Below are 230,686 nucleotides of genomic sequence, written 5' to 3'. Positions count from 1 at the left end.
TGGCCGAGGTGGTCGCCTGTTGGTCGCCGACCTGTAGGCGGTGGTAGCCGGCGATTTGCGTTTGCTTGAGGAAGCTGTCTAGGAGCTTGCGGTTTTGGTGATAGTGGGCTTCGCTTAAGACGTCGAGCAGTTTGTTGGCCCAGTAAGGGTTCTTTTGGGTGTAGTCTTGGTTATCGGCACTGTAAGCGGCGCCAACCTGGTCGCCTTGCGCGTAGAAAGGCAAATACGGGCTAAACGCGGGATTGCCCAGGCATTGCCAAATGACACCGGCGAGGACCGGCTGGACGTTGCGGCGAATTTGCAAGACGTGAGAGTTTTGCGTTCGCGACAGGCCGACCGCTCTGAATTGGTGTTTTTCCGTTGCTGTCCCGCTGCCGAGTGGGTCGTAGGGTGTTTCTTGATAGTGGGAGCCTAAGAATTCCTGAACGGCTGCCACGCTGATTTTTTGTTCGGCGTGCCGGATGAAGGGGAGGTCCTGGCTGGTCGGGTTCTCAAAGGCACTGGGCGTAAACAACTTGTGGCCGTACCACACGCGTGGCGTATTGTAGTGGGCGTCGTCACTGGTCTGAGTCCCAAAGATATGGCGAGAGTTGAACCGATTGCCGTCCGGGTTCAAGCGGTTGACCTGGACGAAGTGACGGATACCTTGTGAGGACATGAAGTTGTGCGGGTCGTCGAAATCAATGTCTTCGATGGCCAATTGGTTGGCGACTACGGCGTAAGCATCGTCCGGGATGCGTTGGGCGACCCAGTGATGACCACTCACGATTTCCATGTACCAAACCTCTTCGCTGTCACTGAACAGCACCCCGTTGGTTTCGGCCGCGCCGTTGGTCGTGACCAGTTTGCCGAGGCGTTGAACGCCGGCCTGAGCGGAGTCCACGTAGGGCAAGACCACGGTCACCATGGCGTCTTCGGCAATGCCGTCTGCGACTAAGGGGTCCACACCCAGCACTCGAGAATTGGTATAGGCACTTTCGGTAGCACTCATTGCCACGTTTTTCTCATTGATACCGCTCTCCTCGTAGAAACCTTCACTAGGATCGGTATCGGGCATTGCCGTGTAATGGTAGGCTTTTTTGGGAAGTGTCGTGGTAAAATGGTTGCCCTTGGAAATAAAATTGAGGTCCCGCGGTTCGTTAGCTGCGTGAATCTGCGCGCGTTTGGGCCAAATCGCCACAAAATTATCTTCGTTGCGGGCAATCAGCGTGCTGCCATCGATGGTGGCCAGTTTGCCGGCCAAAAATGACGTGCACGCCGCATGAGTTTGACGGGTCATGAAAAATTCCTCCTTAACGTTAGGTTGAAACTAGTTGTCATTACTATAGCACAATTGCGACACTAACCCATGATATGTATGAAGGTTTGCGGGCATGAGGCATTCGCCACCGCTAAATCAGCAAAGTTTGCTAGAATAGGGGTGAGTCTCATGGTTAAGTGGCAACGCGTATTTTTGTTGGGGGTGCGCCTACTTTGGCGAACGCTTCCAGCCGGTGGGGCAGCCTACCGCCGACCCCAATGGCCCTATTCCTGGTCATCGCTGGCAAGTTAATGCCTGCTTTAGATCAATTATTACTGGCTGAAAGTTGAAAATGAAATTAACTTGCAGATTGCTGTAGTGATGGTGTTCTGACACCTAAAATTGGTGAAACCGGGCATCTGCGTCAGCCAAGGTAAGGTTGACGTCTATCAGCAACGTTGCGTTAATGAGAGACTAGTCGTCAATTCAGCTGCTATCTGGGGTTAAGACGACTGTTACTGGCACGCACCATCGTAGCCGAGAGTTCGCCAAATATGGGTTCAGCCGTGGGAGTTGCCTTAGCGGCACGGTTCATGCCGCTTAGGCAACTGGCGTCTTTGAGACGTGTTTTTCGGCTCAAAGCGAGGCGTCGAGACCGCCTTTTGGCTCGACCCGTCCGCCCCAGCGTTCCAACCCATATTTGGCGAACGGTAGGCGGCCAGCACACACTAGCGTTGCCCAGGCGATTAGAGTGATTAAAAAAATCAAAAAGGAGATGCCGGTATGGCACATGCACATCAGCATGAATCAATCGAACAGGAACTAGAATGCGTTTCGCAAGTCCCAATCTTTCAGCGCCTGGCCGCCGATCAGTTGACGTCGGTCGCTCAGGTGACCCGGCCCGTGGTGGCCAAGAAGGGGGGCACCGTCTTCAGTACCGGTGAGGTCTCCCAGACGCTGTACATCGTCAACGTCGGCCAGGTGCGGCTCTATCACTTGGCCGAAGACGGCCGTGAACAGGTCTTGCGGGTTCTGAATCCGGGCGACTTCATTGGGGAGATTGCCCTGTTTACGGATGAAATTCATTCATCTTATGCGGAAGCTACTAAGGATAGTGAATTGTGTACGATCTCGCGGGCCTCGCTAACGGCTCTGATCAAGGACATGCCGCAGCTATCAATGGCCTTGTTAGGGGCACTGGCAGATCGCTTGAAGACGGCGGAACGGCAGGCCACCTTACTTGCCATTCCGGATGCCTTGCCGCGGTTAGCCGGCTATTTGCAAGAGATCAGTGGCCATCAGGCCGGGACCATCGACTTACCGATGAGTAAGCAAGACCTGGCCGCTTATTTGGGAATGACGCCAGAATCCTTGAGCCGTAAGCTACGCCAGCTGGTCAAGGACGGCGTGATCGAAACGATTGGTCGCCGACAAGTGAAGGTTTTGGATAGCTCGGCGTTGGCCGCGGTGGCCCCTGAATAGGTAACGGGTTAGCTATCCCTTAAGAATCCTTAATATTATGGTATTCACCAAACAAATTTGCTAAAATAATGGGTGTTGTGTTTCATTTATCTTAATGAACGACTAAAATTAGACTTTAAATGACTTAGAAAAAAGGGGATACGCACATGTGTGGATTCGTTGGCTACGTGAATCAAAAAGATGTTCCGACTAACACCATCAATAGTATGGCAGATCGGATTAAGCACCGGGGGCCGGATGACGAGGCCTACTTCCACGACGAACAAGCCGTGATGGGTTTCCGCCGGCTGTCAATCATTGACTTGGCTCACGGAAAGCAACCAATGTACAACCGGGATCAAACCAAGGTTTTGACCTTTAACGGTGAAATTTATAACTATCAAGAAATTCGGGCTGACTTACAAAAGTTAGGCTACGAATTTCAAACGGACGTGGACTCAGAAGTCTTAATCCACGGTTACGATGCTTGGGGTCCTAAGCTGTTGGACCGGCTGCGGGGGATGTACGCCTTTGTCATTTATGACAAGACGACTAACGAAGTCTTTGGTGCCCGGGATCACTTTGGCATCAAACCGCTTTACTACTATGATGACGGCGACACGTTCTTGTGGGCGTCTGAAATCAAGGCGTTCTTGGAACATCCTAATTTCAAGAAGGAATTCAACGAAGCGCTCTTGCCAATCCATTTGAGCTTTGAGTTCATTCCTTCACGTGACACCATGTTCAAGAACGTCTACAAGGTCTTGCCTGGCCAATACTTCATTCACCACGCCAATGGGGAAACGGAAACGCACCGTTACTTCAAGTTCAACTACGATCACATCGACAACACCCAAACGGTTGAAGCAGATGCCAAGAAGATTCGCGGCATTGTGGACGAATCCGTTAAGGCGCACATGATCGCCGACGTGGAAGTGGGGAGCTTCTTATCCAGTGGGATCGATTCTTCCTACGTCTTGAACGAAGCGTCCAAGTTAAAGCCAATTCAATCCTTCTCCTTAGGGTTCAAGAATTCCAAGTACAGTGAATTGAGCTGGTCCACGGAATTTGCCAAGGAAATCAAACAAAAGAACACACCACTGTACATGACCGGGGATGACTATTTTGACATCTTACCAACCATCATGTACTACATGGACGAACCGCTGTCGAACCCATCGGCTATGCAGCTGTACTACCTGTCCAAAGGGACGCGGAAATCCGTCAAGGTGGCGCTGTCTGGTGAAGGGGCCGACGAATTCTTCGGGGGCTACAACACTTACCTGGAAGCCATTCCGTTCGAACGCTACCAAAAGTGGGTTCCTAAGGGTATTCGTAAGATGCTGGGTGGCATCGCCGAAAAGCTGCCACGGTTCCACGGCCGGCGGTTCTTAGTTCGTGGGGCGCAACCGCTGAGCGAACGTTACTACCGGGTCAACTACGTCTTTGACTACCATGACCGCAACAAGATCTTGAAGAACCCTAGTCTGAACCAAGACGCTGGGGCTTACACTAAGCATCTATTCGACGACGTCAAGGGCTTAGACGAAATGACGCAAATGCAATACTTCGATATCAACACCTGGTTACCTTACGACATCTTGCACAAGGCCGACCGGATGAGCATGGCCAACTCCCTAGAAGTTCGGACGCCATTAGTGGATAAAGAAGTGGCCAAATTTGCGGCAACCATGCCCGTCAAGACGCGGATTCACGCCGATGAGACTAAGGTATCCTTGCGAACGGCCGCTGAAGCCGAATTGCCAGAACGTGTGGCCAAGAAGGAAAAGATGGGCTTCCCATCTCCAATCGCCACTTGGATCAAGACGGAGCCTTACAAGTCGCGGATCATCGAGGCCTTCAACTCTGACGTGGCCCACAAGTTCTTTAATACCGATGCGTTGATGGAAATTTTGCACGAACATATCAATGGCAAATCCAGCATGCAAAAGATCTTTACCATTTACACGTTTATTCTGTGGTACGAAGTTTACTTCCCAGAAGACACGACGGCCAAGACGGTCGATTTAGTTCACCGCACGCAAGTTTAATTTAACCGGACCGCCGTTTGGCAGGACCGACCCTGATCAAGGTTGCTATTGGACTCGTCCGTTAACAACCTTGATTGTGTTTACTTAGCAAAATTTATTTTTAGAAATCCAGTACGTTGTGAAGGGACTTTAATTCGTTATGGAAACCAATGGAGTAAAATTCACGCCCGTTTTATTGGGGAGTGACTTTAACGTTTACGGGATGGCGCGGTCATTTTATGAACTGTACCACCAACCCGTTCAGGCCTTTGCCAGCATTCAGCTCGCACCGACCCGCTACACGAAAGTTGTCAACTTGGAATTGATTCCGGGATTCGATGAGGACCCCGTGTGGATCGAAACCATGCGCAAGTTGAAGGAACGCTACGCTAATCATCCGGAACCCGTGATTCTGATCGGGTGTGGAGATGGCTATGCCGAGTTGATCAGTAAGCACAAGGCGGAATTGGAAGACGTGTTCATTTGCCCGTACATTGATTACGATCAGTTGTGCCACTTGAACAATAAGGAAAACTTCTACAAGGTCTGTGATCAATACGGCTTGCCATATCCGGCAACGCGCATCATCACCAAGGCTGAAGCCACGGCCGGCGACGTGGAACAGCCCTTTGACTATCCGGTGGCCCTGAAGCCCGCCAACAGTGTGGAGTGGTTGGATGTCCACTTTGAGGGCCGCAAGAAGGCCTTCCGGATTCAAAGTGAAGCCGAATTCAAGGATATCGTGGGGAAGATCTACGCCAACGGCTACACGTCTGACCTGATCTTACAGGATTTCGTCCCCGGCGATGACAGCAACATGCGGGTGCTAAACGCCTACGTGGACCGCAACCATCACGTGAAGATGATGTGTCTGGGTCACCCGCTGTTAGAAGATCCCGCACCATCGGCTATCGGCAATTACGTGGCCATTATTCCCGAATACAACGAGACCATTTACCACAACATTCAAAAGTTCTTGGAAGCCATCAAGTTCACCGGCTACGCCAACTTCGATATGAAATACGACGTGCGTGACCAGTCGTTCAAGCTGTTTGAAATCAACTTGCGCCAAGGCCGCAGCAGTTTCTTCGTGACGCTCAACGGCTACAACCTGGCCGATTGGGTCGTCAAGGACTACGTGAAGGATAGTCTCAAGGACGCGCCCACCGTTTACGGCAACCAAGATGAAAGCCAGCACGCCTTGTGGCTCGGAGTACCGGTCAAGGTCTTCAAGCGCTACACTCGCGAAAATGCCGACAAGGAACGCGCCTTAAAGCTGATTGCGGCGGGTAAGTACGGCACGACCTACCGTTACGATCAAGACATGAACCTGAAGCGTTGGGCCCTGATCCAATGGATGCAGCACAACTACACGGTTAACTTTAAGAAGTATTTCGCAGAAAATAAGGGGTAACTACCATGAAAAAATTCTTTACGATCATTGGTGGCATGGGCACCATGGCGACCGAAAGCTATATTCACTTGCTGAATAAGCGAACGCCAGCCCACGCCGATCAGGAGTATTTGAATTATATTTTGGTCAACCACGCGACGGTGCCGGACCGGACGGCTTACATTTTAGATCACAGCCAACCGAGCCCGTTGCCAAGTCTGCTCGAGGATATTCGCCAGCAGAATCAACTGGGCCCAGCCTTTTTCACCTTGCCATGCAACACGGCACATTACTTTTATGATGACCTGCAAGCGGCGGCCGACGTGCCGTTGCTGCACATGCCGCGCGAAACGGTCAAGGAAATCATCCGCAAGTTCCCCAATGCCAAGCGCATCGGTATCACCGGGACGCAGGGGACCATCACGGACAAGGTCTATGAACATGAGGTCTTGGCGGCGGGGTTGACGCCCGTGTTGCCGACCGATGAGATCGAAGCGGAGACCATGGCCTTGATCTACGACAACATCAAGGAAAAAGACCACGTGGATCCTGTGCTCTACCACCGCATCTTGCGGCAAATGATCGACGAACAGGGGGCCGACATCGTCATCCTCGGCTGCACCGAGTTGTCACTGGCCCAAGAACGCGAACCCGAAACACAGATTCCTTTAGTGGACGGCCAATCCGTATTGGTTGACCGGACCTTGGAACTGGCTTTAAAGATGCGTGAAGCCTAAAAAAATCGCACCAACCTGACTTCCCTAAGATGGGAGGTGGGTTGGCGCGGTTTTTTTAGATTTAAATTAGTGAAAGGCCAAGGTCAGACCCAGCCCCACCGTCAGTAGCGCCACCAGTCCCAAAATCCAGTAGACCAGGTGCGGCGTGTCGCGTTCCATTTTACGACCGAAGCTGATTTCAATCAGGGCAATGGTGCCGATACCCAAAATGAATTTCAGGCTGATCAACACGGGAGCGTGGCCAAAGGTGCGAATGCTTAAGACCACGCCGCTGATAATCATGACCAGGTAGGCCAGCCGGGCGAGGATTAGGAACTGGGTGGCCCGCTTTTCCGAATGTCGCGTGAGACCACCGATGACGAGTAACGTTAAAATAATCCAGGTCCAAAAATGTAGGGCTAACCACATACCAACCGCTCCTTCGCGTACGAATATAGGTTAAGCGTACCATATTCACCTGATAAAGGGGTACTAATTTCTCCGCTGATAGACCAGTTCGGCTAGGGGGCCTAACTGGTGGGCCTGAATCAGGTCAAAGTGTTGCGGCTGAGTCAAGTCGCCAAAGAGGCGTTTACCTTGGCCCAAGAGAATCGGGGCCAGTTGCAGAAACAGCGTGTCGACCATTTCCGCCGCTAAAAGGGGTGTGAGAATCGTTTGACCACCGACAATCCAGGTATCGCCTGGTTGGGTGCGTAGGTCGCGTGCCAAAGTGACCACGTCTTCATCGGTAAAGGTCGTCAGCGGCAAATTTGGCCGATTCTGGTGCGTTAAGACGTAATTGTGCATCTGCGGGTTGGCCGGGTTAAACGGCGCGTCAGGGGCCTGCTGGGCGACATAATCGTAGGTCACTCGCCCCATGATGGCGGCGGTCATGCTCGCCAAAGTGGCGGTCCCAGCATCGGCGGGGATGCCGGTCAACTGGGTGAGCCAGTCCAGATTGTCGTCGCTAGTGGCCAGGTAGCCGTCGAGTGAGGTGGCGCCGTAAAAAATCAATTTTCCCATGACTGAGGTCCTCCTTAAGTAGACGAAAGGCCCGCAGCCAATCATCTGCGAGCCTTTCAATTTGTTAGGCGTTACCGTTCAAGCCAGCAGCTTGGATCCAGTAAGGCTTGTCGTTTAAAATGATGCGATACCAGTTCGAGCCGTCGCTGGCCTTGTAGCCGGCCTTGTTGACGGTGACCTTCGTGCCGGCTGGGAAGTCGGTCGTGTGGCCAGTGGTCTTGGACAGGTAATTGGAATTTAAGACGTGGTTGTACAGCGTGTAGTTGGTGGCCGTGTTCAACGTGTAATTGCCACTCGCGTCACTGTAGGTGACCTTCGGGAACTTCAACACCTTGCTGTAGACCCAGTACTTGGCCGTGGAATTCTTGCCGAAACGAATCCGGTACCAGGTACCACTCCAGCCGCCTTTTTTTACACCGCGCGAATCAACGTAGACCTTAGCGCCACGGTGGTCCGCACTTAGACGGCCCCAACCGATCTTGTAAGCGCCGCTGGTTCCCTTAACGTGATTGTAGACGGTCCACTTGGTGTAGTTGTTCGCCAATTTTGCCGTCTCATTGTTACCACCGTGGTTGTATTTAACCGTCTTCTTCGGCGTCGCGGGCGTGTGGTCCGTCGATGCATCAGTATCGGTATCGGTGTCCGTCGTCGTGCCCCCTAGGTCGGCGTATTGCGTCTTGACCAGGTTGACGAAGTCGGTCATGGTGTACGTGGTCCCAAAGTAGGCGCTGGCGTTAGACTTCCAGTAGCCGTCCGGATCGGTATGGTTGGTGCCGCCCAGATTCAGCGATACATCATGGTGAGACAGGATGGTCGAATTGCGCTTAGGCGTCAACCCGTATTGTTTCAAAATGTAAGCCGTGTAGTAGGCGGCATTGTTCAATTCAGAGGCAAAGGCCGCTTTGCTGTGGACTTCGACCTGTTCAAATTGAACGTAGCGCGCGTTGGCGATTGGACCGGCTCCCCAGCACAAGTACTTGGTGTTGGCGATGTTAATGATGTGGTTGGCATCCACGAAGGTGTGCACGAACGCATTCCCATAATGATTTTTCATATAGGTGATTTCGTTATAGATCGTAGAATTCGGGTTGGCCGTTTCGTGAACGACGACCCCTTCTGGCTTCCCGTTGCGGTAACTATTCTTGGGAAAACCAGACCAAATATTCTTCGTAATTGTTGGCGTGGCGTAATGCTGATTGGCAATATAATTATTGATTGCATTGGCGCTAGCCGTCACCGCGTTGCTGCCCCAAAAGAGACCCACGCATCCCGCGGTCAGAGCGATTCCCCGAACCGCCCAACGTTGCCATTTTTTCATAATGTCTGCTCCTCCTATAGAAATTAATTATGAACTAAACAGAACTGAATCAACGACTCGATTATAACTTATTTTCCGCAGAAATGCGTACGCGTGTTCTACTTGGCGAAATGTGGGGTCGTTCGGAAATTCATAGAAAAATCACATTTTAGTCGTTGAAAAGATGCTAATGGTCGTATTGTGTCGTAATTGTTGGCGAATAAACCGGGAAAGTTCGGTTCTACCATTTTGTTTCAATCATCTTACAATTCGATTGCAAAGTCGCCGAAAACTTTTCCGCCAGCGCGTGGGGGACTTTACTTGCGTCGACTAGGAAACTTGACTATAATGATATTTTGCATACGAAAGGAGCGACGAACAATGGCTGAGACTAAAGAGATTAAGATTGGCGATTACGTTGCGGCGAAGAAATTTGGTCCCCTGGAACACGATTTCACTGGGGAAGTCACCAAAGTGTATGATAATTCAGTTTTAGTAGAGATTCGGGACTACGATCCTGCCGACAAAACGGCCGTGGGCGACATGAATAACCGTGCCGTTGTGCGGAAGTCAGCTGCTAAGATTACCGGGAACAGTGCGGATAAAAACTAGTTTTTTCAAACTTTTTTGAATTTATTTGCAAAAAATGATGACAACTCACAAATGGTATGCTATACTCATTTGTGTTGTGCGGGTGTAGTTTAGTGGTAAAATTCAAGCTTCCCAAGCTTGCGTCGCGGGTCCGATTCCCGTCACCCGCTTTCGAATGGGGCGGCCTTCAGGGTCGTCTTTCTTATTATTCGAAAGTTTTAACCGTCAATGCAATAGTACGTCAATCAAGTCTTGTCAGCGAGTCCGGGTGGCTGTGAGCCGGATCAAGAATATTGGCAGAACGGGGCATTAGCGACATTTAAATGAACTTTTAAAGTGGACTAATAAGTCAATCAGAGTGGTACCGCGGGTAATCTCGTCTCTTACAAGTAATTTTGTAAGGGGCGTTTTTTTATTCCGTGAACCAAATTGGTGTAAACTAGGCTTATCAACGTCAGTCAAGAAATAGGAGGAATACAGGATGGATTACAAACAAACGGTGACCACGGCGTTAGCGACGGCCTTAGACGGCCAACTGACGGCAGATGAGATTGCAGCCAAGCTCGAACGGCCCAAGACGTCAGACAAAGGGGACATGGCCTTTCCAACGTTCACGTTAGCCAAGGTCCTGCACCGCGCGCCGCAACAAATTGCGCAAGATCTGGCCGACAAGCTGGATACGACCGGCTTTGAAAAGGTGGAAGTCGTGGGTCCTTACCTGAACTTCTTCTTTGACAAGGGCGCTTATAGTGAGGCAACGTTGAACACGGTGTTGACAGCGGGGGCCGATTATGGGACCAACGCCGACGGTAACGGCGGCAACGTGCCTATCGACATGTCCTCACCAAACATTGCCAAGCCAATGTCCATGGGCCACTTGCGTTCGACGGTCATTGGAAACTCCATTGCCGAGATTTTGACTAAGAACGGCTACCACCCCATCAAGGACAATCATTTGGGTGACTGGGGGACCCAATTTGGGAAGTTGATCACGGCCTACAAGCTGTGGGGAAACGAAGAAGACGTCAAGAAAGACCCCATCAACAAGCTGGTCGAATACTACGTACGTTTCCATAAAGAAGACGTAGACAAGCCGGAACTCGACGACATTGCGCGGGAATGGTTCAAGAAGCTTGAAGACGGCGACCCAGAAGCCCACCACCTGTGGGAATGGTTCCGTAAGGCGTCCTTGCAAGAATTCAATGACGTTTACGATGAATTAGGCGTGAAATTTGATACCTACAATGGGGAAGCCTTCTACAACGATAAGCTGGCCGAAGTCGTTCAGATTTTGAAGGACAAGCATTTGCTGGTGGAATCACAAGGCGCCCAAGTGGTCGATTTGAGCAAATATGACTTGAACCCAGCCCTGATTTTGAAGAGTGACGGGGCTTCGCTGTACATTACCAGAGATATTGCGACGGCCTTGTACCGTGACCGGACCTACCACCCAGCCCAAAACCTGTACGTGGTTGGTTCCGAACAGACGTATTACTTCAAGCAATTGAAGGCCGTTTTAAAGGAAATGGGTGTGCCATCTGCGGATGACTTACACCACGTGCCGTTTGGTCTGATCACCGTCGACGGCAAGAAGCTGTCCACGCGTTCTGGCCGGATCATCTTGTTAGCCAAGGTGCTGGAGGAATCCATCAAGTTGGCGGGCGAAGAAATCAACGAAAAGAACCCTGATCTGGCAAACAAGGAAGAAGTTGCCAAACAAGTTGGGGTGGGCGCCATCGTCTTTGGCGACCTCAAGAACGAACGGACCAACAACATCGACTTCGTCTTGGCTGATCAGCTGAAGTTCGAAGGCGAAACGGGTCCTTACGTGCAATACTCCCATGCCCGGGCCGAAAGCATCTTGCGTAAGGCTGGTAACGTTGACGTGCAAGCTGCCGGTAACCAAGTGGCTGATCCGGAAGCCTGGGATACCATCAAGGCCTTGGCTGACTTCCCAGCCATCGTTAAAATGGCCTGTGCCGAATTGGAACCATCCGTGGTTGCCAAGTACGCGATTCGCTTAGCCAAGACCTTCAACAAGTACTATGCGCACTCCAAGATTTTAACGGAAGACGCTGAGTTGCCAGCACGGTTGGCACTGGTCAAGGCGGTTTCGACGGTCTTGAAGGAAAGTCTGCGGTTGTTGGGCGTCCAAGCACCAGACGAAATGTAAAACTTAAGATTTCACTACGAGGACTCGCCATTTGGGCGGGTCTTTTTTAATGTTCGGATATTCGTTGATTTTGGGTATTTTGTCGTGACGAACATAAAAACAATTATATTTGCTGGAAGACACCGTTTTCAGTAGTGACAGTGAGGGCAGTTCGCTAGATAGACCGTAAATAGATTCGCCATAAACCGTATATTAATATATTTATATCAAATAAAGTTCTCGTTTTGATTGACACAAACTGCAATTATTGCTAAAATTGGCCTAAAATATGGGAAGAGGGATGGCGATGACGAAGATTGCGGTAGTCATGGGATCAATTTCGGACTGGCCGGTCATGCAGCTGGCAGTCCAGCAATTAGCTGATTTAGGGGCGGACTGTGAACGGCGGATTATTTCTGCCCACCGGATGCCGGCGACGCTGCAAAGTTACGGGGAACAGGCGCAGGCTCGCGGCATCCAGGTCATCATCGCGGGTGCCGGTGGGGCAGCCCATTTACCGGGGATGTTAGCGGCTAATACCGTGGTGCCGGTCATTGGAGTCCCGATGCAATCCCGGGCCTTAAACGGGATGGATTCGCTGCTATCCATCGTGCAGATGCCGGCCGGCGTACCGGTGGCCACGATGGCAATCGGACAGTCAGGGGCTAAAAATGCGGCGTTACTGGCTGCCCAGATCGTGGGATTACAAGATAGCAAGCTACAACAAGCGTTACAGGATTTCCGACTGGCACAGCGACGGGAGGCCCAACGTAGTGAACAAGAACTCTGAAAATGTGATTTTACCCCCAGCCACCATCGGTATCGTGGGTGGCGGTCAATTGGGCCGGATGTTGGCGCTCAGTGCTAAGCAGATGGGGTATCGTGTGGGTATTTTAGACCCGACCCCCGATGCCCCAGCCGGTCAGGTGGCTGATTTTCAGGTCATCGCTGACTACCAAGATCAGGCGGCCCTGCAAGCCCTGGCCCGGGAAAGCGACGTCTTGACGTACGAGTTTGAAAATGTTGATGTGCAGGCATTGGCGGCGGTCCAGTCCCAGACCAGTTTACCTCAGGGCGTCCAGTTGTTAGAGATCACCGGCAATCGCTTGCGTGAAAAACGCTTTTTGGCCGAGCTAGGAATCGCGGTGACACCGTTTGCGGCGGTGCCCAACCAGGCGGCCTTACCCGCGGCTTTGGCCCAGGTGGGCACACCGGCGATCTTAAAAACGGTGGCTGGTGGGTACGATGGTCACGGTCAATTGGATTTGGATGGTACTATCTGGCCGTTGGAGACACCCACGTTGACAGCGCGGTCCTGTATCCTTGAGGCGCGCCAAGATTTTACCTGTGAGGTGGCGATGATGGTCGCCAGAAGCGCTGCCGGGGACGTGGTGACCTTTCCGTTGGTGGAAAATCAACACCGCCACCACATTTTACACACGACGTTGGCCCCGGCGCGGGTACCGGCAACCGTGCACGCCCAGGCGCAACGGATTGCCAAGAAGATTGCGACGGCACTGACCTTGCGCGGGGTGTTGGGGATTGAATTTTTCGTTCTCCCAGATGGCCAATTGGTGGTCAATGAACTGGCACCGCGACCGCATAATTCGGGCCATTACAGCATTGAGGCCTGCAATATTTCTCAGTTTGAGGCGCACATTCGCAGCATTTGTGGCCTGCCGTTGCCCGAGATCCACCAGACCCGTCCAGCGGTCATGCGTAATCTGCTGGGGACGGACCTGACGCTGGCCCGGCACGCCCTGATGACGCATCCCAATTGGCATTTCCACGATTACGGCAAGGCGGAGATCTTGCCCCAACGGAAAATGGGGCACGTGACCTGTCTGACCGATGATTTTTCCGCAACGCTACTTGAATTGACGAACTTGAAAGGGGACCACTGAACGTGATCGAAAAAGGCGAGTTATGTTACACCGGCAAGGCTAAGGCTATGTATGCGACCAACGACCCCGATGTGTTGTGGGTCGAATACTTGGATCAAGCAACGGCATTAAACGGTAAACGCAAGGTGGCCATTGCCCAAAAAGGGCTGTTGAACAATCGCATCTCCAGCTTGTTGTTTCAGGACCTGGCCGCACATGGCATCCCCAACCACTTTATTTCCCAGACCAGCGATTACGTCCAATTGGTCCGGCGCGTGACCATGTTGCCCTTGGAGGTCGTGGTGCGCAATGCCGCCTCGGGGAGTTTTGAACGTAAATTTGGGGTTGCGCATTTGACTCGCTTAACCCCACCCGTTTTGGAATTTTTCTACAAGAGTGACCAGTTGGACGACCCGGCTATCAATGATTCCCAGATTCATGCGCTCAAATTGGCTAGCCCAGCCACGTTAGCTGAGGTGCGACGACAGGCCCTGCAGGTCAACCACCGGTTAAGTGAGATCTTTGCGGCCATGGGAATTCAGCTGGTTGATTTTAAAGTGGAGTTTGGCTTAACGGCGACGGGCACGGTCTTGTTGGCCGATGAAATCTCACCGGATAGCTGCCGGCTGGTCGATCAAGCGACACATCGCTCATTAGACAAGGACGTTTTTCGCCAGGATCTCGGGGAATTGACCCCGGTCTACCAAGAAGTGTTGACGCGTCTGGCAACCGTTGAAGGGAGTTCCACACATGTATCTGGTTAAGGTCACCGTTACTTATAAAGAATCCATCTTAGACCCCAAGGGCGAGGCCATCAACGATGCCTTGCAACGCCTGGGCTACCGTGACGTGCAATCCGTTGAACTGGGGAAGTATTTCGAATTACGAATCGCCAAGAGTGACCGTCCCGTAGCAGAACAGGTCGCCGAAATGTGTGACCGGCTATTGGCCAACGTCAATATGGAAACGTACGACTACGAAATCACGGAAATGGAGGCTCAATCATGAAATTTGCCGTGATCGTCTTTCCGGGGTCCAACTGCGATCATGACATGGCCAACGCCCTGCGTGATGTGTGCCACTGTACGGTTGACCTGGTCCCCGCCACGGCAACGACCTTGGCGGGTTACGATGCGGTCGTGTTGCCGGGTGGCTTTTCTTACGGGGACTACCTGCGTAGTGGCGCAATCGCTCGCTTGGCGCCGGTGATGACGGCCGTGAAAGCCCTGGGGGCTGCGGGGAAACCGGTCTTGGGAGTCTGCAATGGCTTTCAAATTTTAACGGAGGCAGGTTTGCTGCCTGGGGCCTTACGTGCCAACCGGTCTTCGCAGTTCATCTGTCAGGCCAGTACCCTGCGCATCAGCAATCCGCATACGCGCTTCACCACGGCTTACGCGGGACAAGCAACTATTCAATTGCCCATCGCGCACGGTGAGGGCAACTATTACTGCGATGAGGCCACCTTGGCCGAGTTACGGCAACACCACCAAATCGTTTTTGAATACGTCGATAATCCCAATGGTAGTGTGGCCAACATTGCGGGGATCATGAACCGCCAAGGCAACGTGTTAGGGATGATGCCCCATCCGGAACGGGCGGTGGAAGCCTTACTAGGCTCTATCGACGGTCTAGGCGTGTTTGCATCACTGATTGCCCACGAGGAGGAGAGCCATGCTTAAGACCAGAACGTTAACACCAGAAGAAGTCCAAGCCACCCGGATTTATCGGGAGTGGGGGCTGACCGATGCCGAATACCGGCGACTGTGCGATCAGGTGCTCAAACGCTTACCTACGCACACTGAAGCAGGGTTATTTTCCGGAATGTGGAGTGAACATTGTTCCTATAAGAACTCGAAGCCCGTTTTAAAGAAGTTTTGGACGCAAGGCGATCAGGTCATTGCGGGGCCTGGCGAAGGCGCGGGCATCATTGATATCGGGGATGGCCAGGCCGTGGTCTTCAAGGCGGAAAGCCACAATCATCCGTCGGCCATTGAGCCTTATGAAGGTGCGGCGACCGGAGTGGGGGGCATTATCCGCGACATTTTTTCCATGGGGGCCCAGCCAATCGCCATTTTAGATAGTTTGCGTTTTGGTGAATTGACTGATCCGCACACGAAGTACTTGGTCTCACAGGTGGTGGCCGGTATCGGTGGCTATGGCAACTGCATTGGGATTCCCACGGTCGGTGGCGACACGGGCTTTGATGCCTGTTACCAGCACAATCCCTTGGTCAACGCGATGTGTGTCGGCATCTTGGATCAAGCCGACATGCAAAAGGGGCAGGCAACGGGGGTCGGCAACCGGATTATTTACGTGGGCGCCAAGACGGGACGGGACGGTATCAGTGGCGCATCCTTTGCGTCGGCCGAGTTCAACGATGCCCGTGAGAGCCAACGTTCGGCGGTGCAGGTGGGCGATCCGTTTATGGAAAAATTACTAATGGACGCTTGCTTGGAGGTCATTCACCAGCACCGTGACGTTCTAGTGGGGATTCAAGACATGGGGGCCGCCGGACTGGTGTCTGCTTCGGCCGAAATGGCCTCTAAGGCGGGCAGTGGGTTGGAGCTGAACTTAGACTTGGTCCCCCAACGCGAGATCGGGATGTCGGCCTTTGAATTGATGTTGTCGGAATCTCAAGAACGCATGTTACTGTGTGTGAAGGCGGGCGCGGAAGATGAGATCACCGCAGTCTTTGCCCGTTACGGCTTGGATGCGGTGGCCATTGGGACCGTCACGACCGGTCATCAATACCGGTTATGGCATCATCACGAACTGGTCGCCGATGTTCCCGTGGACGCTTTGGCAAGTTACGCGCCGGTCTATCAGCGAACTGGCCGGCAACCAGAGCGGCTCGCCCAGCAAGCCGGGGAGCAATTCCGCCCGATGGTGAGCGATGCCGCGGCGACACTGAAACGTTTGTTGCAACAGCCGACGATTGCGTCTAAACGGTCGCTTTATCGCACCTATGATTCGCAAGTACAGACCAATACGGTCGTGCAGCCGGGCTCGGATGCCGCCGTGGTTCGTATTCGCCACACGGACAAGGCCTTGGCGCTGACCACGGATGTGAATGGCCGTTACCTGTACCTGAATCCACGGATAGGTGGTGAAATGGCAGTGGCCGAAGCGGCACGGAACATTGTGGCGTCGGGGGCCCAACCCCTGGGCATTACCGATTGCTTGAACTTCGGTAATCCGGAAAAACCAGAGCAATTTTACGAACTGGATGAGGCAGCGCAGGGCATCAGTCGGGCTTGTCGCAAATTAAATACGCCGGTGGTGTCCGGTAATGTCTCCTTAAACAATGAATCAAATGGCCAGGCGATTTATCCCACCCCGATGATTGGGATGGTTGGTCTGATTCGTCACCACGCTGACATCACCACGCAGGACTTTAAACGGGCCGGTGATTTGGTCTACGTATTAGGCGCCACACAAGGTGATTTCAATGGTAGCGAGTTACAAAAGCTTTTGACGGGCGAAATTAGTGGCACACTTTTCGACTTTTCGTTGACAATTGAAAAGCAACACCAAGACCTGCTGTTAGCGGCCATTCAGGCAGGCCTCGTGGCCAGTGCCCATGACGTTTCCGAAGGGGGGCTCCTGACGGCCATCGCCGAATCATGCTTTGGTCGTGGTCTCGGCGTGGACCTGACGACGGACCTGAGTGCGGTCACCTTATTTGCGGAGAGTCAGTCACGTTTCGTCATTTCTGTGTCGCCGACCAAGCAAGTGGCCTTTGAAGCGCTGATGGGGACCGCCGTGACGTATTGGGGCCAGGTGACGGCCACCGATGACTTGCGGGTGCAAGCGACCGATCAACTGGTACAAGTCAGTGTGCGTGAAGCTAAACAGTTATGGGAGGAGGCGATTCCGTGCCTACTGAAGTCAAAGGATTAAATGAAGAGTGTGGTGTCTTTGGCATCTGGGGAGCGGCCAATGCGGCGACGTTAACGTATTTTGGCCTGCACGCCCTGCAGCACCGGGGGCAAGAAGGCGCGGGGATTACGGCAAACGATGCCGGTAATCTCCAGTCTGAACGCGGGTTGGGCTTGCTGGCTGACGTCTTCCGTGACCCACGGCGATTGGCACGCTTGACTGGAACGGCGGCGGTCGGACACGTGCGTTACGCGACGGCCGGCAACCACGGCTTGGAGAATATTCAGCCACTGGCGTTTAACTTCAGTGATGCGCAATTTGCCCTTGCACACAACGGCAATCTGACCAACGCTCGGACCTTGCGTCGTGACTTGGAGGCCGCCGGGGCCATCTTTCACGCCAGTTCAGATAGCGAGATCTTGATGCATTTGATTCGTCGAAGCGCGGCCGCCACCTTGACCGAGCAGGTGCAGGAGGCCTTGCGGCAGGTCCACGGGGGTTTTGCGTATCTTTTGTTGACCAATGATCGTCTGTACGCAGCATTGGATCCCAATGGGTTACGCCCCCTGGTGATTGGCCAGTTACCAACGGGCGGGTACGTTGTTTGTAGTGAGACCTGCGCGTTAGATGCTGTGGGGGCCGAGTTCTTACGTGATGTGCAACCCGGTGAACTAGTGATGATCAATGATCAAGGGCTGCACATCAGTCGCTACACCACACACACGCAACTTGCCATCTGTGCCATGGAATTTATCTATTTTGCCCGGCCGGATTCCAATATCTACGGCGTTAACATTCATTCGGCGAGAAAGCAAATGGGCCGGCGATTAGCGGAAGAACAACCGGTGGCTGCTGATATTGTGGTCGGAGTTCCCAATTCGTCGCTGTCGGCGGCTTCAGGTTACGCGGAAGCTAGCGGGTTACCGTACGAAATGGGCTTGATCAAGAATCAGTATTCTGCGCGGACGTTTATTCAACCGACCCAGGCCTTGCGTGAGCAGGGGGTGCGCATGAAGCTATCGGCGGTCAAGGGGGTCGTTGCGGGCAAACGCGTGGTGCTGATCGATGATTCCATCGTGCGCGGAACCACGAGCCGGCGCATCGTGAAGCTCCTTAAGGATGCGGGGGCTGCGGCGGTGCATCTGCGGATCGCTTCGCCGCCGTTACGGTATCCGTGTTTCTACGGGATCGATATTCAATCGACTAAGGAGCTGATTGCGGCGCAACAAACGGTCGCCGAAATGCGGCAAACTTTAGGTGCCGATTCGCTAGCCTTCTTGAGTGAACGCGGCGTGATCGATGCCGTGGGCCTACAGACGACGGCACCGTATGGTGGTTTATGCATGGCGTACTTTAATGGCGACTATCCAACGCCGTTATATGATTATCAAGCGGAATATGACGCTGAGGTGCAAGTTCACACACAAAAATGAAAGGGGTGGGGTAATGAGTGACGCGTACAAGAAAGCAGGCGTGGATCTAACCGCCGGCTATGCGGCCTTAAAGACGGTAAAGCAACTCAGCGGCAATGACCAATTAGGCGCCTTTGGCGGTGTATTTCCCTTGGCTGGCCAAGATTTGACGGATCCTGTTTTGGTGGCCGGTAGCGACGGGGTGGGAACGAAATTGTTGGTGGCCATTGCGGCGCACCAACACACGACGATTGGCATCGATCTCGTGGCAATGTGTGTCAACGATGTCTTGGCCCAAGGGGCACGGCCGCTATTCTTTCTGGATTATCTTGGCCTGGGTAAAACGGAATCCGCACGGGTCCAAGCCATTTTGACTGGCGTCGTTGCCGGCTGTCGTCAGGCGGGGACGCAACTGATTGGGGGCGAGACTGCCGAAATGCCGGATATGTATACCCAAGATCACTATGACCTGGCTGGCTTTGCGGTGGGCATCGTTTCTCGACAAGACCTCTTGGACCCAGACAATGTGCGGGCCGGTGATGTTTTGATCGGCTTGCCATCGAATGGCCTGCACGCCAACGGCTTTAGTTTAGTCCGCGATATTCTGTTTAAACAACATGACTTGCCCCTGGAAACGGTGCTGCCCGAACTGGGCCACAGTTTACAAGAGGAACTGCTCCGACCAACGCAAATTTACGTCGAGAGTGTCTGGCCGTTGTTAGCACAGCACCGCATTGCCAGCATGGCCCACATCACTGGTGGTGGCCTGATTGAAAACGTGGCCCGGGCCCTACCGAGCGGCTTGAGTGCCGAATTAGCGCTGGGCAGTTGGCCCGTCCCAGCCATTATGACCGTGTTGAGTCGATTGGGACAGTTAACACCGCAGGACTTACGGGAAACCTTTAACCTAGGACTGGGGATGTTGCTAGTGGTCCATCCCGAACAGGTGGCGGCCACCTTGGCTCAATTGGCGGCGGTCAATCAGCCGGCTTATCGCGTCGGTCGAGTGGGCGTTGGTGAGACGCCCGTCGTCTTTAAGGAGGCGACCCATGGTTAAGCGCTTGGCGGTCTTTGCCTCAGGAAATGGCACGAACTTTACGGCGTTGTGGCAAGCGATTCAAGACCGCCAGTTGCCCGCCACGATTGCGCTGCTGGTCTGTGATCATGCCGACGCGCCGGTGATTCAGCGCGCCCAAGCGGCTCGGGTGCCAGTATTTTGTCTTGATTTCAAGGCGTACGCCACCAAAGCCGAGGCCGAAACTGTCATTTTGGCCCAGCTACGGGCCGCTCAGGTGACGGCCATCTTACTGGCGGGGTACATGCGCTTGATTGGCCCGACGTTGTTAGCCGCCTATCCTCAGCGCATCATTAATCTACACCCCGCATTGTTGCCACATTTTCCGGGCAGGCATAGCATTGAAGATGCCTTGGCGGCGAAGGTAACGACCACCGGGGTGACGATTCATTTTGTAGACGCCGGCATCGATACGGGGCAGATCATTGGCCAGCGGGCGGTGCCAATCCTCCCCACAGACACGTATGCCACACTAGCGCCCCGCATTCACGCGGTGGAGCATCAATTCTATCCGGACACATTACAACAACTCTTAGCACAACAGCGAATTTAACCCGCACGATGGTTGCGAGAAAGGTGGTAGACAATGGCAAAAGTCTTGATAGTTGGCGGTGGTGGTCGAGAACACGCCATTGGTCGGGCAATGTTGGCCAGCCCCCAAGTGACGGCGGTATATTGCGCACCCGGTAATCCCGGTATGACGTTGACCGGAATCCAATGTGTGGCGATTGCCGAAATGGATTTCGTCGGTCTGGGCGATTTTGTACGTCAAGCAGGGATCGATTTAACGTTTGTGGGGCCAGAAGCCCCCTTAGCGGCAGGAATCGTTGATTATTTTGAGGCCGAGGGGTTGCCCATCTTTGGGGCCAATCAGGCGGTGGCCCGGTTGGAGAGTTCCAAAGTCTTTGCTAAGGATTTCATGCGTCGTCACCAGATCCCCACGGCAGACTTTACCGTTTTTCATGATACCGCGGCGGCATTGGCCTATAGTCAGCAGGCCCCTTTGCCGCAGGTGATCAAGGTCGACGGCTTGGCGGCAGGTAAGGGGGTCACCGTGGCTAAGACCCATGCGGCAGCCGAACACGCCATTACCACGGCCTTGGCCGTCACGCAGACGATTCTGATTGAGGCCTTTATGGCCGGTTTCGAGTTTTCCCAAATGGTACTGGTCGGAGGTGATCGGTTTTGCCTGTTGCCCACGGCCCAAGATCATAAGCGGTTGTTAGATGGCGACCACGGGCCTAATACCGGGGGGATGGGCGCCTATTCGCCCGTGCCGCAGATCACGCCAGCCATTCGCCAACAGACGATTGAGCAGATCATTAAACCGACGATTGCAGGCATCAAGGCGGATGGTGCCACGTTCAACGGGGTTCTCTACGTGGGTGGTATCTTGACGGCAACCGGTGTTCAGGTCATCGAATATAATCTGCGCTTGGGTGATCCGGAGACGCAGATCTTGTTGCCGCAGTTGCGCGGGGACTTTTACCAAGTCATCGTCGACCTGTGTCATCACCGCCAACCGACGCTGACCTGGCAAACGGCCGCCACGTATTTAGGCGTGGTCTTGGCAACGCCGGGCTATCCCGACCACCCGCAGACTGGTGGTGCGGTGCCGACCCTGCCCACGGCCGATTATGCCGGGGTCAGTGGCACGCCGCAGCACTTGGTTAGCGCCGGGGGCCGGGTGATGATGGTCCTGGCGCAGGGAGCCGACCTGGCCATGGCGCAACGGCAGGCCTACGCCCAGTTGGCTCAGCTAGATACGGGACAGCTTCAGTTTCGTCATGATATCGGGTGGCAGGGGTTAACGACAACCGCTTTTGAGCAGTAGTGAAGCCCTGGTAACGTCATACGTGGCCGATTGCCTCCCCAGGTTCGGTGACTTACCTGATTACCTGAAATTTAGGCGGGGTCCTTTGCGTTCAAAACGAATATTTGGTACACTTGCTTTATAAATATGCAGAGGCATGTGGCTTCATTCCGAATCCTTTGCTATACTTAATGCAATTTTATGCGGGAGGGCCGTCGCCATGAAAAAAAGTATTCGCCAAGCGCGCATTGAGCAACTCATTAATCAGTACCCGATTGGGACTCAAGAAGAATTGATGGAACATTTGGAAGAAGTGGGTATTCAAGCGACTCAGGCCACCATCTCCCGGGATATTCGTGAAATGCAGATCGTTAAGGCCCAAGATGGCCACGGCCATTTGCGCTACACCATCTTTAAGGCGGGAAATCGCAGTGAAGAAGAGCACCTACGTGAGACCATCAACGAAGTCGTGACGGGCTTAACGCGGGTAGAATTTGTGAACATTTTGAAAACGCTGCCGAGTAACGGTAACCTGTTGGCCGCCATCTTTGACGATTTGAACTTGCCAGAGATTGCCGGGACGTTGGCGGGACATGATACGATCTTCATCATTAGTCCTAGCGCCGAGGTGGCCGAGAAGCTGCATGATGAAATCGCAGAGGAAATGAATCCGGAAATCGTACACTAATTTAGTCAAGTAAATGAGGCGGACCTGGTCGGAAATCAGCGACTTGGTCCGCTTCTTGCGGTTAAGGGTTATTAAAGATTCACGGGAATTGTGGTGTGTGCGCTGGACTATGCTAAAATAGGTCTAATACAATTGAGATAAGAAGAGGCTATTTCTATGAATAACCAAGAACCTAATCAGAATTTTTGGTCAGGCTTCAAAGCCCACTTCAAACGCTTCTGGCGGCGGTACCAACTGACGCGTTGGCTAATTGTGGTCGTCTTGACCATGATCTTAGTGGTGAGTGGTTACCTGACGTTTATGGCGAAGACCGCCAACGTTGGTAATTTGAAGGCCGCGCTGGAAAACCCAACGCAGATCTATGACCGTAAGAACCAAAAAGCGGGAACCCTGTATTCACAAAAAGGGACTTACGTGGCGTTACGCAAGATTTCACCGAACGTGCAAAACGCCGTGATTTCCACTGAAGACCGTAATTTTTATCATGAATACGGCTTTTCCGTCAAGGGATTTGCCCGGGCATTTTTCCTGTACGCGAAGAATAAGTTGTTACGGCAGAACTACATCAGTGGTGGGGGGAGTACGTTGACCCAGCAATTGGTGAAGAATGCGTATTTGACACAAGAGCAAACGTTCACCCGAAAATTCAAAGAGTTGTTTTTATCAATTGAGGTCGAAAATGTCTACAGCAAGAAGGATATCTTGTCCATGTACCTGAACAACGCCTACTTCGGCAACGGGGTCTGGGGCGTTCAGGATGCGGCCGAACGTTACTTTGGCAAGACGGCGGCGAATTTGACGGTGCCGGAAGCGGCGACTCTGGCGGGGATGTTGACCTCACCGAGCGCCTACAATCCGGTGGATCATCCCCAAGCATCACGGACGCGGCGAAACGTGGTATTGGGCTTGATGGCGGAGACCGGCGCGATTTCCAGTGCTCAGGCCAAACAGTATCAAGCCACGGCCCAGACCACCAATGATACCTATAATTACAAGAACACGTATAAATACCCATACTTCTTTGATGCCGTCATCAATGAGGCCGTCAGCAAGTATGGCTTGACCGAGTCGGAGATCATGAACAAGGGTTACAAGATCTACACGACCTTAGACCAGGCCAATCAGACACAGATGCAGACGCTGTTTAAGAACCCGAGTTACTTCCCGGCCAACGCTGCCGATGGGACCAAGGTTCAGGCCGCGTCGATCGCCATTGATCCGAATACCGGGGGCGTCGAAGCCGTGGTCGGTGGCCGCGGCAAGCACGTGTTCCGGGGCTACAACCGGGCCACACAGATGCAACGGCAACCCGGTTCGACCATTAAGCCACTCGCGGTCTACACACCAGCGCTGGAAAATGGCTATTACTATGATTCGGAATTGACGGATAAAAAGAAGTCTTACGGGACCAACCACTATTCGCCAAGCAACTATGGTAACCAGTACAGTGGCAAGGTGCCGATGTACCAGGCGTTAGCGCAGAGTAAAAATGCACCGGCCGTGTGGTTGTTAAACAAGATTGGCGTCGACAAGGGTTATGATTCCGTGAAGAAGTTCGGGTTACCCGTGACCAAGTCGGATAAGAACCTGGCGTTAGCGCTGGGGGGCTTGAAGACCGGGGTTTCGCCGCAACAGTTGGCCCAGGCCTACACGGCGTTTGCCAACAACGGGACCATGTCGTCGGCCCATTACATTCGCAAGATCGTGGATGCTTCGGGCAACGTGGTCGTCGATACAACCGACAGTAAGGCTAAGACGACCAAGGTCATGTCCAGCAAGACGGCCAAGCAGATGACCAGCATGATGATGGGTGTCTTCAACTACGGAACCGGGGTCAGCGCCAAGCCGTATGGCTATACGATTGCCGGCAAGACCGGGAGTACCGAGGCCGACGGGGATACCGACGCGACGCGGGATAAATGGATCGTTGGCTACACGCCGGACGTGGTGGTGGCGACCTGGGAAGGCTTTGACAATACCAGCGCCAAGCACCATTTGGAAAACGTCAGCGGCACCGGTGAAGGTCCATTGTATCAGGCCGAAATGCAGAGCATCCTCCCCAACACCAAGGGGACCGCGTTTAACACCAAGGATGCCTCGACAATCGCCAAGGCGGCCAACAACAATAGTGGTACCGACGCTACCGACATTTGGGATTCCGTACAAAAGGGTATCGACAATGCTGGCAAGTCGTTTAACAACGCGGCCAATACCGTCAAGTCCTGGTGGAATTCCATTATGAATTAGCCAAATGTGGGTGGGATGAAAGCGCCTAACATGGTACAATAGAATTTGTATTGTAAATGGGCCGCGAGCCCACTGAGGAGGAAATGGACATGGCCGACAAAATGGCAGAGTTGGGCGAACAAGTGACCCAAGCACTCAAAGATTCAGAACAATTCCAAGCATTGCAAGCAGCATTCAACGCAATGAAGGCAGACACCGACACCTACAAGTTGTTTAAGGAATTCCAAAAGATTCAATTGGACTTACAACAAAAGCAGATGTCTGGTCAACAATTAACGGACGACGAAATGAAGCACGCCCGTGAAGTGGCCGACCAAGTCGGTAAGATCGACTCCATCAAGAACCTGATGGAAGCAGAACGTGGGGTCAACTCCATGTTAAACCAATTAAACAAAACGATTACGCAACCCATTCAAGATATTTACGCGGGTTAAGGATTTGTTGATCGTCGGCGCAACCACTCATTTTGGTGAGGTCGGTGCGCCGACGATTTTTTTATAAAAATTTGAGGGGGATTATCATGAAATTTATTCACGCGGCCGACTTGCATTTAGATAGTCCTTTTCTGGGCTTGACTGGTCTGCCCAGCAGCTTGTTGGCCACTGTGCGCCAATCCACGTTTACGGCGGCGACCAAGGTCTTTGACCAGGCGTTGGCGCAACAAGTGGATTTTGTCCTGTTGGCCGGGGACTTGTTCGACCGGGCCGAGCAGAGCGTGGCGGCGCAGGCCTACTTGTTTCAGCAATTCGACCGACTTGATCAGGCGCAGATTCCGGTGATCGTCAGCTTCGGCAATCACGATTATTTGGCCGATCAGCACCAAACGGTCGCCTACCCTAAAAACGTGACGATCTTAGGCAGTCAGGTGACCACCAAGACACTCACGCTGGCTGACGGTGAGACCGTCGCCATCAGCGGCTTTAGCTATCCACAACGGTGGGTGGCTAGTGACCCCTTGCCAGACTTTCCGGTCCACGCGGCGACGGACTGGCACATCGGGATGCTGCACGGGGCGGTGGCCACGGGAAGTGATGACCACTACGCGCCGTTTACCGTGGATGAGCTTTTGAGCAAGCGCTACGATTACTGGGCGTTGGGGCATATCCACCATCGCCAAACGCTCAATCAACAGCCGCCCATTCTGTACGCGGGCAACACGCAGGGGCGTGCTATCAACGAGACCGGTGCCAAGGGGGCCTATCTGGTCACCAGCGACCACGGCCACTTACAACCGCAGTTCTTTTCAACGGCGGCGATTGAATGGGCAACGGCGACACTGGATGCGTCCAATCTGACCACGCTGACGGCACTAGGCACGCGCCTGACGGACTGGCTAGCGAGCCAACCGGCCGACCAGCCGACACTGACGGCGTTGACGGTGACACATTTACAACTCGACGCGACCGACCTGACCAGCTTACGGCAGGGCGAGTGGCTGAACCTATACTTACGGACCCATGCGCGGCAATTGAAGGCTGCCCACCGTTATCTGGTGAGCGTCACGCCCCAAGTTCAGCCACAAGCGCTCACGGCCCCACAACTCGACCAGCAGTACTGGGACCAGGGAGCGGCCACGGTCTTCACGCCGGCCAACTTACAGGCAACCTTTGGCAAATTGGCGCAGGAACCGGCACTGGCTGACTGGTTCACGCAGGCGACGCAGGATGCGACATTCCGGTCTCAGGCGGAACAAGTCCTGGCAGAGTTAATGGGGAAGGAGGACCCTGATGTATCTTAATCGCTTGACGATTTATGGCTTCGGTCATTTCCACGACCGGACCTTCGACCTGACACCCGGCCTCAATTACCTATTGGGCGCCAACGAGGCGGGCAAATCGACTCTGAACCAATTTATTACGGCCATCTTCTTTGGTTTTCCGACCAAGAAGCATCCGGCTTTGCGCTATGAACCGCTTGATGGCAGTCGCCTGGGCGGGGAGATTGCCTTTACCCAAGGTGACGTGGCCTATGTGGTCAGTCGCGTTGCGGGGCCACACGGCGGCAAGGTTACGCTGCGCGACGTGACCCATGACCTGGCGTTGCCGGCCGCTACGCTCGCGCGGCTGTTAGCACCGGTCGATGCGCAGCTGTTTACCAGCGTCTATGTCATGAACGAGCCCCGGCTGGGGACCGTTTTTTCCTCGTCTAAACAGGAATTGATCGATCGCTTGCTTCACGTGGGGGCGGTGGGCAGTGACTTTTGGCTCCAGCAGGCCCATCAACTCGACCAGCAAGCCGAGGCGCAATATAAGCCACAGGGGCGCAATCCGCAATTGAATCAACAATTACGCGAACACCGCGAGCTCACGGCGAAGTTGGCCAAGGCCGACGCGGCTTATGACACCTATTGGCAATTACTGCAGGATCAGCAAACACTCCGGCAAACGCAACAGGCCATCCAGCAGACGTTGGCCCAACAGCGAGCTGTCACGGCACAATTGACGCAGCAAGCCGCACTGTGGGCCACTTACACGGAGTGGCAGCGCTTGGGTGCGGCTGATCAGGCCCCGGTGAGCGGATTTGCGCCCGAAGATGCCACCCAGTTGGAACAATTACGCAGCCACCTGACCGCCAGCACCCAGACGCTGGCCCAGGATCAGCAGCAGTTAAAACAGCTTCAGCAAGCTGCCCAGTTACCACCGCTGTTTCAGGCGTACTTACCGGTGGCCGGGCAGGTCGACCCGTTGTTGGCGCAACTGCCCGCCATCGAACAAGCGGCGCAAGACCAACAACGTTTAGTGGCTAGCCAACGGGACCTGGAGGCACGAGCAACTGCCTTGGAGCAACAATACGCCATCGACGGCCAGATGCCGCGGCCATTTTCCTTGGTCACCACGCAACAGGTCGCAGCGCTCCAGGACCGGTTAACGGCGGCCAGTCAAAAGCGCCGGCGCCTCCAACAAGAATTGAACCAACTCAATGAGCAATTTCAACGCCAACAACCGAACCGTCGCCAACAGCGCAATCCCTTGGCCGACAAGCAGATCGTCTGGTTGGCGATTGGCCTGGTCGTTCTGGTCGGGTCGCTGTTGTTGCCCGGGACCTTGTTTAAATTGGTCGGCGCGCTATTGGGCGTGGCCATTGGCTATTACGGGGTATTTCTGGTCGACAGCAGTACACCCGCTAGCCGCGAATTGGAAACGTTGACGGCCGATATCCGTGACAGCCAGGCGCAATTGCGTGAGGGCGGTCAGTTGGTCGATGACCTGAATAACCAGCTGGATGCCATCGCGTCTGCCCACGGCTTGGGTGATCTGCCCGTGGCCCAGTGGTCGGCGGCACAGGGGGCCATCGGTGAATGGGAGCACCTGACCCGGCAGCTGGAGACCACGGGTACCCAGGTTGCCAAGGCCCAACAGACCGTGACGACCTATCTGGCCCAGCTCACGCAGGCCTTGCCCACGTTGGCTGGGGCCGATTGGGCAACCGTTTCACCGCAGTTGACACAACTACAGACGCTCAAGCAATCACTGGCCACGCAAGCCGGTGACCTGGCCACGACCACCGACCGGCTCAAGTCGGCCCAAGCAGCGGTCGATGCTGCCCAACAGGCGCTGACGACCTTTTTGAGTACCCGTAATCTCCGCAGCGTCGAGGCCTTTTACCAGCGTTATCAAGCCCAACGTGAGCGGACCAATCGCCAGCAACAGCGTGCGGCTCTGGCCGAACAATTGGGCGACAACTTGGCGGCGCTACAACAGTTTAGCGACCATACCGCCTTGACCGACCAACTGGCGCAGGCCCAGGCCCAACAGGCGGCGACACAACAACAGCTAGACCAGACGACAACGCGTTTGGCGACGCTAGCGGGGCAGTTGGCTCATTTGACGGCTAGCGGCACGCAGGCGACGTTGCGGCAAAAGCTGGCGAACTTGGAGACCCAGATGCGAGCCACGACTCAGGATTGGTTGGTCAAACGCCTGACCAGTCAGTGGATCGCGGCGACCCTGGCCGCGGCCTCGGGCGATCGGTTGCCGCAAATTGTGGCGCAGGCCAGCAATTATTATGGCAAATTGACGGAAAACCGGTATACTGAAATTGAACTGACAGCGACGACGTTACGGGTCCGCCGACACGATGGCGAGTGGCGCGAGGTCAACCAACTATCGCGGGGTACCGCAGAGCAGCTGGATTTGGCAGTCAAATTGGCCTTTGCCGTGGTCATGAACCAGCAGGTCGCCATGCCACTGGTGATCGACGATGGCTTCGTCAATTTCGATGCCCACAGACGCCAGGCGGCTTACGCGTTGTTAGCGGAAATTAGTCACACGTTACAAGTCATTTTCTTAACGGCAGATACCACTGTTGAACAGTTAACGGCGGGTAAGGTGCTTCGGCTTAGTGAATAGGAGGGCTAATATGGCGGCAACAAAACAATTGTTAGATTATAATGTCGATGAGGCGGTCGACCTCTTCGTCTTGTTGAAATCAGCGGATGTCCGCACGGCTAAAAACGGCAAGCAATACATTGCGCTGGTCTTCGAGGATCAATCGGGGGAGATCTCGGGTAAATACTGGGATGCTTCACCGGACGACATTGAAAACTACGTGGCGGGACGCGTCGTTCACCTGCAGGGAAAGCGGGAGAATTACCAAACGCATCCCCAGATCAAAATTTTCCATCTGCGTTTGACCCATCCTGGCGAGCCCAATGACCCCAACAGCTTCATCGAGCAGGCGCCGATGTCGCGCGCGGCGATGGAAGAATACATCACCCAGACGGTCTTTGAGATCACGCAACCGACCTGGAACCGCTTGGTCCGCAAGCTCTTGCAGGAATACGCGGATAAGTTCTACACCTATCCCGCGGCCAAAAGCAATCACCACGCCTTTCAGGGGGGACTGGCCTACCACACGATTTCGATTTTGAAATTGGCCCATTCGGTGGTCAAACAGTATCCAGACCTGAACGCGCCGTTGCTGTTTGCGGGCGCCATCTTGCACGACCTGGGCAAGACGATTGAACTGTCGGGCCCCAAGTCCACGGTCTACACGTTGGCCGGCAACTTGATTGGCCACATCGTGTTGATCGATGGCGAGCTGGTCCGGGCCTGTGACGCATTGAAATTAGATCCGCAAGCCGAAGACGTCTTATTGTTGCGGCACATGATCCTCAGCCATCACGGCCTGTTGGAATACGGGTCACCGGTGCGGCCAGCCTTGCGTGAGGCGGACGTCTTACATCAACTGGACGAACTGGACGCCTCCATCATGATGCTGGATACGGTCGTGGAACACACGGCACCGGGTGAATTTTCCGAGCGCGTCTTTGCCATGGACGGGCGACGGTTCTACCGGCCAACCACGACCACGCCCCAGCCACCGACGACGGATTAACCCAGAATAGGGAACTTAAAAAAGCCTGCTGACGATTGACGTTGGCAGGCTTTTTATCTGCATTTCTGAAGGTTGCACCTAAAATTAACGCGCTGATTGCTGTAACGACGGTGTTCCGACACCTAAAATTGGTGAAACTAGGCGGCCAGCTAGCGGTAGGTACGAAAAAAGCACCGACCCAAACGGCCGGTGCTTTCACGCAAAACTGCGTTGATTACTTGGATGAAGATGAGCTCTTAGAACTTGAGCTGGTGGACAGGTAGTCGGAAAGGATGTTCTTCAAGTCGTTATCCTTGATAGAAACGTTACCCTTCTTCAAGACCTTGGCAACCACATTGTGCAGAACGGTGCTATCGTTCATGTCGTTGTCGATGATTTGCTTCTTAAGTTCAGCCTTGTGTTCCTTGATCGTGCCCTTACCAGGGTTCTTCAACATCAAGATGACGTGGTAACCGTATTGCGTCTTAACAGGCGTTGCGGTGTATTCGTCAGTTGACAACTTGAAGGCTGCCTTCTTGAAGGTTGAGTCCAGGGAAGTGTCGGTGCTATCAAAGGCACTCAACTTACCACCCTTGTTCTTGGTAGCCGTATCAGTGGAGTACTTCTTAGCTAACTTCGTAAATTCGCTAGTCAAATCGCTCTTCTTGGTCCCCTTGAGGTCCTTGATGATCGTTTGGGCAGTGGACTTCTTAGAAACTAAGATGTGGGCCACAGTGACCTTAGGTTCGTAGCTCTTGAATTGCTTCTTGAGTTGCGCGTCGGTAACCGTGACGTTGTCCTTAACGGCTTCCTTCAAGAGTAAGTTGGAACGGATTTCAGTCTTTAAGCTGGATTCCGTCATCCCACTTTGGGAAAGAACGCTCTTGAATGATGAACCGTATTGTGATTTGTAGGTATTGAATTGCTTGTTAACAGCGGACTTGCTGACCTTGCTGCCGTATTGCTTTTCCAAAACCTTGTTCAAAATCATTTGTTGCAAGACTTGCTTACCAGAAGAAGTACCCTTTAAACTGCTGTAGTACGCACTTTCGGTAATCTTACCACCATTAGTAGTGGCAACGGTTTGGCTGCCACAACCGGCAAGTGTTACGGTCAGTAACAAGCCAGCGAAGGCGATAAACCATTTCTTCATATTCCTCAACACATCCATTCATCAAAATTGGTGCAAGCACCATACTTGCCTATCATAACATAAATAGTGGCAAACCCAAAAAGGTCAGCAAAGCTTTACAAAAAGTTCAAAATTAATCGGCATTTTGTCGGTCGAGAACTTCTTGAATGGCTGACAAACGGGGAGCCGCTTTGAACGCAAATTTATCGACCTCCGTTTGAATGTCGTCCAACACGGGTTGGGCGGCAGTGACGGCAGCGGACAGTTTGGCGGCGTTTTGCGTCAGGTTGTCCTTGGCATCTTGCACGTCTTTGAGTTGCTGGGCGGTGTGGGTGAGCTGTTGCTTAACGTGGGTGCCCCAGGTGATAGGATCTTGGTTGGTCAGTGTTAGGTAAGCCACCAAACCAACGCCCACCCCCAGAGTGGTGCCCGCGAGAAAACGACCAAGTCCCATAATTATGCCTCCAATTGTGCCTTGATTTTGGCTTGAATTGCTGAGTAGGCTTCTGGCGTGTAGTTGCCGGAATTGTCCTTGAAGAGCATCTTAAAGTCATCGTGGTCTGTGTAGCGGGGAACCAGATGGATGTGGGAGTGGAAAACGGATTGATAGGCCACTTGCCCATTGTTGTTTAAGATGTTCATGCCCTTGATAGCGGGGTCAGAATCCTTCACGGCCCGGGCAATCTTGGGAATCCGTGAAAAGACCGCGGCGGCCAAATCAGCGTCATAAGCAAAGATGTCCTTGACGTGGGTCTTCGGAATCACCAACGTGTGGCCAGGTGTCCCTTGCGAGATATCTAAAAAGGCCTTGACGATGTTGTCTTCGTAAACCGTGTAGCTGGGAATTTCGCCAGTCAAAATTTTGCAGAAAACACAATCGTCAGCGTAATGTGGTTCGAGGGTCATTTGATCCATGAAAACTCCTTCTTTCGGTTCAATTTCATTCATTATACACCACCACGGCGGCCAGTTCATCCGTCACTGTGAATTGGTGATGAGCATTGACTGTTAGCGTGTGGGAATCAGGACCTATATCAACGAGAGACCCGACGATACTAAGGCGGTCGCATGATTTTAGCATTGACGTTAAGCATACTAATGCGTACGTGGTTGTTGAGAAATAAGTGTGGGAGCGAGTTACTAGCGACGAGTGGCAGGCATGGATACGGCAATATGAGTTAGGATGGCTAATATTCGTGAAAGGAATGGGGATACAATGCTGGCAGAGAATCGCCATCGTAGCCGAGAGTTCGTCAAATTTGGGTTCAGCCGGGAGACCGGGTCTCAGGCTCGCGGCGGTTCCTTCCCCAGCGTTCCAGCCTAGACTTTCGCGCAACGGCAAGGCGGCCAGCCCGAGCAATTTCAACCAGGTAAAGGCACCGCCTGAACCAGCAACCACAAGATAACAGCGAACCCACCGTCACCTATGGTATAATGGAGCGGTTAATTTAAAGGAAATGAAGGGATGTTTAATGGCTTTAGAAGTCAGCCATGTAGTGGGTGGTTACTCACAAATTCCCGTCTTAAAAGATATTAGTTTTGATGTAAAAGACGGCGAATTAGTCGGTCTGATCGGGTTGAACGGGGCCGGGAAGTCCACGACCATCAACCACGTGATTGGATTACTCACACCACATAAAGGTAAAATCAGTATCAACGGGATTACGATCGACCAGGACAGTCAGGCCTACAAGCAACAGATTGCCTACATTCCAGAAACCCCGGTACTTTACCAGGAGTTAACGCTGCGCGAACACTTGGAAATGACCATGATGGCCTATGATCTGGATCAAAAGGTCGCTTGGGACAAGGCCCACGATCTGCTAAAGACGTTCCGCTTAGCCAACAAATTGGATTGGTTCCCCGCCAACTTCTCCAAGGGGATGAAGCAAAAGGTTATGATCGTCTGTGCCTTTTTGACCAACGCCAAGCTGTTTATCATTGACGAACCGTTCTTGGGATTGGACCCACTGGCCGTCAATGACCTGTTGAACCTGATCGAACAACGGAAAAAGACGGGGGCTAGCATTTTAATGTCGACCCACGTCTTGGATACGGCCCAACGGTACTGTGATCGGTTCGTACTCTTGCATGACGGTCAAGTCAAGACCGAAGGGACCCTCAGCGAGTTGCAAGCCGCTCTTCCGGAAGCGGGGGAATCGTTGAACGATATCTACCTATCAATGACGAAGGTCGACCGCGCATGACGGGGCTATTTAAAACCCGACTGCAACGCCATCTCCGGGAAATGGCCAAGTATTTGCGGTTGGTCTTCAATGACTTTTTCGTCTTTGCCTTACTGTTCTTCTTGGGGGGTCTGGGTTGGGGCTACTCCAATGTCTTGAAAACGTTGAAAGCCGGCCTCTGGTGGGCACCGTTAGTGGTGTTATTGGTGCTGGTCATCGTCGCGCAGATTGGCCGATTTGCCACGTTGATCGAAGATGCCGACCGGGTCTTCTTGTTGCCACGGGAACGGGCGATGCACGCCTATCTAGTGGCGGCGCGGCGTTACAGCCAATTCTTGGCGCAGTGTACGCAACTGATTGCGTTGTTCATCTTGGCACCGTTTTTAAGTGTCGCTTTGGGCTGGACGTTGCCACAGGTGTTAGTCTTAGCGCTCGCGCAGGTCGTCTTAAAGGACAGTCTGTTGCGCCTCGATTTGGCCAGTGTCTATCAGGTCACCGGCCAACGGCGGATGAACCAATGGCCGTTCAAATGGCTGTTGGCCATCGTCGTGGTCGCCAGTGGCGTGTGGCTGAGTCCATACGTGGGGCTGCTCCTAGCGCTGGTTGCTGATGGCGCCGTGGCCGTTTGGGAACGGCAACACTGGCAGAGCCAACAGATTCGCTGGCGAGAACAGATCAAGATCGAGGATAACCGGATGCTGGGCATCTATCGCTTCTTTAACATGTTTACGGAAGTGCCGATGGTGTCTGGAACCATCAAACGCCGGCGGTATCTAGATTGGCTGTTCAAGGGCATCAAGCCTACCCACAGTCAAACCTACTTGTACCTGTTCAGTCGCGGCATGGTGCGGGGGAGCGACTTCAGTGGGTTGGTGGTCCGCTTGACGGTGATTGGCATGTTGCTCCTGTACTTTGTGCGGGGTGAGTGGCTGCCAGTCATCCTCGCGGCTCTGTTCATCTACCTGATTGGTTTTCAGCTCCTGCCGTTCTTCCAGCAATACGATGACGTGGTCTTCACGCACGTCTATCCCGTCTTGCCAGCGCTGCGACTCAAGAACTTCGTCAAGCTGGTCACGCTGATCTTAAGCACCACGGCGCTACTCCTGTGGGTGGTCGTGGTGATCGCCAATCCGCACCTGATGACGGCGGGGATCACGCTTGCAGTCGAGGTCGTTGAAGTTTGGTACTTGGCGCGAATCTATACGCCGCACCGGTTAGCACGCGCGGACCAAAAATAAGGCTTGACGTGGCCGCCATTTCCCCATAGAATTAATAATAGCTGACAAATCGAGGAGGGGTGGCACGCATGGCACTAGATCTTAGTGACGGTTGGAGCTTGTATCCGCTGGGCGGTAATACCGGCACGGCCTATATGGGCACCAAGGCGTCACAAAAAGTGTTCTTAAAACAAAACGCGTCACCGTTTCTAGCAGCGCTCTCGATGGAGGGCATCACGCCGCGGCTGGTCTGGACCAAGCGCTTGGCGACTGGCGACGTGATGACGGCGCAGGAATGGTTGAACGGCCGCACGCTTCAGCGCAGTGAAATGCGCGAACAGCGGGTCGCCCGGCTAATCCACCGGGTCCATCATTCCCACTTGCTGCATGATATGTTATTAAAAGTCGGCGGACGATTTACCACGCCCGCCCAGTTGTTGACTCGCTTACAGCCAGCCTTAGCCGCTGACTTGCGACAACATCCGCTGATTCAATCGGCGTTTGCGACGCTGCAAAGTGAGCAACCACAACTGCCCAAGACGCACTATGAAGTTTGTCATGGTGATTTAAACCATAAGAATTGGTTGTTGTCCGACCGCCAACGGCTGTACCTAGTCGATTGGGATGCCGCGACCTTTGCGGATCCCGCCTTTGACCTCGGTGCTTTACTCTGTGAGTACGTGCCGTTAGAGGAATGGCAACGTTGGCTACAGGATTATGGTGAAACGACGACGGCCGATTTGACCGCTCGGGTGAACTGGTATGCCCGCGTCCACTGTCTGAGTGTGATTGCGGAGAGTTTTCACCAACAACGCTTCCAAATTATGAATCAACACTTAATTTTACTAGAAAAACTGACACGTGAGTCAGTCACTGATTAGAACAACGTCGGCGGGAGCGGGGGTGAACCTTGCGCCCGCCGTTGTGATTATAGGAGGAATCTTACCATGCGTGTGCGTAATAAACCGTGGGCCAAGGACTATGTGGCCGAACATCCCGATAAACTGGTGGAACAACCCGAACCCTTGAAGGGCAACTGGCAAAGCCGCTTTTCGAAAGAGCAACCCCTGTTTGTCGAAATCGGTACCGGGAAGGGCCAATTCATCGTGGAGATGGCCCGGCAACATCCCGACCGCAACTTTATCGGCATTGAGATCCAATTTTCCGTGATTGCGGCCGCCTTGAAGAAGGTCGTGGCCAGTGAGTTGACCAATATTCAGTTGGTTCACACCGATGGCGAGGCCGTTAACACGTTCTTTGCTCCAGGCGAAGTTGCCGGCCTGTACCTGAACTTTTCTGATCCGTGGCCCAAGAAGCGTCATACCAAACGCCGCTTGACCTCACCCGTGTTCTTGGCCCACTACGCCGACGTCTTACAGCCGGCCGGGTCGCTGCAGTTCAAGACCGATAACCGTGGTTTGTTCGAATACTCTTTAGGCAGTCTGAATAACTTCGGCATGGTCTTTGACGGCGTCTGGTTGGACCTGCACGCCGCAACTGATGGGGTAGAGGACATCCAGACGGAATACGAGCAAAAGTTCTCCGCTAAGGGCCCCATTTACCAGGTCATCGCCCATTTTCCGACGGAGAAGTAAAGGTTGAATCTAAAATTAACGTGTTGATTGCCGTAACAGCGGTGTTCTGACACCTAAAATTAGTGAAACCAGGCACCTGCGTCAGGCTAGGGTGGTCCCGTTCTGGGGAACACCCCCTGGTCTACGAAGATTAAGTGAACCTGTTTTTAGAGCTTGAGTGAAAATCTCAGGCTCTATTTTTTTCGAGAGCGGAACCGGCTGTCTTCTGGCGCACGTTTCAGCTAGGTAAAAGTGACGCGAACCAGCCTGGGAGGCTTTCCCAGGCTCATTTTTTTCACCAATTTAAAATAATCCGGCCCGCTTTACGGAGTTGATCTGTAAAGGGGGACTGACGATGTTGATTGCTAAGCTTGATGCGGCACTAGTGGATGCCAAGAATGCCCAACGGGGTGGGAGTTACGTGTGCCCGGCCTGTGGGCAGCGCGTGGTGTTACATAAGGGAACACGGGTCCAGCCGTACTTTGCCCACCGCCCCGCGGCACCCTGTACGTTTCCGGGCGAAGGAGAGACGGCCCAACACGTGCAGGGGAAACGCCAGTTGGCCGCGTTTTTTGCGGACTGGGGGACCGTGACGTTGGAGCGGATCTTGCCGACGATTCAGCAACGCGCCGACTGCTGGATCGCCCATCAGCCACAGGCCATTGCGTTGGAGTTTCAATGCAGCCCCATTAGTCGCGATGACGTGGCTCAACGGACGCAGGGTTACCGTGAGGTGGGGGCGTATCCGTTTTGGCTTTTGGGCAAACGCTATGCCCAACAACAATTGGGCTGGGGCTTGATCGATCGCTTTGCCGGCTGGTTGAAGGGGTGGGGCTTGTGTCTGCTCTTCTGGGACGTTGACCGCCAACGGTTGCGCGTCGACCACCACATTTGCCAGGCGGTGACCGGCGACTATCAGTGCCAACAGACCTGGGTCACGTCGCTAGCGATGTTGGTGCGCGGACCGCAACGGCGACAATGGTGGCCGGACCCCAACCTGGCGCGTTTTCGTTGGGAACTAGACCGGGACCTGCGCCGCTCGTCGACCGTATTGCAGCCCCTGCAAACGGCGGTGTATTTGACGGGACACCATCTGGCTGGGTTTCCCGAGAGCCTGGTGACGACCCAAGTGACGCCACCACTGTTTGGTCGGGGCGTCCTGTTGTGGCGGATCGTGGTGGCCGCCTGGCTCTTTGAACACGTTCGCTTTTCACTGGCTACGGCCCGGCGACTGGGGGAGGAGGCCTTTCGATTGGTCGGCGGAACGACCACGGCCATACGGTTTCAGGGGCCCCAGTTGGTGGACCGTGCCTTGGCCGACTTGCTGGCTGATCTGGTTGCCGGCCACTTTCTTCAGCGGATTCCCAACGGCTGGCGGGTGCTCGCCCAACCGCAATGGGCCGCGGATTACACTGCATGGTTAGAAAATGATGAGAAAAAGCTGGGCTGATGGTCCAACAGTCAGGGGAAAAGTGGTAAAATGTTGCTATGCAATGTTAAAGGAGGATGAGAAATTTGAAACAAATTCCAAAACGTGCGGCGGTACCGACGGCTTTGACCTGGGACCTCACCACGATCTACCCTGACGACGCGGCCTTTCAAACGGCGCTGACGACCGTGAAGACGCAAGCCGACCAGGTGGCCCAATTGAAAGGTCATCTGGCCAAGAATGGTGCGGACCTGTACCAGGTCACCACGGCTTATTTGGACTTGAACCGGCAGCTGGAACGGCTGTACGTGTACGCCTCCCTGAAAAACGATCAGGATACCGGTAACGCGGACGCCCAGGCCTTGATGGGTCAAGCCGAAAGCCTGGTGGCGACGGTCAGTGCGGCGGTCTCTTGGTTTGAACCCGAGGTCTTGGCATTGGACGCCGACGCCTTACAACAACTGATTGACGCCGAACCTAAACTCGCGGCCTATCAACATCTCTTTGATGTCTTGGGTAAGCGCCGGGCCCACACCTTATCGGCGACAGAAGAAAAGCTGTTAGCTGGCGCCAGTGACATTTTTGCGGCGTCTTCTAAGACCTACAGCGTGTTGAGTGATGCCGATTTGAAGTTCCCGGTCGTCCAAGACGAGCAGGGCAATGACGTTCGGTTGTCGGAAGGTCTCTATGGCGTCTTGCTGGAGTCGACCACCCCAGCCGTCCGTGAACAGGCCTTTAAGGCCCTCTACAGCGTTTATCAGCAGTTCCGGCATACCTTTGCCTCAACGCTGGCTAGTGAGGTCAAAACGCACAATTTCAACGCCCAGATTCGTCATTATGACAGCGCCCGGGATGCGGCCATGAGTGCTAACAACGTGCCGGCGGTGGTGTATGATACATTGGTCCGGACCGTCAATGACCATTTGGACTCGCTGCACCAATACGTCAACCTGCGTAAGGAAATCCTCGGTCTGCCCGAATTGCACATGTACGACCTGTACACGCCGATCACCGGGGAACCGAGCCTGCGCTACACCTATGAAGACGCGCAACAAGAGGCACTCAAGGCCTTAAACGTCTTGGGCCCCGATTACGTGGCCAACGTCCAGAAGATGTTTGATGGCCGCGCCATTGACGTGGTCGAAAATCAGGGCAAGCGGACCGGCGCCTATTCTGGCGGGATGTATGACACCAAGCCGTACATCTTACTCAACTGGCAAGATAGTCTGGAAAGCCTGTTCACGCTGGTTCACGAAATGGGCCACAGCATGCACAGTCACTACACCCGGACCAACCAACCGTACCAGTACGGCGATTACTCGATCTTCGTGGCGGAAATTGCCTCGACGACCAACGAAAACTTACTGACGGACTACCTGTTGAAGACGCAAACCGATCCTAAGGTACGCGCCTATGTCTTGAACCATTATTTGGATGGCTTTAAGGGCACGGTCTACCGGCAAACGCAATTCGCTGAGTTCGAAGATTACATTCATCAACAAGCCGCCGGTGGGCAAACGTTGACCGCGGACTTCATGAGCAAGTTCTACGGCGACTTGAACCACCGCTACTACGGCGACGGGGTTATCTCGGATCCGCAGATTGCGGATGAATGGACCCGGATTCCGCATTTCTATTACAACTACTACGTCTATCAATACGCCACGGGCTTTGCGGCGGCCACCACGTTGTCACAACGCATCTTGAGTGGCGATCCGGCCAAGCGCGATGCTTACCTGACTTACCTGAAGTCCGGCAGCTCGGCCTTGCCACTGGACGTCATGAAACGTGCCGGGGTCGACATGACCCAACCGGATTACCTCCAAACGGCCTTTAAGACGTTTGACGACCGGTTAGCCGAATTCAGCCAGTTGGCGCGTGACTTGAAAAAGTAGCCGTCACCCTTACTAACGAACTGACTGGTGGATTGGTGACCGGCTGAGTCCTGAATTTAAAAAATTTTTACGAAAAAAAGATTGGTCACCGATGTTTACCATTGGTGATCAATCTTTTTGCTTGTTGTCGGTTTCGTAAGGAGTGAAGATAGTGTTGCTGCAAAAGCGGTGTTCTGACACCTAAAATTGGTGACCTGCGTCAGTCAAGGGTGAGGCCTGATCTGGGGAACGACTCCAGTCTGAGGGCGTTTTTCCACCTCGCTGGGGTCATCCCCGACTGAACTCGACAAGGTGACAGTTATCAGTAACATTGTGTTGGTCGGCGACCAGTTCCCGTTATGATGCGGTCAACGACTAATCCTAACGTCGTGAGTTTCTTTGTTTTCAACCTTCAGTCAGGTTAGTAAGACTGCCAGTCACGTTGCCACAGTAGGCCCATGGTCTTTTCGCCGGTATGGACACTGATGGCGGGGCCGAGTTGACTTTGAACCACGCGGACTTCGGGGAATTGTTCTGTCAAAGCCGCCGTCCAGTCATCGGCCAGTTCAGCGTTGTTGGCGTTGATGACCGTGACCAGCAGGGGATAGTCTACCTTCGCCAACGTGGCTTGTAACTTGGTCGTCATGTAGTGGAAGGCCTTCTTCATGGTCCGTTCCTTACCGATGGCGATAATCTTGCCTTCGTCATTGAAGGTCAGCAGTGGCTTGATGTTCAGTAGGCTGCCAATGATGGCCGAACGGTTGCTCAAACGGCCGGTCCGCGCCAGATGACTGAGGTTGTCCACGGCAAAGTAGACTTCCATGGTATCACGCAGGTCCTCCAGTTGGGGGACGATGTCGGCTGCCGAATTGCCATTGGCCACGAGTTGGCCGGCTAACAGGCACAGGTTGGCTTCACCGGCACTGGCGACCAAAGAGTCGACCGGGTAGATCTTGGCCTTGGTGTAGGTGCGACAAAACATCTTGAGGTTGCTCATGAACGAGGTGATACCACTGGAGAGATGAATCGAAATGATTTCGTCGTAGCCTTCACTGGCCAGGCGGTCGTAGGCTTCTTCGACTTGGCCCAGTGAGACTTGGGCGGTCGTCGGTAATTCCTGGTCGGTCTTTAGGTAATCGTAAAATGTTTTGAGGCTTAACTTAGACTCAGCATACTGCTGGTCGCCCAGAATCACGGTGATGGGCAGAACCACGATGTGAAATTGCTTGATCTGTTCAGGGCTGAGATATGAGGCGGTGTCCGTAACAATAGCTGTTCGCATAAATTTTCCCTTCAGTCAACAAAAATAGTTGGGTTCATCATACCATATCGTTGTAAATTCTGGTAGTGAAAACCTTGACGTTTCAGGGGATGGTGGCCAAAAACTTTGGGGGACCAAAAGGTAGTCAATAAAAAAGCGTTGTAAAATCGCTGGGATTTTACAACGCAGGACGTCATGGGTCATGAGGTGACTGAATTAACGTAAAACGATTCATCAGGGCTTATAATACGTGAAGATTAGACTGATTGTTTGCCAACATTAATGAAGTCGCCTGTTCATTAGTTTGATAATTAGGTTCAGCCATTAACATTTCTTTCGTGGCAACGCCTTGACTCTCGCAGACGTCACACAGGGATTCATAGGTCACATCGTTTAAGAGGAGACCGCAGTCGGAAACGTCGCAGTTGAAGATGACGGCCGATGAGGATTGTTCGATCTTCATCTCGGCAGCCAATTTCTGGTCCGTTTGAAAGGCTTGTTTCGCCAAATCGGATTGGCAGTCTTCCGTGAACATGTCGAGGTCTAACTGGCACTTCTTGGCCATTTCTAACGTGAGTTGCTCTGAAAAAGTCTGGTGTTGACTGACAACGGCGTCCTGCATGTTGAGCAAGAACTTCCGGCCCTTCCGTTTACCCTGGAACAAAGCGGCCTTGTACGCCAAGATGGCCTGGTAGGTCACGTTGAAGCGGGCGTTGCGCTCCGCCAGCGTCGGGTGGGGCGCCAGTGACTGGGCCACCGTTTGCTGGTTCAACAGCGGAACAAATTGAAATGACACCTTGCTATTCAGATGATCGGCCAACCGGATGATGTTGCGCTCAGAACGCATACAGCGCGCTCCCAGCGGGTTGACGAACAAATAGACTTCTAACACATTGCTTCCTCCTATATCTGTCTTAGTTGGCAATCAGCAAGGGTCGCCGAACAAAAAGTAACAATACCACTACATTACCAAATTTTCAAAAAATAGCAATTGGAACGTTTGTTTGAGGTGAAGACCGTTCATTTAAAACGCAACCCTATCATGCAACATTTTTCGACTGAGGTAAAGCTAAACGCCTCGTCAAAGTTCATTGGCGGCAGAATACCGCTTATAGTGAAGAAATTAACAATCAGCTGAGGTAATTACTCTCAGTTCGCTCAGAAATATGGTAAAATCGAAAGATGAGCACTGTAATCAAGGTTGGGGGATAGTCATTATGGTAACGAACTGGGATCAATTTTTATTGCCCTATCAACAGGCCGTTAGCGAGCTCAAGGTGAAGCTCCGCGGCATCAGAAAGCAATTTGAAAATCAAAATGAACGTCCACCCATTGAATTCGTCACGGGGCGGGTCAAGCCGGTGCCAAGCATCAAGGAAAAGATGACGCGGCGCCACGTTGCTGAGAACCGCCTGGAACAAGACATGCAAGACATTGCGGGTCTGCGGATCATGTGTCAGTTTGTCGAGGACATTTATCAAGTCGTGGACCTGCTGCGGCAGCGGACCGACCTGACGATTCTGGAAGAACGCGATTACATTCACAACGAGAAGCCGAGTGGTTATCGGTCCTACCACATTGTGATCGAGTATCCGGTTCAGCTGGTTTCCGGCGAAAAGAAAATTTTGGCGGAGATTCAGGTACGGACCCTGGCCATGAATTTCTGGGCCACGATTGAGCATTCATTAAATTACAAATATCAAGGCGCCTTTCCCGAAGCCCTGAGTGATCGACTGCAACGGGCTGCGGAGGCGGCTTTTAAACTGGACACGGAAATGTCCGAGATTCGCGAAGAAATTCAAGAGGCCCAGCAGTATTCACCGAAAAGCGATGGTGATGCGCACGCGACACCTCATCAAAATAAGGAAGAATAACATGAAGGTTGCCATTTTTAGTAATAACGGGCCGGCGTCGCAAAAGGTGGCGACGGCGCTACATCAAGGCTTGCTGGCTGCCGGCGTGGTGCTGGACAGTTTGAACCCAGACGTGGTCGTGACGGTGGGCGGCGACGGGACACTGCTCTCGGCGTTCCATCACTATAATGACCGGCTCGACAAGGTGCGCTTCGTCGGGATACACACAGGCCACCTGGGCTTTTACACCGATTGGCGGGACTTTGAGGTCGCAGAATTGGTCGCCAGTCTGGCCCAAGACAACGGTCAAAGCGTTAGCTACCCGTTGTTGTCGATTCAGGTCGACTATGCTGACGGGACCCATCCAGATCAGGCGTTAGCGCTGAATGAATCGACGATCAAGAAGGTTTCCGGGACTATGGTGGCTGACGTTTACATCAAGGGCGAACTCTTCGAAAGCTTTCGGGGGGATGGCTTGTGCATCTCGACGCCGACCGGTTCCACGGCTTACAACAAGTCCGTGGGCGGGGCCGTCTTGAACCCACGTTTTAATGCCATTCAAATGGCTGAGATCGCGTCGATCAACAATCTGGTCTTCCGGACGTTGGGGTCGCCGCTGATTATCCCGGCTGACGAATGGATTCGTATTGAACCCACTGATCCCACGGATAACGTCTTGATGTGTGATCAGTTGGGCATCGAGGGTCGGCCCATCAAGGCCATCACGTATCGGATTGCTCGGCAGCGCATCGCGTTTGCGGAATATCGCCACACCCATTTCTGGCAGCGCGTGGAGGCGTCCTTCATTGGCCGCGACCAGTCATGATCCAGTTTGAGTGGCGCGTGACGGGGACCAGTCCGGTACACGTCCGGACCGTGTTGATGGCCCATGGCGTGACCCGCACGTTTTTAAAACAAGTCAAGTTTCACGGCGGCGTCATCACGCTGGATGGCCAAGAGGTGCGGGTGATTGCGATGGCCCAACCGGGGCAAACGGTGGGGCTCCAGTTGCCACCAGAGCCGGCCAACCCCCACGTGGCGACGTCGTTTAAGCCATTAGAGATTTTGTATGAGGACCCGCATTTCCTAGTCGTCAATAAGCCGGCGGAGATGGCCAGTGTGCCGTCCCACCTGTATCCAGATGACACGTTGGCCAACCGGGTCAAAGGTCATCTGACGAAGATTCAAGCGGCCAGCACGGTGACGCACATCGTGACGCGCCTGGACCGTGAGACCAGTGGGGCCGTACTGTTTGCCAAACATCACTTTGCCCATTCGGTACTGGATAAGCAGTTGAAAGACGGTGTGTTGGACAAGCGCTACATCGCGGTGGCCACCGGCCGGGTGCCGGTCGATCATCAACTGATCGATGCGCCGATCGGCCGGGCGCCGGATTCGTTTATCAAGCGGATGGTCAGACCGGATGGCCGTGCCGCGCAGACTGAGTTTTGGGTCCGCGGTCGGTCAAATTCAGCAACGTTGCTGGCGGTTAAGCTCCATACCGGACGGACCCACCAGATTCGGGTGCACTGCCAGTCCATCGACCATCCCTTGGTCGGCGATTGGTTGTACGGCCAACAAACGAACCCGTGGATTCACCGCCAGGCGTTGCACTGCGCGCGGTTGCGGTTCTACCAGCCATTTAGCGGCCAGTGGATTACCTGCTACGCACCATTGCCAGCCGACATGGCTCGGGTCATCACCCAGGAGATAATTAACTAAATAATCGTATTTGGCGTCTGACTAACTGACAGGTTGGTTGGGCGCTTTTTTTGATGGGCTGATAGCCGCCTAGCCGGTTTATACAAGACGTGAAGGTGGGGATGGGCGAGTTTCAAGGATAAGAGGATTTATGAAAACGGTTGATACCGGGCCTGGAGGCCGCTAGCAAGGTACTGCGAATAATCAACATCTAATTGTAAAAGTGGTTTTAAAACCAAACTAACCGACTGTTACACATTGTAAGTTATGTGAGTAAACAAGAAGGGTAAAACGAAAAACTAGAAAAAACGCGGTTAAAATTCTTGCGTTTTAGGTAAAAAAATGGCCAAGTGTGTGACTCACGGAAGTTCCGATGTGGACAACTTTTCTAATCGAAAATTAATTTTATCGACTAACCCAGGAAATTGTGAAACGCAGCTATCGTTAATGGTATTGCCCCAACAATAATCGCGTGATAATTAATTAAAATCCAGTGCATTGCTCAAAAATGCTGATTTTACAGTATTTCTATACTGATGTAGTCAGTTAATATACTTCCGTTAACGCTCACAAGTGACTAATCAGTAGGCTAAAGGTGAGATGAAAATGAAATGTGATTTCCTTAACATTAGAATGCGGTAATTAAGATTTTTGTATATACCACCGATAAATTTATCTTTAAAACAGTACGCAGCGTAAATTTGTGTTAAAATAACGATTGTTAAGATATTGGTTTATAGGGGATACTCTTTATTGGGGTAATGTGTATAGACCAAATCCAAGACATTTAGCAATTTTTTTAATAGCCAATTAATGGGAGTAGTGATTGTCACTCAACTATCACATGTTTAACTTAAGGAGGACGTTTAAAGTGAAATTCATGCGGAATAAAGCTTTTAACGGCGACCCTAAATTACGGTACAAGATGTACAAGGTAGGGAAGACCTGGGTTTTCGCTGCGTTGGCGTCATTCTCTCTGCTGGGGGCAGGGACGTTGTCTGCCAGTGCAGATACCACCAGTCAAGCAGATAGTACCAGTAGTACCAAGGTCGCTTCATCGGCCGCTAGCACCTCGAGTGCCAGTGCGGATCAACCAGAATCAAGTCAATCAACGGCTTCGAGCGCTAGTAGCTCAGCCACCAGTGCAGCCAGCACCAGTACCACCAGCACGGCGAGCTCAGCAGTTGTAGAAAGTCAAACAGTTTCTACTACTAGCAGTTCAGCAAACTCATCTTCAAGTACTTCAAATAATACGCAAACCAGCGCCACTTCAACCAGCGCCGTAGCGACTAGTGCGGCCACGGCCACCAGTAGCGCAACGAGTTCAGCCACCAAGGCGAGCGCTGACAGTATCGCGGCTAGTACCGCTGCCAGCGTTTCCACCGATGTGACGTTGAACACCAATGTGACTAAGACAGTCGCCAAGGTTGCCACGACCAAGAAGAGCGTGGTGACGCCGGTTGCGGAGAGCGTGACGACGGTCACTGCGGCTGCCAGTTCCAGTGCCACCAGTGGGGCGGATAGTGCGGCTGCTAGCAGTGCCAGTAGTGCGGCCGCTGCGGCTCAAGCCAACGCCGAAGCTGCCAGCAGCTACGCGGCATTAGTGCCAACCACGGACACCAAGAACGCCTACAACGCGACTAGTAGCTATGCGGCCAAGACGGCCACCGCTGCCGATATCACACAGTATTACAACAGTCTGGCTTCGGCTTATAAGCAGGCAGTTGCGGACGACATGGGCGATTCCGACACCATGATCGACCGCTACACGACCGCATTATCTTCCGCTAGTTCTGCGGCTAATGAAGCCGTTTCTTATGCTGATTTGGCCTCTAGTACTGCGGCAATGGCGAAATCAGCCGCTGCGGCTGGTCTCAAGGATTTGGTCAGCAGCGCCAATACGCCGACGTTCTCGGCTGCCGCTGCCGCTAGTTCCGCCGCTGTCGCCGCCGCTGCGGCTGCCAGCAGTGCCTATAACGCGACGCAATACGATACCAGTAATGCCGCCGCGGTTGAAGCCTACGCTACGGCTAACAGTGCTGCTTCGGCCGCGGCCGCGGCTTCATCATTGGCGACGTCCTTAGCCAGTGACGCCCAAGCGCAATATATTCTGGCCTCTAGCGCCGCAATCAGCGGTGACTACGAAGCTGGCAGTGAAGCACTGGTGGCCGCCAACAGTTTGGCCGAACAAGGATTAGCGGCCTTCAATACGGCTAGTGAAGCCAATGACACGGCGCAATCGGCCGCCAATACCGCAACGTCCTTAGCCGTTGGGGATTCGGCAACCAAAGCGTCTTCCAGTGCCGTTTTAGCGGCTGGCTATGCGAGTTCCGCGAATTCTCTGGCCGAAGAAGCTGGAAAATACGCCGGGAACCAATCCGATGACTACGCTAGCAGCGCGGCCTCTTACGCCACGTTGGCAACCTCTTCGGCAAGCTTAGCTAGCTCGGCCGCTTCACAGGCAGCTGCCGCAACGAGTGCAGCCGACGCGGCTTCCTTAGCGCGGGTCGCTAGTTCAGCAGCCTCCGAAGCCGCCATTTCATTGGCTGGGGCCTCCAGCGCCGCTTCCTTAGCCGCCGCGTATGACACGGATACCAGCAACACGCAGACCACGACGGACAGTGACGAAGAGGCTGCGGGAGCAACGACCAACACCATCACGTCGACTAGTACGGCCGTGACGGTGGGCGAAAGCGTTTCCCTCAGCAATACGATGGAACTGGGCAGCTACTACAACGGGCTGCTTGGTGGCGGGAGCCGAGACTACAATCTCAAGGGGTCGGCTACCTTCACTTGGTACGTGTCCACGGACGGCACAAACTGGGAAGTGGCCTCGACCAGCACCGAAAAAGGGACGACGGGGACCTATACGCCGACCTACACGGCAGCCGGAACTTACTACTACCAGTTAGTGGTTAGTGGAACCAAGACGGCCACGTATCTGTTAGGAACGGTTTCGACCGCGACTTTCTCGGCCGCGTCTAATGTCTTGACCATCGTGGTCTCGGATGTCAACGGCAATTACACGGATCAGGCGTCCAGTGCGGCAACCGCGGCTGAAACCGCTGCCTCACTGGCCAATGCCATGGCTTCGGCGGCTAGCTCGTCTTACCAACAATTGACGACGACCACGGAAATTGGGGCCAGCGTGACGATTCAATCCTACGCCTCGAGTGCCGCGGCCCACACGGCTAACACGGCTTCCTACGCAGCCTTGGCTTCTAGTGCTGCGACAGCTGCCAGTCAGGCTAGCAGTTTAGCTGCAAGTTACGAAACGGGCCGGGATTACTCCAGCGCTTCTAGTGCGGCTCAGGCGGCCATCGCCGCGCAAAGCGAAGCCGCCGAATACGGTGAGAAGACCTCTTCCGCCGCTAGCATGGCCGCTTCCTACGTGGCCTTGACTTACAACGCCGCGCAAACGCAATCTTCAGCTGCCGCCTACTTGGCCTCAAGTTACGCGGCCGCTGCGTCAACGGCTGCGAGTCAAGCCATGGATCAGGCACAAATCGCCAACTCCAACGCTGCCGATGCCGCCAACGCTTTTGCCTCGGCGCCACTGTATCAATCGGCGGCCAACGCGGCCAATAACGCGGCCATCACGGCCAATTCCAATGCCTCTTCCAACGCCAGTCAGGCCGCGGTCAGTTCACAACTTGCCGCTTCCTACGCGGCTGCAGGGGACTTGAATTCGGCCTCCAACGCCGCGGCGGATGCCGGTACGTATTTACAATGGGCCAAAGAAGCCGCTAGTTCGGCTGCCAGCTCTGCTAGTCAAGCGACGAAGATCATCATTGATGGGCAATCATCAGCCGCCAGTGAAGCCGCTGCCGCCACAGCGGCCATTGACTCCGCTGCTAATTTAGTGGCGCAAAGTGCCGGTTCGACGGCCGCTTCCTTAGCCGCCGCTATGACACAAAATACCAGCATGGGGGCCTCCTACACGGCCGCTGCTGCGCAATACGCGCAAGACGCCCAATACGCGGCTGCCACGGCGGATGCCGCTACCAGTGACGCTAACAGCTACATGGCGCTGGCTTCCTCGGCCGTTGCTGCCGGGAGCTTCGCCATGGCCAGTGAATACTCGACAGCTGCGGATGCAGAGCTGTCGACCGCCGCAGAGTTAGCCTCCACAGCCACGGTTACGGCCGCCGCTGCCAGTGAGGCTGCGAGCTACGCGGTCATGTATTCCAATAACTTGGGTAAGCCTAACGGTAAGCCAACCGGTGACGCCCTGATTGTTTTAGGGATGGTCATCTCAGGTGGGTTCACACAACAACCAACCGCTTTGACCTCGACCACTTCTGGACAAACGTTCACGTTGACCTCGACTGCTAAGACGGGGCTGGGAGCACTTAACATTTCTCACTCGACGACCTGGTACGTTCAGATCAATGGCAATTGGTCCAAACTGAAGGATGGTGTCATTACGGATGCCAACGGTGCTTCGATTGGGACGTATACCACGGAAGACATCACGCCATGGTACTCCACGTTGTCCACGGCTTCGAATAGGTTGACCGTAACGTTAGATGAAGATTATACCGGAACACTTCTATTCCAAGCAGATGCCAGCTTCCTGGGAACCAATTCCATTACGGGGAACTTCCACAGTAACGTCGCGCAGGTCGATGTTTATGACAGTGAAATTCCGGCCACGGCAATCACGATTGATGGGGATGATTACATCCTCAACGGGTCGACTCAAACTGAAGGGGTCTTCACGGCAACCACGAACCCTGGAAACGCGACTGGCACGATTGTGTGGACCAGTAGTGATGAATCGATTGCGACTGTCAGTTCAGACGGAACCGTGACGCCAGCCACGAAGACGTCCGCTGGGAAGGTCACGATTACCGCCACAATTACCAATACGGACGGGACCAGCTATTCAGCTAGCAAAGAAGTCACGGTCGGTAATGGTTTATCGGATCAAACGGCCAACACTGGTGACACACTGACTTGGACGCCAGAAATGGACACGTCAGATTCTGATAGTAGCGTCACTTATCAATGGTATTACTCAGCAACGGCCGGCAGTACCGGGCAGGCGATTGCGGGGCAAACCGGCGAGACATTGAATATTGATGGCATTACGACTAGCAACCAAGGATACTACACGTTGGTTGTGACAAGTGGGAAGACCACCATGTCCTTGGGTCAAGCCTACTTGACGGTCAATGCGACCTCCACTGAAGGGGCATCATCGTCAGCTAGCATGGCTGCCGACGCTGCCAATGAAGCGGCAAACTACGCTAGCGTTGCCAATTCCTATGGGGATGTTGCTTCACAATATGCCGTTAAGGGATCGACCGCAAGTTCACACGCGGCCAATGCCGCAACTGCTGCATCGACAGCAACTTCAGCAGCTTCGGCCGCACAATCAGCCGCTGCTGCCGCGTCCTCTGCTTACTCGGCCGCATCTTCTGCGGAAGCCGCCGCTGATAATTCAGCCGCCCAATCCTACGCGAAGGAAGCTGAGTCAGCAGCCTCCGCGGCCAAGGAATCGAAAGATCACGCTTCCAGCGCCGCAGCTGATGCGCAATCATATGCTAACTTAGCAATTGCAGCTGGTGTAGACGATTCCGATAGCGATTCCGATTCAGAAAGTGATTCTGACGCGGATAGTGATTCAGATTCAGACAGTGATTCAGATACAGATAGCGATTCTGATAGTGATACTGATTCCGATAGTGACTCTGACAGTGATTCCGACAGCGACTCCGATACTGATTCCGATTCAGATGCGGATAGTGACTCAGACACGGATTCAGATAGTGATTCTGACACTGACAGTGACTCCGATTCTGATTCGGACAGTGATGCCGATTCTGATACGGATAGCGACAGTGATTCCGACACCGATTCAGATACAGATAGTGATACGGATTCTGATTCTGACTCTGACGCCGATTCCGACAGTGATACGGATTCAGATTCAGACAGTGACACCGATTCTGACAGCGATGCCGATAGCGACACGGATTCTGATTCCGACACCGATTCAGATACAGATAGTGATACGGATTCTGATTCGGACTCTGATGCCGATTCCGACTCAGACAGTGACTCGGACAGCGACTCCGATTCCGATAGTGATACGGATTCAGATACCGATTCTGACTCAGATACCGATTCTGACTCAGATAGTGATTCCGATTCTGACGCTGACGCCGACTCAGACAGTGACGCCGACTCAGACAGTGATTCAGATTCTGATACAGATAGCGACTCCGACTCCGACAGCGACACGGATTCAGATTCAGATAGCGATAGCGACTCTGACACAGATTCCGACGCAGACAGTGACTCAGACAGCGATACCGATTCGGATTCCGATACTGACAGTGATACGGACTCCGACACAGACACCGACAGTGATTCCGATTCGGATAGTGACTCAGACGCTGACAGTGATTCCGATTCTGATTCGGACACGGACTCCGATGCCGACAGTGATTCAGACAGTGACTCGGATTCCGATTCCGATAGTGATTCGGATACAGACTCTGATGCGGATAGCGATACAGACAGTGATTCAGATTCAGATGCGGATAGCGACGCCGACTCAGACACTGATAGCGATTCAGATTCGGACACGGACTCCGACTCCGACAGTGACTCTGACACGGACTCTGATTCTGACACTGACTCGGACAGTGACTCTGATACCGACAGTGATTCGGATACAGATAGTGATTCAGACTCGGATAGCGACTCCGATTCTGACGCTGACTCCGACACAGATAGTGACACGGACTCCGACAGTGATACAGATGCCGATTCTGATTCGGACAGTGACACGGACTCTGACTCAGACGGTGATTCCGACAGCGATACTGATTCGGATAGCGACAGTGATTCTGATTCCGACACGGACTCCGACAGCGACACGGATACTGACTCCGATTCCGACAGTGATTCTGATACCGATTCGGACTCAGACGCCGATTCTGATAGCGACACAGATTCAGATTCGGATGCCGACACAGATTCCGATACGGATAGTGACTCAGACACTGATACTGATTCTGACAGTGACTCCGACAGTGACTCCGATTCAGACAGCGATACGGACTCAGACGCTGACAGTGATTCAGATAGCGATAGCGACTCTGACACAGATTCCGACTCAGACAGTGACTCCGACGCAGATAGCGATACTGACTCAGACAGTGATTCAGATGCTGATACGGATAGCGACTCAGACTCCGACACAGACTCTGACAGCGACTCCGACACAGATAGTGACTCTGATTCGGACTCGGATTCAGATAGCGACTCTGATTCTGACACGGACTCCGACTCTGACTCCGACTCCGATAGTGATTCAGATACCGATTCGGACTCTGACGCGGATTCCGATAGTGATGCGGATTCAGATTCAGACAGTGACACCGATTCTGACAGCGATGCCGATAGCGACACGGATTCTGATTCTGACAGCGATTCTGATACGGACAGTGATTCAGATTCAGATGCGGATAGCGACGCCGACTCAGACACTGATAGCGATTCCGACACGGACTCAGACTCCGACAGCGACACTGATAGTGATACAGACTCGGATAGTGACTCAGACAGCGATTCGGACACAGACAGTGATACGGATTCCGATAGTGATTCTGATTCCGACACTGACTCAGATGCAGACGCCGATTCTGATACAGATTCGGACTCCGACAGTGATTCTGATACCGATTCGGACAGTGATTCTGATACCGATTCGGACAGCGATGCCGATTCAGATACTGACGGTGACTCCGATTCAGATGCGGATAGTGACTCCGATTCTGATACGGATAGTGATTCTGATTCAGATGCGGATAGCGATTCAGATTCCGACACGGACTCAGACTCCGACAGTGATACCGATTCGGATAGTGACGCAGACACTGACAGTGACTCCGACACAGATAGTGATACAGACTCGGATAGCGACTCAGACTCAGACAGTGACTCTGACACAGACTCCGATTCCGACAGCGACACAGATTCAGATAGTGATTCTGACGCTGACAGTGATACGGATTCAGATACTGACAGTGACTCCGACACAGATAGTGATACTGACTCAGACTCCGATTCAGACTCAGACTCAGACAGTGACTCTGATGCCGACAGTGATTCTGACGCTGACAGTGATGCGGATGCCGATTCTGATACGGACGGTGACTCAGACTCCGACAGCGACACGGACTCCGACAGTGATACAGATGCCGATTCTGATTCTGACAGTGACACGGATTCAGATAGCGACTCTGATTCTGACAGTGACTCCGATTCGGACTCAGACGCCGATTCTGATAGCGACACGGACTCAGACGCGGATTCCGACACAGATTCCGATACGGATAGTGACTCAGACACTGACAGTGACACTGATTCTGACAGTGACTCTGACAGCGATGCCGATTCTGACACGGATTCTGATTCCGACACTGACTCAGATGCAGACTCCGATTCTGATACAGATTCGGACTCCGACAGTGATACTGATTCAGACACAGACAGCGACTCCGATTCCGATACTGACAGTGACTCTGATGCCGACTCAGATAGTGATTCAGATGCTGATACGGATAGCGATTCAGACTCCGACAGTGACACGGATTCAGATAGCGATAGCGACTCTGACACAGATTCCGACGCAGACAGTGACTCAGACACTGACAGTGATTCAGACAGTGACTCTGATAGCGATTCTGATTCAGATGCAGACTCCGATTCAGATTCCGATTCAGATTCCGATTCAGATTCCGATTCAGATTCCGATACTGACTCAGATGCGGATAGCGACTCAGACAGCGATACGGACTCAGACACTGACAGTGATTCCGACACAGATAGTGACTCTGATGCCGATTCCGATAGTGATACAGACTCGGATAGTGACTCCGATTCCGACAGTGACACGGACTCCGACTCAGATTCGGACTCCGACGCTGACTCTGATACCGATTCGGATAGTGACTCTGACACTGACAGCGATTCCGACACGGACAGCGACTCGGATTCGGACTCAGATTCAGACTCCGATACGGATGGCGATTCCGACAGTGACTCTGATACTGATTCGGATAGTGATACCGATTCTGACGCTGATTCCGACAGCGATTCTGATTCGGACTCTGACGGTGATGCGGATTCTGATAGCGATTCCGACACAGATACTGATTCCGATTCGGATAGCGACTCAGACTCCGACACGGACTCTGACAGCGACTCGGATTCCGACAGCGACACAGATTCAGATAGTGATTCTGACGCGGACAGTGATACGGATTCCGATACTGACAGTGACTCCGACACAGATAGTGATACTGACTCAGACTCCGATTCAGACTCTGACAGCGACACGGACTCCGACAGTGATACAGATGCCGATTCTGATTCGGACAGTGACACGGACTCAGACGCGGATTCCGATACGGATAGTGACTCAGACACTGATACGGATTCTGACAGCGACGCTGACTCTGATACCGACAGTGATTCGGACTCAGACAGCGACACAGATTCCGATTCCGATACAGACAGTGACTCCGATTCGGATAGCGACACGGATACCGACTCAGATTCAGACAGTGACACCGATTCTGACAGCGATAGTGATTCCGACACGGATTCTGATTCTGACAGCGATTCCGATAGTGATACGGACTCAGACTCCGACAGTGACACCGATTCCGACAGCGATTCGGACACAGACAGTGATACGGATTCAGACAGTGATTCTGATTCCGACACTGACTCAGATGCAGACTCCGATTCTGATACAGATTCGGACTCCGACAGTGATACCGATTCAGACACAGACAGCGACTCCGATTCCGATACTGACTCAGATGCGGATAGCGACTCAGACAGCGATACGGACTCAGACGCTGACAGTGATTCCGATTCCGACGCTGACTCTGATACCGACAGTGATTCTGATTCAGATAGCGATTCAGACAGTGATTCGGATTCAGACACAGACTCTGATGCCGACTCTGATACTGATTCGGATAGTGATACCGATTCTGACGCTGATTCCGACAGCGATTCTGATTCGGACTCTGACGGTGATGCGGATTCTGATTCAGATGGTGACACAGACTCCGACACAGACAGTGACTCGGACTCAGACAGTGATTCAGATTCCGACACAGACAGTGACACCGATTCTGATAGCGATAGCGATTCCGACACAGATAGTGATACTGACTCAGACTCCGATTCAGACTCTGACAGCGACACGGACTCCGACAGTGATACAGATGCCGATTCTGATTCGGACAGTGACACGGACTCAGACGCGGATTCCGACGCAGATTCCGATACGGATAGTGACTCAGACACTGATACGGATTCTGACAGTGACTCAGATACCGACTCAGATACCGACTCCGATTCCGACAGTGATTCTGACAGCGATGCTGACTCTGATACCGACAGTGATTCGGACTCAGACAGCGACACAGATTCAGATTCCGATACCGACAGTGACTCCGATTCGGATAGCGACACGGATAGCGACTCAGATTCAGACAGTGACACCGATTCTGACAGCGATAGCGATTCCGACACTGACAGTGATTCTGATACGGACTCGGATTCGGACTCTGATACTGATTCTGACAGCGATAGTGATTCCGACACGGATTCTGATTCTGACAGCGATTCCGATAGTGATACGGACTCAGATTCCGACAGCGATACGGATTCAGACAGTGATTCTGATTCCGACACTGACTCAGATGCAGACTCCGATTCTGATACCGATTCGGACAGCGATGCCGATTCGGACAGCGATGCCGATTCAGATACTGACAGTGACTCCGATTCAGATGCGGATAGTGACTCGGATTCGGATTCAGATACCGACAGTGATACGGACTCCGACACTGACAGCGACTCAGACACCGACAGTGATTCCGATTCAGATACTGACAGTGATACAGATAGTGACTCCGATACTGACTCTGATTCTGACTCTGATTCTGATTCGGACTCTGACGGTGATGCGGATTCCGATAGCGACTCTGACACAGATTCCGACGCAGATACTGACTCAGACAGTGATTCAGATGCTGATACGGATAGCGACTCAGACTCCGACACGGACTCAGACAGCGACACAGATTCCGATTCCGATACGGACAGTGACTCTGATACCGACAGTGATTCTGATTCAGATGCGGATAGCGACGCCGACTCAGACAGTGATGCCGATTCCGATAGTGATACGGATTCAGATGCCGATTCCGACACCGACAGTGATAGTGATACCGATTCAGATAGCGACAGCGATTCTGATTCAGACACAGATTCTGACGCTGATTCGGATAGTGATTCTGATTCGGATTCTGACAGTGATGCTGATTCGGACGGTGACTCCGACTCTGATACTGACAGTGACACCGATTCAGATAGCGATTCAGATTCCGACACCGACAGCGACACGGACTCTGACAGCGACTCCGATAGTGATTCGGATACAGATAGTGACTCGGACTCTGATGCGGACAGCGATACAGATTCTGATACTGACAGTGACTCTGATACCGATTCTGGTTCAGAAGGTGATGGTAACTCGGATGGCGACAGTGACACTAACGCAGGCGGCGGCTCCGGTTCTGGTTCCGGATCAGGCAATGGCAGCGGAAATGGTTCAGGGAGTGGCTCGGCTGGTTCTGGAACAGGAACGACCGGCGATTCCGGATCCAATGCTGGCACGACGACTGGAAATGGCGCATCAGCCGCGGGTACAAATGTGGCGACTGGGTCTGCGGCAGCAACCGCAACACCATTGACCAACACCACGCGGTCAGCGGCAACGACGCCAGTAGTTGATTTGACTGCGAGTGCACCGGCGACGATTAGCGATGCGGCAGACACTGCGGCAACTGATCAGCCGGCTGATGACAAGTCAGCTAATGATCACGCAACTAAGGACAAGGCGAAGGCCGATACAACGACGAGCGGCGCTGCGGATACCGCCAGTGATGGTGATTCAGCAACGGCGACGGATAAGGCACAAGCTGATAATCACGCAACACTTTGGGGAACGATCCTGGCAGCCCTGGCGGCTGTAGGTGGCGGCTCCTGGTGGTTCTTCGATAGTAAACGGCGGAAGAACGACGGTGATTAATACCTGGCAGTAACCAGTAAGTGAAAAAGCACGTTGGCAGAAATGTTGACGTGCTTTTTTACTGCCAAAAATAAACCACACATATTCGCAAAAATGGATAGTTAAGGCTAGTTTAAGCTTCAATTAAGCCAATGTGGTATGATGAAACGGTTAACCCGGTTTGTTTGTAAATCAAGCATTCAAATCGCTAAAAATCACTTAGTAGTTTCACTAAACAAACCCTATGATGACGGGACATCATGGCTGAGGTGGTCGCCTAATTATGTTATGGGAATATCGTTATCAAATTATTATCAAAATCAAATGAAAAAATTAGTACGTATGGTAAAATTGTGTTAACATAAACTTATGTAAAGAATAAACCAATTGAGACGATGATAACGTGATTATCACGAAAATAGACTAACTTTGGAGGTTCCTGCCGATGAAAAGAACGATCATTAAAAAATTCAAGGAAGCGGTCATTGACTTGGGGGATCTTACCGATCGATCAACAGGGGAGAGCACGCTGGCCGTTTCCGTGTCGAATCGTAAGAAACGCGCAGCCGTTCATTTCTATCGCGGCGACAGTTTCAATCAGGCTTGGCAACAGGTTAGTGAGACATTGGCCACAGCACCCCAAGATGCTTGGGTTCGCATTGAGATTGTCCAAGCCATCCAGCGGCGATCGGCAGCTGCGGTCAAGAAATCCTTGGCAGCGATGACGCGAATGAACTACTGGCGCGATGGGGTGAGCTTTGATCAAGACTTTAAGACGGCGCTATTGGAAATGGAAATTAATGGTCACGCTTTCTTCAAGCCAGGCAAGGATCACCGGATTGGAAAAAATCCGTCAGCCTCGTGGATTGACTACTCACAGATTACCAAGTACTTGACGCGACGCAACGGCGAACAACCGGATGATTTGACAGCTGCCCAGAATATTTGGACATTTACGACTGCTGGTATTTTCTCCAATGGGACCCAAATCTGGCCGCTGGATGAATCAGCCGCTGGTGAGCGTGGTACACGGCGATTAGTTGCGCCTCGACAAGAGTTACGGGACTATTTGTCGCTGGGTGAAGCCTTTTTAGCCCGGCAAATTAAGGAGACGGGACAGTTCGTCTATGGTTATTATCCGGCGGAACAGCGGGTGTTGAGTAGTTACAACAGTGTGCGGCATTTCTCGTCGATTTACGCCTTGTTGGAAGCGATTGCGTATACGGACAATTGGGATGATCTGCCACGTGCCAAGCAGGCGTTGACCTGGGGGCTGGAACACCTGACGATTCACGTCAATGACGCCTTGTTTGTGATTGAGCGGCCAAAGAATAAGGATCCAGAAGTCAAATTGGGGGCCCAGGCCATGCTGATCTTAGCGTTGTGCAAGTACCAAGAAGTCAGCAAGGATGAGGCCTTCATGGACCAGGCGCAGCAGGCGTTCAACGGCATCATTGCCTTTCGTCAACCTTCTGGGCGTTTCAACCACGTCTTGAATCCCGATTTGACGGTCAAGGATGCTTTCCGGATCATTTATTACGAAGGGGAAATCACCTTTGCGATGGCGCGGCTGTACGAGTTGATCCACGACGACCGCGTCTTGGACATGATGCAACAGTCGCTAGACTTCATGGTGGCGCACGATTATGGCCGCTACCACGACCACTGGATCGCCTATGCAGTCAATGAGGCCATGTTGATTTTCACCGACAATCGCGACTACATGCGTCTGGGGTTAAAGAACGTGTTCAACCATCTGGACTTCATTGAAAAGCGTGACACGGCGTACCCGACACTACTGGAATTGCTCGATGCGGCGGTCAAGATGACGGATATGATCAAACGCACCGGTAACGACGACCTGCTTGAGCAATATGACGTGCAGCGGTTACGCCGTGCCTGGCATTATCGTGCCTTACACGAGTTGGCAACGGGGGCGTTTCAACCGGAACTGGCGATGTACTTCTATGCCCCCAGCAAGTTTGTCGGTGGTTTCTTCGCCCGGCACGACCACTTCCGGACCCGGATCGATGACTGTGAACACTTCTTATCCGGGCTCATCAACTATTACAACTACGTCTACTGAGAGGAGGCCGCCATGGCAGTTTTAACAACCGTACTGGCATACAAGAAGATTCAATTTGCCATTCGCATGCTGATCTATGTGGTGGTCGGCGTGCTGGTCTTGGTCGTGCGGTGGCGTAATAAGGAAAAGACCCGCAAGCGCATGGACGAACGGACCAAGAAAATGATGCGCGAGACCAAGAAGGACAAGAATGGCAAATACCCGTGGGAACAGTAATCACGAAGAGATTGGAGTGTCACGATGTTCTATTTTATTAATGAATATATCCTACAAAAAAATTCGAGCGTGGAGCACACCGCAATGAACCGCGTGAAGTTGTTCAATCACTACAAGCAACCGGCCAAGATTGTGACCAAGACCTATGACCGTTTGCTCCACCAAACAATTGGTACCTTTGGACTGACCGACAATGAAATCGTTAACATGTTTGATTTCTTCCAGGAGGCCACGGCACCCATGCCAATCAAAGTCATGCATACCGACGACCTCAAGTTGCCACTAGCTTCGGAAGTCACCGTTGGCGCGAACTTCAGTCAAGTCGCCGAGGGGGACCGGTCGACCAGCAATGTCGGTTTTATTCCCGGCACCGTGGGGCGCGTCTTCTACCAGGAATTTTTCGACGGCTTGGGCAACGTGATTGAGACCAATCTGTGGGACTGGCGGGGCTTCAAGTCCGCCACCCAGTATTTCGGTCAAAATGGTAAATTGATTCTCGAACGCTACTACACGCCAAGCGGGAAGATTGCCATGGAACAGTATTTTGTCCCGGACACCAATGGGCAGCCGCTCGCCTCCCGGATTATTGTGAAAGATTATCACGGCCGCGGCGATCTATTCTTCCAAAATACCGACGACCTCTTCACCTTCTTCTTAGGCGAACTCAGCAATCAAGACGATACGACCACGACCTTTATCAGCGACCGACCGGGGACTGGCGTCAAGCCACTGTTGGCCTTGAATGATCATTCTCGGAAATACGTCTACCTGCCGATCAACCACGCCGTTGACCCCAACGACCCGGTCCACGGCACGCTGGATGGCTTCTTGGCGCCGGCCTTTGAACATTTCAACCATTTCGATGGCTTCATCACGGCCACCGAACAACAAGCGGACCACTTGCGGCAACGGTACCCGCAAGCCAAGATCGCGGCGATTCCAGCCGTGACGCTGTTGCCAGCCACTAAGACGACGCTGGTGACGCCCGAGCAACGCCGGGCTCACAGTCTCTTGTACGTGGGCCGAATCGCGGCCGACAAGCAGATCGAGCAGCTCTTGCGGATGTTTGCACTGGTCAAGTACCAAGTCCCCGACGCGACGTTTGACCTGTTTGGTTACGGTAGTGCGGACTACCTGACGCAGATGACGGACCTGGTCAAGGAACTCCGATTGACGACCAGCGTGACCTTTAAAGACTACGACGCCCAGCTAGCCGACCGGTATGATCACTACCAGGTGCTGGTCAATATGGCCACAGCCGACGGGGCGCCACTGGCCATGCCAGAAGCCATGGGTCACGGCATTCCAGTGGTCAGCTACCCGTTCAACTACGGGCCGCAAGCCTTCATCAAGGACGGTCAGACTGGTTACGTGATCGACCGCGGCAACGCCTTGGCCATGGCCGACAAGGTCCGAACGCTCTTTACGGATGATGCCCAGTTGACCGAGATGAGTCAGGCCGCCTACGATGTCGCTCACCAGAACTGGACGCGACGCAAAGTTTGGAACCGCTGGCAACGGTTCGTACAGGCCTAGGAGGGAGCAGTGCTATGTATTACTTTTTAAATGACAATTTACAATATTCCAAGTCCGGCATCGAGCATGCGGAAATCAACCGGCTGCACCTCTTCAATCAAAACGGTGTGCCGGCTAAAATCGTGACGCGCATCTTTTCCATGGAGTTGTCTGCGATTGTGCAACAGGCGGGCATCCCGACCACGGGGTTCGTGAATCTCTTTCAATTCTTCTGTGGCAGTGGGGACGTGCCTACGCGCCGGTTTGCGTTAAATGACCTGTCCTTGCCCAGTGACACCACGCAATCGCGCAAGGATGATCAGGTTCAGGTCTTTGCCCAGGGGAAAATGCAGCTGATCATTTACCTGCGGCCCGGGACCGATGAGATCAGCAATATCCAGTACTTTGACGTGACCGGACGGACGCTCAAGATGGCCTGGTGGGATGTGCGTGGGTTTAAATGCCTCGAGCAGCTCTTTGACTGGGACGGCAAAATCGTTCAAGAACAATATTTTGGCCCCGACGGCCTGGTCCATTTGGAAAAATGTCACTTGCTGGACCGTGCGGGTAAGGAGCACGTCAGCTGGCGGGTCCTGAACTATCGTGGCCGGGATTGGGTCTTTACCGGGATGAACGCCTTGACGCGGTTCTTCTATGATGAGCTCAACGATAACGGCGAGCACAACGTCTTCATTTGTGACCGGACGGTGGAATGTGATTGGGCGCTCTTTCACATGCACACACCGGCCTTCAAGGTCTTACACCTGCACAACGACCACGTGGCCGATCCCAGCGATATGATTCATTCACCGCTCAACAACAATTATCAAAATGCCTTGACCAACTGGCATGAGTGGGATGCCGTGATTTCGTCCACACCAGAGCAGTCCCAAGACATTGAGGATCGCTTCGGTAAGGACATCCCGGCCTTCACGATTCCGGTGGGCTACGTCACGGACGCGCAGATTGCGGCCCCACATCAAGCCTTCAGCCACCGGCAAAAGGACCTGATCGTCCACGTGGCACGGCTGGCACCAGAAAAGCAGCAGAACCATTCCATCGAAGCCTTCGCGCAGGTGCACCAACAGTTTCCGGATGCGCGGCTGGAATTCTGGGGGTATGCCAACGGAGATATCGGAAAGAAGTTTAAGCAAGAGGCCGCAGACCTGGGTCTAAGCGACGTGATCAGCTTCAAGGGCTACACCCACGACATCGGCGCCGTGTATGATCGGGCGCAACTGGGCCTGTTGCCGAGTCGTGCGGAAGGCTTCTCCTTAATGCTGCTAGAGGCGCAGTCGCACGGGTTGCCAATGGTGGCCAATGACGTGAAATATGGGCCGAGCGACATCATTGACGACGGCGTGAGTGGCCGGCTGACCATGGACGGGGATGTCCAGGGCTTGGCCGACACGATGATTCAGATGCTGCAGGATCAAAAGCGATTGGCTGCATATAGCGACGCCGCCTATGAGAATGCCAAGCGTTATTCTGAACAGGCAGTCTTTGAACAGTGGCGGGTGCTCCTGGACTATTTCCAAAACCTCAGCCAGCCTCAGGTTGAAGTGTGATTCGGTAAATTGGCGGTGGCTAGCCGCTTTACCGTTCGCTAGAGATGAGTGGGAACGCTGAGGGCTACGTTAGGCAAACCAGTTGCCTGCGGCTGCCAGGGGTTCCGCCTGCTATGGGGGACATCTCCAGCCTGAGAAGCGGGCTTCCGATTCGCTTTGAAGCCTGGTAAATCCCACCAGTCTCCAAAGTCGCCCCACGCTGTAGGCCGAGACAAAACCTCGGCCAACACCGTCGACACAGCTGGCTACACCCCTGGCCTCCTCCGGCATAGACGGCGAGGTCAGGATACCTTAGCGTTAAACCGTGATCGGTAACGTTGGTGGCTGTCGCGAACAACTGGCATGCCAACAGTTCTTGGCGACCGCTATGGTAGCTGAGGGTCTGCTAGAGATGAGTTCAACTGTTAGCGGCACGGGTAGGGTCACAGCACTCAGGAAACTGACGTCTTTGAGACAGGGTTCTCGGCTCAAAACGGGTGTTGAGATTGCAACATGGCTTGGCCCGTCCGCCCGCAGCATTTCAACGCATCTCTAGTGACCCGTGGGCGGTCAAGGTAGGTTGTTCAGATCAGCCAATTGGAAGGTTTAGACAGGTTTCGACAAAGTGAATTGGGGGGGATGACCATGGACCAGACGACGAGTCTTGTGGTGGATATTGATGGCACGCTGTGTGACTTGAAGACGGCGGAGCAGACCTACTTGGACGTGGCGCCCAAGGCTAGTGTGATTGCCCGATTGCGGGAGTATCAGGCGGCAGGCTACCACATTATCTTGTTTACCTCGCGGCAGATGCGGACGTACACGGGGAATTTGGGCAAGATCAACAAGTTTACGGCACCCATCACGGCTGAGTGGTTGGCCAAGTATCAGGTGCCCTACGATGAAATTATTTTTGGCAAGCCGTGGGCCGGTCGGGGTGGGTATTACGTCGATGACCGCGCGATTCGGCCGAGTGAGTTCTTGGCTCACAGCGAAGCGGAAATCGCCGAACTGGTCGCAAAGGAGCGTGACGTGCATTGACGAAGACTGTGTTATTACTGTCTGCCGCGGAAATTGCGGACGACATGCAAACGACCTTTGGGACGATTTATCCGGCGATGATCCCGGTCCAAGACGGCCAGCGGATTATTGATCGGGTGGTCCAGCAGTACCAACCGTTAGACTATCAATTGTTCGTGGCGGTCAGCGCCGGCGACGATTCGGTCGTCAGCTATGTGACCCAAAAGCACTTGCCGGTGACACCACTCAAGGTTGCTAGCGGATTAACGCTCAGCGAGGCGGTCGCCCAGTCCTTGGCCCAACTCCAAGAACAAACGGCGGTGGCCGAGCTGACCATCGTCTTTGGCGACACCCTGATTGAAGCGGAAAATCTCACGCAAGGCGACACCATTTTTACGCATCAGGTTACGGATGCCGGGCGGTGGACCACCGTGACGGTTGATGCGACACACCGGGTGACCTTCACGGATAAGGTGGCGACGGCCGACCAAGCGGCCTTTACCGCGGCCGTGGGGGTGTTTAACTTCAGTGCTGGCGCAGACCTAGCGCGCTTGTGGCAGGGAGCTAAGTCATTTTACGAGAATTTGAAAGTCTACGATGCCCACCATCCGCTGAAACTGGCGGACACGACGCAGTGGCTGGACTTTGGCCACAGTGACAAGTACGTGGAGGCCAAGCAGGTGGAGGCGCGCTTCTTTAACCAGACGAAGATCGATTTCAAGCGGGGCATCATTCGCAAGGAAAGCACGGACGTGGACAAATTTTTGGGTGAGGTCCAGTGGTATTTGAAGCTGCCCAAGCGACTGGCCTACATTGCACCGCGCATCTTTGATTACTCACTCAACTACAACGCACCGTTTGTGGAAATGGAATATTTCTCCTATGAAAGCCTGCACAACCTATTTTTATACGGTAACTTCGAGTTGGGCTTCTGGCGAGAAATCATTGACGAACTGGTCTTCTTACGCAGTGAAATGGCTCAGTACCAGGTCCGCGTCACGCCGGAAACGTATCGGCAGACCGTGCGCGCCATGTACCTGGATAAGACCGTCGACCGGCTGCATCGGCTGATCGATGAGGACGACTTTTACGCGGCCATTGCGGATCAGCCACTGGTGATCAACGGTACCACGTATCCCAGCATCAACGCCATTATCGCTGCCTTGCCAACGGTGTTGGACCGCAGCGGCGTGTTAGTAGGGGAGACGTTGACCGTGATCCACGGGGACTTTTGCATGACCAACATTTTGTACGACCATACCAAGCACGTCATGCGGCTGATCGATCCGCGCGGTAAATTTGGTAAATTCGACATCTACGGCGATGCCAAGTACGACTATGCCAAGCTGATGCACAGCTTTGTCGGCAAATACGACTGTATCATCGCCGACATGTTTACCGTCGATGCGGACACCACGGGGCGGTTGGACTACGCCTTGACGGTGACCGGTAACGAGGCTGCCATTGGTGACCTGTTTGCCCAACAACTGCAAATGCAACTGGGGCCGACCGTTTATCGGCAGATTCAATTGATCGAATCATTGTTGTTCCTCAGCATGATTCCGCTACACAAAGATAAACCAGAACGACAAAAAGCCATGTTGGCGGTGGGGGTCACCACCTTTGCCCCGTTCATGGCCAGCGTTACGGAGGGATGAGCGTGCAAATTGTGATTACGATGGCTGGCCAGGGGTCGCGCTTCAAGCAAGTCGGGGTCACGGTCCCCAAACACGAGATCGTCGTGCGGGGCAAGACCCTCTTTGAGTGGGCGATGCGCTCCTTGACGGCATTTACGACTGAAAAATTCATCTTTGTGGTGCGCCAAGGTCAGTATCAACGCGCCAATTTAAACCGGTTGATTGCGCAGACCGGCATTCGTGATTACCAGCTGGTAGAAGTCGATCAGCTCACGGCCGGCCAGGGCTCCACGGTAATGGCGGCGCAAGCGGTCTTGGACCCGACGGATAGCCTGGCGATTTATAACATTGACACCTACGTGGAACCGGGGCAGATCTTGCCGAGTGACTTTGCACAGGCCGACGGACACCTGACGACCTTTACGGCACCGGGAGATCATTGGTCCTTCGCGCAGGTCGATGATCAGGGACGCGTCGTGGATGTCGTGGAAAAGCGGCGGGTCTCCGACCATGCGTCCGTGGGCTTCTATTACTTCAAGCGGGCCCAAGACTTCCTGCAGTTGTACCACGACTTCGCGCCGGCGGTGATTGCCGAGTACGGCGAGACTTACGTGGCCCCGTTTTATCACTACTTTTTACAAAATCACGCGCACGTGACCATCAAGGATATTCCGGTGGCGACGGTCCACGTGTTGGGGACACCGGCGGAATTGCAGGTGTTCAAGGAGGCTGAGCCATCATGAAGACACCGGTATGGGCGGCCGTTTGTGGCGCGATTCGCGACGAGTTGGACGTGCGACTGATCGTGGATTTGCTGCTCCAGGCGCGAGCGGCGGGTCAGTTGCAGGGCGTCGTCTTGTCGACTTGGCAGGGCGAATTTGCGTCGGATTCGCCGTTGAAAGCCCAGCTGCAGGCCAACGGGGTGGTCATCATTGAGACGCCGCCCATCGACGAGATGGTGGGCAACATCCAGACCAACGCCGTCAATTACTGGCGGCAGGCCACCCAATTGCAACGGGCACTGGCCGTGATTCCGGCCGACGCTATCGTGCTCAAGACGCGCACGGACCGGGCCTTGCCGGCAACCCGTCGATTGCTGGCCTTGTTGGCTACGCCCACCCCGTTACCGACCGTGGCCCAGGCCAAACGCCAGCACCGCCTCGCACATTTCCCGGCCGTTTTGGGTCATCAAATTGCGGCGTTTCACCCCCGCACCAACCGGGTCTTTCAGTTTGCGGACTTTGCGTTCATGGGCTACAGCGCGGATCTGCGGAAATTGCTGAGCTTTGCGGTACCGGAAATGACCTTCAACCGGTATCTCAACGCCAACATGCTCTTCTTTATCAACGCCTTTGTCCGGGACTATCCCATCGTGACGGACTACGAGCGGCGCATCCGGTTTGAAAAATTGATTCCCGAGTTGGACCGGTACACGCGCGGCGGGGGAACGGCCTTTCCGGAATTTCTGCAGCGCTTCTACGCGGTTTACCTGGGGATCTTGGCGACACATTTTCGGATTGTGCCGGGCCAGCCGGAACGTTTGGGTGCCGTGATGACGCCCATTAACTTAGCGGATTTCTTTCACGAAAGTCACCAGCACCACCTGGCCGGCCATCGTTTGGGCACGATGATCAACAGCAGTGAGGTGGTCGCGGCCTTCGTGGATCAGCCAACTTGGCAGGTCGACGAGTCGACGCGGCGGGTCTTACGGTTGCTACGGTCAGTGGATCCGCAGCTATTTGAGCGGGCCACGCCCAGTGAAGTAGCGGACCTGCAACAATTTGCCCAGCGGCAGGATTTTTCAACCGTTCCTTGGGTGCAAGCGCAGCCAGCCGTGCTCACGACGCAACCGCCGACTTACGACCAGTCATTGGCCTACCCGTTTCCCGGCTTAATGGCTGCGGAACAGGCCGAGTTGTGGCAAACGTGTACGACGACGGCCAATCTTGACCAGGCACTGTTACGATTTGTCGTGACGCACGCGGTGGCGCCGAGCCATGCGGCCGCCTTTTTAGCCAGCGGTGCCAAGAACGGCCAGGCCCGCAGCATCCTGATGATGTCGCGACTCCTGCGGCGGGGGTATTTAAATGCACACGAGACTGCCGAGTTATTACGCGTCGCCAACACCCAGGCCAAATTGGTCCGGCAACACGGTGGCGGCAACGTGCACGTCGCGGGTTACGTCTTGAATCGGGTGATGTACCTCCACCAGCAGGGTCTGGCGCTGCCAGCAGAATTAATGCAACAGGTCGACTATTGCCTGCGGCGGTACCTCACGCCGACCAAAAGTGAGGCACTCAAACGGGCGTTGACCCAGCCAATCGACCAGTTGACAACGGTTCTGGACCAGGATATCCAGCAGGCTACGGCCGACCACCAATCAGTCGTACGCCGCCGGTTGATCGAGCTAGCCCTAGAACTCACGGGCCAACGCCGCTATTGGCAACAGCTCCAACCCTTGTTCACCGCCGACGAACCACTGAATCGGCAGGCTTACGATTACGCCGTTGAACAGGGGCTGCTGGTTCAAGATTGATAAGGAAGACCATTGCCTGCGATGGTAGCAGGCTACCTGATGCGTTGACTGGCTATAGGCGCTAGTTTGTCAATCCCGCGGTAGGCGGGCAGTAACAAGTTATCTGAAGGTTGAAAGTGAAATTAACACGCTGATTGCCGTAACAGCGGTGTTTTGACACCTACAATTGGTGAGACCGGGCGCCTGCGTCAGCCAGGGTTCCGCCTGCTCTGGGGAACGGCTCCAGCCTGAGGGGCGGTCTTCCGCCTCGCTTGAAAGCCTGGCAAAGACCACCAGTCTCTCAAGTCGTCCCGCGCTGTAGGCTGAGAAAGGACCTCAGCCAACACCGCCGACACAGCTGGCTCCACCCTGGCTGCCTCCGGCAAGTTGACGTCTATTAGCAACACTGTGTTTAATTAAAGACTAGTCGTCAATGTAGCTACCACCTGGGGCTAAGGCAACTGTTATTAACACGCACTACCGTAGCCGAGAGTTCGCCAAATATGGGTTCAGCCGTGGGAGTTGTCTTAGCGGCGCGGTTCATGCCGCTTAGACAACTGGCGTCTTTGAGACGCGACTTTCGGCTCAAAGCGAGGCGTCGAGACCGTCCTTTGGCTCGGCCCGTCCGCCCCAGCGTTCCAACCCATATTTGGCGAACGGTAGGCGACCAGTTCAAATTATGTGGCTGAAAACGACAATTTTTGACGCTATGAGTCGCATGCTAACACTAGTTCCAGCTGATTTTTGTTTTTCAACCTTCAGAAGTTATTTAAAGAGAATGGGAGGCGGTTGTATGCGTACGGTTTGGGCGATGGTGTGTGGCACCATCCGCGACCAAGTGGATTTTAGTCTGATCATGGATTACCTCTTGCGTTGCCGGGAAAAAGGCATCATTCAGGGCATCGTGGTCAGCACGTGGGTCCATGAATTTGACGGGCTAGGGGATTTACAAATGCACCTGGCCCTAAACAACGTGGACGTCATCCAGTCGCCAACCAATGAGGGGCTGGTGGGCAATATGCAAGCCAACTCCGTGAATTATTGGCGTCAGGCCAAGCAGATGCAAGCGGCGTTGGACCGGATCCCGCCGGAGGCCATCGTCTTGAAGACGCGCACGGACCGGGCATTGCCGGCGACCAAAAAACTGATCGCCATGCTGGCTGAGCCGGACCCGTTGCCGTTGGTGAGCGACCGAGCTCAAGCCACGGGGATAACTCAATTGCCGCGGGTGTTCGACCATCAAATCGCCATCTTCAAGGCACGGACGGGACGCATCCTACAATTCACGGATTTCGCATTCATGGGGTACAGCCGTGACGTCCGCAAGCTGGTGAACTTTGACATTTCTGATTTCACCTTCACGCGCGGGCTGGTCGCCAACATTCAATTTTTCATTTACCCGTTCATCCGGGACTATCCGGTCATCCGCGACTATTACCGGGTCATTGACTTCTACCCGTTGCTGGCGGATCTGAAGACCTATACCACGAACGGTGGCACGGCGTTTCCGAAATTTTTCGAGCGCGTCTACGCGGCCTACTTCGGCTTGTTGGCCCTACATTTTCGCATCGGCAGCTTGCCGGATCCGACGAAATTAGGACCGGTGACGTTGCCCATCGAATTTGCCGACCTTTTTCACTCTGGGCAAGGCAAGCACCTGGTGCACGATGCCTTGGGCGTGACCTTGAACTCCCAAGAGATTCTAACGGCCTTCATGTCCCAGACGGTGGCGCCAACACCGGTTAATCGGCATTGGTGGCAACGCAAATCGGCTCAGCCAACCCCGCAGCCGGCGGTACAAGACGCGGCGACCAAGCATGTGTTGGCGGCCATGGCGGCGCTATCACCGGCAACTTTGGACCGGATCACGGACGCGGAGTTGGCGGAACTAAAGACGTTTGCGGCCAATCGAAAATTTTCGTCCCATGCCTGGTTGCGCATCCAGCAAGGGGACCTGCAGCCGCAGTCGCCGACCTATACCCAGTCGTTGCGCTACCAGTTGCCTGGCATCAGCGCGGCGGACCAAGACGCGCTGTGGCAACAGCTAGCCGAAAGCACCAGTGCCAATCGCGTGCTCTACCGCTACTGGCGTGACCACAACATCGCTCCGGAAAACGCCGCGGCTTACCTGATGAGCAGCGCGCGAACGGATAACCGCTTCAGCATTCTGACCGTGACACGCCTGTTGCGGCAGGGCTTCTTGGATGGGCCGACGACGGCCGAAGTGTTACGCATCAACGATTTCTTTGCCAGCTTTCACGTCCGCCACGGCCGCATGAATGCGGAGATTGCGGCCTATTGCCTGGCCCGTTATCTGTACTTGGTCGAACATCACCAGCAGATTCCAGCGACGGCGACCGCGCAAGTGAAATTTGTGTTTAAACGATTTTTACCTGGTAAGTTCACTGAATTTCAAGCAATCGTCACCGATTCTGCGGCGCTGATCGAATTCTTTGATCAGGCCATTGCCGAGCGGCAGGGTACCAAGCAAACGTCAGCCCGGCAGCGCGTCATCGAAATGGCCCTGGAGGTCACCCACGACGCGAAGTACTGGTTGCAACTGGAACCGCTATTTAACGGGCGTTACCGGAATTACGAGTACGCCTATCGCTATGGGATTTCTTGGCAGTTGATCTAGTGTTGGCTGAGGTTTTTTCTCAACCTACAGCGCAGGACGACTTGAGAGACTGGCGGGCTTTGCCAGGCTTTCAAGCGAGCCGGAAGACCGCTCCTCAGGCTGGAGGCGCTTCCCCATAGCAGGTGGAACCCTGGCTGACTCAGGCGTCTGGTTTCATCAATATTATTTTTAAGAAAAGATTTGATTTGGAGGGATTCACGTGGCACAGCTGACGATGCAACAGATACAAGAGATTGTAGGTGGCAAATGGGTCGTTGCCCCGCAAGATGAAACGGCGACCATCCAGCATTACGGGCTCTACGGCGGGGAGATTCGCCGCGACATTGGCGCCAATAACCTATTGTTCGCGATGTCGCTAGAGCACTGGCAACACGGGTCGGGCAACTCGGGCGTGTATTTGCACACATTTAAGGACAATCACGACCGAGTGGCGGCCTTGCAAGACTACCTCAAGATGGCCATCGTCGAGCGGCCCGTGCCCACGAGTTCGGTCCCACAGCTGCAGGTACCCGACGCCTATCAGGCGATGGAAAAATTGGTGCGCGTGATCCAACCGGCTTATCAAGGCAAGAACATTGGCGTGACCGGATCGGTGGGCAAGAGCACGACCAAGACTTTGATCGCCTATCTCCTCCAACACCTGGGGCCGACCGTGAGTTCCGTGGGCAATCACAATTCGCGGACCAGCGGAAAGATTCAGGCGCTCAACGTTGAGCAGAGTCAATACAACGTCTTGGAGCTGGCCGCCATGGCCCTTAACTACCAAGAACCTGGTCAGGATCGGATCGGCATTGCCGCGCTGATTGCTTTTGACCTGGCCGTCTTGACCCAGGTCGATGCTGGGCAAAAAGGATGGGACGCTCGCTTGACGGCGGACGTCAAGACCCGGATGGGCGCCAGTTTAAAGCCGGGGGCGCCATTTTTGGTCAACTCGGCCATTCACAATCTGGATGAGGTCACTGATTTTGTGCATCGTTACACGCAAAACTTGGTCACGTACGGGCTGACACCAGACAGCGACTACGCTGGCCAACTCGATGCCCATGGCCAATTAACGCTGGTCCACCGCGGCATTCGGCTGGGTCAGCTTGACGCCACGGGGCTGGATGAGGGCATGGTCAGCGACATGGTGGGGGCCTTAGCCGCCTACCACCTGTTGGGTGGGCAACTGACGCCCGCCATCTTGCTGGACTTTAGTGAAAAATGTGCGCAGACCAGCACCCGCAAGGTCCACCACTTTGTCGCTAATGGTCATCAGATCACCATCGTGGACGATACCCACAACGCGGAACTGTTGTCGATCAAGAACTTTATTCACTATGCCCAGCACTACCAGGTGACGCCCCACACCAAGAAGCTCTTTATCGAGGGCCGGGTGATCAACCTGCGCAAGATTTCGGTCAAGACCCACACGGAAGTGACTCAACTCCTGAATCAGGCCAACTTCGATCAGTTTTACACCTATGGGCCCGAGATGGACTGGGTCATTCCGGCTGCTGATTTTGCCAGCTATGGCGGCTACTTTACCACGCCCCGGGCGGTGACCCGAGCGATTGCTCAGACGGCGGACCAGGACCTAGTCATCTTCATCAAGGGAGATAGTCGTAACAGCTCCATCGACCGCATCGCCGATAACCTGATGGCCAATCTGGACTATGAGGCCACGCCGGCCAGCGCCTTTGCCATGAGCATTGGTGAGCCCCAACCGCAAGCCTACAGTCGCAACGGGGTCGGTCGGCTCCTGATCATTTTAAAAGTTATGGAGGAACTGGCGGCCGGCAAGCTGCAGTTGACGGATGCACTGACCATCACCAACCCGATGCCCAAAGACCACAGTCGCCACAAGGTGGGCCTGGCCAAGGGGGCCGCGTACACGGTGTTTGATCTACTGACGATCGCCATTGTCGCCTCGGCACCAGACGTCATCACCAACCTGGCTGAGCATCTGTACGGCCGGCACGGCCGGCAAATTGTGCAGGCGCTCCAGCGTCACGCTGCCCAGCTAGGCTTGTCGGATCAAACCGTGGCCAACGTCACGGGCCGGCCGACCAAGCGACCCCAACGCACCTACTTGGCGGACCTGGAAAAAATTGGCGAAGCCTTTACCCGCTTGCCCAATGGTGTTTTCAGCCTGTTGAGTGCACAACAGATCATGGTGAACGGGCATTTTTATCACAAACGCTCACAGCTATTTAAGACCGGCAAGATCGCCGGTTCGCTGTTCAACGACTGGCAGGAACAGTCTGGGTTGTTCTTCACCCAAGACCAGCAGGGCAAACACGCGGTGGCCTTCATCAACAGTCCGCACCTCAGCACTACGGACGCGTTGATGGCCGATTGGGTCGATGCCCAGGCGGATAGTGCTCAGTTGATCCCGGCCAACACCACGGTAGCCCTGCAAACGCCCGTGATCAATCTGCTGGCCGATACCTATTTTGGCGAGGATTATACCCGTCGGCGGGAGCACCGCGGCCAGCCGGATGCGCTACAGAAATACGGTTACGGGCATTCGTTTGAAAAGATTGGCAAGTTCTTCAGTCCCACCGCGTACAATTTATTTAATTTCGAGGCGGTCTTTGCGCAGGGGGCCAGTCCGTTGGATGCGGTGAAACCCTTTGTACTGGACGCCCGGGCGCAGCCGACGCTAGCGGAACTCCAGCGGCACCACTTTGACCTGGCCATGCTGGGGAACAATCATGCCAACGACTACGGTCCAGCGGCGTTGACGGACACCTTGGCGGCCTTCCACGATGCTGGTATCGCGACCGTGGGGGGCGGGGTGGACCGCACCGATGCGCGCCGCGTGGTCACGTTGGACTACGACGGCCAGCAGGTGGCGTTGTTCAACGGCTACTGGTACCGCAATCCAGCGGAGAACCTCTTTGACTTTTACGCACGAGCCAATCGGGCGGGGGTGGCCTGTTTGGACACACTGATGGCACAAGACATTCGCCGCTACAAGCAGGCCCATCCCAGTGCGCTGGTCTTAGTGAGCGCCCATTGGGGGACGGATTACGGCGACGTCAAGCCCGCCCAGCGCGAAACGGCGCACCGGTTGGTTCAGGCGGGGGCCGACATCATCATCGGCCACGGCCCGCACCGGCTGCAGCCCATCACCTACATCGGCGCGGCGCCCGTGCTCTACAGCATTGGCAACGGCGTTTTCAACAACAACGGTGAATTCAAGAAGCGTGATGTGCCGCCATACGCCGCCATTGTCCGGTTGAACCTAGCTGAGCGGCGGCTGTACTGGTGTCCCATCTATGCGGATAACCGCCAGACCTTCTGGCAACCGGACTTCGTGTCGGCCGACGATTTTGCGCAAATCGTAGCGACCGATGGCCCGAAATTTGCGACGACCCAGCTCGAGGATGGCATCTCTGCCGTGGTCATCCCGTTTTAGCGGTCAAGGGGGGAACGCGTCATGAAAAAAGTGAAGTGGCTCGGCGTCTGGTTGGGGCTGGCCCTCCTGATTGGCGGTGCCATGTGGGGGATGAGTCGGATGTACCGCGGGATGTTTGGCAATAACCATTACTACCAGCGGTCGCGGGCCTACACCACCCAAGACGGCCTGTTGAATCAGAAAATGCGTTCGGCGCGGCAGATGCGGCAACTGACCGCACTGACACATGGCACACGCTACACCGGTAACTGGAGCCTCGACCAGGCCGCGACGACCTACCACTACCGGGTGGGTCAGGACAATATCAGTAATTTTATGGGAGCGGACGCGACCTTACAGCTGTACACGACCTCTAAGCTGATGACGCCGGCCAAGGTTCGCGCGGCAGCGACCTTCTGGAATCGGCTGGCCGGCCAACGCATCGTCCAGGTGGTCGATACGGCGAAACGCAGCGACGAGGTGATCCACGATGCCCAACCGGCTAAGAAGGACACGTCGCTGGGCGGCCAGACCTATGATCGCCAGGGGATGGTTTTCTACCCGCAAAACTGGCGCTCGTCGGGCCTATCAGCGACAGAAAAGGCCGATTGGCAACAGGCCGTTTTGATTAGAGAGATTGGCCATGCCCTGGGCATTCCCAGTTTGGCGGGCGGTTCGCGAGGGACCAACGCCTTTGATCACGGCAAAATCGGTGCGGAGGTCATGGGCTACTGGTCCGTGGGCGCCGCGGCCCCGAAAGCCAACCGTCACGGCATCACCAGCACGAAAATGGACGGTGCGGCCCTGGCCTTAGCCGCACTGAGCTGGAAACGCCCGCAACGATTGGCGGATTGGGTCTTCACACAACACCCGGTCGTCGTTCACGTGCACGCGGGTCAGGTGTCAACGAAATAGCGCATTTATTTGGGCATGCGAACATCGGGATGCATCAACGATAACTCCTCGGGAAATGCGGTTCCTTGAGCGGTTAACAACCACACGGCAACTCATCGTTGAAGGGCGTTCGCGCAAAAAAGGACCTGACTGGTCAACTTCAATCCACCAGTCAGGTCCTTTTGGGTGCTGCATATTTATTTGGGTTAGGCAATTGGCGTCTTTGAGACGAGTTCTGCGGTTCAAAGCGAGGCGTCGAGACCGTTCTTTGGCGCGACCCGTCCGCCCTCAGCGTGCCAACTCATCGCTAGCGAACGGTCAGGCGGCCAGTTCCACTAGTCCAGAGTTAAAACCGCCGGGCCATAGACCAGGTTGACGCCGAGCTTATCGGCGACGTCACTGGCGTCTGCGGCGGTGACGTTAGCGGGGATCAACGTCAGCCCGTCGGCATCGGCCAGGCGCTTGCTGGCGGTCCAGTCGGCGATGCGGTCGTCACTGGCCGAACCGGTGCTTAGCACGTGATCCACGCCTTGACTGGCGAGCCAGTCCATGGCCGTGCCGCGGTCTTGGGGCCGAATGTGGTCAAAGGCCGTGCCAAAGGTCAAGGTCATGCCGCCAGCCGCCGCAATCAAGGTGCTGAGGACTTCAACGTCGAGTTGGTGTTGCGCGGTCAGTCCGCTGAGAATGGCACCGTCGACACCGAGTTGTTGGGCTTCCAGCAGGTCGGCTTCCATCATCTTGATTTCGACGCCGTTGTAAGGCGCTATGCCGCCCCGTGGGGCAATGACCAGCTCGAGGGTGACTTGGTGTTCGTGAGCGTAACGCACGGCCTCAGCCATGACCCCCTTACTGACGGTGGTACCCCCAACGGCCAGGTTATCCGCCAAAGCCACGCGTTTAGCCCCGGCCCGAATGGCTGCGGGGAGGTCTGTATAATTTTCTAATAACGGTTCAACTAATAGCAAAATCGTCGTCCTTTCTCCGCTTGCTTAACGCAAAGCGGCTAACAGTATGGTACAATATATCCACTCAATTCAATGCTGATGGGTTGGCAGATGCCACCCCAAAACTTTTAGGAGGGACGCCCGTGAAATCGGAATCCAAGCAACATCGTTCGTGGTTTTGGAACTGGGTCGTGAACAATCGGTTAGTTTCTATCCTAACGATCACGCTTCTTATTTTACTCATTTTGTTGGTCCTAAGTAAAGTCCCGTGGCTCGCCACGCCATTTGTGCTGGTCGGTCAGATCTTGGGGTTACCCGTGATCTTGGCCGGCATCGGCTACTACCTGATGAATCCGGTGGTCGATCGCTTGGAGCGCCGGGGGGTGCGCCGCAGTTGGACCATCATTGGCTTGTTTATCATCGTGGCGCTACTCATCGCCTGGGGCGTGCTTAGCGTGATCCCCATGGTGCAAAAGCAAACGACTATGCTGCTGGCGGAGTGGCCCCATTACTGGCATCAGATGACTCAGACCAGCCTGCAGTGGCTCAAGGATGACCGCTTAGACGGGATTCGGGACCAACTCGACCAGTTCAACCAACAGCTGTCGGCCAGCTCGTCTTCGGCCATCTCCGGCTTGGCTAAAACGACCGTCAGCTCGGTTGGTGGTATCGTCAGTCGGGTCGTGTCCATTGTGGTGGCGGTCGTGACGGCGCCGTTCATTTTATTCTACCTCTTGCGCGACGGTCATCAGTTACCCGATTATCTGGCCCGTTTGCTGCCGGTTCGGCGGCGGGCGTCGGTAGTGACGCTCTTGCGGGAAATGAACCGGCAAGTCAGCAACTACGTCCGCGGTCAATTGGTGGTCGCCTTTATTGTGGCAGTGCTGTTTTACGTCGGGTTCCTGATCGTTGGGTTGAAATTTGCGTTGCTGCTGGGTATTGTCGCCGGGGTGCTAAATTTGGTGCCGTATTTGGGGTCCTTTTTAGCCATGATCCCGGCGGTCGTGGTGGCGGCCATTATCTCCCCGTGGATGCTGGTGAAGGTGCTGATTGTCTTCATCGTGGAGCAGACGTTGGAAGGCCGCATCATTTCGCCACTGGTCTTGGGCAGTTCGCTCAAGATTCACCCGTTGACGATTATTTTTATTTTACTGATTGCCGGCAAGGCGTTTGGCGTCTTAGGCGTGGTCCTGGGAATTCCCGGGTACGCCGTGATCCGCGTCGTTGCCACCGAAATATTCCATTGGTACCAACAATTTGCTGGCGGTTACGAAGACGTCCAGCCAGTCAAGACAGAAACAGGAGAAGACATGCATGAAGAAGATTGATCAAGCCGCGCAGTTTTTGGCGGCACACACCCAGCTCTTTCGCTGCCCGGTGTGCTTAACCCCGTATGCCAGCGTGGACGGCCACAGTTTGGTTTGTCCCAACGGCCATAACGTCGACCTATCCAAGAAGGGGACGCTGTACTTTATGCAGCGCGCCGTGGCCAGTGAATATGACAACGCCATGTTAGCTGCGCGACGACGGATGCTACAGGCCGGGTTGTTTGCCGGCATCACGGCAGCCTTTGCGGCAAAATTACCCGCAAGTCCGCAAACGATTCTCGATGTCGGCTGTGGGGAGGGGACGCCACTAGATGACGTGCTCCATCGCCGGGCGGGACACCACGACGTTGCGGTGGGCTTTGACTTGTCCAAACCGGGCATCAACCTGGCGACGCAACTGGCGAATGACGCCTTTTTCTGCGTTGCCGACCTGGCGCAAATGCCGTTTGCGGACCACCAGTTTACGGCGATTCTCGACTTATTTTCTCCGTCAGCCTACCAGGAGTTCAACCGCGTGCTGGCGCCGGGTGGCCAGTTATTAAAGGTGATTCCCAATCCGGACTACCTGATCGAACTGCGCCACGCCATTTTCCCGGCGGACAGTGCCCACGCGAGCTACGACAACAGCAACGTTTTGGACCTGTTCCGGCAACACTACCCAACGGCCACGGCCGAGCGGATTCGCTACCAAGTCCCGGTCCCCGCCGAATTGTTTGCTGACCTAATGTTGATGACGCCCATGCACTGGGGTGCTGACGAAGCGCGTTTGGCCGCCGTCAAGGCCAATCCGTTCCCAGAAATCACGGTAGACGTGACGCTGTTAACCGCTGAGGGCGTGAAGTAAAACGTTTAATTTTTTGATAAAAAATGCTTGTGAACCTCACAGGACAGTGTTATATTAATCGATGAGAAATCGTTTGGCGGTCGACATCAGCGAATAACTGTTGGTGGCTGACAAGTAGCACTTCACTAAAGTAGCCCCTCGCCGTGCCCACACCGAGGAGCTGCTTTTTTGTACCGTTTTTTCTAAAGTTGAAAAGCGGTGGACAGACAGCCGAAAATGACCCGTTTCAGTCGCTGACGATTGGTTTATTATTTAAATAAATAAACGAATAAGAGGCTGATGGCAGTGAAATGGGTGCGGCTAATAGGACTTGCACTAATCGGGGTATGTGTTGGATGGGGCTGGCAAAGTGTGGCGCCAAGACCGGTGTTGGCGGATTCGAGTTACAGCCTGTCACTGAAGATGGTCAATGAAGACGCCAATAACCAATCGGCGTTTACCATCGTTTCGCCACTGACGGGCAAGCAGACATCTGTCCTCGACAAGACCATCACGGTGAACCAGCTACCGGACAGTGCGACCACGTATCAGGATGTCTTCGACGAATACGCTAAGGAAAATCCAACTGACACGGGTAATGGTACCCTCCAAGAAGACATTCCGACACATTTGGTAGCGTTCTCTAATTATTTGAATGGCATTTGGAATACGAATGACATCTTTGATATGGCCTATATCAAGGGTGTTTCCCAACAGCCATTGGCAGATGGTGCCGCCAATTTTACGTCGGCTTGGACGGACGCCAGTGGGGTGGCATCATATACGGGCCCGGCCAAATTCACGCTTGACCAAGCCGGGTTTAAGCAGCTATTGGCCCAAAAGATTGCGCGCACGACGACTAGCCAGACCCTGGAGATTCCGTTTAAGGCGACGACAACGGCGATGCAGGTGCATTTCCAGACGTCAGATGGGGCGGCGTTACCGTCATTTGCCGACAGTCCGCTTCAGGCACCGATGACTGATAAGACGATTACGGGGTACGTTGGGCAAACGGTCGATGATGAGATGTTTATTCCCAAACTTACCGGATACACGGCCGATAAAACCAGTGTGACCTTCACTGGGACGACGGATCAACGGGCGACCGTCACGTACATTGCCGATGCAGATCTGATGACCACCACGATTCATTATCAATACGCCGATGGCACCACGGCGGCTGCTGATAAGGTGATCTACGGGTACCATACGGCGCAGGGGCAGGAGCCAAGTTCCACCGTGACTTCACCGACGATTACGGGGTATACCGCTTCGCAAACCAGTGTCCCCGTGGCCTTTGATGGCACGGCCAAGCGTCAGGAGATCACCGTGACCTACACGAAGACGGCTGAGAATAGCGCGCCGACCGGTTCAGCCACCAGTTCAACAACGACTGGCTCGTCGGTCAGCGGGGATGCAGCGGCCAGTTCCGGCAGTGCAGCCAAGGTCAGTTCGCCAGTGTCGGTGACCAGAAAAGTCATCCTGGCACGGCGCCAAATTGCCCGTTACCGAACGCCGACCTTCTCGCGAGCGACGCGGCAAGTCGTTTACGAAAAGCAGCCCCGAGCACAACGTCCAGAATTCCTGGTTCTAGGGTATGCGCGATCGAAGCAAGGGCGGTTGCGTTATCACGTGCGCGACATCACCCCTCATAGCCGCACCAAGGGGCAGACGGGGTATGTGACGACTAAAGCCGCCTACGTGACGGCGGCCTATTATCAAACCCAACCGCGACGGATCAAGGTCTTGGCTCGAGGCCTCAACGGCTATCGGACCCGTGCGTTGACTCACCGACGCCACCATTATCGGGCCGGCCAGATTCTGCGCGTGAAAAAACTGGTCCACGACCATCTGACCACGCGCTTATTGTTGACGAACGGCGATTACGTTTCGGCCAACAAGCGCTTGATTATTCAGGTGACTGAGGGTTGAAAAAAGAGTGGGCCAACAGGCGCAACCAGTTGCCTGTTGGCGCACGTTTCGACCGTGAGGCCACTTTGAGACGCGGCTTTCGGCTCAAAGCTAGGTGTCAGAACACTACTGTTACAACAACTAGCGCGTTAATTTCACTTGCAACCTTCAGTAGGTGAAATAATTGCTGACAAATTGGTTCAGGTTTTCCAATAACGGGGAACCTGAACCTTTTCGTCTTTGCGCCCAAAAGCCCCGGTAGATTTGCCGGTGCCCCTTGTCAAAGCAACCCCGCAATGGCTATAATAATGAGACAGAACGAATGTTTGACAACAGAACGGAGAAGAGAATTTATGAGCAATCACATTGTGTTATTTGAACCGCTGTTTCCGGCCAACACCGGTAACATTGCCCGGACTTGTGCTGGTACCGACACTATTTTGGACCTGATCAAGCCCCTCGGCTTTTCTGTCGACGACGCCCACTTAAAACGGGCCGGTCTGGACTACTGGGACAAGGTGGATGTCCGTTACCACGACAATTTGCCCGCCTTTTTGGAGACGGTGAGTGATCCCACGCAACTGTACTTAGTGTCTAAGTTTGCCGACCAGGACTACACGGAACCGGATTACCAAGTCAATGACCACGACCATTACTTCTTATTTGGTAAGGAAACCACGGGCTTGCCGGAACCCTTCATGCGCAAGCACGCGGAAAAATGCATCCGCATCCCGCAAGACGACACCCACATTCGGGCGCTCAACCTGTCCAACAGCGCGGCCATCGTCATCTACGAAGTCCTGCGGCAACAACAATTTCCGAAATTGGAACGGGTCCACAAGTACCCGCACGATAAATTAAAGTAAGCGAAAGGAGGCCATCGGTTGGCTACCAAACGAAAAACAACGCGTCGGCGTCCAACCAAGCGCAAGACGACCCGCCGCAAGACCAAGTCGCAACCGTTTCCGTATACGGCCAACGTGGTCGGGCTGGTGCTGATCGCGCTGGCGGGGCTGGGACTCTTTAACCTGGGCTTGCTAGGCACCTTAGCCGCGAACCTGGTGCGCCTCGTGGTGGGAGACACCTACCAATTTGGCCTCATTTTAGTGGCTGCGGTGGGGGTCGCTTTGACCGTGACCGGCACCGTGCCGCAGATTGCGCGCCATTACCTGGTAGGGAGTGGCCTGATCTACGGTGGCTGGTTGTTATGGATGAGTGCCAGTCAGTTTTTAGCCGTCGACCAACACAGTCAGTTTCTGTCGACCGTTTGGCACAACGGCCTGGCCGATCTGACCAGTGCCGGGTTGACCTCACAGCTGGGTGGGGGCGTGATCGGTGCGCTCTTACTCAGTGTGATTGCCTGGTTGATTGCCCTGATTGGGGCGCAAATTGCGGCCTGGCTGATCATGCTGAGTGGGGTCATGGTGTTCTTCCAGATTCCGTTAGCCAGTGTGGAACAGTGGGGCCAGCGTATCTGGGAAACGTTGCGTTCCGGGCTGACCGCCAGTGGGACCGCGTTGAAACGGGGCGGCGAATTGGCCAAGGAACGGCAAGCCAAACGCGCTGCCAAAATGCCGAAGCCGGCCACTAAGCCAGCACCGGAGACGCCGACGGATCCGGATGCCAAGGACTTGCCGGAACCGCACGATAAGCAGGCACCAGCCAAGGCGGAACCCAGCTACCACATCACGGTGGCGGCGGACGCCAAGCCCAAGCAACCCGCTCCGCCGACTGACGACAGTACAGAAGACAGTGCCGTGGCGGATGCGCTGGCCAGCAGCACGCCGGTCGACCCCAACTATCAGTTGCCGACCGCCGACCTATTGAAACAGGTTCCACCGACCGACCAGACGGAAGAGGTCAACGCCATTGACGCCAATACCAAGATCTTGAAGCAAACGCTCGACAGCTTTGGCGTGGATGCCGAGGTGAAAAACGTGAGCCTGGGACCCTCCGTGACGGAATACGAGCTGCATCCCGCCATCGGGGTCAAGGTCTCGCGGATCGTGAACCTGGCCGATGATTTGGCGTTGGCACTGGCGGCCAAGGGGATTCGGATTCAAGCGCCAATTCCCGGTAAGTCGTTGATTGGGATCGAGGTCCCGAACAAGGAGGTCTCGACCGTGGCGTTTCGTGACGTGGTCGAAGCTCAGCCGCCGCATCCCAACAAGCCACTCGAGGTACCGTTGGGTCGTAATGTCACCGGTGAGGTCGTTAGCATGGATCTCACTAAGATGCCGCATTTACTGATTGCCGGGGCGACCGGGAGTGGGAAGTCCGTGGCCATCAACGGCATTATTACCAGCATGTTGATGAACGCCCGGCCAGATCAGTTGAAATTAATGCTGATCGACCCCAAGAAAGTGGAACTGAGCGTGTACAACGGGATTCCGCATTTACTGACGCCAGTGGTTTCGGAACCTAAGAAGGCGGCGCGGGCCTTACACAAGGTCGTAGCCGAAATGGAACGCCGCTACGAGCTCTTTTCACAGTTTGGCCAGCGGAAGATTTCCGGATACAATGCCTTCGTACAAAAGGCCAACGCCGAAGACGACCAGGCGCGGCCCATGTTGCCGTACATCGTGGTCGTCGTCGATGAATTGGCGGACTTGATGATGACGGTCTCTAGCGAAGTGGAAGATGCCATCATCCGCTTAGCCCAAATGGGACGGGCCGCCGGGGTCCACATGATTCTGGCCACCCAACGGCCATCCGTAGACGTCATTACCGGGCTGATCAAGGCCAACGTGCCATCGCGGATTGCCTTTGCCGTGTCCAGTGGGATCGATTCACGGACCATTTTGGATACCAACGGGGCCGAAAAGCTGTTGGGTCGCGGGGACATGTTGTATCAACCCGTCGACGCCAACTCGCCGGTGCGGGTCCAGGGGGCCTTCATCCCGGACGAAGACGTGGCCAACGTGGTCGACTTCATCAAGCAACAGCAATCGGCTGATTACGATGAAGACATGATGGTCAGTGACGAAGAGATCCAACAAGAAGAGGCAAGCGACAGTGACGACGAGCTCTTTGATGATGCCTTGGCCTTCGTGGTCGACCAGCAAAAAGCCAGCACATCGCTACTGCAACGCCGCTTCCGGATTGGTTACAATCGTGCCGCCCGCATCATGGACGACCTGGAACAGCGCGGCTACATCGGCCCCCAAGAGGGCAGCAAGCCACGCCAAGTTTACAAGCAACCAGATAACAATGATCAATCAGATGAGTCGTAAATGAAAAAGGGTGTTTCTCCTGAACCGTGAGGGCGGTCGGGGAAACACCTTTTTGTGTGTTTGACTGAAAGTTGAAAGTAAAATTAACGCGCTGATTGCCGTAACAGCGGTGTTCTGACAACTAAATCTAGTGAAACCAGACGCCTGCGTCAGCCAAGGTTCCGCCTGCTCTGGAGAACGTTACCGGCCTGAGAACTGGCTTGACGGCAGGCGACCAGCACAATCATGGTCGCCGAAGAGCACCAGGCACCAGCAAGGAACTAGTGAATAAGTTAGCTAACTGTGCAAACGTTCCGGAGCCAGGCAGGCGATGCAAGGATTTGGCTCAATATGCGGCTGATTAATTAATATGCGTTTTAAAAGGGCTTTCATTGACAAGCGTCGCGCAGAAAAAAAGCCGCCACCATTCTCAAGAGAACGGGACGACGAGATCTGATTAGCCCATTAAGCCGAGTGAGGAAATGGCACCAAAGACCAGTGATCCAATGGTTGCGATAATCATGATCCAGACGAAAACGTTGGTAATTTTTTGAAAAGTCGATTTTTTCTTTTTTTCCATGCGGGTTTAGCCACCTCTTTAAGTCCAATTTACTCAATTAGTTTACCGTGGACGCTAGAGAATTGCAACCGCCAGGCGGAAAGTAATGCCTGATAATTCGGAAAATGACATACCGTAGCGGGAATGAAATGCAAAATTAATAGCAGGTGAAACGAGTAAAATTAGCATCTACCACAAGGATTAACGGGTACTAGTGGCGTAGAAATCACGTGCTCCCACAGAAGGTGTCTAAGGAAAACACATGAGAAATTGCTAGTGGGTCGGGGGCGCTCAACAGCGGCGACGCCACTAACGAACTAAATGGTTGAAGCTGGCCACACGCTACTGTAGCCGAGAGTCGCGCCCAATATGAGCTCAGCCGTGGGAGTTCCCTTAGCACCACGGGACACGGTGCTTAGGGGACTGGCGTCTTTGAGACGTGACTCTCGGCTCAAAGCGAGGCGTCGAGACCGTCCTTTGGCTCGGCCCGTCCGCCCACCGCGTACCAGCTCATATTGGGCGCGACGGTAAGGCGGCCAGTCAGAACAAACGTCGTCAGTTCACCAAAAACCTTAAGTTCCGTTAGTGGTTCGCGGCGGTGATTGCAACGGGTGGGAGAAATCCTTATAATTAAGCGGTGGCACAGAACTTAGCAAGTGGAAGTAGGGGGAAACAACATGGCGTTTTGGGTATCACCGGCGGGCACCTTGGCCATTCTAGCAATTGGCTGGGTAGTGATTCGCGGGATCAAATGGCTGTTCAGGCGGCATTGGCCGGCACAAATCAATACGTGGGACGTGATGGCACCGCTCTTTTTGATTGCCGCCATGATCCTGATTCCCGCGGGCGCTGGCCAAATTTTCCCGTGGCTAGTGATCGGGTGGATGTTGATCGGTATCGGGGTGACACTTCTTCAGGCCATTCACAACAAAGAGTTGCTTTACACCACTTTTTTTCGGACTTTTTGGCGGCTGACTGACCTGTATTGGGTTGCCGGATTCGCGGTCTGCTTTTTATTAGTTATTAGTTAAATTAATGCATAAATATTAATATTTTTGAGTAACAACTCATTTTTAGTAAGCGTTATAAAGGCTGTTAAGCCACGGTGAACACTTGTTCGCCGTGGCTTTTTTGGCATTTGTGGGGAAATTTATAAAAATTCGGAAACGTTGTGGTAGAAAGTGGGGGGGTGTGGTAAACTTGGTGATAGTTACAAATGGGAGTGATTGGCTATGTTTATGGGCGAGTTTGAACATGCGATTGACACCAAAGGCCGGCTGATCATTCCCGCCAAATTTCGTGAGCAATTAGGGGAACAATTTGTCGTGACGCGCGGCATGGATGGGTGTTTATTCGGTTACCCCATGACAGAGTGGGAAGCGCTGCAAGAAAAGCTGAAAGCCTTGCCAGTCAACCGAAAAGATGCCCGGGCCTTCGTCCGCTTTTTCTACTCCGCGGCAACCGAATGTGTGCTCGATAAGCAGGGCCGCATCAATTTACCCAAGTCATTGCGAGACCACGCAGCGTTAACTAAGCAATGCGTGATCGTCGGGGTGGCCAATCGCTTTGAAATTTGGAGTGCCGATCGGTGGAACGATTTCTCCACCAAGGCCGAAGAAGATTTCGACGATATTGCTGAGAATCTCATTGATTTTGGCATGTAGCGCTAAGAAAGGAGAGTGTTTATGGAAGACTTTCATCACGTAACGGTATTACTCAAAGAAGCGGTGGCGGGATTAGCCATTCAGCCAACTGGCACCTATGTTGACTGCACTCTCGGTGGCGGCGGTCATAGCCAGCGCATTCTCGAGCAATTAACGACCGGTCATCTGTATGCCTTTGATCAAGATCAAACGGCCATTACTTATAATCAAGAACATTTAAAAAAATACATCGACGAAGGTAAATTAACCTTTATCAAGAGCAATTTTAGAGACATTCGCGAGCAACTTAATCAGCGTGGGGTGACCGCCGTGGACGGCATCTTGTATGATTTGGGCGTATCCTCCCCGCAATTCGACGAGGCGAATCGAGGCTTTAGTTACCAACACGACGCACCGTTGGATATGCGGATGGATCAAAGTCAAAAGCTCACGGCCTGGATCGTGGTCAATGAATGGGAATTTAACGATTTAATGCGGATCTTCCACCGTTATGGTGAAGAGAAGTTCGCCAAACCCATCGCCCGGGCCATCGAACGTCACCGAGCCGTGGCGCCAATCGATACGACGGGTCAACTGGTCGAGATCATCAAGGAAGGTATCCCGGCGGCCGCGCGTCGGCATGGGGGCCATCCGGCCAAGAAGGTCTTTCAGGCCATCCGCATCGCCGTCAACGACGAACTGGGCGCCTTGGAAGATTCCCTGGAACAAGCCGTTTCTTTACTTGATTTACACGGTCGGATCAGCGTCATTACTTTTCAATCCTTAGAGGACCGCTTGGTCAAGACCATGTTTCGCGAACAATCATCACTGCCGGAATTACCTCAGGGCTTACCCGTGATTCCAGACAACTTGCAACCTGATTTTCAGCTAGTCAATCGCAAGCCGATTTCGCCATCCGAAGCAGAACTTGCGGTGAACCACCGCGCGCACAGCGCAAAATTACGAATTTTAGAGAAAATTAAATAAATCAAATATCGACATAGGAAGATGATTATTTATGGCGCAGAATAATTTAGCTGAAGCGGTTCCCCTAACCCAGGAACCCCAACAACGCCCAAACATAGAACAGCCGCAACGTCAGGCGCAGCCACGGGTCAGCCCCCAACGGCACCCGAGCAGCCACAAGTTGCCGGTTTCTAAATTCGAAAAGTGTCTCTTAACCGCGTGCGGCTTGGTCTTAGCCGTCATGATGGTGTGTGTCGTGTCGTCCAAAATCGCGTTAACCAACGCGCAGCACAACTTGCAGAGCATCAACAATCAAATCACGACGGTGCAAAATCACAACACCAATACGCAGCAACAGATTAATGAGTTGCAGAGTCGCAGCCGACTTGATAAAATTGCTAAAAAGCAAGGCTTGAGTTTAGAAAATGCCAGAATAAGGAATGTAAACAAATAATGAAAGATTCCCACGAGCGTCAAACGATGAATAAGCAACCGAACAGAAACCGCAAGAGTCTTGGCCGGTTTCTGTTTTACGCTATCTGTGTGTTGTTTATTTTCATCGTTTGCCGCTTTTCGTATATCGCCATTGGTAAGAACGTGCAAAACGTCAATCTGAGCTCCCAGGCGCAAAAATTATATACGGCCAATGAAACGCTGAAGGCCAAGCGGGGTACCATTTACGATGCCAACGGTCAGGCGATTGCCGAGGATACCAGTGTGTACTCGTTGTACGTGGTGCTGGACAAGCGTCAAGTCGGCATCAACGGGCAAAAACTGTACGCGACGAACAAGCCTAAGATTGCGCGAGTGCTGGCCAAATACCTGCCGATTACCCGCAAACAGGCGCTCAAGATCCTGAATCCCAGCAAGAAGAACACCTTCCAGGTGGAATTTGGAGCGGCTGGGCAAAACATTTCGCTGACCACCAAGCAAAAGATTCAAAAGGCTCATTTAAGTGGGGTCAATTTTATTCAACAAGAAGCGCGGCTCTATCCCAACGGGGTCTTTGCCTCGCATCTGATTGGTCTAGCGGAATCCAAGACCAATAAGGCCGGCGAAACGACGCTGACTGGGACCATGGGGCTGGAACAGGCCTTTAATAAGCAGCTGACTGGAACCAATGGCTCACAGAAGATCAAAAAAGACATGTACGGCTATCAACTGCCCGGGACCAAGCAAAAGTACAAGAAAGCCCAAAACGGCGACAACGTCTACACCACGTTGGACACGCGCTTGCAGACCTTATTGGAAACGGAAATGAGCAGCGTCCAAAACCAGGTCAAGGCCAACTCGATGAATGCCGTCTTGATGAACGCCAAGACTGGTGCCATCCTGGCCGCCACCCAACGACCGACGTTTAACGCTTCGACCAAGGAAGGACTCAGCCAGATTTGGCGGAACACCTTGGTCCAAGACGCGTATGAACCGGGGTCGACCATGAAGATCTTCACGTTGGCTTCGTCAATCGATAGTGGCAATTACAACGGTAACGCCACGTATCAATCCGGACGCTACACGATTGGGACCCAGACCGTGCCCGACTGGAACACGTCCGGGTGGGGAACCATCACCTATAACAAGGGATTTGCCCTCTCCAGTAACGTGGCCATGGCCCACTTGGAACAACAGATGGGCGCCAAGACCTGGAAGAAATACATCAATCGCTTCCATTTCTTGAAGAGTACCCATTCGGGCTTACCGGGCGAATTGACCGGAAGCATTGCCTTCAAGCGGCCCATCGAACAGGCCGACACCTCCTTTGGTCAAGGGATTCAGGTCACGTTCTTCCAGATGCTGCAGGCATTGACCGCCGTCAGCAACAATGGGAAAATGATGAAGCCTTACGTGATTAGTAAGGTCGTTAACCCCAACACCAACAAGACCGTCGCCAAGTACGATCCCAAGACCGTCGGCAACCCCATTTCGGCCAAAACGGCTAAGGCGGTTCGCAAACACATGGAAGATGTCGTCTATAAGAGTTATGGTATTGGGGGCGACTATAAAATGAGTGGCGAGCGGGTGGCCGTCAAGACCGGGACCGCGCAAGTCAGCAATGGGAGCGGCTACCTCTCTGGTGACGACAGTTATCTGTACTCCGTTGCCGCCATGGTGCCCGCTAGCAACCCCAAGTACGTCATGTATATCACTATGAAGCAACCCCATCTGGGCAGCAAGACCGCCACGCAACTGCTGGCGTCGATCATGAAACCGGTGATGGCCCGGGCCTTGCAAGAGGATGCGGAGACCAAGAGCACTACGAACACCAAGATGCCCGCGGTGACTGGCAAATCCGTGTCGAGCGCGACCAGTGCACTGACCAAGGCGGGCGCCACTGTGACCACCTTGGGGTCCGGCAGTAAGGTCTTGAGTCAGTCCGTGAAGACGGGCACGACCTTATACAAGGGCCAACGCGTTTTCTTAAAGACCGGTGGTGTCGTGGCTTTGCCAAGTTTAACCGGCTGGTCTAAGGGTGATGTGGTAAAATTAGCACAGTTAGAAGGTTTGAAACTGACGGTCACTGGTGACGGGTACGTTACCAAGCAAAGCGTCAAGGCGGGCACCACTGTCGGCTCGGGCGCTGGATTGACCGTGACTTTGAAACAAAATAAATGAGAATGAGGATTGAGAGAGACAATGATGAATGTACTGTTGCCACTGTTGGGTGGATTTATAATTACGGCGGCGTTTATGCCGTCACTGATCCGGTATTTCCGGGCACGGCACGAAGGGCAAATGATTCGTGAAGAAGGGCCCACGTGGCACGAAAAGAAGTCGGGAACGCCAACCATGGGGGGCCTGTTATTCATCGTCGCCATCGTGGTCATGACGCTGCTCACCAGTTGGGCAGTGGCGCCTCATCGGGTATTATCGACCACGTGGATCTTGCTCTTTATCCTGGTCCTCTACGGTGGCCTGGGGATGTGGGACGACAGCATCAAGCTGTTCCACCGGCAAAATGAAGGGCTGAAGGCTTGGCAAAAGTTGCTGGGCCAAATCGTGGGGGCGTTGATCTTATTTTGGGTCTACACCCACGAACAGCTGCCCATGGAATTACACGTTCCGGGGCTCGGTAACTGGCACATGAGTGGCTGGTATGCCGTCTTCGTGATTATTTGGTTAGTTGGGTTCAGTAATGCCGTTAACCTCTCCGATGGCTTAGATGGCCTGGTAAGTGGGTTAGCCAGCATCTCATTTTTGGCATACGGCGTCGTGGCCTGGCAACAACACCAAATGAATATTGCTTTATTCTGTTTTGCCGTAGTCGGCAGTCTTCTCGGGTTTCTCATTTTTAATCACAAACCAGCTAAAATCTTCATGGGTGACACCGGCTCGTTGGCCTTAGGTGGTGCTCTAGCCGCGGTCTCGATTCTGTTGCATCACGAATTGTCGCTGTTGTGGATTGGCTTGGTCTTTGTGATTGAGACGGCGAGTGTTATTTTGCAAGTTGCCTCATTCAAGCTAACTGGAAAGCGCATCTTCTTGATGAGTCCTATTCACCACCACTTCGAAATGAAGGGCTGGAGCGAATGGAAGATCGACTTCACTTTCTGGGGCGTTGGCTTGGTTACCGCGTTGACCGGTGTGTGGGCCATCTTGGCAAAATAGCTTCTGACGACTAATGGGCTAACTGGCTCATTAGCGCTGGTTAGCCCATTTTTTGTCTTAGGGTTGGCTAAACCAGCCGCCTACCGTTCGCCAAATATGGGTTGGAACGCTGGGGCGGACGGGCCGAGCCAAAAGGCGGTCTCGACGCCTCGCTTTGAGCCGAAGTTCACGTCTCAAAGACGCCAGTTCCCTAAGCGGCATGAACCGCGCCGCTAAGGGAACTCCCACGGCTGAACCCATATTTGGCGAACTCTCGGCTACAAAGATGCTTGTCAACAACAAATGGGTTGGATGGCGACTTTTATCATGGCACGGTCTCGGGCCCACAGCTGGACGCATTTCTAGTGAGTTTTTGGCCGATAGTTGTGCGGTATCCACAGCAGTTAGTGACAACACAATCTAGGCCAGTCAATCGCTGCCTGCCAGTTGTTGGCAAACTAAGCGTAACCTTGCGTCATTTTTAGACCAGGTTTCGGCAGATAATTGGGTTTTGTCTAGTTGCTGCGTAACTGGTTTCAGTTATGCTGAACGTAGTGGCGACATCCAATTGCTTGACTGTTGCTAATGGGGGCTATCGGCGCCCAGCTGAACGCTTAGCCGCAGTAAAATGGCTGAATGTCAAAAAACTAAAAAATGATTAATCAAAGAGAATGGAGAGCGAGCGGTTATTATGAAACAAATCACGACGTATCAAGACAAAAAAGTGCTGGTCTTGGGATTGGCGAAAAGTGGGGTCAATGCAGCGCATTTATTGAAGCGTTTGGGGGCACAGGTTACCGTCAGTGATGTCAAACCGTTGGCTGAAAATCCTGATGCCCAAGCCTTGAAAGCGGCCGGCTTTACCGTGATTACGGGGGAACAAACGGCTGATCTGTTGGATCCCGGGTACGATTACATTGTGAAGAATCCCGGCATTTTCTACGACGTACCGGTCGTTAAGCGGGCCTTGGCCGAAAAGATTCCGGTGATTGGGGAAATGGAACTGGTCGGCGAAGTGGCTGACGCAGAACTCATTGCCGTGACTGGGAGCAACGGGAAGACTACGACGACCACGATGATCCAAAAGATGGTCGCGCATGACCGGCAAGCAGGCAAGGCCGTTTACGCCGGTAACATTGGGATTCCTGCCAGCAAGGTGGTCCAAGAGGTCACGCCAGATGACACCTTGGTGCTGGAAGTATCCAGCTTCATGTTGGCGGAAACCACTGAATTTCATCCCCACATCGCCGTGTTGACCAACATTTTCTCGAACCATTTGGACTACCACAAGACGCGGGCCAACTATGTGGCGGCTAAGATGAAGATCACCGCCAACCAAACGGCCGACGACTACTTCGTGGTGAACTTTGACAACCAAGAATGGCGCGATCTGAGTCAAAATACCAAGGCGCAAGTGGTCCCATTCTCACGTCAAGACCAATCCGAAGACGGCGCCTACGAAAAGGATGGCATCCTGTACTTTAAGCAAGAAACCATTATGCCCGCCAGCGACATCAAGGTGCCCGGCGATCATAACGTGGAAAATGCGCTGGCCGCCATCGCCGTTGCCAAGATCAAGGGTGTCAGCACGGCTGCCATCGTGGCGGTCTTAAAGAGCTTCGGCGGGGTCCGGCACCGGACACAATTCGTCCTCGAAGCCGAGGGACGGCAATACTACAACGATTCCAAGGCGACCGACATGGAAGCTACGGAAATGGCGTTGAAGGGCTTCAAGGCGCCCGTCGTTTTGTTGGCCGGGGGATTGGACCGGGGCTACACCTTTGAAAAGATGATCCCGTCCTTTAAGGCCCACGTGAAGGCTATCATTTTGTTCGGCCAGACCGCGAAGTTACTGGAAGACACCGCCAAGCAAGCCGGTATCCAGACCATCAAGTTGACCGACAATGTGGAAACGGCGGTCCCATTGGCTTATCAACTGAGTGACCCGGGCGACATCGTGCTCTTGTCACCCGCGAATGCCAGCTGGGATCAATACCCGAACTTTGAAGTCAGAGGCGACCGGTTCATCAAGGCCGTTGAACAACTGACCGGGAAACAGGAGGAAAAATAATGCGATTAATGGTATCGGGCGGCGGTACCGGGGGCCACATCTACCCGGCGCTGGCACTCATCAAGGCGTTAAAGAAGCGGGAGCCGGATTCCGCCGTCATGTACGTCGGTTCCGAACGCGGGCTGGAAAGTAGCATCGTGCCGGCCAAGGGAATTCCCTTTCAGGCGACCCGGATCCAAGGCTTCAAGCGTTCCTTATCACTCGAAAACTTTAAAACAATCTATCTCTTCTTAAAGAGCGTGCACGCGGCCAAGAAAATGATTCGGCAGTTCAAGCCGGACGTGGTCGTGGGGACCGGGGGCTACGTGTCCGGAGCCGTGGTCTACGCCGCCGCGCGGTTGCACGTGCCCACTTTGATTCACGAACAAAACAGTGTGGTCGGTATCACCAACCGGTTTTTGAGCCGTTACGTGGACCGCATCGCCTACGTTTTTGACGCGGCGCTGGATCAGTTACCGGCGACAAAGATGGTCAAGACGGGGAATCCCCGGGCCCAAGAAGCCGCGGAGATCGTCAGCCATTTTAGCTGGCACGAATACGGACTCAAAGATGACGTGCCGACGTTACTGATCTTCGGGGGCTCACAGGGGGCCTTGAAGATCAACGCTGCCACGGTGGCCGCGATTCCCGAATTTAACCAACGGCAATACCAAGTGGTCTTTGTGACCGGGCAAAAGCGCTATGATGGCGTCATGGCCGAGCTCAAGGACGTTCAGGTGGCCGATAACGTGGTGATCAAGCCCTACATCAGCAACATGCCGGAGGTCTTGCCCAAGGTCGCAGCCATCGTTGGCCGGGCCGGGGCGACGAGCTTGGCGGAAATCACGGCCGATGGCATTCCGTCGATCCTGATTCCCAGCCCGTACGTGACCGCCAATCACCAGATGAAAAACGCGCAGTCGCTGGCCACGGTCGGTGCCGCGGAAATTATCACCGAGGAGAACCTGAGTGGTACCACGCTGCTAAGCAAGGCTGACCAGTTGATGAAAGACGACGCTTTGCGACAAGACATGGCGGCGGCTTCCAAGCAATTGGGGGTTCCCGACGCCGCGGACCGCGTCTTAGACGTCGTTGAATCACTCAAGCAAAACTAGCCAGCCGTTCGTGGCTGCACAAAACCAGTGGATGGGAGGTGGCGCCTGTGAAGTTTCGCTTGAACCGCAATGAATCAAAACAACCGCAACATCCCTTGACCCCTTGGGAAGCCTACCAAAAACAGGCCGAGGAGAAGCGCAAGCAGGCTAAGACGCCGAAATGGATCCATCAGGCTCAGCGAATCGGCGACAAGCTACCGCGGTTGAAACACCAACGGAACCGCAAGCTGATTCGCCGGTTGACCATCCTGCTGACAAGCTTTACCGTCGTGATCTTGGCGATGGTCTACCTGGTGTCACCGCTGAGTCACTTTCCCGCGGTCAAGGTCACGGGCACGTCGGCGTTGTCGGCCAAGCAGGTCCAACGAGCGGCCCACATCCACGCGGGCGATTCCGTATTCAAGGTGCTGGGCCACGAGCAACACCTGGCCCAGCAGGCCCGCAAGCGCAATACGCGGCTCAAGACCGTTACTATCAGCCTGCGGCGGCCCAATCACGTGACGATTCACGTCAAGGAATTTGCGACGGCGGGTTACGTGATGAAACAAAACCGCTACTACGAGGTGTTGGAAAATGGGGTCGTGAGTCAGCAGTCCGTGACCCAACCCAAGAGTGGCACCCCGGTCTATGGTCATTTCAAACAGGCCAAGACCCTGCACCGTATGATTTTGCAGTATGCCCAGTTAAATGGCGACATCAAGCGCAGCATCAGTGAAATTCAGGACGCCCCGACCAAGGATAATCCGGAACGGGTGCACCTATTCATGAACGATGGCAACGAAGTCTACGCCAGCATTTCGAGTTTTGCCAAAAAAATGGCTTATTACCCGGGAATTGCGGCCAAGATGAAGCAAAAGGGTGTCGTTAATTTGGAAGTCGGCGCTTACTCGTATGCCTTTAAGAAATAATTTCATTTTGATTGCAGCGAAGAAAAGCGCCATAAAGGCTTTTTTAACCCCTATCAAATGTGGTAAACTGTAAAATAATTAGGGAAAAAGCGAATTCATGCAGTGTTATTAGATTGATTAACTTAGGAGGTTCCTTTTTCTATGGATAATTCAGGGATGTACGTTGGTCTCGATATAGGAACCACCTCAATAAAAGTCATTGTTGCTGAGAATGTTAAAGGGCAGATGAACGTTATTGGCGTGGGAAACGAACGTTCGAACGGTGTCAGCCGCGGGGTAATCGTGGATATTGACAAAGCCGCTGAAGCAATTCAACGGGCCGTCCGGCAAGCCGAAGAGAAGGCCAGCATTGAAATTCACGATGTGATTGTGGGAATTCCCGCAAATATGTTAAAAATTGAACCTTGCAGTGGCATGATCGCCATTGATGACCAGTCCCGCGAAATCACTGGCCGCGATGTCCGGAATGTGGCAACAGCAGCGTTGATTCAAAGCCTGCCACCGGAACGTGAGGTCGTCGATATTCTGTCCGATGAATTTGTTGTGGACGGCTTTGATGGCATCAAGGACCCCCGCGGCATGGTCGGCGTGCGTTTGGAATTACACGGGACGCTGTTTACCGGGCCCAAGACGATCATGCACAACACCCGCAAAGCCGTGGAACAAGCCGGCTTGAAGTTACGCGGCACGGTCATCAACCCGATGGCCCAAGGCATGATGGTGATGAATGATGGCGAACAAGACTTCGGGACGATTTTGATCGACCTGGGGGGTGGCCAATCCACCGCCGCCGTCATTCACGACCACCAGTTGAAATACATTGACGTTGACCAAGAGGGCGGTCAGTTTATTACCAAGGATATTTCCGTGGTCCTAAACACCTCGCTGGACAGTGCGGAGAAGTTAAAGCGCGACTACGGTTACGCCGATTCGACGCAGGCCAGTGATGAAGACGAGTTTCCCGTGGACGTGGTGGGTCAAAGCCAACCAACGCCCGTTTCAGAAAAATACTTAGCGGAGATCATTGAGGCCCGTTTGGACCAGATCTTCAAACACCTGCGGGGCAACCTGGATAAGGTGCAAGCCTTAGACCTCCCCGGGGGCATCGTCTTGACCGGTGGGGTGGCGGCCCTGCCAGGCATCACCGATCTGGCAACCGACGAATTTAACACTAATGTTCGGGTTTATGTGCCTGATCAAATGGGGTTACGCCATCCGTCCTTTACATTGGCGTTGGCCCTAGTGAAATACTTTGGGGGGCTGAGTGAGATTGACCTGCTCATCAAGAGTGCCTTGACGGGCTCCACCCAACTAGCCGATGAAACCGATGAGATTCGCCAACGGGAACAAGCAGCAGAAACGCAGCAAGCTGCCCCGGCGCAATCAAATCAGGGTAAGCAACCGAAACCAAAAAAGAAGAAAAATCGGACTGAAGGTATCAAGAAGTTCTTCAGCGACTTCTTCGACTAACGCGAGATGGAGGAATACACAAATGGAATACTCACTAGATTCTGCTCAAAATAACGGCGCGATCATTAAGGTGATCGGCGTCGGCGGCGGGGGTAACAACGCCGTTAACCGGATGATTGCTGAAGACGTCAAGGGTGTCGAATTTATCGTGGCCAACACGGATGTGCAAGCCCTCGAAGCCTCGAAAGCCGAAACCAAGATTCAACTTGGACCGAAACTGACCAAGGGACTCGGCGCTGGTGCCAACCCCGAAGTGGGGGCCAAGGCCGCTGAAGAAAGCGAAGAACAGATCACGGAAGCCTTACAAGGCGCTGACATGGTCTTTGTCACTGCCGGTATGGGCGGTGGTACCGGGAACGGGGCTGCCCCAATCGTTGCCAAGATTGCCAAAGAAGGCGGCGCATTGACGGTGGGAGTTGTCACCCGACCATTTAGTTTTGAAGGCCCACGGCGGGGTCGTTTCGCCGCTGAAGGGGTCGCGGCCATGAAGGAAAATGTCGATACGTTGATCGTCATTGCCAACAACCGCTTGTTAGAAATTGTCGACAAGAAGACGCCGATGATGGAAGCCTTCCAGGAAGCCGACAACGTGTTACGTCAAGGGGTCCAAGGGATTTCTGATTTGATCACGAGTCCTGGTTACGTCAACTTGGACTTTGCCGACGTGAAGACGGTCATGAAGGACCAAGGAGCGGCCTTAATGGGAATCGGTTCTGCCAACGGCGAAAACCGAACGGAAGACGCGACCAAAAAGGCTATCTCGTCACCACTGCTGGAAGTTTCTATCGATGGCGCCGAACAAGTGCTGTTGAACATTACCGGAGGTCCCGACCTGTCCTTGTTTGAAGCCCAAGCCGCTTCACAGATTGTCTCCGATGCCGCTACCAGCGATGTCAACATCATCTTCGGGACGTCCATCGACGAAGACTTAGGTGATGAAGTACGGGTCACAGTGATTGCCACTGGGATCGATAAGAAGAAGGAAGAACGGGAAGCAGCCCAACACAGTCGCGTTGCCCGTCGTGCCGAAAGCCAACAAAACCGGACGACCGACAGCCGTAACGACCAACCGACCCAAGAAAATGACAAGGATCCGTTTGGCAACTGGGATATTCGCGAACCCGCTCACCGGCCAGAACCGAAGAGCACCAACAATGCCAGCAATGAATTTGCCGGCGTTGACAAGCCTGATTTCAATATCTTCAACCCGAGTGAACACGACACCTCTAACGGGGACGATAACCAGGGTGAAGATACGCCACCATTTTTCAAACGGCGGCGCAAGTAAGAGCAGTTCAGATAGAATTCGTGTTGAGAGGAGTGGCGCACCATGGCGGAGAAGTTTAGTCTAAGCAAATTTTTCGGAATGAACGACGAGTATGACGAAGACTACGAGGAAGACAGTTCATCGACCCCCACAGCTAAGTCACAGCCAACGCCAACTACCCCGAATCGGCCAGTTGATAGTCGAAAGGTGGTTGCCATGCGATCTGCAAAGCCAAGTACCAGTCATATCGCGATCTGCGAACCGCGAATCTATTCGGATGCCAAGTCGATTGCAAAACAAATTACGGGCGGGGATGCCGTCATCGTTAATTTCGCCCGGGTAGATGAAGCCCAGGCCCAACGCATCGTGGATTTCTTAAACGGGACCGCGTTTGCCGTGGGGGGCGAAATCAAACGCATCGGTGAGCAGATTTTTCTCTGCACGCCCCACAACTTTGAGGTCAGTGGCGACGTTGCCGCTAATCTCGGGACTCAAGTCACACAATAAAGGAGCATCACAGTGATACAATTCATACTTTTGCTATTTAAAGTCCTGAACTGGGCCGTGAGTGCTTACATCCTGTTAATTGTGGTGTATGCCTTGCTCAGTTGGCTCCCTGGTGGCTATCAGTCTAAATTTGGTCAAATCATCGGCCGGTTGGTCGAGCCGTTTCTCCGGTACTTTGAATTCGTGTCGGTGGGACCGCTAGGCTTTGGGCCGGTGGTGGCCATTATCGTGTTGACGCTGGTCCAATACGGACTATCGGCGTTAGAGCAAATGATTTTTGGATTAATTCTTTAATTTAACCAAGAGGAGGGGAAGGAATTGGATGAGAATGTCTTACAGCATTTTCGACCGGACGAAGCGCCCCTGATCGACGCTATCGGCGGTTGGATCCAACAAGTTCAAGACGAATATCGTCCCGTTCTCACGCATTTCTTGAACCCCCGGCAAGTGTACATTGCGACAACGCTGGCGCGGCGAGCTGATCAGCACGTGCGCTTCAGTGGTGGTCACGAGCACGCGGAAATGCAGCGGGCGCTCTTTTATCCGGATTACTATGAACCGACCGCCAAAGACTTTGAATTAACGGTCTTGAAGGTTGATTATCCGGTAAAGTTTGCCACGTTGCATCACAGTCAGATTCTGGGAACCTTGCTGGGTTCGGGGATCGAGCGCGAGATCTTGGGCGACATCCTTACTGACGGCCTGAATTGGCAGGTCATCACGGAAACCAGTATGGCCGATTACTTAGTGGGACAAGTGGACCACATCGGCCGGGTCAAGGCACGCTTGCAGCCCGACACGTGGGATGATTTACTCGTGCCGATGAATGAGTGGGAGACTGAAGGGGCGACCTTGTCGTCACTGCGGTTGGACAACATCGTTGGGACCGGGTTTCATTTGTCCCGGCATCGTGCCAAGGAACTGATCGAAGGCGGCAAGGTTCGCCTGAACTGGGCGGAAACCCTGAAACCAGATTTTGAATTAGACGTCGCGGACATCGTTTCGGTCCGTGGCTTCGGTCGGATTCGGCTGGATGAAGTGGGCGGCCGCACCAAAAAAGAAAAAATTCGGGTCACCCTAGCGGTACTGCAGAAATAGATGTGGAGGGAACAGTGTAATGGTTTTAAGTCCATTAGATATTCACAATAAAGAGTTCGGCACCAAGATGCGCGGTTACAACGTTGACGAGGTCAATGATTTCTTGGATCAAGTCATCAAAGATTACCAAATCACGTTGAACCACAACAAAGAATTAGAGGAACAACTGGATGCGGCCAACGAAAAGCTCAAGTACTTCAACGACTTGAAGGATTCCTTGAACCAATCCATCTTAGTTGCGCAAGAGGCCGCCGATAAGGTCAAGGCCAACTCCCAAAAGGAATCGGAAATTATCATTCGCGAAGCCCAGAAGCAAAGTTCTGACATCGTTTCTGAAGCCACGAACAAGGGTAACCAGATCATGAATGAGGCATCCAAGCGTGCCAAGAAATTGGCCGTGGAGACCGACGATTTGAAGAAGAGCACGCGGGTCTTCCGCCAGCGCTTACAAGTCATGTTGGAAAGCCAATTGGAAGTGGTCAAGTCCAACGATTGGGACAGCTTGCTGAAGGAAGGCTCCATGTCCAGCTACGAAGAAATCAAGAAGGTCGTCGGCGACCGGCTTGACAACGAAGGGGCACAGGGCGTAAACTCAGAAGCATCCCAACCGGCGCAGGATCAAGCACCGGTCGCGGAAGCCCCCGTTACCGATAGTGGGGATGACAATGGGGAAACCGTTGTGATTTTCCCGGACAATGATCAACCACAATTTGATAAAGACAAACAATAGGCACTGAAAAAGGCGTCTCCTGAAAAGCAGGTACTAGCGAGTTAGCGACGGTGGAAGGCTAACACCCACGCTTTTTGGGAAGGTATCACTTTTGCAAGCCCTGCGGCTGAACCAACAGTAAGCCCCAGCGTGAACGGCACGTTACGTCGTTTGAGGGTGAGTCCCGGACACTTCCGGGGCGCACTAAATTTGGGTGGTACCACGAAAACGACTTCGTCCCTTGCGACGAGGCCGTTTTTTCTTTTGGCATCAGAAGTTGCCGCACGCTTTTCGGTGGCTGAACCCGGATTTGACGCCGCCCTCAGTTGTAACCAATAACGGGGCGCCTGGGGCGTTGTCGTGTCTGTTGTCGCTAGCGTCGAGCCGCCTGAATCCACTAGTGTGCCGGAGGCGGCCAGGGGTGGAGCCAGCTGTGTCGACGGTGTTGGCTGAGGTTTTGTCTCAGCCTACAGCGTGGGACGACTTGGGAGACTGGCGATTCGTGCCAGGCTTGCAAGCGAGCCGGAAGACCGTCCCTCAGGCTGGAGGCGTTCCCCAGAGCAGGCGGAACCCCTGGCAGCCGCAGGCAATGGTTTGGCCAATGGTGCCAGGCGGCAGACAGCACCACGAACAAAGACGGTCGGTTGACCGGTGAGCTGAGGCCGGATGGCTTGAGCTCACCGGTTCACCAACCGAGGAACAAAAATTTAAGGAGGAAACACGGTATGCGAGTGAAAGACACGCTTAACCTGGGTAAGACCAAGTTTAAAATGCGCGGAAATTTACCTGTCAAAGAAGTTGACCGGCAAAAGATCTGGGCTGAAAACAAGATCTACGAAGCCCGGCAAAAATTAAATGAAGGGAAACCGACCTTTATTCTGCACGATGGGCCGCCATACGCCAACGGTCCAATCCACATGGGCCACGCGATGAACAAGATCTCAAAGGATATCATCGTGCGTTTCAAATCCATGAGCGGCTACCGGGCACCTTACGTTCCTGGTTGGGATACCCACGGGTTGCCAATCGAACAACAATTGACTAAGGCCGGCTACGACCGCAAGAAGATGTCTACGGCCGAATTCCGTGACCTGTGCCGTGACTACGCGTTGAAGCAAGTAAACTTACAGCGTGACGGGTTCAAACGCTTGGGCGTTGCTGCCGACTGGAATCGACCTTACTTGACCCTGAAGCCAGAATTTGAAGCCGCTGAAGTGCGGGTCTTTGGTGAATTTGCCAAGCGTGGGCTGATCTACAAGGGCAAGCGGCCCGTTTACTGGTCATGGTCTTCCGAATCCGCCATGGCGGAAGCCGAAGTGGAATACCACGATGTGACTTCACCATCCGCGTTTTACGGGGAAAAGGTCATTGATGGCAAGGGCGTCTTGGATGACGAGACGTACCTGGTCGTCTGGACCACGACGCCTTGGACGATTCCAGGGTCTGAAGGGATCACCATCGACGCCGGGATCGAATACGCCGTCGTCCAACCCGCTGGCGAAGACCGGAAATTCGTCTTGGCCAGTGACCTGGTTGCCGAAAATGCCGAACGCTTTGGCTGGCAAGACGTGAAGGTCTTGAAGACCGTGATGGGCCAAGAGATGGAAAACATCATTGCCCAACACCCATTCATCGCCGACCGTAAGTTGGTCGTCATGTTAGGTGATTTCGTGACCACCGATTCCGGGACCGGGCTGGTGCACACCGCCCCAGGCTTAGGGGAAGATGACTTCAACGTCGGTAAGCTCTACAACCTGCCCGTCTTAGTCCCCGTTAACGATCAAGGGTACATGACCGCCGAAGCCGGCGAAGATTTTGATGGTGTGTTCTACGAAGATGCCAACCAAATTGCTTTGGACAAGTTAAAGGCCGCTAACGCCTTACTGAAGTACATGCCATACGAGCACAGTTACCCATTCGACTGGCGGACCAAGAAGCCGGTTATTTTCCGGGCAACGCCACAGTGGTTCGCATCCGTCGACAAGATTCGTGATGAGATCTTGGCCAGCTTAAAAGACGTGAAGTTCCAACCAGATTGGGGCAAACGGCGGTTGGCCAACATGATCAAGGACCGGGGCGACTGGGTCATTTCCCGGCAACGGGTCTGGGGTGTGCCGCTCCCAATCTTCTACGGTGAAGACGGCGAGGCCATTATCACGCCAGAAACGGTCAACCACGTGGCTGACTTGTTTGGCAAGTACGGGTCCAACATTTGGTTCAAACGTGACGCCAAGGACCTCTTACCAGAAGGCTTTACCAGCGAACACTCACCAAATGGCGAATTCACCAAGGAAACTGATATCATGGATGTTTGGTTTGACTCCGGTTCGTCTCACCAGGGTGTCCTGGCCGAACGCGACTACCTAGATTTCCCGGCTGACCTTTACCTGGAAGGTTCCGACCAATACCGGGGCTGGTTCAACTCGAGTCTGATCACGAGTGTGGCCGCGACCGGCAAGGCGCCTTACAAGCAGGTCGTTTCGCAAGGGTTTACGTTGGACAAGGACGGTCACAAGATGTCCAAGTCTATCGGAAACACGATTGCGCCGGATGACATCATCAAGAAGATGGGGGCCGACATCGTGCGCCTCTGGGTCACTTCCGTGGATACTTCCGCCGATGTGCGGGTCTCAACGGAATCCTTCGTGAAGATCTCCGACAGCTACAAGAAGTTGCGGAACACGATGCGTTACCTGTTGGCCAACACCAGCGACTTTGATCCGGAAAAAGACGCAGTGGCCTTTGACCAATTGGCAGCAGTGGACCGCCACATGCTGTACAAGTTGAACGCCTTTACCAAGAGCGTGGAAGACCACTACAATAACTTTGACTTTCTGAACATCTACAAGGAATTGATCAATTTTGTCGTCAGCGACTTGTCTGCCTTTTACCTGGACTTTGCCAAGGATGTCTTGTACATCGAGGCCGAGAACAGTCCAGCCCGGCGCTCAATGCAAACGGTCTTCTACCAAATTGCGGTTAGCTTAACCAAGCTGATCACGCCAATCCTGCCGCATACGGCCGAAGAAATCTGGGGCTTCTTGAAAGAACCCGAAGACTTCGTCCAATTGGCTGAAATGCCAGCCGTACTGGACATGGATGACGCTAATGAAATCGAAGATGACGAACACAAGTCTGCCTGGGATCATTTCATGAACCTGCGGAGCCACGTCTTGAAGGCGTTGGAAGAAGCTCGGGATGCGAAATTGATTGGGAAGGCCGCCGAAGCCCATCTTGATCTGTACGTCGATGATGAGACCCAAGCCTTGTTGGACAAGTTAGACATCAACGTCCAACAAATTCTCCTGGTTTCTGGCTTAGACATCGCCAAGTTGGCGGATGCCCCAGCCGACGCGTTGACTTTCGACCACGTGGCTGTGAAGGTAACGCCAGCGGCTGGTGAGGTCTGCGAACGCTGCCGGTTGGTCAAGGAAGACGTTGGTAGTGATTCGGACTACCCACACTTCTGTGCCCGCTGCGCCGCTATCGTTCGGGCCAACTACCCAGAAACGGCAACTGAAGGTTTCGAAGAAAAATAAGCACTAGCGAAATGCCGACTACCAGTCCTTGGTGGCCGGCATTTTTGTTGGCACCATTGCGGGGTCTGTCCGCCTTGCCAATGGTGTAAACCCGTTGCCTGCGGCTGCCAGGGGTTCTGCCTGCTATGGGGGACGCCTCCAGCCTGAGAGGCGGTCTTCCGGCTCGCTTGCAAGCCTCGCCAAAACCGCGAGTCTTTCAAGTCGCCCCACGGTGTAGGCTGAGAAAAAACCTCAGCCAACACCGTCGACACAGCTGGCGCCACCCCTGGCGACCTCCGGCATGGTTGTGCGTTGCTCAATTGACACGGTTGCGGATTTGTCTGCGGTGTCAGTGTTGTTGACCACCACTACAGTAGCCGATAGTTCGCTAGAGATGAGTTCAGCTGTGGGAGTGCCCTTAGCGGCGCGGGTTTCGGCGCTTAGGGAACTGGCGTCTTTGAGACGGGCTTTTCGGCTCAAAGCGAGGTGGCGAGACCGTCCTTTGGCTCGCCCCGTCCGCCCTCAGCGTTCCAACTCATCTCTAGCGAACGGCAAGGCGGCCAGCTAAACTAGTGTGGCAACCGTAGGCGTCTAGCGAGATGAGTGCAGCATTTTCGCGCAACGTCAGGCAGGATGAGGATAACTATTTTAAAAGGAAATGCGAAGTGGAGGACCATTGTTTGCGGTCGACTGGTCAAGCGAGTATAATTTGGACTATGTATGGGAGGAATCAAGCATGTTAACCGGAAAAGTAAAGAGTTACAGTGAACAACGCGGTTTTGGGTTCATCACCACGCCCGCAGACGGCGACGTGTTCGTGTACTACACGGCCATTGTCGGTGAAGGGTTCAAGAAGCTTGAAGCGGGCCAAACCGTGCAATTTGTGATTGTTCAAGGCATGCGTGGTCTCCAAGCGGCAAAAGTTACCCCCGTAGTGACGGGAAGTAGCGAGGAGGCGGAATGATGGATTTGGAAGAACACGTTGAATCAACGGAAGAATTGTATGATGGTGTCATCGTAAAGCTGGAACGCCAACAGGTGCGGCTGCCCAACGGTGACACCGCGACGCGAGAAATCGTGCGGCATGCCGGGGCCGTGGGCATTTTAGCCCTGACCGCTGACAATAAAATGATTTTGGAACGGCAATGGCGGGCGCCTATCGCGGCCACCACGCTGGAGATTCCCGCTGGTAAATTGGACAGTCGGGATGCGGACAACGTGGAACACGCCGTGATGCGTGAGCTCAACGAAGAGATTCGGTATCAACCGGGCAATTTAAAACGAATTACCGGTTTTTATTCCAGCGTTGGGTTTTCTGATGAATACATGACGCTCTTTTTGGCAACCGATTTAAAGCCGGTCACGACGGAATTACCGCGTGACCAAGGTGAAAACCTGGAGCTTTTAACGGTCACCAAAGACCAGGCCAAGGCTATGATCGACAGCGGCGAAATCAACGACGCCAAGACGATTACGGCCATCTATTACTGGCTATTACAGAAGTAGGTGACAGCAATGCGTCCAGATGACGAGCAAGACAGTCAACAACCCAAGACCCGCGCGGATTACCGCCGGGAACAGGAACGCGCCGAAAGGGAGTTCCAAGAACGCGACCGCAAGCGGGTCCAGGTCGAAAAGGAATACGCCCGCAACCACGGTGGGGACCAACCAGACGAAGAGGACAACGGCAGCGAACAGCGCATCAGTCCGGCCGACAGTAAACAAAATCGGCTCAAGCGGCGCCTCAACTGGGCCATCTTCTGGTTGGTTCTCCTGATCGTGGCTGTGTATTTGATCCTGTTCTTTTTAGACTAAAGATTAGGATGATATTAGCGATATTAGCTGCCGCCTACCGTTGCGCGAAAATGGGCTGGAACGCGGGGTCGAGCCAAAGAGCGGTCTCGCCCTCGCTTTGAGCCGGGAACCACGTCTCAAAGACGCCAGTTTGCTAAGCGGCATGAATCGTGCCACTAAGAAACTCCCACGGCTGAGCCCATTTTCGCTCCACTCTCGGCTACAGTAGTACTCACCGATAATGTTAGACCAACAATCGGTGAGCCACGCCGGCAGCCATGACTGTCCCGATTTGACTGTCAGCATCCCATCGTGCCGGCGGAGGTCAGGGGTGGAGCCAGCTGTGTCGACGGTGTTAGCTGGCGTCTTTTGCCGGCTTACAGCGTGGGACGACTTTGGAGACTGGCGGGTTTTGCCAGCCTTCAAAGCGAGCCGGAAGACCGCCCCCTCAGGCTGGAGGCGTTCCCCATAGCAGGTGGAACCCCTGGTAGCCGCAGGCAATTGGCGAGGCCTGCGCTATCGGTTCGCGTAACGGCAGGCGGAATACTAGAACAGTATAAAAAATGAAAAGACAAAACGAATAGGAGTGGACACAAGACATGACATTTGGCATTCTCTGCGCCATGGAAGAAGAAATCAAGGAACTGCACGAAGCACTCGATAACGCCCAAACGACCAGCATTCACGGGTTGGAATTTTATCAAGGGACCATTCACAATCAAAACGTGGTCTTAGTCCGGTCCGGTATTGGTAAAGTCGAAGCCGGTTTGACCACGGCCTTACTGATTACCCAATTTGACGTGGACCTCGTCATCAACTCCGGTTCCGCTGGGGCCTTGGCACCAGACTTGAACATTGGCGACGTGGTGGTTTCCACCGAAACGGCCTACCATGATGCCGATGCGCGGGCCTTTGGCTATGAATACGGCCAATTGCCGCAACAACCGGCGCGGTTTGAAGCGTCCAAAGAATGGGGCGAAAAGATCGTGGCGGCTGCGGCCAACACGGGCTTGAAGACCAAGTTGGGCCTGATCGTGTCTGGGGACCAATTCTTAAACAGTTCCGAGACCATCAAGGACATCATGGGGCATTTCCCAGATGCCTTGTCCGGTGAAATGGAAGGGGCCGCCGTGGGTCAAGTAGCACACCAATTTGACGTGCCGTACGTTGTGGTCCGGGCCATGTCCGATAACGCCGACAACGATTCCGGCGTAAACTTTGATGATTTTATTATTGACGCGGGGCACCGCTCTGCACAAATGTTACTGGCCTTGCTAGCAGCACAGAACTAGCACAGGTCCATTCAGGAGGTTTTTAGGGTGCAAGAGATTCACATTGATAACAGTAATGCCGTCCGGGAAATCTACCTGGACAACGCGGCCACCACACCGATGGCCCCGGAGGTTTTAAATGAGATGGTCGATAAGATGGCCAACGTCTACGGTAACGCCTCAACGCTGTACGGCTTAGGTCGTCAGGCGCACACGGTCATGGAAAACAGCCGCCAGGTGATTGCTAAGAGCATCAACGCGGCGCACGATGAGGAGATCATCTTCACCAGTGGTGGGAGCGAAAGTGACAATACGGCGATCACCCAAACGGCGATGGCTCGCCAAAATTTGGGCAAGCATATCATCACCACGGCCATCGAGCATGAGGCGGTCTTGCGGCCACTCCATGCCTTAGAGGAACAAGGCTTTGACGTGACCTACCTGCCCGTTGACGAGCACGGGCGCATCAGCCTGGATGATTTCAAGGCCGCCTTGCGTGACGACACGATTCTCGTGACCATCATGATGGGCAACAACGAGGTCGGCAGTCGGATGCCGATCCATGAAATTGGTGAGATTTTAAAGGACCACCAGGCTTGGTTCCACACCGATGCCGTGCAGGCCTACGGGTCCTTGGACATCGACGTGCAACGCGACCACATCGACATGTTGTCGACGTCCGCACACAAGATCAACGGTCCCAAGATGATCGGCTTTTTGTACAAGCGCGAAGGGGTCAACTTCCCTAGCTTGATCAAGGGGGGCGACCAAGAAGAAAAGCGGCGGGCCGGGACTGAAAACGTACCAGCCATTGCCGGTATGGCGGTCGCCGCTAAGCTGTTGACACCGGAAGTCAAGGCCGAAAAACGAGCGCGCTTCCACGGCTTTAAGGAACAAGTCGTTCAAGGCCTCAAGGATAACGGCGTTGATTTTGAAATCAATGGCTCATTGACCGGTGACAACTTGGAACACGTCTTGAACATTTGGATCAAGGGCATTTCAACCTATGTGATGCAAACGAACCTGGATCTGGCGGGCATTGCCGTGTCCGGCGGGTCGGCCTGCACGGCGGGCTCCATCGAACCGTCACACGTGTTGACCGCCATGTTTGGCGAAGACAGTCCCCGGATTGCCGAGTCGATTCGGTTATCCTTTGGGAGCCAAACGACTAGCGCTGACATCGACGCTTTCGTGAAGAACGTGAGTGCCATCGTTCAGCGACTTTCAAAGACAGAGGTGAAGTAACATGTTGTTTGAAAAAGAAATGAAGGTTACGGGGGATACGGATACCTACGTGTTACACCCCAACATCAAGCCGTACGCGTTGAAGGATGTCGGTTTTCAAGTCTCAAACGCCGGCAACTACACGCTGGAACGCTCGGTCGACCCGACGTCACCGTACAACAAGAACCAAATGCTCAAGGTGGTCGTGGCCAAAGACCTCAGCGGCTTCAAGATGTCTACCACTAACGCCTCAGGCAACGCCCGCGTCAACATCTTCAAGGGTTCTCATGCCGAGGGTAACGTGGAACAATACCACTTTATCTTACAAAACTTGATTGACCGCGAAATTTTAAAGAAAAAAGATTAGCGCCAACTAAAAAATTGCTTGTCAGGGATTAACCGCTGACAGGCAATTTTTTGCTTTCTGATAATATGGGCTGATGACAACTTCCCCCGGCTTGAAGATTGTAGAGACCAGTGCTGACTGATGCCAGGCATTCCACAAATCGGGCTGCCTGCTCAGATACGTCGTCGCCATTCTTCGTCTGTAAGAGTGGCCGATGATTAGATTTGGGCAAGCATGGCGACGGCTGCCAACCAGTAACAACTGATCCGGCTAATAGCTGTCGGCGTTGGTGAGATGCGCTCACTTAGCCGAGAGTGGAGCGAAAATGGGCTCAGCCGTGGGAGTTCCCTTAGCGGCGGGTTGTGCCACTTAGGGAACTGGCGTCTTTGAGACGTGGTTTCCGGCTCAAAGCGAGGGCGAGACCGTTCTTTGGCTCGACCGGTCCGCCCACCGTGTTCCAGCCCATTTTCGCGCAACGGTAGGCGGCCATATAGCCCCGGGTATCGCCAGAAGGCTCAGTTAGCGGAGACGTAGCGCAGTAGGCCCCGGCGCCATTCCCAATAGGAAAAAACCAGTAGGACACCGGTCACCAGCGCCGACCATGCGAGTAGCCAGCTCGGCCGGTTGTGGCCGAACTGTGCCGGCACGTTGGTGATGGCCAGTGAGGGGATGACCCACAAGAAGAATTGTTGTAACAGCCGCGGGTAGATTTTCGCTGGTCGGGCCGACGCGGACATGAGGTATTCGGGCAACCCGTCTAGCGCCGTCATGCCGTCGATCCAAAAGGCGGCGGTCACGACGATTTGATTGAGGGCAAAGACGAAGGCCACGCCCACGATGACGGCTGCCAGATACCCCAGCAGGTTCAGTGGGGTCGGCTGGAGTTTCAGGAGAATTCCCACTTCAATGACCGCCGTCAGGACCAGGGTCACCAGCGAGGGGAAGTCAACCCGGTAGCTGGCGTGGAACCAATAGGCATTTACGGGCCGCAATAGCGAATAGTCCAGGTTGCCATCTAGGATTTGGTCGACCAGGTCTTCGTGCCCGGCGACGAAGAGAAATTGGTACAGGTAGCTGATCAGGTTGGCGGTCGTAATCAGATTCAGGTAATCCAGAAAATTCCAGCCGTAAATGGTGGGGGTAAACGAGAAGTACACGCCCCCGGTGACGAGTTCGATGACGTAAAATAAGATACCAAAGATGGCAGTCAACACGGCCGTGAACCGATAGGACAGGGTTTCCGCCAGGCTTTGGCTGACTAGGATACGATAGATTTTAACCATTAACTGCCGACCCCCTCATAGGTACGAATGCCGTGACGCCACAACACTTTAATGACGACTACCGCCAGGACTAACCACCCCGCGGCCATCGCCAAATCGATGGATAGCTGGTGAACCGAAAGCTTGCCCAGCAAGAGTAAGGTCAGCTGGTTACCCGCTAAGGCAAAGGGGTTGAGCGCCACCCACCGCCAAGCGCTCGGCAAGATTTGTAGCGGAAAGGCTTGGCCGCCGAGCAGTAAGAACAGGGCGTTGAGGACCGGTCGCAAAGGCCAGACCTGGACCAGCCAGAAGCTGATCAGACTGACGCCAGAGATCAAAGAAAAAAACATGACGTAGGTGAGGATGATCAGGCCCAGACTGGCAAGTCCGTAGCCCCAGCTGCGGTGAAAGACGGGACTAATGAAAGCGATGGCCAGGCCGTAGATGATTAGGTACGGAGTGGCCTGGCCGACGTAGGTCCAGAAGCTTTGCCGAAAGTAGTTGATTGGCCGCAGTAACATGACGGACAAGTTGCCATTACGAATCAAGGCGCTCAGGGTGAAAATGGGACTAGCCGAGAAGATCAGGGCCAAGACGTTGACCACCGCCAGGTAGACGACCATTTGGGAGGACCCGATGCCGGCGACGTTGTCCTGGCCACTGAAGCGGTAGACGGCCAACCACATGAAGCTGGCCACGGCGATTTCCACGCCCACGGTGAGCAGCCGTAACACCAGGTTGCCGCGGTAGGTTAACGTGGTGGTCAAGGCATTTTGAAACGTTTGCCAATAACTCATGGCGCCACCTCCTGGGAAAAGAGTTGGGTCAAAATGTCGTCCAGGTTACCGTTACGCCGGTGGACGCTGAGGATGTGCTGCGGGTCGATGGGTAGCGTCGTCAGGGCAGCTGCATCGACCAGGTAATGACTGTCAGCCACTTGCGTCACGTGCGCGGGGAGCGTGGTCAGCGGTACGTCGGTCACGACTTCCAAGGTGGCGGCCGATGCGTATTGAGCAATCAACCCATTGGGCGTGCCCTCGAAGATCTTGCGGCCGTGGTTGATGACGGCGACCCGTTGTGCCAGCGCCTCAATGTCCTTGGTATTGTGGCTGGTCAAGATGATGGTCATCTGGGTGTCTCGGTTGAGCTGTTGCAAGAAGCGGTAGATGTTGGCTTGGCTACTGACGTCGATGCCAATGGTCGGCTCGTCGAGAAATAAGATCTCGGGGGTGTGGATCAGCGCACAGATCAGTTCAAATTTGATGCGCTGCCCCAAGGACAACTTGCGCACGGGGACCTTCAGCTGAGCGGTCACGGCCAGTTGGTCGGTGAGAAAAGCCAGCCAGTCGGTGAACCGGTCATGGGGTACCTGGTAGATCTCACGCAAGAGCACCAGTGTGTCCAACGGCGGCAGGTCCCACGCCAGCTGACTCTTTTGGCTGAGCATCACGCCGATGCGGCGCAAAAAGGCCGGGCGTTTTTGAAAGGGGTGCTGGTCGTCTAACAACTGTAGCGACCCGGCACGGACGGGCAAGATGCCGGTCATCAATTTGATCAGCGTCGTCTTACCCGCTCCGTTGGCGCCCAGGAGGCCGAGAATTTCGCCCGGCGCTACCTGTAAGGATACGTTTTGAACGGCGGGCACGCGCTGTTTTTGCCGGTGAAATAAATCGTGCCAGCTGCCACTAAGGCCGCTTTGTTTGGTATAGGTCACGTAATCAAAACTGACGTGATCGATGGTAATGATGGGTTCTGTCACGGGAATCGCCTCTAATTAATTACTAATTGAATTTTAATATATTTTTAACTATACACCTTTGTCCTGGGGGTGGTCAATTTGCCCTGGAAAATGTCGCGCTAAGGGACCAATTGGTGATAAGAAACGCCAGGCTTGCAAAAGCAGGGCAAAATGGGTAAACTAGGCCATACTGGATTTATGCGACCTTCAAATCGTAGATTCTCCAGAATCTGAGAGAAATGATGGTGATATCATGCAGGACAACAGCCAAACACGGGTTGTCGTTGGTATGAGTGGCGGGGTCGATTCCTCCGTTGTCGCTTTGCGCTTGAAGCAGCAGGGCTACGACGTGATCGGCGTCTTCATGAAGAATTGGGACGATACGGACGAGAATGGTGTTTGTACCGCCACGGAAGACTACAAGGACGTAGCCAAGGTTGCCTCACAAATCGGCATTCCTTACTACTCCGTCAACTTTGAAAAGGAGTACTGGGACCGTGTGTTCACGTACTTCTTGGATGAGTACAAAAAGGGTCGGACGCCGAACCCAGACGTTATCTGCAACAAGGAGATCAAGTTCAAGGCCTTCTTGGACTACGCCTTGGAGTTGGGGGCCGACTACATCGCAACGGGGCACTACGCTCAGTTGACGCGTGATGAGAACGGGGATGCGCACTTGATGCGCGCCGTTGACCAGAATAAGGATCAGACTTACTTCTTGAGCCAGCTCTCCACGGAGCAGTTGGATCGGGTCATGTTCCCAATCGGTGACTTGGTCAAGCCCCAGGTCCGTGAGATTGCTAAGGAAGCCGGTTTGGCCACCGCTGATAAGAAGGATTCCATGGGAATCTGCTTTATCGGTGAAAAGGGTCACTTCAAGGACTTCTTGAACACCTACTTGCCAGCCAAGCCCGGCAAGATGATGACCGTCGACGGTGAGGTCAAGGGTGACCACGCCGGATTGATGTACTACACGATCGGTCAGCGTCGCGGCTTAGGTATTGGTGGCGACGGCGAAGATAACGAGCCTTGGTTCGTGATTGGGAAAGACTTGACCAAGAACATTTTGTACGTGGGCAAGGGTTACCACAATCCGCATCTGTACGCGACGCATCTGTCGGCCTCAGACATTCACTGGGTCAACACGATCGACCGCGGCAGTGACTTCCACTGCACGGCCAAGTTCCGTTACCGGCAAAAGGATACCGGCGTGACCGTTCACCTGAGCGAGGACGGCCAGCAGGTCACCGTTAAATTCGACGATCCCGCCCGGGCCATCACGCCTGGTCAGGCCGTTGTCTTCTACAATGGCGACGAGTGCTTGGGGAGCGCCATCATTGACGCTGCTTACAACAAGGACCGTGAGTTACAGTTAATCTAAATCGTTAAAATGAGAGCCTGATCAGCTGGCAGTGTGCCGGTTGGTCAGGCTCTTTTGGCGTGGACCACGATATGCGCCGTATTGGCCGCCTTACCGTTACGTGAAACTCCAGGCTGGAACGCTGGGAGACGCCCCGAGCCAAAGTGCGGTCTCGGCGCTTGCTTTGAGCCAGAAGTTCACTGTCTCAAAGTCACCAATTTATCAGCAAAGCCCACTGACAAATTCCCCGGCTGAGCCTGGATTTCACTTCACTCACGGCTAGATGGAAGACGCACCGCGATAATTGGCTTAACCCGCCATTTTAGACGATGTTAGCGCCGTTACTAGTGGCAGTCACAAACTGTGGTGACAATGGTTTCTAAAAGAATGGTTAAGAACTAGACGATGGGGGTTACCAAAGGCCGTTTGATTTCGTTAGTAAACGTGTGGGCACAAACTGGACGGTGACCAGAATCTCCTGGCGCAATACCGCTAACAGTGTGACGTTAGGTGGATTGTTGCCGTTAACCACTACCGTAGCCGAGAGCCTGCTGGATATGAGTTCAGCTGTGGGAGTTCCCTTAGCGGCGTGGTCCATGGCGCTTAGGGAACTGGCAAGTTGGAGACGTGCTCTATCGGCTCCAACTTGAGGGCCAAGACCGCACTTTGGCTTGGGCCGGCGCCCTCAGCGTTCCAACTCATATCCAGCAGGCGGTAGGCGGCCCGTATCCGCCGTGTGACCATTACCAACGCCATGTCGTAGCCAAGGGCAAAATTTTTCGCCGAAATTTGCCGTTTTCCGGCCAGTTCCTTTGAAAACCCAGCGAAAACTGGCATAATATAGACTATGTGACTTCACGGAAAGGACGGCAACAATTTTGAAACTATACTTTATTCGTCATGGCAAGACGCAGTGGAATCTGGAAGGCCGCTTTCAGGGCGCCGGCGGGGATTCGCCGCTGTTGCCGGAAAGCTACCAGCAGATGGTGCAAGTCGGCCAGTTCTTAAAGGACACGCCATTCACGCACGCCTACGCTAGTCCCATCAAGCGCGCGCGGGTCACGGCCCAACACGTCATCAAGGAGCTGGGCCAACAGGTGCCGTTAACGCTGGTTAGCCGCCTGGAAGAGTTCCACCTAGGACAGATGGAGGGGATGGCCTTTGACGACGTCAGCAAGCAATTTCCGGCCGAATTAGACGCCTTTCGCAACCATCCGGACCAATACGACGCTGCTAAGATTGGTGGCGAAACGTTTACCCAGGTCATTGACCGCATGACGCCCGCCATCCAAAAGATTGTGGCCGCCAACGCCGCCCCGCAAGATAACGTCTTGATTTTTAGCCACGGGGCCGCCCTCAACGCCGAGATCAATGGCTTATTGGGCACGCCACTGGCTGATTTGCGGAAACGCGGTGGTCTGCGCAATACCAGCGTGACCATTTTAGAGACGCAAGACGGGCAGCATTACGATTTGGTCGACTGGAACGACACCAGCTTTTTGACGGCGAAACCCACGGCAACGGATGCGATTTAGGTGATAAAATGACAGAGAAGAAAATTGACCGCCAAGCAGAAAAGGCAAAATCAGAACAGTTGGTCCACCAATTGGTTCAGCGCATTGACACCCATCCTGGCGATGCGGACGCTTATTACGAACTGGCAACGGTGTTGGTGGACTTGAAGTCCTACGCCCAAGCCGAGGAACTCTTAATGAAGGCGCTGGGCCTGTTCGACGCCCAACCCGCCACGGTAGCGAAGTTGCGCTACGGCCTGGGTAACGTGTACTACGCTGCGCAGGACTATCCCAAGGCCATTCAACAGTTTGACCAGTTGGACGACCAGTGGAAGGGCGCCGGTTACTTGATGCTGGCCCAAAGTTACATGGCTAACGGTGACCACAAGCGGGCGCTGGCCTTTGCGTTGACCGCATTGGGAAGCCAGCCCAAAGACGAGGCGACCCTTCAGGTTATGGCCGAAAACCTGTTGGCCCTGGGCAACATGGCCCAAGCCGCACAATATTACGACCAAGTCTTGGCCTTAGACCCGCAGAACGGCCACGCGCAATTTGACCGCGGGCTGGTCGCCATGGTCCAGGGGGAAGCCTACCAGGACTACTTCGCACGCGCCAAGCAATTGGATCCCACTTATTTTGAAAAAGGCCAAAAGCGCTTGGCCGACATCGAACGCTTCGTGCAAGCACAGCGGCAACCTAAAGACCCGTCGTAAAGGAGAGACTAGCAGATGGCAACCGAATCACTCAATTTATTTGCGGATGAGACGAAGCAGGCCGATTACGTGGTCGGCACCGTCAGTGCGGTCTTTTTTGCCAGCAACGACAGCTTTTACAAGGTGATGCTGGTCAAGGTGTCCGAGACCAGCTTAGACTGGCACGAAGACGAAATCGTGGTGACCGGGAACTTCGCCGACATCAAGGACGACGTGACGTACCGGTTCACCGGCAAACGCGTGGAGCACCCCAAGTACGGTGTGCAATTTCAGGCGGATAATTACCAAAACGAGACGCCAACTACCCGTAGCGGCGTTGTGGCCTACCTCAGTGGCGAAGACTTTCCTGGCTTGGGCAAGAAGACGGCCGAAAAGATCGTGGACGCTTTAGGGACCAACGCGATTGAAAAAATCTTGAACGATTCGGCCGTGCTCCAACCGCTGGGCTTGTCGGCCAAGGTCTCCGCCACGCTGGTCAGTCAGCTTCAGACCAACAACGGCATGGAGCAGATCATCATCGGCCTTAACGGTTACGGCTTCGGCAGTACTCTGGCGGCGGCCATTTACAACCGGTATCAGGAAAAGACGCTCGACGTCATTCACGAAAATCCCTACCAATTGGCCGAGGACATCAACGGGGTCAGCTTTCGGCGGGCCGACCAGATTGCCACGCAACTGGGGTATGCGGCTGATAAGCCGGAACGCTTGCAGGCGGGGCTGTTACAAACGCTCAACGACCTGTCGGTGGCCAATGGGGACACCTATACCACGGCCAAACCGTTGCTGGCCAACGCCTTGAGCCTGTTGGAAAATGCCCGCAACGTGCGGCTCGACCCCAGCAAGTTGGCCGACCAACTGCTCGAATTAGCCAAGCAACAAAAAGTGGTCGGCGATGACCAGCGCATTTATTTGAAATCCCTCTATGACGCGGAATGGCAGGTCGCCGAACACCTCCAACGGCTCTTGAAGGGCGATGACACGCCGGCTGAGTTTACTGAAGACGCGATTCATAAGCAATTACGCATTGTCGAAAAACAAAACGACATCGTGTACGACGAGTCGCAAACCGCCGCGCTGACCGCCGCCATCCAGGCTAAGGTCATGTTACTGACGGGGGGTCCCGGGACCGGGAAGACCACCATCATTCGCGGCCTGGTCAACCTGTACGCACGATTGCACGAGGTCTCGTTAGACATCAACGAATACAAGGACAAACCATTCCCGATTCTGTTAGCAGCGCCGACGGGTCGGGCCGCCAAGCGCATGAGTGAGTCGACCGGCTTACCGGCCAGCACGATTCACCGGCTCTTGGGGTTGACGGGACGCGAGGCCGAACCCGATGAGGCGGCAACCAACGACTTAGAGGGTGGCCTGTTGATCATCGACGAGGTCTCCATGGTCGACGTGTATCTGATGAAGACGCTGTTGAAGGCCGTGCCGATTGGTATGCAGGTCATTTTAGTGGGCGATAAAGATCAGCTGCCTTCCGTGGGGCCGGGCCAGGTCTTTCACGACCTGTTGGCCAGCGACCAACTGCAGAAGATTCAGCTGGATACGATCTACCGGCAGGGGGATGGCTCGTCCATCATCCCACTGGCCCACGCCATCAAGGCGGGCCGGCTACCGGCGGACTTCACGCAAAACCAAAAGGACCGCTCGTTCATTGCCTGTCACGCCAATCAGGTGGAAAATGTCATCGACCAAATCGTGGGCAAGGCTCACGCCAAGGGCTTCAGCGCCAGTGATATTCAGGTGCTGGCGCCCATGTATCGCGGCTCGGCCGGCATTGACCGGTTGAACGTGGTGCTCCAAGACATTTTGAATCCGAAAAAATCCGAACGCCAAAAGGAAGTTATCTTCCGTAATCAAAAATTCCGCATTGGCGACAAGGTCTTGCACCTGGTCAACAGTCCGGAAAATAACGTGTTTAACGGCGATATCGGCGTCATCACCGGGATCGATTTGGCCAACGACAAGCACAGTAAGGCCAAGAGTGACCAATTGACGATTGCCTTTGAACAGACCGAGGTCACCTACGCCAAGAACGACTGGAACCGGCTGACGCTGGCCTACTGCATGTCGATCCACAAATCGCAGGGGTCCGAGTTCAAGATGGTCATCCTGCCGATGGTCGGTCAATACAACCGCATGCTCCAGCGAAACCTGCTGTACACGGCGGTGACCCGGGCGGCCGACATGTTGATTCTGATCGGTGAACCGCAAGCCTTTGAGGCCTGTGTCACCAATCTGTCCGTCAACCGGCACACCACGCTGACGACGCGCATCCAAACGGTCCTGGACCCGGATGGCGCGGCTGCGGCCCCCAAAAAGGCGAAGGCAACGCCAGAGGCTGATGATGGCGTAGCAACTGACGCATCGCCTGATGCAGCAGCGGCGACGACCCCCACGGCTACCGAAACACCAGCATCGAACACGCCTAAGGATTACCGCTTGACGCCAGAACTGGTGTTGAGCCGCCAAATCGACCCCATGATCGGCATGCAAGGCGTGTCGCCGCAACAGTTTATGCCAACGGCGTCGCAAGGTTAGTGTTGGTTGCCGTAACGATGGGATGCCAATACCTAAAATTGGTGAAACTAGGCGTCTGCGTCAGCCAGCGTGTCAACCCATATTTGGCGAACGGTAGGCGACCAGGTCGTGTTGTGAGGCTGTAGACGACTATTTTTGATACCGTGAGTTGCATGATCACAATAGTTCCAGCTGATTTTCGTCTTTCCACTTTCAACTTTTAGCGCTTAATCTAAAGACAATCAGAAAATCGCGGTGCCAACCGTTGCGTTTCCAAGAAAAGATTGCGATAATAAGAACAGAAAATAGATGAATTTTGTGGTGATCCCACAGGGAGGCTGTTATGGCAGAACACGTCGAAGCTGGTAGAATGAAAGTCTTTGCGTTGAATTCCAACCGTCCACTCGCAGAAAAGATTGCGAAGGCGGCCGGGGTGGAACTGGGCAAGGCGACAATCAAGCATTTTAGTGACGGTGAGATTCAGATCAGTATTGACGAAAGTATCCGGGGGGATGAATTGTTCCTGATTCAATCCGTTTCCGATCCCGTGAACACGAACCTGATGGAACTGTTGATCATGGTGGATGCCGCACGGCGGGCAAGCGCAGAAAAAATCAACGTGGTCGTCCCGTACTACGGTTACTCACGGGCCGACCGCAAAGCGCGGTCCCGCGAACCCATCACGGCCAAGTTGATTGCGTCGTTGATGCAAATGGACGGTGTCAACCGGGTCATTGCGTTGGACCTGCACGCGGCTCAGCTGCAAGGCTTCTTCGATATTCCGGTTGACCACCTGCAAAGTGACCGGTTATTGACCAGCTACTTTGAAGAAAACACCGGTCTGGCGGACGAAGACATCGTCGTGGTGGCACCTGATCATGCCGGTGTGAGTCGGGCCCGGCGGCTGGCTGAATTGTTGGGCGCACCGATTGCGATTATCGACAACCGTTCCGATACGGAAAATGCCGCTCATCCAGAAGCGGTGATTGGGGATGTGCAGGGCAAACACGCCATTTTGGTCGATGACATCATTGACACGGCCATCCGGATCACGGTGTCTGCCGATGCCTTGAAGAAGGCTGGTGCCGCCGACGTTTACGCGGCCGCCACACACGCCGTCTTGTCCGGTGACGCGACCCAACGCATCAACGAATCCGTGTTGAAGAAGGTCGTCATTACCGACTCGATTCAATTACCAGAGGACAAACAAAGCGATAAATTTGCCATCATGTCTGTCGGTGAGATGTTCGGTAAGGCCATCGATCTGATTTACCATGAAGAACCCGTCGACTCTTTGTTTACCAAGGTGCCCGGTCGGCAAAAGCAATAAATTAAAGTGATAGCGGCATCAGCGCCTCCCAAGGGATAGCGTTGATGCCGTTATTTTTGTGGGCTCAGATTGTGGCGGGTGCCAAAGAAATGGGCACCACGGGGCGTTGTTTCGCAAACTTATCAAACCGCGGGGGGAGCTGCGTTTCCGTGAAGAAAGGACTAGGATGTGGATACAAAATGTCGTCAGTCAACCAGTGGTCTTGGGTGAGGAGTCGGTAGGCTAGACGGCATCATGCGTTGGTTAAGCAAAAGAAGGTGATCGTCGTGTTGCATCAAAGTGATTTTAGAAACATCTTCATCGGGCGTTCTATCAGTAATGCTGGGGACAGCGTCTACGGAATTGCCTTGGGCTGGTACTTCATCCAGTTTAAAGCGGGGACGATTCTATTAGGCATCTTGGAGTTCGTGGTCTTACTGCCCAGTTTGTTTTCGGGCGGTACATTGATCGATACGCCAAAAAGACGATTTTAATCGTGTGTGAAATTGGTCAGGCACTGTGCGTTAGTGGTGTCGCCGTAGCCATGGTCATCTTTCGCCAAAATCCGGGGGTCATCCTCGGACTCTCGTTTCTGTCGGCGATGTTTGGGGTCAATTCTTACCCGACGCAAGATGCTCTCTTACCCCAAATTATTAGCCAAAAAGAATTGCCCCAAGCCGCGTCATACATGGCGTTTGCTTACAATGGGGTGAGTTATTTCTTTAACGCCCTGACCGGATTCATTCTGCACGTCTTTTCAGTCCTGTCGTTGGTCGTGACAGACGTTTTGACGTTCTTAGTGAGTGCCTGTTTCTTTGGCAGATTGAAACACAACCAGGCGGATACGACCACGGCTAAAACGGAAGTGAAGGCGGGCCGTACTGACTGGAGCACCGGTTTCAAAGTGATTCTGCGGCGACCATCCTTAGTAATTCTTACGGTTTTTACGGTCATCATGAACTTTCTCTTTGGCGGCCTCGATGTGTATCAGGTCCTCTTAGCGAAACGAATGGGTAGCCCCCAATATTTAGGCTTACTGGAGTCCTTTAGTGCGATTGGCATCTTGGTGGGGTCGACGGTCTTGGCGAACTGGTTAAGTCGCAAATTTGCGCTGGGCACTTTACTGGTCGCCAGTTCGATTGGGTTTGCCCTCCTCATGGCGCCCATTGTGCTGATTGCCAATCATTACATTTTCGTTGCTTACTATGGATTAGTGTTCGTTGCCTTAGGGGTGGAACAAACCGCCCAGGCACCAATCATGCAATCGATGCTGTCCAAGGATTTGTTGGGGAGAGTCATGGGCGCCTACTACACGTTCACGCTGTTTGCGATGGGACTAGGGGGCTTGTTGTTTGGCTTGATCGGCGGTAGCCTGTCGCCAAAAATCTTTCTCCTAATTTTCAGTGGCGCGATGTTGGTGACGGGGCTAGCGTTCGCGGCTAATTCAGAGTTGCGCAAGTATGCCATTCGTGAGGAGTAGGACCGCTTTGAGCGTCGGTTAACCAGTAACTGAAGGTTGAAAGACGGCAATCAGTTGGAACTACTGTGATCATGTGCCTCGTGACGTTCAAATTAGTCGTTTATAGTCTCACAATGCAACCTGGCCGCCTACCGTTCGCCAAATATGGGTTGGAACGCTGGGGCGGCCGAGCCAAAGGGCGGTCTCGACGCCTCGCTTTGAGCCGAGAAATACGTCGAAGTGGCCTCATAGTCGAAACGTGCGCCAACAGGCAACTGGTTCTGCTTAACACTGCTAGGCAAATAATCCAGGACCGGGATTATCCGCCTAGCACCGTTAATGCTTGCCAGTTAACCGCCTGTCGTCACACTCTTTTCAGCGGCTGAACCCATATTTGGCGAACTCTCGACTACGGTAGTGCAGGTTAATAACAGTCGTTTTAACCCCATGTGGTAGCTACATTGACGACTAGTCTTTCAATTAACACAGTGTTACTGATAGCCTCTACATTGCCGGAGGCAGCCAGGGTGGAGCCAGCTGTGTTGGCGGTGTAGGCTGAGGTTCTTTCTCAGCCTACAGCGCGGGACGACTTGAGAGACTGGCTGTTTTTGCCAGGCTTTCAAGCGAGCCGGAAGACCGTTCCTCAGGCTGGAGGCGTTCCCCAGAGCAGGCGGAACCCTGGCTGACGTAGACGTCTGGTTTTACCAATCTTAGGTGTCGAAACACCGTCGTTACAGCAATCAGCGTGTTAAATTTAGGTTCAACCTTCAGCAGTTCACCCAAAAAAGACGCGTCCGCCCAGCAGAATTACTGCCAAGTAGACGCGTCTTTAAACGTTAAATCATTTTCATGTGAATGGATTTCCGGTCGTAGTCTAAGTACCGTTCCAGCTGGTTTTGTCCCGCCGTTAGGACCACGCAGCACAGCCAATACAGAATGGCAATCGTGATGTAGATGGTCATGTAGTCCTGGTTGGCGCCGGCAACGATCTTGGCGTCCATGAACATTTCGGTCACCGTGATCATAGCGGCTAGCGACGTGCCCTTGAACATGTCGAGCAAGATGTTGCCTAGCGCCGGAATGCTGATGCGGAAGGCTTGCGGAATGATGATGAGCCGCATGACCTTGCGATAGGGCAGGCCAATCGAGTAGGCCGCTTCGTATTGCCCGTGGTCGATCCCTAAAAATGAGGACCGGAAGACCTCGGACACAAAGGCCGCTGCCCCGATGGTAAACGAGATGATGGCCGCCGGAATCGCCGTGAGGCCAAAGCCAAAGTAGACGATGAACAAGACGACCAGCATCGGCACGCCCCGCATGAAGGAGATGTAGGCCCGCGCCAGCCAGTGGAGCACCCGAATGTGGCTGAGTTGCGCCAGCGTGAGAAACATCCCCAAGATGGTCGCCAGGATAAAGGCCATGACGGTCAGGTAGATGGTCATCGGCAGGCCCGCTAAAATCTGGGGAATAGACGACCACGCCAGTTTGGCATTAAAGAAGCCCGGAATCGAGAAATACTTGAGCACAGTGGCGCCACCTGACTTTCTATTGGCCCGTGTACTTGGACTTGATCGTAAAGTTCTTGGCAATCTTGACGTTTGGCTTCTTCGTCACGTCAGCGCCGTAGTACTTTTCGGACAATTTCTTGATGGTGCCGTCCTTCAATAACTTCTTGATTTCCTTGTTGATCTCGGCCTTGAGCTTGGTGTTGCTCTTCTTCATCAGGATGCCGACACCTTGGCCGTCATCGCTGGTGGTGAAGTACATGTTCTTGACCAGATGTAAGCCGTTGTTTGGGATGGCCTTCAGTGCCAATTTTTGCAGGTAGTAGTCGTTCATGATGAAATCGGTCTTACCATTTTTAACATCCTTGAGGTAAACATCGTTGGAGACGTTATCGTAGTTGACCAATTTAGCCCCTAATTGTTGGGCGAGCCGTTGATAACCGGTCCCGGCTTCCCCAGCGGACTTCTTGCCCTCGATGTCGGCCCAGTTGTGGATACCGGAATCGTCGCTGTTGCGGACCATGATACTGTTAAATGAGTGTTTGTAGACCGTGGATAACGCGTACTTATCCTTGCGAGCCGGGGACAGCCCAAAGTCATTGGCCGCCATGTCAGCCTTACCGGAGTTGACCGCGGTCAATTGGCCGTCGACACTGAGTTCCTTGAATTCGACCTTCTTGTGTAAGCCCTTAGCGACCGCGCGGACGACTTCCACGTCAAACCCGGTCAGCTTACTGTTCTTGGAAGCGTGAAACGACGTGGGATACAGCGTCCCGGACGTCGCCACGATCAAGGTCTTCTTGTTTGCGACCTTGGTATTCGTTGACTCTGATGAGGACTTCCCGCAACCAACGAGACCGACGCCCATCACTAAGCTTAACCCTAAACCTAAAACCAACCATTTTTTCGTCTTATTCATCAATTTTCATTCCTTTCGATTTGTGACCTAAGACTTTTTAAGTATAACTATTTGGAAACGCTTTTACAACCAGTACGTGGTAGAATGAAAGTATTAACTTACCAATAATTAGTGGTTTACCGGTCACGGTCGACCGTGAAAATTTTTCAACAACTTGGTGAGTGAAGGAAAAGGTTGGCTGCGGCGTGGTGGTCGTGGCTAGGTGATAGAATTATAGGAGGCGGTTGTATTGGCAATTACGGATTGGATTGGGACCCCGGCATTGACCTGGGCGAAGCGCGTGCGGTCAGGCGAAGTCACCAGCCAAGAATTGGTTGAACGGGCCCTGGCGGAAATCGACCGGCAAAACCCGGCATTAAACGCGGTCATCACCACGCGGCGCGAAAAGGCGCTAAAAGAAGCGGCGGCACTCGAGGATCACGGGCAGCCATTTTTGGGCGTGCCCTTACTCCTGAAAGGCTTGGGTCAACAGCTCAAGGGAGAGTCGAGCACCAGCGGGTCGCGGTTACTCAAGGCCAACGTGGCTACGCAGACCAGTTTCTTCGTGGAAGCCCTGCAACGAGCGGGGTTCATTGTGATCGGGCAGACCAACTTTCCGGAATTTGGGTTCAAAAATATCACGGACGCCCAAATCTACGGCGACGCGCACAACCCGTGGAACACCGACTATCAACCCGGGGGGTCCTCCGGTGGGGCCGGCGCGGCCGTGGCTGCCGGGATGGTGCCACTAGCGGCCGGCAGTGACGGGGGCGGTTCGATTCGGATCCCGTCATCGTGGTCGGGGACCATTGGCTTGAAGCCGACCCGGGGCCGGGTTCCCGTGGGCCCTGGCGATTGGCGGTCCTGGGAAGGGGCGGCCATCGACTTTGGGCTGACCCGTTCCATGGCCGACACGGCGGCCTTATTGGATAGCTTACAAACGATCCAACCCGCCGCGGTCTTCCAGCAATCTTTAGAGCGGCCCGGCTTCTTGGCGCAACTCGACCAGCCGGTCCAACCCGGGGTCATTGGCTACACCACCGAGTCCCCGGTGGGCACGCCGGTCAGTCCGGACGCCGTGCAAGCGGTCGAAGCGGCAGTGACCTTCTTGAGCGACCAGGGCTTTGACGTGGAAGAGGTTAAGAACCCCATTGACGGTGTGGCCTTAATGGAAAGTTACTACACCATGAATGCTGGGGAGACGGCCGCCTTCATGGGCCAAATGCAAGCTGGGATCGGCCGATCACTGACTGCCGACGACATGGAACTGTTGACCTGGGCGTTGTACCAAACGGGACTGAACACGACGGCCGCGGAATACAGTTTGGCATTGGGGCAATGGGACCAAGCCGCTTGGCAAATGGCACAATTGCACGCCAAGTATCCGGTCATTTTGACGCCCACGACGGCCTGGGCCGCCCCGAAAGTCGGTGACACGCTGGTCTCTGCGGACAACGCCGCCAAGATGGCCGACATCACCAGCTTGAAACCCGCCGCGCAAAAACAGTTGATCTATGACCAATGGCTGCCGGCTTTGACCCGGTCGCCGTTTACCCAACAGGCCAACTTGACCGGGGAACCGGCACTGAGCTTGCCAACGGCGGTGACGACGGATGGATTGCCATTGGGGATCCAGTTTAATGCCGGTAAGGGACAAGAGGCGGTCCTCTTGAAGCTTGGGGCTTTATTTGAACGCGCAGGTAAGTTAAAATTGTTACATCAGACTATTTTAGATGAATGAGGAGCGAACGTTTTGAAGGGAAAACAGATTGGATTATTACTAGGGGCAGCGTTACTGGTTGCTGGGGGCTTGGCCGCTTGCGGAAAGTCGTCGTCCAGGACGTCTAAGTCGGGGCTGGCGGCCGATCAGTCGGTCAAGCTCGCGGCGAAGGCGGAGGTCACCACGCTGGATGTCTCGAAGGCATCGGATTCCAGCAGCCTGACCATGCTGTACCACACGCAAGAAGGGTTGTATCGGCTGGGTAAGAATGAAAAGCTGATCAACGCCTTGGCAACCAAGACCACGGTGTCCAAGGATGGGAAGCAGTACACCTTTAAACTGCGGTCCGACAACCATTGGAACGACGGCAAGCCGGTGACGGCGCAGGACTTCGTTTACTCCTGGCAACGGACGGTCAATCCCAAGACGGCTTCTGAGTACGCCTACCTGATGGCCGGCATCAAGAATTACAACGCCGTGCAAAATGGCAAGGTGGCTCCGAGTCAACTGGGGGTCAAGGCCGTGAACAAGCACACGCTACAGGTCACGTTGAGCAAGCCAGTCGCTTACTTTAAGCTACTGCTGGCCTTCCCGACCTTCTTCCCGCAGGAACAAAAGGTGGTTGAAAAGTACGGCAGTGACTACGGCCACTCGAGTCAACAGACCGCTTACGATGGGCCATTTACCATGACCAAGTGGCAAGGGACCAGTCAAAGCTGGACATTGAAGAAGAACACCAAGTTCTGGGACAAGAAGGGCATCACTTTAAAGCAGATGCATTTCCAAGTGGTCGCCGATCCATCGACGGGCTTGAGCCTCTTCCAGAAGAAGGAATTGGACGCCACGACGTTAGACGGTACGCAGGTTGCCAACCTGAAGAACAATAAGGAAATGAAGACCTTCGTGGGTGGGAGCACCTACTACATGCAGATGAACCAAAAGAAGGTCAAGGCACTGCGGAACTTGAAGGTCCGGCAAGCCTTGTCCATGGCCATCGACAAGCAACAGTTGGCCAAGAGCGTCCTGCGCGATGGTTCCAAGGCACCGCTGGGCTTCGTGTCCCAAAACCTGTCACGTAATCCCAAGACAAACGCCGACTTTGCCAAGGACGCCTACGTCAAGTCCGGGGTCACCTATGATCTGAAGCAGGCCAAGTCCTTGATGAAGGCCGGCCTCAAGGCCACGGGGACCAAGTCGTTGAACCTGACGCTGATGGCCGATGATACCAGCGTGACCAAGACCGTGGCCCAGTACATTCAAGCCGAATTACAGAAGCTGCCGAATGTGAAGGTTTCCATCAACACGTTGCCTTACAAGACGCGGTTGAGTCGGTCCAACACCGGGAACTTCGAGCTGGTCTTGACCAACTGGGGGGCGGACTTCGCGGATCCGATCAACTTCTTGTCCTTGATGAGCACCGGCAACACCAATAACAACGGTGACTTCTCGGATGCCAAGTACGACAGCTACGTAAAGGCGTCTGAAAATCAAGATGCCAACAACCCTACGGCGCGCTACCAAGACCTGGTCAATGCTGAAAAGCGCTTGATGTCGCAACAAGGCGTCATCCCACTGTACCAACCAGCCACGGTGGAAATGTGGAACGACAAGGTGTCGGGCTACGTTTGGAACCCAGCGGGGATGAGTCGCGGGTATCAATGGATGAAGGTCGAAAAGTAAAGTTTTCAGTTAAATTTACGCAAAGTCGTTGTCACAGCGACGACTTTTCTATGAAAGTAGTTGGCGATTGCCAGCTGCTTTTTTATTTTTCCGAAAAAGCTGGGAAACGGACGCGGAAAACGAAATCGTAATTGAAATTAATTATGAAACATGTTATACCTAGATTAGGCGTTATGAAAGCGAATACATAACCGTGAGAATTAATCGGAGTTGGAGGCTGACACTATGCAATTTGATGAATTACTGACAGAACAACGTAACCACCGGTCCACGCACATCGACCGGGAATCGACCTTGGAAATGGTGGCGACGATCAACCGGGAAGATCACCGGGTGGCGCGCGCTGTCCAGAAGCAATTACCCCAGATTGCCGCGGCAATCGATGCGGCTTATCCGCTGTTTGATCAAGGCGGGCGGCTGATCTATGTTGGCGCCGGGACGTCTGGTCGTTTGGGCGTCATTGATGCCACGGAACTTCAGCCGACCTATGGGCTGAGTGGCGAGCAAACCTTTGGCCTGATTGCCGGGGGCGAGGCCGCCTTGACCCACACGGTGAAGGCTGCCGAAGACTCCGTCGAAATGGCCCAGGCCGACATGGCGGGCGTCGAGTTGACGGACAAGGATATCGTCATCGCCAGTGCGGCGTCGGGCCAGACCGCCTACACGCTGGCCGCGCTCCGCTTTGCGCAGGACCACGGCGCCGTGGGCATCGGTTTTTCGTGTATCGAGAGCAGTCCCTTGGCCGAACTAGCGGACTATCCGATCACGCCGGTCGTGGGGCCCGAGATCATTACCGGGGCCACGCTGTTGAAGGCGGGGACCGCCGAGAAGATGGTCTTGAATATGTTGTCGACCGGCATCATGATCAAGACGGGGAAGGTCTATCAAAACCTGATGATCAACGTGGTCCCGACCAACGACAAGACGTTCGAACGGGCCAAGAAGATCATCGCCGAAGCCACCCAAACGTCCACGCTGGCCGCAGAACGGGCACTGGAACGTTCCGACAACAACGTGCCATTAGCCATCGTGTTGATTGAGACCAAGGGCACGATTGCGGAGGCCAAGTCCCTGCTGGCCGCCACCAACGGCCACGTCTCACAAGCCGTTAAGTTGAGCGATACTAAGGTGAAGTAGGCTAAAAACGAGGTTGCCCTTGCTGGTCAAAATTGGCGTTCCCGGGAGCCTGCGTCAGCCAGGGTTCCGCCTGCTCTGGGGAACGCCTCCAGCCTGAGAAGCGGTCTTCCGGCTCGCTTGAAAGCCTGGCAAAACCGGCCAGTCTCTCAAGTCGTCCCACGCTGTAGGCTGAGACACAACCTCAGCCAACACCGTCGACACAGCTGGCTCCACCCTGGCTGCCTCCGGCAAGTTAGTGTTTATCAGCCACACTATATTAATTAAAGTCTAGTTGTCACTGTAGCTACAATCTGGGGTTAAGGTAACTGTTAAGCAAAACCAGTTGCCTGTTGGGGCACGTTTCGGCCACGAGGCCACTTTGAGACGTGGTCTGCGGCTCAAAGCGAAGTGTCAAGGCGTCCTTTGGCTCGCCCCGGCCGCAGTGTGCCAACCCATATTTGGCGAACGGTAGGCGGCCAAGTCATATGATGACGCTGTAAACGACTGCTTTTGACGCTATGAGTCGCATGCTAACGATAGTTCCAGCTGATTTCTGTCGTTCAAACTTCAGATTTTAAATAACGAGTGCCATTAACATTGCTGTGACGGTGTTGATGGCATTTTTGGTATGGTCAATAGTTATTGGCCGGCGCAAAACGGCCGGGAACCCATGTCTGCTTTAGCACATTTGGTTAGACAAATCCCGAACGATTCTGGCGAAATCTACACAAGAAACTTGACTGGTCCACACCAATTCTCTATACTTTAATTTAGGTATAAGTGGAAAGGAATGTGGCAGAATGTATCTTGCAGATGAACACCGTTACGAAAAAATGCCCATCAGACGGGCGGGAAACACGGGTTTCCAACTGCCCGCTATCTCTTTTGGGATGTGGCATAGCTTTGGGGAAAACGCCAATTACGGCGATACCCGTGACATTATCCTGAAGGCGTTTGACGCTGGTATTTTTAGTTTTGACTTGGCGGCGAACTACGGCCCTGGGTCATATGCGGCCGAGAGTCTCTTTGGTGAGGTGTTTAAGCGCGAACTGAAGCCTTACCGCGACGAATTGGTCATCAGCAGTAAAGCCGGGTTCCACATGTGGCCAGGACCTTACGGACAAATGAGCTCCCGCAAGGCGCTGACTGCTTCACTGGACCGCTCTTTGCAAGCCTTAGGACTGGACTACGTGGACATTTACTACAGCCACCGGTTCGACCCAGAAACGTCTCCTGAAGAAACGGCCGTGGCCTTAAACGACCTGGTCCGGGCCGGGAAGACGTTGTACGTTGGGATTTCCAACTACACCAAGCCACAAGCAGAAGCCATGATCAAGATCTTTAAGGAACTGCACACGCCGTTTGTGGTTGACCAAGTGTCTTACAACATGTTGAACCAGACCGCCAATGACGATGGGTTATTTGACATGCTGGCGCAAAATAACGCCGGGGCGATTGCTTACGGGCCGCTGTCTGAAGGTTTATTAACGGATAAATACTTAGACGGGATTCCCGCCGACGTGGACATCCACTGGTCCAACGAGTTTATCTTGGACGATGGTCGAGACAAGATGACCAAGAAGTTGCAAGCCCTGAACAAGATTGCCCAAAGTCGGGGGCAGAAGTTGTCTCACATGGCCTTGGCTTGGCTCTTGCACAACCCGGTCATTACCAGTGTCATCACCGGTGCGTCCAAGGCCAGCCACTTGGCAGAAAATGTCAAAGCCGTGCAAAACCTGGAATTTGATCCAGAAGAATTGGCCGCAATTGATAAGATTTTAAAGGCTTAATTGGCCCAAAAATGAGAGGTACCAGGCGTTCGTTGCGAATGTCTGATGCCTCTTTTGTCGCTTAGAAACGCGAGATTGCTAGCGGGAGGTTGGTCACTAATGGTGGTCGGCAACTCATCCTGACGCTACCGAATGGCGAGGATTCTGGCAGTTGCCCCCGAGTCGCCAAGCCGTTCGCTCGTGAAAATGACTGGGGTGTCAATTTTCATAAAAATTGTCGCAAAAAACCTGGAGCCATGGGGTATAATAAGACTTAGGTTACGCTATGTGCGTTTGGCTCGGGCAAGTGGCGAGCGGGCGTTTCAGAAACTGCAGTTCAATCTAGACGGTGGGGGTTACTATGACACGGAAAGTAACGATTCGAGACCTGGCCGAGGCGGCGGGTGTTTCAGTCACGACGGTTTCGCAAATTTTAAATGGCAAGGGTGAACGCTTCAGTCTGGATACGCGGCGGCGCGTGCACCAGTTGCAAGAAGAGATGGGCTACGTTCCCGATTTCAATGCCCGCAACCTGATCATGAAATCGGCGCAAACCATTGGGGTCCTGGTCCCGAACCTGGGTAATCCCTTTTTCAGCATGTTTATTCGCGGCGTCCAAGAGACCAGTCGTGAACAGCATTTTATCCCGTTGATCTTTGGTGCCAACCACGATGAGAAGCTCGAAAGCTACTACGTTGAGGAGCTGATCAAACGGGCGGTAGACGGGTTGATCATTGCCAGTGCCTCCATTACGGGGGAAGCCATTGATAATATTTTAAAGAAAAACGGCATTCCCTACCTGTTGATCGATCAAAACGGGGGACCGAGCCTGGACCGCGTGCAGATCAACGATACCCAAGGGGGCGAGTTGGCGGCGGATCATCTTTTGTCGTTAGGGCACGAACGGATTGTCGTCTTAATGCCAGAAAAGCCGACGCAAAACCTGCGCATCCGGGTGGCCGGGTTCAAACGGCGCTTGGCCGAACACCACATCGACCTGCCCGAGACGGCCACGATTCACTCGCCGATGACCAAGCTGGGGGGCTATCAGGCCACAGCCGCCGTCATGGCGCAACACCCCACGGCCGTCTTTGCCATCAACGACGAAACGGCCCTGGGCTTGATGCGCGGCCTGCACGAACAGGGCGTTCGGGTCCCCGCAGATATTTCGGTGCTGGGTTACGATGACATCGACCTGGATGAATACGTGGTGCCCAAGTTGACCACCATCCATCAACCGGTCGTGACCATGGGTCAACAGGCCACGGCCTTATTGATCAACCGGATCAAGGACCAACGTCAGGCCGCCCAACTGGTCGATCTACCGGTCAACTTGCAGGAGCGTGAGAGTACGGCGCCATTGAAATAAATTTTAAATAGTTCTTGTAAGCCTTTTCGAAACATGATACGCTAGGAGTAATCTAAACGTTTACCCCCGGCGTGTCAGCATGGAGTAAAACGTTTTACAAATCGGACACTGTTTAAGGAGTGAAGGTTAATTATGTCAAACAAAGTTACAGTTCTGGGAAGCCTGAACGTTGATACGACGCTGCGCGTGGCGCGGATGCCTCAGCCAGGGGAAACGTTGTCAACTGAAAACAAGAGTAGCGCCGCTGGTGGGAAGGGTGCTAACCAAGCCGTTGCCGCTGCTCGGGCCGGTGCCGAAACCAGCTTCATCGGTAAGGTCGGCAACGACGATGCGGGCCGGTTCATGGTCGAATCCTTGAACAACGATGGTATCGATACCAGTGCCATCATTACGGACAAGACGGTTGGGACCGGATCTGCCTTTATCCTTTTGGACGAGGCGGGTCAGAACAGTATCCTGGTTTACGGGGGGTCCAACCAACAGATCAAGGCCGCTGAAGTCGAAGCGCGCGAAGCCGAAATCGCCAAGGCTGACTTCTTAGTGACCCAATTTGAAACGCCCCAAGCGGCCACACTGGCAGCTTTCAAGATTGCCAAGCAACATGGTGTGACGACGATTCTGAACCCCGCGCCGGCTGCGACCATCGATCCCGAGATCTTAAAGGTCACGGATCTCGTGGTGCCGAACGAAACGGAAAGTGCCGAATTAACCGGCATCGAAGTCACGGACGAAGCCTCCATGGATGCCAATGCCAAGAAATTCCGCGAAATGGGCGTGAAGAACCTGATCATCACCGTCGGCAGTAAGGGTGCTTACTACGCGACCGAACAGGCCTCTGGCTTTGTGCCAGCCTTCAAGGTCAAGGCCGTGGATACGACGGCGGCCGGGGACACCTTCATTGGCGCCCTCAGTTCGCAATTGAAGCCCGACCTCAGCAACGTGGCCACCGCGCTGGTCTTTGCCCAACGTGCTAGTTCCTTAACAGTCCAAGGTTTAGGGGCTATGCCTTCGATTCCAACCGTTGCGCAGATCGAAGCCGCTAGCCAAAAATAAGTTTACAGAAAACAATTGGTAAAATCGCCAACTTAACCGAAATTTTCGGAAAAGTTGGCGATTTTTTTTGCGTTTTGGGACAACCGGTTGCAACATAGCTGAATCGGTCTATTTGGTATATTCGATTTTATTCAAAGACAATCCCCGGTACAATAACTTTTGTGAGAGGGGTTGCATAAATTAATTTAAATTGGTATAGTGATGAAAGTCGATGAACGAAATCGATTTTTACCGGTAAAATCAATGGATTTGTGCCATCAACCAAAAACTAGGCTGTGATTGGTCCGGCCGATTTAAGTGAGGTTATTTAAAAATGTTGAATGAAGAAGTCGTTACTAACCAAGTGAATTTTGACGAAACGGACACCCAAGCGGTCACGGCCGTGCGGATGCTCAGCATGGACATGATTTCGCGGGCCCACTCTGGTCACCCCGGGTTGCCGCTGGGGGCAGCGCCCATGGCGTACGTACTGTTCTCACGGCATTTGCGGGTCGACCCGTCCTTCCCGCAATGGTTCAATCGGGATCGCTTCGTATTGTCCGCGGGCCACGGCTCGGCCATGCTCTACAGCCTGTTGCACCTGAGTGGTTTTGCGTTGGACCGCGATGACCTGATGAATTTCCGCCAATTGGGTAGCAAGACGCCGGGCCATCCGGAAGTTGGGGTGACGCCGGGGGTCGATGCCACGACCGGTCCACTGGGCCAAGGCATTGGCATGGCCGTTGGGATGGCGATGGCCGAAAGTCATTTGCGGGCCGAATACAACCAGCCGGACCTAAACGTGGTCGATCACTACACCTATGCGTTGTGTGGGGACGGGGACCTGATGGAAGGGGTCGCTGCCGAAGCTGCCAGTTTGGCCGGTCAATTACAATTGCACAAACTGATCGTCTTGTATGACTCCAACGATATTTCCCTAGACGGCCCGCTCAGCAACGCCTGCCGTGATGATGTGGCGGCGCGGTTTGAAAGCTACGGCTGGAACTACCTGCGTGTGGATGACGGTGAGGACCTTGCCGCCATCGACCGGGCCATTCGCCTGGCGAAGAATGCCCAAAGCGGGCCAACGTTGATCGAAGTTAAGACGCAGATCGGGGCCGGGAGCCCCAACGCCGGCACGAACAAGGTGCACGGTGCTCCGCTCAGTGAAGCGGATCTGGCAACGACGCGGGCCAACTACAACTGGCACTGTGATCCGTTCACGGTCCCAGCAACGGTCCACGAACGCTTCATGACCACCATCAAGGCACGTGGTTGGGCCAGTCATCAGGAATGGTCGAACTTGGTGGCCCGCTACTCCGACGTCCAACCGGAATTGGCTGCGCGCTTTGCCCAAGGCGTCAGCAAGACCGTTCCCGACGATTTGGCCGACCAGCTGCCGACCTATTACAAGAAGGATAAATTGGCGTCGCGGGCCAGCGGTAGCGAGGTCTTACAGAAGTTGAGCGCCGCCTTGCCTAATCTCTGGGGAGGTTCCGCGGACCTGTTTAGCTCGAATAAAACGGCAGTGGCCGATAGCGACCGGTTCAGCGCAACCAATCCGCAAGGCAAGAACTTATGGTTTGGCGTTCGGGAATTCGCGGAAGCCGCGGCCATGAACGGCATCGCCTTGCATGGCGGTACTCAAGTCTACGGGTCGACCTTCTTCGTCTTCTCGGACTACATGAAGCCCGCCATTCGCTTGGCCGCACTGCAACATTTACCTGTGACCTACGTCTTCACCCATGATTCCCTAGCCGTAGGGGAAGATGGGCCGACACACGAACCGGTGGAACAATTAGCCGCTTTGCGGGCGATCCCCGGGTTAACGGTCTACCGGCCAGCCGATGGCAATGAGACCGCGGCCGCTTGGCTAGCCGCAGTGCAGGCGACGGACCATCCAACGGCCATCGTCTTGTCCCGGCAAGGTTTGGCAACACTGCCTAAGCCCGCTGCAGTCAAGGCTGGGGTCAAGCGGGGCGGTTACGTGGTCGCCGATGCCCACGACCAAGCCGAAGGTATTTTGATGGCCTCCGGGTCTGAAGTGAATCTGGCGTTAGCAGCCCAGGAAAAATTAAGCGAATTGGGTCACGACGTGCGGGTCGTGTCCATTCCAAGCTTTGAACGCTTCAACGCCCAATCGGCGGATTACCGTGAACGAATCTTACCGTCACACTTACGCCGTCGGGTTGCCGTCGAAATGGCTAGTGGCTTGGGCTGGTGCCAATACACCGGCCTAGACGGCACCATGTTGACCCAAGAACAATTCGGTGCCAGTGGCCCAGGCGAGGCCGTCACAGCTATGGCCGGCTTCACGCCAGAACGCGTGGTAGAAGCCTACCTGGCACTTTAAGCAAGCGTTCGGGGAATGAACGTTATCGGAAAATAGGGTGTTCGCCAAACGAGAGTGAGCTAAAAGGTGATTAGCCGGTGAGCATTAAGGCTGCTAGCCGAATAATCCTGGATTGTTTGGTGAACAGATTTAAGCGGAACCGGCTGCCTTTAAGCGCACGTTTCGGCTACGTAAAGGTGACGCGAACGGGCCTGGGAGGTTTTGTCCCAGGCCCGTTTTGGCTTTGGGGGTAAATGGGGGCCTTCCCCCCGCAGCCTAGTATTTGCGCAACGGGTGGCGACGATGTGGTCAACTTTCAGCAGTAACCCCAAATCCCGAAAACCGGCAAAAAAATCTCGAAAGGTGGCGGGATAATCTAGTAAGTTGGTTGAATTATTGGTATATTGGGGGTAAAGATACTGGAGGCGGTTTTTAATGGAAATTCGACGGATCAAGGTACCGACGGCGCTTGTCTGGTCAGCACCAACGGCCGTAACAAAAACAGATCGACCTTACTTGAAGAATGGGGACCTGACGGCGTGGTTAGCTAGCCTGAAGCCCGCAGAAAAGGAACAGCTGGCCGACCGTAATCGAACGGTGACCGAGGCGTTATTCAACGACCGAGTCATTTTAGACCGAATCGAGGGTGAATGGGCCCACGTCTTTGTTACGCGGCAGACGGGGCGTCAGGAACGGCGCGGCTATCCGGGCTGGCTGCCATTGACACAACTGACCGCCAGTGATGAGGAACTCGAATACCCAACGACGACGGTGCGGCTGGTCCACCCGGTCACGGCGTTGTTGGATGCTGACCGCAAGCCGTTGCTGGACTTGCCGCTGGGCACCATTTTAACCACGACGGGTCAGGATGCCGACTGGATTCAAGTCGTGACGCCACTGGGCCAAGGCTGGATTGCGGCCGATGCAGCTAAATTGGGCGTCAATGGCGCAGATGATGGTCGCCGCCTCTTGATGTTAGGCCAACAGTTCATCGATACGCCTTATCTGTGGGGGGGCATCACGCCTCAGGGCTTTGACTGTTCCGGGCTGATCTATGCGCTACACCGGGCCTTGGGCTACACGATTCCCCGGGATACCCAGGACCAATTCGCCAACGGCTATCCCGTCGCCCCAGAGGAACTGGTGGCTGGTGACCTGGTCTTCTTCGCCCATGATCACGGCACGGGCCAAGCCCATCACGTCGGCATGTACGCCGGTAATGGCCACATGTTGCACGCACCGAAGCCGGGCAAGACCGTTGAAATTGCGCCCCTCACCACCAGCGAATTAGCGCCCGAATATGCCGGGGCTCGGCGTTTCTGGCAATAAACCGAAATTGAAGAATTTTCTAAGTTCATGGCAGGAACTCACGCAATTGGTGGGGACCTGCTATACTTGTTTCAAGGGGAAGTGACTCCCGAAATGAAAAGAGAGGGATTACTCATGAAGATAAAACGCGTTATTTTAAGTCTCGCCATTGCGGCCTTAGCCGTGGGCATTGGTGGGCAAACGTTCACGGTTCATGCCGATACCACGGATGCCACGACTGATACCAGTAGTACCAGCAGTTCCGCCACCAGCGGCAGTACGGTGCAGACCAAGGCGCTGTCCAAGGCCTACGTGGTCTACGGCGCTGGATTGGCCAGCGAGGACAAAGACGCCGTGGCGACGGCCTTGGGTGTTAAATCCAACTACACGGCCTTAACGGCAACGGGTAGTGACTACGCGCAGTATTTAAATTCAGCCGGGACCACTGATGCCAGCATGATCAGTTCCGTGGCGTTGGCCCCAGCTGATCCAGGGACCGGGGTCAAGGTCAACATTGCCAAATACAATGGCAGTAATAACATTACCGAAGTGACCTCCCAGCAGTACGCCATGGTGGCCACGATGGCCGGGGTCAAGGACGTGATCATCACGGTGACGGCCGACAAGTCCGTTTCCGGTGAATCAGCTTTGACCGGGGTCTACAAGGCTTTGGCGTCGGATGGGTTAACGTTGAACTCAGAAAACACGCAGGCGGCCAACGGTGTCTTGGATGCCACCCAGCCGGCGATTGACTCGAACAGCAGCAATAAGAAGTATCCTGGGAAGTTGATGTCAGCTGTCGGTTCTGTTTCCTCAGACCTGGCCAAGCAACGGCAAAACGGCGATGACTTGGCCACCAAGGCAGACATTGAAGAGATGCTGCAAAAGGCCTTGGCCAAGCAGGGAATCGACGGGCAAACCAGCTCCACGCAGATTACCAATATCGCGATTGCCCTGAGCAAGGTGCAACAAGCGCCGGTCTCCACCAGCAAGAATTACATCTCCAACGTCACCAATGTGGCCAATAACCTCGCCAATAGTATCGGTGATAAAATGGCTGGCGTGAAGGACTTCGCCAACAGCGCCGATGCCCAAAAAGCCGAGAACTTCATTGTGCAAATTTGGCAAAAGATCGTCAATTGGTTCAAGGGATTACTCGGTTAGAGGCAGTAAGAATAGTGACTTAACGAATAAACGGGCAGGTTTTGCCCGTTTTTTTGCGGCCAATTTTAAATTTCACAAGCTCGGCGGCTAGCGGAACAGTTGTAGGATACAGAAAGCGATAGCAATATTAACTTGTATTCTGCAAGTGGCAGTGAAATATCACAAATTTGGAAATCCGTGGCACGGACACGTAATCGGTTGATGAATGAAAAAGAACAAATGTTTTGATAGCGATGACCGCTAATTACTGATTTTAAGCGATTTCAGCGGGACGAATCCTTTCAGAAAGGGTGAATGGGAACGTCAGTTTATCGGCGAAAATCCGTTAATAATTCCTTAATATTTCACAATGAACTGGGAAAACGTGTGGTACTATTAGTTTGTGATTCGTATTGACTATGAACGACTGGGGCACGAACCCAATTTTGGGTTCAGCGACCCATGTTCAAATTTGTTCGAAAATCTAAAGTCATAAAAGGACGTGTTGGTGAAGATGAGTACAGGACAACGAAAAACAAAAGCAGTTGTTGGCGTCGTCGGTGCCATTGGGGCATTCGCGGCGGGGGCCACGATTACCGCAAATGCGGACAGCATCCAGGTAAAGCAAGGGGATACCGTGTGGGATCTTTCACAAAAACTCGGTGTTTCCGTTCAGGACTTAGAACAACAGAATTCAATCGATGCCAAGACCGATCTGATCTTCGTGGGGCAACGCCTGCAGGTGAAGTCGGCGAAGGCTACGCACAAGAGTTACACGGTTAAATCAGGCGATACGCTGTGGGATCTCGCCCAGACGTATCACGTGTCTGTTGCCCAATTACAAAAGGCGAATCACTTAACGGGCGACATGTTAAGTGTCGGTCAGAAGTTGACGATTCCACAAACTTCAGCAACCAAGACCGCCACGACTAGCACCACGCCTAAGACCAGTGCGACGCGGCAAACCACGCAGAAGGCTAACGCGGTGCAAGCCCAGATTGTGGCTGCCCAACAAGCCGCTGCTAGCAAGCAAAAGCAACAGGCCGCAACCAGCAGTCGGACCGTAACGTCACAATCGACCACTAGTCAAGCCGCTTCTTCGTCAACGCCGACAACGAGTCAGTCACAAACGGCGACGACCAAGGCCCAAAAGACGGCGGCCACGTCATCTAGCGCAACCAGTCAGTCAACGACCAAGTCCATGAAACACGCCAAGGTCGCACAAGCCGTTCAGCAGCCGTCTGCGGCCAAGGTCACGTCATCGACATCTGCCAGCAGTGAACCGGCACAAACGTCGTCAGCAACGTCACAAGCGGCTTCTACGACGACTTCCTCGACTAGTTCGACGGCTACCAGCCAAAGCCAGGCCACGACTAGCAGCGTGACGCCTACTCGACGGAGTCGCATGGCCGCGCCGAAGACGGTAACGAGCCAGAGTCAAACAAGCGGTCAGTCCAGTCAAAGCCAGACTAGCCAAAGCCAACCAGCTACCAGTCAATCAACGACGTCGGTAGCCGCGAAGACGACCACGCAAACGGGCAGTCAAAACGCCACGGCCACCACGACCACCAAGAAGACCAAGCGTCTGAAGACGACCACGCGTTCGGCCGTCGCTCGGCAGGCGCCAACGGCTTCCAGTGCGCAAGGTACCACGACTTCCAGCAGTAGTGCGGCGGCTAGTGCTAGTTCAGTCGCTACCAGTACCAGCACCAAGAAGACGACCAGCAAGGCGGGGTTAACGTCGGGGTCAGTCACCGGATTAGCACTGAAATTGGCCTCGGCCAACATCCCTTACGTTTGGGGTGGCTCCTCATTGAGTGGGATGGACTGCTCCGGGTTGGTTGCGTATGTTTACCAACACGCCTTGGGCGTCAGCTTGCCCCACAACACGGTTTCTCAAGAAGCTTACGTGTCCACGCATTCCGTGGGTTCTGCCAAGCCAGGCGACATTTTGTTCTGGGGATCGAAGGGCGCAACCTACCACGACGCGATTTACTTAGGGAATAACCAATTCGTAGCGGCTCCAGAACCTGGACAAAACGTCAAGGTGCAGTCGATCAGCAAGTACTTCATGCCTTCCTTCGCCGGAACGTTGAAGTAGAGCGCTTTCAGGCCGACCGCCTGTTTTAGCCACTTTTAAAAAATCGCTGAAAAAAGTTTAGATTTTCGTTAACAAATCCGCGCCTAAGTGTTATGATTCTTTTTGTCATTTAGAGACATGAGCTAATCATAAATAAAACTAGGTTAAGGACGTGAGAAAGATGAGTAATCGAATTGAAATTCTGGAGGAATATCGTCGCGCTAATTCCCAATTAGCCACGTTAAAACGTCAGGAGTCAGAAAATGTTCATTCAAGTTCGGAAACGGTGCGAATTGAACCGCGGTACGGCGATGAGATGAACGACTTGACCAATAAGTGCGCTCAGCTGGACATGATCTTGGAAGCCATGGCGGCCTCCGAGGATTAATCTAAACCAAACTAAAAAAGAGGCTTCAACCAGTTTGTCGGTTGAAGCCTCTTTTGTTAGCGCCTGGCTTAAATTGTTAAATCGAACCAGAACGGGTATTGGGTGACACCCACGTAGACGTCAAAGAAGCGCCCACCCATTTCTTCGCCGTCGAGTTGCCCATATTCAATGGCCGGGACGGTGAGGTGGACTTTATCTGTCTGATAGTAGTGCACGGCTTTAGACGTTAAGTGCTTTTTAAAGACCAGCCGTAGCGCTAACCAGAGTAACTTGAAAAAGTTGGGCTTTTCAATCACCACGAGATGCAACTGGTGATCGGTGATCGTGGCGCCCGGAGCGATACCGACCCCGCCACCGAAGTAGGGATGGTTAGTTGTAGTTACCAAGAAGGCGTGCGGATAGATATCCCGTCGATTGCCAACGTGGACCGTGAGGGTGAATCCCGTTTGGTTGTAATATACATCTAACGCTGAGGCCAGGTAAGAAAGTGACCCCAAGTGGTGCTTGTTGAGCCAAACCTTCGCCTTCGACTGATTGGCTTGCGCAATGATGGCGGCGTCAAAGCCAATCCCCAAATTGTTGGTGAAGACGCCGCGCTCCTGCTTGATGGTTTCATTATAGGTGCCCACGTCATAAGTCGTGGCGTGGGTGCAGTGAATGATTTGGTCAAAGGCGTCTTCCCATTTCAAAGACAGGCCGGCGCCGCGAGCAAAGTCATTGCCGGAACCGATCGGGAGGTAGCTGACGGGAATCGGATAATCCCGATGGTGTTTCGTTAAACCGTTGATGGCCTCATGGAGAGTCCCATCACCACCGATGGCCAAAACGACCCAATCTTGGTGGGGTTCATCAGGGAGCTGTTTCGCGAATTGCTCGCTTAGAAGAACTGTGTGGTGGGGGTAGGCCGAGATTGCTAATTGGTAGGAGACCTGAGTCGCATCTAAGCGTTCTTTGATCTGAGGCCAAAGCGTACCGGCGTGACCGCTTCCCGCATGTTCATTTAGGATGATATAGAACTGGACACTCACCGTACTGCTCCTCTCAATTTTTAGTCCATTTCATTATAAACGAAAACGTCCGGGGTGCCTAGTGATTATCGCAGTCTTTCCATAGTTGTAACAAATTGGCCGGTCAACGGCTTCATCCGGAAACTTTGTGGGTGGGTAGAAATCAGCTGTTTATGGCTGACGAGGGTTCTACCGGTCCTGGGGAATGGTTCCAACCAAAGGACGCGCTTCGCGGCCAGGCGTCATTATCATTTACCAGCCCGCGGACTGTCATCTGGCACCATGATACAACGCCACGCCCAGGATGTTGCTAGCCAGGGCGTGGTCACGACTATACGGGCCGAAGCCCAAGGGCGGTCTCGACACCTCGCTTTGAGCCGAGGAGCACGTCTACGGTGTGCTTGTCGGTAACAGTCGTCTTACCCCCAGGTAGTAGCTCATTAATGACTAGTCTTTGACTAACACAGTGTTACTGATAATCGCTACCTTGCCGGAGGCAGCTAGGGATGGCCCCATCTGGGTCGGCGCTGTAGGCTGAGGTTTTGTCTCAGCCTACAGCGCGGGACGACTTGAGAGACTGGCGGACTTTGCCAGGCTCTCAAGCGAACCGGAAGACCGTCCCTCAGGCTGGAGGTGTTCCCCAGAGCAGGTGGAACCCTGGCTGACGCAGGCGCCTGGTTTCACCAATTTTAGGTGTCGGAACACCGTCGTTACGGCAATCAACGCGTTAATTTTAGGCTCAACTTTCAGTTAATGCCTCAAAAAAAGGCCCGAGACAGTTGTCTCAGACCTTTAAGCGATTACTTTGTCATGATGAACATTGGCAGGATCATTGGGTGACGCTCGGTCTTCTCGAATAAGAAGTTTTGCAAGTCATCAATGACTGCATTGCGAATCGAAGCCTCAGTGGCCTTAGGATTGCGCATTGCCCGGCGAATCGTTTGGAAGACGCGCCGACGGCCTTCATTGAGCAGCTCACCGGATTCGCGCATGTAGACGAATCCACGGGAGAGCAGGTCAGGACCAGCCTTGATTTCTTGGTTCTTCAGATCGATGGTGGCCACCACGACCACTAGGCCTTCTTCAGAAAGTAACTGACGGTCGCGTAACACGACGTTGCCAATATCACCGATACCAGAGCCGTCGATGTAGACGTCACCGGCAGTGAAGTGGCCCGCGACCCGCGCTGAATCCTGAGTCAACGCTAACACGTCACCATTTTGCAGGATAAAGCTGTGGTCGAGTGGGACCCCACATTGTTCCGCCAACTCGGTGTGGATCTTTAACATCCGGTACTCCCCGTGAATCGGCATGAAGAACTTGGGCTTCATCAGCCGGAGCATCAGCTTCTGTTCTTCTTGGCCACCGTGACCGGAAGTGTGAATGTTATTGACCTTACCGTGAATGACGTTAGCGCCGGCTTCTTCCAGTTCGTTAATGACCCGGTTCACGGAAATTGTATTCCCAGGAATTGGGTTACTGGAGAAGACCACGGTGTCGCCAGGTTGAATTGCAATCTGGCGGTGGGTCCCATTGGCGATCCGGGAAAGGGCCGCCATGGGTTCGCCTTGTGAGCCGGTACAGAGGATCATGACCTTGTTGGCCGGCATGGAGCGAATGGTGTTGGCGTCTACGAGCGCGTCGTCAGGGATGTTTAAGTACCCGAGTTCACGACCGTTGACGATTGCGGCTTCCATCGACCGGCCAAAGACGGCGATCTTCCGGCCATGAGCCAATGCCGTTTCGCAGGCAGTCTCAATCCGGGAAATGTTGGAAGCAAAGGTCGCAAAGATGACCCGGCCCTCGACTTGGTCAAAAATCTTGCGGATGGATTTACCCACCCATTTTTCTGACTTCGTCCAGATGGGGCGTTCGGCGTTCGTACTATCGGACATCAAGCACAAAACGCCTTCTTCGCCCAGCTTGGCCATCTTTTGCAGATCAGGCGGCTGGTTGGTGACGGGTGTTAAGTCGAACTTATAGTCACCCGTTTCCACAATGGTGCCGACTGGTGTGTGAACGGCGATTCCCAACGTGTCAGGAATGGAGTGGGTCGTCCGGAAGAAAGAGACGCTCATCTTCCGAAATTTGAGCACAGTGTCATCGTCAATTGTGTGTAGTTCAGTCGATTTAAGTAATCCGTGTTCTTCAAGCTTGTTTTTGATCAATGCTAAGGCTAACGGTCCCGCGTAAACGGGGACGTTGAGCGCTTTGAGTAAATAAGGAATCCCGCCAATATGGTCTTCGTGGCCGTGGGTGATCACTAGCGCCTTGATTTTGGCTTGGTTTTCAACGAGGTACTGGTAGTCGGGGATGACATAGTCAATTCCTAACAGTTCGTCCTCTGGAAATTTAATCCCGGCATCAATTAAGATGATTTCATCTTGAAATTGGATTCCGTAGGTGTTTTTCCCGATTTCACCAAGTCCACCCACGCCAAAGATAGCGGTCTCGTTATTTTTGACGTTTAACTTGTTCATTCAGTGAACTCCGTTAATTTGTAATTCGGATTCTGTTGTTCGTAAGCTAAGGTGTTGCCTTCAATAGCTTCGATGAATTCGATATTGTGGTCCGTGTGGGCTTCCACTTGTGCCCGGGCTTCAACCTCGGTTGGGGCCTCCAGGTACAGAGAGTGCGTATCCTCGCGCTTAGGATTCCGCTTCTTATCTTCTTGGTAATATACTTTGTAAATCACAGACAAAACTCCTTCAATTTAAACGATTTAATTTACCGATTCGTGAGCGAACGATAGATTATTTATGTCCTGCCGAACTGCGGGTTGCTTACACAACAATTAGCACAATTTTAGCATAGTTTCAGCCGATTGTATAGAATTACCACTGGACGGGAAAACATGCTATGATTAAGCTAACGTGAAGTGAACGGAGGAGACGCCATGGCACTAATAGTAGAAATCGTGATTGGTATCATCATTGCCTTGGTTATTTATGTCATGATTCACCGCATGATCGTCCAACGAGCGACGCGGATGGTCCGGCGAAATGCCCAAGATGAAACGGATGTCGCGGTCAAGGCGGCCTTGCAACGGCTGGTCAATGATGACGTGTTGACGGAAGAAGAATGTCACATTACGTCGGCCGTCACGGTGGCGGACGTCTGGGGGCGCGGCGTCATGGCCTTTGAGTACGCGATGCCGATTGGCATGGACGCAAAACGGCGGTTGCCGCAATTAGAAGCGGCCTTTAATGAAGCTTTGGCCAGCTTTAGTGCTGACCACGACATCAAGGCAGTCGTCGCCGGGCCGGCCTTTGTGGTCAGTGATATTTGGCTGTACGAGGGCCAACTCCACGTCGATGTGGCGTATCTGATGAACGAGTCGACCGTCGAATACTTGAAAGATTTAAAGAAATTAAACGATCCGGCCGTCCGTGACCTCTAAAGATTGTTAAAATAATCACAATATAATGGAAGAAACGCGTTTATTGGGAGAGCCTGAATCGTCGATAAACGCGGTAGTAAGGCGCTTTTGACCCGTATCAGTGGGGTGAAAGCGCCTTTTTAGTAACGGTCAGTTAGTGAGCGAAGACGAGATGGCCTGAATCATGCGCTGTGTCAGCGGGGGATGGTAGTCCTGGTAGCGGCAACTTGACGGACCCAATGCAGCGACAGAAATTACTTGGGATTAGGCAAGGGTGACAGCACAAGGGGAGACACAACCATCGTTTTTTCTAAAGAAAGGATTAAGAAGCGTCAGGTGGGGGTCACAAAATACCCAATTATTTCGTTAGTAGTAAGTGTCAGCAACTAGAATCTAGGACGAAATTGGGTTATGGAAATGGAGAGATTTGGCATAATAGACTGAACCAGGCGCTGCTGGTATTGACTATAGTGGCCGTGAGTTCACTAGAGATGAGTTCAGCTGTGGAAGTTCCCTTAGTGCCACGGGCCACGGCGCATAGGGAACTGGCGTCTTTGAGACGGGTTCTTCGGCTCGACCCGTCTGCCCTCAGCGTTCCAACTCATCTCTAGCGAACGGTAAGGCGGCCAGCAACCACTATGCTGAATTTAGTGGCCAAAGAAAAAGAGCCTGGACAAATTGTCCAGGCTCACAAAGCCAATGTTAATAACGACTGCTGAAACGGGTACTACTCAATCATGACCATGTCATCGTCGCGGGCGAACGGTTCGTCCTTGTTGATGTGGTCGTAGAACAGCGTCCGGTGCATGTGATCGATTTCGTGTTGGCAGACGATAGCGGGGTAATTCTTCAGGCGAACCTGATGCTTTTCTCCATTAACGTCGTAGTAACGCAGGGTGATGCGGTCGTGACGGGGCACGAAGCCGGGGACGTCGCGATCAACGGACAAGCAACCTTCACCCTCGGTCAAAGCGCCCATTTGGACGGATTCGGAAACGATGACCGGATTGATGATGACATCGGTGAAGGGGGACTTGCCGCCTTCTTCTGGGGCTGGGACCAAAACGGACGCCATCTTCTTGGAAACACCTACTTGAGGGGCAGCCAAACCGACACCGGCACGCAAACCATATTTCTTACATTGTTCTGGATCTTGCGAAACCACTAAATATTCCATTAAGTCCTTGGCGAGTTGTTGATCCTCCGCTGAGAGGGGGAACGTGACGTCCGCGGCCTCTTGGCGTAAGACGGGGTCACCGTCACGGACAATATCTTTCATGAGAAACACGAGCAATTACCTCCGCTTAAATTTAAATCTAGTTATTTTCCATTGTAACATACCCCCGAAAAGAAATGAAATGAAAAGAAAACGGTTTCTATTTTCAAAAAAAACCGAAAACAGATAATCACAACTGCGAGTAGGGATTTGGCCGGATCCCTTTATTTGTCACAATGAAAGGGCTTGCATGACTTCTGAAAAAATGGTACATTTTAAACGTAGTCAGGAAACGCAACGTTAACTCACTTTTAGTTAACAATTTCATATCAAGTGAAAGGAAAGTGTTACTTATGGCTAATGGAAGCAAACAGATTGTAGACTTTGCCAAAATCAAAGCTACGATGGCTGATCCGTATAAGCACCCGGTTCAAGTCATCAATGGAGATGGCAAGGTTGTTGATCCAGACACGTTGGCAAAATATTCAGATGACCAACTTGTTGACTTCATGAAGAAAATGGTTTGGGAGCGTACCTTACACGAACAAACAATGAACTTCTCCCGTCAGGGTCGCCTCGGTTTCTATGCTCCAACTGCCGGTGAGGAAGCCAGTGAAATGGGAAGTGTTACCGCATTTAAGGAACAAGACTTCCTGTTACCTGCATACCGTGATTTACCACAAATGATTCAACACGGTACTACCGTTGCAAAAGGTTTCTTATGGTCCAAGGGTCATGTTCAGGGTAACCAATACGAAAACCCTAACATGTTATTCCCACAAATTATCATTGGTGCCCAATACGCCGAAACTGCTGGTGTTGCTTTGGGTATCAAGAAGAACGGCGACAAAGACCGCGTAGCCTTTGTTTACACCGGTGATGGTGGTACTTCACAAGGTGACTGGTACGAAGGAATCAACTTCACCAGTGCTTACCAAGCACCTGCCGTATTCTTCGTTCAAAACAACGGTTGGGCTATTTCCGTTCCACGGAAGAAGCAAACCGGTGCCGAAACGTTAGCACAAAAGGCCGTTGCCATGGGTGTTCCTTCCGTCCAAGTTGATGGGATGGATATCGTGGCCGTTCACGAAGTTGCTAAGGCAGCCCGTGACTTTGCCGTTGCTGGTAATGGTCCAGTTGTTATTGAAACGTTAACTTACCGTTATGGTGCTCACTCCTCTGCTGGTGATGATCCTTCTCGTTACCGGACTAAGGAAGAAGAAAAGCCTTGGTTCGATGCAGATCCATTGATTCGTATGCGGAAGGTCTTAACTGACAAGGGCGTTTGGTCACAAGATCAAGAAGACAAGTTAGTTGAACAATACAAAGACGAATTCAAGGATGCTATGAAGGAAGCTGAAGCAGCACCTGCACAAAAGGTTTCTGACTTCTTGAAGTGGACTTACAATGTTCCTACTCCAGCCGTTAAGAAACAAATTGCAGAATTCGAAGCAAAGGAGTCGAAGTAATCATGGCTAAAATGACTTATATCAAAGCGATCACTTCTGGTCTGGATCAAGTCTTAGCGGATGATCCTAAGACATTGATCTTCGGTGAAGATGTTGGTAAAAACGGTGGTGTGTTCCGGACTACTGTTGACTTACAAGACAAGTACGGCGAAGACCGGGTCTTCGATACCCCACTTGCTGAATCCGGTATCTTAGGTTTAGCTATTGGTTTATCCTTAACTGGCTGGCGGCCAATTCCTGAAATTCAATTCATGGGCTTCACGTTCGAAGCAATGGATGGGATTGTTGGCCAATTGGCTCGTGACCACTACCGGTTTGGTGGCCAAAAGAACTTCCCTGTTACCATCCGTACGCCATTTGGTGGTGGGACTCACACCGCTGAAATGCACGCCGATAACTTGGAAAACTACTTTGTTAGCACCCCAGGTCTGCGGGTTGTTACCGCATCAAACCCATACGATGCTAAGGGCTTAGTCATCTCCGCTATCGAAAGCGACGATCCAGTTCTGTTCATGGAAAACTTGAAACTTTACCGTTCAATGAAGGATGAAGTTCCAGATGACAAGTACACTGTTCCGTTGGACTCTGCTAAGGTTGTTCGCGAAGGTACTGATATTACCCTTGTGGCCTACAGTGCTGAAGTCAACGAAGCCTTGACCGCTGCCGATGCTTTAGCTAAGGACAACATCTCTGCTGAAGTTATTGACCTGCGTTCCTTGTCACCAATTGACACTGATACGATCTACGCTTCCATTGACAAGACCCACAAGGTTGTTGTCATTCAAGAAGCACAACGGATGGCCGGTGTCGGCGCCGTGGTTGCATCAGACATTGCTGAAGACAAGATCATGTCATTGGATGCCCCAATTGGCCGGGTAGCTGCGCCAGATAGCGTTTACCCATTTGCCCAAGCTGAAAATGACTGGATCCCTAACTCCGATGATATCGAAGCTAAGGCTCGCGAAATCTTCAACTACTAAAATTAACATCTAAACATTAAACGATAAAATTAACGATGTGGGAGACATCCTGCATTAGATGAAAGAAAGGAAGTTTTCCCATGGCTTATACGTTCAAACTCCCAGAGCTTGGTGAAGGAATGGCCGAAGGCGAAATTTCTTCATGGCTTGTTAAAGAAGGAGACGCAGTTAAGGAAGACGACACGTTAGTCGAAATCCAAAACGATAAGTCTGTTTCGGAATTACCATCACCCGTTGCTGGTACTGTATCACAAATTGTTGCACAAGAAGGGGACACTGTTGAAATTGGCGATCCACTGATCGTTATTGACGATGGTTCAGATACCCCTGCTGACTTGAGCAAAGCTAGCGACTCTGCAGACGACGCTCCAGCTGAAGAAGCTGCGCCAGAACCAGAAGCTGCCCCAGCTCCAGCAGCACCTGCTGCTCCAGCTGCCGCTCCTACCGGTGTGCCTGCTGCTTCAGATCCAAACAAGTTAGTTATGGCAATGCCATCTGTTCGTCAATACGCACGTGACAAGGGCGTTGACATTACCCAGGTTGCCCCAACCGGGAACCACGGACAAGTGTTGAAGGCTGACATCGACAACTTCAATGGCGCCGCTGCACCTGCAGCCGCTGCTGCTCCAGCTGCCGAAGCCGGTGGCAAGGCCGTTGCTGGTCAAGCTATCAAGCCTTGGAACGCTGACAACCCAGATCTGGAAACTCGTGAACCAATGTCACCAATGCGGAAGATCATTGCCAAGAGCATGCGGACTTCCAAGGACATTGCGCCTCACGTAACGTCATTTGACGAAGTTGAAGTATCTGCTTTGATGGCTAACCGCAAGAAGTACAAGCAAGCCGCTGCTGACAGAGACATTCACTTGACCTTCTTACCTTACATTGTTAAGGCCTTGGTTGCCGTTATGAAGAAGTACCCTGAATTGAATGCATCAATCGATGACACGACTCAGGAAATCGTCTACAAGCACTACTACAACATTGGTATCGCTACCAACACTGATGATGGTCTTTACGTACCAAACATCAAGGCTGCCGATTCCAAGGGTATGTTCGAAATTGCCAAGGAAATCACTGAAAACACGCAAGCTGCTTACGACAACAAGTTAAGCCCAGCTTCCATGGCCGGTGGTTCCATCACGATTTCTAACGTCGGCTCAATCGGTGGTGGCTGGTTCACGCCGGTTATCAACCAACCTGAAGTTGCGATTTTAGGTGTTGGCCGGATTGAAAAGGCCCCTGTAGTTAACGAAGATGGCGACATCGTTGTTGGCCGCATGTTGAAGCTTTCTCTGAGTTACGATCACCGTCTGATTGATGGTGCCTTAGCTCAAAATATTTTGAACGACATGAAGGCATTGTTACATGATCCTGCAATGTTGTTAATGGAAGGGTAGGAATAATATGGCAGATGTTGAAAAAAAGGACACCGTCATCATTGGTGCCGGACCCGGCGGTTATGTTGCCGCTATTCGGGCTTCTGAATTAGGCCAAAAGGTCACTTTAGTTGAAAAGTCCGATACCCTTGGTGGTGTCTGCTTAAACGTTGGTTGTGTACCTTCTAAGGCCTTGATTCAAGCGGGTCACCGTTTGGAACAAGCTAAAGACGGTTCCACCTACGGGATTTCTACGGAATCAGCTAAGATTGATTTCGCTAAGACTCAGGACTGGAAGCAAAAGAAGGTCGTTGATCGGATGACCAGCGGCGTTAAGATGCTGATGAAGAAGCACCACGTTGACGTTGTTAACGGGGAAGCTGTCTTCCTGAGTGACACCCAATTACGGGTAATGCCTACGGGCGAAAAGCAATTCATGTCCACTGATACGGGTCAGACCTTCGAATTCAATAACATTATTATTGCATCCGGTTCTCACCCAATCGAAATCCCTGGCTTCAAGTTTGAAGGTCGGGTCGTCGATTCTACTGGTGGCTTGAACTTGCCTGAAATCCCTAAGGAATTCGTTGTTATCGGTGGTGGGTACGTTGGTACCGAATTGGCTGGTGCTTACGCTAGCTTAGGTGCTCACGTAACGATCCTCGAAGGCACGAACTCAATTCTGCCTAACTTCACTAAGGACATGGTTTCCGTTGTGCTTAAGAAGTTGAAGAAGAAGGGCGTTGACGTCATCACCAACGCGATGGCTAAGAGTTCCAAGCAAGACGACAACAGTGTCAGTGTGACCTACGCTGTCGACGGCAAGGAATCTACGATCAAGGCTGACTACTGCATGGTCACCGTTGGTCGTAAGCCAAACACCGATGACTTAGGCTTGGAATACACCAAGGTTAAGTTGAACGACCATGGTCAAATCGAAGTCGATAACCAAGGCCGGACTGCCTCAGAACACATCTGGGCTGTCGGTGACGCTGTTCCTGGTGCTGCATTGGCTCACAAGGCCTTTGCTGAAGCCAAGACTGCTGCTGGTGCCATCTCCGGTAAGAAGACGGCTAACGACTGGCTCAGTGTGCCTGCTGTCTGCTTCTCCGATCCTGAAATTGCAACTGTTGGTTACAACGAAGCTGCAGCTAAGGACAAGGGGATCAAGGTCAAGACCGCGAAGTTCCCATTTGCTGGGAATGCTCGGGCCGTTTCATTGGACGCTCCTGATGGCTTTGTTCGGTTCATCTACACGGATGACGACAACAAGAACATCGTGGGTGCCGAAGCGGTTGGCCCTGAAGCCAGCACCATGGCTGGTGAATTATCAATCATCGTTAACGACGGCTTGAACGTTGAAGACGTTGCGTTGACCATTCACCCACACCCAACATTGAACGAACCAATCCAAGAAACTGCCGATATCGCGCTGGGCTTCCCAACTCATATCTAAAGTCACTTGTGATTGTGAAAAACAAAAAGGACTGCCAGCGATGGCGGCCCTTTTTGTTTTGCCCATAAGCGCAAGCGGTTGCCAATGGGGCGGTTCGTAAAAAATCGGGGCTGCAACTTGCTATCCCGTGACGTTCACTTATAATGGAATTATGACTGACGAGACAAAGAGTCAAATCACTGTTCGTGAAGGAGGCGGTCACGCGTGAAACCGATGTTGATCGTGCAGGGAAACTTTGACCAGGCCAGCCGGCTGATTCGTCAGCTGTTGGTGGCGGATTTGCCACTGGACTGTGTCGTGATGCCCAATGTCACTGATGATACGCCGCGCTACCAGGCGTTGGTGGTTGCTAGCGCCTTGTGCCCGCAATTGACCTTGCGGGTGGGGACGGCCGCTGATTATGGCCAGGCAGATTGGCTGGTTATTTTAGACCGAGCCACCGCGACGACAGCGCCAGCCATGGAAGTCGCTGAGCTGCGGTTATTTATCAAGCGCATCGTGGAAAATGGGTTCAAGGGCCAGTTGGTCTTTGCCGGTGACCACGATGAATTGTTGACCTATTTTGCCTGGAAATTCTCGGGTTTCAACCAGAGTCAAATCTGGGGACTGGGGACCTTTCCGTTGACACGCCTATTGACGTACCGGCTTGCGGAACGCTTGGGCGTGGGGGCAGCGGCGGTTCAGGCGGCCGTGGTTGGGACAGCCGCTGATCCTATCGTTGCGTGGAGTCGGACCTACGTGGGCCCGGCACCGATTTTGATGTATTTGGCCAATGAAGATGCTCAGTTCAGCGCGGATGATTTGGGCAAGATGGGCAGCTGGCTGCAACGGGAGGCCCAAGAAGACCAACGCATGTTGCGCTCAATGGCGTTGATTCAGCTGCTGCGGGCAGTGTTGGCTGAACAACCCTTGATTGCGCCGGTGACCAATTTACAGGCGGAGCCGCCCGTATTTGCCGCTGCATCACCCGTGCTGGTGAATGCCAGTGGGGTCAAGCACCTGACGAATTTGGTGTTATCCGAAGATGAACAGCAGGCGTACACCGCCACCGTGAAGACTTTACGAGAACAGATTGCGGCCATTGAAGGCCAGCAAACGGAAGGACGTGCCTAATGCAACCGAAGAATTATGCTTACCCCTTACAACCGGACTGGTCAACGGCCGATATTGTCGCCGTGACCACGCTTTATCAGCGGGTGGAAGATGCGTATGAATTGCCCCAAGGTGTGGCCAGCACGGCGTTGATTGCGGCCTACCGGGATTTTCAAGCGGTCGTGCCCCAGAAGTTTGAAGAAAAGCAACTGGATAAGGAATTTGAAGCAGCGGCGGGTTACAGTATTTACCGGACAATGAAACGTGCTCGCAGTGAAAGCGGGCAAATCAAGATGAAAGGACAGGCAAAGTCATGAGTCAAGACTGGCAGCAACTAAACACGGACGTCATTGCGTTACTCAAGGAGGCCCGGCAGAATGTTTTGCAAAAAATGCGCAATCCATTGACGGTCGCTGAAAAGACGAATCGCAAGGATTTAGTCACCAACGTGGATAAAGCCAATGAACAATTTTTGATCGCGGGGATTCGCCGACTAGACCCGACAGCGCAAGTTTTAGGTGAGGAAGGGTTTGGCGATCACCTGACCAGCTTGCAGGGTCGGGTGTGGATCGTGGACCCGATTGATGGTACCATGAACTTTGTGAAACAACAGGACAACTTTGCCATCATGATTGGCATTTACCAAGACGGCGTGGGGCAGTTGGGCTACATCTTTGATGTCATGAACAACGTCCTCTATCACGGGGGGCCGCAGCTGGGCGGCGTCTGGGCCAATGAGCGCCCGGTCAGTGCACCGGCCGACATTGCCTTGGCCGATGGCTTGATTGGCGCCAGTGGGCCGCTGGTTATTCACGATGTCGCGCACATGCAAAAGATTGTGCATGATAGTGCAGGTATGCGGATTTCCGGCAGTGCCGGCATTGAAATGATCAATATTATGAAGGGCGAGACGCTCGGTTACATTTCTCATCTGAAGCCTTGGGATATTGCGGCTGGTCAAGTCTTGATGAATACGCTCGGGGTTCAAGTCTCAACTATTGACGGCCAACCACTCGATATGTTATCATCTAACCTTGTACTAGTAGCGACGAAAAAAGCGCAACGTGATATTCTCCAAATCGAAGAAGATGACGTCTCACTGTGACCCTGTCACAGTTTTTTTATGCGGCTGGCCGATACGGATGGACTTTACCAGCTATTGACGCTACAATAAGCGTACTTACAGACGTAAGCATGCCGTGATCCATCTAATTCACCAAGCACGAAAGGAAGAAATACACTTGAAAATCAGAGATGATATCCGCAACATTGCCATCATTGCCCACGTTGACCACGGGAAGACGACCCTGGTTAATGAAATGATGAAACAATCCGACACGTTAGACGCACACACTTCTATTGAAGACCGTGCCATGGATACTAACGCTATCGAAAAGGAACGGGGCATTACGATCCTGTCCAAGAACACTGCCGTTCGTTACGGCGACAAGCAAATCAACATCTTGGATACCCCAGGACACGCCGACTTTGGTGGTGAAGTGGAACGGATCATGCGCATGGTTGACGGCGTTTTGCTGGTTGTCGATGCCTACGAAGGTACGATGCCACAAACCCGTTTCGTTTTGAAGAAGGCCCTCGATCAACACTTGACGCCCATCGTGGTCATCAACAAGGTTGACCGTGAAGGCGCCCGTCCTTCCGAAGTCGTTGATGAAGTCTTAGACCTCTTCATCGAATTAGGTGCCGACGAAGACCAATTGGACTTCCCAGTGGTTTACGCCTCAGCAATGAACGGGACTTCTAGCTACGAGCCAGAAATCTCCTCTCAAGAACACACCATGAAGCCAGTGTTTGATACGATCATCAAGCACATCCCAGCCCCAATTGACAACAGTGACGAACCCTTACAGTTCCAAGTTGCCATGCTCGATTACAACGATTTCGTTGGTCGGATTGGGATTGGCCGGATTTTCCGGGGTAAGATCAAGGTCGGCGACAGCGTTACGGTTATGAAGCTTGACGGTTCCAAGCAAAACTTCCGGGTAACCAAGTTATTTGGGTACTTCGGGTTGAAGCGGTTGGAAATCAACGAAGCTAAGGCCGGTGACTTGATTGCCGTTTCCGGGATGGATGAAATCAACGTTGGGGAAACTGTTGTGGCCCCTGACACGTTGGAACCACTTCCCGTCTTACGGATCGACGAACCAACGCTGCAAATGACTTTCCGGACCAACGACTCACCATTTGCTGGTCGCGAAGGGAAGTTTGTGACGTCTCGTCAAATCGAAGAACGCTTGAAGCGTGAATTGCACACCGACGTTTCCTTACGGGTTGACGACACCGATAACCCGGGTGCTTGGATTGTTTCCGGTCGTGGTGAACTGCACTTGTCCATCCTGATTGAAACGATGCGTCGTGAAGGCTACGAACTGCAAGCTTCTCGTCCAGAAGTTATTTACAGAACAATTGATAACCAACGTTGCGAACCATTTGAATCCGTTCAAATCGATACGCCAGACGAATACACTGGTTCAATCATTGACACGCTTTCTCAACGGAAGGGTGAAATGAAGAACATGGAAGCCGTTGGTAACGGCCAAACGCGTCTGACTTTCTTGGCCCCATCTCGTGGGTTGATCGGTTACTCGACTGAATTCTTGTCCTTGACTCGTGGGTACGGGATCATGAACCACACGTTCTCCAAGTACCTGCCAGTTATCAAGAACTGGAACCCAGGTCGTCACAACGGGACTTTGGTTTCCATCAACTCTGGTAAGGTTACGACTTATGCCATCATGGCCATTCAAGACCGGGGTACGATCTTTACCGAAGCCGGGACTGAAGTTTACGAAGGGATGATCGTTGGCCAAAACAGCCGTGACAACGACATCTCCGTCAACATCACCCGTGGTCGGAACCAAACCAACGTCCGGGCCGCCGGTTCAGAAGATATTGCCAAGGTTAAGACGCCATTGAAGATGTCTCTGGAAGAATCACTGGAATTCATCAATGATGATGAATACTGTGAAATCACCCCAGAACACGTGCGTCTGCGGAAGCAAATCCTGAACACCAGCGAACGGGAAAAGGCTGCCAAGAAGCGGAAGACCGCTGCACGGAAGTAATTAAATTTAATCAAAACTTTAACGGTAAGACCAGTGGGGAAACTCATGGGCCTTACCGTTTTTTTTTGCGTGGTGGCGCAGGGTGGTGGGTTAAGATTCCGTTAATAACGGCACAGGTGGATTAACGGTTCCCAATGGAATCCCTGGTGTAGTATAATAAGACCATTCGATTACCGTTAATTGACGGTAGGCTTGGAGCGATTTCATCGTATGCGAAAGTTAAAATATTTAGATTATTGGTTACTGGTCCCGTATCTCATCTTGAGCGTCTTCGGTATCGTCATGGTCTATTCGGCCAGTGCGGATATCGGCTCACAAAATGGCGGGAGTCCGGGTAGCTATTTACTCAAACAGACCGTTTATGTCATCATGGGGCTGGTGATTTTGACCTTCATGGTGGCCATGAATATTAATAAGCTGCGCAACCGCAATTTGCTGCGGTTGGCCGGGTACGTGGCCTATGGCGCGTTGGCGTTTTTGCTGGTGATTGGGCAAACCGTTAACGGGGCCGCTGGGTGGATTCATCTGGGGCCAATCAACATTCAGCCGGCCGAATTTGTGAAATTTTACATCATTATCTGGCTGGCCAATGCGATTGCTCAGCGACAAGATGATCTGCAGACCTACACCTGGTGGTCGACCATGCGGCAGCCGTTGCTGGTTTGCCTGTTGATTTTGGGGTTGATTTTTGCGCAACCCGATTTAGGTGGGATGGCCATCAACGCCGCCATCATGTTCGTGCTGTTTCTGAGCAGTGGGTTCAGTTCGCGGCTGGCGAAGGTGATTTTTACAGGGGCCGTCGTTGGCGGCTTCGGTGTGGTGATTCCACTTTTGGCTTGGGTATCCGGGCTGTCGGTGGGACAGCACTCCTATCAGTTACAACGAATCGTGGCTTTCTTGAATCCCTTTAAGCACGCGCAGGGCGTTGGCCAACAATTGGTCAATTCTTATTATGCCATCAGTAACGGTGGCCTGTTCGGCGTCGGCTGGGGTAACAGTATCCAAAAGACCGGGTATTTGCCAGAACCCAACACCGACTTTATCATGGCCATTTTGACCGAGGAGTTGGGGCTCATCACGGCTCTAGGCGTCATTGCCCTGTTATTCTTGATCATTTTGCGGACCGTGCTGGTGGGCGTGCGGACCAACTCGACCTACCAGTCGTTGGTCTGCTACGGGGCGGCGACCTATTTGGCCGTGCAGACGGCGTTTAACCTGGGTGGGGTACTGGGCTTTCTTCCCATCACCGGGGTCACCTTTCCCTTCATCAGTTACGGGGGGTCCAGTACCTGGACGTTAGCGTTAGTCCTCGGTGTGGTGATGAATATCAGTGCCCGGCAGAAACGCTACCGGATGACACATTAATTAGAGGAGGTTAGACCATGGCATTTGAAATGCAAGCACGTCAGAGCCTGATCGTGTACACGTACAGTCTGAAACAAACGCGTCAGCTCAAGCGCTACGGCACCGTGATGTACGTGTCCAAGAAGATGCGCTACGTGGTGTTGTACGTCAATCAAGCAGACGTGGCCAGTTTGGCCGAACAATTGGGCAAGCTACGGTTCGTGAAACGCGTGGTGGCCTCAAAACGACCAGAGATCAGTGAAACATTTAACGGCGTGGCCGAAGAAATGGCCGCAGATAAGCAATCAGAGACAGAGGATGATGATGAATGAGAATTGTAGCAGGTGACTTTGGGGGCCGGCGGTTAAAGGCCGTGCCTGGCATGGCGACCCGGCCCACCACGGATAAGGTCAAGGAGGCCTTGTTCAACATTATTGGCCCGTACTTTGACGGCGGGCGAAGTCTGGACCTCTTTGCCGGATCGGGCGGTCTGAGCATTGAAGCCGTCTCACGGGGCATTGACCAGGCCGTCTTGATCGACCGGCAATACGCCGCCATCAAGACGATTCAGGACAACGTGGCCGTGACCAAGGTGCCAGAACGCTTTGAGATTTTAAAGCGCGACGCCAATCGGGCCGTTCAGGAGTTGGCCGACCGCGGCGACCAGTTTGATCTGGTCTTCTTTGACCCGCCGTACGCCCAACAAAAGATCGTGGCCCAAATGACCCGGCTACGAGAGCTGCACCTGTTGACACCCACGGCGCGCATCGTGTGTGAGACGGACCAAAAGGCCCAATTGCCCGATGATATCGAGGGCTTTCACTTCATCGAACGGCGCGATTATGGGATTACCGAACTGACGATTTATGGGTTAGGAAGTGAAGACGAGTGACGATTGCAGTCTTTCCAGGAAGTTTTGACCCGTTGACCAACGGCCATTTAGACCTGATCACGCGGGCCAGCAAAATTTTTGACCACCTGATTGTGGCAGTTGGCCAGAACACCTCTAAGCGCGGCGTCTTTACCACCGACGAACGGGTGGCCTTTATCGAGGAGACGACCCGTGACATGGCCAACGTCTCGGTACGCGTCGAGAGTGGGTTGACGGTAGACTTTATGCGGGCCAGTCACGCCACCGTGTTGGTCCGGGGTATCCGCAATAGCGTGGACTTTGAATACGAACAGGGCATTGCGGGGATGAACCGTACGCTGGATGCCAACGTGGACACGGTGTGCCTGATGGCCGCGCCCCAGTATCAATTTGTCTCCTCTAGCCTCTTGCGGGAGGTGGCTCGCTTTGGTGGCGACCTCACTAACCTGGTTCCCCCAGTCGTGGCGCACGCCATGGTTGCGCGACTGGCAGGTGACCAGTAGATGGGCAAATTTACGCGACGTGAATGGCGTCAAATCATTATCACGGTCGGTCTTACGCTGTTGGTATTGGCCTTTTTCTTCCTGCCGTTGCCCAAGTACATCGAAGGACCGGGCGAGGCCGACAATTTAAAGACCTTTGTCAGCATGCCGGGTCATCCCGACAAGCACGCCGGCAAATACATGATCACTTCGGTCGCGCTGTCACAGGCCCGGCCGGTCAGCTATTTGTACGCCAAGCTGAATCCTATTTACAGCATTGAAAATGTGGACGACGTGACCGGTGGCCAGAGTAACGCCACCTACGACAAGGTGCAGGACTTCTACATGCAAAGCGCCATCAATGAGTCGATCTATACGGCCTATAAGGCGGCGCATAAGTCGGTCAAACGGCAGTATTTGGGCATCTACGTCTTGAGCGTGGATGACAAATCGCCGTTTGCCGGAACCTTGCGGGTGGGCGACACCGTGACGAAGGTGAACGGCCGTCATTTCAATTCCATGGTCGGCTATCAACACTACATTCAACGCCAAAAGGTGGGCCAATCCGCAACGATTACTTATCAGCATAATGGGAAGACGCGGCACGCCACCCGCAAGTTGATGCGGTTGCCGACCAAGAAGGCGGGCATTGGCATCACCCTGACCGATAACGTCAAGGTCACGGCCAAGCCCAAGGTCACGGTTGATCCCGGTCAAATTGGGGGGCCATCCGGGGGCTTAATGTTTAGCCTGCAGATCTACACGCAGGTCACCGGCAAGAACTTGCGTCACGGCCAAAAAATCGCCGGTACCGGAACGGTCGATGGTGACGGCAACGTGGGTGAAATCGGCGGTATCGACAAGAAAATCGTCGCGGCCAAAAAGGCGGGCGCCACCGTCTTCTTTGCGCCCTACGTTAAGCCGTCTAAGCTCCTGTTGAAGTATGAGGAGCATCATCAAACCAACTACCAATTGGCGAAAGCGACTGCGAAGAAATACGCGCCGAACATGAAGGTTGTGCCGGTGAAGACCTTTAGTGACGCCGTGAAATATTTAGAAACACATCATTAGAGTTGAGAAGCGTGGGCTAGCAGGCGATTATCCGGTGAACGTTAAGGCTGCTCATCGAAGAATCTTAGTCTTTGGATGATTTGGTGAGCCGAAGCTGGCTGTCTGTTGACGTACGGTTCAGCTATGTCAAGGTGAAGAAAACGAGCCCGGGAGGTTTTGTCCCCGGGCTCGTTTTCGTTTGAGCGCAGTCGGTCCGGTTCATGGCGTTGTCACCCACTATTTTTGAAAAAAATAACCAAATGAAAAAATATCTGGCCCATTTTTACGGAGTTGAACCGTAAAGGGGGCAATGTGATGGGACAAAAAATTCAGGAATGGTGGCTGACCTTGCCACGGAAGCAACAGGTATTGGGACTAGTCGGGGTGCTGGGTGTTTTGGTGATTGGTGGTTGGCTACTGTTGCGTCAACCGGCGCCCGCGGCCTTACCCGCTGCGATTCCACCGGCGACGACCAGCAGTAGTGGTCAATCGCATGCTACCGGTGTGCAGACCCAGGCGACGGCCACCAGTCAGGCCAGCAGTCATGATACCCGGGTCTTTGTGGATGTTCAAGGGGCGGTCCGTCATCCCGGACTCTACCAATTCACGGCGGAGATGCGGGTAGCGGATGCCATTAAAGCTGCTGGGGGCTTGGTCGACCGGGCTGACCGCCAACAGATCAATCTCGCAACGCGGCTGACGGATCAACAACAGTTGTATTTGCCGTTGAAGGGGGAGAAACGCCCCGCAGCGGCCGCGAGTGGCAACGCGACTGTTGGTAGCAGCGCCACCGGTAGTGGGGCGGCGGCCAGCAGTGGCAGCAGTAGCGCGACCGTGGTCAATTTGAACACGGCCACGGTGACTGACCTGCAACAACTAACCGGCGTGGGGGCCAAGAAGGCCCAAAAAATCGTGGACTATCGCACGGAACACGGCAGTTTTCAGACGGTGGCGGACCTCGCGCAGGTGCCCGGCTTCGGCGAAAAAACCGTTGCTAATTTACAAGATCAACTCACCACTTAATGACTGGTGGTATACTTAAAACTAAAATTTGCAAAGGGGTAATCAACGTGAAACGCGAACGAATTCCTTGGGATCAATACTTTATGCTACAGGCGTTAGTCATTTCCACTAGAAGTACCTGCAACCGGCTGTCCGTCGGGGCGACGGTGGTTCGTGATAAGCGGATCATTGCGGCGGGCTATAACGGCTCTGTTTCGGGCGATGACCACTGCTTGGATGAGGGCTGTTACATCGTCGATGGTCACTGTGTGCGGACCATTCACGCGGAAATGAACGCCATTTTACAGTGTGCCAAGTTTGGCGAGGCCACGGATGGCGCCGAAATTTACGTCACGGATTTTCCGTGCCTGCAGTGTACCAAAATGTTACTGCAAGCGGGGATTCGTAAGATCACCTACATGCGCAATTACCACAATGACCCGTACGCCCAAAAGCTGATCACCTTGAAGCACGTCGAATTGAATCAGGTCACGGTGGATCCCGCCTTGCTGGCGACCTTGCCGTTGGACCAACCTAAACAGGATTAGTGGCGAACCACGGCTTCTTAGCGGTTTTGCCGGTCCTGGCACTCAGTGTGGCGTTGAGCGGACATCCCTGGGCCGGCAGCGGGCTCCTCTTGTTGGTGTTGGTGCGCGTGTGGACGCCGCATCACCGGCCGACCTGGTTGGTGACCTTGTTGCTCTTGGGGCTGTTCGGGGGGTATTGGCTGTGGCGTGACCACCAGCTGACGCAACGGCAACTGCCCTTCGACGTGGCCCGGACCATGACCGCGACCTTGCGGGTCCAACCGGATGCCGTTGCGGTGCGCGGGGCAATGTATTATTTCGTTGGTCAAAATAGCCAGACCGGTGAACAGTTGACCGTGCGTGGCGTGGCCAAGTCGGCCGCCGAACTGCAGACGTTGCAGCACCTGACCCGGCCCACGCTGTGGCAGGTGAGCGGTCAGGTCCAGGGCATCTTGCCCGCGACCAACTTCAATCAATTCGATGGCGCGGCATATTGGCGTCATCGCGGCATTGTTAACACCTTGAAGCTGACCAGCGTCACCCAACGAACGGCCGCTCCTTTAAGGTGGTGGGGCTGGTTTAGTGACTGGTGGCACGGGTGGCGTGCGCGGCTGATCCATTACTGCGAACGGCTCCCCGGGGCACTACGGGTATACGCCCTAGGCCTGTTGCCGGGGGCCAAAGCTGCGGAGACCATGACCGAACTACAAGGGATGCAGCGGCTGGGGCTGTTGCACTTATTTGCCATCTCCGGCATGCACGTGGCGCTGTTACTGACAGCCGTCGAGTGGGTGTGCGTGCACCTGCGCATCCAGCGCGAGCACTGGGAATGGGGGATGCTTTTGGGGCTGCCGGCCTACTTCATCTTGGCTGGTAGCGGCAGTGGGGTGCTCCGGGCCTGCTTGATGCGGGGCGTCCAGCTGACGGGTAAACGGTGCCAGCGGCCCATCAGTACGCTGGATGCCTGGTCAATGGCGCTATTGGTCGGCGTGTTCGTGAATCCCGGGCTCTTATTTGAGTTGGGCAGTCAGTTGAGTTACGGTTTGTCGTTAGGGCTCATTTTATTGCGTGAGGAATCGCGCGCCTGGCGGCAGGGAGGTCTGACTCTGCTAGGTTTGCCCAGCTTGTTGACGGGCGTGTTTCAGTGGCACAGCCTGACACTACTCGCCAATTGGGCGGTGGTTCCGTTATTTCCCGTGCTCATCTTGCCGTTGACGCTGGTGGGGACGGTGCTTCATCCCTGGTTGCCGGTGATCAGTCGCGGTTGTGCCTGGGCGCTGCAACAATTCGATGCCGGCTTGGCCTGGTTCGCGCGACTGCCGGGCAACGTGCCCTTTGGCAAGCCGGCCTGGTGGGTGGCCTGGTTGTGGCTGGCGGGGACCTGGTGGTTGTTCACCTGGCCGCCGCAACACCGCCGCAAGTGGCTGATCGGCTTACTGGCCAGTTACGGCCTGGTCTACGGGGCGATTCACTTGCCATTGAGCGGTGAGGTGACTTACTTTGATGTGGGTCAGGGCGACAGTATTTTGATTCGCGAGCCCTTCAATCGGCGGGTCAGTCTGATTGACACCGGCGGACGCTTGGGCTTTCGCCAGCCGGACTGGGTCCCCAAGACACCGCCCAGCTATGCGGCACTACGGACCAACATCAATTATCTGAAAAGTCGCGGTCTCGATCACGTCGACGACCTGTATTTGACCCACCACGATGCGGACCACATCGGCGATCTGCCGGCTTTCTTGCAGGAGCTTCACGTCAAGCGTCTGTTGGTTCCGGCGGGGATGGAGGCGGAGCCGGCCTGGCAACAAAAACTGGCGGGCAAAATCCCCCCAGTGGTCCCCATCAAAACGGGGCAGGCTTTGCCACTATTGGTGCGGCACCCGGATCACGCCGCGCCGGCGGAAAATGAGAATTCGCTGGCGTTGCAGGGGACCTTTGGCGGCCTGAATTTTCTGTTCATGGGCGACTTGGACCAGGCGGGTGAACGAAAAATGTTGGCGGCGGATGCGCAGCTGCGTACCGACGTGTTAAAATTAGGACATCACGGCAGTAAGACGGCCTCTGCGCCCGAATTTATTGCGCAACTGCGGCCACGCTGGGCGATTATTTCCGCTGGCCGGCAAAATCGCTACGGCCATCCCAATGCGGAAACGCTGGCGACATTGCGAGAACAAAACGTCCCCGCGGTCAGTACCCAGACCAGTGGGATGATTCGCTACACGTATCGCGGCGCGCAGGGCTATTGGCAAACTAAACTTAAAGGGGCACACGAATCGTGACAATTACGGAACTCTTAAAAACATTAAAGACGGGCGGACAACTGGCCAATGTGTACCTGATCTTGGGGCAAGCGGATTATTTACAGCGCCGACTCAAGGCGGGCTTCAAGCAGGTCGTCCCAACCGAAGAACAGACCATGAATTTTGCCAGTTATGACATGGATACGGTCCCGCTGGCAGTGGCGCTTGATGACGCCATGGCCACACCGTTCTTTGGGGAACGCCGGGTCGTGTGCATCGACAATCCCCAATTTCTAACGGGGGAGACCAAGAAACAAAAGGTCGACCACGACATCGACAGCCTGCAGACGTACCTGGGGTCACCGATGCCCAGCACCGTGCTAGTCTTCTTTGCGCCGTATGAAAAATTAGACGGCCGCAAGAAGGTCAGCAAGCAGTTAAAAAAAGTGGCGACGACAATTGAAATCGGCAATTTCTCCGAGCGCGACGTCCGCCAATTTGTGACAAACCAGTTGAAACAAGACGGCTACACCATGGCACCGGCCGCTTTAAACGAGCTGATTCAGCGTACGGATGCCGATTTGACGCTGATGATGAGTGAATTGCCCAAGCTGGAATTATTTGCCTTGCCGCAAAAGACCATCGACCGCGACGCCGTCACCGGGCTGGTGACCCAGACGTTGACGCAAAACGTGTTTGACCTGGTCAACCGAGTCTTGGCCAAGAATACGGCGGGGGCGGTGACGCTTTACCGCGAGCTCTTACAGGCCAAGGAAGAACCCTTGCGGATCAATGCCATCTTGCAGGGGCAATTCCGCCTGTTGATTCAGACCAAGGTCTTGGCCAAGCAGGGATACAGCCAAGGCAAGCTGGCCAGTATTCTCAAGGTCCACCCGTACCGCATCAAGCTGGCCTTGCAGAGTCAACGGCGGTTTTTACTGACCGACCTGAACCGTGCCTACCTGGGGCTCTTTCGCGTCGAACAGCAGATGAAGTCTTCGACTATGGACCCGGAAATGCTGTTTTCGCTGTTTATGACGCAGTTTGCTGGACAGGTGGCTTAGGGGAAGCTGGTCGCCCCGGCATTCCACCCATATTTGGCGAACGGTAGGTGACCAGTTCGCATCATGAAGCTGTAAACGACTATTTTTGACGCCATGAATTGCCTGCTAACAGTCGTTTTAACTAATTTCCTTTTTTCAACTTTCAGAGCAGTAAAAAGGCTAAGATCAGTGCCACAACCATCATGGGTGGCACTGATCTTAGCCTTTTTTGATTGATAGAGTTAACGAAGGGCAACAACTCACGGGCAATTGTACAAAAAAGGAGGCCGACCACAAATTGGTCGACCTCCTGATTGCATCATCTAATCGTTTTGATTAATTGATTACTTAGCTAAACGTGCAGCCATCCGTGACTTGTCACGAGATGCCTTGTTCCGCTTGATCAAGCCCTTTGAAGCAGCCTTGTCAACTGCGGCACTAGCTTGGCGGAATAAGTCTTCCGCGTTGTCGGCACCAGCGGTCTTAGCTTGTTCAAAACGCTTAACGGCAGTCCGCATAGCGCTTAACTGTGCAGAGTTACGTTCGTTAGCCTTAACGTTAGTCTTGGCACGTTCGATTGCTGATTTGATAATTGGCATGAAAATTTCACCTCCGAATGAGAAATCCTTAGTACCGGAAATCTTAATTTCAACGTATGTTATTATACAGAAGGCTAGGACCGAATGCAATAGCTAGTCGAGATAAATGTAAAGTAATTTTACTTGATAGGTGTTAATGGGAAAAGACTTGCACTTTTAGCCAAAGTCCCGTATAGTAGGTAACTGTGCTGCGGCACAAACCCCTGACTTAGTTCGCCTGGCGGCCACCGCCGACTTACTCAGTTTCGGGCACTTATTTGAAAGGTGGTATATTTACCATGGCTATTAGTCAAGCAAAGAAAAACGAAATCATCAAGCAATACGCTCGTCACGAAGGTGACACGGGTTCTACTGAAGTCCAAGTTGCCGTTTTGACCGCTGATATCAACGAAATCAACGTTCACATGCAACAACACCGGAAAGACTTCCACTCACAACGTGGGTTGATGAAGAAGATCGGTCACCGTCGTAACTTATTAGCTTACTTACGGAAGACTGACGTTCAACGTTACCGTGAATTAATCAAGAGCTTAGGTCTGCGTCGTTAATTCGCCGCACCGGAGTCCCTGGCCAATCCTGGCTGGGGGCTTTTTCTTTTGCCCAATTGTTATCTTAGTACTGCTCACCGCTAAAGTATGGTAGAATGGAGAAAGATTTAATTATGGACGAATCTGGGCTTTGTGACCCAGCAGAAAATGCTGACGGTATTGGTCAGGATTGTTAAAACTATACGAAGATTCTTGAGGTGAACTTATGAGTGCAAAGATTAAGATTATCCCGTTTGGCGGTGTTCGCGAAAACGGGAAGAACATGTATGCCGTCGATGTTAACGGCGGAATTTACATTTTAGATTGTGGGTTAAAGTATCCGGAAAATGAACTTTTGGGGATCGACGTGGTCATTCCCGATTGGGCCTACCTCCGCGAAAATAAGGAGCGAATCGTCGCTGTCTTCTTGACGCACGGCCATGCCGATGCCATTGGTGCGCTACCTTACTTTTTGAGTGAGTTCAACGTTCCCGTGTTTGGGTCAGAAATGACGATTGCCTTGGCTAAGATTGGCGTTGCCGCTGAACCCAACGTGAAGGGCTACGACGATTTCCACGTGATCGATGAAAAGACCGAAATCGACTTCGGTGACGTGGTCGTTTCCTTCTTCTCCACGACCCACTCGATTCCAGAATCGCTGGGGATCGACTTGAAGACGGATGAAGGCCAAATCATCTACACCGGGGACTTTAAGTTTGACCAAACGGCTAAGACTGGTTATCAAACGGATTACGCGCGGTTAGGGGCCATCGGTCAAGCCGGGGTCTTAGCCGTCTTGAGCGACTCCGCCAACGCTGAAAATCCGGCCATGAATGCGTCGGAACAAACGATTGCCGAAGATATTGAAGAAACGTTCCATTACCAAAACGGCCGGGTCATCGTGGCCTGTGTGGCGTCGAATATTTTGCGGATTCAACAGGTCTTTGACGCCGCCCAACAAACTGGCCGCAAGGTGTGCTTGATGGGCCAAGATTTGGAAAAAATCGTGAACACGGCCATGAAGCTGGGCAAATTGGTCTTTGCCGATGACTTACTGGTCACGCCGGAACAATTGGATAGCCTAGAGCCGGGCGAGACGGTCATCTTACAGACCGGGAAGATGGGCGAACCCATCAAGGCCTTACAACGCATGGCCAACAAGCAAGAAAAGGATTTGAACATCCAAGAAGGCGACTTGGTCTACATCACGACCACGCCATCTCACGCTATGGATACGACCGTGGCCCAGACCCGTGACATGATCTACCGGGCCGGTGGCGAAGTCAAAGCCATTTCGGATGACTTGAACTCATCGGGTCACGCCTACAAGCGCGACTTACAATTAATGCTGAACTTATTGAAACCGAAATATTTGGTTCCCATCCAAGGGGAATACCGGTTATTAAATGCCCACGCCAACGCTGCGTTGGAATTGGGAATGCCGGCCGACCACATCTTTATTTTGGCCAAAGGGGATGTGCTGACCTACGCCGACGGCCAAATGAGCCTGGGCGAAGGCATTGACGTCACGGATACCATGATCGACGGTATCGGCGTTGGTGACATCGGAAATATCGTCTTACGTGACCGGAAAGTCTTGGCCGATGACGGTATCTTTATCGCGGTCGTGACGATCGATCGCAAGAAGAAACAGATCGTTGCCGATCCCAAGATTACGTCACGGGGCTTCGTTTACGTGAAGGCCAACAAAGATTTGATGCAAGAAAGTGCCCAGATCATTCGCAAGGCGGTTCAAAATAACCTAGACAACAAGGAATTTGACTGGGGCCATTTGAAACAAGACGTGCGTGAACACCTGAGCCACTACTTGTTCGAACAAACGCACCGGCGGCCAGTGATCTTACCGGTCATCATGGAAGTCAATCAACATCATCGCCGCAGCACCGGCAAGGCCAAGGAAAACGGTAAGGCCGCGACATCGGCGCCAGCAGCGAAGTCCAAAAACAAGAATAAGGCCAAGAAACCGGCTAAGGCGGCTAAGTCCGACCAACCGGCCACTGCCAACAAACCACATCGTAACCGGAAGCGCCGGCACAGTAAGAAACCCGCCGCTACGGCCGAGAAAAAAGCTTAATTAAAACGGGCCAACCGCAAGTCGCGGGTGTGGTCCGTTTTGGCTTCTCTATTTTTAGGAGGAAACGACCATGTCAGATTTTTCCAGTCCTGCCGCCCGGGATAATGCCTTTAAACGGGCCGTAGCGGCCTTTGACGACCGTCGCTGGTCAACAGCCAGTGCGCTGTTTGAAACGCTGTATCACGACCAGCAAACGCCAGAATTGAATCGCTATTTGGTCGCCAGTCTCTACCATGACCAAAAGTACCTGTTAGCCGAACAATATGCCGCCGAACAGGATCCAGTTTATTTGGATTCTGCGCAGCATTTTCAGTTGCGACTGGACGTAGCCTTGAAGAACCAACAATTTATTTTTGCCCGGGAATTTTGTCAGGTTGCGCAAGCGGATAGTTGGCGGGCGGGGGGCTTGGCCCAGGTGGAAGCTGCCGAAGCCGTGGCCACCACGGAGCTGGCCGCCACCCAGCGAGTCATCGCCAAACAATTTTATCACTTAGGCGACGTGCCCTTTAACGAGCAGCGCCAGCGCCTGGAACGGGCCCGGCAGTTGCCGTTAGCGCTATACTTGCAGGGGGTCCAGTACCTGTTGGTCGATCCCTTCTTGCATCCGCTTTTGCGTGCTGATCTGTTGGAGGGACTGATGCGCTTGCACGTGACGCAGACCGTGAAGCTCCATTGGCTCGATGACCAGGTCTATCCGGTGGACACCGGCGACCTTCAGCCGGTCAATGCCAGCAAGGCGGCCGGGGCCATTCAAGCGTATTTGCAAAATGATTTGGGGCAAACGGATCCCATGTTGGCAGCGAATTTACAACAAACGGTGACCCTGCAACTGATGATGCTTTATCCGTTTATTGATCGGGTCATCACGACACCGGTTGCTTGGGTCCAAACCATCGCCGGGTTGCCGCTGACGACGACCCTCAGCGACCAAGACACAAAAACCATGCAAAGCTGGCAAACGACGCTGAACCGCTATATGGCTGAACTTTTCGGCGCAATTGACCATTAAAATCCGGAAAAACTCGAAAATGAGTGAAATTTTAGTTTACAAATAATTCTTCAGCATATATACTGGTCAAGGATTCTTTTTTGGGAGGGTTCCAGCTTTCCCTTTCTGAAAAGAAGTAGTATAATTTTACGCAAAGGGTGATTTGTTTTCTTCGGAAGACGAATTGCACTTGCGATAAAATACAGGAGGGTTTCATTAATGGCTGAAAAAGAACATTATGAAAGAACTAAACCCCATGTAAATATTGGTACTATTGGCCATATTGACCATGGGAAAACGACGTTAACTGCTGCAATCACTAAGGTACTTGCTGACAAAGGTTTAGCAAAGGCCGAAGATTACGCTGATATCGATGCTGCTCCAGAAGAACGTGAACGTGGTATCACGATCAACACTGCCCACGTTGAATACGAAACTGAAAAGCGTCACTATGCGCATATCGATGCCCCAGGACACGCTGACTACATCAAGAACATGATCACTGGTGCTGCCCAAATGGACGGTGCTATCTTGGTTGTTGCCGCTACTGATGGTCCTATGCCACAAACCCGTGAACACATTTTGCTTGCTCGCCAGGTTGGTGTTGAATACATCGTTGTCTTCTTAAACAAGACTGACCTTGTTGACGATGACGAACTGGTTGACTTAGTTGAAATGGAAGTTCGTGAGCTGTTGTCTGAATACGATTACCCTGGTGACGATATTCCAGTTGTTCGTGGTTCAGCTTTGAAGGCTCTTGAAGGCGACGAAGAACAAGAAAAGGTTATCCTTCACTTAATGGATATCGTTGACGATTACATCCCAACGCCAGAACGTGAAAACGACAAGCCATTCTTGATGCCAGTTGAAGATGTCTTCACGATCACTGGTCGTGGGACTGTTGCTTCTGGTCGTATCGACCGTGGGACTGTTAAGATTGGTGACGAAGTTGAAATCGTTGGTTTACATGACGACGTATTGAAGACGACTGTTACCGGTCTTGAAATGTTCCGGAAGACGTTGGACCTTGGTGAAGCCGGGGATAACGTTGGTGCTTTGCTTCGTGGGATCAACCGTGAACAAGTCGTTCGTGGACAAGTTTTGGCTAAGCCAGGCTCGATCCAAACGCACGAAAAGTTCAAGGGTGAAGTCTACATCTTGAGCAAAGAAGAAGGTGGCCGTCACACGCCATTCTTCTCAAACTACCGTCCACAATTCTACTTCCACACCACTGATATCACTGGTGTTATCGAATTGCCTGATGGCGTAGAAATGGTTATGCCTGGTGATAACGTGACGTTCACTGTTGAACTGATCCAACCAGCTGCCATTGAAAAGGGTACGAAGTTCACTGTTCGTGAAGGTGGCCACACCGTTGGTGCCGGTACCGTTACGGAAATTGACGACTAATTTTAATTAATTAGCGTATCTGCAAGAGGGGTCGAAAAGTTAACTTTTCGGGCCCTTTTGTTTTGGCCAAAAATGGTACGGGGGTCGGTTGACCGGCCACGTTTTCAATTTGTGATTTTTCTCGGAAAATATTGCAAAGAATCCGCGCCATTCACGGTGTTTCAGCAAAAATCATTTTACAATTTGGGTAGCATAAGGTACACTAATACAGTATGCAATTGCTAGAATTGTAAATAGTAATATCTTTTCATTTCGGAGGGAAAATTAATGGCTGCAAAGTGGGAAAAAAAGGAAGCTAATCAAGGCGAATTAACCTTTGAAATTGCTCCTGATAAGATCAAGGAAGGCTTAGATAAAGCATTCCAACGCACCAAGAAGAATTTAGCGGTTCCAGGTTTCCGTAAGGGCCGGGTACCACGTCAAATCTTTAACCAAATGTATGGTGAAGAAGCTTTGTACCAAGACGCTTTAAACATCGTCTTGCCAGAAGCTTATGATGCTGCCATTAAAGAAGCAGGCATCGAACCTGTCGACCAACCCCAAGTGGATGTTGAATCCATGGACAAGGGTAAGGCTTGGGTTTTAAAGGCCGTTGTGACCGTTAAGCCAGAAGTTAAGTTGGGCGAATACAAGAACTTGAGTGTTACGAAGCAAAACACGCGGGTTTACCAAAAGGACATTGACGCTGAATTAGAAAAGCAACGTCAACAACAAGCCGAATTAGTCTTGAAGGAAGACGAAGCCGCTGCTAAGGGCGATACTGTTGTGATCGACTTTGACGGTTACGTTGACGGCAAGCAATTCGACGGTGGTAAGGCTGACAACTACTCCTTGGAATTGGGCTCTAACTCCTTCATTCCTGGCTTCGAAGACCAATTAGTTGGTCACAAGGCTGGCGAAAACGTGGACGTTAAGGTCACTTTCCCTAAGGATTACCAAGCCGAAGACTTACGTGACAAGGAAGCCACTTTCAAGGTTACCATCCACGAAGTTAAGGAAAAGCAATTGCCTGAATTGGACGATGAATTCGCTAAGGACGTTGACGAAGACGTTGACAGCTTAGAAGAATTACAAGCCAAGACTAAGGATCGTCTGAAGGAACAAAAGACGAATGCCGCTCACGAAGCCATTGAAGACGAAGCTATCAGCGAAGCCGTTGATAACGCCGAAATCGGTGACATCCCAGAAGCTATGCTGAAGGATGATATCGACCGGCAAATGGATCAATACCTGGCTAACATGCAACAACAAGGTATCGAACCTAAGATGTACTTCCAATTGACTGGCACGACGCAAGACGACTTACGGAAGCAATTCACTGACGGTGCTGACAAGCGGGTCAAGACCAACTTGGTTCTTGAAGCGGTTGTTGAAGCCGAAAAGATCGAACCTTCCGAAGACGAAGTTGCTGCTGAAGTCAAGGACTTAGCTGCACAATACGGGATGGAAGAAAGTGCCGTTCGCAGTGCCCTTTCCGATGACATGCTGAAGCATGATATCGCCATCAAGAGTGCCGTTGACTTGATTGCCGACTCCGCCAAGCAAGACAAGAAGAAGGATGCCGAAGACTAATAATTGATTAGTCGGCGACTTGACCGGGATGACAGGCGCTGTTGTCCCGGTTTTCTGTTATTTCCAGGCTGACGAGGCGAATTGATTTTCAGCGGCCGGCAACTGTGGTATAGTACACGATTGACGGGGAACCCAGTAATCAAAGAATCATTTAGTTAAGGCTTAAGCCTGGAGAGAAAGGGTGAGTTTATTGTTTGAAAACACCGACGAAACCAATGGCCCAGTAGTCTGCTCGTTTTGTGGGAAATCACAAGACCAAGTGCAGAAGATCGTTGCTGGCCCAGGTGTTTACATCTGTAACGAATGTATCGACCTTTGTAAAGAAATCATCGACGAAGAATTCAGCCAAGACGCTGCACAAGAAACGTTAACTGTGCCAACGCCAGCTGACATTGTCAAAACGCTTGACCAATACGTCATTGGCCAAACGGAAGCCAAGCGCACCTTGTCTGTAGCGGTATACAACCACTATAAGCGGGTCAATGAAATGGCGCAGGCTGACGATGAAGGCCCTGAACTGCAAAAGAGTAACATTGCGGTGATTGGACCCACTGGTTCCGGGAAGACTTACCTGGCTCAAAGCCTGGCGAAGATCTTGAACGTGCCATTCGCCATTGCCGATGCCACGACGCTGACGGAAGCCGGCTACGTGGGTGAAGACGTGGAAAACATCCTGTTGAAGCTGCTGCAAAACGCCGATTACGACGTTGACCGCGCGGAAAAGGGGATCATCTACATCGATGAAATCGATAAGATCGCCAAGAAGTTCGAAAACGTCTCCATCACGCGAGATGTTTCTGGTGAAGGGGTCCAACAGGCCTTACTGAAGATCTTGGAAGGGACCATCGCCAACGTGCCGCCTCAGGGTGGTCGGAAGCATCCCCAACAAGAATTCATTCAGATCGACACCACCAACATCCTCTTTATCGTGGGTGGGGCCTTTGACGGTATCGACGGCATCGTCAAGCGGCGTTTGGGTGACCAAACGATCGGTTTTGGCGCGGATACCAAGGAACAAAACGTCTTGGCCTCAGGTGATAGCCTGATGCAACACGTTATTCCAGAAGACCTGCTGCAATTCGGGTTGATCCCCGAATTCATCGGCCGGCTGCCAATCTTGACGGCACTGGAAAAGCTGGACGAAAACGACTTGGTCCGGATCTTGACCGAACCCAAGAACGCTTTGGTCAAGCAATACGAAAAGCTCTTGTCGTTGGACAATGTTGACCTGCAGTTCCAGCCAGCCGCGTTGCGTGAAATGGCTAAGTTAGCCATCGCTCGCAACACCGGGGCCCGGGGCTTGCGGTCCATCATCGAAGACGTCATGCGCGACATCATGTTTGACCTGCCAAGTCGCAACGACGTGGCCAAGGTCATCATCACGGCGGATACGGTGACGAATCATGCCGAACCAGAATTAGTTTTGAAGGATCAAAAGGCTTCTTAATTTAGGAGCGTTGAAGTGACCGAGGAGAAATCTTCGGCCACTTTTTTTATGGGAAGACAAACGTTGGCGGGGCCGGGCTTTGGTCAAATGCTGGGAAAAATCCCGCCAGGTTTCTCCCATTTTTCGGGTCGTTGTGTGTTAGAATGGTGAAAGATATTTTGGAGAGGATGGACTAACTAATGGAAGTCAATCATGTAGAACTTGTCATGAGCGCGGTCGACCCCGTGCAGTACCCGACCACGGGGTACCCAGAAATTGCCTTGGTGGGTCGTTCTAACGTGGGTAAATCCTCGCTAACGAACGTCCTGATCAATCGGAATTCCTACGCTCGCACGTCGAGCCAACCCGGTAAAACGCAAACGCTAAACTTTTACAACGTGGAGGATCAGCTCTACTTTGTGGACGTGCCCGGTTATGGGTACGCGAAGGTCTCCAAAACGGAGCGCGAAAAGTGGGGGACGATGATCGAGACCTACCTGACCCAACGCGACCAGTTAAAGGGCGTTGTTTCCCTGGTAGACGCTCGCCACGCCCCAACCGAAGATGATGTCCAGATGTACCAGTGGTTAGCCTACTACGGCCTGCCAACGCTGATTGTGGCGACTAAGAGCGATAAGATCGCCCATGGTAAATGGAATCAGGCCGTCAGCCGGATCAAAAAGACGCTGGACCTGCCAAATACGGACAATATCATCATGTTCTCGGCACCCAAGAAGAGCGGTAAGGATGCTGTTTGGAACTGGATCGAGCAACAAGCCTTTGGGGAGGAATAGACGTGGAATTTAATGAATATCAAAAGGCCGCCAACCGGACGCTGTACGGCAACGAACAAGTGTTGACCAACTGTGCGTTGGGGTTAGCGGGTGAAACGGGCCAGGTCGTGGACTTGGTGAAGAACTACACCTTCCACGGCAAGGACATGGATCACGACGCCATCGTCAAGGAAATGGGCGACGTGCTCTGGTACCTCAGCCAAATTTCCCAGTGGGCCGACATCGACTTTGATGAAGTCGCTCAAGACAACATCAAACGCCTGAATGCCCGCTATCCACATGGGTACCAACCGAATCACTAGCCCTGACGGCGACGAGAAATGAGCCGCCTGACCGTTTACCCAGTATGGGGGGAACACGGGTGGCTAATCATTTGTAAACAATGAAAAAGGACTCCCACCGGCAGAATACCCGTGGGAGTCCTTTTCACAACCTAGTCGTGTTCGTGTTTTTGCTCGTGCTTGATCTGGTCATCCTTGATCAAGCCCTTACCCTTCTTGTCGTTCTTGTGTTCATCGTCGCGCTTCAAAAATTTATCGCGCTTCACATCAGTTGGGTCCATTTGGGCAAATTTACCGAACATGGAATCCAGGTCGTCTTGACGTTTGACCTTTAATGCCAAAGCGAACCACCTCCTTGCTTTTTCAGTAATCATAGCAGAATTAGACCGATTTGTCATTTTTCTAGCGGCCAGGGGGTTTTGCTTGCACCAAACAGACATTCGGCCTATACTTTAAAGGCTTATCGATTCGATTAAAAACGGGAGGGATCTTCCTTGGCGTCGGAATATTTGGAACATAAACTAGCGTTACTGCCGGGCCTTCCCGGCTGTTACCTGATGAAAAATATCAACAGTCAAATCATCTACGTGGGCAAGGCTAAGAACTTAAAGAACCGGGTGCGTTCCTACTTTAAGAGTAGCCATACCGGGAAAACCGCCCAGTTGGTCAGTGAGATCGTCGACTTTGAAACGATCATCACCTCGACCGACAAAGAGGCCTTCTTACTAGAAATCACGCTGATTCAAAAGCATCAGCCGTACTTCAATATCAAGCTCAAGCGGGGGACCGGGTACCCGTACATCAAGATTACCCACGAACGCGACCCCCAGCTCTTGTTGGTCAGTGATATTCGCAAGGACGGGGCCTACTACTTCGGGCCATATCCTAACGTGTACGCGGCCGAAGAGACCATGCACTTCTTACAAAAGGTCTACCCGCTACGCCGGTGTACCGGCTATCAGGGACGGCCGTGTCTGTATTACCACATGGGCCAGTGTCTCGGGGCGTGTTTCAAAGAGGTGCCCGAAGCCGATTACGACCATCAGATTCGCAAGATCAAGTCCTTTTTAAATGGCAACGTGGCGCACGCCAAAAAGGAACTCAGCGAGCGGATGGCTGCGGCGGCTGGCAAGATGGAATATGAACGGGCCGCCGAATTGCGCGATCAGATCCGCTACATCGAAGCGACCGTGGAAAAGCAAAAGATCATTTCCAACGACCACACGCCCCGCGACATCTTTAACTTTTATCTGGACAAGGGGTGGCTGTCGATCCAAGTCTTCTTCATTCGCCAGGCGCGATTGATGAAGCGTGAAAAGCGGCTCTTCCCGGTCATCAACTCGGCCGAAGAGGAATTGGCCAGTTTCATTGTTCAGTTCTATCAACGTAAGAATACGGTCCTGCCGCGGGAAATCCTGGTGCCCGCCAGCATCGACCATGAGGTGATCGAAGAACTGCTGAAAGTGCCCGTTAGAACGCCGCAGCGGGGGACCAAACGCGATCTGCTGGAGATGGCCGGTAAGAACGCCAAACTGGTCTTAGACGAGAAATTTCGGCTGCTGGAGCTGGATGAAAGTAAGACCACTGGGGCCATGAAGGAGATCACGGACGCGTTGGGCATTGCGCCCGGTCATAAGATCGAAGCCTTTGACCACTCCCACATTCAAGGGGCGGACCTGGTTTCGGCAATGGTCGTCTTCGTTGATGGTCAACCCAATAAGAAGTTGTATCGGAAATACAAATTACGGACGGTCGATCACGCGGATGAGACGGCCAGCACGCTGGAAGTCATTCGCCGGCGGTATGGGCGGCTCTTAAAGGAGCATGCGGCCATGCCTGATCTAATTTTGATGGATGGGGGCGACATTCAGATGAATGCCGTCAAGGAGGTCTTAGCCGACGAATTTGACCTGCATATTCCCGTCGCGGGGATGGTCAAAAATGACCACCATAAGACGGCGGACCTGTTGTTTGGTCCCGACGACCATCACGTGCACCTCGATCCCAAGAGCCAGGGCTTCTACCTGGTGCAACGGATCCAAGATGAGGTCCACCGGTTCGCCATCACCTTTCACCGGCAGGTCCACACCAAGCACTCACTGAGTTCACGGTTGGATCGAATCCCAGGGGTTGGTCCTAAGACGCGCAACAAGCTCTTACGTAAGTTCGGCTCGACCAAGAAGATCGGTGAAGCGGATGTCGATGATCTGCGTAAACTCGGCATCAGTCAGACCGTGGCGCAAACCATCCACGTGACGCTGGCTGCGGAAACGGCGGAAATAAAAAGTCCCCGAACGCCAACCAATCTTTGACGTGGCGGCCGTTTGCCGGTATACTGGCAAACAGGAGTCACACTGAGAAAGCAGCACACGCTGGTTTAGAAAACGAGGAATAAAATTATGTTTGTAGATCAAGTTAAAATTAACGTGAAGGCCGGTAACGGCGGGAATGGCATGGTGGCCTTCCGTCGGGAAAAATTCGTGCCCAACGGGGGTCCAGCCGGCGGTGACGGTGGTCGTGGTGGCAACATCATCTTCCAAGTTGACGAAGGCTTACGGACGCTGATGGACTTCCGGTATTCCCGGAAATTCAAGGCGAAAAACGGGGGCAACGGTGCCATCAAGTCCATGACCGGTCGCGGGGCCGAGGATACCATCATCAAGGTTCCTCAAGGCACCACGGTCATCAATTCGGAAACGGGCGCCGTCATGGCTGATTTGGTCGCCAGCGACGACTCTGCCGTAATCGCCAAGGGTGGTCGTGGTGGCCGGGGCAATATCCACTTTGCCTCACCCAAGAATCCGGCACCCGAAATCGCTGAAAATGGGGAACCGGGTCAGGAATTCGAAGTCCAACTTGAGTTGAAGGTCCTGGCCGATGTCGGTTTGGTGGGCTTCCCGTCAGTGGGGAAATCGACGCTGTTGTCCACGGTCACCAGCGCCAAGCCTAAGATTGCGGAATACCACTTTACCACGTTGGTCCCGAACCTGGGGATGGTCCGCTTGCCGGACGGCCGTGACTTTGTGATGGCCGATCTTCCTGGGCTGATCGAAGGGGCCGCCAACGGCGTGGGATTAGGTTTCCAATTCCTGCGGCATGTGGAACGGACGCGGGTCATCTTACATTTGATCGACATGAGTGGCTTGGAAGGGCGGAACCCTTACGAAGACTTTGAGAAGATCAACGAAGAGCTCAAGACCTACGATCCAGACATCTTAAAGCGGCCGCAAATCGTGGTGGCCAACAAGATGGATATGCCGGATGCCGCCGACAACCTGGCGCAATTCAAGGAAGACCTGAAGCAAGACCAACTCTTGGCGACAACGCCAGAAATCTTTGCCGTGTCTGCCTTGACGCACGACGGCTTGACGCCCTTGCTGGGTCGGACCGCGGATATCTTGGCCGAAACGCCGCAATTCCCAGTCAAACAGCCAGAAGTGGCCACGACGGCGGAATACACATTCAAGCCAGAGGCCGAATTCACCATCGATCAAGACGCGGATGGCACGTGGATCTTGAGTGGGGCCAAGCTGGAGAAACTCTTCCAGATGACCGACATCAACCACGACGAAAGTCTCTTACGCTTTGCCCGTCAAATGCGCGGCATGGGCGTCGACGACAGTCTGCGTGAACACGGCGCTAAGAACGGCGACCTGGTTAAGATCGACGACTTCACCTTTGAGTACATGGCTTAGGTCGTTGACTTAGATTGAGCCTGAAGGTTGAAAGACGGAAATCAGCTGGAATTACTGTTAGCATGCGACTCATACCGTCAAAAATAGTCGGTTACAGCCTCGCAATGCGAACTGGCCGCCTTCCGTTCGCCAAATATGGGTTGGAACGCTGGGGCGGACGGGTCGAGCCAAAAGGCGGTCTCGACGCCTCGCTTTGAGCCGGAAGACACGTCTCAAAGACGCCAGTTTGCTAAGTGGCATGAATCGCGCCACTAAGCAAACTCCCACGGCTGAACCCATATTTGGCGAACTCCCGGCTACGGTGATGCGTCTCAATAACAGTCACTTTAAACCCAGGTGGTAGCTACATTGACGACTAGCCTTTTATTATCACGGTGTCAGAACACCGTCATTACGGCAATCAGCACGTTAATTTTAGGTTCAACCTTCAGATTAAGCTGTAAAGAAAAAGAATCGTCATCAAGAGAGGGAGATAAGTCCCAACTTTGATGACGATTTTTTTAATGGTCTATTGTGAACGCAACACTGAGTGTCATGGAAACCACAATCTGTCGATTGAACCTGCCTTCAAAGGTGGTGACCGCGCTCAACTCCCACCGTAGCCGAAGGTTCGCCAAGTAGGGGGTCATCCCGCGTTGCCAGGCCACCCCGTTACAGTGCTAGCTTCAACCAGCCAGTGGGAGCCACGACCTGCTTGCTGTCGGCGTAGGCCCCGGCGAAGGCGATTTTCACCGACTTGAAGGTCGGTCGCTTCTTTTCGCTGGCCAAGCCCGTGGCAAAGGTCGTCAGGTGGTCGTTGGCGGGGATGGTCTTGCCGGCGCTGGCGTCACTGAGTTGCCCGGAGGCGTTTAACTGGCGGTTTTGACTGAGTCGCAGGGTTTTGATCCCATCCGTGGTGACGTCACGCTTGCCATGATTGGTGATGGTGAATTTCACTTGGATCGTGTAATAGGGGCTCTTGATGCTGGCCAGATTCAAGGCCTGGGCCGCCATGCGTTTGGCCGCAGCGGTCTTGGCCGTGTTCTTGATGATGCGCACCGTGGTGACCTTGTAAGTCAGTGGGCCGCTTTTGATGGTGGTTCGGGGGTGCTTAACTTGGTCGAGTTGCAGCTTGGTGCCGACCTTATCGTAGGTGTATTGCCCGGCCGTCTTCAATTTGCCCGACTTGACATAGTGGGCGCTCCTGGTTTGGGCGGCCTTAGGACGGTAGGTCTGGGCCTCTTTTTTCGTTGAAGATGACCCGGAAACCGCCGCATCGGGCTTAGGGGCACTATAACTGCTGGACTTAGCCGAGCTATTCTTAAAGCTAGCGGTGCTTTGTTTGGCATTAGACTGGCAGCCCGCCAGACCGAGGACTAAGACACTCAGACCAAGTAGGGCCAATGATGAATGGAAACGCATGATAAAACTCCTTTCAACCTAATAGGATTTGGTGAGGCACTAAGCGATACCCGTACAGCCGAATCGGCGTGTCAGCCGCGATGAACAGGTTAGCGTGGGGCGCCATTTGTTGGCAGCGGGTACGCAATTGATCCAGCGTCAACGCGTGACCGGCGCCACTGACCAAGACGATTTGCTTGGCCGTCGCCGGTAGGATGTCGACGATGGGGGTGGTCACGTGGTCGTGTTCCCAAAAGACTTCTAGTGCCGGATGCAGATCAATGGTGGAACGGTTAAAATCGATGAGGCGCAACGAAACTCCCTCCCCAGTTCGTGACTTTACCTCAGTATACCGAATTTTTCTGGAGAACCCCAGGCCGGCACCCGGATTTTTTAAAATTCATGGGCCATCCGCCTGGTCGAGACAGGTTTTACCGGAATCGGGGAAGGAAAAGTTGCGGTTTGGGTGAAAATCCCCTAAAATAGTGCTTGGACTTAAAAACAGGATAGGAACGAAAAAAATATGGAAATTGAATTCTTAGGGACCGGCGCCGGTTCACCAGGAAAGTTCCGTAACGTGACCAGCACGGCCTTGCGCCTGTTGGACGAGCGGAATTCCGTCTGGTTGTTTGACGTGGGTGAAGCGACCCAGCACCAAATTTTACGCACGACGTTAAAGCCGCGTAAAATCGATAAAATTTTTATTACACACTTACACGGTGACCATATTTTTGGCCTACCAGGGTTATTAAGTAGTCGGTCATTTCAGGGTGGCAATGAGCCCCTGACGATTTATGGCCCCAAGGGGATTCGGAACTTCGTTGAGGTCAGCATGCGCGTGTCCGAGACCAAGTTGTCTTACAAGATTCATTATCAAGAATTGACGGCCGACGGGTTGATCTTCGAGGATCCGAAGTTCCGCGTTTACGCGCAGCACTTGGACCACCGCATCGAATGCTTTGGGTACCGCGTCGAGGAAAAGGACCATCCCGGCGAGCTACAGGTGGACAAACTCAAGGCCGCCCAGATCCCATCCGGGCCAGTTTACGGCCAACTCAAGGCGGGCCAAACGGTGACCTTGCCGGATGGACGAACGGTCAACGGGCAAGACTTTTTAGGGCCTGCCCAGCCTGGTCGAATCGTGGCGATCTTAGGGGATACCCGGCAGACGCCTGGTGAGGAAAAATTGGCCAAAAACGCGGACGTGTTGGTTCACGAAAGCACGTTTGCCAAGGGCGAAAGCAAGTTAGCGCGTTCGTATTACCACTCGACCAACATTCAGGCGGCCGAGTTGGCCAAGCGGATGCACGTCAAATTATTACTGTTGAACCATATTTCCGCACGTTACACGGGAAAGATGGCGTTAGATCTCCAGCATCAGGCGCGTGAAGTCTTTAAGAACACCAAGGTGGTCAAGGACTTTGACGCGGTCGATGTTCCCTTTCAAAAATTAATCAAGGCGGGTGCTAAGTGATGAAGAATCAGTGGCGAATTGTGATCAGCATTTTATTAGTCATCGTGGTCGCGGTGTTTGCAATCTTAAATGTGGAAAGTGTCCCCGTGTCCTTTGGGTTCACCACAGTTCACTGGCCACTGATTTTGATTCTACTAGTCTCCATTTTGATTGGGGCGGTTTTGATGATCTTGTTTTCGACCATTAACGCCGTACAGCACAACCGGGCCTACAAGGAACTGGAACAGACCAGCAGTGAGCATCTGGCCCAGCTGCAGGCGGAAAACGACCGGTTGTCCAAGCGCCTACAAAATTCAAACAGTAAGCAAGCGGCTGGCCTCCAGGAAAAGCAGATCAAGGAACTACGGGCCCAAGTGGCTGATCTGCAGGCCAAGTTAGCCGAAAAATAAGACAGTTCAGGAACAGATCAACGTTGAAACAAGTGGGCGTTGCGGAAGTTAGCGAGTCATCAACACTAATTTCTGTGGCGTCCGTTTCTGTTTCGTGACTCAAGGATAGAAAGGATGGTTGTTGGTGATTGCCGCACAGTATCGCTGGAATATCAAAGACGTGAACCAGCCGTCGAAAGAGGCGCTCAAGCTGGCCGAAGAAACGCAGACGCCGCCGATTATTGCCCAGATCTTGGTGAATCGGGGCTATCGGACGGCGGAAGCGATTCAGGCCTTCTTGAATCCGGGACCCGAACAACTCCATGACCCGAACCTGTTGCACGACATGGCTAAGGGCGTCGAGCGTATCGAAGACGCCATTTCCCAGGAGCAACAGATCACCATTTACGGCGATTACGATGCCGATGGGGTCACGAGTACGTCGATTTTGTACGAGACGCTCAACGAAATGGGTGCCAAGGTCAACTACTATATTCCCAACCGGTTTACGGACGGGTACGGGCCCAACGTCGCGGCCTTTCAAAAATTGATTGCGGCGGGAACCCAGCTCTTCGTGACCGTGGACAACGGGGTGGCCGGCAATGATGCGATTGCGGCGGCTAATGAGGCCGGCGTTGACGTGGTCGTGACCGATCACCACGAATTGCCCCAGGACCTCCCAGACGCCTATGCCATCATCCATCCCCGTTATCCGGGCGCCGAGTATCCCTTTGGTGGCTTGTCCGGTGCGGGTGTGGCCTTCAAGGTCGCCCAGGCCCTGCGCGAGGAGATTCCCCAAGACCTGCTGGATCTGGCAGCAATTGGGACAGTCGCCGATCTGGTGCCGTTGATCGATGAAAACCGCGTCTTGGTCTACTATGGCTTACAGCTGCTGGCCCAAGATGAACGGCCCGGCCTGCAGGCTTTGATGCAAGGCGCGGGGTTAAAACCGGCCGAATTGACGGAACAATCCATCGGCTTTGGCATAGCGCCGCGACTCAACGCGTTGGGCCGGCTGGACGACGCGAGTCCCGCAGTCGAACTCTTGACGACGTTAGATGACACGCAGGCCACGGCTTTAGCCAAGGATACCGAAGCTAAGAACCGGCATCGCCAAGATCTGGTCAAGACCATCAGCGCGGCCGCCTTAGCGCAGGCCGCCGATGCCGACCACAGCCAGCGACCGACCCTGATCATTAGTGGTCATGATTGGCACGAAGGCGTGCTGGGAATCGTGGCCAGCAAGGTCGTGGAGACCACGGGCAAACCCACGTTGGTGGTGAACATTCAGGATGGTCGGGCCAAGGGGTCTGGTCGAAGCGTCGACGCATTTAACCTCTTTACGGCCCTAGATGGTCACAGAGACCTGATGACGGCGTTTGGGGGTCATCACATGGCGGTTGGGTTGACGGTGCCTGAGGACCAATTAGGGGCCTTGGCGGACGCCTTGGATGCTGAGGCGGTGACGCAAAAATTGACCGAGAGCGGCCCCAGCGAGTTGGTGGTCGCGGCGGCCTTGTCCGTCAAGGATGCCACGATGGATTTCTACCACCAACTGGCCAAGTTAGCGCCGTTTGGTCCGGATAATCCGCAGCCGTTGTTTGCCTTTAAGTCAGCGGCGGTCACGCAGGTCAAGGCCATCGGTCAAGATCATAGTCATTTGAAATTTCAATTGGCCCAAGATCACCAGCAACTCAACGCCATTCAGTTTGGTGCCGGTAAAAACGTCCCGGCATTGACTGCGGATCCCGAGGCAGTCGAGGTGTTAGGGGCCATCGAGGATAATGTTTGGCAAGGCCGGCATTCCTTGCAGGTGATGGTCAAGGATCTCAAGCAGGTCGCGCGGCCGGTCGTCGATGCCCGAACCACGCAACTGCATCAGGCGATGTTTCAGGCCTTTGGCGTGTACGTGTTCTTCCACCGCAATATTTACCAACAGCTGGCGGGCCAATTGCCAACGGGCGCCAACGCGCTATTGTTCGACGGGTCGGCGCAACAGCCCGTCGCGGCGGACACCCCGGTCTTTATCGTCGACTGCCCGGACGATACGGCAGATTTAACCAGCGTTTTACAGCAACTTAAACCCACGCAGGTGACGGCTTATTTGTATAAGAAAGAAAGTCTTTCGCAATTAGGGATGCCAACTCGCCCGCAATATGCTAAACTGTTTAAGTTCATTGCAACACATCAACAAGTCGATATAGGCCATCAGCTGGACCAATTGGCGACCTTCTTGCAGATTCCGCGGACCCAGCTGGTCTTCATGATTCAGGTCTTCTTCGAGTGTGGCTTCATCACGATCGATCACGGTATCATGAACGGGGTGGCCCACCCAGAGCACAAGGATTTGGCCAGTGCGCCGAGTTACCAACTCAGACAACAGCAAATGCAGACGGAAAAAGAGCTGTTAGCTTGTCCGACTGTAGCACTCTTGCAGCGTCTTCAGGCCTCATTGGACTTAAAATAAAGGAGCAACTTCATCTTATGGCAACTGATTTTACGAAATACATTGCAAGCGTTCCGGACTACCCCGAAAAGGGCATCATGTTCCGGGACATCTCCCCACTGATGGCGGACGGCGAAGCGTTCCATGCCGCCACTGACGAAATCGTCAAGTACGCCAAGAACAAGGGCGTTGAAATGGTCGTGGGCCCAGAAGCCCGCGGGTTCATCGTCGGCTGCCCGGTCGCTTACGAAATGGGGATCGGTTTTGCCCCGGCCCGTAAGCAAGGCAAATTGCCGCGGAAGACGGTCAAGGCTAGTTATGACTTGGAATACGGTCAATCTGCACTGTACATGCACGAAGACGCCATCAAACCGGGCCAAAAGGTCTTGGTGACCGATGACTTGTTGGCCACGGGTGGGACCATTGGCGCCACAATTCAGTTGGTTGAAGACCTCGGCGGTATCGTCGTTGGAACGGCCTTTTTGATCGAACTCAAGGATCTGCACGGTCGCGACAAGCTGAAGGGTTACGATATCTTTAGCTTAATGGAATACTAAATTCAAGCGATACAAAAGGTGCCAATCACGGGAAATTTCTCGTGGTTGGCACCTTTTTTAGGCTATTCTACTGGTTGACAGTAAAATGACGCGTTGCTTGCTGGGGTGACGGGGGTCTAACGCCTAAGATTGGCGAACGACAGGCGGCCAGCTCGCACAACGACCGTCACGATTCACATGGAGATAGGGGAAACCTTAATCTTCGGCAATGTCGTTGATGACGAAGACGTTAGGGTGAGCGTGCTGGACCACGTAGGTGGTGGTTGACCCGACCACGAGTCGGGAGAAGGCGTTGGTCCCGGATTTCCCGATGACGATTAGGTCGATCCCATTTTCGGCATCGTTCGCGACATCGGTGATCTGCTGTTTGGGGGCGCCCTCCAGGTTGGCCGTGGTGACGGTCACGCCGGCCGCCGTTGCCAGTTCCTTGGCGCGCGTCATCAGTTCCGTAGCGTTTTCGCGCATGGAGGCGATGACCTCCGTGTAAGCCAGGCCCCGAGCGTAGCCGCCAAACTGGTTGATATCGGTCACGTGCAGGAGCAGTAGGCTGGCGTGCCAGTCCTTGGCCAGATCAATGGCCGCCTTAAGGGCTTCATTGGCGTTGCTGGACCCATCGAGGGGGACTAAAATATGCTGATACATGAGATGACCTCCTTAGCATTGGCTGACGAAACGTTTTAGATTACGGTTATATTATCCATAATTAAATGCATATAGTCAACCGTTTTGCATAGTCGTCAATCGGCAATCATGGCGTGACGGTCGACCACGATACCGGTCACGGTCAAGGCGATTGCGCAGACGACCAGCAGCAACAAGACCGGGTTCCAGGCGTGCAGACTAGTGGCCAAGGTGCCGAATAAAATGGGACCAACGGCGGCCAGTAAGTAGCCCGCTGACTGGGCCATGCCGGAAATTGCGGCGGTCTGGTAGGGGTTGTGGGTCTTTTCGGTGAAGAACATGATGGCCAGGTTAAAGGCGACCCCGGAGCCCAGACCGCTGATCAACGCCATGGTCGTGAGAAACGGCAGCGAATGCGTGGGCAACAGGAAGGTCAGGGGCGCCACCACGTATCCCAGCGTCATGATCGTCAACAGTAAGGGCATGCCATGGCGTTTGTTAAAGAGGTAAGGCACCAGAAAGGCTAGAGGTAACCCGCTGAGCTGAAACAGCGTCAAGAGGTTACTGGCGACGATAGTGGACACGCCGTGGATAGTCAGAATCGTGGGTAACCAGGTCAATAAGACGTAGTAGACCAGCGACTGCAGGCCAAAGAACAACGTGATCAGCCAGCCAGATGGTTGCCGCCAAACGCTGTGGTAATGCGGTACCTGCGCCCGCTGTTGGGCGGTCAGGGCCGGCGTGTCGGCGGTCTTTAAATTGGGCAGCCAACAGATGACGGCTACGATGCTAATGACCCCTAAGATGGCTTGGGTCATGCCAAAGCTCAGCGACGTGATCAGATAACCAGCCGCGGCGGTCCCCAACGCACCGACCAACAACATGGACAGGGTGTAAAGACTGGTCCCCAGCTGAATCCGGTCGGGAACGCGTTCCTTGATCAGCGCGGGAATCAAGACGTTACCGCTATCCACGCCAATGCCCACCAGGAAAGTCCCGAAAAACAGGGCGACCACGTTGGGAATGATGCGCCCGTAGCTCCCCAGAATCAAGAGCAGAAACAGGGCCAAAACCGTACGAGCGTTGCCCCAGCGCTGCGCCAATTTCACAATCAGTGGCGAAAAGATGGCAAAGGTCACCAGGGGAATCGACGTCAACAGGCCGGCCAAAGAGCTTGGCAGATGCAACGTCTGTTCCAGATCGGGCAGTAGGGGCGGCATTAATGTGATGGGCAGCCGCAGGTTAGCGGCGATCAGCATCATGCTAAAGAGAAACCAGGAACGTTTGGGATACACAAAAAATCCTCCTTCAAAGAGCGTTTAAAATTAGTATAGACCTGAAACCGCCACCACGAAAAGCCCAATCGGACGCAAAAAAGCCAGGGCCGTGGGAGGCGACCCTGGCTTTGAAGAAAACAGCCCGTTGAGGAGGACTATCTGGGGGATGAATCAAGATTCGTGCGGAATCTGTGAGAGTGGTGCAAAGGGGAGAATATGTGTTTATTAACTAATCATTTTGATTAGTTTGTAATTATATTATGGACTAATTGGTGTTTTCTCGCAATCAATATGCTCAGAGAAAAAATGACTTACCGGTAAAACCAATGAGTGGGCCCTGCAATTTTCGACGGTTCCAGGTAGAATAGAGGAAAGGAAGATGATGACCATGGATTTTATTGACCTGACCCCCATTCAGCTGCGGCACACGCCCCTGGGAACCCGCCAGCAGGATCCTAAGCTTCATGACTGGCAATTAGACTGGGAGAAGCTGGCGGCGCTGATACGCGACAATGGCGACGTTATGGCGGTCGTGCAGGCAGGGTTGGCCGAGGACTGGTTGAACACGCAGGGGACCATCTGGGATGAAGAGTGGGGTTACCACCGTTATCCCAACGATAACCGTGAGCCGGATGATACCGTCTTTTGGGCCGCTTCGACTTGGGCCACGCCGGCAATCTTGGTGACGTTTCACAATGAGTTGACCCGGGCATTTGCCTGCTATCGGGAAGGCCGCGACCCGGATTTTCATTACCTAGGACGTTAATGTTTTTGCCGAATAATCGTGATTGCTAGAAAGTAAATTAGATTTGTTATATAGTATTCATTAGAAAAACACCTGCTTGTAATCGTTTTGACTTTTAAGCCAGTTACAATTAAGCCAAGTCAATTAGGAAGGGAGTTTGGATGATGAGTGATCTATTTATCAGCTACCAGTCAGCCGATCCATTAGCCCATTCGTTTCAGGTCCAACTCCAGAAGTGGGCGGACAAGTACTGGGAGTTTCCATCGGTCAGCTTTCACGAACAGGAGCCGCCGGTGTGCTTTAACTGTGCCAGTGCCAACCGAATTCGCCGGCACTTGCGGAAGGAAATCAAAGCGGCCAATCAATTACTGATTATTATTAGCCGGGCCACCTGGCAGTCGGAATGGACCGACTGGGAAATCTCGACAGCCCAAGATGCCGACAAACAATTGTTGGCCGCCAAGCTAGACAGCACCAATATTTCCCCGATTGGCCTGGTGGATACGGCGCCGATTTGGATCGATCCATTCGATCCGATTGTGTTGGCACAACGAAAATTTTAGAGGCCGAATGCCTTGATGCGTAAAACGAATTTTAGCTTTAGCAATTGACTGCAGGAGAAATGTCGGCCATGATTACATCTGTGAAAGGGCGTAAATTGTTTTTACTTTTTTCCACAGTTGCGGTTGTGAGCGGCGCCGTTGCCTGATTACCAGTCTTAATCGCGGACGTTTCCCAACTCATTTTTAGAGTTAAAGTGGGCCTGTCGATTGCTAATCGGAATAACTCAGTGATATTTTTTAAAATAAAAACAGCAATTTCGTCAAACGTTCATTTAACGAAGTTGCTGTTTTTGTTCATATCTTTAAGGAGAGTACAGGATTTGAACCTGCGCGCCGGTATTAGCCGGTTCGACGGATTTCGAGTCCGTTGCATTACCACTCTGCCAACTCTCCAAGTCACTACTTAATATATTCTACCAATAATGACTATAAATGCAAGCCTGTTTTTGATTTTGGTGAAAATCTGACCGATTTTTTGGGGACCAGATTGACAGATGAGGTAGTTATGCTTGTGTTTTAGATTATTCAGGCTACTTGATGAAGAGTGTAGCATTCAATCTATGCAAGCGTTAGCGAATTTTTGAGTCTTCCAGAAGCGAGACTGTTAAATAAGCAATTGCAAATGATTGGCGAGTTGTCAGAAAATAGGAGGATGAAATTATCTGACAAATATCATCTTAGTTGGTATCTATTATAAAAAAACACCAACCGAGATTGATTGGTGGCGACGCTGTTTATTTAATTTTGGTCATTTTTTCTAGTCGGAAAAAGTTGGGCTTGGATGAGCGATGATACTGTTCTCCTGCACTGACTGATAGTTTCTTTTTGCTATGTTTGATGATTTTAAGAGCAGGACGAGAGTTAGCAGTCTTACTAAACTTCTCCAAAATTCGCCTTTTATAAAAAGCTAATATCTGCGTGTAAAAAATAGAAGATAGAAAAAACACTAATCCGAAAAAACATGAGATTAGTGTTCGCTGATTCAAAAAAATCACCTAATCCGCCAACCGCTCAATCACATCCACCAGTCCTGGATGCGCGGCCAACAACGTTTCGCGGCTTACCAGTGTGAAGTCCGCAAAGTCAAATCCAGGAGCCACCACGCAGCTGACGAGGCCGAACGCATTGGGTTGGGTCACCTCCGAGGCAAAAATCGTATCGTGAGGGACCTTGAACTGGAGACGCTCACCGGCTGTCACATCGGCACCAAGGGTTACCTGCGAGTAGTTGCCGTCGGGGGCGATACAGTGGATGGTCACGGGCGCACCGTCGTGAAAGAACCACAGTTCATCATGGGTGAGGCGGTGAAAGTATGAGGGATGCGTGTCGTCCAGTAAGAAGTAGATACTGGTGTACTGGTAACGAGCGGCCTGACTGGTGTTGTCAAAGACTTTGTCGTCACTTTGAAACGTCTGGCGGTACCAGCCGCCCTCGGGATGCGGGGTCAACGCCAGCGCGTCGATGTAGGCCAATTTGCCGGTCATGGAATCAGTCCTTTGATTATGGTTTGGCTTGCCAAGGATCCTCGGTCGCGGGCGCCAGGCCCTTAGCTTGACGAATCGCCTCGGTCAAAGCGTTGGTGACCTCCTTGGGCGTGTGTTGCGTGAGATCCTGCTGCTTGAGCCATTCGTAGGCGGCAGCTTCAAAAATATCTTCTGGAAAAGTCATTGTCATTCACCACCTTAGCTACTGTAGATTATAGCAGAGATGGCGCCAAAAAACGGGCCCAACTTGCGGACCCGCTCATTTTCTATTCCGTGACTTTTTGTTGCTGAAGAGCGGCTTGTTGCTGATGGGCTTCTACCGCTAGTTCGGGGAACCAGATGGCGATTTCGTGGTGCGCATTTTCCCGGCTGTCCGCGGTGTGCACGATATTTCTTAAAATGCCATCGGGATATTCGTGGGCAAAGTCGCCCCGAATCGTGCCGGGTTGGGCGTCGTTGGGCCGAGTCTTACCCGCTAAATTGTGGACGGCCTTGACGACATCGGTCCCGGTGACGATGATGGCGACCAGGGGGCCCTCCATCATGTACGTTTCAATTTCGTGGAAATAGGGCTTGTCGACTTGTTCGCAGTAGTGCCTTTCAAGTTGTTCAGGAGTGGCGCGAACGACTTTTAATGCCGTGATTTGGTAGCGCTTTCTTTCTAGCCGTGAAATAATCTCACCAACGTGTCCTTCCGCGACACCGTCAGGTTTTACCAGTACCAAAGTCTTTTCTGAGTTTGCCATGATAGAGACCTCCTTGTATTTGGAGCAACCAAGCGCATTGCTCATGACGTAACAAGTTACACCCTAAATTTTAGAAGATTGGTCCGCTTACGTCAACTATAAAAGCAGCTCCGCCGAAAATTGGGGGGAGCTGCCAGGGTGTTTTATTCGGGATCGCCCATGATCATCCAAAGAATCAGGTAGGCGATGATGCCGGGAAACGCGGGGGTGATGGCCAAGACCACAAATAAGATACGGGCCACGCCCACGTTCCAATCAAAGTGCTGCGCCAGGCCGCCGAGAACGCCGGCAAAGACCCGGTTATTGGCGGAACGGTGAATGTTTTTCATGAGATGAGACCTCCCTGGAAACTAGTTTAGGATTGAAAATCAATCTTGTTAAAGAAATCGACGTGAATATCATCGTCGGTAATCTCTAATTTGGTGATGCTACCGTTGATGGTGGCCACGCCTTCGTCGAGTTCCGGGGCGTAGCGGTCCACGATGGAACGAATCGTCATACCGTGGGAAACGACTAAGACCGTGTCGCCGTCTTGAGAATTGTCCCGGAGCTTATTAAAGCCGCGGTCCAGGCGTTCCCAGAACATGGCGTTGCTTTCGGCTTCTCCGTAGAGGTCGGCCTTGTGAATCAAGTCGCGGGCCTTTTCCAAGCCATAGGTACCTAAAACCGCGGATTCGGAGGTCATCTTGACCTGGGCGCCCACGAATTGCCACATTTGGTTCAAGTCGTTGCCTTCAAAATAGCCATGGCACTGTTCCCGAAATTCGGGGTACTGATAGGACACGATGTTCATGTTCTCCGGGTTCTGCCGCAAGGCGATGCGCGCGGTCTCAATGGCTCGGCCGGAGTCACTACTGTAGGCAGCGGCTAAGTGAATCCCCTTGAGCTGTTGACCGGCGCGTTTGGCATCGGCCCGGCCCTTTTCCGTGAGGGGCGAGTCGATCCAACCCTGCACCTTATTGTAGTGGTTCAACATGGTTTGTCCGTGACGTACAAAATATGCCGTAATTTTTTTCATATTGGAAACTCCTTCATCAACTTGGTAAGTGGTTACAAGTTAAGTATAGCAAGGCCACCGGGCAAACGCACTCATTTAGACAGGAAAAAGTTTTTTCGTGAATTTTAGCACTTTTAAACGGTCACGGCGGGCAAAGCATGCTATGATTTGTTAGTAACAGGAGGCGATGCGTTTTGAATACTGAAAGTCGTTATCGATATACCGGGGAGACCCCCGTGGATCTCAGTAAAATAGCCACCCGCGTTGACCGGGGGCCTGAACAGGCCGTCATCACCAACGCCCTGACAGCCAACGTGGCTACCCTAAGTGACTTGCAGACGCGTTTGTACGCGCAACGCGAGACCGGCGTGATCATCATCTTACAGGGGATGGATACCGCCGGCAAGGATGGCCTGATTCGCCACGTCTTCAGTGGGTTGAACCCCTCGGGGACCAGCGTGGTCAGCTTCAAGCAGCCGACGCATCTTCAGTTGGATCACGATTTCTTGTGGCGCGTCAATCAAGAGTTGCCGCGCCGAGGCGAGATTCGGATCTTTAACCGCTCGCAATATGAGGATGTCTTGATCAGTCGGGTCCACCCAGAAATGTTGTTGGGGCAACACCTGCCGGGCGTGAACAGTTTGGCAGACGTCGGCGATAAGTTCTTCGATCGGCGTTACCATGACCTGCGGCATTTTGAAACGTATCTGCGCCACCAGGGCTTCGTGACGATCAAGTTCTTCTTACACCTGTCACGTGAGGAACAAACGCGGCGGTTTGAGCGGCGCATCGAAATTGCCAGCAAGAACTGGAAGTTTTCACCCAGCGATATGCGTGAGCGGGCCTTTTGGGCGGACTATCAAGACGCCTATACCAAAATGCTGGCCAATACGGCGACCAAGAAGGAACCGTGGTACATCATCCCGGCCGATGATAAGGGGGTTGCTCGACTGTTGGTCTCGAACATTCTGGTCAAACGGCTGCAAAACATTCACCCAACGTATCCGACGGTCTCCGCAGAAGTCAAGGAACAACTTAAGACCACGTTACACCAGTTGAAGAAGGGTGAATTGTAGCTAGCAAAAAGCATCATGTTAGGCACAAAATGATTTTAAATTAATAGATAGATGTATCATACAATTTCACGATATTTGCCAATCATCTAAGCACTGTGATAAAGTGTTTTGACAAGAATCAGGAGAACGCTTCACCCGCAAGTGTTAGCCAATTGTGGAAATCACGATCAATCGACTGACACGTGCACAAGGAATTTTAGGAGGATTTTGACACCATGACCGTAACTGTAGGCATTGATAAGATTGGCTTTTTTACCCCAGACCACTATCTAGACATGGTCGATCTGGCACATGCGCGGGGGGAGGACCCCAATAAATATCTGATTGGAATCGGCCAATCCAAACAGGCGGTGATCCCGCCGACCCAAGATGTTGTGACCATGGCGGCCAATGCGGCGAGTCAGATTCTGACGCCAGCTATCAAGGCCGACATCAATATGGTATTATTCGGCACCGAATCTGGCGTCGATAATTCTAAGGCGACAGCGGTGTACCTCGCGCATTTATTGGGTCTGCCGGCCAATACCCGGGCGATTGAACTGAAACAAGCGTGCTACGGGGCTACCGCGGGCTTGCAGTTGGCGGCCGACTTTGTTCGGGTCCACCCGACGGCCAAGGTGCTGGTCATTGGGGCCGATATTGCCCGCTACGGCCTGCGCACGGCCGGTGAGGTCACTCAGGGCGGCGGCGCAGTTGCCATGCTGGTCACGGCGGATCCAACGATCCTGGCGTTAGATGCCATCAGCAGTTACCACACCGCGGACGTGATGGACTTTTGGCGGCCAACCTATCGGACCGAGGCCTTGGTCGATGGTAAATACTCGACCAACGTGTACCTGGACTTCTTCAAGACGGTTTGGGCCGACTACCAGGCACAAACGCAGCGGTCGATTGCGGACTTTTCGGCGTTCGTTTTCCATTTACCATTTACCAAGATGGGGCGCAAGGGTCTCCGCCAGATCCTGCCGGAAGCCGACGAACCCCAGCAAGCATCCTTGACGGCGGCTTTTGAGGCCAGCCAGGCGGATAATCGCGAAGTCGGCAATCTCTATACGGGGTCGTTATACCTGAGTTTCCTGTCCTTACTGCGTCACGGGACACTGACCGGGGGCGAACGGTTGGGCTTCTTTAGCTACGGCTCGGGTGCCGAGGGTGAATTCTTCAGCGGCGTGCTGCAACCCGATTACCAATCTGGATTTGACGACGACTTCTTAACGCGACAATTGGCCGACCGCCAAGCCGTCAGTGTGGCCGAATACGAGGCCATTTTCCAGCAACAACTCAGTAACGATGGACGCGATACCCAACTGGCCGTGGGGCAAGAACGGGCACCGTATTATTTGGCCGGCCGCCAACATCAACAACGGCAGTACCGTCATCAAGCTACCAATTAGGTCGGAAAGCGTGAGCCAACAGGCGGTTAACTGGCGAACAACCTAAAATTAACGTATTGATTGCTGTAACAGCGGTGTTCTGACATTTAAAGTTAGTGAAACCAGGCGCCTACGTCAGCCAGGGTTCCGCCTGCTCTGGGGAACACCTCCAGCCTGAGAAGCGGTCTTCCGGTTCGCTTGAAAGCCTGGAAAAAATCACCAGTCTCTCAAGTCGTCCCGCGCTGTAGGCTGAGAAAGGACCTCAGCCAACACCGCCGACACAGCTGGCTCCCCCCTGGCTGCCTCCGGCAAGGTTGAAGTCTATCAGTAACACTGTGTTAATGATGGACCGGTCGACAATGTAGCTACTATCTGGGGTTAAGACGACCATTTCTGGCATGCACTACCTTAGCCGAGAGTTCGCCAAATATGGGTTCAGCCGTGGGAGTTTCCTTAGTGGCGCGATTCATGCCGCTTAGGAAACTGGCGTCTTTGAGACGTGGGTTGCGGCTCAAAGCGAGGCGTCGAGACCGCTCTTTGGCTCGGCCCGTCCGCCCCAGCGTTCCAACCCATATTTGGCGAACGGTAGGCGGCCAGTTTTCATTGCGAAGCCGTAAACGACTATTTTTAACGCCATGAGCTGCATGACAACAATAACGCCAGCTGATTTCCGTCTTTCAACTTTCAATTAACACTGCTAAGCGGAATCAGTTGCCTGTTGGCGCATGTTTCGGTCATTTAAAGGTGATACAAAAGGGTCTGGGATGTTTTTCCCAGACCCTTCATTTTACAAACTATTCGAATTGATTCTTAGTGAGGTAGCCGTCCTTGTAGACCAAGACGGGCGACTGGTGACCGACCCGAAACACTAGGCTGTAGCCCTTACCCAACGCCTTTTTCAATGACGCGCTGGTCTGAATGAAGTTGTGCGCAAACTTCGGCCATTTGGCTTGTTTGGCCTGACTCGGATCGGCGTGTAAGCCCTTGATGGTTTTCTTCAAATTGGTATTGGTGATGGTCAACGTGTAGGTCTTGCTGGCCTTGTCGAAAGTGACTGGGCCCAATTTCTTTAGGGACTTCGCCAACTGCTGAGCGACCTGCTTTTCCGCTTCGGCTTGGGTCATGGTCGGCGTGCTGCTGGCAAAGGCCTGTCCAGACTGGGAGCTGAGAGATGACGTTTTAGAAACGGAGCTGGCTGCCGATTGGTCACTGTGGTGGTGATCAGCCGACCAGTAGGGCAGTTTCCAAATGGCGCCGGCCGTGACTAAAATTGTGAGCACCAAAACAATCAACGGGCCCCGCCGTGATTCTCCCCGTCGCCCAGCGTTGATCACCGAGAAAAACGTGATAACAATGAAAATAGCACCCAAAATCGCAATTCCTAAGAACATGTTAACCCCTCCGCATGATAAGTTAAGCTAAGTATAGCATGAATATTATAGCAACCGTTAGGAAGTGATAAGGGTTCGCGAAAAAACGTGAAACAATTGGCAAATTCGAATATTTTATTTTTGTAGTGCGTGAAAACGGCTTCTCGGGGAATTATAACCGAATATTAATCAAAAACCTATCGCATAGAGTTAATGTTTCCGGTATAATAAGGACATTCAAGAGAGAAATGAGGAGATTCGATTGACTAACGTGTACTTAGCAGGACCCTTCTTCAGTGATGAACAGATTTCCCGGATTGAACGGGCAGAAAAGGCCTTGGCTGCCAATCCCCGGGTGGGCAACGTCTTTAGCCCCCGATTGAACGAAATTCATGACCTGGAAATGGGGACGCCCAAATGGGCAACGGAAACCTTCCAAATGGATGTTCACCAGATTGACCAGGCGGATGTCGTCGTTGCCCTAGTCGACTTCGTGGACGACCAGGTGGATTCGGGGACGGCCTTTGAAATTGGGTACGCCTTTCACAGTAAGAAGCCAATCGTGGTCTTGCACGAGAAGGATACGATCTTAAACCTGATGTTGGCAGAGGGGCTCCACGCCTACTTACGCGAAGCCGAAGCCTTGGCCGCTTACGACTTTTCAACCTTGCCAGAAAGCCATTATCACGGCGAAGTCATCTAGCAATCGGTGGATTGGTTAAATCAGTGCCTGCGTCAGCCAGGGTTCCGCCTGCTCTGGGGAACACCTCCAGCCTGAGGAACGGTCTTCCGGTTCGCTTGAAAGCCTGGCAAAACCGGCCAGTCTTTCAAGTCGTCCCACGCTGTAACCTGGCAAACAACGCCAGGTAACACCGTCGACACAGCTGGCTCCACCCTGGCCCTGGCTGTCTCCGGCGAGATAATGCCTATCAGTCCCGCGGTGTTGACAAGAAAATAATTGAGCAGCTAACTGCTAACAAGGGGTTAGTCGGTTATTAGTGGTCAGCACCTTTGGCGAACGGTAGGTGGCCAGTTTTGGTTATTGCAGTCGTCAACAACTAGTCTTAACGCGAAATCGCATGACGGCAATCTTTCTAGCCGATTGCTGCCAGTCAATCTTCAGTCACTAAAAAAGCCAGTCCTCAAATCGAGAGCTGGCTTTAACTTAAGTATGCAGAGTCTAGTGGACATCGTCGCGGAATAAGCCGACGACTTTACCCAAGATGCTGACGTGATTCAAGATGATTGGCGCCATGGTGTCATTTTCTGGTTGGAGCCGGTAGTGATCGGCTTCTTTGAAGAACCGTTTGCAGGTCGCTTCGTTTTCTTCGGTCATGGCAATGACGACATCGCCGTTATCGGCGGATTGTTGCCGGCGGACGATGACTTGGTCACCATTTAAGATGCCGATATTGATCATACTTTCGCCGCGAATCGTGAGCATGAAGAGTTGATCGTCATCGTTTTCGAATTCAGGTGGCACAGGGAAGTAATCTGTGGCTTCCTGAACGGCGAGAATCGGTTCGCCGGCCGTGACGGTCCCCAAGACGGGAATCTTGGTCTGTTCTTCGTGGACGCCCAGTTCTTCCAGTCCTGCCGGCGTGACTTCCAGCGCCCGGGGTTTCGTGGGGTCCTTGACCAGCAGGCCTTTCTTTTCCAGGCGGGCGATGTGACCGTGGACCGTTGAAGTTGAGGAAAGCGCCACGGCTTCCCCGATTTCACGGACAGTCGGGGGATACCCTTTTTCGTTGACCCGTTCCCAAATGAAGCGGAGAACGGCGATTTGTTTGTTCTCAGAAGCCTTACTCATTTTTTCTGCCACCTCGTTCGTCATTCGTAGTTTTGTTTAGTGCAATTGTAGCATAGGTACCGAACGTTTTCAAACAGATGTTCGGTTAAATTGGTTGAAATTTGAAAATAACCCTGATATGATAGGTGTCGACTTGAATTTTTAAGGAAACTTCGATAACTAAACCCAAAATTTTTTCTCAAGGAGGACTGTTCATGGCAGAACCAACAATGGACACGTTATTAACGCGCATCAATGAACTTGCACACAAAAATAAGGCGGAAGGCTTAACGCCCGAGGAAAAGACGGAACGTGCCGGCTTGCGGCAACAATACCTAAAGCTCTTCCGGGCGAGCTTCAAGAGCCAAGTCGAGATGTTGCAGGTCTACGACAAAAATGGTAAGGAAGTCACCCCGGAAAAGGTCCGGCAGATTCAACGCGACAAAGGCTTACGGGACGATTAAGGCGTACTGGCGGGTCCTTTTTGGGATTCGCTCTTTTAATTTGCGTTAAGTTTGTGTAGAATTGTTAAATGAATGACTTCATCAAAGGAGGGGAAACGACTTGGCAACTTGGATCTGGATCTTAATCGTGATCGTCGTGGGGTTGGCCTGTGCAGCAGGTGGCTTTTTCGGCGCACGGAAGTACATGGAAAACTATCTGAAAGACAATCCACCAATCAACGAAGACCAATTACGGGCAATGATGTTGCAAATGGGCCAAAAGCCTTCACAGCGGAAACTTCATCAAATGATGAACGCCATGCAACAAAATGCACACAAAAAATAAGTTGGTTTATTTGAGGCTCGCTTCCAGGTTTCTTCCTGGGGCGAGTCTTTTTCGTTGTAATTTCACGATTTTCCGGTAAAATGAGTAAGTCTGTGCTATATTTTAATCATATTCTAATTTTAAGGAGGGATGTTCGTGAGTATTTTTCGCAAACTATCTTGGTATTTCCGATTGGAATGGCGGCGATACCTGGTCGGGGTCATTGGCCTCTTGCTGACGGCATTGATTGCCATTATTCCCCCGCGGATCATCGGAAACATGGTCGATGGCATTCACGGGCAGACCATGACGGGACGCGTGCTGGCCATGGATCTCTTATTCGTGACGCTAGCGGCCTTGGCCCAATACACCACGCGCTACATTTGGCGTAACGCCATCTGGGGTGGAGCGGCGCGGCTGGAACAACTGTTACGAAACCGGTTGTTTAACCACTTCATGCAAATGGACCGGGTCTTCTACCAGAAGTATCGGACCGGGGACTTGATGGCCCACGCGACCAACGACTTGGAAGCCGTCCAACGGGTCGCCGGCGGGGGGATTCTCCAATTCGCCGACGCCATTATTACTGGGGGCACCACGCTGATCGCCATGATGGCGTTGATCGACTGGCGGCTGACGTTGCTGGCCATCGTGCCGTTTCCGTTTTTGGCGGTCATCTCGTGGTATCTCGGGCAAAAGATTCACCGGGCGTTCGGCGAGTCACAGGCGGCCTTTTCACGGCTGAACAACAAGGCCCAAGAAAGTATCAGTGGCATCAAGGTCATCAAGACACTGGGCCAAGATGACGCCGATGTCGCCGACTTTGACAGCCAGGTCGATCGGACGATTGAGATCAACCGGCACGTCAACCGACTGGATTCAATGTTTGACCCGGCCATTACCCTGATTATTTCGATCTCGTACGTGGCGACCATCGTCTTAGGGGGGCTGTTTGTCACCCACAACGTCATCACGATTGGGAACCTGGTGTCCTTCATCAGTTACCTGGCTATGATGGTGTGGCCGATGTTTGCCGTGGGGATGTTGTTCAACACCATGGAACGGGGCAATGCCAGTTACGACCGGGTCATGGAATTGTTGGCACAAAAGACCCACATCATTGATCAGACCAATGGAATTCAAACGCGGCCGAGCGGGACGCTGAGTTATCACGTCCAGCAATTCGACTATCCGGATAACGCCGGGGCCAGCCTGAAACGCATCGACTTCGAGCTACCAGCGGGCCACACCTTGGGTATCGTCGGGCGGGTCGGCGCGGGAAAGTCGACGATTATGAAATTGATCCTGCGGGAGTTTGACAATTACACCGGCGAAATCGACTTTGGCGGTCATCCCATCAAAGATTACGCGCTGGACAGCTACCTGCCGGCGATTGGCTACGTGCCACAGGAAAGTTTCCTGTTTTCCACAAATATCTTTGAAAACATCCGTTTTGCTCGGCCCGAAGCGACCCAAGCGCAAGTGGAAGCCGCGGCGGCCAAGAGTGATCTGGCAGGTCAGATTGCCAAATTGCCGGCTGGCTACGATACCGAGGTCGGTGAAGAAGGGATCTCTTTGTCCGGGGGTCAACGTCAACGGTTGGCGATTGCCCGGGCGCTGTTGATCAATCCGGAGTTGCTGATCTTGGATGACGCGCTGTCGGCGGTGGATGCCGAGACCGAAGCGGAGATCTTAGAGAACCTGAAGGCCGAACGGGCCAACAAGACCACCATCATTTCCGCGCACCGGTTGAGTTCCGTCATGAATGCCGACGAGATCTTGGTCTTGGATCAAGGGGCCGTCGTCGAACGCGGGACGCACGAGCAGTTGATGGCCGCCCACGGGTGGTACCAACGCATGTTTGAGCAACAACAATTAGAAACGCAAGTGAAGGGAGGTATCAGTGATGGCAGATAAGACGCACGAATCCGCCTGGGCCCATAGCATGTCCGGTCGCGAGCAATTGACCGTGATCAAGCGGCTGTTCAAGTTTGCGGCGCCGTACAAGTGGTTTTTCATCGGCTCCGTGATCCTGTCGGCCTTGATCAGCGCGGTCAACGTCTTCTTACCGTGGCTGCTGCAGACCTATATGGACAAGTATTTACGGACCAATAACGCCACCATTGTGATCATGTGGCTGTTTGCCGGGCTGTATCTCTTCGGCATGATTGTGAAGGCCATCTTCCAGTTTTGGCAAAACTACACCAGTACCATGGGCGCCGAATACATGCTGGAAAATGTCCGTCGCAAATTATTTCACGATTTACATGGCAAGGGGATGCGCTACTTCGACCAAACACCGGGGGGCTCCATCCTGTCGCGGTTGATGAACGATACCATGACCTTCTCCAACTTCTGGGCGCTGTTCAACACCCTGGTGCTGGCGTTATTTGCGGTCATTTCTTCATTCATCGCGATGTACGCAACTGACGTGACCGTGGCCCTGTGGACGCTGGTCTTGGTGCCATTTCTGGCCTTAACGATCTGGTACTACCAACGGTTCAGTTCCAAGGTCTACCGGCGCATGCGTGAACGGCTCAGTGAGCTGAACACCAAATTAGCCGAGGCCATTACCGGGATCGGTGTCATTCAAGAATTTCGGCAAGAAAAGCGGACGGCCAAGAACTTCGAGAAGACCAACGAGGCCTACTACGGCACCCGCCGCGATATGATTCGGACCAACTCGCTTTTGTTGAGCCCCATCATTAACTTGTTCTACGCGTTAGGGACCGTCATCATTTTAGGAATTTTCGGGATCCGGGGCGTTCACGAGGTCGTGGCCGCGGGGGTTATTTACGCGTTCATTACCTACCTGAACAACTTTTACAGCCCGATGAGTAACATGATGGATAACCTGAGTGACTTCCAAAACGGGATGGTCGCGGGCTCGCGGGTCTTGCGGATCATTGACGATCAGACTTTAGCGCCCCAACAACATCCGGTAGCGGATGCCAAGATTACGGCCGGCAAGATTGAATTTCGTCACGTAACCTTTGCCTATGACCAGGAGCACCCGGTCTTGCGTGACGTGTCCTTCGTCGCTGAACCGGGGCAAACAGTCGCCTTGGTGGGCCAAACGGGGTCCGGGAAGACGTCGACCATCAACGTGTTGATGCGCTTTTACGAATTTCAATCCGGTCAGGTGCTGATCGACGGGCGCGACATCCGTGAATACCCAGCAGCCGAATTACGGTCGAAGATGGGATTGGTCTTACAGGAACCGCAGCTGTTTTACGGCGATATCCAGACCAATATTCGGATGTTCAACCCCGATATTTCAGACGACCAGGTCAAGCAAGCCGCGCACTTCGTTCAAGCCGATGAATTCATCGACCAGCTGCCGCAAGGGTACGCTACGCCGGTGCTCGAACGGGGGACGGAATACTCGGCCGGTCAACGCCAGCTGATCACGTTCGCCCGCACGGTGGTCACGGATCCCAAGATTTTGATCTTGGATGAGGCCACGGCCAACGTCGATACCGAAACGGAGACCATGATCCAAAACGGCTTGGACCGCATCCAGGAGAACCGGACGACCATCGCGATTGCCCACCGGTTGTCGACGATTCAAAACGCCGATTTGATTCTGGTGTTGAACCAGGGGAAGATCGTCGAGCGTGGGACCAATGATGAGCTGATGGCCCAACACGGCTACTACTACGACATGATTCAGCTCCAAAACGCTGCTCATGTTGAAGAGTGATACTGTCCGTGCTGGCCGCCTACCGTTCGCCAAATATGGGGTGGAACGCTGGGGCGGACGATTGGTCTTGACGCCCCACTTTCAACCTTCAGTCTAGCGTAAAAACTAAAAAGGATTGTTCCCACCAACATTGGCTGGTGGGAACAATCCTTTTGTTTAGTCCTTCTTTTCGCCGGTGACATCGACGTAATGGAAATTGGGGTCGATCTCTTGGTCGAGTTTGTCGAAGGCGTCTTGCATTTGTTTTTCAATCACTGCTTGCCCTTCCTCGTTGAGCTTTAGCTTGCGATCGATGACGATCGGCGCGCCAAAGGCAATCGTTACGGGTTTACGCGAGAACAATTGCTTGAAGGTGAGCGGACCTTGATAAATGGCTGGTACCAAAGGGACACCGGCCATTTTGGCGATGACCGCCGCGCCACCCTTGAGTTCACTGGAATGCCGTGAACCGGATGGGAACATGATCAAGGACAGGTCACCTTGCCGCAAGATGCGCACGGGCGTCTTGATGGCGGAAGGCCCCGGGTGCTCACGATTTACCGGGAAACCATTGACATGTTTCAACAACCATCGGAAAATAGGGTTTTGGAACAATTCTTCTTTTGCCATAAAGCTGAACTTACGGGGGTAGGCCGCCATCGCAAAGTAGACGGGGTCAAACCAAGTGCGGTGCGGGCCCACTAAGACGTAGGGACCGTCCGGTAAGTCAGCCTGGTGAACGTAGCGGGCGCGACCGTTGATGAGAAATAGAATCGTGCAAACCACGCCACGTAGAAATTTATAAAACATGTGGTGCGCTCCTCTCGAATGAGACCATTTCATCTAGTATGCAAAAAAAACGGCACCGTTGCAAGTTATCCGTAAAAATTTTGAAAGTGGGTGGTCAAAGTGACCCTGAAACCCGATGAACGTATTGACCAGTTATATAGCCAGGATATTCAAATTATTCAAAGTCCCGAGGTCTTCGCCTTTTCGCTAGACGCGGTGCTGCTCGCCGATTTTGCCAAGCTACCGCTGCGGGCCAGTAGCCAGACCGTCGACCTGTGTGCGGGCAATGGGGCGGTGGGCCTGTTTATGAGTCACAAGACGCACGGTCACATCGCCGAGGTGGAAATCCAGCCACGGTTGGCCGACATGGCGCGGCGCAGCATTGCTCTAAATCAGCTAGACGACCAAATGACCGTGTATGAGGGGGACTTGGCGCAGGTGAATCAGTGGATCCCCAAGGATTCGGCGGACGTGGTGACCTGTAACCCACCGTACTTTGCGGATTTACCGGACAGCCAAAAAAATCCGAACCGTTACTTGGCGATTGCCCGGCACGAGATCTTGACGAACCTGGCGACCATCGTGGCTACCACCAGTGGGCTACTCAAGATGAATGGCAAGGCCTACTTCGTTCATCGGCCAGACCGGTTATTTCAACTGCTCCAGCTGATGGCGGCCAATCGACTGGCGCCCAAACGGATTCGGTTGGTCCACCCCAAGCCGGGTAAGGAAGCCAACATGGTGTTGGTCGAAGCCATTAAGGATGGCAAGCCCGGTGGCGTCCGTTTTCCCGCACCCTTGACCGTGTATGATGCTCAGGGCCACTACACGCCGGAAGTGGAGGCGTTGCTCTATGGCCACCGCTAAGGCGTATTATTTCTATGTGCTATTGTGCGCAGACAACTCACTGTATGGGGGCTTCACCACGGATGTGGCCAAACGATTTGCGACGCATTTAGCCGGTAAGGGGGCCAAATACACCAAGGTCCACCGACCGCTCAAAGTGCTCTACAGCGAGGAATTTGACAACAAACACGATGCGCTGCATGCCGAATGGGTCTTTAAACATCAGAGCCGACAACACAAATTAGCGTATTTGGCGGCACACGGAATACGTGTTTAGTGGTGCACAAGCCCCAATTTGTGTTAAACTAATTAAGTGCTTCAGAAATGAAACAGATATCTTTTTAGGAGGAACAAACTGTGAAAATTATTGCTTATGGCATTCGTGACGATGAACAACCTTACTTGAAGCAATGGTCCAAGGACCAAGGAATTGAAGTTAAGGCTGTTGGAGATCTGCTGGACGAAAAGACGGTCGATCTTGCTAAGGGCTATGACGGCGCAGTTGTCTACCAACAAAAGCCTTACACGGCGGCAGTCTTAGACAAGTTAGCCGCTAACGGGGTTACTAATCTGTCATTGCGGAACGTTGGGGTTGATAACGTTGATGCTGACGCTGTTAAGCGTAACGGCTTCAAGGTTACCAATGTCCCAGCATACTCACCAGAAGCCATCGCTGAATTAACGGTGACCCAACTGATGCGCCTGTTACGTCGGACCCCAACGTTTGATCGCAAGCAAGCCAACGGTGACCTGACTTGGGCCCCAGACATTGCTGACGAATTGAACAAGATGACTGTTGGTGTTGTGGCAACTGGTCGGATTGGCCGCGCTGCGATGAAGATCTACCAAGGCTTTGGCGCTAAGGTCATTGCTTACGATGTCTTCCACAACCCAGAACTGGAAAAGCAAGGGATCTACGTTGACTCAATGGACGAATTATACGCCCAAGCTGACGTCATTTCCTTACACGCCCCAGCAACCAAGGACAACGACAAGATGTTGAACGACGATGCCTTCAGCAAGATGAAGGATGGCGTTTGGATCTTGAACCCAGCCCGTGGTGCCCTTATCGACACTGATGCTTTGATCCGTGCCTTGGACAGCGGCAAGGTTGCCGGTGCTGCCTTGGATGTTTACGAAGACGAAGTTGGGATCTTCAACACTGACTTTGGTAGCTTCGATGCTATTCCTGACGAACGGTTGAAGAACTTGATGAAGCGCGAAAACGTGCTGGTTACGCCACACATCGCCTTCTACACCAAGACTGCCGTTAAGAACATGGTTCAATTTGCTTTGAACAACAACAAGCAATTGATCGAAACGGGCAAGGCCGAAAACGAAGTTAAGTTCTAAGCTTTGACTGACAAAGGTGATCGTTGGTCTTTGAGCGAACAATCACCATAAAAATGACCAGTCGACTGATTTTTCAGTTGGCTGGTCATTTTTTTGCTAGATGGTAAGTCGTGTTCAGTTCCTAGTCCTTGGCAGGTTATGGCTTAGATTGATGGCGTTTTTGGGGAGCGTCCGTGACAGCTTGAGGGATGCTTTTGAAATGTTAAGACGTTAACTTAGAAAGTGGTCATGCAGTAGTCGTTAATACCAACTCGATTGTTATCTGAGAAAATGGGGTGGCACGTCAGAGGGACGTTGAACTGGTTGTGGGTGTGTCGCTGCGAGACTAAACTGACTGTGAGTGTAAGGGTACATCGAACAAACCGGTTGTTATTGGCAGTCGCTACAGTAGCCGAGAGTGAAGTGAAAGTTGTGCTCAGCCGTGGGAGTTCCCTTAGCAGCTTGCTGGTTAGGAAACTGGCGTCTTTGAGACGTGTTCTGTGGCTCAAAGCGCGGGCGAGACCGCACTTTGGCTCGACCGGTCCGCCCACCGCGTTCCAGCACAACTTTCACGAAACGGCAGGCGGCCAGCTCCCACCAAAGTAGCCAAAGAAAAACTGGTGAGCTAGCATCACTGCCAACGCACCAGTCTACAAATTTAGCAATCTTATGACATTTCCGGAACTGCGGCCAGGGCCAACAAGAGGTCCTGGAGTTCCAGCGAATCCCCAACGGTTTGATCGGGAATCCAGTTGCCATTGGTTATTTCGGCGTTCCGGTGGTTAAACCAAAAGGCGTGCCAGCCGGCTTGTTTTGCGCCCTTAACGTCCATGCCGTAACAGTCACCCACGTAGGCCACTTCACTGGCACGCAGGTCTAGACGGTGGTTCATCAACGTGAAGATCTGCGGATCGGGCTTGGCCAATCCAGACTCTTCAGACGTGATGATGTTGTCGCGATCGACCCACCGGTGCATCTGCAGCTGCATCACCTTGGCCAGTTGGTGTTGCGTTTTACCATTGGTGATGATGCCCAGTTTGAACTGATCTTTCAGTTGGTCGAGGGCCGTTGACAGGCCAGGGAAGAGGCTGATGTGCTTGAGTCCTTCGGCGTAGGTCTGTTCGAAGGCCTGTGCCATGGCGGGTGTCACCGGGCCGCGGTGTTGCTGCTGCAACGTCGCGTTCAACCGGTTGACGGCCATCTCTGCGTGCGTCCAGTGACCGGCTGCCACTTGGGCGTAGGCACTGGCACTTTGACAACGGTAGTCCTGCAAGGCTTGGGTGAAATCAAACTTCTCTGAGTTGGTTACTAGTGGGGCTAAGGCGGCCATGAAAGGCGCCTTTTGGTCATAGAGCGTGTCATCGACATCGAAGACGACCGCTTTTATCATTTCGTTTCCTCCTCGTTTAATTCCTTAGCAGTTTACCATATTCAGAAAAAAAAGCCAATTTAATCCCAAACTTCGCAAATTTCGCTTGTGTTTAAGGCTGGTGTTTTGTATAATAACTTTCGGTGCGTATGCGCCAATTCACACCTCGCGTGATGACCGGAGGGGTGCTCGCTTGCGAGTTCTCCAGTCAAATGAGCGTGGGGGAGGAAATCAAAAACTATTTGGAGGCATTTTATCATGGCTGTTATTTCAATGAAACAACTGCTCGAAGCCGGTGTCCACTTTGGTCACCAAACGCGTCGCTGGAACCCTAAGATGAAGCAATACATCTTCACGGAACGTAACGGGATCTACATCATCGACTTACAAAAGACGGTGAAGTTAATCGATGCTGCTTACAACTACATGAAGGACGAAGCTGCTAAGGGCGCCGTTGTTCTGTTTGTTGGGACTAAGAAGCAAGCGCAAGACTCTATCGAAGAAGAAGCAACTCGTGCCGGTCAATTCTACGTTAACCACCGTTGGTTAGGTGGGACTTTGACCAACTGGGAAACCATCCAAACGCGGATCAAGCGTCTTAAAGATCTGAAGAAGATGGCTACTGATGGTACTTTTGATGTTCTTCCTAAGAAGGAAGTTGCCTTACTGAAGAAGTCTCAAGACAAGTTGGAACGTTTCTTAGGCGGTATCGAAGACATGCCTAAGTTACCTGACGTGATGTTCATCGTTGACCCTCGCAAGGAACAAATCGCTGTTCACGAAGCACAAAAGTTGAACATTCCGATCGTTGCCATGGTTGATACGAACACCGACCCAGACGAAATTGACGTGGTTATCCCATCTAACGATGACGCTATCCGTGCCGTTCGTTTGATCACTTCTAAGATGGCTGACGCTATCGTTGAAGGCCGTCAAGGTGAAGACCAAGTTGACGAAAAGACCTTTGAAGGCCAAAAGTCTGATGCCGCTAAGGGCGACAAGAAGACCGCTGACAACTCAATGGAAAGCATCGTTAACGCCGTTGAAGGCGACAACAAGTAATTAAATGCAAGGTTGTGGGTGACCACGACTTTCCAAATATGATTTAAAGCACCTTAGGCTGGCTTAATGTTTAGGACCGATAATGGCCTGAGATTGAGTCAGTCTTTTTTGTGCCTTGAATGAATTGATAAAAGGAGGCCATTACACATGGCAAGTAAAATCACTGCAGCACAAGTTAAAGAGTTACGGGACAAGACTCAAGTTGGGATGATGGATGCTAAGAAGGCCCTTGTTGCTTCTGAAGGCGACATGGACAAGGCCATCGACTTCTTACGTGAAAAGGGTATCGCTAAGGCCAAGAAGAAGAGCGGCAACATCGCTGCGAACGGTTTGGCTCGCGTGAAGGTTGACGGCAACACCGCAGCCATCATCGAAGTGAACTCTGAAACGGACTTCGTCGCAACCAACGACACGTTCAACGCCTTAGTTGACACGATTGCCGACACGATTGCTGACAAGCAACCCGCTGACTTGGACGCTGCTTTGGCATTACCAACTGCTGATGGCGACACCATCAACGAAGCCATTGTTAAGACGACGCAAGTAACCAGCGAAAACGTGAAGTTACGTCGTTTCGCTGTTGAAAAGAAGACGGATAGCCAAGTCTTTGGGTCTTACTTACACCAAGGTGGCCAAATCGCCGCATTGGTTGTTCTGGAAGGCGCTGACGAAGCTACGGCTAAGGACGTGGCAATGCACGTTGCTGCCATCAACCCAGAATTCGTTTCTCGCGATGACATTCCTGCCGACCGTTTGGCTCACGAACGCGAAGTCTTGAAGCAAGAAGCTTTGAACGAAGGCAAGCCTGAAAAGATCGTTGAAAAGATGGTCGAAGGTCGTTTGCACAAGTACTTGGCTGAAATCAGCTTAGCTGACCAACCATTCGTTAAAGACGGCGACCAAACTGTTAGCCAATTCGTTGCTAGCAAGGGTGGCAAGTTAGTCACCTTCGTTCGTTACGAAGTTGGTGAAGGAATCGAAAAGAAGACGGTTGACCTGGCCAAGGAAGTTCAAGACCAAATCAACGGCTAATTTTTGAAACAAAAGCGTAGATTCCGGTGAGGGACTACGCTTTTTTGTTAGGCTGATGAGCAGGGCGCGGCCGGCGAGGGCAAATATCAGCGAATTTGTAAGGAATTCACGGTTTTCGTGCTCGCTGACTATCGCTCGCCCCGCGTTTATGATAGAATTATTGTCAGAATACAATAGGAGGAAACACAATGGCGGACGTAAAGTATAAACGGATTATGCTGAAGCTCAGTGGCGAGGCTTTAGCCGGCGACAAGGGATTTGGCATCAATCCGCCAGTAATTAAAAACGTAGCGGAAGAGGTCAAGAGTGTTTACAACTTGGGCATTCAAATCGCTATTGTGGTTGGTGGCGGTAACATGTGGCGCGGCGTATCTGGCGAACAGATGGGCATGGAACGGGCCCAAGCCGACTACATTGGCATGTTAGCGACCATCATGAACGCATTGGCCCTACAAGACAACCTGGAATCCATCGGGGTGCCAACGCGGGTGCAAACTTCTATTGAAATGCGTCAGATTGCGGAACCTTACATTCGGCGCAAGGCCATTCGGCACCTGGAAAAGGAACGCGTCGTCATCTTCGCTGGGGGCACGGGTTCACCGTACTTCTCTACGGACACGACGGCCGCCTTACGGGCAGCAGAAATCAACGCCGACGCCATCTTGATGGCGAAAAACGGGGTTGACGGCATCTACTCGGCTGACCCGAACAAGGATCCTAACGCCGTGAAGTTTGACCAATTAACGCAGTTAGATATTATTAACAAGGGCCTGCACGTGATGGATACCACGGCTAGCTCACTTTCAATGGATAATGACATCCCATTTGTCGTCTTTAACTTGAACCAACCGGGCAATATCCGCAAGGTCGTTGAGGGCGAAAATATTGGGACGACAGTTAGGGGTAAATAATTATGGCTGATCAGATTGTAACAACTGCAGAAACAAAGATGAAGAAGGCGGAAGAAGCCTTAAAGCGCGAATTGGGAACGATTCGGGCCGGCCGGGCCAACGCCAGCATTTTGAACCGGGTCATGGTGGAATACTATGGGGCCGCAACGCCGTTGAACCAAGTGGCATCCATCACCATTCCAGAACCCCGGGTCTTGATGGTGACGCCTTACGATAAGTCTGCTTTGGAAGACATCGAAAAGGGCATCATGGAATCCGATGTCGGCATCACCCCAGCCAACGACGGGACGGCCATCCGTTTGGTCATTCCGCAATTGACTGAGGAACGTCGTAAGGAAATCGCCAAGCAAGTGAAGGCTACGGCCGAAGAAGGCAAGGTAGCGGTCCGTAACGTTCGGCGGGATGCCATGGACAGCATCAAGAAGGGCCACAAGAATGGCGACTACACCGATGATGACTTACACAACCTGGAAGACCAAGTCCAAAAGGTCACGGATAAGGCCATCAAGGGTGTCGATGCCATTGCGGCCGACAAAGAAAAAGAAGTTATGACCGATTAATTCACGGACAAGGAGCGCTTAAACATGGCAGAAGACAAGCAAAACAACCAAGAAGAACCAGAAAACATTGAAATCACCCCAGGTACTAAGGAATTTGGCAAGATGGTATTCCGGTTAAACAACCCGGTTAACGCCGAAAACGTGTCTATCTTGAACTACAACGGGGCGGAATTGGAAGAAATCCAAGAAGGCGTCTACGCCCAACCCGCCTTTGTAAGTGATGATTTCAACCTCTTCTTCGTGGTCACCCAATTAATTGGGGATGACTGGATCGTGGCCTTCTCTAAGGCAACCATCGAAAACGGTAACGAAATTACGGATCTCTCAGATCCATTACCAACTGGGGAAGGCTTGAACCTGTTGGGCCAAGTTAGCGCCGATGACGCCAACAACCTGTTGAGCTACTTTGGCACGTTAGCGGATGCTAAGCGTGGTGAATGGCGGTTAATTGAGTAACCGGTCAAAATTTAAGTTTTCGCTCAATTTGGGGGCCGGGATAGTTTCCCGGTCTCTTTTTTGTTATGATGAGAGGTTGTAAAGACCACAATGGAGGTGCGCCGTGTTTTCATTTTCAAATAAAAATCAAGCGACAGGTGAAGTTGAGCAGCGACAATTAGACGAGACCAACATTCCCGCTCACGTGGCCATCATCATGGATGGTAACGGTCGGTGGGCCCAACAGCGGCATTTGCCACGGATCGCGGGTCACAAGCAAGGGATGAATACCGTTAAGACGGTGGCCAAGGCGGCCAGTCATTTGGGCGTCAAGGTGTTGACGTTGTATGCCTTTTCCACGGAGAACTGGAAGCGCCCAACGGCTGAGGTCAATTACCTGATGAAGCTGCCTGTCGATTTCTTTGGGACGTTTGTGCCTGACCTAATCAAGAACAATATCCGCGTGAAGGTCATGGGATACACGGATCAATTGCCGGCAGCGACCCAACAGGCCGTCAAGGATGCGGTGGCAGACACCGCCCACTGCACGGGCATGGTGTTGAACTTTGCGCTCAACTACGGTGGCCGCGCCGAAATCGTCACGGCTGTTCAAGCGTTGGCTCAGCAGGTACAGGCCGGAAAATTAGACCCAACAGCCATTGACGATGCCGCTATCGACCGGCAGTTAATGACCCATGATTTGGGGGACTTGCGGGATCCCGACTTGTTGATTCGGACCAGTGGAGAAGAACGGCTCTCCAATTTCATGCTCTGGCAGGTCGCTTACAGCGAGTTTGTCTTCATGCAACAACATTGGCCGGACTTTGACCAAACGGCCCTAGAAGAGGCCATTTATGAGTATCAGCAGCGTCACCGGCGCTTTGGTGGGCTGACGCCTGAACCAGAGAAAAATTAAGAGGAGTTTTTAATTATGAAACAACGGGTCATTACGGCGGTTATCGCCTTGATCATCTTTATCCCCATCATTATTGCGGGGGGCATCTGGGTCGATATTGCGGCCATTGCATTAGGGTTAGTGGCGTTGTCTGAAGTCCTAATCATGCGTAAGAAATTATTGGTCAGTCCCGAAGCCTGGATCTCCGGGTTGGGCATCATTGCGGTGATTGCCCCGAACAGCTGGTGGAACTGGGTCCCCAGCTACCTGAACCCTTGGTACATCGTCTATTTATTTGTCCTGTTATTATTGTTACGGACGGTCGTGTCCAAGAACCGCTTCTCCTTTGACGATGCCGGGGTGATCACCCTGAGCATGCTCTACATTGGAATCGGGTTTCACTTCTTCATCGCCGCGCGGGGTGTGAGCCTGGTGGCGTTATTGTACGCGCTGTTTATCGTATGGACCACCGATTCCGGGGCCTACATGATTGGCCGGAAATTGGGGAAGCACAAGCTGGCTCCGCACATCAGTCCCAACAAGACCTGGGAAGGGTCGATCGGGGGAAGCCTGGTGGCCACCATTGTGGGAACGGTCTTTTGGGCGTTCTTCCCAATTGGTCATTTCAACTTGGGCATCATGATTGTCTTGACGTTGGTGTTCTCCATCGTGGGCCAATTCGGCGACCTGGTGGAGTCCGCCTTGAAGCGCTACTACGGCGTCAAAGATTCCGGCAAGATCTTACCGGGTCATGGGGGCATTTTGGACCGGTTTGATAGTTTACTGTTAGTTCTGCCAGTCATCCATTTATTCGGATTGATCTAAGTGCGGCTGTTCGCTTGCGCCGCTTAGGGTCCTTAGGGTATGCTAAGGGGCAGATGTAAAAAAACGACACGCGACTCTTAACTGAAGAAGGGACGACACCTGTGATTACAACGATTATTACCTTTATCATCGTCTTTGGGATTCTGGTCATCGTGCACGAGTTTGGGCATTTTTACTTTGCCAAACGCGGGGGCATCTTGGTGCGAGAATTCTCGATTGGGATGGGCCCCAAGCTGGTCTATCACCGGGGCAAAGACGGGACGACCTACACGCTGCGGCTGTTGCCCGTTGGTGGGTACGTCCGCATGGCGGGGGCCGAAGACGACGAAGAAGAGATCAAGCCGGGAACTCCGGTCAGTCTTTACGTCGGCGCCGATAACCAGGTCCAACGCATTAACACGAGTAAAAAGTCAACGCTGTTCAACGGCATTCCCCTGGAAGTCACCGGCACGGATCTGGAAGATGAGCTTTGGATCGAAGGGTACGAAAACGGCGACGAGTCTGAGGTTAAACGCTATCCGGTAGCCCACAACGCCACCATCATCGAGGCAGACGGCACCGAACTGCAGATTGCGCCTAAAGACGTGCAATTTCAGTCAGCCACGCTGGGACGGCGGTTGATGACCAACTTCGCCGGGCCGATGAACAACATCTTATTGGCCATTGTGACCTTCATGCTGATGTCGTTCGTGCAAGGCGGCGTGGCCATGGGGACCAACCAGATTCAGGTCGCCAGCTCACCAATTTCGGTGGCAAAGAAGGCGGGGATTCAAAACAACGATAAGATCATCGCGGTCAACGGCAAGAAGACCACCAGCTGGACGGATCTCAGCACCGCCATCCAGCCGCGGGCCAACAAGAAGACCACGGTCACCATCCAGCGCGGCAAGACGACCAAACAGGTGACCTTGACGCCGGCTGGTCAAAAGTCTAACGGCAAGACCGTGGGGATGATTGGTATCACCCAGGCGCAAGATAAGCATGTGGGCGCTATTTTAGCCTCCGGATTTACCCAGACCTGGACCATGACCAAGGCGCTCTTTGGCGCACTGTGGCACATGGTCTCCGGGCACTTTAGTCTAAACGACTTGGGCGGTCCCGTGGCCATCTTTGCCACGACCTCGCAGGCGACCCAGTATGGGGCCGTCGGGGTCTTGAACTTCCTGGCATTTCTGTCGATTAACTTGGCAATTGTCAATTTACTACCAATTCCAGCCCTGGATGGTGGTAAAATATTATTAAACTTTATTGAAGCCATCCGGCGCAAACCACTTTCCGAAAATGTGGAAGCGGCGATTACGTTGGTGGGGGTAGGGTTCTTAGTTCTCCTGATGTTGTTAGTCACGTGGAACGATATTGAACGCTACTTCATTCATTAACAAATTCGGTCGTTACGAGAAGGGAATATTTAACTATGAAACAATCGAAACTACTCATTCCAACTTTAAAGGAAGTGCCGAATGGCGCCGAAGCTCTCAGTCATCAAATGATGTTGCGGGCCGGCTACATTCGTCAGGTCACGGCGGGGGTTTACGCCTATTTGCCATTGGCCTACCGGGTCTTAACGAACATCGAGACCATTATTCGTGAAGAAATGGCTAAGATCGACGCCGTGGAAACCTTGATGCCCGCCATCTTACCGGCGAGCCTCTGGCAGGAATCTGGCCGTTACGACACGTACGGTCCCAACCTGTTCAAGTTAAAGAACCGTCACGACACTGACTTTATCTTGGGCCCCACGCACGAAGAAACCTTTACCATGTTGATTCGTGATGCCGTGAAGTCGTATAAACGTCTGCCGCTGGTGATGTATCAGATCCAGCCCAAGTACCGTGATGAAGATCGTCCCCGTTATGGATTATTGCGGGGCCGGGAATTTATCATGAAAGACGGCTATTCCTTCTCAATCAACGACGAGGACTTAAACCGCATCTATGACCAGATGGAACAAGCTTACGAAAACATCTTCGACCGGGTCGGTTTGAACTACCGGGCCATCGTGGGTGACGGTGGGGCCATGGGTGGTAAGGATTCTAAGGAATTCTCCGCCATTGCGCCAGTTGGCGAAGACACTATCGTTTACTCCGATTCTTCCGATTACGCAGCGAACCTGGAAATGGCGAAGAGCCTCTTCATCAGTAAGAAGTCTCACGCCCAGCCAGAGGACCTGCAAAAGGTGGCCACACCGGGCGCCAAGACGATTGATGAGGTCGCTGACTTCTTTGATGTGAAGTCATCAGCGTTGGTCAAGAGCATGTTGTACGTGGCGAACAAGGAACAACCCGTGATGGTCTTGGTTCGTGGCGATCACGAAGTCAACGAGACCAAGTTAAAGAACTACTTGGACGCTGATTTCTTAGACCCAGCCACACCAGAAGATGCGCAAAAGTATTTGAACGCCAACTTCGGCTCCTTGGGGCCCGTGGGCGTGGGTGAAGACGTGAAGATCTTAGCCGACCAATACGTGGGCGACATGGTCAACGTCATCGTGGGTGCCGATGAAGACGGCTACCACTACTTAAACGCCAATGCCGGGCGCGACTTTAGAGTCGATGCTTACGCGGACTTCCGTGAAGTGCAACCAGGCGACCTGTCACCAGACGGCTCCGGTGTCTTGAAGTTCACCCGCGGAATTGAAATTGGTCACATCTTCAAGCTGGGGACCCGCTATTCCGATGCCTTGGGTGCCACGGTCTTGGATGAAGGCGGTCGGCAAAAGCCCGTTGTCATGGGCTCATACGGGATCGGGGTCAGCCGGTTATTGTCTGCCATCGCGGAACAACAAGCCGATGAAAACGGGCTGGTTTGGCCACGTAACATCGCGCCGTTCGACATTCACTTGGTTCCCGTCAACCTGAAGAAGGAAGATCAAGCGAACCTGACTGCCGAATTGGAAGACGAGTTAACCGCTAAGGGGTACCGCGTCTTGACCGATGACCGGAAGGAACGTCCCGGCGTGAAGTTCGCTGACTCAGATCTGATGGGGATTCCGGTCCGCATCACGATCGGTAAAAAAGCCGGTGAAGGGATCGTTGAAATTAAGATTCGCAAGACTGGTGAGACGGTCGAAGTGATCAAAGACGAAGTCGCAAGTACCGTCGAGATTCTGTTTAAAGATATTGACTAACCTCACCGTAAGGAAGTGGGCCACAGGGCGATTAGCCGGCGAGCGTTAAGGCAGATCACTGAATGATCCGGGGCTTGGATGGTTTGGTGATCAGTTCTAAGCGAAACCGGTTGCCTGTTGGTGTACGCTTCAGCTGCGTCAAGGTGACGTGAACGAGCCTGGGAGATTTTCCCAGGCTCTTTTAGTCCCAGCTGAAGGCGAATCATTGTGACTATGCAACTTCTGACGCTAGGAGTGGTTGGTGATCGCGTCATAGCGGGAACCGGCCGCCAAATATTGGGTCAGCCGTTCGACTCAGTTTTCGGGACCTACCAGTTGCACGATGAGGTGAAGTTCACTTACAATGGCAATTGTGGGTTTTTAACCAATCCAGGCATCAAACGATTGCTGAATGCTGAGATCACCACATTGCGTCGTCTTAGCCACTTTCATTTGAGCCGCAATTATTTTAGTTAGCAACACGTTTTAAGTAACGAAAGGAGTTTCCTCGTGGACGAAGATCGCCATGCTTTATTTGAAAAATTATTACAACAACTAGATCTGAGCGCTGCTGCGGAGCAACCGTATTTCCAGACGGCCACCATTGACCGGTTGACGGTTCATGAGCAGTCCCGGCGCTGGCACTTCTTCTTGAAGTTGCCTAGTTTAATGCCGTTCACGGCTTTCGTCGATTTCCATAACCATTTACAAATGGCGTTCAAAGATATTGCGCAGGTCGAGGCCACCTTGGAAGTGGATGCCGCTGAGCTGACCAACCGGGCGCTAGGCGATTACTGGAAATGGGTCGTTGAACACAGTGGCTTGACCAGTAATCTGGTCCAAGAACTGTGTCAGTCCCAGGTGCCGGAATTAGACGCCGACAATCGGGTTTTACTCTACGCCCAAAACGAAGTGGTCAAAGACTTCTTGGCCAATCAAGCCTTGGGGCCGTTGGAAGCCACTTACCGCGATGCCGGCTTCCCCAAGTTCAACATTCGGGTGATGGTCGACGAATCCAAGTCCCAAGCCAAGATCGATGAGTTCAAGGCGCGCCAAGAAAAGACCGATGCCCAATTGGCGCAACAGGCCGCCGCGGCCATTGAAAAGGCCAACCAGAAGCGGGCCGCCCAGGGAGATACCCCGGCCGCAACGGGTCCCACGCAGATTGGGAAGACCATCAAGGGCGATCAACCGATCACGCGGATGGTCGACATCACCCAAGAGGAACGCTCCGTGGTGGTGGAAGGCTACGTCTTTGACAAGGAAGTCCGCAAGCTCCGGTCGGGTCGCCAATTGTTGACCTTGAAGATCACCGACTACACGTCCTCTTTTGCCGTGAAGAAATTCTCACGCGGTGCCGAAGACGAAGCTCAATTTGCCGGGGTCGAAGAAGGCAGTTGGGTCAAGGTGCGCGGTAGCGTGCAAGAAGACACGTACATGCACGATTTGGCGCTCAATGCCTATGACATCAACCAGGTCAAGCACGCCACGCGCCAAGACACGGCACCGGCCGATGAGAAGCGCATTGAATTACATTTGCACACGTCTATGAGCCAAATGGATGCCACCAACTCGATTGGTGATTACGTCAGTCGGGCAAAGAAATGGGGCATGCCGGCTTTGGCCATCACGGATCACGCCGACGTCCAAGGATTCCCGGCCGCATTTAATGCCGGGTCCAAGGCGGGTGTGAAGATGCTGTACGGGGTCGAGGCCAACCTGGTCGACGATGGTGTGCCGATTGGGTACAACAGTGCCCACGTGCCGCTAGACGGCGCCACCTACGTGGTCTTTGACGTGGAAACAACGGGGTTGTCCGCCATCTACGACAAGGTCATTGAACTGTCGGCCGTTAAGATGCAACACAAGAATGTGATCGACCAATTCGAAGAGTTCATCGATCCGGGGTTCCCGTTGTCCGAACAGACGACCAACCTGACCAGCATCACCGATGACATGGTGGCGGGATCCAAGTCCGAAGAAGAAGTCTTCAAGCTGTTCCGGGAATTCTGCGGCGACGCGATTATCGTCGGCCACAACGTGACGTTTGACGTCGGCTTCATGAATACCGGCTACCAGCGCCACGGCATGCCGGAAATTGCCAACCCCATCATCGATACCTTGACACTGGCACGGTTCTTGTACCCAACCCTCAAGAGCTACCGGTTGAACACGCTGGCCAAGCGTTTCCACGTCAGTCTGGAGCACCATCACCGGGCCGTTTATGATGCGGAATCGACGGGGCACTTGAACTACCTGTTCTTGAAGGATGCCGAGGACCGCTACAATATTCAGTACCACGATCAATTGAACGACCACATGACCGATAACGACGCCTATAAACACGCGCGACCGAGTCACGCCATCTTACTGGCTCAAACGCAGGCAGGTTTGAAGAATATGTTCAAGCTGGTGTCTGCTTCCAACGTCGATTACTTCTACCGCGTGCCGCGGGTGCCGCGTAGCGTGTTAGACCATTACCGCGAAGGCATTTTGGTCGGCTCAGCTTGCTCATCTGGAGAAGTCTTCACCGCCATGATGCAAAAGGGGCAGGTCGAAGCTGCGGCCAAGGCCAAGTATTACGACTATCTGGAAGTGCAACCCAAGGCGGCTTACCAACCCCTGATTGATTCCGGCTTGATCGCCGATGAGGCCAATCTGGAAGAGATTGTGGGCAACATGGTCAAGCTGGGCCATGACCTCGATAAGCCCGTCGTGGCAACCGGTGACGTCCACTACCTGGATCCGGAAGACTTCATTTACCGTAAAATCCTGATCCACTCACAGGGGGGCGCCAACCCGTTGAACCGGCAAGAATTGCCCGATGCGCATTTCATGACGACCAACGAGATGCTCGACGACTTTGCCTATCTGGGGGAGGACACGGCTAAGGAAATCGTGGTTACCAACACGCACAAAATTGCCGACGAGATCGACGAGGTCCATCCATTGAAGGACAAGCTGTACACGCCGCGCATGGAGGGGGCCGAAGACGAAATTCGTCAACGGACCATGGACACCGCGCACGCGTGGTATGGTGATCCGCTACCAGAACTGGTGCAACACCGGGTCGACCGGGAGTTGAAGTCGATCATTGGTAACGGGTTCTCCGTGATTTATTTGATTGCCCAACGGCTGGTAGCTAAGTCCAATAAGGACGGGTACTTGGTTGGGTCCCGGGGGTCGGTCGGCTCCAGTGTGGTCGCCACGTTTACCGGAATTACCGAAGTGAACCCCTTGCCACCACACTATCGGTGCCCCAACTGCCAGTATTCTCACTTCTACACCAAAGGGGAATACAGCTCGGGATACGATTTGCCCGAAAAGAAGTGCCCGAAGTGTGGCACTTTGATGATCGGCGACGGTCACAACATTCCGTTCGAAACGTTCTTAGGGTTCAAGGGAAACAAGGTCCCCGATATTGATTTGAACTTCTCCGGGGACTACCAACCTATTGCGCATAACTACACCAAGGTCTTGTTCGGTGAGAAGAACGTGTACCGGGCCGGAACGATTGGGACCGTGGCCGACAAGACCGGTTACGGCTACGTGAAGGCCTACGAGCGCGATACCGAGCAGAACCTGCGTGGCGCCGAGGTCGACCGGCTGGCCAAGGGGGTAACCGGGGTCAAACGTAACACCGGCCAACACCCCGCGGGGATCATTGTTGTGCCAGACTACATGGACATTTATGACTTTACGCCGATCCAGTATCCGGCTGATGACCAAAATGCGGCTTGGCAAACGACCCACTTCGATTTCCACTCGATCCATGATAATATTTTGAAAATCGATATTCTGGGACATGATGACCCGACCATGATCCGGACCCTGCAAGATTTGTCTGGGGTCGATCCGCAAACGATTCCGATGGATGATCCTGGTGTTATGGCGCTGTTCTCCGGAACGGATTCCTTGGGAGTCACGCCCGAACAGATTCAATCCAAGACCGGGACGCTGGGAGTTCCCGAATTTGGGACGCGTTTTGTCCGGGGGATGTTGGAAGAAACCAACCCGCAGAACTACTCGCAACTACTCCAAATCTCCGGTCTGTCTCACGGGACCGACGTGTGGTTGGGTAACGCCGAAGAGCTGATCAAAAACGGGACGGCCACCATCGCCAACGTGATTGGGTGCCGGGATAACATCATGACCGACTTGATCAACTTCGGCTTGGATTCCGAAACGTCCTTCCAAGTCATGGAACACGTGCGGAAGGGCCGGGGGATCCCGGACGAATGGCAAGAAAAAATGAAGCAAACGGACTGCCCGGACTGGTACATTGATTCTTGCTTAAAGATCAAATACATGTTCCCGCGGGCCCATGCCGCGGCATACGTGCTGATGGCCTTACGGGTGGCCTACTTCAAGGTCTACTTCCCGATCATTTACTACGCCGCATACTTTTCCGTGCGGGCCGACGACTTTGACGTCGTGGCTATGGCCCAAGGGAAAACGGCGGTCAAGGCGGCCATGAAGGCCATCAATGACCAGGGTATGGACGCTTCCGCTAAGGACAAGAACCTTTTGACGGTGTTGGAATTGGCCAACGAAATGCTGGAACGGGGCTTTAAGTTCAAGATGATCGACCTGGAGCGGTCCGACGCTGCTGATTGGATCATTGACGGTGACACCCTGATTGCGCCATTCCAGGCCGCACCTGGCTTGGGATTGAACGTAGCCAAGCAGATTGTGGCGGCCCGTAACGACCGGCCATTCATCTCCAAAGAAGACCTGGCCAAACGGGGGAAGGTCTCCAAGACCATCATTGACTTCATGACGGAAAACGGCGTGCTGAAGGGCTTGCCGGATGAAAATCAGTTGAGTTTGTTTGATGATATGATGTAATAAAGAGTGGGCCAACAGGCGCTTAGCTGGCGAGCATTAACGCTGCTAGGCGGATAATCCGGTTTGGGGATTATTTGCCTAGCAGTGTTAAGCGGAACCAGCTGCCTGTTGGTCCACGTTTCGGCCATTTAAAATTGGTGCAAAAGAGGTGAGGACTACGGTCCTGGCCTCTTTTTGTCTCTTTCGGCTGAAGGTTGAAAGGCGAAAATCAACTGAAACCATTGTTATCATGCGACTTATGACATCAAAAATAGTCATTTACAGCCTCACAATGAGAACTGGCCGCCTACCGTTCGCCAAATATGGGTTGGAACGCTGGGGCGGACGGGTCGAGCCAAAGGACGGTCTCGACACCTCGCTTTGAGCCGAAGAACACGTCTCAAAGACGCCAGTTGTCTAAGCGGCATGAACCGCGCCGCTAAGGCAACTCCCACGGCTGAACCCATATTTTGCGAACTCCCGGCTACGGTAGTACGTGTCAGTAACAGTCGTCTTAACCCCAGATAGCGGCTACATTGACGACTAGTCAGTGCTGCTGATAGACGTCAACCTTGCCGGAGGCAGCCAGGGTGGAGCCAGCTGTGTCGGCGGTGTTGGCTGAGGTTTTGTCTCAGCCTACAGCGCGGGACGACTTGAGAGACTGGCCGATTTTGCCAGGCTTTCAAGCGAACCGGAAGACCGCTTCTCAGGCTGGAGGTGTTCCCCAGAGCAGGCGGAACCCTGGCTGACGTAGGCACCTGGTTTAGCCAATTTTAGGTGTCAGAACACCGTCATCACGGTAATTAGTGCGTTAATTTCACTTTCAACCTTCAGTCTTTCGGAAAAGGGTAAGTAGAATTACCACGTTGCGGGCTGAAACGACCGCGTTTTTGCTCCTAGAATTGGTGAAACCAGGTGCCTGCGTCAGTCTGGAATCCTGCTTTGGGGGATGGCCTGGATAGGGGTTACCAACTCATAATGAACTGATTTCCGTTACGACCAACGCGTCATTCCCTTAGTCAGTAGCTAGATAGTTCAGTCACTGACTAATGATTACCCGTGATCACCCCCGCCAAATCAGCGTTTAACCCAGGGAAAATAGCCGGTTGTAAGCTAACCGCCGATTAACCGGATTAGCGTCATGGAAACGCTTACAAAACAGTTGAGATATGTTATACTTGAACCAAGGAAACGTAAACCATAAATAAACTTTAGCGAAAGCGGGTGTTCACCATGTTACGGCGGTTCGTGCGGTTACCAGATGGGTGGATTTTTCTGGCAGGTTATTGTTTGATTGGCTTAGGTTACATTTTGTTCGGTACATTGGCGAGCGTGGGGGAAGCTACCTTTTTGGCTATGATCCTGGCGTACTTCGTGGTGGCATTCGTGCTGACCGTGATTAAGACGATCAGCCTGCGGTCCATGTCGACGACTCGCCTGAATTTCTTGGTTTTTGAGTTTATTACCATCGTGGGATTTGTTTTATTACTGTTAACTTGTGAGGCCTAGGCGGCAGAACGGTTGCAATCTCGGGGTTAGTGTAGTATTGTAGTACTTGTAGTTAAACTCGTTTTTTAAATGAGTGAGCAGTCAATGCTCACTCTTTTTAATGGATAAATGTAGGAGGCGGAATTCTTTGAGTACTGTCGTCGAGACCGTGACGGCCTTAGCCCAGCCAATCGTGGCGCATCATCAGTTTGAATTAGTTGACGTTGAATTTGTCAAGGAAGGCAAGAGTTGGTACCTGCGGCTCTACATCGATAAGCCCGGGGGCATCAACATTGAAGAATGTGCGATGGTCAGCGATGAGGTGTCTGAGAAATTAGACAGCCTCGATCCTGATCCCATTCCTCAAGCCTATTTCTTAGAAGTATCCTCACCGGGTGCTGAACGACCACTGAAGAAACCAGCTGATTTTGAAAAAGCCGTGGGGGATTACATCCACGTGTCCCTTTACCAAAAGATTGGTAACAGCAAGGTTTACGAAGGAACGTTGGACTCACTGAGCGCTGACAGCATGGAATTGACCGTGAATCTGAAGGGTCGCATCAAGACCTTGACGATTCCACGCGATGCCATTGCCCAAGCCCGGTTAGCCATCAAGTTCTAAATAAGGAGCGAAACAACACATGAGTAAAGAATTATTGGGTGCCTTAGACGTTCTGGAAACGGAAAAAGGCATCGACAAGCAAATCGTCATTGACGCGCTCGAAGCAGCATTGGTGTCTGCATACAAGCGGAACTATGACCAAGCCCAAAACGTGGAGGTCAACTTCGACCAACGTAAGGGTGACATTCACGTTTTTGCCGTGAAGAAAGTCGTTGACCAAGTCTATGATTCTCGGCTGGAAGTCAGCTTGGATGAAGCACTGACCATCAACAAGGGCTACGAAATTGGGGATGACATCAAGTTTGAAGTCACGCCTAAGAACTTCGGTCGGATCGCTGCACAGACGGCCAAGCAAGTCATCTTGCAACGGGTCCGTGAAGCGGAACGCAACATCATTTACAACCAATACAGTCAATACGAAAACGAAATCGTGACTGGGGAAGTTGAACGCCAAGATTCACGGTTCGTTTACGTGAGCTTAGGTAAGGTCGAAGCCGTTATGGGTCGTCAGGATCAAATGCCAAACGAAACTTACCGGATCCACGACCGCATCAAGGTTTACGTGACCCGGGTCGAAAATGCCACCAAGGGTCCGCAAGTCTTTGTCAGCCGGACGCACGCCGATTTATTGAAGCGATTGTTTGAACAAGAAGTCCCAGAAGTTTACGATGGGACTGTGGAGATCATGGCAATTGCTCGTGAAGCTGGCGACCGGGCCAAGGTAGCAGTTCGCTCCAACAACCCCGATATCGATCCTGTGGGAACCACTGTGGGACCACGGGGGCAACGGGTCCAAACCATCGTCAACGAACTCGGTGGTGAGAACATGGATATCGTGGAATGGACCGATGACGAAGCCAAGTTCATTGCCAACGCCTTGAACCCCGCCGAAGTCTTGGATGTCATCTTTGATCCGAACAACGAACGCGCTTGCGAAGTCGTTGTGCCGGATTACCAGTTGTCCTTAGCCATTGGGAAGCGGGGCCAAAATGCCCGTTTAGCCGCTAAGTTGACCGGTTATAAGATCGATATCAAATCAGAATCCGAAGCATCTGCTATAATGGAAGCTGATCAGGCCGCTGACGAGACTGCCAGCGATGACAGTGCCGCGGATGCACCAGTGGCAGACGACACGACCACTGACACTGCCAGTGACGAAACGCTAGATGATGCCACTACGGCCGCAACGCCTGAAGATGCTGCGGACACGACTGATGATGGCGCATCATCGACCGCTGACGTTGCCAGCGACGCAACTACTGACACGACTGATAACGGCGACGACGCCGAATAGCGTTGTGCTAAAGGAGGGTTAGGTCCATGAAACAACGGAAGATCCCCATGCGCAAGGATATTGTGACTGGGGAAATGGCACCGAAGAAGCAATTGGTCCGGGTCGTCCGGAACCAAGCGCAAGAGGTCAGCATTGATCCGACCGGTAAGCAGTCCGGTCGGGGCGCATACATTAGTTTGGATGTCGCCATTGCCCAAAAGGCCAAGAAGGAACGGACCTTTGACCACGCCTTTGGTGTCAAGATCGATGACCAATTTTACGACGATTTGATTGCGTACGTTGATCATCAACAAGCGCGGCGGGAATTATTTGACAATGACTAATTTCGAGCGCGCTTTACAATTATTAGGATTGGCGCGGCGAGCAGGTAAACTGGTCACCGGTGAATCCTTTGTCCTAGCCGCTGTGCGGGATCACACGGCACGACTGGTATTTTTAGCCAGTGATGCCGGTAAGAGTAGCCAAAAGCAATTCCGCGATAAGACAGCGAGCTATGACGTGCCATTGAATGAATCATTTACCAAAGACCAGCTGAGCACGGCCATCGGGTCGGCGCGCACGGTCATTGCAATTACTGATCCGGGATTTGTCCGGAAGTTACAACAATTACTTGAGTAGCCACCTGACGTTCTCGTGATCGGTAGAATATGAAGGAGTGTGAAGATATGGGGAAGAAGCGAATCTATGAACTCGCCAAAGAAATTAACGTCTCCAGTAAACAGATCATCGACAAGGCCGCTGAAAAGGGCTTTCCGGTGAAAAACCACATGTCAACGCTCGGCGAGAACGAAGAACGTCAGTTACGGGCTGCTTTTCAGTCCCACGGGAAGACCCAGTCGCACCCCGAAAAGGTGCAAGCGGCTCGGCCGGCTCGAACCGGTAACCAAACGGACCACGCCACCACGCACAAGCGGGAGACGGGTCAGTCACAGACCACTGCCGGTCGCAATCAGCAGCAGAACCATGCTGGAAATGATAGCCATCGGCAGCAGCAAACTGCCAATGGTAACCGGAACCATAACAATGGTAATGGGGGCAGTAATCAGAATCACCGTAACAACAATAAAAATAACAGCCAGGCTGGAAGTCATCGTGAACAACACAATTCCGGCACCGGCAGATTTGGTGGAAGCTTGAATAATAATACAAACAATAGTAACGGCCGGCGTGGTAGCAACAATGGCAACAGTCGTGGGAGCCGGAATAACCGGAACAACCGCAATAACCGCCGCCGTAATAACAACAATAATAATCGTTACAAGAAGAATCAACGGATTAAAGACACGAACCAGCACAAGGGTGCGCCAGAACGGAAGAACAAGGCTTTACCAGAAGTCTTAGTCTATAGTGATGGTATGAACGCCCAAGACCTGGCCAAGATCTTACACCGTTCTTCAGCTGAAATCGTGAAGAAGCTCTTCATGTTGGGCGTCATGGTCAACCAAAACCAATCCCTGGATAAGGATACGATTGAAATTCTGGCCGACGACTACGGCATCCAAGCCAAGGAAAAGGTTGAAGTCGACGTTTCCGATATCGATAAGGCCTTCGACGCGGAAATGGCCAACAAGGATCACCAAGTTTCACGGGCTCCCGTCGTCACGATCATGGGGCACGTTGACCACGGGAAGACGACCTTGCTGGACCACTTGCGGCATTCACACATTACCGAGGGTGAAGCCGGGGGGATCACGCAAGCCATTGGGGCTTACCAAGTCCACTACAATGACAAGCTGATCACCTTCTTGGATACCCCAGGACACGCGGCCTTTACCGAAATGCGGGCGCGTGGTGCGGAAATCACCGACATCACCGTGCTGGTGGTTGCGGCCGACGATGGGGTCATGCCACAGACCATCGAAGCCATTCACCATGCCAAGGCTGCTGGTACGCCAATCATCGTGGCGGTCAACAAGATCGATAAGCCGGGCGCTAACCCGAACCACGTGATGGAACAGTTGACGGAATACGAATTGATTCCTGAAGACTGGGGTGGTGACACCATCTTCGTTGAAATCTCCGCGAAGTTTGGCAAGAACATCGACGAATTGCTCGACATGATCTTGTTACAAGCCGAAGTGCTGGAATTAAAGGCCAACCCTGAACAAAACGGTGCCGGGAGTGTCATCGAAGCCCGTTTGGATCAAGGTAAGGGTTCCGTTGCCACGCTGTTGGTTCAACAAGGGACCTTACATGTCGGTGACCCAATCGTTGTCGGCAACACCTTTGGGCGGGTCCGGACGATGGTCAACGAACGTGGTCGGCGCATCAAGGACGCCGTGCCATCAACGCCTGTTGAGATTACGGGGTTAAACGACGTGCCAGAAGCCGGGGACCGGTTCGTGGTCTTCAATGATGAAAAGACGGCGCGGGCTGCCGGTGAAGAACGGGCCAAGGAAGCCTTGGTCAAGGAACGCCGCAACACCAGCCACGTCACGTTGGACAACCTGTTTGATTCCCTTAAGGAAGGCGAAATGAAGGAAGTTGACGTCATCATCAAGGCTGACGTTCAAGGTTCCGTTGAAGCCTTAGCTGGGAGTCTGAAGAAGATCGATGTTTCCGGTGTCCGGGTCAACATCATTCACTCTGCCGTAGGGGCCATTAACGAAAGTGATGTCACCTTAGCGGAAGCTTCAGATGCCATCATCATCGGGTTCAACGTGCGGCCAACGCCACAAGCACGGGCCCAAGCCGACAGCGACAAGGTCGACATTCGGCTGCACAACGTCATCTACAACGCCATCGATGAAATCGAAACGGCGATGAAGGGGATGCTGGAACCGACCTACGAAGAACAAGTCATTGGCCAAATCGAAGTGAAGGATATCTTCCATGCTTCTAAGGTCGGGACAATCGTCGGTGGGATGGTTACCGAAGGCTACGTGACCGCTGACAGCGACGTGCGCTTAATTCGTGACGGCGTGGTCATTTACGAAGGTAAGTTAGGTAGCTTGAAGCGTTTCAAGGACGACGTCAAGCAAGTTAAGATGGGTTATGAATTAGGGTTAACTATCGAGAACTATAACGACATCAAGGTAGGCGACGTGATCGAAGCCTACGTGATGAAGGAAGTTCCCGTTAAATAAATAATCGGAGGCAACTGTCATGGCACAATATCGAGTTGGCCGGTTGGAACAAGAAATCCAACGGGAAGTTACGGATATTCTCCTCAAACGGGTCCGCGATCCACGGGTCGAGGGCGTGACCGTTACTGGGGTAGAAGTTACCGGTGACTTACAACAGGCAACGATTTACTACAGTATCTTATCCGATAAGGCGTCATCCGCAGAAAAGACCCAACAAGGATTGGACAAGGCGACAGGCCTGATCCGTTCCGAACTGGGTTCTCGCCTGAGCATCTACAAGACGCCAGAATTGACGTTTGAACAAGATTCCTCAGTGCGCTACGGTAGCCACATCGATGAACTGTTAAATGAATTACACCACCGCGAGTAATCGGGGTAGGCGAGGTGTTGGTCAGCGATGGCCAGCACCTTTTTTGGGTCAGCTTGGCGGCAAGATTAGTCACATCCCGTTAGTCTGTGGTAAAATATAGGCTATTCTGTGCGATGACAGCTGAAGGGTGAAAGACGAAAGTCAGCTGGAACTACTGTCGTCGTGTGCGTCATGACGTCAAAAATAGTCGGTTTCAGTCTCACAATGCGAACTGGCCGGCTAAGGTAGTACTTGCCAGTAACAGGCGTCTTAACCCCAGGTAGTCGCTGCATTGACGGTTAGTCTTTCATTAACACAGTGTTGCCGATAGCCGTCAATTTGCCGGAGGCAGCCAGGGATGGCCCCATCTGGGTCGGCGGTGTTGGCTGAGGTTTTTTCTCAGCCTACAGCGCGGGACGACTTGAGAGACTGGCCGGCTTTGCCAGACTTTCAAGCGAACCGGAAGCCCGCTCCTCAGGCTGGAGGTGTTCCCCAGAGCAGGCGGAATCCTGGTTGACGCAGGCATCTGGTTTCACTAATTTTAGATGTCAAAACACCACTGTTACTGCAAGGCGGGCTGGAGGTGTCCCCCATAGCAAGCGGAATCTCTGGCAGCCGCAAGCACTGGTTTAACTATGCAATTGACCTAAAAAGAAACGAGTTCACAAGTAAGAACGGAGGAACCGGAATGGACGGGATTATCCCTTTATACAAAGAACGCGGCCTCACCAGCTTTGATTGCGTGGCCAAACTGCGCCACATTCTGCACACCAAAAAGGTCGGCCACAGTGGGACGCTCGACCCCAGTGTCGATGGCGTATTGCCCATTTGCATTGGCTCGGCGACCAAGGTCGTGCCGTACCTCATGGCTTCTGGCAAGGTGTATCGCGGTACCGTGACCCTGGGACTGGCGACGACCACGGAGGACCTAGACGGTGACGTTGTGGAACGGCAGGCGTTGACACGGCCCTTTACGTTGGCGGAACTGACGGCGGGGACGGCTCAATTGACCGGGACCATCCAACAGACACCGCCGATGTATTCCGCCGTCAAGGTGCGGGGGCGTAAGCTGTACGAGTACGCCCGCGCCGGGGAAACGGTGGAACGTCCGACCAGAACGGTGACGGTCGACCACTTTACCTTGCAAGATGCCGGGACATTTGACGCCGATGCCGGGACCCAAACGGTGGCCTTTGAAGTGGGCTGCTCGAAGGGGACTTACGTGCGGACGTTAGCGGTCGATTTGGGTCGGCTATTGGGTGTGCCGGCTGTCATGGCGTCATTGACCCGCCAACAAAGCGGCGGGTTCACACTGGACCAAACGGTGACGTTGGATCAGGTCGCAGCCGCCATGGCCGCCGAGGACCTGACGACCATTTTGCGGCCCATCGATTATGCCCTAACGGCGTATCCACACGTGGCGTTGAGCGACCGCGTTTGGCAGCTGGTTAAAAATGGCGTCTTCTTGACGGCCGCCGAGCTCGATGGGGCCACGGCCCCGGAAGTCGCCTTGACCTATCAGGGAGCGACCAAGTGCCTGTACCAGTGGTCCGAAGAAAAGCAACAATATAAGCCGCTAAAAATGTTTGCGGTGAACTAAGTTTTGAGAAGAGGAATTTCCAATGGAAGTTATTCACATACACCACCCGTTAGATGCACGGCAAATTCCCGATGAGCCAGTGGTCTTGGCCATGGGCTTTTTCGATGGCGTTCATCGCGGGCATCAAGCCGTGATCAACCGCGCCAAGGCGCTCGCGCAAGCCAAGGGCGTTAAACTGGCGGTCTTGACCTATGATCACCATCCCGCGTTGGTCTATCGGCCACTACAAGCAGACGACCAAAAGTATTTGAGTCCCATCAACCGTAAGCTCCAACAGCTGGACCGGTTGGGAGTCGACCGGGTCTTTCTGGTCAACTACACCGGTGAGTTTGCGGCCCAGACGCCGCAGGAATTCGTCGACCATTATTTGGTGGCGTTCCACACGGTGGCGGCCGTGGCCGGATTTGACCACACCTATGGCAAGAAGGACGTGGCCAACATGGCGCACCTCCCTGAGTACGCCCAGGGGCGCTTTGACGTGGTCACGGTGCCCGAAGAAGCCAGCGGCGACGAAAAGGTCAGCTCCACGCGGATTCGGACAGCCATGCGCGCCGGGGACGTGGACCTGGTGAATCAATTACTGGGGTACACGTATCGCTCGACCGGCCTGGTGGTGCATGGCGAGGCCCGGGGGCGGACTATCGGCTACCCCACGGCCAACGTGATGGCACCGCAAGACGAATGGATCCCAGGTATTGGCATTTACACGGCCCGGTTGAAGGTCGGGGCCATCTGGTACCCTGGGATGGTCTCTGTGGGCCGCAACGTGACCTTTGGGGATGACCGGCCCATCACGGTCGAAATGAACCTCCTGGACTTCCAGGGCAACCTGTACGGCGAGCCGGTCGAAGTCGAGTGGCACCACCGGTTACGCGGTGAGGTCAAATTCGCCGACGCCAACGGCCTAGTCGCCCAGTTAAAACAAGACGAAGCGGACACGCGGGCCTATTTCCAACAGGTCGCCACGCGTGAATCGTAAACTGAAGGTTATCAATTGAAACGATTGTGATCGTGCAACCCATAGCATCAAAAATAGGCGATTTCAGCCTCACAATGTGAGCTGGCCGCCTACCGTTCGCCAAATAGGGGTTGGAACGCTGGGGCGGGTCGCGCCAAAGGGCGGTCTCGCCGTCTCGCTTTGAGCCGAAGAACACGTCTCAAAGTGGCCTCGTAGCTGAAACGTGCGCCAACAGGCAACTGGTTCCGCCGATTTTAGGTGTCAGAATACCGTCATTATGGCAATCAGCGTGTTAATTTTAGGTTCAACCTTCAGTCATAAATTAGGTAAAGGACTTAGCCAACTCGTTACGGGGTGGCTAAGTCTTTTTTGCGGGTTTCGAATCGACCACGCTGACAAATGCCGATGAGTGACGATTAATCGGTAGAGAGTATTGAGCAGGGAGCATTGATGAAGTGGCAATTCCTCGCACCCGATAAGGCGGTCAGTTGCCACAAGCGCCACTGAAAACGCTGTATTCTAAGCGAATTCTAAAAAATTAGCACTTAATGCCAACGATTGCTAAAAATTCTACCAGATTTCTTGACTTCAAAACCCGGTTTTGCTACATTATATATGTGACTTAGCACTTGTGTTGTTTGAGTGCTAAAAAAGGGGTGATTGTGATGCTTTCAGAAAGACAAATGATGATTCTGCGAGCCGTTGTCCGCGACTTTACCAACACTGGTGTGCCGGTGGGGTCCAAGGCATTAGCCAAGCAGTTACCCATCCACGTAAGCTCAGCGACAATTCGTAATGAAATGGCGGCGTTGGAAGAACAGGGCCTGATCAAAAAGACCCATTCCTCTTCCGGTCGGATTCCTTCGGTTGAAGGGTACCGGTATTACGTTGACCATTTGGTAAAACCCGATCCGCTACGACCCAATGATATTGACGTGATTCAATCCTCGTTAGGCGGCGATTTCCACAAGATTGACGAAATTATTTCGCAATCGGCCACGATTTTGTCTAACCTGACGAGTTACACCGCGTTTACGTTGAAGCCGGAATTAAAGGATAGTCGGCTCAGTGGGTTCCGGTTGGTCCCACTCGGTAAGCGGCAAGTGATGGCCATCCTCGTCACCGATAGTGGTGATGTGGAGAACCAGACCTTTGACGTGAGTGAGTCCGTTACCGGCGATCAATTAGAGGCCGTCGTTCGGCTGATCAATGATCAGTTGGTCGGGTTGACGCTACCAGAAGTGGTTCAAAAGCTGCAGGCGGACATTCCGATGAAGATTGCCAACTACCTGCAGAGTCCGGAAGGTTTTCTGGATATTTTCGGCGACGTTTTGACGCGAGCCGCCCAAGAGCGGTTTTACGTTGGTGGTCGCTTGAATCTATTGAACTTCTCGCAGGATAGCGATGTTGATTCACTGAAGTCGCTGTATTCATTGATCGACAAGACCGATGATATCGCCAACGTCTTGGGGCAACCGCGGGACAACATTTCCGTGCAAATCGGTAATGAAATGACCAACGATGCCTTGAGAAACTTCAGCCTGATCACCGCCACCTACGACGTGAACCAGCATGGTAAGGGTATGATCGCCATTTTAGGGCCGACCCGCATGCCGTATTCACGGATGTTGGGAATTGTCGGTGCGTTTCGTGAAGAGCTCGCGAAGAAACTGTTAGATTACTATCGGTTCTACGACGAGTAAAGAAAGGGAGGTTTTTTATCGTGGCTGACAAGCAACAACCATCCACTGATGATGAAACTGCGGCAAAGGCCGCCACTACAAAGCAAGACCCAGACAAGACTGAGCAAGCCACACCGGCGGACGCAAAGCCCGCTGACAAGCCCAAGCCAACGGTCACGGCAGAGGCTTTAGCTGCCGTTCAAAAGAAGGCTGACGACTTTGAGGACAAGTACCTGCGTGCCGAAGCGGAAGTGCAAAACATGCAGACCCGTTACCAAAAAGAACAGGCCGCGCTCATCAAGTACGATGGTCAGCAACTCGCTAAGGACGTGCTCCCCGTGATCGATAACCTGGAGCGGGCCTTAGCGGTCGATGCGACCGACGAGACCAGTAAGCAGATCAAAAAGGGTGTGCAGATGACCTACGATCACATGGAAGATGCGTTGAAGCGTAATCACGTGACGGAAATTGCCGCGCTGGGTCAGAAGTTTGACCCAACCTTGCACCAAGCGGTTCAGTCGGTTCCCGTTTCTGACGGCCAAACGGCTGAAACGGTGGTCAACGTGCTCCAAAAGGGCTACCAGCTCAAGGACCGGGTTCTCCGGCCTGCCATGGTTGTCGTGGCGCAATAAATTTATAAATAAAAAACTAAAAAAAGAGGGAATTTTTGATGGCAAGTAACAAGATTATCGGGATTGACTTAGGGACGACCAACTCAGCCGTTGCCGTTCTCGAAGGCAGTACGCCAAAGATTATTGCGAACAAGGAAGGTGCCCGGACGACACCATCCGTTGTTGCGTTTAAAGACGGTGAAACCCAGGTCGGTGAAGTGGCCAAGCGCCAAGCAATCACCAACCCAAACACGATTTCATCCATCAAGAGTCACATGGGTGAAGCTGGCTTCAAGGAAACCATCGATGGCAAGGATTACACGCCAGAACAAGTTTCCGCAATGATCTTGCAACACTTGAAGTCGTTTGCTGAAGACTACATTGGTGACACGGTTGACAAAGCCGTCATCACGGTGCCAGCTTACTTCAACGATGCCCAACGGCAAGCTACTAAGGATGCTGGGAAGATTGCCGGCTTGAACGTTGAACGGATCATCAACGAACCAACGGCCGCAGCCTTGGCTTATGGCTTGGACAAGCAAGACAAAGATGAAAAAGTCATGGTCTATGACCTGGGTGGTGGGACCTTTGATGTCTCCATCCTGGACTTAGGTGACGGGGTCTTCGACGTGCTGTCAACTAACGGGGATACCCATTTAGGTGGGGATGACTTTGACCAAAAGATCATGGACTGGTTGATCGCCGGATTCAAGGACGAAAATGGCGTTGACTTATCTAAGGATAAGATGGCCGTTCAACGGTTAAAGGACGCTGCTGAAAAGGCTAAGAAGGACCTCTCTGGGGTTACCGAAGCACAAATCAGCTTGCCATTTATTTCTGCCGGCGACAATGGCCCACTGCACTTGGAAAAGAGCTTGACGCGGGCGAAGTTCAACGAATTGACGGCTGACCTGGTTGAAAAGACCCGGATCCCCGTTGAAAATGCGTTGAAGGATGCTGACTTACAAGCTAGCGACGTTGACGTTGTTATCTTAAACGGTGGGTCAACGCGGATCCCAGCCGTGCAAGAAGCCGTTCAAAAGTGGACTGGTAAGGAACCTAACCACTCCATCAACCCTGATGAAGCCGTTGCCTTAGGTGCCGCCGTTCAAGGTGGGGTCATCACCGGTGACGTCAAGGACGTTGTCTTACTGGATGTGACGCCATTGTCCTTAGGGATCGAAACCATGGGTGGGGTCTTCACCAAGCTGATCGACCGCAACACCACGATTCCTACCAGCAAATCGCAAGTCTTCTCAACCGCTGCGGATAACCAACCAGCCGTTGATATCCACGTCTTACAAGGTGAACGGCCAATGGCTGCTGACAACAAGACGTTGGGTAACTTCCAACTCGCTGACATTCCAGCCGCACCTCGTGGGGTTCCTCAAATCCAAGTAACGTTTGATATCGATAAGAACGGTATCGTTAACGTTTCTGCTAAGGACATGGGCACCAACAAGGAACAAAAGATCACCATCAAGAGTTCCGACGGCCTGTCCGATGAAGAAGTCGACAAGATGATGAAGGAAGCTAAGGAAAACGAAGCTGCCGACAAGAAGCGTAAGGAAGAAGTCGACACCAAGAACGAAGTCGACCAATTACTCTTCCAGACCGACAAGACGTTGAAAGACGTTAAGGGGAAGGTCTCTGACGACGAAATCAAGAAGGCCGAAGATGCACGTGACGCCCTGAAGAAGGCCCAAGAAGCCAACAACCTGGACGACATGAAGAGCAAGAAGGATGACTTGAATAAGATCATCCAAGACCTCTCTGTCAAGTTGTATCAACAAGCCCAACAAGCGCAACAAGCTCAGGGCGGTGCTGATGGTGCTGCTGGCCAAGCTAGCGGCGACGCTAAGAGCGATGGCAAAGACGGCGACACCGTTGATGGGGACTTCCACGAAGTTCACGACGACGATAACAAGTAATTGCCCCGTTTCACTTTAAGAGAGTGTAGACAAGAAGTCAGAGTCCCTGGGGCTTTGGCTTTTTGTTTCGAGTATGCTATTCTTACTAGTAGCGAAAAATATCGGGTTTGATTGGGAGGAAAAAGATGGCGGAAACGGACTTATATGGCGTACTAGGCGTCGCAAAAGATGCCAGTCAAGCAGAAATCAAAAAGGCCTATCGGAAATTATCAAAGAAGTATCACCCAGACTTAAACAAGGCACCGGACGCGGCGGAGAAATTCAAGGCCGTGCAGGACGCCTACGATGTGTTGGGCGATGAACAGAAACGGGCCAACTATGACCAGTATGGTTCCGCAGACGGTGCTCAAGGCGGCTTCGGTGGCTTTGGCGGCGGTCAACAGGGCGGTTTCGGCGGCTTTGGTGGCGGCGGTGGCTTCGACGACATCTTCAACCAATTCTTTGGTGGCGGTGGCGGTCAACGCAACCCCAACGCCCCTCGGCCAGGTCGGGATCTTCAGTACCAGATGGACTTGAAGTTTGAAGAGGCCATCTTTGGGAAGAAGACCAAGATCAAGTACAACCGCGAGGCCCAATGCCACACCTGTGGCGGTAATGGCGCCAAGCCAGGGACGTCACCAGTCACCTGTCACCAGTGTGGCGGGTCAGGTTACGTGACGACTGAAACCAACACGCCTTTGGGCCGGATGCGCAGCCAACAACCGTGCCCGGTTTGCCACGGTACGGGTCAAGAGATCAAGGAAAAGTGCCCAACTTGTGGCGGTTCAGGTCACGAAGAAGAACGGCATGAAGTGGAAGTCACCATCCCAGCTGGGGTCGATGACGGCCAACAAATGCGGTTGCAGGGTCAAGGTGAAGCCGGCCAAAATGGCGGTGGCTACGGCGATCTGTTCATTATCTTCCAAGTAGAACCGAGTCGTGACTTCCGCCGCGATGGCACCGAGATCTACTTTGATCAAGACCTGTCCTTCATTCAGGCCACCCTGGGTGACGACGTGACGGTCAAGACGGTCCACGGGGATGTCAAGTTGAAGATCCCTGCCGGCACGCAGAGTGGGACGACCTTCCGCTTAAAGGGCAAGGGGGCGCCACGCTTACGTGGGAATGGCAACGGTGACGAACACGTCACGGTCAAGGTCTTGACGCCCAAGAACCTGAACAAGGGTCAACGTGATGCCTTACGAGACTTTGCGAAAGCCAGTGGTGAAACGGTTACTGGCAGTGGCAAAGGAAACTTATTTAACAAAATGCGCGATAAATTCAACGAAAATTAATCGTGTGATAAAAACGTGTATATAGTTGATATATCAGGGTTGCTGAAGGCTTTCAGCAACCCTTTTTTGGACCCAAAAGGACCTTTTTGCCAGGCAAATGAAAAGAAAGAATTAAGGTTGAGTGAGGTTGTTTGCAATCCGGTTTTGGCAATGATATTCTCAAAACATAAGGAGCGTGGTTGGGACCACGAACTCCGCTCTTAGCTGAGTCGATTCGTCGGGGAAGTTGCTGGCTTAGTTAAGGGGATGTACGGACGTCGACTTTGGGGGCGAATCGGTCGACAAACTTTGGGGGTGAATTTCATGAGAGCAAAGTGGCTGGCGATTTGGCATCAGCCAGTGGTCGCGTTTATTGGCTGGACCTTATTCTACTTTGTAATTTTGATGGCATTAGTTTATTTATATGGATATAGTGGCTTGAATAGTTCGACATTTATTTACAACGAGTTCTAGTTGCGGGGGCAACGAACTTATGAATCAGTCGGAGAGACAATCTTTGGGGGGACAGAGTATGATTAGAGACATGATTACGGCCATGGATCACTGGGCGCTCCAAGACCCGGAACGGTTAGCTTACGATGATCTGGGGCACACGAACACTTACGGGGATTTAAAGCAGCGTTCAGACGTGTTAGCAGCGCATTTGGATAAAATGAATTTACCCGCTCACGCACCGATCATGGTGTATGGCGGCCAAACCTTTAACATGATGGCGACGTTCTTAGGGATCGTGAAGAGTGGCCACGCGTACGTGCCCATCGACACGCATTCACCGGTGGAACGGCTCACCACGATCAATGACATTGCCCAGCCGGCCGCCGCAATTGCAGTGAACGACCTGCCGACGACGCTAGGCGCCACGCCGGTTATTGACGCCGAGACACTGAACACGATTTTTGACCAACACGTCGATTATCAGGTAACGCATCCGGTGAGCGGCGACGACACGTATTACATCATCTTCACGTCCGGTACGACCGGAAAGCCCAAGGGGGTCCAGATTTCGCACACCAACCTCCTGAGCTACGTCAACTGGATGTTGAGCGATGATTTCAAATTACCACAGACACCCCGGACGCTCTCTCAGGCGCCATACTCGTTTGACCTCTCCGTGATGGACTGGGGACCGACGTTGGCCAGTGGGGGCACACTGGTGGCCTTGCCGAAGCAGGTCACGGATAACTTCAAGGAGCTGTTTGCGACGTTACCGACCTTGCAACTGAACGTCTGGGTTTCCACGCCGTCCTTCGTGGACATTTGCCTGATGGAACCGACCTTTGACGCGAGTCATTATCCGAACCTGAGTCGTTTCCTCTTCTGTGGGGAAGAATTGACCCACGCGACGGCGGCGACCCTGCATCAACGGTTCCCCCAAGCGCGCATTTTTAACACCTACGGGCCCACGGAGACCACGGTGGCGGTCACGCAAGTCGAGATTACCGAACGGGTGCTGGCAGATTATCCGCGCTTGCCGATCGGCTGTGTCAAGGAAGACACGCACATCACGGTGGTGGACGAGCACCTACATCCGCTACCGGCGGGGACGGAAGGCGAACTGCTGATCAGTGGGCCGTCGATGTCCAAGGGCTACTTGAACAA

192 protein-coding genes and 2 tRNA genes (2 of these 194 running past the window's edge) are annotated in these 230,686 nt (G+C 53.1%); 158 read left to right on the top strand and 36 right to left on the bottom strand.

Features of this window, described 5'->3' with window-relative positions; genetic code table 11:
• Nucleotides 1-1,279, bottom strand: the 5' portion of a protein-coding gene (locus tag LKH74_RS02640) for a C69 family dipeptidase (protein ID WP_287707727.1). Its footprint begins 131 nt before the window's first position; the window shows 1,279 of its 1,410 coding nt (coding positions 1-1,279); the start codon lies at nucleotides 1,277-1,279; its stop codon lies beyond the left edge, outside the window.
• A 744-nt stretch (nucleotides 1,280-2,023) separates the two neighbouring features.
• Between LKH74_RS02640 and LKH74_RS02635 the strand changes: the two genes are divergently transcribed.
• From LKH74_RS02635 to LKH74_RS02620, 4 genes are all read left to right on the top strand, one after another.
• On the top strand, nucleotides 2,024-2,722 hold the full coding sequence (locus tag LKH74_RS02635) for a Crp/Fnr family transcriptional regulator (protein WP_287707729.1): 699 nt from the start codon (nucleotides 2,024-2,026) through the stop codon (nucleotides 2,720-2,722).
• A 146-nt stretch (nucleotides 2,723-2,868) separates the two neighbouring features.
• Nucleotides 2,869-4,752, top strand: coding sequence for an asparagine synthase (glutamine-hydrolyzing) (gene asnB, locus LKH74_RS02630; RefSeq protein ID WP_135368529.1), 1,884 nt, complete (start codon nucleotides 2,869-2,871; stop codon nucleotides 4,750-4,752).
• A 139-nt stretch (nucleotides 4,753-4,891) separates the two neighbouring features.
• Nucleotides 4,892-6,145, top strand: a complete 1,254-nt coding sequence (locus LKH74_RS02625) for a carboxylate--amine ligase (protein ID WP_287707730.1) — start codon at nucleotides 4,892-4,894, stop codon at nucleotides 6,143-6,145.
• Nucleotides 6,146-6,150: 5 nt separating this feature from the next.
• Nucleotides 6,151-6,861 (top strand): aspartate/glutamate racemase family protein, encoded by a 711-nt coding sequence (locus LKH74_RS02620; protein ID WP_135368527.1) that lies wholly within the window; start codon nucleotides 6,151-6,153, stop codon nucleotides 6,859-6,861.
• Between the two features lie 66 nt (nucleotides 6,862-6,927).
• On the opposite strand, the gene LKH74_RS02615 is transcribed toward LKH74_RS02620, so the two are convergent.
• The 3 genes from LKH74_RS02615 to LKH74_RS02605 all read right to left on the bottom strand — a co-directional run bounded on the left by LKH74_RS02615 (nucleotide 6,928) and on the right by LKH74_RS02605 (nucleotide 9,181).
• Nucleotides 6,928-7,269, bottom strand: coding sequence for a DUF1516 family protein (locus tag LKH74_RS02615; protein WP_135368525.1), 342 nt, complete (start codon nucleotides 7,267-7,269; stop codon nucleotides 6,928-6,930).
• 63 nt (nucleotides 7,270-7,332) lie between these two features.
• Complete coding sequence (locus LKH74_RS02610) at nucleotides 7,333-7,863, bottom strand: dihydrofolate reductase family protein (RefSeq protein ID WP_287707731.1); 531 nt, start codon at nucleotides 7,861-7,863, stop codon at nucleotides 7,333-7,335.
• A 64-nt stretch (nucleotides 7,864-7,927) separates the two neighbouring features.
• On the bottom strand, nucleotides 7,928-9,181 hold the full coding sequence (locus tag LKH74_RS02605; RefSeq protein WP_287707732.1) for a peptidoglycan recognition protein family protein: 1,254 nt from the start codon (nucleotides 9,179-9,181) through the stop codon (nucleotides 7,928-7,930).
• Nucleotides 9,182-9,541: 360 nt separating this feature from the next.
• Between LKH74_RS02605 and LKH74_RS02600 the strand changes: the two genes are divergently transcribed.
• The 19 genes from LKH74_RS02600 to LKH74_RS02510 all read left to right on the top strand — a co-directional run bounded on the left by LKH74_RS02600 (nucleotide 9,542) and on the right by LKH74_RS02510 (nucleotide 30,237).
• Nucleotides 9,542-9,772 carry a DUF2187 domain-containing protein gene (locus LKH74_RS02600; RefSeq protein WP_125577469.1) on the top strand — a complete coding sequence of 77 codons (231 nt, stop codon included), beginning with the start codon at nucleotides 9,542-9,544 and terminating at the stop codon, nucleotides 9,770-9,772.
• Nucleotides 9,773-9,850: 78 nt separating this feature from the next.
• Nucleotides 9,851-9,921 (top strand) — tRNA-Gly (locus LKH74_RS02595).
• 311 nt (nucleotides 9,922-10,232) lie between these two features.
• Entirely contained in the window at nucleotides 10,233-11,924 is a 1,692-nt protein-coding gene (argS, locus tag LKH74_RS02590) for an arginine--tRNA ligase (protein WP_135368522.1), read from the top strand.
• A gap of 286 nt (nucleotides 11,925-12,210) precedes the next feature.
• Nucleotides 12,211-12,693 (top strand): 5-(carboxyamino)imidazole ribonucleotide mutase, encoded by a 483-nt coding sequence (gene purE / locus LKH74_RS02585; RefSeq protein WP_287707734.1) that lies wholly within the window; start codon nucleotides 12,211-12,213, stop codon nucleotides 12,691-12,693.
• Nucleotides 12,677-13,807, top strand: a complete 1,131-nt coding sequence (gene purK / locus LKH74_RS02580) for a 5-(carboxyamino)imidazole ribonucleotide synthase (RefSeq protein WP_287707735.1) — start codon at nucleotides 12,677-12,679, stop codon at nucleotides 13,805-13,807. Before purE ends, purK begins: the two co-directional genes overlap by 17 nt.
• A gap of 5 nt (nucleotides 13,808-13,812) precedes the next feature.
• Nucleotides 13,813-14,550: a phosphoribosylaminoimidazolesuccinocarboxamide synthase gene (gene purC / locus LKH74_RS02575; RefSeq protein WP_179951144.1), complete on the top strand. Its 738-nt coding sequence runs from the start codon at nucleotides 13,813-13,815 to the stop codon at nucleotides 14,548-14,550.
• Nucleotides 14,537-14,794 carry a phosphoribosylformylglycinamidine synthase subunit PurS gene (gene purS / locus LKH74_RS02570; protein ID WP_287707736.1) on the top strand — a complete coding sequence of 86 codons (258 nt, stop codon included), beginning with the start codon at nucleotides 14,537-14,539 and terminating at the stop codon, nucleotides 14,792-14,794. The genes purC and purS overlap by 14 nt, the downstream gene beginning before the upstream one ends.
• Complete coding sequence (gene purQ / locus LKH74_RS02565) at nucleotides 14,791-15,465, top strand: phosphoribosylformylglycinamidine synthase subunit PurQ (protein WP_287707738.1); 675 nt, start codon at nucleotides 14,791-14,793, stop codon at nucleotides 15,463-15,465. The genes purS and purQ overlap by 4 nt, the downstream gene beginning before the upstream one ends.
• The gene (purL, locus tag LKH74_RS02560; RefSeq protein WP_287707739.1) at nucleotides 15,458-17,686 is read left to right on the top strand and encodes a phosphoribosylformylglycinamidine synthase subunit PurL; all 2,229 of its coding nucleotides are present in this window, start codon (nucleotides 15,458-15,460) and stop codon (nucleotides 17,684-17,686) included. Before purQ ends, purL begins: the two co-directional genes overlap by 8 nt.
• Entirely contained in the window at nucleotides 17,662-19,098 is a 1,437-nt protein-coding gene (gene purF / locus LKH74_RS02555) for an amidophosphoribosyltransferase (RefSeq protein WP_135368515.1), read from the top strand. Before purL ends, purF begins: the two co-directional genes overlap by 25 nt.
• Before the next feature lie 13 nt (nucleotides 19,099-19,111).
• Nucleotides 19,112-20,134, top strand: coding sequence for a phosphoribosylformylglycinamidine cyclo-ligase (gene purM / locus LKH74_RS02550; protein WP_287707740.1), 1,023 nt, complete (start codon nucleotides 19,112-19,114; stop codon nucleotides 20,132-20,134).
• On the top strand, nucleotides 20,127-20,705 hold the full coding sequence (gene purN, locus LKH74_RS02545; protein ID WP_287707741.1) for a phosphoribosylglycinamide formyltransferase: 579 nt from the start codon (nucleotides 20,127-20,129) through the stop codon (nucleotides 20,703-20,705). The genes purM and purN overlap by 8 nt, the downstream gene beginning before the upstream one ends.
• A gap of 33 nt (nucleotides 20,706-20,738) precedes the next feature.
• Entirely contained in the window at nucleotides 20,739-21,986 is a 1,248-nt protein-coding gene (gene purD, locus LKH74_RS02540; protein ID WP_287707742.1) for a phosphoribosylamine--glycine ligase, read from the top strand.
• Nucleotides 21,987-22,185: 199 nt separating this feature from the next.
• Nucleotides 22,186-22,653, top strand: a complete 468-nt coding sequence (locus LKH74_RS02535) for an arginine repressor (RefSeq protein ID WP_135368511.1) — start codon at nucleotides 22,186-22,188, stop codon at nucleotides 22,651-22,653.
• Between the two features lie 156 nt (nucleotides 22,654-22,809).
• The gene (locus LKH74_RS02530) at nucleotides 22,810-24,900 is read left to right on the top strand and encodes a PBP1A family penicillin-binding protein (protein WP_287707743.1); all 2,091 of its coding nucleotides are present in this window, start codon (nucleotides 22,810-22,812) and stop codon (nucleotides 24,898-24,900) included.
• 89 nt (nucleotides 24,901-24,989) lie between these two features.
• Nucleotides 24,990-25,334, top strand: a complete 345-nt coding sequence (locus LKH74_RS02525; RefSeq protein WP_135368509.1) for a YlbF family regulator — start codon at nucleotides 24,990-24,992, stop codon at nucleotides 25,332-25,334.
• Nucleotides 25,335-25,420: 86 nt separating this feature from the next.
• The gene (locus tag LKH74_RS02520) at nucleotides 25,421-26,638 is read left to right on the top strand and encodes a metallophosphoesterase family protein (RefSeq protein WP_287707744.1); all 1,218 of its coding nucleotides are present in this window, start codon (nucleotides 25,421-25,423) and stop codon (nucleotides 26,636-26,638) included.
• Nucleotides 26,628-29,249: an ATP-binding protein gene (locus LKH74_RS02515; protein WP_287707745.1), complete on the top strand. Its 2,622-nt coding sequence runs from the start codon at nucleotides 26,628-26,630 to the stop codon at nucleotides 29,247-29,249. The genes LKH74_RS02520 and LKH74_RS02515 overlap by 11 nt, the downstream gene beginning before the upstream one ends.
• Before the next feature lie 10 nt (nucleotides 29,250-29,259).
• Nucleotides 29,260-30,237, top strand: coding sequence for a 3'-5' exoribonuclease YhaM family protein (locus LKH74_RS02510; protein WP_135368506.1), 978 nt, complete (start codon nucleotides 29,260-29,262; stop codon nucleotides 30,235-30,237).
• A 214-nt stretch (nucleotides 30,238-30,451) separates the two neighbouring features.
• On the opposite strand, the gene LKH74_RS02505 is transcribed toward LKH74_RS02510, so the two are convergent.
• The 3 genes from LKH74_RS02505 to LKH74_RS02495 form a co-directional block, all read right to left on the bottom strand.
• On the bottom strand, nucleotides 30,452-31,369 hold the full coding sequence (locus LKH74_RS02505) for a peptidylprolyl isomerase PrsA (RefSeq protein WP_135368505.1): 918 nt from the start codon (nucleotides 31,367-31,369) through the stop codon (nucleotides 30,452-30,454).
• Nucleotides 31,370-31,481: 112 nt separating this feature from the next.
• Nucleotides 31,482-31,802 carry a hypothetical protein gene (locus tag LKH74_RS02500; protein WP_135368504.1) on the bottom strand — a complete coding sequence of 107 codons (321 nt, stop codon included), beginning with the start codon at nucleotides 31,800-31,802 and terminating at the stop codon, nucleotides 31,482-31,484.
• Nucleotides 31,803-31,804: 2 nt separating this feature from the next.
• Nucleotides 31,805-32,263, bottom strand: coding sequence for an HIT family protein (locus LKH74_RS02495; RefSeq protein WP_287707746.1), 459 nt, complete (start codon nucleotides 32,261-32,263; stop codon nucleotides 31,805-31,807).
• Between the two features lie 557 nt (nucleotides 32,264-32,820).
• Here LKH74_RS02495 and LKH74_RS02490 point away from each other — a divergent pair.
• From LKH74_RS02490 to pepF, 6 genes are all read left to right on the top strand, one after another.
• Nucleotides 32,821-33,555 carry an ABC transporter ATP-binding protein gene (locus LKH74_RS02490; protein WP_135368502.1) on the top strand — a complete coding sequence of 245 codons (735 nt, stop codon included), beginning with the start codon at nucleotides 32,821-32,823 and terminating at the stop codon, nucleotides 33,553-33,555.
• A complete protein-coding gene (locus LKH74_RS02485) occupies nucleotides 33,552-34,772 on the top strand; it encodes an ABC transporter permease (protein ID WP_287707747.1) in 1,221 nt (406 codons plus the stop codon). Before LKH74_RS02490 ends, LKH74_RS02485 begins: the two co-directional genes overlap by 4 nt.
• Nucleotides 34,773-34,840: 68 nt before the next feature.
• A complete protein-coding gene (locus tag LKH74_RS02480; protein ID WP_135368500.1) occupies nucleotides 34,841-35,632 on the top strand; it encodes a phosphotransferase family protein in 792 nt (263 codons plus the stop codon).
• A 66-nt stretch (nucleotides 35,633-35,698) separates the two neighbouring features.
• Nucleotides 35,699-36,346, top strand: coding sequence for a tRNA (guanosine(46)-N7)-methyltransferase TrmB (gene trmB, locus LKH74_RS02475; RefSeq protein WP_287707748.1), 648 nt, complete (start codon nucleotides 35,699-35,701; stop codon nucleotides 36,344-36,346).
• A 334-nt stretch (nucleotides 36,347-36,680) separates the two neighbouring features.
• On the top strand, nucleotides 36,681-37,775 hold the full coding sequence (locus LKH74_RS02470; protein WP_287707749.1) for a competence protein CoiA: 1,095 nt from the start codon (nucleotides 36,681-36,683) through the stop codon (nucleotides 37,773-37,775).
• 56 nt (nucleotides 37,776-37,831) lie between these two features.
• Nucleotides 37,832-39,649, top strand: a complete 1,818-nt coding sequence (gene pepF, locus LKH74_RS02465) for an oligoendopeptidase F (RefSeq protein WP_287707750.1) — start codon at nucleotides 37,832-37,834, stop codon at nucleotides 39,647-39,649.
• A 400-nt stretch (nucleotides 39,650-40,049) separates the two neighbouring features.
• Here pepF and LKH74_RS02460 read toward each other — a convergent pair whose 3' ends face one another.
• Both LKH74_RS02460 and LKH74_RS02455 read right to left on the bottom strand, forming a co-directional pair.
• On the bottom strand, nucleotides 40,050-40,910 hold the full coding sequence (locus LKH74_RS02460; protein WP_135368496.1) for a DegV family protein: 861 nt from the start codon (nucleotides 40,908-40,910) through the stop codon (nucleotides 40,050-40,052).
• Between the two features lie 220 nt (nucleotides 40,911-41,130).
• Nucleotides 41,131-41,781 (bottom strand): DsbA family protein, encoded by a 651-nt coding sequence (locus LKH74_RS02455; protein ID WP_135368495.1) that lies wholly within the window; start codon nucleotides 41,779-41,781, stop codon nucleotides 41,131-41,133.
• Between the two features lie 325 nt (nucleotides 41,782-42,106).
• On the opposite strand from LKH74_RS02455, the gene LKH74_RS02450 reads away from it, so the two are divergent.
• The 15 genes from LKH74_RS02450 to LKH74_RS02380 all read left to right on the top strand — a co-directional run bounded on the left by LKH74_RS02450 (nucleotide 42,107) and on the right by LKH74_RS02380 (nucleotide 74,026).
• On the top strand, nucleotides 42,107-42,763 hold the full coding sequence (locus LKH74_RS02450) for a GTP pyrophosphokinase (RefSeq protein ID WP_287707752.1): 657 nt from the start codon (nucleotides 42,107-42,109) through the stop codon (nucleotides 42,761-42,763).
• 1 nt (nucleotide 42,764) lies between these two features.
• A complete protein-coding gene (locus LKH74_RS02445; RefSeq protein ID WP_287707753.1) occupies nucleotides 42,765-43,568 on the top strand; it encodes an NAD kinase in 804 nt (267 codons plus the stop codon).
• Complete coding sequence (locus LKH74_RS02440) at nucleotides 43,565-44,464, top strand: RluA family pseudouridine synthase (RefSeq protein ID WP_287707754.1); 900 nt, start codon at nucleotides 43,565-43,567, stop codon at nucleotides 44,462-44,464. The genes LKH74_RS02445 and LKH74_RS02440 overlap by 4 nt, the downstream gene beginning before the upstream one ends.
• An 859-nt stretch (nucleotides 44,465-45,323) precedes the next feature.
• Nucleotides 45,324-56,576: a KxYKxGKxW signal peptide domain-containing protein gene (locus tag LKH74_RS02435; protein WP_287708052.1), complete on the top strand. Its 11,253-nt coding sequence runs from the start codon at nucleotides 45,324-45,326 to the stop codon at nucleotides 56,574-56,576.
• 424 nt (nucleotides 56,577-57,000) lie between these two features.
• Nucleotides 57,001-58,641 (top strand): glycosyl transferase family 1, encoded by a 1,641-nt coding sequence (locus LKH74_RS02430; protein WP_287707755.1) that lies wholly within the window; start codon nucleotides 57,001-57,003, stop codon nucleotides 58,639-58,641.
• Between the two features lie 12 nt (nucleotides 58,642-58,653).
• Nucleotides 58,654-58,857 carry a hypothetical protein gene (locus LKH74_RS02425; protein ID WP_135368489.1) on the top strand — a complete coding sequence of 68 codons (204 nt, stop codon included), beginning with the start codon at nucleotides 58,654-58,656 and terminating at the stop codon, nucleotides 58,855-58,857.
• A gap of 24 nt (nucleotides 58,858-58,881) precedes the next feature.
• Nucleotides 58,882-60,393, top strand: coding sequence for a glycosyltransferase (locus LKH74_RS02420; RefSeq protein WP_287707756.1), 1,512 nt, complete (start codon nucleotides 58,882-58,884; stop codon nucleotides 60,391-60,393).
• 14 nt (nucleotides 60,394-60,407) lie between these two features.
• Nucleotides 60,408-61,940 carry a glycosyltransferase family 4 protein gene (locus LKH74_RS02415; RefSeq protein WP_287707757.1) on the top strand — a complete coding sequence of 511 codons (1,533 nt, stop codon included), beginning with the start codon at nucleotides 60,408-60,410 and terminating at the stop codon, nucleotides 61,938-61,940.
• A 624-nt stretch (nucleotides 61,941-62,564) separates the two neighbouring features.
• Nucleotides 62,565-62,960, top strand: coding sequence for a capsular biosynthesis protein (locus tag LKH74_RS02410; RefSeq protein ID WP_287707758.1), 396 nt, complete (start codon nucleotides 62,565-62,567; stop codon nucleotides 62,958-62,960).
• On the top strand, nucleotides 62,957-64,597 hold the full coding sequence (locus tag LKH74_RS02405) for a phosphotransferase (RefSeq protein WP_287707760.1): 1,641 nt from the start codon (nucleotides 62,957-62,959) through the stop codon (nucleotides 64,595-64,597). The genes LKH74_RS02410 and LKH74_RS02405 overlap by 4 nt, the downstream gene beginning before the upstream one ends.
• Nucleotides 64,598-64,599: 2 nt before the next feature.
• Nucleotides 64,600-65,319: a glycosyltransferase family 2 protein gene (locus LKH74_RS02400; protein ID WP_287707761.1), complete on the top strand. Its 720-nt coding sequence runs from the start codon at nucleotides 64,600-64,602 to the stop codon at nucleotides 65,317-65,319.
• Nucleotides 65,316-67,112: a hypothetical protein gene (locus LKH74_RS02395; protein ID WP_287707762.1), complete on the top strand. Its 1,797-nt coding sequence runs from the start codon at nucleotides 65,316-65,318 to the stop codon at nucleotides 67,110-67,112. The genes LKH74_RS02400 and LKH74_RS02395 overlap by 4 nt, the downstream gene beginning before the upstream one ends.
• Before the next feature lie 772 nt (nucleotides 67,113-67,884).
• The gene (locus LKH74_RS02390) at nucleotides 67,885-69,729 is read left to right on the top strand and encodes a hypothetical protein (RefSeq protein ID WP_287707763.1); all 1,845 of its coding nucleotides are present in this window, start codon (nucleotides 67,885-67,887) and stop codon (nucleotides 69,727-69,729) included.
• Nucleotides 69,730-69,928: 199 nt separating this feature from the next.
• Entirely contained in the window at nucleotides 69,929-73,132 is a 3,204-nt protein-coding gene (locus tag LKH74_RS02385; protein WP_287707764.1) for a CapA family protein, read from the top strand.
• Nucleotides 73,133-73,153: 21 nt separating this feature from the next.
• Nucleotides 73,154-74,026 (top strand): hypothetical protein, encoded by an 873-nt coding sequence (locus LKH74_RS02380; protein WP_287707765.1) that lies wholly within the window; start codon nucleotides 73,154-73,156, stop codon nucleotides 74,024-74,026.
• 314 nt (nucleotides 74,027-74,340) lie between these two features.
• Here the strand turns inward: LKH74_RS02380 and LKH74_RS02375 are convergent, their stop codons facing one another.
• Complete coding sequence (locus LKH74_RS02375; protein ID WP_135368479.1) at nucleotides 74,341-74,970, bottom strand: copper homeostasis protein CutC; 630 nt, start codon at nucleotides 74,968-74,970, stop codon at nucleotides 74,341-74,343.
• A 122-nt stretch (nucleotides 74,971-75,092) separates the two neighbouring features.
• On the opposite strand from LKH74_RS02375, the gene LKH74_RS02370 reads away from it, so the two are divergent.
• The 5 genes from LKH74_RS02370 (at nucleotide 75,093) to LKH74_RS02350 (ending at nucleotide 82,244) form a co-directional block, all read left to right on the top strand.
• Nucleotides 75,093-76,277 carry an AI-2E family transporter gene (locus LKH74_RS02370; protein ID WP_287707766.1) on the top strand — a complete coding sequence of 395 codons (1,185 nt, stop codon included), beginning with the start codon at nucleotides 75,093-75,095 and terminating at the stop codon, nucleotides 76,275-76,277.
• Nucleotides 76,264-77,121, top strand: a complete 858-nt coding sequence (locus LKH74_RS02365; protein ID WP_287707767.1) for a methyltransferase domain-containing protein — start codon at nucleotides 76,264-76,266, stop codon at nucleotides 77,119-77,121. The genes LKH74_RS02370 and LKH74_RS02365 overlap by 14 nt, the downstream gene beginning before the upstream one ends.
• A gap of 351 nt (nucleotides 77,122-77,472) precedes the next feature.
• Nucleotides 77,473-79,032 carry a DUF5776 domain-containing protein gene (locus LKH74_RS02360; RefSeq protein ID WP_287707768.1) on the top strand — a complete coding sequence of 520 codons (1,560 nt, stop codon included), beginning with the start codon at nucleotides 77,473-77,475 and terminating at the stop codon, nucleotides 79,030-79,032.
• 332 nt (nucleotides 79,033-79,364) lie between these two features.
• Entirely contained in the window at nucleotides 79,365-79,877 is a 513-nt protein-coding gene (locus LKH74_RS02355; RefSeq protein ID WP_135368475.1) for a tRNA (cytidine(34)-2'-O)-methyltransferase, read from the top strand.
• 18 nt (nucleotides 79,878-79,895) lie between these two features.
• On the top strand, nucleotides 79,896-82,244 hold the full coding sequence (locus LKH74_RS02350; protein WP_287707769.1) for an FtsK/SpoIIIE family DNA translocase: 2,349 nt from the start codon (nucleotides 79,896-79,898) through the stop codon (nucleotides 82,242-82,244).
• Nucleotides 82,245-82,680: 436 nt separating this feature from the next.
• Here the strand turns inward: LKH74_RS02350 and LKH74_RS02345 are convergent, their stop codons facing one another.
• On the bottom strand, nucleotides 82,681-82,803 hold the full coding sequence (locus LKH74_RS02345; protein ID WP_125577081.1) for a DUF4044 domain-containing protein: 123 nt from the start codon (nucleotides 82,801-82,803) through the stop codon (nucleotides 82,681-82,683).
• A gap of 656 nt (nucleotides 82,804-83,459) precedes the next feature.
• Between LKH74_RS02345 and LKH74_RS02340 the strand changes: the two genes are divergently transcribed.
• From LKH74_RS02340 to LKH74_RS02235, 22 genes are all read left to right on the top strand, one after another.
• Nucleotides 83,460-83,813, top strand: coding sequence for a DUF3397 family protein (locus tag LKH74_RS02340; protein WP_135368473.1), 354 nt, complete (start codon nucleotides 83,460-83,462; stop codon nucleotides 83,811-83,813).
• Nucleotides 83,814-84,014: 201 nt separating this feature from the next.
• Nucleotides 84,015-84,446 carry a division/cell wall cluster transcriptional repressor MraZ gene (mraZ, locus tag LKH74_RS02335; RefSeq protein ID WP_287707770.1) on the top strand — a complete coding sequence of 144 codons (432 nt, stop codon included), beginning with the start codon at nucleotides 84,015-84,017 and terminating at the stop codon, nucleotides 84,444-84,446.
• A gap of 21 nt (nucleotides 84,447-84,467) precedes the next feature.
• Nucleotides 84,468-85,412 carry a 16S rRNA (cytosine(1402)-N(4))-methyltransferase RsmH gene (gene rsmH, locus LKH74_RS02330; RefSeq protein ID WP_287707771.1) on the top strand — a complete coding sequence of 315 codons (945 nt, stop codon included), beginning with the start codon at nucleotides 84,468-84,470 and terminating at the stop codon, nucleotides 85,410-85,412.
• Nucleotides 85,413-85,443: 31 nt separating this feature from the next.
• Nucleotides 85,444-85,845: a cell division protein FtsL gene (ftsL, locus tag LKH74_RS02325; RefSeq protein WP_287707772.1), complete on the top strand. Its 402-nt coding sequence runs from the start codon at nucleotides 85,444-85,446 to the stop codon at nucleotides 85,843-85,845.
• Complete coding sequence (locus LKH74_RS02320; RefSeq protein WP_287707773.1) at nucleotides 85,845-88,004, top strand: penicillin-binding transpeptidase domain-containing protein; 2,160 nt, start codon at nucleotides 85,845-85,847, stop codon at nucleotides 88,002-88,004. Before ftsL ends, LKH74_RS02320 begins: the two co-directional genes overlap by 1 nt.
• A 21-nt stretch (nucleotides 88,005-88,025) precedes the next feature.
• Nucleotides 88,026-88,997: a phospho-N-acetylmuramoyl-pentapeptide-transferase gene (gene mraY / locus LKH74_RS02315; protein WP_434737626.1), complete on the top strand. Its 972-nt coding sequence runs from the start codon at nucleotides 88,026-88,028 to the stop codon at nucleotides 88,995-88,997.
• 670 nt (nucleotides 88,998-89,667) lie between these two features.
• Complete coding sequence (murD, locus tag LKH74_RS02310; protein ID WP_287707774.1) at nucleotides 89,668-91,047, top strand: UDP-N-acetylmuramoyl-L-alanine--D-glutamate ligase; 1,380 nt, start codon at nucleotides 89,668-89,670, stop codon at nucleotides 91,045-91,047.
• Entirely contained in the window at nucleotides 91,047-92,141 is a 1,095-nt protein-coding gene (gene murG, locus LKH74_RS02305; protein ID WP_135368467.1) for an undecaprenyldiphospho-muramoylpentapeptide beta-N-acetylglucosaminyltransferase, read from the top strand. Before murD ends, murG begins: the two co-directional genes overlap by 1 nt.
• A gap of 47 nt (nucleotides 92,142-92,188) precedes the next feature.
• Nucleotides 92,189-93,049 carry a cell division protein FtsQ/DivIB gene (locus tag LKH74_RS02300; RefSeq protein ID WP_287707775.1) on the top strand — a complete coding sequence of 287 codons (861 nt, stop codon included), beginning with the start codon at nucleotides 92,189-92,191 and terminating at the stop codon, nucleotides 93,047-93,049.
• Between the two features lie 141 nt (nucleotides 93,050-93,190).
• Nucleotides 93,191-94,519, top strand: a complete 1,329-nt coding sequence (gene ftsA / locus LKH74_RS02295; RefSeq protein WP_135368465.1) for a cell division protein FtsA — start codon at nucleotides 93,191-93,193, stop codon at nucleotides 94,517-94,519.
• A gap of 22 nt (nucleotides 94,520-94,541) precedes the next feature.
• Nucleotides 94,542-95,807, top strand: a complete 1,266-nt coding sequence (gene ftsZ, locus LKH74_RS02290) for a cell division protein FtsZ (protein ID WP_135368464.1) — start codon at nucleotides 94,542-94,544, stop codon at nucleotides 95,805-95,807.
• 42 nt (nucleotides 95,808-95,849) lie between these two features.
• Nucleotides 95,850-96,293, top strand: coding sequence for a cell division protein SepF (locus tag LKH74_RS02285; protein WP_135368463.1), 444 nt, complete (start codon nucleotides 95,850-95,852; stop codon nucleotides 96,291-96,293).
• Nucleotides 96,294-96,305: 12 nt separating this feature from the next.
• Nucleotides 96,306-96,587 carry a YggT family protein gene (locus tag LKH74_RS02280; RefSeq protein WP_135368462.1) on the top strand — a complete coding sequence of 94 codons (282 nt, stop codon included), beginning with the start codon at nucleotides 96,306-96,308 and terminating at the stop codon, nucleotides 96,585-96,587.
• 24 nt (nucleotides 96,588-96,611) lie between these two features.
• A complete protein-coding gene (locus LKH74_RS02275) occupies nucleotides 96,612-97,391 on the top strand; it encodes a YlmH family RNA-binding protein (protein ID WP_287707777.1) in 780 nt (259 codons plus the stop codon).
• A gap of 19 nt (nucleotides 97,392-97,410) precedes the next feature.
• Nucleotides 97,411-98,121: a DivIVA domain-containing protein gene (locus tag LKH74_RS02270; protein ID WP_287707778.1), complete on the top strand. Its 711-nt coding sequence runs from the start codon at nucleotides 97,411-97,413 to the stop codon at nucleotides 98,119-98,121.
• 704 nt (nucleotides 98,122-98,825) lie between these two features.
• Nucleotides 98,826-101,639 carry an isoleucine--tRNA ligase gene (gene ileS, locus LKH74_RS02265; RefSeq protein ID WP_287707779.1) on the top strand — a complete coding sequence of 938 codons (2,814 nt, stop codon included), beginning with the start codon at nucleotides 98,826-98,828 and terminating at the stop codon, nucleotides 101,637-101,639.
• A gap of 715 nt (nucleotides 101,640-102,354) precedes the next feature.
• Nucleotides 102,355-102,582 (top strand): cold-shock protein, encoded by a 228-nt coding sequence (locus LKH74_RS02260; protein WP_135368458.1) that lies wholly within the window; start codon nucleotides 102,355-102,357, stop codon nucleotides 102,580-102,582.
• Nucleotides 102,582-103,124 (top strand): NUDIX hydrolase, encoded by a 543-nt coding sequence (locus LKH74_RS02255; protein ID WP_135368457.1) that lies wholly within the window; start codon nucleotides 102,582-102,584, stop codon nucleotides 103,122-103,124. The genes LKH74_RS02260 and LKH74_RS02255 overlap by 1 nt, the downstream gene beginning before the upstream one ends.
• Nucleotides 103,125-103,133: 9 nt before the next feature.
• Nucleotides 103,134-103,433: a hypothetical protein gene (locus tag LKH74_RS02250; RefSeq protein ID WP_135368456.1), complete on the top strand. Its 300-nt coding sequence runs from the start codon at nucleotides 103,134-103,136 to the stop codon at nucleotides 103,431-103,433.
• 578 nt (nucleotides 103,434-104,011) lie between these two features.
• Complete coding sequence (locus LKH74_RS02245; RefSeq protein ID WP_287707780.1) at nucleotides 104,012-104,704, top strand: 5'-methylthioadenosine/adenosylhomocysteine nucleosidase; 693 nt, start codon at nucleotides 104,012-104,014, stop codon at nucleotides 104,702-104,704.
• A gap of 99 nt (nucleotides 104,705-104,803) precedes the next feature.
• Nucleotides 104,804-105,928: a cysteine desulfurase family protein gene (locus LKH74_RS02240; protein WP_404819926.1), complete on the top strand. Its 1,125-nt coding sequence runs from the start codon at nucleotides 104,804-104,806 to the stop codon at nucleotides 105,926-105,928.
• 1 nt (nucleotide 105,929) lies between these two features.
• Nucleotides 105,930-106,274: a DUF1831 domain-containing protein gene (locus tag LKH74_RS02235; RefSeq protein WP_125577038.1), complete on the top strand. Its 345-nt coding sequence runs from the start codon at nucleotides 105,930-105,932 to the stop codon at nucleotides 106,272-106,274.
• Between the two features lie 494 nt (nucleotides 106,275-106,768).
• On the opposite strand, the gene LKH74_RS02230 is transcribed toward LKH74_RS02235, so the two are convergent.
• The 3 genes from LKH74_RS02230 to LKH74_RS02220 are packed head-to-tail and all read right to left on the bottom strand — an operon-like array spanning nucleotide 106,769 to nucleotide 109,274.
• On the bottom strand, nucleotides 106,769-107,536 hold the full coding sequence (locus LKH74_RS02230; protein ID WP_287707781.1) for an ABC transporter permease: 768 nt from the start codon (nucleotides 107,534-107,536) through the stop codon (nucleotides 106,769-106,771).
• Nucleotides 107,536-108,312, bottom strand: a complete 777-nt coding sequence (locus tag LKH74_RS02225; RefSeq protein WP_287707782.1) for an ABC-2 family transporter protein — start codon at nucleotides 108,310-108,312, stop codon at nucleotides 107,536-107,538. Before LKH74_RS02225 ends, LKH74_RS02230 begins: the two co-directional genes overlap by 1 nt.
• The gene (locus LKH74_RS02220; RefSeq protein ID WP_287707783.1) at nucleotides 108,309-109,274 is read right to left on the bottom strand and encodes an ABC transporter ATP-binding protein; all 966 of its coding nucleotides are present in this window, start codon (nucleotides 109,272-109,274) and stop codon (nucleotides 108,309-108,311) included. The genes LKH74_RS02225 and LKH74_RS02220 overlap by 4 nt, the downstream gene beginning before the upstream one ends.
• A 232-nt stretch (nucleotides 109,275-109,506) precedes the next feature.
• Between LKH74_RS02220 and mnmA the strand changes: the two genes are divergently transcribed.
• From mnmA to LKH74_RS02185, 7 genes are all read left to right on the top strand, one after another.
• Nucleotides 109,507-110,634, top strand: a complete 1,128-nt coding sequence (mnmA, locus tag LKH74_RS02215; protein ID WP_287707784.1) for a tRNA 2-thiouridine(34) synthase MnmA — start codon at nucleotides 109,507-109,509, stop codon at nucleotides 110,632-110,634.
• Nucleotides 110,635-111,488: 854 nt separating this feature from the next.
• Complete coding sequence (locus tag LKH74_RS02210) at nucleotides 111,489-112,148, top strand: histidine phosphatase family protein (RefSeq protein WP_287708054.1); 660 nt, start codon at nucleotides 111,489-111,491, stop codon at nucleotides 112,146-112,148.
• An 8-nt stretch (nucleotides 112,149-112,156) separates the two neighbouring features.
• On the top strand, nucleotides 112,157-112,840 hold the full coding sequence (locus LKH74_RS02205) for a tetratricopeptide repeat protein (protein ID WP_135368449.1): 684 nt from the start codon (nucleotides 112,157-112,159) through the stop codon (nucleotides 112,838-112,840).
• Nucleotides 112,841-112,855: 15 nt separating this feature from the next.
• Complete coding sequence (gene recD2, locus LKH74_RS02200; protein ID WP_287707785.1) at nucleotides 112,856-115,390, top strand: SF1B family DNA helicase RecD2; 2,535 nt, start codon at nucleotides 112,856-112,858, stop codon at nucleotides 115,388-115,390.
• Between the two features lie 322 nt (nucleotides 115,391-115,712).
• Nucleotides 115,713-116,699 carry a ribose-phosphate diphosphokinase gene (locus tag LKH74_RS02195; protein WP_135368447.1) on the top strand — a complete coding sequence of 329 codons (987 nt, stop codon included), beginning with the start codon at nucleotides 115,713-115,715 and terminating at the stop codon, nucleotides 116,697-116,699.
• Nucleotides 116,700-116,965: 266 nt separating this feature from the next.
• Nucleotides 116,966-117,172, top strand: a complete 207-nt coding sequence (locus tag LKH74_RS02190) for a hypothetical protein (RefSeq protein WP_287707786.1) — start codon at nucleotides 116,966-116,968, stop codon at nucleotides 117,170-117,172.
• A complete protein-coding gene (locus LKH74_RS02185; protein ID WP_353845636.1) occupies nucleotides 117,088-118,158 on the top strand; it encodes an MFS transporter in 1,071 nt (356 codons plus the stop codon). Before LKH74_RS02190 ends, LKH74_RS02185 begins: the two co-directional genes overlap by 85 nt.
• 815 nt (nucleotides 118,159-118,973) lie before the next feature.
• On the opposite strand, the gene LKH74_RS02180 is transcribed toward LKH74_RS02185, so the two are convergent.
• Both LKH74_RS02180 and LKH74_RS02175 read right to left on the bottom strand, forming a co-directional pair.
• Nucleotides 118,974-119,663, bottom strand: a complete 690-nt coding sequence (locus LKH74_RS02180) for an amino acid ABC transporter permease (RefSeq protein WP_287707787.1) — start codon at nucleotides 119,661-119,663, stop codon at nucleotides 118,974-118,976.
• 19 nt (nucleotides 119,664-119,682) lie between these two features.
• Complete coding sequence (locus LKH74_RS02175; protein ID WP_287707788.1) at nucleotides 119,683-120,561, bottom strand: transporter substrate-binding domain-containing protein; 879 nt, start codon at nucleotides 120,559-120,561, stop codon at nucleotides 119,683-119,685.
• Between the two features lie 229 nt (nucleotides 120,562-120,790).
• Between LKH74_RS02175 and LKH74_RS02170 the strand changes: the two genes are divergently transcribed.
• From LKH74_RS02170 to LKH74_RS02120, 11 genes are all read left to right on the top strand, one after another.
• A complete protein-coding gene (locus LKH74_RS02170) occupies nucleotides 120,791-122,281 on the top strand; it encodes an amidase (protein WP_287707789.1) in 1,491 nt (496 codons plus the stop codon).
• Between the two features lie 12 nt (nucleotides 122,282-122,293).
• Nucleotides 122,294-123,940, top strand: coding sequence for a peptide ABC transporter substrate-binding protein (locus LKH74_RS02165; protein ID WP_135368690.1), 1,647 nt, complete (start codon nucleotides 122,294-122,296; stop codon nucleotides 123,938-123,940).
• Between the two features lie 225 nt (nucleotides 123,941-124,165).
• Nucleotides 124,166-125,077, top strand: coding sequence for an N-acetylmuramic acid 6-phosphate etherase (murQ, locus tag LKH74_RS02160; protein WP_287707790.1), 912 nt, complete (start codon nucleotides 124,166-124,168; stop codon nucleotides 125,075-125,077).
• 779 nt (nucleotides 125,078-125,856) lie between these two features.
• A complete protein-coding gene (locus LKH74_RS02155; RefSeq protein WP_135368688.1) occupies nucleotides 125,857-126,846 on the top strand; it encodes an aldo/keto reductase in 990 nt (329 codons plus the stop codon).
• Between the two features lie 340 nt (nucleotides 126,847-127,186).
• Entirely contained in the window at nucleotides 127,187-128,194 is a 1,008-nt protein-coding gene (rbsR, locus tag LKH74_RS02150; RefSeq protein ID WP_135368687.1) for a ribose utilization transcriptional repressor RbsR, read from the top strand.
• 132 nt (nucleotides 128,195-128,326) lie between these two features.
• A complete protein-coding gene (gene rbsK, locus LKH74_RS02145; protein WP_287707791.1) occupies nucleotides 128,327-129,247 on the top strand; it encodes a ribokinase in 921 nt (306 codons plus the stop codon).
• 313 nt (nucleotides 129,248-129,560) lie between these two features.
• Nucleotides 129,561-131,579 carry a transketolase gene (tkt, locus tag LKH74_RS02140; RefSeq protein WP_287707792.1) on the top strand — a complete coding sequence of 673 codons (2,019 nt, stop codon included), beginning with the start codon at nucleotides 129,561-129,563 and terminating at the stop codon, nucleotides 131,577-131,579.
• Nucleotides 131,580-131,993: 414 nt separating this feature from the next.
• Complete coding sequence (locus LKH74_RS02135; protein WP_135368684.1) at nucleotides 131,994-132,887, top strand: C40 family peptidase; 894 nt, start codon at nucleotides 131,994-131,996, stop codon at nucleotides 132,885-132,887.
• 114 nt (nucleotides 132,888-133,001) lie between these two features.
• Nucleotides 133,002-134,030: a DUF1002 domain-containing protein gene (locus LKH74_RS02130; RefSeq protein WP_287707793.1), complete on the top strand. Its 1,029-nt coding sequence runs from the start codon at nucleotides 133,002-133,004 to the stop codon at nucleotides 134,028-134,030.
• Between the two features lie 493 nt (nucleotides 134,031-134,523).
• Nucleotides 134,524-136,110, top strand: a complete 1,587-nt coding sequence (locus LKH74_RS02125) for a LysM peptidoglycan-binding domain-containing protein (protein ID WP_287707794.1) — start codon at nucleotides 134,524-134,526, stop codon at nucleotides 136,108-136,110.
• 160 nt (nucleotides 136,111-136,270) lie between these two features.
• Nucleotides 136,271-136,477 carry a hypothetical protein gene (locus tag LKH74_RS02120; RefSeq protein WP_135368682.1) on the top strand — a complete coding sequence of 69 codons (207 nt, stop codon included), beginning with the start codon at nucleotides 136,271-136,273 and terminating at the stop codon, nucleotides 136,475-136,477.
• Between the two features lie 68 nt (nucleotides 136,478-136,545).
• On the opposite strand, the gene LKH74_RS02115 is transcribed toward LKH74_RS02120, so the two are convergent.
• From LKH74_RS02115 to LKH74_RS02105, 3 genes are all read right to left on the bottom strand, one after another.
• Complete coding sequence (locus LKH74_RS02115; RefSeq protein ID WP_135368681.1) at nucleotides 136,546-137,505, bottom strand: diacylglycerol/lipid kinase family protein; 960 nt, start codon at nucleotides 137,503-137,505, stop codon at nucleotides 136,546-136,548.
• Nucleotides 137,506-138,284: 779 nt separating this feature from the next.
• On the bottom strand, nucleotides 138,285-139,964 hold the full coding sequence (gene rnjA / locus LKH74_RS02110) for a ribonuclease J1 (protein ID WP_135368680.1): 1,680 nt from the start codon (nucleotides 139,962-139,964) through the stop codon (nucleotides 138,285-138,287).
• Complete coding sequence (locus LKH74_RS02105; RefSeq protein ID WP_135368679.1) at nucleotides 139,961-140,179, bottom strand: DNA-directed RNA polymerase subunit epsilon; 219 nt, start codon at nucleotides 140,177-140,179, stop codon at nucleotides 139,961-139,963. Before LKH74_RS02105 ends, rnjA begins: the two co-directional genes overlap by 4 nt.
• A gap of 201 nt (nucleotides 140,180-140,380) precedes the next feature.
• On the opposite strand from LKH74_RS02105, the gene LKH74_RS02100 reads away from it, so the two are divergent.
• The gene (locus LKH74_RS02100) at nucleotides 140,381-140,884 is read left to right on the top strand and encodes a hypothetical protein (RefSeq protein ID WP_287707795.1); all 504 of its coding nucleotides are present in this window, start codon (nucleotides 140,381-140,383) and stop codon (nucleotides 140,882-140,884) included.
• A 706-nt stretch (nucleotides 140,885-141,590) separates the two neighbouring features.
• Here LKH74_RS02100 and def read toward each other — a convergent pair.
• Nucleotides 141,591-142,151 (bottom strand): peptide deformylase, encoded by a 561-nt coding sequence (gene def / locus LKH74_RS02095; protein WP_135368677.1) that lies wholly within the window; start codon nucleotides 142,149-142,151, stop codon nucleotides 141,591-141,593.
• 281 nt (nucleotides 142,152-142,432) lie between these two features.
• Here def and pdhA point away from each other — a divergent pair, with 281 nt between their 5' ends.
• The 17 genes from pdhA (at nucleotide 142,433) to holA (ending at nucleotide 160,121) form a co-directional block, all read left to right on the top strand.
• On the top strand, nucleotides 142,433-143,548 hold the full coding sequence (gene pdhA, locus LKH74_RS02090) for a pyruvate dehydrogenase (acetyl-transferring) E1 component subunit alpha (protein ID WP_135368676.1): 1,116 nt from the start codon (nucleotides 142,433-142,435) through the stop codon (nucleotides 143,546-143,548).
• A gap of 2 nt (nucleotides 143,549-143,550) precedes the next feature.
• Nucleotides 143,551-144,528 carry an alpha-ketoacid dehydrogenase subunit beta gene (locus LKH74_RS02085; RefSeq protein WP_135368675.1) on the top strand — a complete coding sequence of 326 codons (978 nt, stop codon included), beginning with the start codon at nucleotides 143,551-143,553 and terminating at the stop codon, nucleotides 144,526-144,528.
• Between the two features lie 80 nt (nucleotides 144,529-144,608).
• Nucleotides 144,609-145,928: a dihydrolipoamide acetyltransferase family protein gene (locus LKH74_RS02080; RefSeq protein WP_135368674.1), complete on the top strand. Its 1,320-nt coding sequence runs from the start codon at nucleotides 144,609-144,611 to the stop codon at nucleotides 145,926-145,928.
• Nucleotides 145,929-145,935: 7 nt separating this feature from the next.
• Entirely contained in the window at nucleotides 145,936-147,363 is a 1,428-nt protein-coding gene (gene lpdA / locus LKH74_RS02075) for a dihydrolipoyl dehydrogenase (protein WP_135368673.1), read from the top strand.
• A gap of 213 nt (nucleotides 147,364-147,576) precedes the next feature.
• Nucleotides 147,577-148,476, top strand: a complete 900-nt coding sequence (locus tag LKH74_RS02070) for a lactate dehydrogenase (protein WP_287708056.1) — start codon at nucleotides 147,577-147,579, stop codon at nucleotides 148,474-148,476.
• The gene (locus tag LKH74_RS02065; RefSeq protein ID WP_135368671.1) at nucleotides 148,476-148,772 is read left to right on the top strand and encodes a UPF0223 family protein; all 297 of its coding nucleotides are present in this window, start codon (nucleotides 148,476-148,478) and stop codon (nucleotides 148,770-148,772) included. The genes LKH74_RS02070 and LKH74_RS02065 overlap by 1 nt, the downstream gene beginning before the upstream one ends.
• Nucleotides 148,769-149,560 (top strand): inositol monophosphatase family protein, encoded by a 792-nt coding sequence (locus LKH74_RS02060; RefSeq protein ID WP_135368670.1) that lies wholly within the window; start codon nucleotides 148,769-148,771, stop codon nucleotides 149,558-149,560. The genes LKH74_RS02065 and LKH74_RS02060 overlap by 4 nt, the downstream gene beginning before the upstream one ends.
• Before the next feature lie 136 nt (nucleotides 149,561-149,696).
• Nucleotides 149,697-151,541: a translational GTPase TypA gene (gene typA / locus LKH74_RS02055; RefSeq protein WP_135368669.1), complete on the top strand. Its 1,845-nt coding sequence runs from the start codon at nucleotides 149,697-149,699 to the stop codon at nucleotides 151,539-151,541.
• Between the two features lie 210 nt (nucleotides 151,542-151,751).
• A complete protein-coding gene (locus tag LKH74_RS02050) occupies nucleotides 151,752-152,906 on the top strand; it encodes an FtsW/RodA/SpoVE family cell cycle protein (RefSeq protein WP_287707797.1) in 1,155 nt (384 codons plus the stop codon).
• Nucleotides 152,907-152,923: 17 nt separating this feature from the next.
• Complete coding sequence (locus LKH74_RS02045) at nucleotides 152,924-153,217, top strand: YlbG family protein (protein WP_287707798.1); 294 nt, start codon at nucleotides 152,924-152,926, stop codon at nucleotides 153,215-153,217.
• Nucleotides 153,214-153,777 (top strand): 16S rRNA (guanine(966)-N(2))-methyltransferase RsmD, encoded by a 564-nt coding sequence (gene rsmD, locus LKH74_RS02040; RefSeq protein WP_287707799.1) that lies wholly within the window; start codon nucleotides 153,214-153,216, stop codon nucleotides 153,775-153,777. Before LKH74_RS02045 ends, rsmD begins: the two co-directional genes overlap by 4 nt.
• Complete coding sequence (gene coaD, locus LKH74_RS02035; protein WP_135368665.1) at nucleotides 153,774-154,259, top strand: pantetheine-phosphate adenylyltransferase; 486 nt, start codon at nucleotides 153,774-153,776, stop codon at nucleotides 154,257-154,259. Before rsmD ends, coaD begins: the two co-directional genes overlap by 4 nt.
• Nucleotides 154,260-155,309 carry a SepM family pheromone-processing serine protease gene (locus LKH74_RS02030; protein WP_287707801.1) on the top strand — a complete coding sequence of 350 codons (1,050 nt, stop codon included), beginning with the start codon at nucleotides 154,260-154,262 and terminating at the stop codon, nucleotides 155,307-155,309.
• A gap of 294 nt (nucleotides 155,310-155,603) precedes the next feature.
• Nucleotides 155,604-156,311 (top strand): ComEA family DNA-binding protein, encoded by a 708-nt coding sequence (locus LKH74_RS02025; protein ID WP_287707802.1) that lies wholly within the window; start codon nucleotides 155,604-155,606, stop codon nucleotides 156,309-156,311.
• Nucleotides 156,312-156,358: 47 nt separating this feature from the next.
• The gene (locus tag LKH74_RS02020) at nucleotides 156,359-156,838 is read left to right on the top strand and encodes a ComE operon protein 2 (protein ID WP_287707803.1); all 480 of its coding nucleotides are present in this window, start codon (nucleotides 156,359-156,361) and stop codon (nucleotides 156,836-156,838) included.
• Nucleotides 156,838-159,096, top strand: a complete 2,259-nt coding sequence (locus tag LKH74_RS02015; RefSeq protein ID WP_287707804.1) for a DNA internalization-related competence protein ComEC/Rec2 — start codon at nucleotides 156,838-156,840, stop codon at nucleotides 159,094-159,096. The genes LKH74_RS02020 and LKH74_RS02015 overlap by 1 nt, the downstream gene beginning before the upstream one ends.
• Complete coding sequence (gene holA, locus LKH74_RS02010) at nucleotides 159,093-160,121, top strand: DNA polymerase III subunit delta (RefSeq protein ID WP_287707805.1); 1,029 nt, start codon at nucleotides 159,093-159,095, stop codon at nucleotides 160,119-160,121. Before LKH74_RS02015 ends, holA begins: the two co-directional genes overlap by 4 nt.
• A gap of 323 nt (nucleotides 160,122-160,444) precedes the next feature.
• On the opposite strand, the gene rpsT is transcribed toward holA, so the two are convergent.
• Nucleotides 160,445-160,699, bottom strand: a complete 255-nt coding sequence (rpsT, locus tag LKH74_RS02005; protein ID WP_135368660.1) for a 30S ribosomal protein S20 — start codon at nucleotides 160,697-160,699, stop codon at nucleotides 160,445-160,447.
• A 278-nt stretch (nucleotides 160,700-160,977) separates the two neighbouring features.
• Here rpsT and rpsO point away from each other — a divergent pair, with 278 nt between their 5' ends.
• From rpsO to LKH74_RS01965, 8 genes are all read left to right on the top strand, one after another.
• Nucleotides 160,978-161,247, top strand: a complete 270-nt coding sequence (gene rpsO / locus LKH74_RS02000; RefSeq protein ID WP_125577216.1) for a 30S ribosomal protein S15 — start codon at nucleotides 160,978-160,980, stop codon at nucleotides 161,245-161,247.
• A gap of 205 nt (nucleotides 161,248-161,452) precedes the next feature.
• The gene (locus tag LKH74_RS01995) at nucleotides 161,453-163,321 is read left to right on the top strand and encodes a ribonuclease J (RefSeq protein ID WP_287707806.1); all 1,869 of its coding nucleotides are present in this window, start codon (nucleotides 161,453-161,455) and stop codon (nucleotides 163,319-163,321) included.
• A 70-nt stretch (nucleotides 163,322-163,391) separates the two neighbouring features.
• The gene (locus tag LKH74_RS01990) at nucleotides 163,392-164,330 is read left to right on the top strand and encodes a hypothetical protein (RefSeq protein ID WP_287707807.1); all 939 of its coding nucleotides are present in this window, start codon (nucleotides 163,392-163,394) and stop codon (nucleotides 164,328-164,330) included.
• Between the two features lie 198 nt (nucleotides 164,331-164,528).
• Entirely contained in the window at nucleotides 164,529-165,719 is a 1,191-nt protein-coding gene (gene tuf / locus LKH74_RS01985) for an elongation factor Tu (protein WP_125577222.1), read from the top strand.
• A gap of 267 nt (nucleotides 165,720-165,986) precedes the next feature.
• On the top strand, nucleotides 165,987-167,291 hold the full coding sequence (tig, locus tag LKH74_RS01980) for a trigger factor (protein WP_135368114.1): 1,305 nt from the start codon (nucleotides 165,987-165,989) through the stop codon (nucleotides 167,289-167,291).
• 190 nt (nucleotides 167,292-167,481) lie between these two features.
• Nucleotides 167,482-168,738 carry an ATP-dependent Clp protease ATP-binding subunit ClpX gene (gene clpX / locus LKH74_RS01975; protein ID WP_287708057.1) on the top strand — a complete coding sequence of 419 codons (1,257 nt, stop codon included), beginning with the start codon at nucleotides 167,482-167,484 and terminating at the stop codon, nucleotides 168,736-168,738.
• A gap of 179 nt (nucleotides 168,739-168,917) precedes the next feature.
• Nucleotides 168,918-169,511, top strand: a complete 594-nt coding sequence (gene yihA, locus LKH74_RS01970) for a ribosome biogenesis GTP-binding protein YihA/YsxC (RefSeq protein ID WP_287707808.1) — start codon at nucleotides 168,918-168,920, stop codon at nucleotides 169,509-169,511.
• Nucleotides 169,512-169,513: 2 nt separating this feature from the next.
• Nucleotides 169,514-169,813, top strand: coding sequence for a nucleoside triphosphate pyrophosphohydrolase family protein (locus LKH74_RS01965; protein WP_125577228.1), 300 nt, complete (start codon nucleotides 169,514-169,516; stop codon nucleotides 169,811-169,813).
• 131 nt (nucleotides 169,814-169,944) lie between these two features.
• Here the strand turns inward: LKH74_RS01965 and LKH74_RS01960 are convergent, their stop codons facing one another.
• Nucleotides 169,945-170,133, bottom strand: a complete 189-nt coding sequence (locus tag LKH74_RS01960; RefSeq protein WP_135368112.1) for an SPJ_0845 family protein — start codon at nucleotides 170,131-170,133, stop codon at nucleotides 169,945-169,947.
• A gap of 153 nt (nucleotides 170,134-170,286) precedes the next feature.
• Here LKH74_RS01960 and uvrC point away from each other — a divergent pair, with 153 nt between their 5' ends.
• Nucleotides 170,287-172,104, top strand: coding sequence for an excinuclease ABC subunit UvrC (gene uvrC, locus LKH74_RS01955; protein WP_135368111.1), 1,818 nt, complete (start codon nucleotides 170,287-170,289; stop codon nucleotides 172,102-172,104).
• Nucleotides 172,105-172,191: 87 nt separating this feature from the next.
• A complete protein-coding gene (gene obgE, locus LKH74_RS01950; protein WP_287707809.1) occupies nucleotides 172,192-173,487 on the top strand; it encodes a GTPase ObgE in 1,296 nt (431 codons plus the stop codon).
• 651 nt (nucleotides 173,488-174,138) lie between these two features.
• Here obgE and LKH74_RS01945 read toward each other — a convergent pair.
• Nucleotides 174,139-174,888 carry a hypothetical protein gene (locus LKH74_RS01945; protein WP_135368109.1) on the bottom strand — a complete coding sequence of 250 codons (750 nt, stop codon included), beginning with the start codon at nucleotides 174,886-174,888 and terminating at the stop codon, nucleotides 174,139-174,141.
• Between the two features lie 13 nt (nucleotides 174,889-174,901).
• Nucleotides 174,902-175,180 (bottom strand): hypothetical protein, encoded by a 279-nt coding sequence (locus LKH74_RS01940; RefSeq protein ID WP_135368108.1) that lies wholly within the window; start codon nucleotides 175,178-175,180, stop codon nucleotides 174,902-174,904.
• A gap of 210 nt (nucleotides 175,181-175,390) precedes the next feature.
• On the opposite strand from LKH74_RS01940, the gene rnz reads away from it, so the two are divergent.
• The 4 genes from rnz (at nucleotide 175,391) to LKH74_RS01920 (ending at nucleotide 179,712) form a co-directional block, all read left to right on the top strand.
• Nucleotides 175,391-176,341 carry a ribonuclease Z gene (gene rnz, locus LKH74_RS01935; RefSeq protein WP_135368107.1) on the top strand — a complete coding sequence of 317 codons (951 nt, stop codon included), beginning with the start codon at nucleotides 175,391-175,393 and terminating at the stop codon, nucleotides 176,339-176,341.
• Entirely contained in the window at nucleotides 176,341-176,730 is a 390-nt protein-coding gene (locus LKH74_RS01930) for a LapA family protein (RefSeq protein ID WP_135368115.1), read from the top strand. The genes rnz and LKH74_RS01930 overlap by 1 nt, the downstream gene beginning before the upstream one ends.
• Nucleotides 176,731-176,854: 124 nt before the next feature.
• Nucleotides 176,855-179,176, top strand: a complete 2,322-nt coding sequence (recJ, locus tag LKH74_RS01925; protein ID WP_287707810.1) for a single-stranded-DNA-specific exonuclease RecJ — start codon at nucleotides 176,855-176,857, stop codon at nucleotides 179,174-179,176.
• A 17-nt stretch (nucleotides 179,177-179,193) separates the two neighbouring features.
• Entirely contained in the window at nucleotides 179,194-179,712 is a 519-nt protein-coding gene (locus LKH74_RS01920; protein ID WP_125577246.1) for an adenine phosphoribosyltransferase, read from the top strand.
• A 195-nt stretch (nucleotides 179,713-179,907) separates the two neighbouring features.
• Here LKH74_RS01920 and LKH74_RS01915 read toward each other — a convergent pair whose 3' ends face one another.
• Nucleotides 179,908-180,354, bottom strand: coding sequence for a universal stress protein (locus LKH74_RS01915; protein ID WP_032676570.1), 447 nt, complete (start codon nucleotides 180,352-180,354; stop codon nucleotides 179,908-179,910).
• A 95-nt stretch (nucleotides 180,355-180,449) separates the two neighbouring features.
• The gene (locus LKH74_RS01910) at nucleotides 180,450-181,628 is read right to left on the bottom strand and encodes a CynX/NimT family MFS transporter (RefSeq protein ID WP_287707812.1); all 1,179 of its coding nucleotides are present in this window, start codon (nucleotides 181,626-181,628) and stop codon (nucleotides 180,450-180,452) included.
• Nucleotides 181,629-181,998: 370 nt separating this feature from the next.
• On the opposite strand from LKH74_RS01910, the gene LKH74_RS01905 reads away from it, so the two are divergent.
• Complete coding sequence (locus tag LKH74_RS01905; RefSeq protein WP_135368104.1) at nucleotides 181,999-182,376, top strand: hypothetical protein; 378 nt, start codon at nucleotides 181,999-182,001, stop codon at nucleotides 182,374-182,376.
• A gap of 143 nt (nucleotides 182,377-182,519) precedes the next feature.
• Nucleotides 182,520-182,918 (top strand): TIR domain-containing protein, encoded by a 399-nt coding sequence (locus tag LKH74_RS01900; protein WP_287707813.1) that lies wholly within the window; start codon nucleotides 182,520-182,522, stop codon nucleotides 182,916-182,918.
• 305 nt (nucleotides 182,919-183,223) lie between these two features.
• Here the strand turns inward: LKH74_RS01900 and LKH74_RS01895 are convergent.
• From LKH74_RS01895 to LKH74_RS01870, 6 genes are all read right to left on the bottom strand, one after another.
• Nucleotides 183,224-183,311 (bottom strand) — tRNA-Ser (locus LKH74_RS01895).
• Nucleotides 183,312-183,913: 602 nt separating this feature from the next.
• A complete protein-coding gene (locus LKH74_RS01890) occupies nucleotides 183,914-184,402 on the bottom strand; it encodes a cupin domain-containing protein (protein ID WP_287707814.1) in 489 nt (162 codons plus the stop codon).
• Nucleotides 184,403-184,418: 16 nt separating this feature from the next.
• Nucleotides 184,419-184,586, bottom strand: a complete 168-nt coding sequence (locus LKH74_RS01885; protein ID WP_164505615.1) for a hypothetical protein — start codon at nucleotides 184,584-184,586, stop codon at nucleotides 184,419-184,421.
• A gap of 82 nt (nucleotides 184,587-184,668) precedes the next feature.
• Complete coding sequence (gene ndk, locus LKH74_RS01880; RefSeq protein ID WP_287707816.1) at nucleotides 184,669-185,148, bottom strand: nucleoside-diphosphate kinase; 480 nt, start codon at nucleotides 185,146-185,148, stop codon at nucleotides 184,669-184,671.
• Between the two features lie 143 nt (nucleotides 185,149-185,291).
• On the bottom strand, nucleotides 185,292-185,477 hold the full coding sequence (locus LKH74_RS01875; RefSeq protein ID WP_135368100.1) for a PspC domain-containing protein: 186 nt from the start codon (nucleotides 185,475-185,477) through the stop codon (nucleotides 185,292-185,294).
• 26 nt (nucleotides 185,478-185,503) lie between these two features.
• Nucleotides 185,504-186,166, bottom strand: coding sequence for a histidine phosphatase family protein (locus LKH74_RS01870; RefSeq protein ID WP_287707817.1), 663 nt, complete (start codon nucleotides 186,164-186,166; stop codon nucleotides 185,504-185,506).
• Between the two features lie 173 nt (nucleotides 186,167-186,339).
• Between LKH74_RS01870 and LKH74_RS01865 the strand changes: the two genes are divergently transcribed.
• Both LKH74_RS01865 and LKH74_RS01860 read left to right on the top strand, forming a co-directional pair.
• Nucleotides 186,340-187,221, top strand: a complete 882-nt coding sequence (locus tag LKH74_RS01865) for a PPK2 family polyphosphate kinase (protein ID WP_287707818.1) — start codon at nucleotides 186,340-186,342, stop codon at nucleotides 187,219-187,221.
• 215 nt (nucleotides 187,222-187,436) lie between these two features.
• Complete coding sequence (locus LKH74_RS01860; RefSeq protein ID WP_287707819.1) at nucleotides 187,437-188,615, top strand: hydroxymethylglutaryl-CoA synthase; 1,179 nt, start codon at nucleotides 187,437-187,439, stop codon at nucleotides 188,613-188,615.
• A gap of 773 nt (nucleotides 188,616-189,388) precedes the next feature.
• Here the strand turns inward: LKH74_RS01860 and LKH74_RS01855 are convergent.
• Nucleotides 189,389-189,985: a hypothetical protein gene (locus LKH74_RS01855; protein WP_287707820.1), complete on the bottom strand. Its 597-nt coding sequence runs from the start codon at nucleotides 189,983-189,985 to the stop codon at nucleotides 189,389-189,391.
• 241 nt (nucleotides 189,986-190,226) lie between these two features.
• Between LKH74_RS01855 and LKH74_RS01850 the strand changes: the two genes are divergently transcribed.
• Entirely contained in the window at nucleotides 190,227-190,667 is a 441-nt protein-coding gene (locus LKH74_RS01850; protein ID WP_287707821.1) for a nucleoside 2-deoxyribosyltransferase, read from the top strand.
• A 477-nt stretch (nucleotides 190,668-191,144) separates the two neighbouring features.
• Here LKH74_RS01850 and lexA read toward each other — a convergent pair whose 3' ends face one another.
• A complete protein-coding gene (gene lexA / locus LKH74_RS01845; protein ID WP_135368094.1) occupies nucleotides 191,145-191,774 on the bottom strand; it encodes a transcriptional repressor LexA in 630 nt (209 codons plus the stop codon).
• A 194-nt stretch (nucleotides 191,775-191,968) separates the two neighbouring features.
• On the opposite strand from lexA, the gene LKH74_RS01840 reads away from it, so the two are divergent.
• The 4 genes from LKH74_RS01840 (at nucleotide 191,969) to LKH74_RS01825 (ending at nucleotide 196,224) form a co-directional block, all read left to right on the top strand.
• Nucleotides 191,969-192,217, top strand: coding sequence for a DUF896 domain-containing protein (locus LKH74_RS01840; RefSeq protein WP_135368093.1), 249 nt, complete (start codon nucleotides 191,969-191,971; stop codon nucleotides 192,215-192,217).
• 100 nt (nucleotides 192,218-192,317) lie between these two features.
• Nucleotides 192,318-192,542, top strand: a complete 225-nt coding sequence (locus LKH74_RS01835; RefSeq protein WP_125575920.1) for a YneF family protein — start codon at nucleotides 192,318-192,320, stop codon at nucleotides 192,540-192,542.
• Nucleotides 192,543-192,677: 135 nt separating this feature from the next.
• On the top strand, nucleotides 192,678-194,438 hold the full coding sequence (locus tag LKH74_RS01830; RefSeq protein WP_287707822.1) for an ABC transporter ATP-binding protein: 1,761 nt from the start codon (nucleotides 192,678-192,680) through the stop codon (nucleotides 194,436-194,438).
• Entirely contained in the window at nucleotides 194,428-196,224 is a 1,797-nt protein-coding gene (locus tag LKH74_RS01825; RefSeq protein ID WP_287707823.1) for an ABC transporter ATP-binding protein, read from the top strand. Before LKH74_RS01830 ends, LKH74_RS01825 begins: the two co-directional genes overlap by 11 nt.
• A gap of 156 nt (nucleotides 196,225-196,380) precedes the next feature.
• On the opposite strand, the gene LKH74_RS01820 is transcribed toward LKH74_RS01825, so the two are convergent.
• Nucleotides 196,381-197,013: a lysophospholipid acyltransferase family protein gene (locus LKH74_RS01820; protein WP_135368090.1), complete on the bottom strand. Its 633-nt coding sequence runs from the start codon at nucleotides 197,011-197,013 to the stop codon at nucleotides 196,381-196,383.
• A gap of 90 nt (nucleotides 197,014-197,103) precedes the next feature.
• On the opposite strand from LKH74_RS01820, the gene LKH74_RS01815 reads away from it, so the two are divergent.
• From LKH74_RS01815 to LKH74_RS01805, 3 genes are all read left to right on the top strand, one after another.
• Nucleotides 197,104-197,859 carry a tRNA1(Val) (adenine(37)-N6)-methyltransferase gene (locus LKH74_RS01815; protein WP_287707825.1) on the top strand — a complete coding sequence of 252 codons (756 nt, stop codon included), beginning with the start codon at nucleotides 197,104-197,106 and terminating at the stop codon, nucleotides 197,857-197,859.
• Complete coding sequence (locus LKH74_RS01810; RefSeq protein ID WP_287707827.1) at nucleotides 197,846-198,115, top strand: GIY-YIG nuclease family protein; 270 nt, start codon at nucleotides 197,846-197,848, stop codon at nucleotides 198,113-198,115. The genes LKH74_RS01815 and LKH74_RS01810 overlap by 14 nt, the downstream gene beginning before the upstream one ends.
• An 80-nt stretch (nucleotides 198,116-198,195) precedes the next feature.
• Nucleotides 198,196-199,191, top strand: coding sequence for a D-2-hydroxyacid dehydrogenase (locus LKH74_RS01805; protein ID WP_135368087.1), 996 nt, complete (start codon nucleotides 198,196-198,198; stop codon nucleotides 199,189-199,191).
• A 646-nt stretch (nucleotides 199,192-199,837) separates the two neighbouring features.
• Here the strand turns inward: LKH74_RS01805 and LKH74_RS01800 are convergent.
• Entirely contained in the window at nucleotides 199,838-200,560 is a 723-nt protein-coding gene (locus tag LKH74_RS01800) for an HAD family hydrolase (RefSeq protein ID WP_287707828.1), read from the bottom strand.
• 237 nt (nucleotides 200,561-200,797) lie between these two features.
• Here LKH74_RS01800 and rpsB point away from each other — a divergent pair, with 237 nt between their 5' ends.
• The 25 genes from rpsB to dltA form a co-directional block, all read left to right on the top strand.
• A complete protein-coding gene (gene rpsB, locus LKH74_RS01795; protein WP_135368085.1) occupies nucleotides 200,798-201,601 on the top strand; it encodes a 30S ribosomal protein S2 in 804 nt (267 codons plus the stop codon).
• 147 nt (nucleotides 201,602-201,748) lie between these two features.
• Nucleotides 201,749-202,633: a translation elongation factor Ts gene (gene tsf / locus LKH74_RS01790; protein ID WP_125575911.1), complete on the top strand. Its 885-nt coding sequence runs from the start codon at nucleotides 201,749-201,751 to the stop codon at nucleotides 202,631-202,633.
• 188 nt (nucleotides 202,634-202,821) lie between these two features.
• Nucleotides 202,822-203,544, top strand: a complete 723-nt coding sequence (gene pyrH, locus LKH74_RS01785) for a UMP kinase (protein ID WP_135368084.1) — start codon at nucleotides 202,822-202,824, stop codon at nucleotides 203,542-203,544.
• Nucleotides 203,545-203,546: 2 nt separating this feature from the next.
• A complete protein-coding gene (gene frr, locus LKH74_RS01780; RefSeq protein WP_135368083.1) occupies nucleotides 203,547-204,104 on the top strand; it encodes a ribosome recycling factor in 558 nt (185 codons plus the stop codon).
• A 24-nt stretch (nucleotides 204,105-204,128) separates the two neighbouring features.
• Nucleotides 204,129-204,560, top strand: coding sequence for a hypothetical protein (locus LKH74_RS01775; RefSeq protein WP_135368082.1), 432 nt, complete (start codon nucleotides 204,129-204,131; stop codon nucleotides 204,558-204,560).
• A 103-nt stretch (nucleotides 204,561-204,663) separates the two neighbouring features.
• The gene (locus tag LKH74_RS01770; protein WP_287707829.1) at nucleotides 204,664-205,455 is read left to right on the top strand and encodes an isoprenyl transferase; all 792 of its coding nucleotides are present in this window, start codon (nucleotides 204,664-204,666) and stop codon (nucleotides 205,453-205,455) included.
• Nucleotides 205,456-205,470: 15 nt separating this feature from the next.
• On the top strand, nucleotides 205,471-206,259 hold the full coding sequence (locus LKH74_RS01765; protein WP_135368080.1) for a phosphatidate cytidylyltransferase: 789 nt from the start codon (nucleotides 205,471-205,473) through the stop codon (nucleotides 206,257-206,259).
• A gap of 101 nt (nucleotides 206,260-206,360) precedes the next feature.
• Nucleotides 206,361-207,638 (top strand): RIP metalloprotease RseP, encoded by a 1,278-nt coding sequence (gene rseP, locus LKH74_RS01760; protein ID WP_135368079.1) that lies wholly within the window; start codon nucleotides 206,361-206,363, stop codon nucleotides 207,636-207,638.
• A gap of 35 nt (nucleotides 207,639-207,673) precedes the next feature.
• Complete coding sequence (locus LKH74_RS01755) at nucleotides 207,674-209,386, top strand: proline--tRNA ligase (RefSeq protein ID WP_135368078.1); 1,713 nt, start codon at nucleotides 207,674-207,676, stop codon at nucleotides 209,384-209,386.
• Between the two features lie 489 nt (nucleotides 209,387-209,875).
• Entirely contained in the window at nucleotides 209,876-214,213 is a 4,338-nt protein-coding gene (locus LKH74_RS01750; RefSeq protein WP_287707830.1) for a PolC-type DNA polymerase III, read from the top strand.
• A gap of 1,212 nt (nucleotides 214,214-215,425) precedes the next feature.
• Nucleotides 215,426-215,701, top strand: coding sequence for a hypothetical protein (locus LKH74_RS01745; protein ID WP_287707831.1), 276 nt, complete (start codon nucleotides 215,426-215,428; stop codon nucleotides 215,699-215,701).
• A 127-nt stretch (nucleotides 215,702-215,828) separates the two neighbouring features.
• Nucleotides 215,829-216,302, top strand: a complete 474-nt coding sequence (rimP, locus tag LKH74_RS01740; RefSeq protein ID WP_135368075.1) for a ribosome maturation factor RimP — start codon at nucleotides 215,829-215,831, stop codon at nucleotides 216,300-216,302.
• A gap of 19 nt (nucleotides 216,303-216,321) precedes the next feature.
• Complete coding sequence (gene nusA, locus LKH74_RS01735) at nucleotides 216,322-217,596, top strand: transcription termination factor NusA (protein ID WP_287707832.1); 1,275 nt, start codon at nucleotides 216,322-216,324, stop codon at nucleotides 217,594-217,596.
• A 26-nt stretch (nucleotides 217,597-217,622) separates the two neighbouring features.
• Complete coding sequence (gene rnpM / locus LKH74_RS01730; RefSeq protein ID WP_135368073.1) at nucleotides 217,623-217,919, top strand: RNase P modulator RnpM; 297 nt, start codon at nucleotides 217,623-217,625, stop codon at nucleotides 217,917-217,919.
• Nucleotides 217,912-218,214, top strand: coding sequence for a L7Ae/L30e/S12e/Gadd45 family ribosomal protein (locus LKH74_RS01725; RefSeq protein WP_135368072.1), 303 nt, complete (start codon nucleotides 217,912-217,914; stop codon nucleotides 218,212-218,214). The genes rnpM and LKH74_RS01725 overlap by 8 nt, the downstream gene beginning before the upstream one ends.
• Before the next feature lie 47 nt (nucleotides 218,215-218,261).
• On the top strand, nucleotides 218,262-220,682 hold the full coding sequence (gene infB / locus LKH74_RS01720; RefSeq protein WP_287707833.1) for a translation initiation factor IF-2: 2,421 nt from the start codon (nucleotides 218,262-218,264) through the stop codon (nucleotides 220,680-220,682).
• Between the two features lie 19 nt (nucleotides 220,683-220,701).
• The gene (rbfA, locus tag LKH74_RS01715) at nucleotides 220,702-221,052 is read left to right on the top strand and encodes a 30S ribosome-binding factor RbfA (RefSeq protein ID WP_125575896.1); all 351 of its coding nucleotides are present in this window, start codon (nucleotides 220,702-220,704) and stop codon (nucleotides 221,050-221,052) included.
• Nucleotides 221,053-221,719: 667 nt separating this feature from the next.
• Nucleotides 221,720-222,631: a tRNA pseudouridine(55) synthase TruB gene (gene truB, locus LKH74_RS01710; RefSeq protein ID WP_287707834.1), complete on the top strand. Its 912-nt coding sequence runs from the start codon at nucleotides 221,720-221,722 to the stop codon at nucleotides 222,629-222,631.
• Nucleotides 222,632-222,653: 22 nt separating this feature from the next.
• Complete coding sequence (gene ribF / locus LKH74_RS01705; RefSeq protein WP_287707835.1) at nucleotides 222,654-223,610, top strand: riboflavin biosynthesis protein RibF; 957 nt, start codon at nucleotides 222,654-222,656, stop codon at nucleotides 223,608-223,610.
• Between the two features lie 644 nt (nucleotides 223,611-224,254).
• Nucleotides 224,255-225,292, top strand: coding sequence for a heat-inducible transcriptional repressor HrcA (gene hrcA / locus LKH74_RS01700; protein ID WP_125575893.1), 1,038 nt, complete (start codon nucleotides 224,255-224,257; stop codon nucleotides 225,290-225,292).
• A gap of 20 nt (nucleotides 225,293-225,312) precedes the next feature.
• Nucleotides 225,313-225,903: a nucleotide exchange factor GrpE gene (gene grpE, locus LKH74_RS01695; RefSeq protein ID WP_135368068.1), complete on the top strand. Its 591-nt coding sequence runs from the start codon at nucleotides 225,313-225,315 to the stop codon at nucleotides 225,901-225,903.
• Between the two features lie 38 nt (nucleotides 225,904-225,941).
• Nucleotides 225,942-227,813, top strand: coding sequence for a molecular chaperone DnaK (dnaK, locus tag LKH74_RS01690; RefSeq protein ID WP_135368067.1), 1,872 nt, complete (start codon nucleotides 225,942-225,944; stop codon nucleotides 227,811-227,813).
• Between the two features lie 125 nt (nucleotides 227,814-227,938).
• Entirely contained in the window at nucleotides 227,939-229,087 is a 1,149-nt protein-coding gene (gene dnaJ / locus LKH74_RS01685; RefSeq protein ID WP_135368066.1) for a molecular chaperone DnaJ, read from the top strand.
• Between the two features lie 303 nt (nucleotides 229,088-229,390).
• Nucleotides 229,391-229,540, top strand: coding sequence for a teichoic acid D-Ala incorporation-associated protein DltX (locus LKH74_RS01680; protein ID WP_125575889.1), 150 nt, complete (start codon nucleotides 229,391-229,393; stop codon nucleotides 229,538-229,540).
• Between the two features lie 58 nt (nucleotides 229,541-229,598).
• A protein-coding gene (dltA, locus tag LKH74_RS01675; protein WP_287707837.1) for a D-alanine--poly(phosphoribitol) ligase subunit DltA crosses the window boundary here: on the top strand, nucleotides 229,599-230,686 show its 5' portion. Its footprint extends 439 nt past the window's final position; the window shows 1,088 of its 1,527 coding nt (coding positions 1-1,088); its start codon is at nucleotides 229,599-229,601; its stop codon lies off the right edge, out of view.

Source organism: Levilactobacillus sp., assembly GCF_022646225.1.
Classification (GTDB): Bacteria; Bacillota; Bacilli; order Lactobacillales; family Lactobacillaceae; genus Levilactobacillus; species Levilactobacillus suantsaiihabitans.
The sequence above is the reverse complement of the archived record's forward strand: the minus strand, read 5'-3'. Positions and strand labels throughout refer to the sequence as shown.

Excerpts from the sequence above, each read along its gene's own strand:
- LKH74_RS02635 (WP_287707729.1), top strand. The coding sequence starts at position 2,024 with ATGGCACATGCACATCAGCATGAATCAATCGAACAGGAACTAGAATGC.
- asnB (WP_135368529.1), top strand. The coding sequence starts at position 2,869 with ATGTGTGGATTCGTTGGCTACGTGAATCAAAAAGATGTTCCGACTAAC.
- LKH74_RS02625 (WP_287707730.1), top strand. The coding sequence starts at position 4,892 with ATGGAAACCAATGGAGTAAAATTCACGCCCGTTTTATTGGGGAGTGAC.
- LKH74_RS02620 (WP_135368527.1), top strand. The coding sequence starts at position 6,151 with ATGAAAAAATTCTTTACGATCATTGGTGGCATGGGCACCATGGCGACC.
- LKH74_RS02615 (WP_135368525.1), bottom strand. The coding sequence starts at position 7,269 with ATGTGGTTAGCCCTACATTTTTGGACCTGGATTATTTTAACGTTACTC.
- LKH74_RS02610 (WP_287707731.1), bottom strand. The coding sequence starts at position 7,863 with ATGGGAAAATTGATTTTTTACGGCGCCACCTCACTCGACGGCTACCTG.
- LKH74_RS02605 (WP_287707732.1), bottom strand. The coding sequence starts at position 9,181 with ATGAAAAAATGGCAACGTTGGGCGGTTCGGGGAATCGCTCTGACCGCG.
- LKH74_RS02600 (WP_125577469.1), top strand. The coding sequence starts at position 9,542 with ATGGCTGAGACTAAAGAGATTAAGATTGGCGATTACGTTGCGGCGAAG.
- argS (WP_135368522.1), top strand. The coding sequence starts at position 10,233 with ATGGATTACAAACAAACGGTGACCACGGCGTTAGCGACGGCCTTAGAC.
- purE (WP_287707734.1), top strand. The coding sequence starts at position 12,211 with ATGACGAAGATTGCGGTAGTCATGGGATCAATTTCGGACTGGCCGGTC.
- purS (WP_287707736.1), top strand. The coding sequence starts at position 14,537 with ATGTATCTGGTTAAGGTCACCGTTACTTATAAAGAATCCATCTTAGAC.
- purQ (WP_287707738.1), top strand. The coding sequence starts at position 14,791 with ATGAAATTTGCCGTGATCGTCTTTCCGGGGTCCAACTGCGATCATGAC.
- purL (WP_287707739.1), top strand. The coding sequence starts at position 15,458 with ATGCTTAAGACCAGAACGTTAACACCAGAAGAAGTCCAAGCCACCCGG.
- purM (WP_287707740.1), top strand. The coding sequence starts at position 19,112 with ATGAGTGACGCGTACAAGAAAGCAGGCGTGGATCTAACCGCCGGCTAT.
- purN (WP_287707741.1), top strand. The coding sequence starts at position 20,127 with ATGGTTAAGCGCTTGGCGGTCTTTGCCTCAGGAAATGGCACGAACTTT.
- purD (WP_287707742.1), top strand. The coding sequence starts at position 20,739 with ATGGCAAAAGTCTTGATAGTTGGCGGTGGTGGTCGAGAACACGCCATT.
- LKH74_RS02535 (WP_135368511.1), top strand. The coding sequence starts at position 22,186 with ATGAAAAAAAGTATTCGCCAAGCGCGCATTGAGCAACTCATTAATCAG.
- LKH74_RS02530 (WP_287707743.1), top strand. The coding sequence starts at position 22,810 with ATGAATAACCAAGAACCTAATCAGAATTTTTGGTCAGGCTTCAAAGCC.
- LKH74_RS02525 (WP_135368509.1), top strand. The coding sequence starts at position 24,990 with ATGGCCGACAAAATGGCAGAGTTGGGCGAACAAGTGACCCAAGCACTC.
- LKH74_RS02520 (WP_287707744.1), top strand. The coding sequence starts at position 25,421 with ATGAAATTTATTCACGCGGCCGACTTGCATTTAGATAGTCCTTTTCTG.
- LKH74_RS02515 (WP_287707745.1), top strand. The coding sequence starts at position 26,628 with ATGTATCTTAATCGCTTGACGATTTATGGCTTCGGTCATTTCCACGAC.
- LKH74_RS02510 (WP_135368506.1), top strand. The coding sequence starts at position 29,260 with ATGGCGGCAACAAAACAATTGTTAGATTATAATGTCGATGAGGCGGTC.
- LKH74_RS02505 (WP_135368505.1), bottom strand. The coding sequence starts at position 31,369 with ATGAAGAAATGGTTTATCGCCTTCGCTGGCTTGTTACTGACCGTAACA.
- LKH74_RS02500 (WP_135368504.1), bottom strand. The coding sequence starts at position 31,802 with ATGGGACTTGGTCGTTTTCTCGCGGGCACCACTCTGGGGGTGGGCGTT.
- LKH74_RS02495 (WP_287707746.1), bottom strand. The coding sequence starts at position 32,263 with ATGGATCAAATGACCCTCGAACCACATTACGCTGACGATTGTGTTTTC.
- LKH74_RS02490 (WP_135368502.1), top strand. The coding sequence starts at position 32,821 with ATGGCTTTAGAAGTCAGCCATGTAGTGGGTGGTTACTCACAAATTCCC.
- LKH74_RS02485 (WP_287707747.1), top strand. The coding sequence starts at position 33,552 with ATGACGGGGCTATTTAAAACCCGACTGCAACGCCATCTCCGGGAAATG.
- LKH74_RS02480 (WP_135368500.1), top strand. The coding sequence starts at position 34,841 with ATGGCACTAGATCTTAGTGACGGTTGGAGCTTGTATCCGCTGGGCGGT.
- trmB (WP_287707748.1), top strand. The coding sequence starts at position 35,699 with ATGCGTGTGCGTAATAAACCGTGGGCCAAGGACTATGTGGCCGAACAT.
- LKH74_RS02470 (WP_287707749.1), top strand. The coding sequence starts at position 36,681 with ATGTTGATTGCTAAGCTTGATGCGGCACTAGTGGATGCCAAGAATGCC.
- pepF (WP_287707750.1), top strand. The coding sequence starts at position 37,832 with ATGAGAAATTTGAAACAAATTCCAAAACGTGCGGCGGTACCGACGGCT.
- LKH74_RS02460 (WP_135368496.1), bottom strand. The coding sequence starts at position 40,910 with ATGCGAACAGCTATTGTTACGGACACCGCCTCATATCTCAGCCCTGAA.
- LKH74_RS02450 (WP_287707752.1), top strand. The coding sequence starts at position 42,107 with ATGGTAACGAACTGGGATCAATTTTTATTGCCCTATCAACAGGCCGTT.
- LKH74_RS02445 (WP_287707753.1), top strand. The coding sequence starts at position 42,765 with ATGAAGGTTGCCATTTTTAGTAATAACGGGCCGGCGTCGCAAAAGGTG.
- LKH74_RS02440 (WP_287707754.1), top strand. The coding sequence starts at position 43,565 with ATGATCCAGTTTGAGTGGCGCGTGACGGGGACCAGTCCGGTACACGTC.
- LKH74_RS02435 (WP_287708052.1), top strand. The coding sequence starts at position 45,324 with ATGCGGAATAAAGCTTTTAACGGCGACCCTAAATTACGGTACAAGATG.
- LKH74_RS02430 (WP_287707755.1), top strand. The coding sequence starts at position 57,001 with ATGAAAAGAACGATCATTAAAAAATTCAAGGAAGCGGTCATTGACTTG.
- LKH74_RS02425 (WP_135368489.1), top strand. The coding sequence starts at position 58,654 with ATGGCAGTTTTAACAACCGTACTGGCATACAAGAAGATTCAATTTGCC.
- LKH74_RS02420 (WP_287707756.1), top strand. The coding sequence starts at position 58,882 with ATGTTCTATTTTATTAATGAATATATCCTACAAAAAAATTCGAGCGTG.
- LKH74_RS02415 (WP_287707757.1), top strand. The coding sequence starts at position 60,408 with ATGTATTACTTTTTAAATGACAATTTACAATATTCCAAGTCCGGCATC.
- LKH74_RS02410 (WP_287707758.1), top strand. The coding sequence starts at position 62,565 with ATGGACCAGACGACGAGTCTTGTGGTGGATATTGATGGCACGCTGTGT.
- LKH74_RS02395 (WP_287707762.1), top strand. The coding sequence starts at position 65,316 with ATGAAGACACCGGTATGGGCGGCCGTTTGTGGCGCGATTCGCGACGAG.
- LKH74_RS02390 (WP_287707763.1), top strand. The coding sequence starts at position 67,885 with ATGCGTACGGTTTGGGCGATGGTGTGTGGCACCATCCGCGACCAAGTG.
- LKH74_RS02380 (WP_287707765.1), top strand. The coding sequence starts at position 73,154 with ATGAAAAAAGTGAAGTGGCTCGGCGTCTGGTTGGGGCTGGCCCTCCTG.
- LKH74_RS02365 (WP_287707767.1), top strand. The coding sequence starts at position 76,264 with ATGAAGAAGATTGATCAAGCCGCGCAGTTTTTGGCGGCACACACCCAG.
- LKH74_RS02355 (WP_135368475.1), top strand. The coding sequence starts at position 79,365 with ATGAGCAATCACATTGTGTTATTTGAACCGCTGTTTCCGGCCAACACC.
- LKH74_RS02345 (WP_125577081.1), bottom strand. The coding sequence starts at position 82,803 with ATGGAAAAAAAGAAAAAATCGACTTTTCAAAAAATTACCAACGTTTTC.
- LKH74_RS02340 (WP_135368473.1), top strand. The coding sequence starts at position 83,460 with ATGGCGTTTTGGGTATCACCGGCGGGCACCTTGGCCATTCTAGCAATT.
- mraZ (WP_287707770.1), top strand. The coding sequence starts at position 84,015 with ATGTTTATGGGCGAGTTTGAACATGCGATTGACACCAAAGGCCGGCTG.
- rsmH (WP_287707771.1), top strand. The coding sequence starts at position 84,468 with ATGGAAGACTTTCATCACGTAACGGTATTACTCAAAGAAGCGGTGGCG.
- ftsL (WP_287707772.1), top strand. The coding sequence starts at position 85,444 with ATGGCGCAGAATAATTTAGCTGAAGCGGTTCCCCTAACCCAGGAACCC.
- LKH74_RS02320 (WP_287707773.1), top strand. The coding sequence starts at position 85,845 with ATGAAAGATTCCCACGAGCGTCAAACGATGAATAAGCAACCGAACAGA.
- mraY (WP_434737626.1), top strand. The coding sequence starts at position 88,026 with ATGATGAATGTACTGTTGCCACTGTTGGGTGGATTTATAATTACGGCG.
- murD (WP_287707774.1), top strand. The coding sequence starts at position 89,668 with ATGAAACAAATCACGACGTATCAAGACAAAAAAGTGCTGGTCTTGGGA.
- murG (WP_135368467.1), top strand. The coding sequence starts at position 91,047 with ATGCGATTAATGGTATCGGGCGGCGGTACCGGGGGCCACATCTACCCG.
- ftsA (WP_135368465.1), top strand. The coding sequence starts at position 93,191 with ATGGATAATTCAGGGATGTACGTTGGTCTCGATATAGGAACCACCTCA.
- ftsZ (WP_135368464.1), top strand. The coding sequence starts at position 94,542 with ATGGAATACTCACTAGATTCTGCTCAAAATAACGGCGCGATCATTAAG.
- LKH74_RS02285 (WP_135368463.1), top strand. The coding sequence starts at position 95,850 with ATGGCGGAGAAGTTTAGTCTAAGCAAATTTTTCGGAATGAACGACGAG.
- LKH74_RS02270 (WP_287707778.1), top strand. The coding sequence starts at position 97,411 with ATGGTTTTAAGTCCATTAGATATTCACAATAAAGAGTTCGGCACCAAG.
- ileS (WP_287707779.1), top strand. The coding sequence starts at position 98,826 with ATGCGAGTGAAAGACACGCTTAACCTGGGTAAGACCAAGTTTAAAATG.
- LKH74_RS02260 (WP_135368458.1), top strand. The coding sequence starts at position 102,355 with ATGTTAACCGGAAAAGTAAAGAGTTACAGTGAACAACGCGGTTTTGGG.
- LKH74_RS02255 (WP_135368457.1), top strand. The coding sequence starts at position 102,582 with ATGGATTTGGAAGAACACGTTGAATCAACGGAAGAATTGTATGATGGT.
- LKH74_RS02250 (WP_135368456.1), top strand. The coding sequence starts at position 103,134 with ATGCGTCCAGATGACGAGCAAGACAGTCAACAACCCAAGACCCGCGCG.
- LKH74_RS02245 (WP_287707780.1), top strand. The coding sequence starts at position 104,012 with ATGACATTTGGCATTCTCTGCGCCATGGAAGAAGAAATCAAGGAACTG.
- LKH74_RS02240 (WP_404819926.1), top strand. The coding sequence starts at position 104,804 with ATGGCCCCGGAGGTTTTAAATGAGATGGTCGATAAGATGGCCAACGTC.
- LKH74_RS02235 (WP_125577038.1), top strand. The coding sequence starts at position 105,930 with ATGTTGTTTGAAAAAGAAATGAAGGTTACGGGGGATACGGATACCTAC.
- LKH74_RS02230 (WP_287707781.1), bottom strand. The coding sequence starts at position 107,536 with ATGGTTAAAATCTATCGTATCCTAGTCAGCCAAAGCCTGGCGGAAACC.
- LKH74_RS02225 (WP_287707782.1), bottom strand. The coding sequence starts at position 108,312 with ATGAGTTATTGGCAAACGTTTCAAAATGCCTTGACCACCACGTTAACC.
- mnmA (WP_287707784.1), top strand. The coding sequence starts at position 109,507 with ATGCAGGACAACAGCCAAACACGGGTTGTCGTTGGTATGAGTGGCGGG.
- LKH74_RS02205 (WP_135368449.1), top strand. The coding sequence starts at position 112,157 with ATGACAGAGAAGAAAATTGACCGCCAAGCAGAAAAGGCAAAATCAGAA.
- recD2 (WP_287707785.1), top strand. The coding sequence starts at position 112,856 with ATGGCAACCGAATCACTCAATTTATTTGCGGATGAGACGAAGCAGGCC.
- LKH74_RS02195 (WP_135368447.1), top strand. The coding sequence starts at position 115,713 with ATGGCAGAACACGTCGAAGCTGGTAGAATGAAAGTCTTTGCGTTGAAT.
- LKH74_RS02175 (WP_287707788.1), bottom strand. The coding sequence starts at position 120,561 with ATGAATAAGACGAAAAAATGGTTGGTTTTAGGTTTAGGGTTAAGCTTA.
- murQ (WP_287707790.1), top strand. The coding sequence starts at position 124,166 with ATGCAATTTGATGAATTACTGACAGAACAACGTAACCACCGGTCCACG.
- LKH74_RS02155 (WP_135368688.1), top strand. The coding sequence starts at position 125,857 with ATGTATCTTGCAGATGAACACCGTTACGAAAAAATGCCCATCAGACGG.
- rbsR (WP_135368687.1), top strand. The coding sequence starts at position 127,187 with ATGACACGGAAAGTAACGATTCGAGACCTGGCCGAGGCGGCGGGTGTT.
- rbsK (WP_287707791.1), top strand. The coding sequence starts at position 128,327 with ATGTCAAACAAAGTTACAGTTCTGGGAAGCCTGAACGTTGATACGACG.
- tkt (WP_287707792.1), top strand. The coding sequence starts at position 129,561 with ATGTTGAATGAAGAAGTCGTTACTAACCAAGTGAATTTTGACGAAACG.
- LKH74_RS02135 (WP_135368684.1), top strand. The coding sequence starts at position 131,994 with ATGGAAATTCGACGGATCAAGGTACCGACGGCGCTTGTCTGGTCAGCA.
- LKH74_RS02130 (WP_287707793.1), top strand. The coding sequence starts at position 133,002 with ATGAAGATAAAACGCGTTATTTTAAGTCTCGCCATTGCGGCCTTAGCC.
- LKH74_RS02125 (WP_287707794.1), top strand. The coding sequence starts at position 134,524 with ATGAGTACAGGACAACGAAAAACAAAAGCAGTTGTTGGCGTCGTCGGT.
- LKH74_RS02120 (WP_135368682.1), top strand. The coding sequence starts at position 136,271 with ATGAGTAATCGAATTGAAATTCTGGAGGAATATCGTCGCGCTAATTCC.
- rnjA (WP_135368680.1), bottom strand. The coding sequence starts at position 139,964 with ATGAACAAGTTAAACGTCAAAAATAACGAGACCGCTATCTTTGGCGTG.
- LKH74_RS02100 (WP_287707795.1), top strand. The coding sequence starts at position 140,381 with ATGGCACTAATAGTAGAAATCGTGATTGGTATCATCATTGCCTTGGTT.
- pdhA (WP_135368676.1), top strand. The coding sequence starts at position 142,433 with ATGGCTAATGGAAGCAAACAGATTGTAGACTTTGCCAAAATCAAAGCT.
- LKH74_RS02085 (WP_135368675.1), top strand. The coding sequence starts at position 143,551 with ATGGCTAAAATGACTTATATCAAAGCGATCACTTCTGGTCTGGATCAA.
- LKH74_RS02080 (WP_135368674.1), top strand. The coding sequence starts at position 144,609 with ATGGCTTATACGTTCAAACTCCCAGAGCTTGGTGAAGGAATGGCCGAA.
- lpdA (WP_135368673.1), top strand. The coding sequence starts at position 145,936 with ATGGCAGATGTTGAAAAAAAGGACACCGTCATCATTGGTGCCGGACCC.
- LKH74_RS02070 (WP_287708056.1), top strand. The coding sequence starts at position 147,577 with ATGTTGATCGTGCAGGGAAACTTTGACCAGGCCAGCCGGCTGATTCGT.
- LKH74_RS02065 (WP_135368671.1), top strand. The coding sequence starts at position 148,476 with ATGCAACCGAAGAATTATGCTTACCCCTTACAACCGGACTGGTCAACG.
- LKH74_RS02060 (WP_135368670.1), top strand. The coding sequence starts at position 148,769 with ATGAGTCAAGACTGGCAGCAACTAAACACGGACGTCATTGCGTTACTC.
- LKH74_RS02050 (WP_287707797.1), top strand. The coding sequence starts at position 151,752 with ATGCGAAAGTTAAAATATTTAGATTATTGGTTACTGGTCCCGTATCTC.
- LKH74_RS02045 (WP_287707798.1), top strand. The coding sequence starts at position 152,924 with ATGGCATTTGAAATGCAAGCACGTCAGAGCCTGATCGTGTACACGTAC.
- rsmD (WP_287707799.1), top strand. The coding sequence starts at position 153,214 with ATGAGAATTGTAGCAGGTGACTTTGGGGGCCGGCGGTTAAAGGCCGTG.
- LKH74_RS02030 (WP_287707801.1), top strand. The coding sequence starts at position 154,260 with ATGGGCAAATTTACGCGACGTGAATGGCGTCAAATCATTATCACGGTC.
- LKH74_RS02025 (WP_287707802.1), top strand. The coding sequence starts at position 155,604 with ATGGGACAAAAAATTCAGGAATGGTGGCTGACCTTGCCACGGAAGCAA.
- rpsT (WP_135368660.1), bottom strand. The coding sequence starts at position 160,699 with ATGCCAATTATCAAATCAGCAATCGAACGTGCCAAGACTAACGTTAAG.
- rpsO (WP_125577216.1), top strand. The coding sequence starts at position 160,978 with ATGGCTATTAGTCAAGCAAAGAAAAACGAAATCATCAAGCAATACGCT.
- LKH74_RS01995 (WP_287707806.1), top strand. The coding sequence starts at position 161,453 with ATGAGTGCAAAGATTAAGATTATCCCGTTTGGCGGTGTTCGCGAAAAC.
- LKH74_RS01990 (WP_287707807.1), top strand. The coding sequence starts at position 163,392 with ATGTCAGATTTTTCCAGTCCTGCCGCCCGGGATAATGCCTTTAAACGG.
- tuf (WP_125577222.1), top strand. The coding sequence starts at position 164,529 with ATGGCTGAAAAAGAACATTATGAAAGAACTAAACCCCATGTAAATATT.
- tig (WP_135368114.1), top strand. The coding sequence starts at position 165,987 with ATGGCTGCAAAGTGGGAAAAAAAGGAAGCTAATCAAGGCGAATTAACC.
- yihA (WP_287707808.1), top strand. The coding sequence starts at position 168,918 with ATGGAAGTCAATCATGTAGAACTTGTCATGAGCGCGGTCGACCCCGTG.
- obgE (WP_287707809.1), top strand. The coding sequence starts at position 172,192 with ATGTTTGTAGATCAAGTTAAAATTAACGTGAAGGCCGGTAACGGCGGG.
- LKH74_RS01945 (WP_135368109.1), bottom strand. The coding sequence starts at position 174,888 with ATGCGTTTCCATTCATCATTGGCCCTACTTGGTCTGAGTGTCTTAGTC.
- rnz (WP_135368107.1), top strand. The coding sequence starts at position 175,391 with ATGGAAATTGAATTCTTAGGGACCGGCGCCGGTTCACCAGGAAAGTTC.
- LKH74_RS01930 (WP_135368115.1), top strand. The coding sequence starts at position 176,341 with ATGAAGAATCAGTGGCGAATTGTGATCAGCATTTTATTAGTCATCGTG.
- LKH74_RS01920 (WP_125577246.1), top strand. The coding sequence starts at position 179,194 with ATGGCAACTGATTTTACGAAATACATTGCAAGCGTTCCGGACTACCCC.
- LKH74_RS01915 (WP_032676570.1), bottom strand. The coding sequence starts at position 180,354 with ATGTATCAGCATATTTTAGTCCCCCTCGATGGGTCCAGCAACGCCAAT.
- LKH74_RS01905 (WP_135368104.1), top strand. The coding sequence starts at position 181,999 with ATGGATTTTATTGACCTGACCCCCATTCAGCTGCGGCACACGCCCCTG.
- LKH74_RS01900 (WP_287707813.1), top strand. The coding sequence starts at position 182,520 with ATGAGTGATCTATTTATCAGCTACCAGTCAGCCGATCCATTAGCCCAT.
- LKH74_RS01890 (WP_287707814.1), bottom strand. The coding sequence starts at position 184,402 with ATGACCGGCAAATTGGCCTACATCGACGCGCTGGCGTTGACCCCGCAT.
- LKH74_RS01885 (WP_164505615.1), bottom strand. The coding sequence starts at position 184,586 with ATGACTTTTCCAGAAGATATTTTTGAAGCTGCCGCCTACGAATGGCTC.
- ndk (WP_287707816.1), bottom strand. The coding sequence starts at position 185,148 with ATGGCAAACTCAGAAAAGACTTTGGTACTGGTAAAACCTGACGGTGTC.
- LKH74_RS01875 (WP_135368100.1), bottom strand. The coding sequence starts at position 185,477 with ATGAAAAACATTCACCGTTCCGCCAATAACCGGGTCTTTGCCGGCGTT.
- LKH74_RS01870 (WP_287707817.1), bottom strand. The coding sequence starts at position 186,166 with ATGAAAAAAATTACGGCATATTTTGTACGTCACGGACAAACCATGTTG.
- LKH74_RS01860 (WP_287707819.1), top strand. The coding sequence starts at position 187,437 with ATGACCGTAACTGTAGGCATTGATAAGATTGGCTTTTTTACCCCAGAC.
- LKH74_RS01855 (WP_287707820.1), bottom strand. The coding sequence starts at position 189,985 with ATGTTCTTAGGAATTGCGATTTTGGGTGCTATTTTCATTGTTATCACG.
- lexA (WP_135368094.1), bottom strand. The coding sequence starts at position 191,774 with ATGAGTAAGGCTTCTGAGAACAAACAAATCGCCGTTCTCCGCTTCATT.
- LKH74_RS01840 (WP_135368093.1), top strand. The coding sequence starts at position 191,969 with ATGGCAGAACCAACAATGGACACGTTATTAACGCGCATCAATGAACTT.
- LKH74_RS01825 (WP_287707823.1), top strand. The coding sequence starts at position 194,428 with ATGGCAGATAAGACGCACGAATCCGCCTGGGCCCATAGCATGTCCGGT.
- LKH74_RS01820 (WP_135368090.1), bottom strand. The coding sequence starts at position 197,013 with ATGTTTTATAAATTTCTACGTGGCGTGGTTTGCACGATTCTATTTCTC.
- LKH74_RS01810 (WP_287707827.1), top strand. The coding sequence starts at position 197,846 with ATGGCCACCGCTAAGGCGTATTATTTCTATGTGCTATTGTGCGCAGAC.
- LKH74_RS01800 (WP_287707828.1), bottom strand. The coding sequence starts at position 200,560 with ATGATAAAAGCGGTCGTCTTCGATGTCGATGACACGCTCTATGACCAA.
- rpsB (WP_135368085.1), top strand. The coding sequence starts at position 200,798 with ATGGCTGTTATTTCAATGAAACAACTGCTCGAAGCCGGTGTCCACTTT.
- tsf (WP_125575911.1), top strand. The coding sequence starts at position 201,749 with ATGGCAAGTAAAATCACTGCAGCACAAGTTAAAGAGTTACGGGACAAG.
- pyrH (WP_135368084.1), top strand. The coding sequence starts at position 202,822 with ATGGCGGACGTAAAGTATAAACGGATTATGCTGAAGCTCAGTGGCGAG.
- frr (WP_135368083.1), top strand. The coding sequence starts at position 203,547 with ATGGCTGATCAGATTGTAACAACTGCAGAAACAAAGATGAAGAAGGCG.
- LKH74_RS01775 (WP_135368082.1), top strand. The coding sequence starts at position 204,129 with ATGGCAGAAGACAAGCAAAACAACCAAGAAGAACCAGAAAACATTGAA.
- LKH74_RS01765 (WP_135368080.1), top strand. The coding sequence starts at position 205,471 with ATGAAACAACGGGTCATTACGGCGGTTATCGCCTTGATCATCTTTATC.
- LKH74_RS01755 (WP_135368078.1), top strand. The coding sequence starts at position 207,674 with ATGAAACAATCGAAACTACTCATTCCAACTTTAAAGGAAGTGCCGAAT.
- LKH74_RS01745 (WP_287707831.1), top strand. The coding sequence starts at position 215,426 with ATGTTACGGCGGTTCGTGCGGTTACCAGATGGGTGGATTTTTCTGGCA.
- nusA (WP_287707832.1), top strand. The coding sequence starts at position 216,322 with ATGAGTAAAGAATTATTGGGTGCCTTAGACGTTCTGGAAACGGAAAAA.
- rnpM (WP_135368073.1), top strand. The coding sequence starts at position 217,623 with ATGAAACAACGGAAGATCCCCATGCGCAAGGATATTGTGACTGGGGAA.
- LKH74_RS01725 (WP_135368072.1), top strand. The coding sequence starts at position 217,912 with ATGACTAATTTCGAGCGCGCTTTACAATTATTAGGATTGGCGCGGCGA.
- infB (WP_287707833.1), top strand. The coding sequence starts at position 218,262 with ATGGGGAAGAAGCGAATCTATGAACTCGCCAAAGAAATTAACGTCTCC.
- rbfA (WP_125575896.1), top strand. The coding sequence starts at position 220,702 with ATGGCACAATATCGAGTTGGCCGGTTGGAACAAGAAATCCAACGGGAA.
- truB (WP_287707834.1), top strand. The coding sequence starts at position 221,720 with ATGGACGGGATTATCCCTTTATACAAAGAACGCGGCCTCACCAGCTTT.
- ribF (WP_287707835.1), top strand. The coding sequence starts at position 222,654 with ATGGAAGTTATTCACATACACCACCCGTTAGATGCACGGCAAATTCCC.
- hrcA (WP_125575893.1), top strand. The coding sequence starts at position 224,255 with ATGCTTTCAGAAAGACAAATGATGATTCTGCGAGCCGTTGTCCGCGAC.
- dnaK (WP_135368067.1), top strand. The coding sequence starts at position 225,942 with ATGGCAAGTAACAAGATTATCGGGATTGACTTAGGGACGACCAACTCA.
- dnaJ (WP_135368066.1), top strand. The coding sequence starts at position 227,939 with ATGGCGGAAACGGACTTATATGGCGTACTAGGCGTCGCAAAAGATGCC.
- LKH74_RS01680 (WP_125575889.1), top strand. The coding sequence starts at position 229,391 with ATGAGAGCAAAGTGGCTGGCGATTTGGCATCAGCCAGTGGTCGCGTTT.